Annotated in this window: 174 protein-coding genes and 11 tRNA genes (1 of these 185 only partly in view); 81 read left to right on the top strand and 104 right to left on the bottom strand. The window is 57.3% G+C overall.

The window, feature by feature from the left end:
* The first annotated feature begins 172 nt into the window (after positions 1-172).
* Positions 173-355, top strand: a complete 183-nt coding sequence (locus JHL21_RS15490; protein ID WP_200214450.1) for a hypothetical protein — start codon at positions 173-175, stop codon at positions 353-355.
* Between the two features lie 60 nt (positions 356-415).
* Here JHL21_RS15490 and JHL21_RS15485 read toward each other — a convergent pair.
* The 6 genes from JHL21_RS15485 to pcaD form a co-directional block, all read right to left on the bottom strand.
* Positions 416-492 (bottom strand) — tRNA-Asp (locus JHL21_RS15485).
* Positions 493-652: 160 nt separating this feature from the next.
* On the bottom strand, positions 653-1,690 hold the full coding sequence (locus JHL21_RS15480; protein ID WP_200214448.1) for a 3-carboxy-cis,cis-muconate cycloisomerase: 1,038 nt from the start codon (positions 1,688-1,690) through the stop codon (positions 653-655).
* A 17-nt stretch (positions 1,691-1,707) separates the two neighbouring features.
* Positions 1,708-2,319, bottom strand: coding sequence for a protocatechuate 3,4-dioxygenase subunit alpha (gene pcaG / locus JHL21_RS15475; RefSeq protein WP_200214447.1), 612 nt, complete (start codon positions 2,317-2,319; stop codon positions 1,708-1,710).
* On the bottom strand, positions 2,319-3,065 hold the full coding sequence (pcaH, locus tag JHL21_RS15470; protein ID WP_200214445.1) for a protocatechuate 3,4-dioxygenase subunit beta: 747 nt from the start codon (positions 3,063-3,065) through the stop codon (positions 2,319-2,321). The genes pcaG and pcaH overlap by 1 nt, the downstream gene beginning before the upstream one ends.
* Positions 3,062-3,457 carry a 4-carboxymuconolactone decarboxylase gene (gene pcaC, locus JHL21_RS15465; protein WP_200214443.1) on the bottom strand — a complete coding sequence of 132 codons (396 nt, stop codon included), beginning with the start codon at positions 3,455-3,457 and terminating at the stop codon, positions 3,062-3,064. Before pcaC ends, pcaH begins: the two co-directional genes overlap by 4 nt.
* Positions 3,444-4,238, bottom strand: a complete 795-nt coding sequence (pcaD, locus tag JHL21_RS15460) for a 3-oxoadipate enol-lactonase (protein ID WP_200214434.1) — start codon at positions 4,236-4,238, stop codon at positions 3,444-3,446. The genes pcaC and pcaD overlap by 14 nt, the downstream gene beginning before the upstream one ends.
* Before the next feature lie 149 nt (positions 4,239-4,387).
* Between pcaD and pcaQ the strand changes: the two genes are divergently transcribed.
* Positions 4,388-5,329 carry a pca operon transcription factor PcaQ gene (gene pcaQ, locus JHL21_RS15455; RefSeq protein ID WP_200214432.1) on the top strand — a complete coding sequence of 314 codons (942 nt, stop codon included), beginning with the start codon at positions 4,388-4,390 and terminating at the stop codon, positions 5,327-5,329.
* On the opposite strand, the gene JHL21_RS15450 is transcribed toward pcaQ, so the two are convergent.
* Complete coding sequence (locus JHL21_RS15450) at positions 5,316-6,155, bottom strand: helix-turn-helix domain-containing protein (protein WP_210338923.1); 840 nt, start codon at positions 6,153-6,155, stop codon at positions 5,316-5,318. The two genes, pcaQ and JHL21_RS15450, sit on opposite strands and share 14 nt — an antisense overlap.
* A gap of 85 nt (positions 6,156-6,240) precedes the next feature.
* Between JHL21_RS15450 and pobA the strand changes: the two genes are divergently transcribed.
* A complete protein-coding gene (pobA, locus tag JHL21_RS15445) occupies positions 6,241-7,401 on the top strand; it encodes a 4-hydroxybenzoate 3-monooxygenase (protein ID WP_200214428.1) in 1,161 nt (386 codons plus the stop codon).
* A gap of 59 nt (positions 7,402-7,460) precedes the next feature.
* Here pobA and JHL21_RS15440 read toward each other — a convergent pair whose 3' ends face one another.
* The 3 genes from JHL21_RS15440 to JHL21_RS15430 form a co-directional block, all read right to left on the bottom strand.
* Positions 7,461-8,483, bottom strand: coding sequence for a TRAP transporter substrate-binding protein (locus tag JHL21_RS15440; protein WP_200214427.1), 1,023 nt, complete (start codon positions 8,481-8,483; stop codon positions 7,461-7,463).
* 84 nt (positions 8,484-8,567) lie between these two features.
* Positions 8,568-9,878, bottom strand: a complete 1,311-nt coding sequence (locus JHL21_RS15435; RefSeq protein ID WP_200214476.1) for a TRAP transporter large permease — start codon at positions 9,876-9,878, stop codon at positions 8,568-8,570.
* An 11-nt stretch (positions 9,879-9,889) separates the two neighbouring features.
* Positions 9,890-10,432 carry a TRAP transporter small permease gene (locus JHL21_RS15430; protein ID WP_200214425.1) on the bottom strand — a complete coding sequence of 181 codons (543 nt, stop codon included), beginning with the start codon at positions 10,430-10,432 and terminating at the stop codon, positions 9,890-9,892.
* Between the two features lie 291 nt (positions 10,433-10,723).
* On the opposite strand from JHL21_RS15430, the gene JHL21_RS15425 reads away from it, so the two are divergent.
* Complete coding sequence (locus JHL21_RS15425; protein ID WP_200214424.1) at positions 10,724-11,185, top strand: MarR family winged helix-turn-helix transcriptional regulator; 462 nt, start codon at positions 10,724-10,726, stop codon at positions 11,183-11,185.
* Here the strand turns inward: JHL21_RS15425 and JHL21_RS15420 are convergent.
* The 9 genes from JHL21_RS15420 to JHL21_RS15380 form a co-directional block, all read right to left on the bottom strand.
* Positions 11,178-11,951: a crotonase/enoyl-CoA hydratase family protein gene (locus JHL21_RS15420; RefSeq protein ID WP_200214422.1), complete on the bottom strand. Its 774-nt coding sequence runs from the start codon at positions 11,949-11,951 to the stop codon at positions 11,178-11,180. The genes JHL21_RS15425 and JHL21_RS15420 overlap by 8 nt on opposite strands.
* A 49-nt stretch (positions 11,952-12,000) precedes the next feature.
* Positions 12,001-12,414, bottom strand: coding sequence for a thioesterase family protein (locus tag JHL21_RS15415; protein ID WP_200214421.1), 414 nt, complete (start codon positions 12,412-12,414; stop codon positions 12,001-12,003).
* 9 nt (positions 12,415-12,423) lie between these two features.
* Positions 12,424-13,185, bottom strand: coding sequence for an SDR family NAD(P)-dependent oxidoreductase (locus tag JHL21_RS15410; protein ID WP_200214419.1), 762 nt, complete (start codon positions 13,183-13,185; stop codon positions 12,424-12,426).
* 2 nt (positions 13,186-13,187) lie between these two features.
* Positions 13,188-14,426: a thiolase family protein gene (locus JHL21_RS15405; protein ID WP_200214418.1), complete on the bottom strand. Its 1,239-nt coding sequence runs from the start codon at positions 14,424-14,426 to the stop codon at positions 13,188-13,190.
* A 2-nt stretch (positions 14,427-14,428) separates the two neighbouring features.
* Complete coding sequence (locus JHL21_RS15400; protein ID WP_200214416.1) at positions 14,429-16,288, bottom strand: feruloyl-CoA synthase; 1,860 nt, start codon at positions 16,286-16,288, stop codon at positions 14,429-14,431.
* Positions 16,289-16,432: 144 nt separating this feature from the next.
* Entirely contained in the window at positions 16,433-17,401 is a 969-nt protein-coding gene (locus JHL21_RS15395) for a PDR/VanB family oxidoreductase (protein WP_200214414.1), read from the bottom strand.
* Positions 17,402-17,404: 3 nt separating this feature from the next.
* Positions 17,405-18,139 carry a GntR family transcriptional regulator gene (locus tag JHL21_RS15390; RefSeq protein WP_200214413.1) on the bottom strand — a complete coding sequence of 245 codons (735 nt, stop codon included), beginning with the start codon at positions 18,137-18,139 and terminating at the stop codon, positions 17,405-17,407.
* Positions 18,136-19,182, bottom strand: coding sequence for an aromatic ring-hydroxylating dioxygenase subunit alpha (locus JHL21_RS15385; RefSeq protein ID WP_200214411.1), 1,047 nt, complete (start codon positions 19,180-19,182; stop codon positions 18,136-18,138). Before JHL21_RS15385 ends, JHL21_RS15390 begins: the two co-directional genes overlap by 4 nt.
* Before the next feature lie 141 nt (positions 19,183-19,323).
* The gene (locus JHL21_RS15380; RefSeq protein ID WP_200214409.1) at positions 19,324-20,079 is read right to left on the bottom strand and encodes an IclR family transcriptional regulator C-terminal domain-containing protein; all 756 of its coding nucleotides are present in this window, start codon (positions 20,077-20,079) and stop codon (positions 19,324-19,326) included.
* A 109-nt stretch (positions 20,080-20,188) separates the two neighbouring features.
* Here JHL21_RS15380 and JHL21_RS15375 point away from each other — a divergent pair, with 109 nt between their 5' ends.
* Genes JHL21_RS15375 through pcaF form a run of 3 tightly spaced genes read left to right on the top strand, consistent with a single transcriptional unit; the run spans position 20,189 to position 22,776 of the window.
* Positions 20,189-20,911: a 3-oxoacid CoA-transferase subunit A gene (locus JHL21_RS15375; protein WP_169194017.1), complete on the top strand. Its 723-nt coding sequence runs from the start codon at positions 20,189-20,191 to the stop codon at positions 20,909-20,911.
* The gene (locus JHL21_RS15370; RefSeq protein ID WP_200214408.1) at positions 20,908-21,576 is read left to right on the top strand and encodes a 3-oxoacid CoA-transferase subunit B; all 669 of its coding nucleotides are present in this window, start codon (positions 20,908-20,910) and stop codon (positions 21,574-21,576) included. The genes JHL21_RS15375 and JHL21_RS15370 overlap by 4 nt, the downstream gene beginning before the upstream one ends.
* Entirely contained in the window at positions 21,577-22,776 is a 1,200-nt protein-coding gene (gene pcaF / locus JHL21_RS15365; RefSeq protein ID WP_200214406.1) for a 3-oxoadipyl-CoA thiolase, read from the top strand.
* A 48-nt stretch (positions 22,777-22,824) separates the two neighbouring features.
* Here pcaF and JHL21_RS15360 read toward each other — a convergent pair whose 3' ends face one another.
* From JHL21_RS15360 to JHL21_RS15345, 4 genes are all read right to left on the bottom strand, one after another.
* Positions 22,825-24,165 (bottom strand): HlyD family type I secretion periplasmic adaptor subunit, encoded by a 1,341-nt coding sequence (locus JHL21_RS15360; RefSeq protein WP_200214405.1) that lies wholly within the window; start codon positions 24,163-24,165, stop codon positions 22,825-22,827.
* The gene (locus JHL21_RS15355; RefSeq protein ID WP_367948209.1) at positions 24,162-26,300 is read right to left on the bottom strand and encodes a type I secretion system permease/ATPase; all 2,139 of its coding nucleotides are present in this window, start codon (positions 26,298-26,300) and stop codon (positions 24,162-24,164) included. The genes JHL21_RS15360 and JHL21_RS15355 overlap by 4 nt, the downstream gene beginning before the upstream one ends.
* Positions 26,301-26,312: 12 nt before the next feature.
* On the bottom strand, positions 26,313-28,280 hold the full coding sequence (locus JHL21_RS15350) for a hypothetical protein (protein ID WP_200214403.1): 1,968 nt from the start codon (positions 28,278-28,280) through the stop codon (positions 26,313-26,315).
* A gap of 82 nt (positions 28,281-28,362) precedes the next feature.
* Entirely contained in the window at positions 28,363-29,244 is an 882-nt protein-coding gene (locus JHL21_RS15345; protein ID WP_182395628.1) for a hypothetical protein, read from the bottom strand.
* Positions 29,245-29,741: 497 nt separating this feature from the next.
* On the opposite strand from JHL21_RS15345, the gene JHL21_RS15340 reads away from it, so the two are divergent.
* The 8 genes from JHL21_RS15340 to JHL21_RS15305 all read left to right on the top strand — a co-directional run bounded on the left by JHL21_RS15340 (position 29,742) and on the right by JHL21_RS15305 (position 38,887).
* Entirely contained in the window at positions 29,742-30,494 is a 753-nt protein-coding gene (locus tag JHL21_RS15340; protein ID WP_200214401.1) for a response regulator transcription factor, read from the top strand.
* A gap of 27 nt (positions 30,495-30,521) precedes the next feature.
* Positions 30,522-31,001: a hypothetical protein gene (locus JHL21_RS15335; RefSeq protein ID WP_169194024.1), complete on the top strand. Its 480-nt coding sequence runs from the start codon at positions 30,522-30,524 to the stop codon at positions 30,999-31,001.
* Positions 31,002-31,089: 88 nt separating this feature from the next.
* Complete coding sequence (locus JHL21_RS15330) at positions 31,090-32,457, top strand: GNAT family N-acetyltransferase (protein WP_200214399.1); 1,368 nt, start codon at positions 31,090-31,092, stop codon at positions 32,455-32,457.
* 482 nt (positions 32,458-32,939) lie between these two features.
* A complete protein-coding gene (locus tag JHL21_RS15325) occupies positions 32,940-34,229 on the top strand; it encodes an ABC transporter substrate-binding protein (protein WP_200214397.1) in 1,290 nt (429 codons plus the stop codon).
* Positions 34,230-34,362: 133 nt separating this feature from the next.
* Positions 34,363-35,256 (top strand): carbohydrate ABC transporter permease, encoded by an 894-nt coding sequence (locus tag JHL21_RS15320; RefSeq protein WP_200214395.1) that lies wholly within the window; start codon positions 34,363-34,365, stop codon positions 35,254-35,256.
* Between the two features lie 3 nt (positions 35,257-35,259).
* Positions 35,260-36,168 carry a carbohydrate ABC transporter permease gene (locus JHL21_RS15315; RefSeq protein ID WP_169194028.1) on the top strand — a complete coding sequence of 303 codons (909 nt, stop codon included), beginning with the start codon at positions 35,260-35,262 and terminating at the stop codon, positions 36,166-36,168.
* 11 nt (positions 36,169-36,179) lie between these two features.
* Complete coding sequence (locus tag JHL21_RS15310) at positions 36,180-37,241, top strand: ABC transporter ATP-binding protein (protein ID WP_200214393.1); 1,062 nt, start codon at positions 36,180-36,182, stop codon at positions 37,239-37,241.
* The gene (locus JHL21_RS15305; protein ID WP_200214392.1) at positions 37,238-38,887 is read left to right on the top strand and encodes a hypothetical protein; all 1,650 of its coding nucleotides are present in this window, start codon (positions 37,238-37,240) and stop codon (positions 38,885-38,887) included. The genes JHL21_RS15310 and JHL21_RS15305 overlap by 4 nt, the downstream gene beginning before the upstream one ends.
* Positions 38,888-38,906: 19 nt before the next feature.
* On the opposite strand, the gene JHL21_RS15300 is transcribed toward JHL21_RS15305, so the two are convergent.
* Together JHL21_RS15300 and JHL21_RS15295 are read right to left on the bottom strand one after the other, a co-directional pair.
* Positions 38,907-39,809: a response regulator gene (locus tag JHL21_RS15300; protein ID WP_200214390.1), complete on the bottom strand. Its 903-nt coding sequence runs from the start codon at positions 39,807-39,809 to the stop codon at positions 38,907-38,909.
* On the bottom strand, positions 39,806-42,976 hold the full coding sequence (locus JHL21_RS15295) for an ATP-binding protein (RefSeq protein WP_200214389.1): 3,171 nt from the start codon (positions 42,974-42,976) through the stop codon (positions 39,806-39,808). The genes JHL21_RS15300 and JHL21_RS15295 overlap by 4 nt, the downstream gene beginning before the upstream one ends.
* A 235-nt stretch (positions 42,977-43,211) precedes the next feature.
* Here JHL21_RS15295 and urtA point away from each other — a divergent pair, with 235 nt between their 5' ends.
* The 7 genes from urtA to JHL21_RS15260 all read left to right on the top strand — a co-directional run bounded on the left by urtA (position 43,212) and on the right by JHL21_RS15260 (position 49,746).
* A complete protein-coding gene (gene urtA / locus JHL21_RS15290) occupies positions 43,212-44,474 on the top strand; it encodes an urea ABC transporter substrate-binding protein (protein WP_200214387.1) in 1,263 nt (420 codons plus the stop codon).
* A 70-nt stretch (positions 44,475-44,544) separates the two neighbouring features.
* Positions 44,545-45,471, top strand: a complete 927-nt coding sequence (urtB, locus tag JHL21_RS15285) for an urea ABC transporter permease subunit UrtB (protein WP_199530520.1) — start codon at positions 44,545-44,547, stop codon at positions 45,469-45,471.
* A 12-nt stretch (positions 45,472-45,483) separates the two neighbouring features.
* Positions 45,484-46,665, top strand: coding sequence for an urea ABC transporter permease subunit UrtC (gene urtC / locus JHL21_RS15280; protein ID WP_200214386.1), 1,182 nt, complete (start codon positions 45,484-45,486; stop codon positions 46,663-46,665).
* Positions 46,666-46,676: 11 nt separating this feature from the next.
* Complete coding sequence (gene urtD, locus JHL21_RS15275; protein ID WP_200214384.1) at positions 46,677-47,438, top strand: urea ABC transporter ATP-binding protein UrtD; 762 nt, start codon at positions 46,677-46,679, stop codon at positions 47,436-47,438.
* A 9-nt stretch (positions 47,439-47,447) separates the two neighbouring features.
* A complete protein-coding gene (gene urtE, locus JHL21_RS15270; RefSeq protein WP_200214382.1) occupies positions 47,448-48,137 on the top strand; it encodes an urea ABC transporter ATP-binding subunit UrtE in 690 nt (229 codons plus the stop codon).
* Positions 48,138-48,171: 34 nt separating this feature from the next.
* On the top strand, positions 48,172-49,401 hold the full coding sequence (gene fmdA / locus JHL21_RS15265; protein WP_200214380.1) for a formamidase: 1,230 nt from the start codon (positions 48,172-48,174) through the stop codon (positions 49,399-49,401).
* A 9-nt stretch (positions 49,402-49,410) separates the two neighbouring features.
* Positions 49,411-49,746, top strand: a complete 336-nt coding sequence (locus JHL21_RS15260; protein WP_200214379.1) for an FmdB family zinc ribbon protein — start codon at positions 49,411-49,413, stop codon at positions 49,744-49,746.
* Positions 49,747-50,012: 266 nt separating this feature from the next.
* On the opposite strand, the gene JHL21_RS15255 is transcribed toward JHL21_RS15260, so the two are convergent.
* The 6 genes from JHL21_RS15255 to JHL21_RS15230 all read right to left on the bottom strand — a co-directional run bounded on the left by JHL21_RS15255 (position 50,013) and on the right by JHL21_RS15230 (position 56,110).
* Positions 50,013-50,089: transfer RNA gene (locus tag JHL21_RS15255), tRNA-Asp, on the bottom strand.
* Positions 50,090-50,350: 261 nt separating this feature from the next.
* Positions 50,351-51,352, bottom strand: coding sequence for an ABC transporter ATP-binding protein (locus JHL21_RS15250; protein WP_200214378.1), 1,002 nt, complete (start codon positions 51,350-51,352; stop codon positions 50,351-50,353).
* Entirely contained in the window at positions 51,349-52,365 is a 1,017-nt protein-coding gene (locus JHL21_RS15245; protein ID WP_200214377.1) for an ABC transporter ATP-binding protein, read from the bottom strand. Before JHL21_RS15245 ends, JHL21_RS15250 begins: the two co-directional genes overlap by 4 nt.
* 7 nt (positions 52,366-52,372) lie before the next feature.
* Positions 52,373-53,326: an ABC transporter permease gene (locus JHL21_RS15240; protein WP_200214376.1), complete on the bottom strand. Its 954-nt coding sequence runs from the start codon at positions 53,324-53,326 to the stop codon at positions 52,373-52,375.
* A 9-nt stretch (positions 53,327-53,335) separates the two neighbouring features.
* The gene (locus tag JHL21_RS15235; RefSeq protein ID WP_169194043.1) at positions 53,336-54,415 is read right to left on the bottom strand and encodes an ABC transporter permease; all 1,080 of its coding nucleotides are present in this window, start codon (positions 54,413-54,415) and stop codon (positions 53,336-53,338) included.
* A 75-nt stretch (positions 54,416-54,490) separates the two neighbouring features.
* A complete protein-coding gene (locus JHL21_RS15230; protein WP_367948208.1) occupies positions 54,491-56,110 on the bottom strand; it encodes an ABC transporter substrate-binding protein in 1,620 nt (539 codons plus the stop codon).
* A gap of 383 nt (positions 56,111-56,493) precedes the next feature.
* Between JHL21_RS15230 and JHL21_RS15225 the strand changes: the two genes are divergently transcribed.
* From JHL21_RS15225 to JHL21_RS15190, 8 genes are all read left to right on the top strand, one after another.
* Positions 56,494-57,885: a M20/M25/M40 family metallo-hydrolase gene (locus JHL21_RS15225; protein ID WP_200214375.1), complete on the top strand. Its 1,392-nt coding sequence runs from the start codon at positions 56,494-56,496 to the stop codon at positions 57,883-57,885.
* Positions 57,886-57,894: 9 nt separating this feature from the next.
* Positions 57,895-58,989, top strand: coding sequence for a M24 family metallopeptidase (locus tag JHL21_RS15220; RefSeq protein WP_367948207.1), 1,095 nt, complete (start codon positions 57,895-57,897; stop codon positions 58,987-58,989).
* 115 nt (positions 58,990-59,104) lie between these two features.
* A complete protein-coding gene (locus JHL21_RS15215; protein WP_200214374.1) occupies positions 59,105-59,623 on the top strand; it encodes a sigma-70 family RNA polymerase sigma factor in 519 nt (172 codons plus the stop codon).
* Positions 59,616-60,368, top strand: a complete 753-nt coding sequence (locus JHL21_RS15210) for an anti-sigma factor (protein ID WP_182395593.1) — start codon at positions 59,616-59,618, stop codon at positions 60,366-60,368. The genes JHL21_RS15215 and JHL21_RS15210 overlap by 8 nt, the downstream gene beginning before the upstream one ends.
* Positions 60,369-60,382: 14 nt before the next feature.
* Positions 60,383-61,108: a Bax inhibitor-1/YccA family protein gene (locus tag JHL21_RS15205; protein WP_254082079.1), complete on the top strand. Its 726-nt coding sequence runs from the start codon at positions 60,383-60,385 to the stop codon at positions 61,106-61,108.
* A 60-nt stretch (positions 61,109-61,168) separates the two neighbouring features.
* The gene (locus JHL21_RS15200; RefSeq protein ID WP_200214372.1) at positions 61,169-61,804 is read left to right on the top strand and encodes an exopolysaccharide biosynthesis protein; all 636 of its coding nucleotides are present in this window, start codon (positions 61,169-61,171) and stop codon (positions 61,802-61,804) included.
* Between the two features lie 159 nt (positions 61,805-61,963).
* Complete coding sequence (locus tag JHL21_RS15195) at positions 61,964-63,325, top strand: hemolysin family protein (RefSeq protein ID WP_169194048.1); 1,362 nt, start codon at positions 61,964-61,966, stop codon at positions 63,323-63,325.
* A 5-nt stretch (positions 63,326-63,330) separates the two neighbouring features.
* The gene (locus JHL21_RS15190; protein WP_200214371.1) at positions 63,331-64,341 is read left to right on the top strand and encodes a CNNM domain-containing protein; all 1,011 of its coding nucleotides are present in this window, start codon (positions 63,331-63,333) and stop codon (positions 64,339-64,341) included.
* A gap of 64 nt (positions 64,342-64,405) precedes the next feature.
* Here JHL21_RS15190 and JHL21_RS15185 read toward each other — a convergent pair whose 3' ends face one another.
* From JHL21_RS15185 to JHL21_RS15145, 9 genes are read right to left on the bottom strand one after another with little or no spacing between them, the layout of a single operon-like run.
* On the bottom strand, positions 64,406-64,912 hold the full coding sequence (locus JHL21_RS15185) for a hypothetical protein (RefSeq protein ID WP_200214367.1): 507 nt from the start codon (positions 64,910-64,912) through the stop codon (positions 64,406-64,408).
* Positions 64,912-65,529, bottom strand: coding sequence for a hypothetical protein (locus tag JHL21_RS15180; protein ID WP_200214366.1), 618 nt, complete (start codon positions 65,527-65,529; stop codon positions 64,912-64,914). The genes JHL21_RS15185 and JHL21_RS15180 overlap by 1 nt, the downstream gene beginning before the upstream one ends.
* Positions 65,529-66,146, bottom strand: a complete 618-nt coding sequence (locus JHL21_RS15175) for a hypothetical protein (RefSeq protein WP_200214365.1) — start codon at positions 66,144-66,146, stop codon at positions 65,529-65,531. Before JHL21_RS15175 ends, JHL21_RS15180 begins: the two co-directional genes overlap by 1 nt.
* A 34-nt stretch (positions 66,147-66,180) precedes the next feature.
* Positions 66,181-66,705 (bottom strand): flavin reductase family protein, encoded by a 525-nt coding sequence (locus tag JHL21_RS15170; protein WP_200214364.1) that lies wholly within the window; start codon positions 66,703-66,705, stop codon positions 66,181-66,183.
* Entirely contained in the window at positions 66,702-67,355 is a 654-nt protein-coding gene (locus JHL21_RS15165; protein ID WP_200214363.1) for a hypothetical protein, read from the bottom strand. Before JHL21_RS15165 ends, JHL21_RS15170 begins: the two co-directional genes overlap by 4 nt.
* Positions 67,352-67,972, bottom strand: a complete 621-nt coding sequence (locus tag JHL21_RS15160) for a hypothetical protein (protein WP_200214362.1) — start codon at positions 67,970-67,972, stop codon at positions 67,352-67,354. Before JHL21_RS15160 ends, JHL21_RS15165 begins: the two co-directional genes overlap by 4 nt.
* Before the next feature lie 17 nt (positions 67,973-67,989).
* Positions 67,990-70,491 (bottom strand): nickel ABC transporter ATP-binding protein NikE, encoded by a 2,502-nt coding sequence (gene nikE / locus JHL21_RS15155; RefSeq protein ID WP_200214361.1) that lies wholly within the window; start codon positions 70,489-70,491, stop codon positions 67,990-67,992.
* A 4-nt stretch (positions 70,492-70,495) separates the two neighbouring features.
* Positions 70,496-71,467: an ABC transporter permease gene (locus JHL21_RS15150; RefSeq protein WP_199530541.1), complete on the bottom strand. Its 972-nt coding sequence runs from the start codon at positions 71,465-71,467 to the stop codon at positions 70,496-70,498.
* A gap of 53 nt (positions 71,468-71,520) precedes the next feature.
* Positions 71,521-73,233, bottom strand: a complete 1,713-nt coding sequence (locus JHL21_RS15145) for an ABC transporter substrate-binding protein (protein WP_200214359.1) — start codon at positions 73,231-73,233, stop codon at positions 71,521-71,523.
* 220 nt (positions 73,234-73,453) lie between these two features.
* Here JHL21_RS15145 and JHL21_RS15140 point away from each other — a divergent pair, with 220 nt between their 5' ends.
* Positions 73,454-74,107 (top strand): hypothetical protein, encoded by a 654-nt coding sequence (locus JHL21_RS15140; RefSeq protein WP_169194059.1) that lies wholly within the window; start codon positions 73,454-73,456, stop codon positions 74,105-74,107.
* Between the two features lie 42 nt (positions 74,108-74,149).
* On the opposite strand, the gene glnA is transcribed toward JHL21_RS15140, so the two are convergent.
* The 3 genes from glnA to JHL21_RS15125 form a co-directional block, all read right to left on the bottom strand.
* On the bottom strand, positions 74,150-75,559 hold the full coding sequence (gene glnA / locus JHL21_RS15135; RefSeq protein WP_182395571.1) for a type I glutamate--ammonia ligase: 1,410 nt from the start codon (positions 75,557-75,559) through the stop codon (positions 74,150-74,152).
* Positions 75,560-75,629: 70 nt separating this feature from the next.
* Entirely contained in the window at positions 75,630-75,968 is a 339-nt protein-coding gene (locus JHL21_RS15130) for a P-II family nitrogen regulator (protein ID WP_169194061.1), read from the bottom strand.
* 473 nt (positions 75,969-76,441) lie between these two features.
* Positions 76,442-76,526, bottom strand: a tRNA-Leu gene (locus JHL21_RS15125).
* A gap of 488 nt (positions 76,527-77,014) precedes the next feature.
* Here JHL21_RS15125 and tig point away from each other — a divergent pair.
* From tig to JHL21_RS15110, 3 genes are all read left to right on the top strand, one after another.
* Positions 77,015-78,394 carry a trigger factor gene (gene tig, locus JHL21_RS15120; protein WP_200214357.1) on the top strand — a complete coding sequence of 460 codons (1,380 nt, stop codon included), beginning with the start codon at positions 77,015-77,017 and terminating at the stop codon, positions 78,392-78,394.
* A gap of 128 nt (positions 78,395-78,522) precedes the next feature.
* Positions 78,523-78,795: a hypothetical protein gene (locus JHL21_RS15115; protein ID WP_200214355.1), complete on the top strand. Its 273-nt coding sequence runs from the start codon at positions 78,523-78,525 to the stop codon at positions 78,793-78,795.
* An 11-nt stretch (positions 78,796-78,806) separates the two neighbouring features.
* On the top strand, positions 78,807-79,106 hold the full coding sequence (locus JHL21_RS15110) for a PRC-barrel domain-containing protein (protein ID WP_200214354.1): 300 nt from the start codon (positions 78,807-78,809) through the stop codon (positions 79,104-79,106).
* Positions 79,107-79,170: 64 nt separating this feature from the next.
* Here the strand turns inward: JHL21_RS15110 and JHL21_RS15105 are convergent, their stop codons facing one another.
* The gene (locus tag JHL21_RS15105) at positions 79,171-80,688 is read right to left on the bottom strand and encodes an ABC-F family ATP-binding cassette domain-containing protein (RefSeq protein ID WP_200214349.1); all 1,518 of its coding nucleotides are present in this window, start codon (positions 80,686-80,688) and stop codon (positions 79,171-79,173) included.
* Between the two features lie 727 nt (positions 80,689-81,415).
* On the opposite strand from JHL21_RS15105, the gene parE reads away from it, so the two are divergent.
* The 3 genes from parE (at position 81,416) to JHL21_RS18070 (ending at position 86,395) form a co-directional block, all read left to right on the top strand.
* Positions 81,416-83,431, top strand: coding sequence for a DNA topoisomerase IV subunit B (parE, locus tag JHL21_RS15100; RefSeq protein ID WP_200214347.1), 2,016 nt, complete (start codon positions 81,416-81,418; stop codon positions 83,429-83,431).
* A 321-nt stretch (positions 83,432-83,752) separates the two neighbouring features.
* Positions 83,753-85,204, top strand: a complete 1,452-nt coding sequence (locus tag JHL21_RS15095) for a DEAD/DEAH box helicase (protein WP_200214345.1) — start codon at positions 83,753-83,755, stop codon at positions 85,202-85,204.
* Positions 85,205-85,336: 132 nt separating this feature from the next.
* Positions 85,337-86,395: a GGDEF domain-containing protein gene (locus JHL21_RS18070; RefSeq protein WP_169194068.1), complete on the top strand. Its 1,059-nt coding sequence runs from the start codon at positions 85,337-85,339 to the stop codon at positions 86,393-86,395.
* A gap of 1 nt (position 86,396) precedes the next feature.
* Here JHL21_RS18070 and aroA read toward each other — a convergent pair whose 3' ends face one another.
* The 8 genes from aroA to JHL21_RS15050 all read right to left on the bottom strand — a co-directional run bounded on the left by aroA (position 86,397) and on the right by JHL21_RS15050 (position 94,822).
* Positions 86,397-87,677: a 3-phosphoshikimate 1-carboxyvinyltransferase gene (aroA, locus tag JHL21_RS15085; RefSeq protein ID WP_200214343.1), complete on the bottom strand. Its 1,281-nt coding sequence runs from the start codon at positions 87,675-87,677 to the stop codon at positions 86,397-86,399.
* 177 nt (positions 87,678-87,854) lie between these two features.
* Complete coding sequence (locus JHL21_RS15080) at positions 87,855-88,235, bottom strand: iron-sulfur cluster assembly accessory protein (RefSeq protein WP_169194070.1); 381 nt, start codon at positions 88,233-88,235, stop codon at positions 87,855-87,857.
* Between the two features lie 52 nt (positions 88,236-88,287).
* Positions 88,288-88,662 carry an SUF system Fe-S cluster assembly protein gene (locus JHL21_RS15075; protein ID WP_169194071.1) on the bottom strand — a complete coding sequence of 125 codons (375 nt, stop codon included), beginning with the start codon at positions 88,660-88,662 and terminating at the stop codon, positions 88,288-88,290.
* A 21-nt stretch (positions 88,663-88,683) separates the two neighbouring features.
* Positions 88,684-89,904 carry a cysteine desulfurase gene (locus JHL21_RS15070; protein WP_200214341.1) on the bottom strand — a complete coding sequence of 407 codons (1,221 nt, stop codon included), beginning with the start codon at positions 89,902-89,904 and terminating at the stop codon, positions 88,684-88,686.
* Positions 89,905-90,051: 147 nt separating this feature from the next.
* On the bottom strand, positions 90,052-91,257 hold the full coding sequence (sufD, locus tag JHL21_RS15065; RefSeq protein WP_200214339.1) for a Fe-S cluster assembly protein SufD: 1,206 nt from the start codon (positions 91,255-91,257) through the stop codon (positions 90,052-90,054).
* Positions 91,258-91,259: 2 nt separating this feature from the next.
* A complete protein-coding gene (sufC, locus tag JHL21_RS15060; RefSeq protein WP_199530550.1) occupies positions 91,260-92,021 on the bottom strand; it encodes a Fe-S cluster assembly ATPase SufC in 762 nt (253 codons plus the stop codon).
* Positions 92,022-92,082: 61 nt separating this feature from the next.
* Positions 92,083-93,612 (bottom strand): Fe-S cluster assembly protein SufB, encoded by a 1,530-nt coding sequence (gene sufB, locus JHL21_RS15055; RefSeq protein WP_169194075.1) that lies wholly within the window; start codon positions 93,610-93,612, stop codon positions 92,083-92,085.
* Positions 93,613-93,676: 64 nt separating this feature from the next.
* The gene (locus JHL21_RS15050) at positions 93,677-94,822 is read right to left on the bottom strand and encodes a cysteine desulfurase family protein (RefSeq protein WP_200214337.1); all 1,146 of its coding nucleotides are present in this window, start codon (positions 94,820-94,822) and stop codon (positions 93,677-93,679) included.
* A gap of 280 nt (positions 94,823-95,102) precedes the next feature.
* Here JHL21_RS15050 and JHL21_RS15045 point away from each other — a divergent pair, with 280 nt between their 5' ends.
* Both JHL21_RS15045 and tyrS read left to right on the top strand, forming a co-directional pair.
* Positions 95,103-95,765 (top strand): alpha/beta hydrolase, encoded by a 663-nt coding sequence (locus JHL21_RS15045; RefSeq protein WP_169194077.1) that lies wholly within the window; start codon positions 95,103-95,105, stop codon positions 95,763-95,765.
* A 116-nt stretch (positions 95,766-95,881) separates the two neighbouring features.
* Entirely contained in the window at positions 95,882-97,117 is a 1,236-nt protein-coding gene (gene tyrS, locus JHL21_RS15040; RefSeq protein WP_200214336.1) for a tyrosine--tRNA ligase, read from the top strand.
* Between the two features lie 58 nt (positions 97,118-97,175).
* Here the strand turns inward: tyrS and JHL21_RS15035 are convergent, their stop codons facing one another.
* Positions 97,176-100,652 carry a hypothetical protein gene (locus JHL21_RS15035; protein ID WP_200214334.1) on the bottom strand — a complete coding sequence of 1,159 codons (3,477 nt, stop codon included), beginning with the start codon at positions 100,650-100,652 and terminating at the stop codon, positions 97,176-97,178.
* 124 nt (positions 100,653-100,776) lie between these two features.
* On the opposite strand from JHL21_RS15035, the gene bcp reads away from it, so the two are divergent.
* Together bcp and JHL21_RS18065 are read left to right on the top strand one after the other, a co-directional pair.
* Complete coding sequence (gene bcp / locus JHL21_RS15030; RefSeq protein WP_200214332.1) at positions 100,777-101,253, top strand: thioredoxin-dependent thiol peroxidase; 477 nt, start codon at positions 100,777-100,779, stop codon at positions 101,251-101,253.
* A 79-nt stretch (positions 101,254-101,332) separates the two neighbouring features.
* The gene (locus JHL21_RS18065; protein WP_210338920.1) at positions 101,333-102,445 is read left to right on the top strand and encodes a M23 family metallopeptidase; all 1,113 of its coding nucleotides are present in this window, start codon (positions 101,333-101,335) and stop codon (positions 102,443-102,445) included.
* A gap of 39 nt (positions 102,446-102,484) precedes the next feature.
* On the opposite strand, the gene prfB is transcribed toward JHL21_RS18065, so the two are convergent.
* Together prfB and JHL21_RS15015 are read right to left on the bottom strand one after the other, a co-directional pair.
* A protein-coding gene (gene prfB, locus JHL21_RS15020; RefSeq protein ID WP_199530556.1) for a peptide chain release factor 2 occupies positions 102,485-103,607 on the bottom strand; the annotation gives its coding sequence in 2 pieces (ribosomal slippage) (positions 102,485-103,537 and positions 103,539-103,607; 1,122 coding nt in all).
* 73 nt (positions 103,608-103,680) lie between these two features.
* On the bottom strand, positions 103,681-104,181 hold the full coding sequence (locus JHL21_RS15015; RefSeq protein ID WP_200214329.1) for a peptide deformylase: 501 nt from the start codon (positions 104,179-104,181) through the stop codon (positions 103,681-103,683).
* Positions 104,182-104,258: 77 nt separating this feature from the next.
* On the opposite strand from JHL21_RS15015, the gene JHL21_RS15010 reads away from it, so the two are divergent.
* The 5 genes from JHL21_RS15010 to JHL21_RS14990 all read left to right on the top strand — a co-directional run bounded on the left by JHL21_RS15010 (position 104,259) and on the right by JHL21_RS14990 (position 109,259).
* Positions 104,259-104,335 (top strand) — tRNA-Arg (locus tag JHL21_RS15010).
* Between the two features lie 301 nt (positions 104,336-104,636).
* Positions 104,637-104,918, top strand: a complete 282-nt coding sequence (locus tag JHL21_RS15005) for a hypothetical protein (protein ID WP_200214328.1) — start codon at positions 104,637-104,639, stop codon at positions 104,916-104,918.
* 470 nt (positions 104,919-105,388) lie between these two features.
* Entirely contained in the window at positions 105,389-107,803 is a 2,415-nt protein-coding gene (locus tag JHL21_RS15000; RefSeq protein ID WP_254082078.1) for a methyl-accepting chemotaxis protein, read from the top strand.
* 329 nt (positions 107,804-108,132) lie between these two features.
* The gene (locus JHL21_RS14995) at positions 108,133-108,810 is read left to right on the top strand and encodes an outer membrane protein (protein ID WP_200214326.1); all 678 of its coding nucleotides are present in this window, start codon (positions 108,133-108,135) and stop codon (positions 108,808-108,810) included.
* A 149-nt stretch (positions 108,811-108,959) separates the two neighbouring features.
* The gene (locus tag JHL21_RS14990) at positions 108,960-109,259 is read left to right on the top strand and encodes a hypothetical protein (RefSeq protein WP_169194085.1); all 300 of its coding nucleotides are present in this window, start codon (positions 108,960-108,962) and stop codon (positions 109,257-109,259) included.
* Positions 109,260-109,278: 19 nt separating this feature from the next.
* On the opposite strand, the gene JHL21_RS14985 is transcribed toward JHL21_RS14990, so the two are convergent.
* On the bottom strand, positions 109,279-110,157 hold the full coding sequence (locus JHL21_RS14985) for a helix-turn-helix domain-containing protein (RefSeq protein WP_248308858.1): 879 nt from the start codon (positions 110,155-110,157) through the stop codon (positions 109,279-109,281).
* 133 nt (positions 110,158-110,290) lie between these two features.
* Between JHL21_RS14985 and JHL21_RS14980 the strand changes: the two genes are divergently transcribed.
* From JHL21_RS14980 to JHL21_RS14960, 5 genes are all read left to right on the top strand, one after another.
* Positions 110,291-111,565 carry an ABC transporter substrate-binding protein gene (locus JHL21_RS14980; protein ID WP_200214325.1) on the top strand — a complete coding sequence of 425 codons (1,275 nt, stop codon included), beginning with the start codon at positions 110,291-110,293 and terminating at the stop codon, positions 111,563-111,565.
* Between the two features lie 71 nt (positions 111,566-111,636).
* Entirely contained in the window at positions 111,637-112,527 is an 891-nt protein-coding gene (locus JHL21_RS14975) for a carbohydrate ABC transporter permease (RefSeq protein WP_169194087.1), read from the top strand.
* Positions 112,524-113,336, top strand: a complete 813-nt coding sequence (locus tag JHL21_RS14970) for a carbohydrate ABC transporter permease (protein WP_169194088.1) — start codon at positions 112,524-112,526, stop codon at positions 113,334-113,336. Before JHL21_RS14975 ends, JHL21_RS14970 begins: the two co-directional genes overlap by 4 nt.
* Before the next feature lie 10 nt (positions 113,337-113,346).
* A complete protein-coding gene (locus JHL21_RS14965; protein WP_169194089.1) occupies positions 113,347-114,426 on the top strand; it encodes an ABC transporter ATP-binding protein in 1,080 nt (359 codons plus the stop codon).
* Positions 114,427-114,490: 64 nt separating this feature from the next.
* The gene (locus JHL21_RS14960; protein WP_200214323.1) at positions 114,491-116,497 is read left to right on the top strand and encodes an aldo/keto reductase; all 2,007 of its coding nucleotides are present in this window, start codon (positions 114,491-114,493) and stop codon (positions 116,495-116,497) included.
* 55 nt (positions 116,498-116,552) lie between these two features.
* On the opposite strand, the gene JHL21_RS14955 is transcribed toward JHL21_RS14960, so the two are convergent.
* The 5 genes from JHL21_RS14955 to JHL21_RS14935 form a co-directional block, all read right to left on the bottom strand.
* The gene (locus JHL21_RS14955) at positions 116,553-117,371 is read right to left on the bottom strand and encodes an ABC transporter ATP-binding protein (RefSeq protein ID WP_200214322.1); all 819 of its coding nucleotides are present in this window, start codon (positions 117,369-117,371) and stop codon (positions 116,553-116,555) included.
* Entirely contained in the window at positions 117,371-118,420 is a 1,050-nt protein-coding gene (locus JHL21_RS14950) for an iron chelate uptake ABC transporter family permease subunit (protein WP_200214320.1), read from the bottom strand. Before JHL21_RS14950 ends, JHL21_RS14955 begins: the two co-directional genes overlap by 1 nt.
* A complete protein-coding gene (locus tag JHL21_RS14945) occupies positions 118,417-119,481 on the bottom strand; it encodes an iron chelate uptake ABC transporter family permease subunit (protein WP_254082077.1) in 1,065 nt (354 codons plus the stop codon). The genes JHL21_RS14950 and JHL21_RS14945 overlap by 4 nt, the downstream gene beginning before the upstream one ends.
* Positions 119,482-119,505: 24 nt before the next feature.
* The gene (locus JHL21_RS14940) at positions 119,506-121,227 is read right to left on the bottom strand and encodes an ABC transporter ATP-binding protein (RefSeq protein WP_200214319.1); all 1,722 of its coding nucleotides are present in this window, start codon (positions 121,225-121,227) and stop codon (positions 119,506-119,508) included.
* A 70-nt stretch (positions 121,228-121,297) separates the two neighbouring features.
* Positions 121,298-122,854, bottom strand: a complete 1,557-nt coding sequence (locus JHL21_RS14935) for a histidine kinase dimerization/phosphoacceptor domain -containing protein (protein WP_200214317.1) — start codon at positions 122,852-122,854, stop codon at positions 121,298-121,300.
* Positions 122,855-123,044: 190 nt separating this feature from the next.
* On the opposite strand from JHL21_RS14935, the gene JHL21_RS14930 reads away from it, so the two are divergent.
* Entirely contained in the window at positions 123,045-123,530 is a 486-nt protein-coding gene (locus JHL21_RS14930; protein WP_169194096.1) for a CAP domain-containing protein, read from the top strand.
* A complete protein-coding gene (locus tag JHL21_RS14925; protein ID WP_254082076.1) occupies positions 123,520-123,756 on the top strand; it encodes a sulfurtransferase TusA family protein in 237 nt (78 codons plus the stop codon). The genes JHL21_RS14930 and JHL21_RS14925 overlap by 11 nt, the downstream gene beginning before the upstream one ends.
* On the opposite strand, the gene JHL21_RS14920 is transcribed toward JHL21_RS14925, so the two are convergent.
* Positions 123,753-124,847, bottom strand: a complete 1,095-nt coding sequence (locus JHL21_RS14920; protein WP_200214313.1) for a D-alanyl-D-alanine carboxypeptidase family protein — start codon at positions 124,845-124,847, stop codon at positions 123,753-123,755. The two genes, JHL21_RS14925 and JHL21_RS14920, sit on opposite strands and share 4 nt — an antisense overlap.
* A gap of 208 nt (positions 124,848-125,055) precedes the next feature.
* Between JHL21_RS14920 and JHL21_RS14915 the strand changes: the two genes are divergently transcribed.
* Complete coding sequence (locus tag JHL21_RS14915; RefSeq protein ID WP_200214312.1) at positions 125,056-125,472, top strand: helix-turn-helix domain-containing protein; 417 nt, start codon at positions 125,056-125,058, stop codon at positions 125,470-125,472.
* Here the strand turns inward: JHL21_RS14915 and JHL21_RS14910 are convergent.
* On the bottom strand, positions 125,469-126,365 hold the full coding sequence (locus JHL21_RS14910) for a division plane positioning ATPase MipZ (RefSeq protein WP_169194100.1): 897 nt from the start codon (positions 126,363-126,365) through the stop codon (positions 125,469-125,471). The two genes, JHL21_RS14915 and JHL21_RS14910, sit on opposite strands and share 4 nt — an antisense overlap.
* Before the next feature lie 555 nt (positions 126,366-126,920).
* On the opposite strand from JHL21_RS14910, the gene JHL21_RS14905 reads away from it, so the two are divergent.
* The 3 genes from JHL21_RS14905 to JHL21_RS14895 all read left to right on the top strand — a co-directional run bounded on the left by JHL21_RS14905 (position 126,921) and on the right by JHL21_RS14895 (position 129,157).
* Positions 126,921-127,070, top strand: a complete 150-nt coding sequence (locus JHL21_RS14905; protein WP_169194101.1) for a DUF1127 domain-containing protein — start codon at positions 126,921-126,923, stop codon at positions 127,068-127,070.
* A gap of 246 nt (positions 127,071-127,316) precedes the next feature.
* On the top strand, positions 127,317-128,699 hold the full coding sequence (trmFO, locus tag JHL21_RS14900; RefSeq protein WP_200214310.1) for a methylenetetrahydrofolate--tRNA-(uracil(54)-C(5))-methyltransferase (FADH(2)-oxidizing) TrmFO: 1,383 nt from the start codon (positions 127,317-127,319) through the stop codon (positions 128,697-128,699).
* Complete coding sequence (locus JHL21_RS14895; protein WP_200214308.1) at positions 128,696-129,157, top strand: YiiD C-terminal domain-containing protein; 462 nt, start codon at positions 128,696-128,698, stop codon at positions 129,155-129,157. Before trmFO ends, JHL21_RS14895 begins: the two co-directional genes overlap by 4 nt.
* On the opposite strand, the gene JHL21_RS14890 is transcribed toward JHL21_RS14895, so the two are convergent.
* The 4 genes from JHL21_RS14890 to yajC form a co-directional block, all read right to left on the bottom strand.
* Complete coding sequence (locus tag JHL21_RS14890; protein ID WP_200214307.1) at positions 129,130-129,975, bottom strand: phytoene/squalene synthase family protein; 846 nt, start codon at positions 129,973-129,975, stop codon at positions 129,130-129,132. The two genes, JHL21_RS14895 and JHL21_RS14890, sit on opposite strands and share 28 nt — an antisense overlap.
* Positions 129,972-130,364: an Mth938-like domain-containing protein gene (locus JHL21_RS14885; RefSeq protein ID WP_200214306.1), complete on the bottom strand. Its 393-nt coding sequence runs from the start codon at positions 130,362-130,364 to the stop codon at positions 129,972-129,974. The genes JHL21_RS14890 and JHL21_RS14885 overlap by 4 nt, the downstream gene beginning before the upstream one ends.
* Before the next feature lie 100 nt (positions 130,365-130,464).
* A complete protein-coding gene (gene secD, locus JHL21_RS14880; RefSeq protein WP_169194106.1) occupies positions 130,465-133,026 on the bottom strand; it encodes a protein translocase subunit SecD in 2,562 nt (853 codons plus the stop codon).
* A 59-nt stretch (positions 133,027-133,085) separates the two neighbouring features.
* The gene (yajC, locus tag JHL21_RS14875) at positions 133,086-133,433 is read right to left on the bottom strand and encodes a preprotein translocase subunit YajC (protein ID WP_169194107.1); all 348 of its coding nucleotides are present in this window, start codon (positions 133,431-133,433) and stop codon (positions 133,086-133,088) included.
* A gap of 201 nt (positions 133,434-133,634) precedes the next feature.
* On the opposite strand from yajC, the gene JHL21_RS14870 reads away from it, so the two are divergent.
* Positions 133,635-134,498 carry an ATP-binding protein gene (locus JHL21_RS14870; protein ID WP_200214304.1) on the top strand — a complete coding sequence of 288 codons (864 nt, stop codon included), beginning with the start codon at positions 133,635-133,637 and terminating at the stop codon, positions 134,496-134,498.
* 76 nt (positions 134,499-134,574) lie between these two features.
* Here the strand turns inward: JHL21_RS14870 and JHL21_RS14865 are convergent, their stop codons facing one another.
* The 11 genes from JHL21_RS14865 to JHL21_RS14815 all read right to left on the bottom strand — a co-directional run bounded on the left by JHL21_RS14865 (position 134,575) and on the right by JHL21_RS14815 (position 146,983).
* Positions 134,575-135,804 (bottom strand): M23 family metallopeptidase, encoded by a 1,230-nt coding sequence (locus JHL21_RS14865; protein ID WP_199530575.1) that lies wholly within the window; start codon positions 135,802-135,804, stop codon positions 134,575-134,577.
* Positions 135,805-135,973: 169 nt separating this feature from the next.
* Positions 135,974-136,738, bottom strand: a complete 765-nt coding sequence (gene surE / locus JHL21_RS14860; protein WP_169194110.1) for a 5'/3'-nucleotidase SurE — start codon at positions 136,736-136,738, stop codon at positions 135,974-135,976.
* A 5-nt stretch (positions 136,739-136,743) separates the two neighbouring features.
* Positions 136,744-138,066: a serine--tRNA ligase gene (gene serS, locus JHL21_RS14855; protein ID WP_200214303.1), complete on the bottom strand. Its 1,323-nt coding sequence runs from the start codon at positions 138,064-138,066 to the stop codon at positions 136,744-136,746.
* A 132-nt stretch (positions 138,067-138,198) separates the two neighbouring features.
* The gene (gene tatC / locus JHL21_RS14850) at positions 138,199-139,017 is read right to left on the bottom strand and encodes a twin-arginine translocase subunit TatC (protein ID WP_169194112.1); all 819 of its coding nucleotides are present in this window, start codon (positions 139,015-139,017) and stop codon (positions 138,199-138,201) included.
* The gene (gene tatB / locus JHL21_RS14845) at positions 139,017-139,691 is read right to left on the bottom strand and encodes a Sec-independent protein translocase protein TatB (protein WP_200214301.1); all 675 of its coding nucleotides are present in this window, start codon (positions 139,689-139,691) and stop codon (positions 139,017-139,019) included. The genes tatC and tatB overlap by 1 nt, the downstream gene beginning before the upstream one ends.
* A 56-nt stretch (positions 139,692-139,747) precedes the next feature.
* Positions 139,748-139,975 (bottom strand): twin-arginine translocase TatA/TatE family subunit, encoded by a 228-nt coding sequence (locus tag JHL21_RS14840; protein ID WP_169194114.1) that lies wholly within the window; start codon positions 139,973-139,975, stop codon positions 139,748-139,750.
* A gap of 113 nt (positions 139,976-140,088) precedes the next feature.
* Positions 140,089-140,760: an SMC-Scp complex subunit ScpB gene (scpB, locus tag JHL21_RS14835; protein WP_200214300.1), complete on the bottom strand. Its 672-nt coding sequence runs from the start codon at positions 140,758-140,760 to the stop codon at positions 140,089-140,091.
* Positions 140,753-141,541, bottom strand: coding sequence for a ScpA family protein (locus JHL21_RS14830; RefSeq protein ID WP_200214298.1), 789 nt, complete (start codon positions 141,539-141,541; stop codon positions 140,753-140,755). Before JHL21_RS14830 ends, scpB begins: the two co-directional genes overlap by 8 nt.
* A gap of 77 nt (positions 141,542-141,618) precedes the next feature.
* Positions 141,619-143,919 carry an SPOR domain-containing protein gene (locus JHL21_RS14825; RefSeq protein WP_200214297.1) on the bottom strand — a complete coding sequence of 767 codons (2,301 nt, stop codon included), beginning with the start codon at positions 143,917-143,919 and terminating at the stop codon, positions 141,619-141,621.
* Positions 143,920-144,016: 97 nt separating this feature from the next.
* Entirely contained in the window at positions 144,017-145,762 is a 1,746-nt protein-coding gene (gene argS, locus JHL21_RS14820; protein ID WP_200214295.1) for an arginine--tRNA ligase, read from the bottom strand.
* A 30-nt stretch (positions 145,763-145,792) separates the two neighbouring features.
* Positions 145,793-146,983, bottom strand: a complete 1,191-nt coding sequence (locus tag JHL21_RS14815; protein ID WP_200214293.1) for a deoxyguanosinetriphosphate triphosphohydrolase — start codon at positions 146,981-146,983, stop codon at positions 145,793-145,795.
* A gap of 86 nt (positions 146,984-147,069) precedes the next feature.
* Between JHL21_RS14815 and JHL21_RS14810 the strand changes: the two genes are divergently transcribed.
* The 3 genes from JHL21_RS14810 (at position 147,070) to xth (ending at position 149,403) form a co-directional block, all read left to right on the top strand.
* Positions 147,070-147,420 (top strand): iron-sulfur cluster assembly accessory protein, encoded by a 351-nt coding sequence (locus JHL21_RS14810; RefSeq protein ID WP_200214291.1) that lies wholly within the window; start codon positions 147,070-147,072, stop codon positions 147,418-147,420.
* Between the two features lie 83 nt (positions 147,421-147,503).
* Positions 147,504-148,607: a serine hydrolase gene (locus tag JHL21_RS14805; RefSeq protein WP_200214289.1), complete on the top strand. Its 1,104-nt coding sequence runs from the start codon at positions 147,504-147,506 to the stop codon at positions 148,605-148,607.
* A 16-nt stretch (positions 148,608-148,623) separates the two neighbouring features.
* Entirely contained in the window at positions 148,624-149,403 is a 780-nt protein-coding gene (xth, locus tag JHL21_RS14800; protein ID WP_200214462.1) for an exodeoxyribonuclease III, read from the top strand.
* A 42-nt stretch (positions 149,404-149,445) separates the two neighbouring features.
* On the opposite strand, the gene JHL21_RS14795 is transcribed toward xth, so the two are convergent.
* From JHL21_RS14795 to JHL21_RS14760, 8 genes are all read right to left on the bottom strand, one after another.
* Positions 149,446-150,210: a tetratricopeptide repeat protein gene (locus tag JHL21_RS14795; RefSeq protein WP_182395509.1), complete on the bottom strand. Its 765-nt coding sequence runs from the start codon at positions 150,208-150,210 to the stop codon at positions 149,446-149,448.
* A gap of 803 nt (positions 150,211-151,013) precedes the next feature.
* On the bottom strand, positions 151,014-153,764 hold the full coding sequence (locus tag JHL21_RS14790; protein WP_200214287.1) for a valine--tRNA ligase: 2,751 nt from the start codon (positions 153,762-153,764) through the stop codon (positions 151,014-151,016).
* 127 nt (positions 153,765-153,891) lie between these two features.
* On the bottom strand, positions 153,892-154,638 hold the full coding sequence (locus JHL21_RS14785) for a DUF2497 domain-containing protein (RefSeq protein WP_248305857.1): 747 nt from the start codon (positions 154,636-154,638) through the stop codon (positions 153,892-153,894).
* A 176-nt stretch (positions 154,639-154,814) separates the two neighbouring features.
* Entirely contained in the window at positions 154,815-156,209 is a 1,395-nt protein-coding gene (locus tag JHL21_RS14780; RefSeq protein WP_199530584.1) for a TolC family outer membrane protein, read from the bottom strand.
* A 125-nt stretch (positions 156,210-156,334) separates the two neighbouring features.
* Positions 156,335-156,985 carry a protein-L-isoaspartate O-methyltransferase gene (locus JHL21_RS14775; protein ID WP_200214281.1) on the bottom strand — a complete coding sequence of 217 codons (651 nt, stop codon included), beginning with the start codon at positions 156,983-156,985 and terminating at the stop codon, positions 156,335-156,337.
* Positions 156,986-157,089: 104 nt separating this feature from the next.
* Complete coding sequence (locus tag JHL21_RS14770; RefSeq protein WP_200214279.1) at positions 157,090-157,527, bottom strand: hypothetical protein; 438 nt, start codon at positions 157,525-157,527, stop codon at positions 157,090-157,092.
* Between the two features lie 198 nt (positions 157,528-157,725).
* A tRNA-Cys gene (locus JHL21_RS14765) sits at positions 157,726-157,799 on the bottom strand.
* A 113-nt stretch (positions 157,800-157,912) separates the two neighbouring features.
* Positions 157,913-158,146, bottom strand: a complete 234-nt coding sequence (locus tag JHL21_RS14760) for a hypothetical protein (RefSeq protein ID WP_200214278.1) — start codon at positions 158,144-158,146, stop codon at positions 157,913-157,915.
* Positions 158,147-158,283: 137 nt separating this feature from the next.
* Here JHL21_RS14760 and JHL21_RS14755 point away from each other — a divergent pair, with 137 nt between their 5' ends.
* The 10 genes from JHL21_RS14755 (at position 158,284) to JHL21_RS14710 (ending at position 167,103) form a co-directional block, all read left to right on the top strand.
* Positions 158,284-159,468 carry a benzoate/H(+) symporter BenE family transporter gene (locus JHL21_RS14755; RefSeq protein ID WP_200214276.1) on the top strand — a complete coding sequence of 395 codons (1,185 nt, stop codon included), beginning with the start codon at positions 158,284-158,286 and terminating at the stop codon, positions 159,466-159,468.
* A complete protein-coding gene (locus JHL21_RS14750) occupies positions 159,465-160,052 on the top strand; it encodes a molybdenum cofactor guanylyltransferase (protein WP_182395508.1) in 588 nt (195 codons plus the stop codon). The genes JHL21_RS14755 and JHL21_RS14750 overlap by 4 nt, the downstream gene beginning before the upstream one ends.
* Before the next feature lie 105 nt (positions 160,053-160,157).
* Positions 160,158-160,233, top strand: a tRNA-Asn gene (locus JHL21_RS14745).
* Between the two features lie 51 nt (positions 160,234-160,284).
* Positions 160,285-160,360: transfer RNA gene (locus tag JHL21_RS14740), tRNA-Asn, on the top strand.
* 97 nt (positions 160,361-160,457) lie between these two features.
* The gene (locus JHL21_RS14735; RefSeq protein WP_169194129.1) at positions 160,458-161,678 is read left to right on the top strand and encodes an MFS transporter; all 1,221 of its coding nucleotides are present in this window, start codon (positions 160,458-160,460) and stop codon (positions 161,676-161,678) included.
* Positions 161,675-162,121: an SRPBCC domain-containing protein gene (locus tag JHL21_RS14730; protein ID WP_199530591.1), complete on the top strand. Its 447-nt coding sequence runs from the start codon at positions 161,675-161,677 to the stop codon at positions 162,119-162,121. Before JHL21_RS14735 ends, JHL21_RS14730 begins: the two co-directional genes overlap by 4 nt.
* Before the next feature lie 81 nt (positions 162,122-162,202).
* Positions 162,203-163,600: a deoxyribodipyrimidine photo-lyase gene (locus JHL21_RS14725; protein ID WP_254082075.1), complete on the top strand. Its 1,398-nt coding sequence runs from the start codon at positions 162,203-162,205 to the stop codon at positions 163,598-163,600.
* A gap of 154 nt (positions 163,601-163,754) precedes the next feature.
* Positions 163,755-164,795: a cysteine synthase A gene (locus JHL21_RS14720; protein WP_200214272.1), complete on the top strand. Its 1,041-nt coding sequence runs from the start codon at positions 163,755-163,757 to the stop codon at positions 164,793-164,795.
* A 135-nt stretch (positions 164,796-164,930) separates the two neighbouring features.
* Positions 164,931-166,382: a cardiolipin synthase gene (gene cls / locus JHL21_RS14715; RefSeq protein ID WP_367948206.1), complete on the top strand. Its 1,452-nt coding sequence runs from the start codon at positions 164,931-164,933 to the stop codon at positions 166,380-166,382.
* Between the two features lie 7 nt (positions 166,383-166,389).
* Entirely contained in the window at positions 166,390-167,103 is a 714-nt protein-coding gene (locus JHL21_RS14710) for an alanyl-tRNA editing protein (RefSeq protein ID WP_200214270.1), read from the top strand.
* Between the two features lie 6 nt (positions 167,104-167,109).
* On the opposite strand, the gene JHL21_RS14705 is transcribed toward JHL21_RS14710, so the two are convergent.
* From JHL21_RS14705 to JHL21_RS14685, 5 genes are all read right to left on the bottom strand, one after another.
* Complete coding sequence (locus JHL21_RS14705; protein ID WP_200214268.1) at positions 167,110-168,150, bottom strand: transporter substrate-binding domain-containing protein; 1,041 nt, start codon at positions 168,148-168,150, stop codon at positions 167,110-167,112.
* A gap of 106 nt (positions 168,151-168,256) precedes the next feature.
* Positions 168,257-169,060: an amino acid ABC transporter ATP-binding protein gene (locus tag JHL21_RS14700; protein WP_169194135.1), complete on the bottom strand. Its 804-nt coding sequence runs from the start codon at positions 169,058-169,060 to the stop codon at positions 168,257-168,259.
* Positions 169,061-169,065: 5 nt separating this feature from the next.
* On the bottom strand, positions 169,066-170,175 hold the full coding sequence (locus JHL21_RS14695) for an amino acid ABC transporter permease (RefSeq protein WP_248305886.1): 1,110 nt from the start codon (positions 170,173-170,175) through the stop codon (positions 169,066-169,068).
* A gap of 37 nt (positions 170,176-170,212) precedes the next feature.
* The gene (locus JHL21_RS14690) at positions 170,213-171,748 is read right to left on the bottom strand and encodes an amino acid ABC transporter permease (protein ID WP_200214266.1); all 1,536 of its coding nucleotides are present in this window, start codon (positions 171,746-171,748) and stop codon (positions 170,213-170,215) included.
* A gap of 178 nt (positions 171,749-171,926) precedes the next feature.
* Positions 171,927-172,943 (bottom strand): amino acid ABC transporter substrate-binding protein, encoded by a 1,017-nt coding sequence (locus tag JHL21_RS14685; RefSeq protein WP_200214264.1) that lies wholly within the window; start codon positions 172,941-172,943, stop codon positions 171,927-171,929.
* 218 nt (positions 172,944-173,161) lie between these two features.
* Between JHL21_RS14685 and metC the strand changes: the two genes are divergently transcribed.
* The gene (gene metC / locus JHL21_RS14680; RefSeq protein WP_199530598.1) at positions 173,162-174,349 is read left to right on the top strand and encodes a cystathionine beta-lyase; all 1,188 of its coding nucleotides are present in this window, start codon (positions 173,162-173,164) and stop codon (positions 174,347-174,349) included.
* Here the strand turns inward: metC and JHL21_RS18060 are convergent.
* A complete protein-coding gene (locus tag JHL21_RS18060) occupies positions 174,337-175,080 on the bottom strand; it encodes a phosphatase PAP2 family protein (RefSeq protein WP_200214263.1) in 744 nt (247 codons plus the stop codon). The genes metC and JHL21_RS18060 overlap by 13 nt on opposite strands.
* An 86-nt stretch (positions 175,081-175,166) precedes the next feature.
* On the opposite strand from JHL21_RS18060, the gene JHL21_RS14670 reads away from it, so the two are divergent.
* The 5 genes from JHL21_RS14670 (at position 175,167) to JHL21_RS14650 (ending at position 177,137) form a co-directional block, all read left to right on the top strand.
* Positions 175,167-175,243: transfer RNA gene (locus JHL21_RS14670), tRNA-Pro, on the top strand.
* A 103-nt stretch (positions 175,244-175,346) separates the two neighbouring features.
* Positions 175,347-175,423, top strand: a tRNA-Pro gene (locus JHL21_RS14665).
* 334 nt (positions 175,424-175,757) lie between these two features.
* Positions 175,758-175,834: transfer RNA gene (locus JHL21_RS14660), tRNA-Pro, on the top strand.
* Between the two features lie 26 nt (positions 175,835-175,860).
* Positions 175,861-176,166: an ETC complex I subunit gene (locus JHL21_RS14655; protein ID WP_169194141.1), complete on the top strand. Its 306-nt coding sequence runs from the start codon at positions 175,861-175,863 to the stop codon at positions 176,164-176,166.
* Between the two features lie 107 nt (positions 176,167-176,273).
* On the top strand, positions 176,274-177,137 hold the full coding sequence (locus JHL21_RS14650; protein ID WP_200214261.1) for a TraB/GumN family protein: 864 nt from the start codon (positions 176,274-176,276) through the stop codon (positions 177,135-177,137).
* A gap of 49 nt (positions 177,138-177,186) precedes the next feature.
* Here the strand turns inward: JHL21_RS14650 and JHL21_RS14645 are convergent, their stop codons facing one another.
* The 8 genes from JHL21_RS14645 to JHL21_RS14610 form a co-directional block, all read right to left on the bottom strand.
* Positions 177,187-178,338 carry a Gfo/Idh/MocA family protein gene (locus tag JHL21_RS14645; RefSeq protein ID WP_200214259.1) on the bottom strand — a complete coding sequence of 384 codons (1,152 nt, stop codon included), beginning with the start codon at positions 178,336-178,338 and terminating at the stop codon, positions 177,187-177,189.
* Positions 178,339-178,429: 91 nt separating this feature from the next.
* The gene (locus tag JHL21_RS14640) at positions 178,430-179,485 is read right to left on the bottom strand and encodes a sugar phosphate isomerase/epimerase (protein ID WP_169194144.1); all 1,056 of its coding nucleotides are present in this window, start codon (positions 179,483-179,485) and stop codon (positions 178,430-178,432) included.
* A gap of 152 nt (positions 179,486-179,637) precedes the next feature.
* Entirely contained in the window at positions 179,638-180,780 is a 1,143-nt protein-coding gene (locus JHL21_RS14635) for a Gfo/Idh/MocA family protein (RefSeq protein ID WP_200214257.1), read from the bottom strand.
* 5 nt (positions 180,781-180,785) lie between these two features.
* Positions 180,786-181,535, bottom strand: a complete 750-nt coding sequence (locus JHL21_RS14630; protein ID WP_169194146.1) for a sugar phosphate isomerase/epimerase — start codon at positions 181,533-181,535, stop codon at positions 180,786-180,788.
* Positions 181,536-181,680: 145 nt separating this feature from the next.
* Positions 181,681-182,763, bottom strand: a complete 1,083-nt coding sequence (locus tag JHL21_RS14625; RefSeq protein ID WP_200214255.1) for an ABC transporter ATP-binding protein — start codon at positions 182,761-182,763, stop codon at positions 181,681-181,683.
* 5 nt (positions 182,764-182,768) lie between these two features.
* Positions 182,769-183,692 (bottom strand): carbohydrate ABC transporter permease, encoded by a 924-nt coding sequence (locus JHL21_RS14620; RefSeq protein WP_169194148.1) that lies wholly within the window; start codon positions 183,690-183,692, stop codon positions 182,769-182,771.
* Positions 183,689-184,630 (bottom strand): carbohydrate ABC transporter permease, encoded by a 942-nt coding sequence (locus JHL21_RS14615; protein ID WP_200214253.1) that lies wholly within the window; start codon positions 184,628-184,630, stop codon positions 183,689-183,691. Before JHL21_RS14615 ends, JHL21_RS14620 begins: the two co-directional genes overlap by 4 nt.
* Before the next feature lie 94 nt (positions 184,631-184,724).
* Positions 184,725-185,966, bottom strand: a complete 1,242-nt coding sequence (locus JHL21_RS14610; RefSeq protein WP_169194150.1) for an ABC transporter substrate-binding protein — start codon at positions 185,964-185,966, stop codon at positions 184,725-184,727.
* A gap of 223 nt (positions 185,967-186,189) precedes the next feature.
* Here JHL21_RS14610 and JHL21_RS14605 point away from each other — a divergent pair, with 223 nt between their 5' ends.
* Complete coding sequence (locus JHL21_RS14605) at positions 186,190-187,230, top strand: LacI family DNA-binding transcriptional regulator (protein ID WP_169194151.1); 1,041 nt, start codon at positions 186,190-186,192, stop codon at positions 187,228-187,230.
* A gap of 55 nt (positions 187,231-187,285) precedes the next feature.
* A tRNA-Arg gene (locus JHL21_RS14600) sits at positions 187,286-187,362 on the top strand.
* Positions 187,363-187,515: 153 nt separating this feature from the next.
* Here the strand turns inward: JHL21_RS14600 and JHL21_RS14595 are convergent.
* Positions 187,516-190,131 carry a DUF4344 domain-containing metallopeptidase gene (locus JHL21_RS14595; RefSeq protein WP_200214251.1) on the bottom strand — a complete coding sequence of 872 codons (2,616 nt, stop codon included), beginning with the start codon at positions 190,129-190,131 and terminating at the stop codon, positions 187,516-187,518.
* Between the two features lie 412 nt (positions 190,132-190,543).
* Positions 190,544-191,941 (bottom strand): MFS transporter, encoded by a 1,398-nt coding sequence (locus tag JHL21_RS14590; RefSeq protein WP_367948205.1) that lies wholly within the window; start codon positions 191,939-191,941, stop codon positions 190,544-190,546.
* Between the two features lie 71 nt (positions 191,942-192,012).
* Between JHL21_RS14590 and JHL21_RS14585 the strand changes: the two genes are divergently transcribed.
* On the top strand, positions 192,013-192,576 hold the full coding sequence (locus tag JHL21_RS14585) for a TetR/AcrR family transcriptional regulator (protein WP_200214247.1): 564 nt from the start codon (positions 192,013-192,015) through the stop codon (positions 192,574-192,576).
* A gap of 116 nt (positions 192,577-192,692) precedes the next feature.
* Here JHL21_RS14585 and JHL21_RS14580 read toward each other — a convergent pair whose 3' ends face one another.
* The gene (locus tag JHL21_RS14580; RefSeq protein WP_200214245.1) at positions 192,693-192,914 is read right to left on the bottom strand and encodes a hypothetical protein; all 222 of its coding nucleotides are present in this window, start codon (positions 192,912-192,914) and stop codon (positions 192,693-192,695) included.
* A gap of 160 nt (positions 192,915-193,074) precedes the next feature.
* Positions 193,075-194,181 carry an FAD-binding oxidoreductase gene (locus JHL21_RS14575; protein ID WP_200214244.1) on the bottom strand — a complete coding sequence of 369 codons (1,107 nt, stop codon included), beginning with the start codon at positions 194,179-194,181 and terminating at the stop codon, positions 193,075-193,077.
* A 177-nt stretch (positions 194,182-194,358) separates the two neighbouring features.
* Here JHL21_RS14575 and JHL21_RS14570 point away from each other — a divergent pair, with 177 nt between their 5' ends.
* Positions 194,359-195,804 carry the 5' portion of an ABC transporter substrate-binding protein gene (locus JHL21_RS14570; RefSeq protein ID WP_367948211.1) on the top strand. It continues 21 nt past the right edge of the window, so the window shows 1,446 of its 1,467 coding nt (coding positions 1-1,446); the start codon lies at positions 194,359-194,361; its stop codon lies off the right edge, out of view.

Here is a 195,804-nt window from a genome sequence, read left to right as displayed (position 1 = left end):
ACTTCGGCAGAGCATCTGCCGTCATCAAAAACCGCGAAAACATCAAACGCAAAACAATCCAGCATCGACGCTTGATGCACCATAGGCTTGCCGCATAACATCAACCGAACGACGAGCAGTGCTCTCCACTAATCAAAGCGCCAATCTGAGCCAAAGCATCGGACGACGGACAATGGCAATTGCTGCCAAGATGGGAAATGGCATCGATACGAGTGACAGGCTGCAGAAGAGCTATATGCCGGTCAACATTGCAACAGTGCGAGAAGCTGATGAGGCCCGTCGTTTGGGCCGAAATAAGCTAGCGTCAGGCCACAATGAGTTCAAAAAGTTGAAACTCTCGGCAGGCAAGAGTTGAAACTCGATGCCGAACCGAAAGGTGGCACGCGATTTATTTCAACGATTTCAAGGAAATAAATGGCGCGAGAGACGGGGCTCGAACCCGCGACCTCCGGCGTGACAGGCCGGCGCTCTAACCAACTGAGCTACTCCCGCAGCGCTTGCGAACTCTCGTTCGGCGCAACGTGAAATTCATCTACTGGACTATTCGACCAAAGGAAAGGTGCATGCTAAAAAATATTGCGATCACTGTGCCTTAGACGTGGAAAACTCTGTCAAAGGCCTGCCCCTGACATCCAGCTGGATGAGCGCAGTACTAGCTCGGAGCAACCTCCAAGCGCGCGAGCAGAGAAGCGGCGTGATTGAGGCTTGCCCCGCTCGATACCAGCATGGTGGGCAGTGTGAGCCATTCCAGAGCCCACGCAACGCCTGAACGTTCATTCTCATGGATCATCGCAAGATTGAGTGTGCCCGAATGCCCCGCAACCTGCGTGGCTAAGGTCACCAAAGCTTCGGCAGTTACGGGATTGGATTTGTGGGCCATCGCAGACGACGATCCGCCGCCAGTTAGGCGGACAGCGCCGATTTCATTTTGCGCAAGGAGGGCCACATCCATGCCGATCTTCCCTAAAATGCCCGTTATTTGAACGAGGATATTGCCGAGGCCAACGATCTGATCGCGCTGACTGTGCCACGGCTCTGCGAGACCGAGATCCAGCATTTCCGCCATGTGCCGAGCAATTGCATCGCCATGCCCTTCAAAACTAGTTCGATCACCCACTGGGCCACCCAATTGGATCACCAAAAGCGACTGTCGCAACGGCCGCAAGCCTTTCAAAATGCGCCCGAGCGGTTCACTCCAAGTGGCGAGTTTGGCGCTCCAGGTGGACGCTAGGGCAATTTGCATACGCGTATGCGCCAGGTAAGGCCTATTCCCGAATTCAGCCTTCATCTCGTCTAATCTGGTCAGAAGCTGAGAGATCCGCTCCTCATAAATCGTAATCACCGTCGCCACTTGCAACATAAATGCAGTGTCGACAGCGTCTTGGCTCGTCGCGCCCTTATGCAAATACCCAGTGGCAGACGGCGATAATCGACTTTTAAGCTGCTTAATCAGTGCGGGGATGGGTACGCCATCGCGGGCCATGCCGAGTTTGAGGTCGTCCCAATCTACCGAGAACTGTGCGAGCACTGTTTCAATTTCTTGCGCGGCGGCTTCGGGAACAAAGCCAGCAATGGCACTAGCTTGCGCTAAAGCGACTTCAAACTCCAAGTAACCGCTGACTAGCGCATCGCTACTGAGCAGCGCCTCGATTTCCGGATCACTGGCAAATGCCGACAGCAGGTTATTCATAGCCAGTGACCCAAAAATCAGATGTCAAAAAACACGGTTTCGCCTTCGCCTTGCAGGCGAATGTCAAAATGATACGCGAGCGTGCCATCTGCGTCATCTCGCTTTGCGACAAGCGTTGCACGACGACGTGGGTCCATGATTTTCTTTAGGACATAGTCAGCACTATTGGCTTCTGCCTCGTCGTCAAAATAAACCCGGGTCTGCAGACCAATATTGACGCCACGCGCCACGATCCACACGCTGATATGCGGAGCCATGAGCGTGCCATCCGGCGCTTGTACGCGACCGGGCTTGACGGTGTCGAAGAGGAACGATCCGTCCTCCTGGGTAGGCTGTCTGCCCCATCCGGTAAACAGCGGCGGGGTGTCTCCTTGCTGCGGATAGTTGCCCTCGGCATCAGCTTGCCAGATTTCGAGTACGGCATCGGACACAGGCGCTCCGGAACCATCGATAACTCGACCGCGTAGAGCAATGCGCGGGCCGTTATAGCCCTCAGCCAACATGGTCTTGCCGGTGTCTTCGGCGATAACGCCGGTAATGCCACAAAAATTAGGCGTCATGCCGATGTGGACATATGGGCCAGCGGTCTGCGAGGGGGATTCTTTTAAAACAGGGATTGGGTGCAGCATCAGTTCCCCTCCAATTTGTTTTCGAACATGGTGGAGCGGCGGCCTCTCAAGACAATATCGAAACGATAGGCCAAGGCGTCCATCGGCGTCGTATTCATTCTGTCCAATCGGGCGATCAACTGATCAATCGCGCTCTTGTCAGGAATCGTGCCCACAATCGGGCACTGCCAGATCATCGGATCGCCCTCAAAATACATCTGAGTGATGAGCCGCTGCGCGAAGGCATGGCCAAACACCGAGAAGTGGATATGTGCCGGGCGCCAGTCATTGCCGGTATTTGGCCAAGGGTATGCACCGGGCTTGATTGTGCGGAAACTATAGAAGCCATTCTGGTCCGTAATAGCGCGGCCAAACCCGCCAAAATTGGGATCAAGAGCGGCGAGATAGCCTTCCTTCTTGTGACGATAGCGCCCGCCGGCATTGGCCTGCCAGAACTCAACCAGAGTGTTCGGAACCGCGCGCGCGTTCTCGTCCAACACCTGACCATAGACGATCATGCGCTGACCAATGGCTTCATTCCCATCCTTAGCAAAGTTGCGGATGAGGTCATTGTCCAGCGCACCGATTGGCTCATGACCGAAAGTCGGACCACTCATCTCCGACTTGGTTGGCCCCATAGCGATGAGGCTGTGCTGAGGGGAGCGAAAGGTGGAACTCTTATACCCCGGCGTCGCCGCAGGCGGATGCCAGTCGCGATCTCGCTGAAACAATACCCCGTCGTCTCCGGGTAAGATTATACCGCTCATCTGTCCTCCCCCTGGACCTTTTTGAGTTCTTCTTTAGCCAAGCGAAACGCTGCGTTGGCCGACGGAACTCCAGAATAGATTGCAACATGCATCAGAACTTGCGCCAAGTCCTCTTGCGTGGCGCCTGTATTGGCTGTTGCGCGTACATGCATGGCGAATTCTTCTTCGCGGCCCAATGCCGCCAGGATTGCCAAGGTGATCAAAGAGCGTTCACGTGGCGTCAAATCTGGGTTGGACCAAACCGTGCCCCACGCGGTTTCGGTGATAAAAGTCTGAAAATCCCGATCCAGATCGGAAATTCGAGCTGTTGCCGCATCCACATGCTTGTCGCCCAAAATGGCGCGACGCGTTTTCATACCTTGCTCGAATAGTGCTGAGTTAGGCATGACCATGCCCTTCCAAAAAAGATTGAATATGACGAGACAGTTGGTCCGGCGCCTCTAAGCTCGGAAGATGCCCCACCTGTTCGAGCAGAATATAGCTGGCGTCCGCGATGCGATCGGCACTTGCTTTTACCAGCGCAGGCGGGGTTGCCTGATCGTCAGAACCCGCGAAAACAAGTGTCGGCACTGAGATATGATCAAGGGCCGATGTCAGATCAGCGTCCCTTAATGTTGCGCAGGTTGCAGCATAACCTTGCGCGCTGTTCTGCAAGAACTGCCGACGCCAGACACTCCAAGCTGCAGTATTATCTCGCGCAAATCGAGGGCTGAACCAGCGCGTCATGATTGCATCAGCAATTGGCTCCACCCCATAAGTCAATACGGTCTCCATCCGCTCGTTCCAGAAGGCTTCGGTGCCGATCTTTGCCGCGGTGTTGCAGAGGATCAGCGCATCAACCCTTTGAGCGCAGCGCTGCACCACGCCTTGCGAGATAAGCCCACCAATCGACACGCCGCACAGAGCAAAGCGGTCGAAACCAACATGGTCAACCAGCACCAGAAAATCGTCGACCTGATCTTCAAGAGTATATGGTCCGCGCGGCACCGCGCTCAAACCATGCCCTCTGAGATCGTAACTCAAAACACGATAGCGCTGAGCAAGATGGGAGATCACATCATCCCAAATTCGGCAATCGGTGCCGAGCGAGTTGACCAAGACCAGCGCAGGACCAAGTTTTGGACCACACAGCCGATAGTACAGCGCGCCCGAATGTCGTTCTAAGAAAGCCATACCGTCCCCCTAACCTGAGACTAGGGAGAAACATGCGCGAAGGTAAAATGATAACTTCAGCCCTAAATATAACCCTCAAATTATTTGACGAGCGAGCGAAACGCAGCGATCCTCAATAAACACCCGCCTTTTATAACTAGGAGGACAGTTTGAGCGGCCGCTTGGTAGACCCACGGATAAAAATTCGCCACCTAGTCTGCTTCCTCGAAGTGGTCCGCCTTCGCTCGATTGTCGGGGCTGCTGAGGCTCTGAACATAAGTCAGCCGGCGGTTACGAAAACCGTTCAGGACCTCGAAGAGATTTTGGGCGAAGCACTCTTTGATCGCAGTAAACGTCGGCTTGCGCTGACAGGATTAGGTGAAGTCTTCTATCGCTACACCTCGACCAGCATGTCAGCGCTCCGGCAAGGGATCGACGCCACGCGCCGCTCATCCCAGGCGACGACTTTGCGGGTCGGCGCCCTACCCTCAGTATCCGCGCGCATTTTGCCCAAAGCCGTTCAGCAATTCGCCCAAGCCGTGCCCGATGTCGTGACCCGCATCATTACCGGTCCAAATGGACACTTGCTCTCGCTTCTGCGTACCGGCGATGTGGATTTTGTCATCGGCCGCATGGCGGATCCGGCTGATATGCTCGGCCTCTCCTTCGAGCATCTCTACTCTGAGTGCGCCGTCGCGGTCGTGCGCAAAGATCACGAGCTGCTCGCCCGTGACCACCTCGATTTGTCTGCCGTGGCGGACTACGAAGTCCTATTGCCGCCGCCAGACGCTTTGATCTATCCGTTGGTGTCGCGGCTGTTTTTGGCACACAATGTCATCGATCATAAGCGCCGGGTCGAAACCGTATCAGATGCATTTGCGCGCGCCTATGTGCGCAGCACTGACGCAATCTGGTTTATATCCGAAGGTGTCGTCGCCAATGATCTGGCTGAACATCAGCTCGTCAAACTCCCCTTAGATTTGAGTGAGACAGTCGGGCCGTTAGGGTTCACCACCCGCACCGATGTCGATCCGAAGATCGATGTCACGACGCTGATGAACATGGTGCGCGAGCGCGCTGAGGAGATCAGAATGCCTCCTAACGCCGAATGATGTTTTGCCGATCCGCCCGCACTTGCAGTGGAGACTTCCCCAAATGTCGCGTCACGAACCGCGCGAAATAGGCCGGATCATCAAACCCGAGTTCGGACGCCACAAGTTTGACGGACAGATCTGAAAACATGAGATAGCGCCGCGCCTCCGTCGCCAGTCGTCGATTGATCACTGATTGCGCGGAACTGCGAAGCATCGCGTGGCAGACCCTGTTGAGGTGCGTATGACTGACCCCCAGCTGTTGGGCCAAAACCGAGACACTGCGTGAGCTGCGATAGGTTTGCTCGACCATTCCTCGAAATCGATCGAAGAGAAGCTGATTGCGTTGCAATGGGCTATCGGACTGGATGGACGCAGCTGAAGCACGCTCAATCGCCGCGAATAGCAGCGTTAGAAGCGCGTTTTGTACGAGTTCATGTTTCGCGCCAGGACTGCGCAATTCACCGATCACTTGGTCGACCAATGAGCGCGCGTCAACCACGCAGCGAATGACCAACGCCTGGTCAAAAGCAAAGCCTAAAGCGCGAATATCAGTTTCAAAAAGCGTAAGGACAAGTCCGTCCACCTCCTCCGAAAACCAGTATTCGTGCACCACCATTGTCGGGATCAGCACGAGATCACCAGCCTGCAACGAGACTTGAACGCCGTCCAACACCGCTGTCGCCGCGCCACCATCGATCACCAAGACCTGCAGCAATTGCTCATGGCGATGCTTCTCGATGTGGAAGCCATGTAACCGGCTGCGGGCTTGAATGGTCTCCCAATGCAGCCATTCGTGCGGGTCGGTCAGCTCACCGTAAAGCGTGTAAGTCGGAATATGTGACATGTTCAGATCGTCCAGCTTTTTGTCGCCCTGATCCATTCACCAGACCACATTTGGAGCGCATCCTGCAAGCGAGGGGGATCGTTCTATGCGTACGCAGGTCGTTACTATCGGAGCCGGCCCAGCTGGCCTCATGCTCGGGCGCCTTTTAGACATAGTGGGCATTGCCAACATTATTCTGGAGCGCAAGACCGGTGATTATGTCCTCCGGAGAATCCGGGCTGGCGTGCTGGAGCAGAGTTCTGTCGATCTGCTCAAGACAGTCGGGGCGGCCGAGCGCCTACAAAGAGAGGGAATAGTCCATCACGGCACCACGCTCAGCTACGGCGAAACCCACCATCGCATCGATTTCACCGAACTCGTTGGACGACATGTGACCGTTTACGGTCAGACCGAAATCACACGCGATCTCATGGCACTACGCCCGCTTGAGACGACAATCTATGAAGCGGAAGAGGTTGAACTTCACGATCTTGATGGCTCCCCAAGCGTCTCATGGACAGAACACGGCGTGCGCAAGACCGTCGCGTGCGACTTCATCGCGGGCTGCGATGGCTATCACGGCGTAAGCCGAGCGAGTGTGCCGCAGAAAGCGCTCAGCATCTTTGAGAAAGTCTACCCGTTTGGCTGGCTGGGCCTACTCTCTGACACGCCGCCTGTCGCGCATGAATTGATCTACGCGCACCACCACCAAGGCTTCGCCCTGTGCTCACAGCGCTCGCCAACTCGCAGTCGCTATTATGTCCAAGTCGGCGCCTCGGAAGATGTATCGAATTGGAGCGACATTCGCTTCTGGGATGAACTGCGTTCGCGCCTCTCTCCAGAAATCGCCGAACAGGTGGTCACAGGCGCCTCACTGGAGAAGTCGATCGCGCAGCTGCGCAGTTTTGTTGTTGAGCCGCTGCGTTTCGGAAGGCTGTTCTTGGCGGGGGACGCTGCCCATATCGTGCCCCCCACGGGGGCGAAGGGCCTCAACCTCGCTATGTCCGATGTGGCTCTTTTGGCGGAGGCTTTGACGGAGGCACTTATCGGAAAATCCACTGCAGGAATCGACCATTATTCGCCCCGCGCACTCGCCCATGTCTGGAAGGCAGAACGCTTTAGTTGGTGGATGACAAACCTGCTCCATGTCTTCCCACAGCACACCGCGTTTGAGCACAATATGCAGAGGGCGGAGTTCGACTATCTCATCAGCTCCACCCATGCTCAACGCTCGCTGGCAGAGAACTACACGGGCTTAAGGTCTTAGAGTTTCACATAGAAAAGCCCCGCCAACACGGGCGGGGCCTCATAGTTCATCGCGGCAGATTATTTGCCTTCAGCAGCAATATACTCGCGGGCCTTTTCGACCAGTGCTGGACCATCAACTCCGATGGCTTCCATCTCCTTGTACCAATCCGCGTAGGTTGGCTCGGCTGCGGCCACCCACTGAGCCGTCTGCTCAGCATCGATCTGAACGATATTGTTGCCAGCCTTAACCGCCAGAGAAAGACCGGTGGCATCACCATTGTCCATCACACGACCGAACTGGCGGGACAGCTCAAGACCACTGTGCTCATCGATGATCGCCTTCAAATCATCGGGGAGGTTGTTGTAACTGTCATGGTTCATGAACATGCCAAATGTCTGGCTGTAGAGACCATAGTCACTGGTAAAGCCGGTGTGGTTTTTGACCAGTTCGGCGATGCGCAACGATGGCGTCACTTCCCACGGAACCGTGGTCGCTTCGATCACGCCTTTGGACAGAGCTTCTGGAGTCTGCGTTACCGGCATACCGACCGGCTCTGCACCCAAAAGACGCAACATGTTGGAGATAATACGCGATCCGCCGCGGACCTTCATGCCCTTTAAATCTTCCAAAGAATTGATCGGATCGCTGGAGTGGAAAAGACCAGGACCATGGGTGTGCAGCGCAAGCACCTTGGTATCAGCGACTTCATCCGCTGCGTTGTCCATGACGTATTTGTAGAATGCAGCCGACGAGGCTTCGCCCGACGTCAGCAGGAACGGCAATTCAAAGGCTTCCGCCTTCGGGAAACGGCCCGGGGTGTAGCCCAGAATAGTCCAGATGACGTCGACGACGCCGTCCTTGGCCTGATCGTACAAGTCGGCAGGAACGCCACCCAACTGCATGGCAGGATAGAGTTCAAAAGCGATACGGCCGCCCGAGGCTTCACTAACGATCTTGGTCCAAGGCTCGATAGCCTGAGCAGGGATAGTCGCCTGCGCCGGGAGCATCTGGTGAATGCGCAGTGTCACTTCCTGAGCAAAGCTCGTGGATGACATGGCGAGCGCCGCGAGTGCGCCCAGAAGCAGAGTGGTCTTTTTCATAATCTTCCTCCCTTTAAAAGGCCGAGAAATTTCCCGGCAAAAATGCCTGCGCGTGCTTTCCTCCAAAGCCACGCAGGCAAATCGCTAATACACCCACCAAACCATGCATAAGGTTATGGCAGGGAACGCCACCAGGATTATGGTTCGAACTATGTCGCTGATGACAAAAGGAATAACCCCAGCATAAGTGTCCGAGAGCTTGGTCTCAGGGGACATTGAGTTGATGATGAACAGGTTCATGCCCACAGGTGGCGTGATCAGGCCAACCTCTACCGCGATCAACACAATGATGCCGAACCAGATACCGAACTCATCTGGTGTCATGCCGAAGTCCAGAACCATCATCATGGGGTAGAGGATCGGAATGGTCAGCAGGATCATAGACAGCGAGTCCATAACGCAGCCCAAGATGAGATAGAACACGAGGACAATCGCCAGTACGACCCAAGGATTGAACGCCTGCTCGCCAATCCAATTAGCGGATATCTGCGGCAGCTGTGAGAGCGCTAGGAAGCTGTTCAGAACCGCCGCGCCGAAGACAATCAAGAAGATCATCGCTGTCGAAGCTGCGGTCGAGAGCAGCGCATCGCGCACATTGGCCCACGTCAGGGTCCGGTTCGCCAGCGCAATCAAGCCCGTGCCCGCAGCGCCGATCGCGGCTGCCTCAGTTGGCGTAAAGAGGCCCGTGTAGATACCGCCGATCACCACAAGAAAGACGGCAAGCACCGGCCATATCTCGAACAGAGCCCTAAAGCGCTCACCATATGGCTTGCGTTCCAGTGTTGCCCCTGCGCCCGGCCGAACGCGAACATAGATTGCGATAACAATGATGTAGCCTATGGCAGCAAGGATGCCTGGGATGAAGGCAGCCATGAACAGCTTGGCGATATTTTGCTCGGTCAACACTGCAAAAATGACCAAGATCACAGACGGCGGGATCAAAATCCCAAGCGTCCCGCCGGCGGCAACGGTGCCGGTGGCAAGGCTATCCGAATAGCCATGCTTTTTCAGCTCGGGCAACGCAATACGCCCCATCGTGGCCGCCGTCGCCAAGGATGAGCCAACAATCGAGCCAAAGCCCGCGCTGGCACCGATGGCAGCCATGGCGACCCCACCCTTGCGATGACCGAGCCAAGCTGTTGCAGCTGTGAAGATTTTACTCGACAGCCCACTCAGCGTTGCAAACTGCCCCATCAGCAGAAACAGCGGAACAACGGAAAGGCTGTGCGACGCAAATGTACTGTAGCTCAGCGACTTGAACTGCGACATGACCGGATTGAAGGTCTTGGTCACCATCCAGGAGCCAAAGATGCCGACGATCATCATCGCCAAGCCGATGGGGACACGCAGAAAGACGAGAATGAGAACAACGGGGATGCCAAGCAGCCCCAACATGACGTTAAAGCTCAATTTTCGCTCCCCGCGTGCTTTGGCGCGACACGTCCCGCAATTGCATCGCAAATCGACCGGCCCAGTACGTATGCTGAGACGATCACCATAACGACGGCCCCAACGACGGCCGCCGCATAGGCCCAGCCCATTGAGAGGCCGAGGAGAATTGTCGTCTCGCGATAGTTGAATTTGTCCAGCATGCCGAACCACAGGCGCCAGGCCATGAACGCCGATGCCAGCAGCATCAGAAGATCAGTCACCACCAGGATCCACATATTCGCACGATCACCGAAATTATCGGTGACAAGCGAAACAAGAGCGTGACCACGGGTTAAATGCGCCCAAGGCAAAAACGCGAAAACGGCAAAGCCCATGCCCACCGAGATGAGCTCGTAATCGCCAAGGATGGGCTTCATTCCGGCCCAGATAAAGGCGCGGCCGACAACACTAAAAACAACGATACCGATCATAGCCAGCAGCACGAAGCCACCGAGCAAAGCGGTCCAGCGCGCAAGTCCATGCGCAGACCGGCCGAGTAGTGAAGTATCTTGGAACACGGCTCCCCCCTCTTCCAACGATAGCGATTAAACGCCTCATGCGCGGTAGTGTAAAATGATATAAGATCCCCACATCATAACCACAGAGTTATTGCATTACCGCCCCGCATGTATTTTACATCGATACAACACCAAAATCGGCGCGATTTATATAACTAAATCAACCAGATTGATATGCGAGGTGCAGGTCTATAAAAGGCTAAGCTTGACGGACCAGATGTCAATAAAGTTATCAAACATAACAAATGACCGACTTCGCCACAAGCACAGCCCGCATCTTCGGAGCCAGCAATGAACGAGCATGAGGCTCTAACCAACACATCCGACGAAAACCTCCGCACAGAGGCGACGCTGGGTATGATTGGTTACCGTCTGCGCCGAGCACAACTCAGCGTATTCCAGCAATTCTTGAGCTTCTTCGAGACGCTAAACCTCCGGCCGGCCGAGTATTCCGTTCTAGTGCTCATGGAAGAGAACCCTGGGCGCAAACAAAGTGAGATTGCAGCGGCACTCTCAATCAAGCGCGCAAATTTTGTGGCCCTTGTCGACGGGCTCGAAAAACGCGGATTGATCAGCCGCGAAGTCGTGGCCAATGATCGCCGCGCCAATGCTCTGTATCTGACTGAACAGGGCACCAGATTTTTGGCAGACGCTCGCGACGTCCACGCCAAGCTTGAGGATGACCTAGTCGCCAAACTTGGCGGGACGGAACAACGTGACACCTTGGTGAGCCTGCTCAAGAAGATCACCTGACAAATACCGGCTGACGCTTCTCGAGGAAGGCGCGCAGCCCCTCCTCCGCATCTGGGCCTGTCTGACTTAGTGCTGCCACAAGGCTTTCGGCATAGAGACCCGATTCAGGCGGCATGGCTGCGATTTGAGCGATGGCTTGAATGATAAATTGATTGATGGTCGGTGAGTTTTTTACGATCCTCTCCGCCAATTCGAAGGCCTTGGTCAAAGCCTGCCCCTCGGGCACACAATGATGGGCTAGGCCCAGCCTCTCCCCCTCGACGCCAGTATAGCCCCGCCCTGTCAGCATCATCTCCGTCATGCGGTCTGCCCCGATTAGGCCAGAGATGCGCACCGAGCCGCCGCCGCCGACGAAAATCCCACGCAAGCCTTCAGGCATTTGAAAACGGACCGACTCCTCCGCCACGCGAACGTGGCAGGTCGCGGCAAACTCCAGCCCGCCCCCCATGACGGCTCCAGACATTGCGGCAATCACGGGACGCGGAGATTGCGCAACCAGAGCCATGACCCGATGCCAATTGCGCGAATGCGCCATCACTTCAAGCGGCGCCCGAGCGACGTGTTGGGACAGATCTAGCCCAGATGAAAAATGTCCGCCTTCGCCAGAAACGATCACCGCGCGCGTTTCGTCCCCAAGACTGGAGAAGAATGCGTCGAGCGCTGCAATCAGATCGTCGTTTAGGGCATTCCGCTTTTCGGGCCGGTTAAACGCAATATGCGCTATTGCCCCGTGATTTTGTATTTTTAAAACGTCAGACTGGGTCATAGACCAACCTTTCACTGTGGCAGTGAACTGCGCGTGACGCGCAAACAAATCAGGAAGATAGACGCTCGCGCACGTCATCGGGCAAGGCTGCAGAGCGGATCGCGCCGGTCTCATCGCGCTGCACCCACACGCGTTTCTCACGCGCTTCAATCGCAAGAGCGTCGTCACGATAGACGTGGTGCAGCACACCAAAGCTCGAGCGTCCGAGCTCAGAAATCGACGTCCGGATCTCGATCTCGTCGCCATATTGAGAAGGAATGAGAAAACGCGAACTGGCGTCGACCATTGGGATGCCAGCGATACCGTAGTGCGCGACCCATTGGCGCTTGTTCATGCCGAACGCCGCAGACAGGAGCGCAGCGGTCGCATTGTCGAACATGCGAAAGTAGTTCGGGTAATAGACAATCCCGGCGGGATCACAGTCCCCGAACTGGATAAAGACGCGGGTTGAGTTGGAAAACATAGTTCGCCCCTACTTAGCCTGCATGCGCAACGACCCATCAAGGCGAATGACTTCGCCGTTGAGGTAGTCATTTGCGACAATGGCAGCAGCGAGATCGGCAAACTCCTGGGGCGCTCCCAGGCGTTGCGGGTTGGGGATGGCGGCGGCAAGACCCTCCTGCACCTCTTGAGGCAATTCTGCCAGAAGCGGCGTCAAAAACAGGCCGGGGGCGATGACCATGACCCGAACTCCGAAGCGGGCCAATTCGCGCGCGGCAGGCAGGGTCATGGAAACAATGCCACCCTTGGAGGCCGCATAGGCCGCCTGCCCGATTTGACCATCAAAGGCCGCGACGGAGGCGGTCGAGATGATCACGCCGCGCTGACCGTTTTCATCAGCTTCCGTAGTCGACATCGCATGGGCGCAAAGGCGCATCATGTTGAACGAGCCGACGAGATTGACCGAGATGACGCGCTGGAAGGCAGCAAGGTCTGCGGGACCTTCACGCCCCACAATGCGTGCTGCAGTACCAATACCGGCGCAATTGACCAAAACGCTTGGTGCGCCAAGCGTTGCAACTGCAGCATTGAAGGCTGCCTCAGCGCTCGCGGCCTCAGCAACATCGAGCGCGAAGAACGCCCCGTCAATTGCGACTGCAACCGCCTGACCCTTTACCGCATCACGATCCAAGACCGCGACACGAGCACCAAGAGACGCAAAGTGGCGGGCTGTGGCCTCGCCCAAGCCAGAGGCTGCACCAGTGACAAAAACGGTCTTACCGTGAACCTGCACCCCTAAGCCTCCGTATTCTCAATCAGCAGCGCCATGCCCTGCCCGCCTCCGATACAAGCGGAGGCAATGCCATAGCGTTTGCCACTGCGCTTGAGTTCATTGGCTAGTGTAAGCGCTATTCGGATACCGGTGACACCTAAGGGGTGACCAAGCGCAATTGAGCCGCCGTTGACGTTGAGCTTTTCGATGTCGAGACCGAGTTCTATCGCACAAGCAATGACTTGCGCACCGAAGGCCTCGTTGATCTCGACGAGATCAATTTGTTCGAGCGTTAAGCCAGCCTTGTCCAAAACGGCGCGAATGGCTGGCGCTGGGCCAATGCCCATGTATTGCGGGTGCACGCCAACAGCAGCACTCGCCAGGATACGGGCAAGTGGCTTATGGCCGTTGGCGTCTGCATAGGCCGAATTGGCAACCAGAACGGCTGCGCCGCCGTCGACGATGGCCGAAGAATTGCCTCCAGTTTGAACTCCGCCAAAGGCAGGACGGAGCTTGGCCAGAACATCATAGGGCGACGGGCGGATATGGCTATCGACGGACACCGAGGTGACGTCACGCGGCAGTTTAATGCCGCGATCTGCCAGGCCCTCAACGGAGAAGATCTCATTTTCAACCGAGACAATTTCCTCAGCGAACACACCAGCAGACTGCGCCTCTAAGGCGCGATTGAAACTGCGTTCCGCAAACAAATCAACGTCTTGCCGGGTGATATTGTATTGCTTTGCGAGGTTCTCGGCCGTGTCACCCATGTGCACTAAGCCCGCAGGATCGAACAGGGCTTCCAGGAGGAAATCGCGGAATTCGACGTTCCCGAGCGTGAAGCCATTGCGGTGCGTGTAGGCCACAATCGGGTTGCGACTCATGGACTCACAACCCGCAGCAAGGGTCAGATCCATCCGACCCAGCGAGACAGAGTCCGCCGCTTGGGAAATGACTTCTAGGCCCGTGCCACAGATGCGCTGGACAAGGTGGGCAGGTGCTTCAATTGGCGTCCCCGCGTAGAGGCCAATGTGGCGCGGTGTGCAGTAGGCATCGTAGGACGCTTGGGCCATTGAGCCAGCAATGGTGTGGCCGATATTCTTTGGGTCAACGCCAACCCGCTCTACAGCGGCGCGAGCGGCCTTAATACCGAGATCGATTGGGGATATGTCCGCGAAGGCCCCGCGATAGTCCACAAAGGGCGTGCGCGCGCCGCCGAGCAGCCAGGCATCCTCAAACGTAATTGCCATTGGTTTGGACATGCCTAGGTTCCCTTTCTGTCAAAGATCATGACTTCCTGCACTGGCTCTTCGGCGTAGAGACGCTGCATTAGCTCGGCGCGGTGGGTGCGGACAGCGCGTTGATTTATCGACCCTTTATCGGTGACCTCGCCCTTATCGATGTCAGGGGGATCGCTCAGTAGAATGGCCCGAGCGACGTGATTGGAACTGCCAGTGGCTTTGAGCGCGAGCTCGGATAGCGCTGTTTGAAAACGCTCAATAACTCGGGCGTGGCCGAAGACGAGAACAGCGTCTGTATCCGCGGCCAAGCCTGCATGGCGGCAACACGCTTGCAGGTCTGGGAAGATCATGGCCCCGATAAAATTGCGATCCAGGCCGGTGATGACCACGTCACGAATGAGCGGGGGGCAGGCGCTGATAACGGCACTGCGAACGGCGGCGAAGTTCACCCAAGTACCTGTCGACAATTTGAAATCCTCGGTCACGCGCCCATCGAAGACGAGGCCCAGATCGAGGTTAAGGGGATCGACAAGTTTGACGGCATCGCCGATACAATAGTAGCCTTCTTCGTCAAAGGCTTCGGCGGTCTTTTCAGCATCGCGCCAATAGCCGGGGGTGACATTCGGCCCCTTGATCCGCAGCTCAAGCTTTTCGGCATTGTTGACGAGTTTGATCTCCATGCCAGCGGCAGGAAGCCCGATATGACCGGCCTGCTCTACCGGCCAAGTCGTTGTAAATGCGAAAGGAGCTGTTTCGGTGGAGCCGTAGCCGGTGATCATCAACACCCGTTCGCCTGTCTCTGCCACAGAGGCTTTGGCGAGGCCATCAAACACGTGTTGCGATAGGCCCGCCCCGGCATATTGCATAAGCTTGAGATTGGCGAAGAGGTTTTTGCGCGCCAACGGGTTCTCATTAAACGCGGCGACGAGCGCCCCGTAAGCCTTTGGAACATTAGTGAAAAACGTCGGCTGCACCATGCTGAGATTTTCGAGCGTACGCCCGAAGCGCGCCGGCGTGGGTTGACCGTCGTCGATGTAGAATGTGCCGCCATTGTAAAGGGCAATGCCGACATTGTGGCTCCCGCCGGCAACGTGGTTCCAAGGCATCCAATCAAGCAAGATGGGCGGCTCGTCGGCCAAAAAAGCTAATGCCTGCAAGATCATCTGCTGATTGCAGGCCATCATCCGATGGGTCGTGATGACGCCTTTGGGCATGCCGGTTGAGCCGGAGGTGAAGAGGAATTTGGCAATCGTGTCTGGGGTGATCGCTTGGTTCGCTGCGGCGACAGCTGACGAAACTGGCGTTTGCAGCAGGTCGTCAAACGAATAGCCTGCGCGTGAGGGTATTGGATTTGTGCACGTAATTACAGGGACTTGACCATCAAAACCCGCTTCGATTGCAGCACTGAAGGCTGCGCCGTCGCTGGCGTAGATCATGCCGGGGGTCAGGATTTTAGCGATATGCTTAAGCTTGCCAAAATCGGTCGAAATCAAGGAATAGGCCGGAGAAATCGGCGCATAGGGAATGCCCACCCACAAGGCGGCCATGCCGAGCAAAAAGTGCTCGATTTCATTACCGGAGAGGATGATCAGCGGCCGCTCTTGGCTAAGATTTGCATTGAGGAGAGCCTGGGCAAGCGGTTGAATCTTCTCGATAACTTGCGCGAACGTCAGCTTGCGCCACCCCTCACCGGCACGATCAGCGATTAGCACACGATCCGGCGATTTTTCGGCCCAGTGCTTGAGCGCGTCGATGATTGAGCGCGGGTATGACCCCAGCGGACCAGCCGAACGAATGACAATGGAGCCGTCGTCGCGGGTCAGCGCCGTAGCGGCCATAGACCCCAATCGCACGTGGCGAATTGGTGCTGCCTGAATGTCCATGAGTCCCTCCCTCATGCATATTGTTATATTGCATAACTACATTGTTTCAAGAGGGATTTGATGGGGCACCGATTGGCCTATCGTAGGCACTATGCTGGCACTTTGAGGCGCCAGCACTGGCGTGGCAGTGGCGCTCTGTGGCGCTTAGGGCCGGTAGCCGACGTCGATAACGCCGCCACCTGAGGTGAAGCGGGAAACGCAGGCGCACATGCGATGCCCTTCCGACTTTTCCTCGGCACTGAAAAACACGTCGCGATGGTCAACTTCGCTCTGGTGCTCAACAATTCGGACAGCGCAGAGACCGCATTCGCCACGCTGGCAGTCGCAAATCATGTCGACGCCGTTTTCGAGCAAGGCCTCTAAGAGAGTCTGATCGGGGCGAACCTTGACGCTCATATCGCGGTTGAGAATGCCGACCTCAAAGCTTTGCTCGGTGAAGAGCCCACTGTCGCCAAAAACTTCGTAGCGCAAACGACTGATCGGACGACCAGACGCGGCCCAAGCCTGTTTGGCGGCCTCCAGCATGCCGATGGGCCCGCAGAGGTAACACTCGGCATCGGCCGGGAGCTGCGCGAACTCAGTGGCGAAGTCAGCGTGTTGCCCCAAACTATTGTCGCAGAACTGTACGCGATTGCCGAGGAGGGAGAGTAACTCCTCGCGGAATGCCATAAGACCATGTTCACGGGCGCTGAAAACGACACGAAGGGAGGCGCCGCGTGCGGCTAGGGCTTTGGCCATGCCGTAGATCGGGGTGATGCCAATGCCTCCTGCGATGAGGAGATAGTGCCCTGCCCGCCAGCTGAGCTCGAAGCGGTTCTCAGGAATGGTGAGGCGCGCTGCATCGCCTTGGCTATAACTCCACATAAAGCGCGAGCCGCCCCGGCTTTGCGGGTGAAGTTTGACTGCCACGGCGAGGTGGCCCGGACGCGACGGGACAATTGTATAGGTGCGGACGGTGTCCTGAGCGTTGATGACGACTTTAATATTGGTGTGCGAGCCCGGATCAAAGCGCGGTACCCCGCCCTCGACGGCAAATTCGATATAGCGCACATCGTCGGCGATCTGGCGGACCTGGCTTACCTTGGCGTTGCGCCACTCAATCTTGTTGCGCATTCCCTACCCCACAACCAATGACAGCGCCGGTACGCGGCGGATCAGGCTCCGATCCTGATCGAGGACGAATTCGAGGTTCTGCAGAGCCAAGCGCGCGTGCTCACGCGCCAAATGTTCGGCCCGAGCCCCTTCGCGCCGCGCGATTGCCTGCACCATCGCCCGATGCTGATCTTGCGCGCCAAACAGCGAACGGCGAAACGCCGGGACATCAGCCTGCTTATCGAGAAAGGCACTCGGCGACGCGAATGGCAGGCTGGTGACGCGGGCTATCTCTCGCTGGATGGTCTGGCTCGATAGGCTCCAGAAGAATGCGTGCAGCTGGGCGTTAAGCCCGACATAGGCTTCAAATTCCATCGTCTCGACGCTGGCGCTGAGCGCGGCATCAATGCTGGCGAGAAGGCCATGGAGCACGTCGAGTTTTGCGCTCTCGACACCACGCTCGGCCGCGCGGCGCAAGGCTGTCCCCTCCAGTACGCCCCGCAGTTCTATGGCGTCGACCACGTCCTCCCGGGTAAAACTGCGAACGGCATAACCACCCGTTGGCTTGAGCTCCACCAAGCCTTCTTGTTCCAGCCGCGCTAAAGCAGCCCGCAAAGGCGTGCGCGAAATACCCAGACGCTCTGCTAAGGCGACTTCGGATAAGCGCTCACCCGACTGGATTTCTCCGCGAATGATCAGATCGCGCACGCCCATGAGGGCGCGCTGTGATTGCATCGCACGGTCAGATGTTTCGCTCATTCTGCGGCCTGCGCCAGCGCATTCTCTTCGGCAATCATGCGGTCGATCAGCTTACGCGCCCACATCGACCCGGCGTCGATATTGAGGTTGTAAATGACGTGATCGGGATTGGCGTCGATGGCCTTTTGCTGGGCTTCGAGAATGATCTCATCCTCGCGGAAAATGGAGGACACGCCTTCGCGCAGATTATGCGTTCGCGATTGTTCGCCAAGCTTATAGTTACGGGCAAAGGCCCAAAAATAGTGGCAGGTTTTACCGGTTTCCGGGGTCATGGTGTTGAGCACGAAACCGTTGACGCCTTGGCTTCGGTCACCCTCGGGAGCGCCCGTGCCCGTTGGTGCAACGCCAACGTCGATGGCGATGGTCGATGGAGCCTCGAAATTGATAATCTGCCAGCGATCGACATTGCCCGGCTTGCCGAGCTGTCCGCGCCAGAACGGAGGCGCGTCAATGTCGATCATCCAGCGGGTGATCGTGGCGGTCGTGTCGCTATGGGTAGCCTCAAACGGCGCTTCGGCAACGGCGCGATTACCGATGGACGATCCGTGGACATAGGTCTCATGCGTCAGGTCCATAAGATTATCGATCACGAGGCGGTAGTCGCATTTGACCTGAATGAGCTTGCCGTCGGCAGCCCAATCCGGGTCGTCGTTCCAGTGGAGGTCCGGGACCAAAGCCGGATCAGCCAGAGCGGGATCGCCCATCCAGAGCCAGATGAAGCGGTGCTTTTCAACCAGTGGATAGGATTTGACGCAGGCGGACGGGTTAATCGTATCCTGCGAGGGCATGTATACGCAGCGGCCGGTATCGTCGAACTCAAGGCCGTGATAGCCGCAGATGACATTGTCACCGTGCAGCTCGCCCAAAGAGAGTGGCAGCAGGCGATGCCAACAGGCGTCAGCGAGCGCGACGGCTGTGCCGTCTTGCTTGCGATAGAGAACGACTGGCTTGTCGCAGATTTGGCGCGCTAAAAGTCCCCGCTTGACCTCAACATCCCAAGCGGCGGCATACCACGCATTGAGTGGAAATGTTTGAGCCGTCATATTGCCCTCCCCTGCAAACGACAGATGTATAATTGTTATGATGTATACATATCTATCGCTGCAAGGAAAGCCAGTTTGAAAGGATACGGCGCATAAAGCCCCACAAGGGAGAGCAAAGCCCTCCCCTTCATAGCGCGCGTGCTAGTGGATCAAGCCGCGCAGTTCATTTTGTATTTCAACAAGTTGCGGAAAGAACTTCGCGACGACTTCAGTATTTTCGTAGTGGAAGGCCGAGACGCCGATATTGATGGCGGCTATAACGACCTTGCGAGAATTGTATACCGGAACGGCAATGGAGCGCAGGCCGATCTCTGTTTCCTGATCGTTGAGCGCGTACCCCTGCTCCCGGATTTTGGCGAATTCGGCCTGAAGACCCTCAAGGGTCGCGATCGTGTTTTTCGTGCGCGGCTCAAACGGCCCTTCCCCGATCAGCGCCGTGAGGTCGGGATCTTTAAGCTGCGCCAGCATGGCGCGTCCCATGGAGGTGCAGTGAGCCGGAAGGCGTGAGCCAGCCATGAGCGAGATCGACATGATCTTTCGCTGCGCAGCGCGAGCGACATAGACGATTTCCGACCCATCCAAAATTGAGGCGGAGCTGCTTTCGCCAATACGCTCGGAGAGATCATCAAGCATGGGCTGGATGATGCTCGGCATGGGCATGGTGGCGAGGCACGCTGTACCGAGGCGCAGGACGCGCGGCGTCAGGGTGAAATACTTGCCGTCGTAAGTGGCGTATCCCAAGTGGGCTAAAGTGAGCAGACAGCGCCGCGCGGTGGCGCGATCGAGTCCGCTCGCCGCAGCAACCTCAGAAATAGACTGACGTGGCGTATCCGCCCGGAAGGTTTCTATAGCCAACAAGCCTTTGGCCAAGCCCCCCATTATATCACGTTCCAGCACCGCGAACCCCTTTTGTGCGATAACTCAACAAAGGACACATATCGCACAAATGCAGTTGCGGGAAATCCCCTGAATGACCATTCTCCCGCGCAACAGGAAGGAGCTGTTCATGGATAAGACTATCCCAGCCCTCAGTGCCGCCGTTGCGGACATTGAGGATGGCATGACAGTGATGATTGGCGGTTTCGGCGGTGCAGGCGCGCCAATCGAACTGATCCACGCTTTAATTCAACGCTTTAAGGCAACCGGGCACCCGACCGGACTGACCGTCATCAATAACAATGCGGGCAATGGACAAATCGGCCTGGCTGCCATGATCGCTCTGGGGATGGTGAAGAAACTTATCTGCTCTTTCCCACGTTCTGCTGACCCGAAAGCCTTCACCGAGCGCTATCTGGCTGGCGAAATCGAACTCGAACTGGTGCCGCAAGGAACTCTGGCTGAGCGCATTCGCGCTGGTGGCGCTGGCATTCCGGCATTTTATACGCCCGCGAGCTACGGCACGACAGTTGCCGAAGGCAAGCCGGTCGGCGAATTCGACGGCAAATGCTATGTGCAGGAGCGTTGGCTGAAGGCTGACTTTGCGCTGATTAAGGCGGAAACGGCCGACACACACGGCAACCTCACCTATCGCGCTGCAGCGCGCAACTTCTCGCCGCTGATGGCAACCGCAGGCCGCGTCACCATTGTGCAGGCGACCCGTGTGGTTCCCGCCGGTGGGATTGACCCTGAAATCGTCGTGACCCCGGGCATCTTTGTGCAACGCGTTGTCGAAGTGGCGGACCCGCAGCAGGAAGAAACGCTGATGCAACAGGGAGTGTCACACGTATGAGCAAGCTCACAAACGCACAAATGGCTTGGCGCGCAGCGCAGGACATTGCCGACGGCGCTTATGTCAATCTGGGCATTGGCTTTCCCGAAATGGTGGCGCAATTCCAGCCTGCCGGTCGTCAGGCGGTGTTCCACACCGAAAACGGCATTCTCAACTTCGGCAGCGCCCCGGCCAAGGGCGAAGAAGATTGGGACATGATCAACGCCGGTAAGAAGGCCGTTACCCTCCTGCCGGGCGCGAGCTTTTTCAACCACTCCGACAGCTTCTCGATGGTGCGTGGCGGACATTTGGACGTCGCGATTTTGGGCACTTATGAAGTGGCCGAAAATGGTGACCTCGCCAATTGGAGCACGGGCGGTAAGGGCATTCCCGGCATTGGTGGCGCAATGGACCTCGTGCATGGCGCCAAGCGCGTTGCGGTATTGACCGAGCATGTCACCAAAGATGGCAAGCCCAAATTAGTGAAACGCTGCTCCTTGCCGGTTACGGGATTAGGGTGCGTGACGCGCGTGTACACAAGCCTTGCGGTGATCGACATCGAGAACGAGAGATTCGTGCTGCGCGAAAAGCTTGCCACGATGAGCGTCGAAGAACTGCAAAGCGTCACCGGCGCAGAACTCGTTCTGCCCGCTGACATTCTCGATCTGACTGTGCCGGAGCTATAAATGCGTGAGGCCTATATCTGCGCTTACAAGCGCACCCCCATCGGCCGCTTTGGCGGCGCGCTCTCCGCAGTGCGCCCCGACGATCTGGGCGCCATCCCACTCAAGGCATTGATGGAAGATCACACTAACGTTGACTGGGAAGCGGTCGACGACGTGATTTTTGGCAATGCCAATCAAGCAGGCGAAGACAACCGCAACGTGGCGCGCATGAGCCTGCTGCTGGCGGGCATGCCGCTTGCGGTGACAGGCACGACCATCAACCGGTTGTGCGGTTCCGGGCTCGATGCGGTTTTGACGGCGGCGCGCGCTATCATCAGCGGCGAGGCCGATCTCATGATCGCGGGCGGCACGGAATCCATGTCCCGCGCGCCTTTCGTCATGCCCAAGGCTGAGACCGCGTTTTCGCGTCAGGCGGAAATCTATGACACCACCATTGGCTGGCGCTTCATCAATCCGCAGATGAAGGAGCTTTATGGCACCGACAGCATGCCGGAAACCGGCGAGAATGTTGCGCGCGACTTTGGCGTGAGCCGTGAAACACAGGACCAGTTCGCTGTGGCCAGCCAGGCCAAGGCCGCGGCGGCACAGGCGAATGGTCGCTTTGACAGCGAAATCGTGCCGGTGACGATCAAGGGCCGCAAGGGCGATACGGTCGTGAGCCGCGACGAACATCCGCGCGCAGACACAACGATTGAGACGCTGCAGAAGCTGCGCCCGCTGTTCCCATCGGGCAGCGTGACCGCTGGCAATGCCTCAGGCGTGAATGATGGCGCAGCAGCGCTGATCATCGCCTCGGCTGACGCGGCCAAAAAGCACGGACTGACGCCAATCGCGCGGATCGTTGGCGGCGCCACTGCTGGTGTTCCGCCACGCGTCATGGGCATTGGCCCAGCTCCAGCGACCCAGAAGCTGCTGCAGCGTTTGGGCCTCGAGGCCGCTGATCTCGATGTGATCGAACTCAATGAAGCCTTCGCGAGCCAGGCCATTGCTGTTCTCAACGAACTTGGCATTTCGCCAGAAGATGATCGCGTTAACCCGAATGGCGGCGCGATTGCGCTGGGTCATCCGCTCGGCATGTCAGGAGCGCGTATCATCGGTAGCGCCGCACTGGAACTCGGCCTTGCCGGTAAAAAGCGGGCGCTGGCGACCATGTGCATTGGCGTTGGCCAAGGCATCTCGGCGGTGATCGAAGCCGTCTAAGTCGATATATTGCAGCCCGCCACATCACATCGATGTGGCGGGCTGCGTTTAGGTTTCCCGGAATGCGCGGCTCATGCTGTCGACGATTGGCCGTGACAGATATTCAAAGAATGTCCGTTGGGCGGTCTGGATCATAACCTCGACGGGCATGCCGGGAGTGGGCACGAAGTTTGGTACCGCTGCAAACTGTTCAGGCGAGATGCTGACACGGGCCACATAGACTTCTTGAGCGCCTTGGGTCGAGTTTTCGAGCATAGAGTCCGCTGAGAGGTAATCGAGCGTGCCTTCGAGAATTGGTGTCGTCCGCTGATTGAGCGCCGACAGGCGGACGGCGACTTTAACGCCCTGTTTCACTTCATCGATCTTCTGGCGCGGAATATAGGTCTCAATGATCAGTGGCACGCCGCTGGGTAGGATTTCCATGATCGGCTTGCCGCTCTCCACCACGCCACCGGTGGTGTGATAATAGGTGCGCACCACGACCCCAGAAACGGGCGAGCGGATCGTTGTGCGTGTCAGCACGCTTCTCGCCTGCCGGATTTGTTCACGCACACTATCCAGCTCAATCTGCACGTTTTGAATTTCGCTGAGAGCGGTTTGACGATTGGCGTCGCGCACTTGGATCATCTCGCCGGTATAGCGCGAGATCTGCGTGTCGATCTCCTGCACTTCGGCCATCAGACGGGAAATGTCGCCGTCTGCATCGGCCACGGCTCGCTGGATCTGGCGCACTTCCGAACGGGTGATGAGACCCTTATCGAGCAATTCCGTTTTGGTCTCCAATTCCGCGGTGAGAAGGTCTCGCTGGGCTTCCATCGATGAAATTTGCCCTCGCTCACCGGTCTGGCGATGGGTCAAAGCCTCGACATTGCGCGTCAGCAGAGTGAGGTCATTGTCGAGTTTTTCACGCCATGCCTGGAAATGGGCTTTTTGGCCAACCAGGATCTCCTTCATGGCTGTGGCCCCCTCGCCATAGGCCGCGACCGGAATTTCCGTCATGACTTTACTGTCGGCAACCTGATCGCTGAGGCGCTGGAGGATGGCGCGCAGCCGCATCTCGCGCTGCATCAGCTGCTGCATATTGGTGAGAGCGGCCGTGTCATCCAAGGTCATGAGGGTCTGGTTTTCAACGACGGTTTCGCCATCGCGGACGCTCAAACTAGCGATGATCCCGCCTTCAAGATGCTGGATGACCTTGTTCTCGCCTGTGGCCACAAAGGTGCCGGGGGAAATGACCGCCGCCGCCAAAGGGGCAAAGGCCCCCCAAGCCCCAAAGCCACCAAAAGTGACGAGGATAAGGGTGCCGCCAACCAGCACCTGTTTGCGGATGGAGCGCGGAACTTCGCGATACCATTCGACTTCGTGGTAACGGGCCTCGCTCACGGTCATACTGCGTCTCCCAGCGGCACGGCCGTATTGCCGTTCAAGGCACTCTTATTGGCGTTGGACTTTGCGCTGATCTGCGCCATGACCTCATCGCGCTTACCGAACAGAGCGACACTGCCGTTGTTGAGCAGCATGATCTTGTCGACGACACTGAGCAAAGATGGACGCTGGGTGATCGTCACGACGGTGATCTTGCGCTTCCTCGCCTCCGTCAGCGCCTTGGCGAGGGCGACTTCGCCTTGGGTGTCGAGGTTTGAATTGGGCTCATCCAGAACGACGAGTTTTGGCGAGCCGTAAAAGGCGCGGGCCAGCGCGATCAACTGCTTTTGGCCACCCGAAAGCGGCGCGCCATCGGCGGCGACATAGGTTTCGTAGCCCTGCGGCAAGCTCGAAATCAGCTCGTGAACATTGGCCAGAACGGCGGCATCGAAGATGTCTTTGTCGGTCGCGTCATCGCGCATTCGGCCGATATTGGCCTTGATCGAGCCGGGGAAGAGTTGGACGTCTTGAGGCAGATAGCCGACGTTTTCACCGAACTGGCGTTGATCCCAATTGCGCAGATCCATCAGGTCCAGCCGGACATTGCCCGAGGTGGGAAGGATAGACCCGACGAGCATTTTCCCCAAGGTCGTCTTGCCTGCGCCCGAACTTCCAATCAACGCCAAAGACTCGCCCGGTTGCAGAGAAAACGAGATGCCGTTGAGAATAACGCGCTTGTTTGGCGGCGGTACGAAGAGCACGCGCTCGACGTCGAGCTTGCCACTTGGCGAGGGCAGCTGCAGGCGGGCAAAGTTCAAAGGCGAGGACTGCAGAAGGCCGCGGATGCGCCCGATAGCGGCGCGGACATGGACGACGTGGTTCCATCCTTCAATCGCCCCTTCAATCGGCGAGAGAGCACGGCCCGAGATGATGGACGCGGCGATCACCATGCCGCCGGTCATCTGCCCCTCCAGTGCCAAGAAGGCGCCCCACCCTAAAAGTCCCACTTGAGTGCACAGCCGTACGAGCTTGGAAATACTAGAGAAAACCGTATTCATATCCTGCGCACGCACTTGCGCTTTAAGCGACCCGGCGGTGTCTTTACCCCAGATACGCACGGCTTCGGGGATCATGGCCAAAGCGTTGATGATCTGAGCATTGCGCGACATGGAGTCGAGATGCGCATTGGCTCGAGACAGGAAGGCATTGGCCTCACCGAAGGATTTAGCCGTGGCGCGCTGGTTGAGCAAAGCCACAACCAGCAGCACCAGGCTGGCGCCCACAATGATGACGCCAAGCGTGGGGTGGATAAGGTAGACCACCACAATAAAGAGCGGCGCGAGAGGCGCGTCGAGAAGCGCCAGAAGCGTACCAGAGGTGATGAACGAGCGGACCTGCTGCAGATCTGACAGCACTTGATAGTCGCGCCCATTGCCGCCGAGCGAAGCGCGCGCGGCAGCGCTCAAAACCGGCGCGCCCAATTGCACCTCAGCCTCTACGGCTGTTCGCATCAGGATGATGCGCCGGGTGCCATCCAGAAAGACTTGTAAGAACACAGCCCCGAGCACGAATATGGTGAGCATCGCCAGCGTGTCGAGAGAGCGGCTTGTGAGGACGCGGTCTGACATCTGGAAGAGATAGATGGGGATGGCCAGAACGAGGATGTTGATGAAGATGGTGAAGACGAAAACCAGCACAAGATTGCGTCTGATCGTCGACAAGGCGCTCCGATAGCTGTCGGCAAAGCTGATCGGCTTCATGCGCTTATGGAAATTGCCGCCGCCATTATCATTGGTTGCAGGCTTAGTGGTGGTGACTGGACGCTGCTCGTCTTCGTCTTGATCATCGGTTTCAGGATCGGCGAGGATTGGCCCGCGTTCGATGTCGATGGTTGGCCCTAGTGGCCGTGATCTGACAATTTCTTCGGTAGGACGAAGCGGCTCGCGGTCCTTGTCCAGAGCGCCGGACACCGCACTATAGAGCTTGGTGTCGATATCGCTCGCGCGAGCCGTATCGCGTGGAGCAGTTCCGTCAATCAACTGCTCCAAAGAGCGCGTGGCGCGATCGACCTGATCGAGAAAATCGCCGGCCGTCCTACTTTGAGGGCCGTCAGATTGATCTGTGCGCCCATTCCCTCTGTCGTTTGTGCCGTCCCCCACGATAAGCCTCCCTTACACCAGCATCGACTGCATGGCGTCGAGCGAGGCGTCATGGTGTGTCGGTGCGGCGATCACGCCGTCGCTGTCCCCACAGTCGTCCCCCTCGTCTGCGCCTAAAAATGCGATAGCCTCGGTGACCAAGACGTCCGGATCGAACCGCCCGCCGTCGCCACCAGAAAGAATATCCGCCTGGATGAGGATCGCGTCCGAATAGACGGCGCCATCGACATAGGCTGCCGTTCCCAGCGTATCGACATCAACAATGGCTGCCAGATTGATCAGAGCATTGCTGCCGGTGGTCACCTGCCAATTGGCGGTTTGATCGTCCAAAATCGCGGCCTGAGCGATGGCAACCTGATCTGCGTCGCCAAGCACATTGAGCTGGCGCACATAGTGCAGATCAAAAATGCTGCCGGTTACGATCAAGACCGATAGGCCGGACAATCCGGCAAAGTCCGCGTCACTGAGAAAACCTGAAGGCATGACGGGTCGGTCGCCGCCTTCAGCGTCCTCAAGCGCTTGCTGATAATGGGACGGCAGGCCTACGGCCCATTCGCCCGCACCAATGTTGGAAATCGACGCGCCATTATAGAGCAGGTTTCCGCCGGTAGTGACCGAGCCCGCATAGCCATTGCCGGAGATGAAATCATCGTCCAACAGCACATTGGACTGAACGATAAAGTTCGCGTCGTATAGGGTGCCGCCGACGATGATGAGATCGTAATACGTCCCCAGCGCGCTGAACGAGGTGATGTTCTGCGCCAGATTGGCACCAGTCACGAAGTTGGACTGGGAGCCGGTGCTGTTGAGCACGTGGATATCGTTGTCGTAGATGAAGGTGGCTTGAACCAGCCATTGGGCAAAAACCAGATCACCCTCAACGACCGTCACACTCCAATTGGAAGGGCCTGCTTCCGTGTCGCCGGCCCGCGTGGTGCCAGCAATGTCGAGTTGGGAATGGGTGAATGTCGCGACGTTCAGCGAGATGGTTGGTGGGGCCACAGAGGCGGCCATTTCACCCACGAGGGTGTCTTGGTCGCTCACGCAGTTCGACTGCACTATAACGTCCAGCTGACGGACGTCGCGCAGAACACCGATGACACCGGTGAGCATGCCAGAATTGCTCAACTGGGCGATGTTGACGAGCAAGTTGCCGCCCGCCATCAGATCAAGGCTCGCTTCCGCTCCGGAGGAGGCGTCGTGCTGCACGGTTTCCTCTGCGGGCTCCGGCGTATCTTGGGGCTGAAACAGTTCGGGCAAGAGATCATCAAGAAGCGGAGCCTCTTCGGCCAACTCGCCATTGACGTAGATGCCGGAGAGCGTATCGCCAGAGGCAACAAGGTGATCCGGTGCAAAATCTTCGGCAGCAATGGTCTGCTGCACGGCAATGACAAAATCTCCCATCGAGGAGACGTCGGTCGGCACATCGAGGGCGCTGAACGGATTAACAGCGACTGTGTCCGCGAGCATTTCCGCAAGGCGTGGCGTCACGGTCAGATCGACCAAGGGGCGGTCAGCGCCGCCGAGATCTAAGACGTCATTGTCTTCGAGGAAAATCTGCTGCTTGACGACGAAGAGCACTTCACCCGGATCAGGACCGAGGTCTGGCCCCGCCTCCCGGTGAACATAGCCAATAGCGCCGCCGGGCATGGACTTGAGTGAGGGGCCATCATCCTCCTGTTCGGAGGGGCGCTTGGCAGGCTTGAGGTCGAGTTTGATGCGACCGGGATCAATCGGGGAATGCCCATAGAACTCATAGGGGTGCGGCGTGTGCTCAACACCGGGTTGGAAATATTTGATAGCGTGGGGCTGGATGACATCAAGCTCATGGAGGCGTAGCGCAGCTTCGTCCGGCACTTCGTTTTCGCGATAGCGAAAGTTCAGAAGCTCGTGGCGTAAGCGCGCTGTCTCCTCCGAGAATTCCCAGTGGCCAATAAAGTGCGCGATGATTTCGTCATATGGCGGGAGATAAGCGTACATGAGCGTGCCCCTTCCCTGCGATACCTAGAACGCAGGTCGACCTGCGCTTACGCGCAGGTCGCTAGGATTGAAATGTGAAGACCTACGCTTCCGCGTCGTCGCCACCAACGCTCGTATAGTTGTTGTTTCCACCAACTACGGAGACGTCGACCGCATTCTGCTGCAGGTTCGCACCAAGGACGATTTCCTGCGTGAATGCTGTGGAGCTCAGAGACGATGCGGCACTGGATGCTGCCGAAGCGGCGATGTCGTCGCCAGCATCGATAGACCAGCCGTCTTTGCCGTCTGCATCACCGATACCGAAGCCATCACCTGTGCTGGAGTCACCACCGGCGCTATCCCAAGTCATATCGAAGGTGCCGCCGTTATTCTGCTGCACATTGCTCAGGTTGTCATTGTCGACCAGATCGGCGATCTGATTGACCGCAAATGCGGTGTTGTGGTCACCAGTCCCGAAGGCATTGTTGAAGATGTTTTCGAAATTAACATCGTCACCGGGATCGAAGGATATATCGCCACCACCATTGGTCATGAAGATATTGTCGAAGTCGACGTCCTTCATATCGATGTCAGCAAAATCAGCGTCGTCAGGGACACGTGGTGTGTCCAGATCGAGGTCCACATCGACATTGACGTTCACATCAGTGGTCGATGTGTTTTCGTTGACGTTGACGTTTTCGTTGCTGCTGCCGTTCAGGTTCACATTGCCATTGAGATTGCCGTTAAGGTTCTCACTGGACGAATGCTGCCACTGGCCCTGGTCCTGATCCTGCTTCTGGTCTTGATCCTGATCTTGTTTCTGATCCTGATCTTGATCCTGTTTCTGATCTTGGTCCTGAGCTTGGGCTTCTAGCTGCGCCTGCAGCTGGGCTTGCAACTCGGCCTGGACCTGTGACTGGTCCTGGGAGGGGTCGATGGTGCTTGGGGTGTGGTGATTGTTGTTGTTTCTATTAGATCTAGTCATTTCTCGCTCCACGAGAATAACACTGTGGCGAGACCCAACTCATTTCCAAAGGGTCCATAGTCACGGTGTTGGTGACCGGCTCTGAATCAGGCACACCACAATAGGCTCTGCGAAATGATCGCAGATGGCGTAGCGTTATGTACATGAACTCAACCGAGGGCAGTAAGACGATCTCGGACAACTATCCTGAGCGTCGGTAAGACAAGCTCACCATTCCGAGGCCCACCCGGAACATCACCGTTGGAGCATCGATTTCGGGCTAGAGTTAAGACGATCTTTAAGACTAGCTAGAACGGGCTATACGGATTTTTCACGAAATTCTTGCATCGCAAAGACTTGATTTCAGAAACCCTTTTCCAAAGTTGAGCGAGCTAAGTCGTTTTAACAATTAAGACTATTTTTTATCCAAACCCTTGTAGCTATAGTCGCCCTCAAGTCTCGATACGTAATTCTCCCCAGAGTGTGGAGACGCGCAAAGTCTGGATTGGAGGGTACAAGTGTCGCTGCTTGGAAATGTCTTCCCCAACGTCGGGTCATTGGGCCCTGCTGCGCCTCCAGACTTGGGCGAAAACACGATCATATTGGGAGTTGAGGAGGATGCGTTATTTCAGGGCTTAGCGCATGCTATGAGCTTGGCATTCCCCAATTACACGGCGCGTTTTGACGAGAAATTGGACGCGCCGCACTCGCCCTCACTCATTCTTTTGCCTTCGGACAAATCCGATAATCTGCTCTCGACGCTGGCCACGCTCAAAGAGAAATATCCCGCCTCGATCATTGGAGTCGTGGTTGTAAACGGCAAGTCTTGCGACGAAAAAGTGCTGAGCGCAGCGGCCGCACAAAACCTCGCCCACGGGGTTTTGCCTATCAGCCTGTCTCTGCGCGTTTGGCTCGCCGCTGTCTGGCTGCTGCTCAACGGCGGGCGCTATCTTCCGCCCAGCCTTTGGACGCACGCAACCGAGCCCAGCTTTAGTGGACTGGACACACCGGTGCTCACGCAAGCGCCCAGTTCAATTCTCTCCCCCGCCCTGAATATCGCCCCGAACCACCTCGAAAATCTGACGATCCGTGAACGCGAAGTCCTCCGGCTTTTATCGAAGGGATTTCAAAACAAGATCATCGCCGCACGGTTGGACCTGTCGGAACACACGATCAAGATCCACGTCCACAACATCATCCGCAAGCTTGGCGTTCACAACCGAACCCAAGTGGCTTGGCTGTTCCGAAACCGATCCGACGACCCAGAGTAGGCTTCACCTCAGAAGGGAAACTGCATCATGAGCACTCTCGAGAGTGCCTTACAGCGCGTCGGTCGCCTGAACTATGTCTGGACCAATACCGAGAGCCTGTTCATCTACCTGATCGCCCATCTGCTTGGCGCATCGAAGGACGGCGCGATCATCGTCTTTCTGACCCTCAACACCACGCGGGCGCGGCTCGACCTCCTGCAGCGCTTGGCCAAACTCCCCGCAGTCGATCCGGATGACCGGCAGGCTGTGCTGTCCATCACAGATCGCCTGGGAAAAGAAAGCGCGCTTCGCAACAAGTTCAACCACTGCATCTACTCTTTCGATCGAGATGGCGCGATCACCACGCAGTTGATGCGCATTTCCGATCTTCATGACGATATTCGCTATGGGAAAACAGAGGCTTTGGATGACGCCGAGCTCAAGCGCATCGACGCGGCCATAAGCAGAATTGTGGCGGTCAACAAGGCGATCTTGGCCTTCATCCAGGCCAAAGGGATTAGCTACTGACCCCGCAGAGGGCATCCCCCCATCGGACTAGCTACTAAGCAGCGCCAGTGTTGCGACGTAATATTCCCTAAACCCAAGGGGAAACGCGATGCTGGTCACGGCCATTTCCACCACCACCGAATTGTCTGCACTTGAGGGCGAGTGGAACAGGCTCTATGCGCAAGATCCCCATGCGCATTATTTCCTCTCCTATGGTTTCATGCGCGATTGGCTGGTGGCGCTTGAAGGCGGCTGGCAGGTTTTGATCGCCCGAAACACGGCCGATGGCGAGATTGTCGCCCTCCTTCCTTTGAGGTTCCGCCTGCGCACGCTGCCCTCGGGAAGATTCTATGTCACCCTGCTGATGGCTGGGAACTATGGCGCCGACTATACGGGGCTGATTTGCCGTCCGCAGGAAACGCGTCATGTTATCCCCGTGCTGGCTAAGGCAATCCGACACCTAGATTGGCAAGAGCTAGACTTCGACTACATTCAGGCCGCCGACCCGCGCTACGAGAAACTGCTCGATGAGTTTTCCGCTCGGCGATTTGACCGAACAGCAGGCGTGCGGACCAATGAAGAGCACACCAATAACCTCCTGTGTCCTGTCGTCACTCTGCCAGCAACCTTCGACGAGCATCTCGGCCAGCTCAGCGCCAATATGCGCCAAAAGCTGCGCCGCCTCTTGCGCACACTCGATGATCAGAATTCGATCCAAATCACCTATCCGACCACGGAGACATTCGACGCAGCCTATGACCAACTGGCCCAATTCTGGTGGCAGAAATGGTCCCCCAAGAAGGGTGCAGAACGCTCCCAAAGCATCTTGCGGACCAATCGACGGATTACCCTCAACGCCCTACAGGCGGGATCGCTTTATATGCCGCTGCTCACGGTAGACGGGGTAATCGTGGCTGGTCTCATCACCTTTCTCGACCCGGTGCGCGGTACCGCCAATTTCTTTATGACAGGTCGCGACGAAAGCTATGAAGGTCCCTCGCCCGGTCTCTTGCTCCACGCCTATTCCATCCGGGATATGATCAGTCGCGGTTACCGCGAATATAATTTCCTGCGTGGTGACGAACCCTACAAATTGCTCTTCGGCCCCAAGCTGGAACAGCTCCAATGCGTCCGTGTAAAGAGACGCAAATCCAATGGGATATTGCCGCAAGCCGTCATAGAACGCGCCGCGGTTTTGGCAACTGCCGCGCACCAGAGAGCGCGCTTCAAACAGGCGGCAGCCGGCTATACCCAAATCCTGCGATCGGCACCCAACACCGTCAATATCCTCTATAGGCTCGGGCAATTGTACGAGCAGACGGGGCATCTGGATGCTGCCTATCTCACCTATGCAAAAGCCGCCCAATTAGTGCCCCGCAACCAAATGCTGAAAGACCGGCTCACCCGGCTTCACCCCGCAACCCATGCCATGCCACCTTCCACGGTATTGAGTGCCGGTTCACGCGGCGCGCATTAGCAAACAGCGCCACTTTTTCTGGCAAGGTTTTGGCGTCCATCTTTGCGCTTGACTTGTATGGAAGGCGGCGCAATGTTGCGGTATCTGAGCAGGATATTCCTCTCAGGATCGGCCGGAGACGCGTCATGGACCCTTGGGGTCCAGCCAGGGTATGTGGTCAAGCGCGAGCTACGCGGTACGTCTGCTGTCTGACCGATGAGTAACGGACAGCTGCTCGTATCGACCTTCTGAGTTGCCTGCGAAGTAACAACCGTGCGGTCGCGGTTGGCGGGCACTACCGTTCCCTGCACCGCAGTTTGTCCCTGATAGACAGCGAGAGAACGGTTCGGCATTCGCCCACCTCCCTCTCCCCGAGACTAAAAATGAGCCAGATCCCTTCGGGCATTCTGGCGTGAGTAATTCAGAGGTACGTAACTCATGATTTCCGGGACTGGTTTGGAGGAACCACCCAGAGATCAGAAGAATGTTCTAGGGAGGAACACATGAGCAGACTTTCAAGACGCACATTCTTGGGCGCTTCGGGCTCAGTTTTGGCGCTCGCGGCGATGGGCCGTCCGGCCTTTGCGCAAATCGCTGACATCCGCCATTTCTGGTGGGGCAATCCAGAGCGCGATAAACGCACTCTAGCCGTCATCGACATATTCAATGGCAAGAATCCGTCGATCAAGGTCTCCGGTGAGACCCTTGGTTTTGCGGACTATTTCACCAAGCTGACCACGCAGATTGCGGGCGGCAACATGCCGGACGTGATACAGCAAGGTTACGGGGTTTTGTTCGAATACATCGCCAATGGTGCGGTGGTTCCGCTGGATGAGTTCGTAGGCAAGAGCCTCGATATTTCCAAGATCGACCAGAGCGCAATCGACGCCGGTACTGTGGATGGGAAATTCTACGCCCTCTCCATCGGCGCCAACAGCCATATGGCGGTCTATAATACCCGCCTCTTTGAAGAAGCTGGGATCAAGGTGGGCGAAGACTTCGACCCTTATGGCTACACCTATGACCAACTCGCAGAGATCGCGGCCGAGGTGAAGAAGGCAACCGGCGTTCCAGGCACTGACGACAACACGGCCGACTATCAGAATTTTTCCGACTTCACGGTCCAAAAGGGTGCCAACCTCTATAATGAGGACAGCTCCTACGGCCCAACGCAGGAAATCGTCGAAGAATACTTTGCGACCTGGGAGAAAATCCGCAATGCCGGTGGCACGCCAGCAGGTGCTGAAAGCGCAGGCCTGTCGGGCGTTTCTGACCTCGCAGCCCAGGGCGTGGTCACCGGCAAGTCGGCCATGACCTATTTGTGGTCCAACCAATTGGTCGGCATTCAGGGCCTGATGCAAGATGCACTCGGCTGCGCCATGTATCCGAACACCGCAGAGATGCGTCCGGGGTCTGTCGTGCAGCCCAGCCAGTTCGTGTGCCTGACACGCGACAGCAAGAACCCAGAAGCTGCCACCGCCTATATGAGTGCCTTCGTCAACGATCTCGACATGACCAAGATCCTTGGCTTGGAGCGCGGTATTCCGAGCCAATCTGACGTGCGCGCTGCATTGCAGCCACAGCTTTCAGAAGTTGAAGCCCGCTCGGTCGAGTTCTTTGACAAAATCCAAGGCAAGACCGCAGCGCTGACCGCCCCACCGCCGAGTGGCTCGGGCGAAGTCGAACAGACCTTTGAGCGCCTTGCCGTCGGCGTCTTGCTCGGAGAGCGCTCGATTTCAGAAGTGGCTTCCGACTTCGTCTCCCAGGCTCAGGCCATTCTCCGGCGGGCCTGACGCCTGAACCCGTCCGGCGCCTCTCTCCCGTGGCGCCGGCTTCTCCGGGAGATGCTGCAGCTCTGCCACTGGTCACGGGCAGGTGCTGCAGCCTTCCTGAGCCTTGCACGAAGCGCTATCGAGGACTGAACTTGTGCAGAAATTCTTCGCCCGCAACTTTGCTGGCTACGCCTTCCTAACGCCTTGGCTGATCGGTTTCTTCCTCCTGTCGATCGGGCCTATTCTGGCCTCGTTCTATCTCGGCTTCACCAAATACAATGTGGTGCGTCCACCGCAGTGGATCGGCCTAGATAACTACGCCTATATGCTGCAATTTGATCAGCGGTTCTGGAAGGCCCTGCAGGTCACCTTCACCTTCGTTGTGGTGTCCGTGCCGCTCAAGCTGATCTTCGCCCTTGGTGTAGCAATGGCGCTCGATAAGGGCATTCGCGCCATAGGCTGGTATCGGGCGCTGTTTTACCTACCATCCATTCTGGGCGGCTCTATCGCTGTGGCCATCCTCTGGCGGCAGCTGTTCAACTATGATGGCGTCATCAACTCTGCCTTGAGCCTTATCGGTATCGACGGCCCCTATTGGCTCTCCGACCCAAAGTTTTCGCTCTGGACATTGGTGGTCCTCGCCGTTTGGCAGTTTGGCTCACCCATGCTGATTTTCTTGGCCGGCCTGCGCGCCATTCCGCAGGAGCTTTATGAGGCGGCAGAGATCGACGCGGCCAGCGCAAGCAAGAAGTTCTTCGCCATCACCGTGCCGCTCCTCGCCCCCGTGATCTTCTTCAATCTGGTCTTGCAGATGATTGAGGCCTTTAAGAGCTTTTCCGGTGCTTTCATCATTTCTGGCGGCACCGGCGCGCCCTTGGACAGCCTACTTTTCTTCACGGTCTATCTTTACAATGAAGCCTTCAGCTTCCTTCGCATGGGCTATGCCTCGGCGCTGGCCTGGGTTCTGCTGCTGATCATTGCTCTATTCACCGCCATTGCCTTCTGGACCTCCAAATATTGGGTCCACTATGAAAATGAGAGGGGTTGAGCCATGAGCATGACAGCGACACTACCTCAATCGACCAGCACGACTTCCGAAATCGCCCGCGCCTATCGCGTTGAAAAGGCCAAACGGGCAAAACGCGCCGCGCTGCTCAAGCACGTCTTCCTCATCGCGACTTCGCTGATCATGATCTATCCGCTACTGTGGATGCTCGCATCCTCACTCAAGCCGGATAATCAGATTTTTGGTGATCTGGGGCTGTGGCCGCGCGAGTTCCGCTGGGACAATTATACCAAGGGTTGGAACGCCCTGCCCGTCAGCTTTACGACCTTCTTCTGGAACTCCACCGTCGTGACCGTCCTCTCGGTCATCGGTAATGTCATCTCGTGCTCTTTCGCCGCCTATGCTTTCGCCCGGCTCGAATTCTCCGGCAAAACCATATGGTTCAGCCTGATGATGATGACCCTGATGATCCCCTATCACGTGGTTCTCATCCCCCAGTACCTCCTCTTCCTACAGCTGGGATGGGTCGACACCTATCTGCCGCTGATCGTGCCGAAATTTCTCGCGGGCGAAGCCTTCTTCATCTTCCTGATGATCCAGTTTTTCCGCCAACTTCCGCGAGAACTCGACGAAGCCGCCATGATCGACGGCTGTTCGCCGTTCAAAATCTATTGGGCGATCATCATGCCCCTGTCGCTCCCTGCCATGGCGACAGCGGCGATCTTCTCGTTCATCTGGACGTGGGAGGATTTCCTGGGACCACTGGTCTATCTCAATGATCAGGCCGACTATACCGTCCCCTTAGCGCTGCGCAGCTTCATCAGCTCCGATGGGGTCAGCCAATATGGCGCGATGTTCGCCATGTCGATCCTCTCCATCCTGCCCATCCTGTTGTTCTTCATTATCTTCCAGCGTCTCATCATTCGCGGCATCGCGATGAGCGGACTGAAATAAGGCGTCTGACCATGGCCTCTGTCACCCTCAGCGAAGTCCGCAAAGCCTATGGCAATATGGAAGTGATCCACGGCATTGATCTGGCCATTGAAGATGGTGAGTTTCTGGTGCTGGTCGGTCCCTCTGGATGCGGCAAGTCTACTCTGCTGCGCATGATTGCGGGACTGGAAGAGATTACCGATGGCACGGTCGCCATTGGCGATCGGATCGTCAACGACCTCTCAGCCAGCCAGCGCAATCTCTCCATGGTGTTCCAGTCCTATGCGCTCTATCCGCATATGAGCGTGCGCAAGAACCTTGCCTTCGGCCTATCCAATTTAAAGATGCCCAAGGATGAGATCGAGCGGCGCGTGGCGGACGCGGCCAGAATTCTCCAGATCAACGAATTGCTTGAGCGCAAGCCTCGCCAGCTCTCCGGCGGGCAAAAGCAGCGCGTTGCCATCGGGCGAGCCATTGTCCGTGAGCCGCAACTGTTTCTCTTCGACGAGCCGCTCTCCAACCTCGACGCTGAGCTGCGCGTGCAGATGCGTGTCGAGCTGGCCAATCTCTACAACCGCCTGCGCACCACCATGATCTATGTGACCCATGATCAGACCGAAGCGATGACGATGGCGACACGCATTGCTGTGTTGAGCAAAGGCAATCTTGAGCAGATCGGCACGCCGCACGAGCTTTACAACAGACCAAGAAACCTCTTCGTTGCTGGGTTCATCGGCTCACCAAAGATGAATTTTTTCAATGGCGTAGCTGGAGCTGCGGGGATAGAGCTGGAGAAGATTGGTCAGGTAAGTGTTACACTTCCGCAGGCCGGAGCTGTCACTGTAGGCATTCGTCCCGAGCATATCGAGATTGGCGCGGCCGGCGCCTTGTCGGTCGAGGGCGATATTACGCTGGTCGAATATCTCGGAAGTGAGGTTTTTCTCCACCTCTCCCTACCAGGCAACAATAGTGTTCTGGTTCAAGCGCCCGGCAACGCGCCGCACAAGCGCGGCGAAAAGCTGACGATTTCATTCTCTCCCGCTGACATGCATTTCTTTGATGTCGACGGGCTGCGCATTGAGAGCGTGTTTTGACCCTCTCTCTGCTTGAGACTTTGCGTTCATTGCCATTGGCCGACCGGCTGGGGCCACTGCCCCGTGCCGAGCATCAGCAACTGCTTGAGGAATGGCATAAGTCGGGCGTCAATTTTGTCTCCTCTTCGGAGCGGCTCACCGCGCGATATAATCAAGCAGTGCGCGAACTGTTTGACTGCATTGGACCCGCTGCCGACGACACGCCTATTTTGCACGAGGGCGGGATTTATCACGGCTGCTGGCTCGAAAGCACGGGCACGATCAATGCCGAAATTCTCTCGCGCTTCCTGCCGAGCATCGCGCAGGCAACCTTTTCGGCCTTTGCCCGTCATCAGCGCGATGATGGTCTCTTTCCGTATAAAATGACGGCTGCGACTGGCCCGAAATTTAGCCAGATCCAGCTGGTGTCGCCACTGGCGCGCAGCATTTGGACCCATGTACGCCTCAATAGACCTGACACTGAATGGTTACGTACCATGTATGAGGCGATGGCGCGCTACGATGCCTGGATCGCGGAGTACCGCGATACGCGGGGGACCGGCGGCGTAGAGGCGTTTTCGACATACGACACTGGGCACGACCTGTCTTCGCGCTTCTGGCACGTGGCCGATAGTCCGTTCCAAAACGATCCGACGCGTTTTGATCCTGATAGCCCCATTTTGCCATTCGTCGCCCCCGATCTGACCGCTAATATTGCCAGCCAGCGGCACTACCTTGGGGCCATTGCGGCGACATTGGGCGAAAATGCCGATGCATGGGCGAGCAAGGCCGCTGCCAGCACTGACGCGCTGTTCCGAGAGTGTTTTGATGACGAGGATGCCCTTTTTTACGACAAGGACCGCAATGACCGGCACGTTCGCATTCAATCGGATGTGTTGCTGCGTGTCCTTGCCTGCGAGATCGGCAATGGTGACCTCTTCCGAACGGCGCTGAAGCGCTATTTGCTCAATACGCGAAAATTCTTCGCGCGGTTTCCGCTCACATCCGTCGCGCTCGACGATCCGCGCTTTGACCCCAATCCGGGTCAAAACAGTTGGAATGGCCCCACCAATTTTCTCACGCTGCTCCGCACGCCGCATGCTTTCGAGCATCATGGGCACCACACGGAGCTGACGTGGATCATGCAGCCTGTGCTGGACGCGTTGATCCATGCCGAGCGCTTCCCGCAGACGCTCAATCCCTATACAGGCGCGGCGGGTTTTACCGAAAAATACTCCCCGGCCATTCTGTGCCTCATTGATTTTCTGGAGCGCACGTGCGGGATCGCGCCAAGACCGGATGGCTCTGTCTGGTTCACAAGCCTTCTCCCCAAACCGACCATGCATCAGCACCAGACTTGGGACACCGCCTATAGCAGAGTGATCGACGGCGACACCTACGAGCTGATCAATGTAGCGCAGGGCAGCGAGATCTATCGGAACGGCGCGTTGCACATCCGAATGCCAGCGGGGCTGCGGATACGCCTTGATCGGAGCGGCGTACTCCTCAGCGTTATCGGCGTTACGGCTAGAACGGTTGTCGGGACAGTTTGGTATGCCGGCGCGGAAATCGCCATCACTGCCGCGGCCAACGAAGAGATTACCTTCGACGGCGCAGCATTCAACACCACGCGTGACCCGGGCATGGTCCCGCCGCAGTATGACTGACCCGCTATAGCGGCGCGGATCAATCCCAGAGCACGCGGACCGACATGGTTGCTGCAGCCGTGCGGTTCTCAATGCCGAGCTTTTCGAAAATCTGCTCAAGGTGCTTGTTCACCGTTCGCGGGGAGAGCTGCAGGATTTCAGCGATTTCCTTGTTGGATTTGCCATGGGTCAGCCAGAGCAGCACCTCCGCTTCGCGCAGGCTGATCCCGAAGGCCGCAGCAAGGCGTTCCTCGCCCGTGCCAATGGCGCGATCAATCAGGCGGAGCAGCACTGCCCCTTCGTTGCCGCGCTCCATGATCCGGAATTCAACTTCGCGGTCAAAGCGCCGGTACAGCCGCGCCGCGCTCTCGCTGCCCTCACTATCGACCAGCCATTGCTTCAATTCCCAGGGGAGCGCAGCGCCTTCATCCGACCGCAGGCCGATACGGGTCAGCAATTCCTGTGCCTGAGGGGTGGCCCAAGCGATGGCCCCATCGCGACCAACAGCAGCAATGGGTCGGCCAATGGCGTCGAGTGCATCGCGCGCTGAGCGCGTTTTGCGCGAATTGGCCAAGTGAACGCGCATGCGCGCGAACAATTCGTTCAAGACGATGGGTTTGGGGACGAAATCAACGCCGCCACAGGCGAGAGCCTTGACCACATGTTCGCTATCATTGCGACCGGTCATGAAGACAACGGGCAAGTCCGCATACCCCATTTCCGACTTGAGCACGCGGCACACCTCAAACCCATCCATGCCCGGCATCATTGCATCGAGCAAGATGATGTCCGGCCGGGTCTGACCGACTAAGGACAATGCGGCGCGCCCATCCACCGCCTTCAGAGGGGCCATGCCCTCAAATTCCAAGGCATCAAAGAGCATGGACAGCGTTTCGGGCTGGTCGTCGACAATCAGGACTTTAGGCGCGCTCGGCGTCATCATCTGATCAGCGTATCCTCATTGTTGGGCGGGAGTGCTTCGTCGGCTTCAATCCATTGCAGGGCCAGCGTTGCGCCGATCTGCTGGACGAGATCGTCAATCTTGAAGGGCTTGATGTGATAGCCGTCGTAAAGCGAACTATGCTCGGACTGACGCCTGTCTGTTCCAGCATCGGCGGAAATCATGATGATTGGCAATCGCTTCATAATATCGCCGCGCAGTTTTCGAGCAACTTGCCATCCGCCTCGCCCCGGCATGGACACATCCAGCAAAAGCAGGTCTGGCCTATGCTTTCGCACCGCCTTGAGACACTCAAGGCCATCGGCGACGGTGGACAGCTCAAAGCCCAGTCCGCCGAGTAGGTCGGTGAGGAGTTCGCGCTGGGCCGGATCATCGTCAGCCACTAAGATCGAACGACGCGGACCGTAGTACCCGGTGATGCGAATAGTGGAATGCTTGGGCTCGTCGGGCATCCAAGTGGAAGACAACAGCATGCGCATTGTAAAGCAGGTGCCGACGCCCGGCTCGCTGCGCACGGTCAGCTCCCCGCCCATGATTTCGACGAGCAATTTGGTGATGGTCAGACCAAGTCCCGTTCCAGGCTGCGGCTCTGCGCCGGGGGGATAGCTGCCCCGTTGGAAGGGAAGAAAAACCTGCTCCAATTCGTCGGCCGCTATGCCGATGCCGGTATCGACAATTTCAAAAGTCGCAATCTGGCTCCGGTAGCTGATGCGTAAGGTCACCGAGCCCTGCTGGGTGAACTTGATTGCATTGGAGAGGAGATTGATGAGGATCTGTCTCAGACGCTTCTCATCGGTGTAGACATAGCCGGGGATCGGGGTCTGCTGATCAAAGATGAATTCGATCCCTTTCTCCCGCGCCTGCAGGGAGAACATCTCGACCATTTGGTGGATATTGGCAGGCAGCGCCGTCTTGTCGCGAAACAGATACAGCTTGCCGGCCTCGATCTTGGAGATATCGAGAAGCCCCTCAATGAGCCCCGACAGATGCTCGCCCGAGCGCAGGATAGTGCGGGCGGCTCGCGTGACCATGGGTTGCTCCTCGCGCTGCCGTTCGAGCAATTGGGCGTAGCCAAGAATGGAATTGAGCGGCGAGCGCAACTCGTGGCTCAGTCCCGTCACATAGCGCGATTTCGCCAAATTGGCGGATTCAGCGGCTTCTTTCGCCCGCTGTAACTTGCGGTCGGTTTCTTGATGCGCCTCGATCTCCTCCACCAGCAAAGCGGTATGGCGCCGCGCCTCTTCTTCGGCGAAGTCACGGCTCTCGCGGTTGAGGACAAAAAGCCAGATAACAATACCCGTGATAATGAAGAAAACGACGAACAGTTTTGTCAGAATTGAATCGATGGCCGCGCGCGCCAAAAGCCCATCCAGCGTGGCCTGATAGGCGAACACCATCAGAACGGCCGCCATCAGCGCCCCAACGATTGCCATTAGGAACAGATAGTGCCCCAGCCTGCTGCGGAGGGCGCGGGCAATGGGCGCGGGAAAGAGTTTCGTGACCACGGTCGAGAGTTGATCGGAAATTCGAGCATCGGTCTTGCAGCGGTCGCCGCAACGGGCATCGAGCGAGCAACACAATGAGCAGATCGGGCCGCCGTAAACAGGGCACCGAGCCATATCTTCGGGCTCAAAGCTGTGCTCACAGACGTGACACTGAATGGGTTCACCGCTGCGCGCCGAAAGCTCACTCTCGCGCGCGATATAATAACGCCCACCGGTTAGCAGCGCGATGATCGGCACAAAGACCATGGCCGACACCAGAGCGACATAGGAATAGAGCGCAGCCGCTACGTCTCCGAACACGCCCAAATAGGACAAGACAGCCAAAGCCACCGCAATCAGCATCGAGCCAAAGCCAACTGGATTGATGTCATAGAGGTGGGCGCGCTTAAACTCGATATGGCGGGGCGACAGTCCGAGCGGCTTGCAGATCACGAGATCGGCGACAATGGCCCCAAGCCAGGCAATGGCGAGAATGGCGTAGAGCCCGAGGATTTGCTCAAGCGCTCGATAGATGCCGAACTGCATTAGCATCAGGCCAATCAAGACGTTAAAGACCACCCAGACCACCCGGCCCGGATGGCTATGGGTCAGGCGCGAGAAAAAGTTCGACCACGCGATCGAGCCTGCATAGGTATTGGTGACATTGATCTTGAGCTGGCAGACGACAACGAAAATACCTGTCGCTGCCAGCGCCAGTTCGGGGCTGGCCAGCATTTGACCAAAGACCATGAGATACATTTGCGTGGGTTCGGCAGCACTCTCGAAGGCGACGCCATGTCTGAAGGCGTAGTAGGCTAGGAACGATCCGGCCATGACCTTGATGCCACCAATAATGATCCACCCCGGACCGGCGCCGATGAGCGCTATCCACCAGGTCAGGCGGTTTTTGTGCGTCGAGCGCGGGAGAAACCGCAAATAGTCCACCTGCTCGCCAATTTGAGCGACCAGCGCAAACATGACCGCCGACGCCGCGCCGAACAGCGAGAGATTAAAACTCCCATCCAACTCGCCCATTAGGCCGGTATAGCCGGTCCATTCCCGCACCGACGGCATGCTTTGCGCGCCGATGAAGACAAAGGGCAGGATTTGCAGAACCAGCCAAAAGGGCTGCGTCCACATTTGGAAGCGGTTGATCAGCGTGATCCCATAGGTCACGAGTGGAATAGCGACGAGCGCGCTGACAAAATAGCCAATGGTCAGCGGCAGGCCAAAGCAGAGCTCCAGCGCCGTCGCCATAATGGCCGCTTCAATGGCAAAGAAGATGAAGGTGAAGCTGGCATAGATCAGCGAGGTTATGGTTGAGCCGAGATAGCCAAAGCCAGCGCCACGGGTCAGCAAATCGATGTCGACGCCGTATTTGGCAGCGTTATAGACGATGGGTATGCCCATCAAAAAAATGATGAGACAGGTTGTGAGCACGGCCCAAGCGGTGGTGTCGAAGCCGTAATTGAGCGTCAGTGCCCCGCCTATTGCTTCCAGGGCAAGGAAGGATGCTGCCCCTATCGCTGTGTTAGCGATGCGTGCAGGCGACCAGCGACGCACCTTCTGTGCGGTAAAGCGCAGGGCAAAGTCTTCCAGCGTCTGATTGGCGACCCACTTATTGTAGGTCCGCCGTACCCGCGTCACTTTCGGATGCGCCGTCATCGTTTCTCCCAACCGAGCGCCCCCACCGCGTTCGGGTATCGTGCCATTCGCATTTCATCGTAGTCGCGAGGGTATCGTCCCTCAGATCGCTCGCGACATAACGCAGACTAGGGGGAAATCTCGCGCACTGGAATACGTCAAATGCCCCGTTGAGAGGCAAAGCAATAAAATGCCCAATCCTTGCTCAGTTGCTGGTGAAACCCGCCGCAGCCGCGAACAGGGACAGGGCATTTCAATGACTGATGCAACGGGCCAAGGCCCCTTCAAACTCAACCGCCGCAAACTCTTGGCGGCAATGGCAACCATTCCAGCGCTGGGCATGCTGGGCTCGACGCGCGTTTTCGCCGACACATCGACGGCCGCAGTCAATACCAGCGGCCTCGCCGTCACCGATACAGATGTGACCGTGGGCATCCTCCACTCGGTGACCGGCACCATGGCGATTTCCGAGACCGGTTCGGTGCAGGCGGAAATCCTTGCCATCGAGCAAATCAACGCCGCTGGTGGCGTTCTCGGTCGCCAGATCAAGTATATTCAGGAAGACGGCGCCTCCGATTGGCCTACATTTGCCGAGAAGGCCAAGAAGCTGCTCGTTCAGGACAAGGTAGCCTCCGTCATGGGCTGCTGGACCTCGGCATCGCGCAAGGCAGTGCTGCCCGTCTTCGAGCAATATAACGGCATGCTCTACTACCCCACCTTCTACGAAGGTCTCGAAGAGAGCCCGAACGTCATTTACACCGGCCAAGAAGCAACCCAGCAGATCCTTGCGGGCATTGATTGGGTGGTCGACACCAAGGGCGCAAAGAGCTTCTACCTGTTGGGCTCAGACTATATCTGGCCGCGCACCTCCAACAAGATTGCCCGCAAGCATATCGAGATGAAGGGGCTCAAGGTCGTCGGCGAGGAATATTACCCGCTCGAACATACCCAATTCAATTCGGTCATCAACAAGATCAAGCTGACCAAGCCAGACGTCATCTATGCCATCGTCGTTGGTGGCTCAAATGTGGCCTTCTACAAGCAACTCAAGGCCGCCGGCATCGACCTCACCAAGGAAGCGCCACTGCTGCTCACCATTTCGGTGACGGAAGACGAAATCCTCGGCATCGGTGGCGAGAACATCGTCGGAGCCTATGCCGCGATGAAGTACTTCCAATCGATCGAGAACGACAACAATGCCGCCTTCGTCAAGGCGTTCAAGGAGCGCTGGGGCGACGGCATCGTCATCGGCGACGTGACGCAAGCGGCCTACCTTGGCCCCTGGCTCTGGAAGGCGGCGGTCGAGCGGGCTGGCAGCTTTGACATTGACAAAGTGCGCGAAGCCTCGCCGGGCATTGAACTGACCACCGCCCCAGAAGGCTACGTCAAAGTTCACGACAATCACCACCTCTGGAGCAAGTTGCGCATCGGACACGCGCGCACCGACGGGCAGTATGACGTCGTCTACGAAACCGCCGACCTGATGGAACCCGATCCGTTCCCAGAAGGCTACCAATAAGCCGATTTTCTGACGCCAACGGCGGTCCCTTTAGGGGCCGCCAAACTCTCCATCAATCAGCGAGGCGCAAATGATCGGTGATTACACATATGACCAGTTCTTCTCGATCCTGGCGATGCAGGGCTTTGCCGGGCTGAGCTTGTTTTCGGTCTTCGTGCTTATGGCGCTGGGCCTAGCCATCATCTTCGGACAGATGGGCGTCATCAACATGGCGCACGGCGAATTCATGATCCTGGGTGCCTATACCACTTGGGGCGTCAGCCTTTTCGTTACCAGTTTCGTCCCAGCCCTATTCCCAGTCTATTTCTTTATCGCCATGGCCTTGGCCTTTTGCGCCAGCTTCACGCTTGGGGTTTTGGTGGAGTGGTCGATGATCCGGCATCTCTACCGACGCCCACTCGACACTCTGCTCGCCACTTGGGGGCTAAGCCTCATTCTGCAACAGCTCTACCGCACGGTGTTTGGTGCGCGCGAAGTGGGTGTCACCCTGCCCGATTGGATGATGGGATCGCTTCCCCTCACCGATATCATCGAAGTGCCGATCAATGGCCTCTTCGTCATGGGCCTGACGACACTGATCGCCACAAGCGTTTTCCTGCTGATGTTCAAATCCCGTTGGGGCAAGCAAGTGCGTGCCGTGACTCAGAACCGGGTGATGGCGGGTGCTGTTGGCATTGATACCAAGCGGGTCGATCGTCTGACCTTTGGTCTTGGGTGTGGGATTGCCGGGGTCGCAGGATCGGCCTTCACCATGATCGGCTCGACCGGCCCAACCTCAGGCCAACTCTATATCGTCGATACCTTCCTGGTCGTTGTTTTCGGCGGCGCTGCCAGCCTTCTCGGCACCATTGCCTCCGCTTTCGCCATCAGCCAGGCGCAATCGACAATGGAGTTTTTCCTGTCGGGCTCCATGGCCAAGGTCCTCACCCTGCTGACCGTGGTCGGCATTTTGATGCTGCGCCCGCAGGGGCTGTTCACTCTCAAAATTCGTCGCTGAAGGAGCACTCTTATGTCACTCGCGACCTCTGCATCCAAACGCCCGATAAACAAAGACCTCCTCGCCTTTGCAGTCATCGCTGCGCTGTTGCTGCTGGTTTTGCCCCTAACTCTCGATCTCTTCCGCCTCAACCTCGTGGGCAAATACCTGACCTATGCTTTCGTCGCCTTGGGGCTCGTTCTGTGCTGGGGTTTGGGGGGAATTTTGAGCCTCGGGCAAGGCATCTTCTTTGGCCTTGGCGGCTATTGCATGGCAATGTTCCTCAAGCTTGAAGCGTCATCGCCGGAAAACACGGCCATCCAGTCGACACCGGGCATCCCCGATTTCATGGATTGGAACCAGGTGACCGAGCTGCCCTGGTGGTGGGTGCCGTTCCAGTCCTTCCCCGTGACGATCCTTGCGATCATCGTCGTCCCGACAGTGTTTGCCTACATCATCGGCGCGGCCATGTTCAAACGCCGGGTCGGCGGGGTCTACTTCGCCATCATCACCCAGGCCATCGCCGCCATTCTGACCATTCTGATCGTTGGGCAACAGGGGTATACGGGCGGCATCAACGGCATGACCGACCTGCGAACCCTGCTCGGATGGGATATCCGCACCGACAGCGCCAAATTCATCCTCTATTTCGTCAATGCAGCGCTGCTGCTGGGCGTTATCCTGATCGCTCTTTACGTCAAAGGCTCCAAGGCCGGCCGCCTCCTGATCGCTATGCGCGACAAGGAGGATCGGGTGCGGTTCTCGGGCTATGACGTCGCCAATTTCAAGATTTTCGTCTTCTGCCTCGCTGCTGCCTTCTCGGCCATTGGTGGCGCCATGTTCGCCCTCCAGGTCGGCTTCATGTCGCCCTCCTTTGTCGGCATTGTTCCATCCATCGAAATGGTGATCTTTTGCGCTGTCGGCGGACGCCTGTCGATCTTCGGCGCGGTCTACGGGGCGCTACTGGTGAACTGGGCAAAGACCACGTTCTCCGAGAGCTTTCCGGAACTCTGGCTCTTTGCCATGGGCGGTCTTTTCATTGCCGTAGTCATGGCCTTCCCCAACGGCTTGGCCGGCATTTGGAAGAGTTATGTCGAGCCGATCTGGGCCCGCCTGCGGGAGCGGCCGCGCCCGGCTCCGACTATCCCCGTCACAGCGCCGCCTGTGCCCGTGGCCTCCATAGCTCCCATCCCCTCTCAAGCTGCAGCCGAATAGGACCCCAAACTATGACGTTCATTTCAGACGTAGCGCCGAAGGATTTCCTGCTCGCAGTCGAAGGCCTCACCGTGTCCTTCGATGGTTTCAAGGCCGTGAACGACCTGTCCTTTTACGTCGATGAGAACGAGATCCGCGTCATCATCGGCCCCAATGGGGCGGGAAAAACAACCGTTCTTGACCTCATCTGCGGTCGAACGAAAGCAACATCCGGTTCCGTCCGTTTCCGCGGCAAGGAACTGACGGCGATGAAGGAGCACCAGATCGTTCACACCGGGGTTGGGCGGAAATTTCAGAACCCATCCATCTACGAGGATTTGACGGTTTTCGAAAACCTCGAACTCTCATTTCCGCGCGGTAAAACCGTCTGGGGTGCTTTGGCCTTTCGGCGGGATCATGAGGTGATCAACCGTGTCGAGGAAATCGCGGAGATGATCTTCCTCAAAGATCACCTCGATACGGAAGCCGCCATTCTCAGCCACGGCCAAAAGCAATGGCTCGAAATCGGCATGCTGCTGATCCAGAAACCCGAACTGCTGATGCTGGACGAACCCGTTGCGGGGATGAGTGTCGCCGAGCGCATCAAAACGGCTGAGCTGCTCAACACCATCATCAAGCAGCACTCCGTGATCGTCATCGAGCACGACATGAAGTTCGTCGAAGACATCGCCCACCGGGTCACGGTCTTGCACCAGGGCAAGGTGCTCTCAGAGGGCACGATGGACCATGTCCAAAACGATCCCAAAGTCGTCGAAGTCTATCTCGGTCATTAGGAGGCCATCATGCTCGCAATCGAAAAGCTGCGCGTTTCCTACGGCCAGAGTGAAGTCATTCACGGCGTCTCGCTCGATGTCGCTCCCGGCGAGATTGTCGCCATCATGGGCCGCAACGGCATGGGCAAAACCACGCTGATGAAATCGCTCATGGGCATTGTCCCCTCACGGAGCGGCACAATCGCCGTTGACGGCAAGCTGGTGGAGACCGCCGAAAGCTTCGACCGGGTCCGCTCTGGCCTCGCCTATGTCCCACAAGGCCGCATGATCTTTTCGACCATGACGGTGAAAGAGAACATCGAGACCGGCCTCACCGTCACCGACGACCGCGAGGTGCCGCCCGACCTCTATGAGCTTTTTCCCGTGCTCCTCGAAATGAAGGGACGCCGCGGGGGCAATCTATCGGGCGGCCAGCAGCAACAGCTGGCGATCGCCAGAGCGCTGGCCTCACGTCCAAAAGTCTTGCTGCTGGATGAACCCACCGAGGGCATTCAGCCCTCCATTATCAAAGAGATAGCCCGAACACTGCGCCGCATCCGCGACGACAAAGGCCTCTCCATCGTCGTTTCCGAACAGGTGCTGAGCTTTGCGCTCGATATCGCTGACCGCGTGCTGGTCATCGAAAATGGCGAGATCGTCCACGAAAGCCCACGCGCCGGCATCGATGAGGCGAAAGTCTCCTCATTTCTTTCCGTCTAGCCATTGCCATTCATCGCCTAAAAGAGGACCAGACATGACCGAAACACTGATCAAGGTCGATCTCAACGAAAGCCCATACACCAACGAGAAGATCCACAACCGTTGGCATCCGGACATTCCGATGGCCTGTTGGGTCGAGCCGGGCGATGACTTCAAGGTCGAAACTTATGACTGGACTGGCGGCCAGATCAAAAACGACGACAGCGCCGCCGACGTGCGCGATGTCGACCTCAATCAGGTCCACTTTCTCTCAGGTCCAATCGGGGTTAAAGGCGCACAGCCGGGCGACCTGCTCGTCGTCGACATTCTCGACATCGGCGCTTTTGAAGACTCCCTTTGGGGCTTTAACGGCTTCTTTTCCGTCAACAATGGCGGCGGTTTTCTCGATAAGCATTTTCCGAGTGCTCAGAAATCCATCTGGGATTTCAAAGGCATGTTCACCGAGTCTCGCCATATACCGGGCGTAAAATATGCAGGCCTCATACACCCCGGCCTGATCGGCTGCCTGCCCGATCATAAAATGCTCGATCTGTGGAACACGCGCGAGAAAAAGCTCAACGATACGGACCCAACCCGCGTCCCCTCGCTCGCCAAACTCCCAGAGGTCAATGCCGCCCATCTTGGCCCGCTCAAGGGCGATGCCTTTGACGCCGCCGCTAAAACGGCCGCGCGCACGGTGCCGCCGCGTGAACACGGCGGCAATTGCGATATCAAGGACCTCTCCCGCGGCTCCAAGATCTATTTCCCCGTCTATATCGAGGGTGCGGGCCTCTCGATGGGCGATTTGCACTTCAGTCAGGGTGACGGCGAAATTACCTTCTGCGGCGCTATCGAGATGGCGGGCTGGCTGCATATTCGCGTCAGTCTGATCAAAGACGGCATGGCCAAATATGGGATCAAAAACCCGATCTTCCGCCCTTCTCCAATCACCCCTAAATATGATGACTACCTCATCTTTGAAGGCATTTCTGTCGACGAGAGCGGCACCCAGCACTATCTCGATGTCACCACGGCCTATCGCCAGGCCTGCCTCAACGCCATAGAATATCTCAAGAAATTCGGATACTCGGGCGCTCAGGCCTATTCGATCCTCGGCACAGCGCCGGTGCAGGGCCATATCTCTGGCGTGGTCGACATTCCCAATGCCTGCGCCACACTATGGCTGCCGACGGACATCTTCGAGTTCGACATCATGCCCGGCTCCGAGGGGCCAAAGAAGTTCCTCGATGGCTCGGTGGACATGCCGCTGGCGCGCGACCTCTAGGGGAACATCATGGCCAATTATGACTATCAATGCCAGGACTGCGGCCCGTTCTCGGCTGTGCGGCCCATGGCCCAATCGGCAGAGCCCTGTGCCTGCCCAAGCTGTGGAGGGCCCGCGCCGCGGGCTTTTCTTACAGTGCCCTATATTGCGGGCATGGAGGCCTCACAGCGGCAGGCTTTTGCCACCAATGAGCGGGCGCGCCACGAGCCCAAACGGGGTGGATCAGCGCATGGACCAGGCTGCTCGTGTTGCAGCAGCACCGGCAAGAAGGGGCGCTCCACCTTGGTGCGGCCCGACGGCTCCAAGAGCTTCCCCGCAGCCCGACCTTGGATGATCAGTCACTAGAGAGCCTACACCAAACAAGCCTCCCCGGTTGGCCGACGAGTATCCGGGAGGCACCATTCTTCACAAGGTGAAACGAGAAAAACTTATTGAAGCGAGACGATAAGGGATCGCACTCGTCTTGGTGACGCACTGCCCAAAACTGTGCGAATGACAGGCCTCAAGCGATCGACATGCCAGGCAACATTGCGACTGCCCAAAAGCCACTAAAGGGCAAGGGCTTGGCAGGGACAACCTGACTTCGGAACAACAATTTCAATGAAAGAAAATGGCGCGAGAGACGGGGCTCGAACCCGCGACCTCCGGCGTGACAGGCCGGCGCTCTAACCAACTGAGCTACTCCCGCAGCGCTTACGAACTCTCGTTCGGCGCAACGTGGGCTCTGTATAGGGGCGTGATTTGCCCCTGTAAAGCGGCCCCAAGAAAATTCTCAAAGCTTTTCAACATCTGTGGCGCCGATGGGCATATCCTTGGCACTTGGCTGGCACTTTTGGGCGCCGTGAAGGGCTTGGCGGGGGCTTTAGCGAGGGCCACGCCCTGCCCTGAACACGAAAAAATGGCGCCTCCAATGGAGACGCCATGAGCTTTTGCGGTGCTTGGCCCAAGGTTAAGCGGGAATAAGGGCTTCCAGCTTAGAGGCCCGCCCCTCTTGGACGGCGTGGCAGGCGACACGGGCGGAACCCGCTTGCGCCAGTTTAGGCACTTCAGTGCGGCAGCGATCGTTGGCCAATGGGCAACGCGGATTGAAGGGGCATCCGGCTGGTGGGTTCATTGGCGAGGGGAGTTCGCCCGTGAGACGCAGCCGTGTGCCCCGACGGTCAGGGTCAGCCACCGGGGTCGCGGACAATAATGCCTGAGCATAGGGGTGGCGGGGATTAGCGAAGAGCTCAGCCGATGGGGCCATCTCGACGACGTGACCGAGATACATCACCACGACATCGTCGGCGATGTGACGGACGACGGCGAGGTTGTGCGAGATGAACATCATAGTGAGGTTCAGCTCGCTCTTGAGCACGCGCAACAGGTTGAGGATCTGAGCCTGAACCGAGACGTCGAGGGCGGACGTGGGTTCGTCGCAGACCAAAAGTTCGGGCTCAAGGATCAGCGCCCGGGCAATGCCGATGCGCTGACGCTGACCGCCAGAGAACTCATGCGGATAACGATCCGCCGCTTGCGCTGGCAAGCCTACGCGCTGGAGGATCTCTCCGACGGCCTTTCGGCGGCTCGCCTCATTGCCGATGCCGTGGACAGCCAGGCCTTCGGCGATTGACCGACCAATCGGCAGGCGCGGATCGAGCGATGAGTATGGGTCCTGAAAGACCATCTGGATGCGGCGGCTGGCTTCAAAGCTGACGCCAGCGTCGCCCTTGTTGATCTGCTTGCCGTCAAAGATGACCTCGCCGCCGGTGGCGGGATGAAGGCCGACAACAACGCGTGCAAGGGTCGACTTTCCGCAGCCACTCTCGCCCACCACCCCAAGGGTTTTGCCCTTTTCGATGGCGAGATTGACGGAGTTCACCGCCGCGACTTTGCCAACGACGCGTTGGAAGAGACCGCCGGTGACGGCGAACTCTTTTTTCACATCGCGCAATTCCAACAAGGCGGTCATAGCAGTTCAGCCTGTTTATGCATTTCGGTAGCGGACGACGCCGTCAGCCAACACCGGGAATGGTGATCGGGGGCAACGGGCAGCAGGTCCGGAACGAGACTTGTGCAGCGCGACTCATCGACTTCGCGGCGCGCCGTGCAGCGCGGGGCAAAACGACAGCCCTGCGGCAGGTGCGTCAGCTGAGGGACGCGGCCCTCGATGACTTCGAGCATCTCCTGCCCGGCATCCATGCTCGGGATCGAGCGCAGAAGCGCTTTGGTGTAGGGATGCTGAGGCGAGCGGAACAAGGTCCGCACGTCGGCATATTCAACCACCTGCCCCGCATACATGACCGCCACATGGTCGGCCATTTCGGCAACGACACCCAGATCGTGGGTGATCAAAATAATGGCAGTACCAAAATCCTTTTGCAGCTCGCGCATCAGCTCAAGGATTTGCGCCTGAATGGTTACGTCGAGGGCTGTGGTTGGCTCGTCGGCGATGAGAACTTCAGGCTGACAGGCCAGAGCCATTGCAATCATGATGCGCTGTGCCATGCCGCCCGACATTTCGTGCGGATAGGCTTTCATGCGGCGCTCAGGATCAGGAATGCCGACAGCGGCAAGAAGCTTGATGGCAGCCGCTTTGGCCTCGGCCTCGGTCATGCCTTTGTGCAGGCGATAGACCTCGGCGATCTGTTTCCCGACGGTGTGCACCGGGTTCAGCGCAGACGACGGGTCCTGAAAGATCATCGACAGGCGATTGCCGCGGATTTTTGAGGTTTCCGCTGGGGTCATCCGGCGCAGATCGATGCCGCCAAGCATGACCTCGCCGCCGACGACCTTGCCCGGATAGGGGACAAGGCCGGCAATGCTCAGGGCGGTAATGGACTTGCCGCAACCGCTCTCGCCGACGACACACAGGGTCTCCCCCGCTTTCAAATCAAAGGAGACTTTATCGACGGCAAGGGCATTGCCGTTGCGCGTGGTGAAGAGAGTGCTGAGGTCTCGGACCTGAAGGATTGGTTCGCTCATCGCCGCCTCACGAGTTCAAACGTGGGTCGAGCGCATCGCGCAGACCATCACCCAGCAGATTGAAGCCGAGCACTGTGATGACGATGGCGATGCCGGGGAAGAAGACCAAGTGCGGCGCGGAGAAGATCTGGTCTTTCTCGCTACCAAGCATGGTGCCCCATTCCGCCATTGGCGGCTGAGCGCCAAGACCAAGGAAGCTCAGGCCCGCAGCTTCAAGAATGCCGCCAGCGACGCCCATAGTGGCAAGAACCACAATCGGGGTGAGCGAGTTCGGCAGAACGCGGGTGAACAGAATGCGCCACTTGCTCGCGCCAAGGACGCGGCTGGCAGCGACGAAGTCTTGTGACTTTACCGACAACACGCTGGCCCGCGTCACACGGGCGTATCCGGGCACAGAGACCACGGATATCGCCAATAGCGCGTTGACGATGCCTGGCCCCAACACCGCGACGATGGCAATGGCCAGAAGCAGAGATGGGAAGCCGAGAATGACGTCCATGATGCGCATGATGATGTTGTCGAGCCAGCCACCGAAGTAGCCAGCGATTGCGCCGAGCAGCACGCCCATAACGAGAGCCGCAGAAACGGTGACAATGCCGATCATCAGACTGATGCGGGAGCCATAGACAATACGGGAAAAGACGTCGCGAGCGTTGCCGTCAATGCCCATCAAATGCTGGGGCTTGGCAACATCGCAGCCGAACATATGGATACATGGCGCTTCGCGGCGTTTGATATCCTCAACGCCAAGCAGCACCTGATTGGGGTCATAGGGGGCGATGAGCGGGGCAAAGATTGCGACCAACACCATAAAGCCGATGAAGAGCATGCCCACTTGGGCCGAGCGCTTGCGCAAGAGACGCTTCCACGTCTGCTTCCATAGCGGCACTGGATCGCCGAGCAGGCCCTCTTCCAGCACGATTTCAGCGGCCCTGGCAGTTGCAGTATTTAGGCTATTCATATCAGGGTCCTATTGCGGCCGAACGCGCGGATCGAGGTAGGTATAGGAGAGGTCCACGATGAGGTTCACGACCACGTAAATGGTGGCGATGAGCACAGTGAAACCCTGTACGATTGGGTAGTCGCGGGCGAAGATCGCCTCCATCAACATGCGCCCTACCCCAGCCAAACCAAAAACTGTTTCGGTGAGAACGGCGCCGCTCAAAAGCGCGCCCATTTGCAGGCCCAGAATGGTGACGACAGGCAGCATGGCGTTGCCAAGTGCGTGGCGCTGAACGACTTTGTTGTCGGGCACACCCTTGGCGCGCGCGGTGCGGACATAATCGCGACCGAGGACGTCGAGGAGCGAGGACCGGGTCATACGCGCGATAACCGCCATTGGAATGGTCGCCACGGCCATTGCAGGCAAGATCATGTGGCGGACCGCGTCATTAAAGACGGTCCAGTTGAAGGTAATCAGCGCATTGAAAATGAAGAAATTGGAGATGAACTCGGCGATCTGGCCGAAGAACGTGCCCTTGGTGATTTCCCAACCCCATGCCTCATAGAAGGGCACGGACACCAAACCAGCCGTCAAACGCCCAGAGGGCGGAAGCCAGAACGGGGTACCTTTGAGCATAACGCCAAAGACATAGGCCATCATCAGACCAAGCCAGAACACCGGCATGGCAATACCGACATTGGCGATAGCCATGGTGCCGACGTCAGCGGCGGTGTTGTGACGGCGAGCGGCGAAAATGCCGATAGCGATGCCGCAGATCGTGGCGATCACCAGAGCCGACAGTGCCAGCTCCATGGTCATCGGCAGACGCTCGATGATGATCTGGGTTACCGGACGCGAAAAGCGAATGGAATTGCCAAAGTCGCCCTGCGCAACGTCACGGATATAATAGAAGAATTGTACCCATATAGGCTGATCCAGCCCAAAACTGCGCTCAAACTCGATACAGGTCGCTTCGCTGACCTTGTCACCCAGCATGGCTTTACAGGGGTCGCCGGGTATCAGGCGAGAGAGTGAGAACGTGACCAGCAGAATGCCAAACAGCACAGGAATGGCGCTCAGTAGACGCTTTATCGCATATCCAAGCATCGGGCTTTTTCTAAAAGAGCAGAAGTGTGATGAAGCGGGTGCCGGAGCACCCGCTTCGCTCGAAGCGATAATCGCTTAGTTGGCCGGAGCGTTAATCAGGCCCCAGAGGTACGAGTAATAGTTGAACGTACCAGTGTTGCCGACGTGCGCTGGGTTGGTCACGTCAAGACCGGCAGCATAGGATGCAACGACGTCATTGGCGTCGAAGTCCGAACCGTCCGAGAACTTTACGCCTTCACGCAGGTTGCAGGTCCACAGAGTGGCGTCTGCGTTCGCATCGCAGCTGGTTGCGAGACCACCGACGATAGAACCGCTGTCCTGAGCGTAGTCGAGCAGGGTTTCGATGATCTGGGTGCAGACCAAGGTCGACTCGCCGTCAGACTCGTCACCGCAGTACAGGCTGATTGGCTCAGCGTTCTGCATAACGACCATGGTGTCCTTGCCGGGGTTTGCCAGGCTGAACTGCTTAGCGCCAAATGGGCGATAGCCGGCATTTTCGACATAGGAGCGCGCAGCCGAAGCCGCAGCCGCGTGGGAAATCGGGATCATCGGAACGAGATCACGAATGGCGTTGTTGGCAGATTCGTAGAGTGGCTTAGCCGCTTCAACGTCCGCAACGGTCGCGCCTTCAGCCAGTGGGCCGGAGATTTCTGGGAAGGAGTTACCGAACTGCTTTACCTCAGAACCGAAGTGGTAATCGAGGAAGTTGGTGATGTGCGGATAGTCTGCACCCCAGCCGAGCAGGTGGAAGCCATCAAGGTCACCGGCGCTCGCCTGACCGATGAAGTCACCGGATTCCAGAGCCACAACTTCAGCTTCAATGCCGAGGTTGTTCTTGAGCTGCGACTGCAGTTCAACAGCCATGGTGTTTGGTTCAGGCAGATAGGTGCGGAAGACGTCGCGGAGGAAAATCTTGGTCTTGAAGCCTTCTGGGAAGCCAGCTTCGGCCAGAAGAGCCTTAGCGGCAACTGGGTCAAAACCATACCATTCGTCACCTACGCAACCATTTGGAATGGTGCATGGGGTGAAGAACTTGGCGACGTCCGAGCCTTCAGGCAGGTAGTTGTCAACGATACGCTGACGGTCGATGCCCATGGCAATCGCCTGACGGACCTTGACGTTATCAAATGGCGCGAACTTGTTGTTCATGCCGACATAGAAGGTGTTCGGGCCAGAAATCGGCAGGAACTGCAGATCTGGATCGTTCTTTACAGCGTCAAAATCGTCTGGGCTCACGGTGCTGATCTGATCAACAGTGCCCGAACGGAGTTCGTTGAGCTGGCTGGCGCCAGAGGTGCTCCAACGGAAAACGAGCGTTTCAGCGTTGGCCTTTTCGCCCCAGTAATTGTCGTTGCGCTTGAGGATGATCGAGTCACCGCGGTTCCACGATTCAAGCGTGTATGGTCCGGTGCCGATTGGGTTGGACAGAATGTCCTTAGTGGTACCAACGGTGTTGATGTGTTCCGAAGGCTGGATGCCGAAGGACACGAAAGCGGCCTTAGGCTCGAAAGCCGGATCCGACTTACACATTTCGAAAGTGACGGTGTGTTCATCAACCGCACGGATGGCGCTGATCTTGTTGCCAGCGTCACAGTTTGGCGCGACCAGTTCCAGCCCTTCGTAGCCGAGCGACACACCTGCCGACGACGCTGCCATCGCAAGCGCAGTCGTGCCTAGAAGAATAATACGTCTCACCACTAAACTCCCTCAAGATTACCCGAGACCGTGCGATTGGCCCCCTGCCAAACCGCAACACCCGGTAAAATTCGTGCATTCTGCTGTCCCTATTGGCCGGCCGCGTTTGCCCTTTGCACGAGGCGCAGGAAAACTTAAGCCGAGACCATTTCAGCAGAAATAGACATATGTCAGACAAATTCATGTCCCGTCCGCTGTCAACCCCAGACAAGCGTCATCATCGATTAGAAATGGGTTTCCAAGAGATGTCAGACAATTAAAATCGACATGCTGGAAGTTGCTAAGGCCCGCTTACATACAAGGATACTGAGTGTATCGCTTGGGTGTGGCGGGCGGTGTTTGCGACTTCAAAAAATTATACATTGCAAAGCGATACGGTGCCCATGTCTGAGCTCGAACCGGTCCTTCGTCAGGCCGATGCCAACCTCGAATCAAGCCTGCAGACCCTGTTTGATCTGGTCCGCATACCGTCCATCTCAACCGATCCGGCCCATGCCGCCGACTGTCGACGAGCCGCGCAGGCGCTGTCGGACTATCTCACTGAGCTCGGTTTTGACGCTTCGGTCCGCGATACCACCGGGCACCCAATGGTTGTTGCCCATCACGCGGGCCCGGACGACGAGAGCCCACATTACCTGTTCTATGGCCACTACGACGTGCAGCCGGTCGACCCATTGCACCTGTGGGACCACCCGCCATTTGAACCTGCGATCCGCATTGGAGCGAAGGGGCAGAAGATTATCTCCGGTCGCGGCACCTGCGATGACAAGGCTCAGCTGCTGACTTTTGTGGAGGCGGTGCGCGCCTATAAGGAGGTCAATGGCAAGCTGCCAGCGCGGATTTCCATCATCTTTGAAGGTGAGGAAGAATGCGGCTCGCCTTCGGCGCGGCCATTCCTTGAGGCCAATAAGGACGAGCTTAAGGCCGATTATGTCCTCGTCTGTGACACGGGCATGTGGGACGACGAGACGCCGTCTATCTGCGCTGGATTGCGCGGGCTGGTGGGCGAAGAAATCAAGATTTATGCGGCAAGCCACGATTTGCACTCGGGCGGGTTTGGGGCGATTGCCGCCAATCCTCTGCATATTATCGGCAAAATTGTCGCCGGACTGCATGATGAGACGGGCCGCATCACCCTGCCCGGCTTTTACGACGGCGTGCACGAGACGCCACCAGAGCTGAAGAAGCTCTGGGACGCGCTGGAAGCGTCTCGTCCGCATATGCTCGAGCAGGTTGGGCTCTCGATACCGGTCGGGGAAAAGGGCCGTTCGATGCTGGAGCTGAACTGGGCGCGCCCAACAGCGGAAGTGAACGGCATCAGCGGCGGTTATGCGGGCGAAGGGTTCAAGACGGTCATTCCGGCGGAAGCCACCGCAAAAATTTCGTTCCGCCTTGTGCATGATCAGGACCCACATAAAATCCGCGCGATTTTCCGGGACTATGTGCGCTCAAAGGTTCCGGCGGATTGCCGCGTTGAGTTCGGCGATCATGGAGCAGCGCCAGCGGTGCAGCTGCCTTACGACGCGCCAATTCTCGACAAGGCCAAGCAGGCACTGAAGGGCGAGTGGGATAATCCGGCGATTGTCACCGGCGGTGGTGGGTCTATCCCGATTGTCGGCGATTTCCGCTCCATTCTGGGCATGGATGCATTGCTCGTCGGCTGGGGCACGGCGGACGACCGCGGGCACGCGCCCAATGAGAAATATAACCTTAGCTCGTTCGAGAAGGGTATTCGCGGCTGGATCCGCATTCTCGACGCGATTTCAAAGCCATAGGGGCATTCTGTGACCGAAAATACTAAGGCCAAGTTCGCGCGCCTGCGTGAGCGTATGGCTGAGCAAAATGTTGATCTTATTGCGCTTGCACCCAGCTCCCACATGGACTGGCTGGTGGGCTTTCACCCCATGTTGTGTGAACGTCCGTGCCTGTTGCTGATCGGCCCTGAGCGCGAGGCGTTTGTGATGCCAGCGCTGAATGCGGAAGGCTCGCGGGCGGAGACGGATATCGCCTTCCATGTCTGGTCCGATGATATTGGGCCGAAGGAGGCGTTTCTGGCAGCGCTGGCCAATGTTGGTGCGACTGCGGCCAAGCACATTGGCTTTGACGAAACCATGCGCATCGACTTTGCCATGCTGTTGCTCGACGCCCTGCCCGCGGCTAAGCGCAGCTTTACCGACGATACGCTGAGCTATTTGCGCATGCGCAAGGATGAGCGCGAATATGCGGCGCTCAAGAAGAATGCGCTGATCGCGGACCGCGCCATGCAGGCGGCGTTCAAGGCTATTCAGCCCGGCATGACCGAAAATGAACTCATGGCGATCATTAGCGATCACTTTAGTTCTGAAAACGCGCCCATGCAGTTTGCCGTGGTTGGCAGTGGTCCCAATGGCGCATTTCCGCACCACCATACCGGTGACCGCAAGCTTACCGATGGCGATGCGATAGTGCTCGACATCGGCGGCCGCACAGATGGTTTCCCAAGCGATATCACGCGCATGGCCATTATCGGCCAGGGTCCAGATGGGTATGCGGAGATCCACGACATCGTGGAACGTGCTGTGCAGGCTGCGTTGAAGGCGGCGGTTCCGGGCGCACTGGCGCGCGATGTTGATGCGGCGGCTCGCGGGGTGATTACCGAGGCTGGCTATGGCGAATATTTCGTCCACCGCACCGGTCACGGCATGGGCATTGGCGGGCACGAGCCGCCCTATATCACCGCGTCGTCGGACACTGTTCTGGCCGAAGGAATGGTGTTCTCCATCGAGCCGGGTATCTACCTGCCAGGCCGCTTTGGCATTCGCCTTGAAGACATCGTCATTCTGCGCGCCGATGGGGCGGAAATCCTCTCGTCCCTGCCTCGCACAGTCCATACGGCATAGACCAGAACCATGTGGGCGTCAGGTTGGAAGACCTGACGCTCATTTCTCACCTGCGATCGGTCAATTATTTTCATGACCTATTGGAAGGGTTGGGCAAGTCGCGCGTATATATTGGATGAGCAACCGCCTCGCCAAAGTGATTGACCACCTGCCAGACCTGCGACGGTACGCGCTGACGCTAACGCGCGAGCCGCAGAATGCCGAGGATTTGGTGCAGGAAACGCTGGTCCGCGCCTATGAAAAGCGCCGGTCCTTCAAAATTGGTGGCTCCCTCAAAACCTGGCTCATGTCGATCATGCACAATTGCTTCGTCGATGGGTATCGGCGCAGCGTTGTTCGCACGAGCGCCGACAAGGCGCGAATTGGCAGCGTAAGCTACCCACCCAATCAGGACGATGCCGTCCAATTGAGCGAAGTCCGACGCGGCTTTCTTTTGCTCTCCGATGAGCAACGCGAGGCGCTGCATCTGATTGCCATTGAAGGGCTGACCTATCCCGAGGCCGCGCAGGTTCTCAATGTGCCGGAAGGCACTTTGCTGTCGCGCGTTTCCCGTGCCCGCAAGGCGCTGCGCTCTGGCGAGCTTCTCAATCCCCCCAGACATCTCAAGATCGTAGGGAGTACCGACAATGACTGAGCACGTCACTGACGAGGATCTAACTCTCTATATCGATGGCCAAATTGATCCGCTGCGACGCGTGGTGGTTGAACAGCACCTCGCACGCAATCCTGAGCTGGCGGCACAGGTGATCGACGAGCTCCGGGTGAACCACGAGCTCTATTTGAGCAGTGTTGGTGCGCCAGAGGCGATCCGCGTTTCTTCGCAAGATCTCGCCCGGCGTCTACAAAACTCAATTGGTCGACGGGTCTTTTTCAACCGCCTGCGCCCCGTCGCAGCGGCGTGTGGTCTGGTGATGGTGGGAGCGTCTATCGGCGCACTGACCACTTCGGCACTCTCGCGCCCCTCCCCGATGCCCGACTATCTGGAGGCAGCGTTGCGCGCCCACGAAGTTAGTCAGGTGCGCGCGGTCATGACATCGCAGCCCGAGGTTCCAGAATACGATCCGGCGGAACTGCTCGCGGCGACAGCCATCGTCATGCCGACCCTGCCCGAGAGCTGGACCGTCGAAGACGTACAGGTTTATCCGTCCCGGTTTGGCCCCAGTGTCGAGATGTCCCTCAGTGCATCAGATTTGGGACGGGTTTCCATATTCGCAGCGCGCCCCGGCGACTTCGCTGCGCACAACCCTACTGCCATCAGCGAAGGCAATGCTGTTCTCGCGCACTGGCAAATCGGGGAAATCGCCTATGCGCTCGTCGGCGCCAGCGATGAAACAGAAATACTGAACGCAGCGCACATGCTCGCTGACACCTTATACTAATGGAGACGAGACAGATGTCATCCCAGCCCAACATGCGATGGGGTAATTCGGCCACCGCTTCGCAGAACACCGCCGTCTACGACGAAGGCCTGCGCCAGCATATGCTGCGCGTCTATAACTACATGGGCCTTGGCCTGGTCATCACCGGCCTCGTAGCCTTCTTCGTCGGCTCGACACCAGCCCTTTACGTGCCGATCTTCTCCTCGCCATTGAAGTGGGTTGTCATGTTCGCGCCGCTGGCGTTCGTGATGTTCTTCTCGTTCAAGATCAACAGCCTCTCCGCTGCTGCGGCGCAAGGCATGTTCTGGGCTTTCTGTGCGGTGATGGGCCTGTCGATGGCCTCCATCTTCCTGAACTTTACCGGGTCGAGCATCGCCCGTACGTTCTTCATCTCCGCTGCAATGTTCGGCGTGATGAGCCTTTACGGTTATACGACCAAAGCAAACCTCGCTAAGTTCGGCTCGTTCCTGATCATGGGCCTGATCGGCGTCGTCATCGCATCGATCGTCAATATCTTCCTCGGCTCCAGCGTTCTGCAGTTCGCGGTCTCGATCATCGGCATTCTGGTGTTCCTCGGCCTTACCGCTTGGGACACACAGTCGATCAAGGATCAGTACGCCGAGCACAATGGTGCTGAAGGCAACCAGAAGCTCGCCGTTATGGGCGCGCTGTCGCTGTATCTGAGCTTCATCAACATCTTCCAGCTGCTGCTCAGCCTGACCGGCCAACAAGACGACTAAAGCTGAGGGGCGCTGCCGACCTCTGGTCGGTGGCGCGCCTTTGCCGAGAGGGGGAATTCTATGTCGACAGAAGAGACCGTGATAAGCGGCGACGATGAAACGTTTAGTCTTTCAGCCAAGCTGGGCCAGATTGCCGGGCGAGTTGACCGCGATCGCATTTATATCCGCGACCTGCTGCTAGAGCTCGATCAGCGCGCTATCGCCGCCATGCTGTTTGTGTTCGCCGTGCCCAATACCATCCCGGTGCCGCCGGGTGTGTCAGGCGTGCTTGGAGCACCGCTCCTGTTTCTGGCGGCTCAGCTGATGTTGGGACGCTCGCCATGGTTACCAGCCATCATCGCTGATCGCTCCTTTGCGCGAGCAGACTTTGCGCGCATTCTGGCCAAGGTTGGCCCATGGCTGGAAAAGGCAGAGCGTCTTATGCGCCCGCGTTTTTCCATACTGACAAAGCCACCGGCAGAATATCTGGTCGGCGCGCTCACCCTCATTCTCGCTATCGTGCTGTTTCTGCCAATTCCGCTGGGCAATATGCTGCCAGCCATCGCCATTTGCATCCTCGCGCTGGGTCTTATTCAGCAAGATGGGCTTTGGGTTCTGGCCGGTGCGGTGACAGGCATTGTCTCCCTCGTGATTGTCTCCGGTGTCATCGCAGCTTTCGCTTTTGCCGCATGGCTGGCGATATCAGCAATCTTTTGAAACGGCCGCAGCCCTTGCCCATCAACAAATCAGCCGATCTGAAATGAACAGATCGACTTCATCCGTCGTTCTTATGAATGACAGCATCCAATATCCAACTGACGAAGACTTACAGGAGAAATATGTGCCGCTTCTTTTAGCGCGCACCAGGTGTCACAAATGATCGAACCAATATTGAATCTGCTGCTCGGCATAGCGATCATCATTATGATCATCGCTGTTGGCGGTTATTTCGTCGCTCAAGAATTTGCCTATATGGCCGTCGACCGCACCAAGCTCGCGGCGCAAGCGGCACAGGGCGACAAAGCCGCTGCGCGTGCCTTGCTTGTCACCAAGCAAACGAGCTTCATGCTCTCCGGCGCGCAGCTGGGCATCACTGTAACCGGCCTTATGGTTGGCTATGTGGCTGAGCCACTCGTTGGCGGTGCCCTCGGCACCATGCTTGGCGGGGTGGGTATCCCCACAGAAGTCGGTATTGCCACCGGCACCATTCTGGCGCTGCTCTTCGCGACCGTCGTCCAAATGATTTTTGGCGAACTCTATCCAAAGAACCTCGCCATCTCGAATGCCGAACCGCTCGCAAAAATGCTGGCGACGTCGACGCTGTTCTATCTCAAGGCGATGGGCTGGATCATCAGCTTCTTCGACATGTCTGCGAACGTGCTGCTCAAGCTGCTGCGGATCGAGCCTGTGCACGACATCGACGTCAGCGCTTCGCGCGAGGATCTGCCGCGCATTATCGCTGACTCGCGCAACAGCGGCGACCTGCCGGCCGAACTGGCCTGGATGATGGACCGTATTGTCGACTTCCCAGAACGTGACGTCGAGCACGCTATGGTGCCACGCTCGCAGGTGGATTGGATCGGCCCTGAAGCGACCATCGCAGAAGTGCGTGAGATGATGGCCCGCGCGCATACGCGCTATCCAGTGGTCGACGACGAAGAAGCCCCGATTGGGGTGGTGCATCTGTCGGACCTGCTCCCACAACTCGAAACAGCGGACCCGAACGCATCGGTGACCACCATCATGCGCCCTGCGCTGGTTGTGCCAACGTTGATGGACCTGCCGGACGCCTTCGATAAGCTGGTCGGCACCAATAACCAACTGGCCTGTGTCATCGACGAATATGGTGGCTTTGCTGGCGTTTTGACCCTCGAAGATATCGCTATGGAGATCGTCGGCGAAATCACCGATGAGCACGACAGCGATGAAGAAGATGCCGTGACCTTTGATGGCGACGGTATTTGGATCATGGAAGGCGATGTGCACCTCGACGAAGTCGAACGCACGATTGGTCGCCCGATCGAGAAAGGCGACGTCGAAACCATTGCCGGTCTGCTTATTGCCGAAACAGGCGAACTGCCGGCTGTTGATGAAGTTGTGGTTGTGCAGCTCCCTGCCGATCAAGCTGAAGTCGCAGAGGGTATTCTGATTAGCCGTAGCCTGTCTGTGACTGTTCTCGAAGTGGAGCGCCATGTGCCCACCAGAGTGCGCGTTCAGCTCATCGAGCAGGCGGAGTGATTGCCATGAAAGACCCAACATTCGTCATTCTAGCGACTATCGCTCTCATCGTTCTCAGCGCCTTTTTCGTGATCATCGAATTTGCACTGATCGGCGCACGTCGTCGTCAGCTCGAAGAAATGGCCCCGCAGAGTGCTTCGGCCCGCGCAGCGCTGCGCGGCATGAACGACTTGACCCTCATGCTTGCGGGCGCGCAGCTCGGGATTACCCTGTGCACATTCGCATTGGGCGCGATCACCAAGCCAGCAGTAGACGCGGCACTGGGCCCTATCCTGCTCAATGCCGGTGCTCCATTCTGGCTGGCCGATAGCGCGGCATTCCTGCTGTCGCTGTTCTTCGTCACCTTCCTGCATCTGGTTGTTGGCGAAATGGCGCCAAAGTCCTGGGCGATTGCGCATCCTGAAAAGGCGGCCGTTGCCATTGGTCTGGCCGCTGAAAGCTACATCTGGCCGCTGCGCCCTGTGCTCGGCGTGATCAACCGCATTGCCAACTCTCTCGTCCGTGCCTCAGGCGTTGAGCCTGTCGAAAGCACAGCTATCGGTGGGCAGGACGCGGCGACCATCCGTCAACTCGTTGAACATTCGGCGAAAGTGGGCGTGTTGGAAACGGAAGTGCAACAACAGCTCTCGAGCCTGATCGATCTGGGCAGTGCTTCGGTAAGCCATTTGATCGCTCCGGGTGGCAAGCCCGTTTCGGTTGGCCCTAAGGCCAGTGTTGCCGAGGTGCGCAAGCTTGCCGAAACTTCGGGCCACATGCGGATTTTGCTGCTCGACGAGGGCGCATCCGGGCCCAAGGTTGTGCACGTTCGCGACACGCTTCTTGAGGGTGGGTCGGCACCAGCCGCCAAGTTCGCGCGTGACGTTCTGGCCTTGCCAGAACACACGTCGGTCTACGAAGCTCTGGCCCGTATGCGTAAGGACGGCGAGCAACTCGCTATCGTCACCGCAGCAGACCGTATTCTGGGTGTCGTCACCATGGCCGACATTCTCAAACGCGTGCTGCCGCATACCGCGTAAGCAAAACAGGTGCAGTTCGGTTGAGCGAACTGCACCTGATGATCACTGTGTTGGACGCTTCGGCTTAGAAGGTCTCGTAAACTTCGTTGGCGGGGAGGGATAAAATCCGCTCCGCCATTTCGCTTTTTAGATATTCGAGACGCGCATTTTCGTCGTCGGTACGATTGGCCTTTTTGCCCAAGGCGATGAACTCGTCCCGGACAATGCCCTCACGGATGCGAACGCTGACCGTGGTGCCGCGATAGCTCACGAGCCACACGTAGCGGGCCATAGTGTCGCCGCGCTCGGTCTGCGCCAGATCGGGCTCAATCGAGAGACGGTTTTCGGTCAGGCAACGGGTGACCATTTCCAAAGCATCGCGACCGCCCGGACCACCGAACGAGGTGCGGAAGGAGATTTCGCGGCGCTCAGGGATTGCTCCATCGGCCAAGAGTGGGAGCGAGCGCTCCAGCACCTTGAACCCGTGGGCGACGCCGCCCGGAAAACCGTGACCGTGGTAGGCCATGAGGTCGGCATAGGTGTAGGTCAGTGGCTTGCCGTTTTCGAGAACGGTGAGAGTGGTGGCAGTCATTAGAGGCAATCCCGATCGAGTTCAGCGCGCATCCACGGCAAGAAGCCGTCGAGGAAGCGCGTGGTGGCAGGCATGAAGTGGCTGCCGTGGTGGTAGAAAGGATCGAGCGAGGTGATGATCATCCGGCCCTTGGTGGTCACTTCGTCGACATAGAGAATGGGCTTACCGCTTTCGTTGACGGCGAGCACTTCAGCGCCTTCGGGAACATCGAACCAGCCGTGCAAGTGCCAGGTGATGTCCTTCTGGGTGAGATATTGGAAGAGGCTGTGCTCAGGCTTGGCGATGCGCACGCCAAGGTCTGCGCCGGGGGTGAGCCACCACCAGAAATTGGTCGGCTGTGGGGTGACCTTGATATTGGGCAGGAAGAGTTCGCTGTCGCTCTCGCCGGTGGCGATGATGGTGCCGCCCATATCGAGATAATCGAGCAATTGCTGCTTGAGCGGCTCCATGCGGTCCGCTGGGGTGCGGCACGGGATCAGCACGACATTGAAGGCGTTGAGGTCGACGTTCGGCAGGTCTTCGGGGCGGACGAGCTGATCGAAATACTGCGCGTAGCGTGGCGCTTCAAAACTTTCGAGGTGGTAGTAAGTGCCGGGATTGATGGCGAGAATGGCCATTAGAGTTCTCCCATGGTCCAAGCGATAATACGGGGGGCGACTAGGGCGTGGTTCGGGTTTGGTCCGCCCATGCCACCAATGTCATTGCCAGCGTGGCTGAAGATGCGGCCACCGGTCGGGAGGCTCCATTCCCAATCGATTGGCAAATGGTCAGGGCCAATGCCATTGACCACGAGACCGCCTTCGGGAAGCGGGTTGTGACCGCGACCGTAAAAACCTGCGACGCCCTTGTTTTCTTCAAAGGACGGCTGATCGACGCCTTCAAAAATTGGGTGTTCGTTGATGCGGGTCAGCACCAGATCAGCACGCTTGGCTTTGATGATCGGCTGGTAGATTTTGAGCCCGCCAACCAGTTCGCGCAGGATGTGGCCATTGAAGAACCAATTGCCGCCACGCGCGAGGAAAGCCTCAAGATGCGGGCGTAGAGCAAGGAAGTTCAACTGGTCGATGTGGCTGGTGGTGATCAAGCCCTTTGCCTGAGCGAAATGCTCAGGGGTGAGGTCTTTCTCGCGCACGATAATGGCGTCGCCCCGCTGCATCGCCAAATCAAATAGGCCCGGCGGTGTGCCGTAGTGCGAATGGATCAGCAGCAGTTTGCCGCTTGTCGGTTCAGTCATCGTTCTGTGTACCCTTCAACGTACAGGTTTTCGCCTAAGCGAGGTAGCGATAGAGGCGCTGTGAATGGATGAGCGGTGTGCCACTCTGGGTGGTGTAAACCGCCTCGACAGCGCCAATGATGATGTGGTGCGTGCCCACGAAACTGGTTTGGAAGACCGAGCATTCAAAGCTGGCGAGAGCTGGGTTGAGGACTGGCAAGCCAGTCTCCCCCAGCATCCAGCGGGGATCGTCAAACCATCCCTCGGCAACGCCGCCGCAGCGACCGGCAAAGAGGTCAGCAATCCCCTGCTCGCTCGCTGTAAGAAGATTGACGCTAAACCGCCCATTGGTGAGCAGTTTTGGCGTGACCCGGCTCTTTTCGTTGAGACAAATCAGGAGCGTCGGCTTGTCACCATCGGCGGCAACCGATGTCATGGACGAAACGCAGGTACCATCGCGGCCGGCGGAACCGTCCGTGGCCACGATGCAAACCGAATTGGCGAATTGCGACATGGCGTTCAAAAACGCCTGCCGCGCAGGAACAGCCGCCGGAGCGGCCTCCAAATCTGCAGTACTCATTCGGCCAGAGCAGCCTTTCGCTCGGCTTCCGTGTCGATCAGCCAAGGCAACATACCGGCCAGCATGCGGGTGGTTGCAGGCATGAAGAACGCGCCGTGATGGAAGAATGGATCGAGCGTCGTGGCGATCAAGCGACCAGGCGCATAGGACACCTCGTCCTCGAACATCTGGCACTCACCATCGGCTGTCTCGACCAGAGATTTCTGGTTTTCATGCAGCGGCTCGAAAGCGCCGTGGAGATGGAAGGTGACGTCTTCTTTTTTGAGGTAATCGCAGACCACGTGATCGGGATCACTCATGCGCAAGCCAAGATCGGCACCGGGGGTCAGCCACCACCAGAAGTTGGTCGGCATTTCGCGCAGGCCAATATTGGGCAGCCATGTATTGGGGAAGGTCTCGCCCATGGCAACAAGGGTGCCACCATTGCGCATGAAGGCCTGGAACTGACGGCTCAGCGGCGCCAGAAAATAGGCATTGGTGCGGCAGGGAATGATGACGATATCGAACTGGGTGAGATCGGTTTTGGCGACATCACGCAGGTAGATGATGTGATCGAAGGAGGAGGCAAATGGCTCCCGGGTGATCGCGTCATGATGATAGTGCTGGCCGCCGTCGATGACGGCAACTATCGGCTTCAAAACTGTGTTCATGCTGCCACCTGCGAGGTTTGCGCCAACCAATCGAAAATGGCTTGAATAACCGGAATGCCCTGATCAGGACCTTCCAGCATCAGAACGGCCCAAAGCTCGACGCCCGAGTGAACAAAAATACGGCCGCCTTCAGGACGTTCGTAAAGCCAATCGACGGCAACATGATCGGGACCGACCGAGTGAATGACCGTTGCGCCCTCGGGCGCAGGATTGCTGCCTCGGCCATAAAAACCAGCAACACCCTTGCGCAGGGTGAGCTGTTCAGCGGTGACGGAGGCAAACATCGGGTGCTCGGTCTCGCGATGAATGACCAGCTCGGCTTTGCCGCGCTTTTCCATCGGCTCATAGCGTTGCAATTCCGGCAGGAATGGGCGCGCCACATGACCATTGATGACCAGCGTGCCGCCGCCATTGAGGTAGGCCTGCAGCTTCGCCGTGATCTCCACAAGGTGAACCTGATCGGCGCTCATGGAGATGATGACTGCATCGTAGACCGACCAATCGAGCCGGTCTGTGTCGTACTGCTGGTAGATATCAAGAGTGTGGTCTGCGACACGCAAAAGCGCAGGCGGGGGGCCACCGTAACTATTCTGCAAATAGAGAAAACGTCCGCTCATCTTTGTCTTTCTGTGCGTCAGGCCGCTGCGATCAGCTTGCGCGTGTAGTCATGTTGTGGGGTTTGGACGACAGCGTCCGCATCCCCGTGCTCAACGATCCGGCCTTCGCTCAACACTATGAGCCGGTCGCAGAAGTGGCGTGCCAAGGCGATGTCGTGGGTGATGAAGAGGAAGGCCGTGCCGTATTCGCGGCGTAGGTCTTCCATCAACTGCACGATTTCCATGCGCACGGATTGATCAAGCATTGAGGTTGGCTCGTCGGCGATGATCACCTTGGGGTCACAAACCAATGCTCGGGCGAAGGCGACACGCTGGCGTTGTCCGCCAGAGAGCTGAACCGGGCGACGGGACATGAAATGCCCATCGGACGGTAGACGTACTGCTGCTAATGCTGCGGCAACCTTGCGCGCGATAACGCCATCGTCGCGTTCGCCGTGGATGCGTAGCGGTTCGGCAATGATGTCGCGAATGGACATGCGATTGCGGATGGACTGGTACGGGTCCTGGAACACCATATGGACGGCGCGCGCCATGGTTTTACGAGCCGCACGACCCGCACCAAGCGGAGCTCCGTTATAGGCAATCGTGCCGCTATCGGGCTTGATCATGCCCATGACCAAACGGGCCAGGGTCGATTTACCCGCCCCACTGCCCCCAACCAGCCCAAGTTTTTCGCCGGGACGGAGGGTGAAGGACACATCGTTTAGCGCTTTGTGCGGCGCGCCGAGATTGAGACCCAAAACCGAATTTGGGTAATAGGTTTTGGTCACGCCGGTAAAGGCAATGACCGGATCGCCATTCGGCACGCCCTGCGGCCAGAGCTTGGGATCGTCAATCTCCGGCAGATTGTCGAAGAGGGCCCGCGTATGCGTATGGCTTGCTGCCGCGCGCAGGCTTTCTGGCGCGCCGAGATCGACCAATTCGCCCTGATACATAACCGCCAGACGATCGGCATGGCGGGCGATCAAGGGGAGATTGTGAGTGACGAAAAGAATAGATAAATTAAGGCTTTGGCGGAGATTTAGCAGAAGTTGCATGATCTCTTCCTGCACCAGCACATCAAGGCCTGTGGTCGGCTCATCGGCGATCACCACCTCGGGCGTGTTGCACAGGGCAATAGCGATGACGGCACGCTGACGCATACCGCCAGAGAGTTCATGGGCGTAGCTGTTGGCGTGCTTAGTCTCTAGGCCAACTTTGCCCAGCCACTCATTCACCTTGGCGGTTTTTTGGACGCTGGTCAGCTTATCGCCACGCTCAAGAGCTTCCTCGATCTGCGCGCCAATGGTGAGCACGGGATTGAGTGCGTTCATGGCACTCTGAGGGATCAGGGCGATCTTGCGACCCCGCAGCGCCCGAAGCTCTTCGGCGTCTTTTGCCAGCAGATCATCGTCACCAAGCCAGACCGCGCCGTGAGTGACACGGGCCGGATGGCGCAGGAGGCGCAGGATGGCGAGCGAGAGTGTGGTTTTGCCGGAACCGGACTCGCCGACAAGACCCAAAAGCTCACCCTTTTGGAGGGTCAGATCACAGGCTTTTACAGCGGTGTTGGTGCCAAATTCAGTGTCGTAAACAATGGTCAATCCCTGAGCAGACAGGGCCGCGCCAGACTGCGGCGCAGCATGAGCTGGAGAAAGCGGCAGTGCCTGCTTCTTGACCTTGATGCGCGGCGCGAGCGAGGCGTCATAGCCAAAGCCGATGAAGGCCAGAGCCAAAACGGTGAGCGAGACGGCTATGCCGGGCGGCAAGATCCAATAGATCCAAGTGCCGGTGAGGAAAGCGGCGCGCGCATTGGCGTGGAAGAGGATCGACCCCCAAGAGTTTTGCAGGGGATCGCCCAAGCCCAAAAAGCTCAGCGAGGTTTCAACCATGATCGCCGCAAGGGCGATGCGCACAAACTGCGGCACAATGAGAGGCGCAATCTCTGGCAGGATATGCTTGAGACCGACGAACCAGCCCCCTGCCCCCATAGCAATGGACGCTTCGACGTAACCGGCTGAACGGATAGACAAAATTTGCGCGCGCAGCTCACGCACCGGGCTCGCCCACATGACGAGCGCGATCACGATGATCTGTGTCTGGATGGAGGCCCCGAAATAGACGCCCAAAACGATGACCAGCGGCATAAACGGCATGGCCTGCACCACGTCGATGAACCGCATGACGAGGCGATCAACCCAGCCGCCATGATAGCCAACAAGGATGGCAACGGCGGTGGCAATCACGGTCGAGACCGTGGCGACCGAGAGCCCGACAATGAGAGAGACGCGCGCGCCATAGAGCAGCTGGGACCAGATGTCGTAGCCAGCGTCGTCACAGCCTAGAATATGGGCGGCGCTCGGCGTTTCGAACGGCGCGCAGCTGAGGGCGCGCGGCAGATAGCCCGCAAAAAGCGGCGCCATGACCGCAAGCAGAACAATGACGCCCAGCATGGTAATGCCCAACCACTGCACCTTGCCTGTGGCTGTCGAGAACGGCGCGATGACGCGTCTGGTATTAGAATAGTGTGCTGTCGACATGGACTTAACCCGCCCGCCGCGTGCGCGGGTCAATCAGGGGATAGAGAAGGTCGGTGACAAAGTTCGCGGCGATGATCGAAATCGTGGTGATGACGAACAGGCCCTGCAAAAGCGGATAGTCGCGCGAGTTGACGCCTTGAACGATGAGACCGCCGAGACCGGGATAGGAGAACACAGTCTCGATGATGAGCGAGCCGCCGATGAGCGCGCCAAGGCCCATCATGGTGTGGGTGTAGAGCGGCAGCAGCGCATTGCGGAACGCGTGCTTGAAGAAGATCTTGCCCTCGGACACGCCCTTGGCGCGGGCGAACATGATGTAGTCTTGATCAAGCGCCATCTGCATGGAGGAGCGCGCAATCAGAAGGACCGAGGTGGTTTGGACAATCGCGAGAGCCAGCACCGGCATAATCAAACGCAGCCCCACCCCCTGGAACCAATTCAGGCTCGGGAAGGACGTGCCCACTTTGTAAGCGCCGTAGGATGGCAGCCAACCGAGGGTCGTCGAGAAGAGAATGATCAGCATCATTGCCAGCCAGAACGGCGGCAATGAACCGACGAAAAGCACGCCGCCCATGGTGGCAATGTCGGCAATTTCGCCGCGCTTCCAGGCGGACATGACGCCTAATACCGTGCCGATCACAGTCGAGATGACCAGCGCAAAACCCATCAGCAGCAGCGTCCACGGGAGCTTCTGGATGAGGGCATCCCAGACCGGCATGCCCAGCTTGATCGACATGCCGAAATCGCCGGTGAAAATGCCGGTGAGATAGTTCCAGAACTGCACGTGGAGGGCATCATGGATGCCAAGTTCCCTCGCGACCTGCGCCACCTGCTCTTCGGTCATGGTCTCAACGACGTCCGCGCCGAGCAGAGCGTTGATGGGATCGCCGGGTGCCAAACGGGGCAAGAAGAAGTTCGCCGCGAGAGCCGCGAGCAAAGTCAGCAGATACTGCAGTGTCGTGCGCAGATAATACATGGACCGAAACGCCAAAAAGCCCGCGCGACCGAAGCCGCGCGGGCGAGCCAGACTTATTCCGCGATCAGTTGATCGATGGAGTCGGAGGTGCCGATACGGCTAGCTTCAGGCAAGAAGGAGTATTTGTGGAAGATGCCGTAGCCGAACGAAGAGGCGTAGTTGTCGTAGGCCTTCCAGTTGTAGGCAAACAGACCATCTGGGTACCAGAGCATGAAACGGCTCGGGTATTTCAGTTCATATTCCTGCAGCTTGAAGTGGGCGTCCTGACGCGTTTCGCGGCTGTCCGCTTCCCACCACTCATTGTAGAGGGCCAGACGTTCTGGTTCGCTTTCGAGCAGCGTCTTCATCTGCGGGCTCGAATAGAACTGCATGTACTGGTCCTGATCGGCCAAACCGTGCGGAGTAATTTCCGAGATGGAGAACTCGTAATTGCCATCGGTGGTCAGGCTGTTGAAGGTGGCAGCGTCCACGGCCTCAACATGGGTCTTGATGCCCACGGCATCGAATTGCTCGACCATGACTTCGGCCGCACGCACATAGAGCGGCTGATTGGTCGAAACCACGATGCGCCAATCGAACGGCGTGCCATCGGGCAGATCGCGATAACCATCACCATTGGCGTCGACAAAGCCGAGGGTTTCAAAGCCAGCCTTTGCCGCTTCGGCGTCGAATGGCACTTCAAGACCGGGCTTGGTCCAGGTGCTGTCGAGATGCGGCCAGCCGTGCTTGCCGGACTGCGCGCGACCGAGCATGACGCGCTCGACCATTTCTTCAGGATTGATCGCGAGCGACAGGGTATTGCGCAGATCGCGGTTGTTGAACACCGGATCGTTGAGGTTCATCTGCATCCAGGTGCCCCAAAGGGTTGGCGCCTGCGCGATTTCGATATTGGGATCGTCCTTCCACTGCGCGACCATTTCAGGCGGCAGAGCGCGGGCAGCACCGTCGATTTCGCCGGATTTCAGGGCCGCAAAGATCGTCTGCGGGTCCTTGATCATGACCAGCGTCAATTCCTTGACCGTCGGCGCGCCGCCCCAGAACTCTTCGTGCGCTTCAAAGCGGTAGAATTCGTCGGCCTTGTATTCGACCAGCTTGTAGGGGCCGGTGCCAATGACCGGATCGGTCATGGTGCGCGGGTCTTCGATGCCTTCCCACTGCTTCTTCTGCATGATCGGCAGCTCAGGCGCGGTCACGAGATCGAAGTTTGGCATGGGGCGCGGCGCGGTAAAGCGGACGCGGGTGGGCGAAACCAGTTCGATGGTTTCGATGCGTGGCACGTCAGAAACGTGGTGGGTCCAGCGGTTTGCCGGGCCGTTGAGGTAAAGATTGTAGGTAAAGACAACGTCTTCGGCGGTCATGTCTGTGCCGTCGTGCCACTTTACGCCCTGGCGGATTTCCGCTTCCCAGATGCGCGCGTCTTCCGACACCTGCACAACTTCAGTCGCCAGCCACGAGCGGCCCTTGGACATATAGGGCGATGGCTCAAGCAGTTTATCGAGGGCCAGATACAGCACCCAATCGTTCCAGCTGTTGCCGATCGTATAGGTGGTGATGTTGGCTGCGGTGTTCCAAATGCCGATGGTCAGGCTATCAGCAGTCTTTGGACCCTGATTGTTGACCGTGCTGAGGATGCCCGCAGCCGTGTGAGGGCTGCCATTGCCCGCTTCAGGATTAGCGTGGAGCCTCGCATCGTGAGCAGAGCTAGGCGCGGCAAGGCATAGGGCGAGCGCAACAGCACTCGCACCCCGAAGGAGTAAACGACGCATTTGGAAGATCCGGTTTTGTAAACTGGGCTACAAGCACCCTTAACCGGACTGCTAAACTCATGTTAATGTCAGGTCAAGAGATTCTTGAACATCATTGTCATGTTTATATGACACTGCCCTATGCTTTCTAAATAGCTAAGGCAGGTCATAAAATTCAGCGACGAGTTTAAACGTCGGCTTGCCAGTTTTGCTGTAGCTTCTGCACACTGGAGGGTTCCACGTGACCGAGCTATCCCCACAAGCGTCTATCGTCGTACACGGCATTACCACTGTTTCAGGCCGCTATTCACTTGGCGCGAGACCTGCTCACGCTGGCCTCAACCTGTTTGCTTGCCGGTTACGTATGATCGCAACGACCAGTCTGGGCGTGGCCGCACCGATTATTCCGCAATTGGGTGAAATGGTTACGGCACGCTTTGCCGCTTTTGGTGCCCTGCAGGGCCCGGTGACACGGCGCCTCGAAGATGGGTTTGAGATGGCTTTGCTCATGAGCAGCGCGCGCACATTGGAGCATAACGAACGTATCAACAATTTCACTGAAACACTGTGGACGGAAACCAACAACCGCCGCAGTAGCGAACGTCTGCTACCAAAAAACCCACGCACCATCATTTGTCGCGGACAGGATGAGTGGCCACAGCCATGCCTCGTCATCGACTATTCCGGTCGCGGGGCAGCGGTATCGGCACCGTTCCAACCGGCAATCGGCGAACTCGTCACCATCGGTCAGCTTGAGGGGGCGGTCGTGCGCCTCTTCGACATCGGCTTTGCTGTGCAGTTCACCGAGCACTATTCCACACGCGACGCGCAATTGGCACTGGAGGCGCCCAAGGATTGGCGTCACGCCATGCGCCGCGCCTTCCCAAGCCTATAAAAGAAAAAGGGGCCCGAAGGCCCCTTCCCCAAACCCTGCCAATTAGGCCGAGTAGTACATTTCGTATTCGACTGGGTGCGGGGTCATTTCGACACGCAGCACTTCAGCCATCTTGAGCTCGATGTAAGCGTCGATGAAATCGTCATCCATCACGCCGCCGACCTTGAGGAACTCACGGTTCTTGTCGAGGCTTTCCAGAGCTTCGCGGAGCGAACCGGCGACGGTCGGGATTTCCTTGAGTTCGTCCTTTGGCAGTTCGTACAGATCCTTGTCCATTGGCTCGCCTGGGTGGATCTTGTTCTTGATACCATCAAGACCAGCCATCAGCAGTGCGGTGTAGGCAAGGTATGGGTTCGCCAGTGGATCTGGGAAGCGAACTTCAACGCGCTTTGCCTTCGGCGACTGGCCGAATGGAATACGGCACGACGCCGAACGGTTACGAGCCGAGTAAGCCAGCAGAACTGGAGCTTCAAAGCCTGGAACCAGACGCTTGTAGGAGTTGGTGGTCGGGTTGGTGAAAGCGTTGATCGCCTTCGCGTGCTTGATGACGCCGCCGATGTAGTAGAGGCAATCCATCGAAAGACCAGCGTACTGGTCGCCAGCGAAGAGTGGCTTGCCATCCTTCCAGATCGACATGTGGCAGTGCATGCCCGAACCATTGTCGCCAAAAACAGGCTTTGGCAGGAAGGTTGCAGTCTTGCCGTAAGAGTTAGCAACCTGCTGAACGCCATACTTGTAGATCAGCACGTCGTCAGCCGATGCGATCATGGTCTTGTACTTCAGACCAAGTTCGTGCTGAGCCGATGCCACTTCGTGGTGGTGCTTTTCAATGATGACGCCCATTTCGCCGAGGGCTTCGAGCATTTCACCACGCATGTCCTGCGCGTTGTCCAGCGGTGGAACTGGGAAGTAGCCCTTCTTGATGCCAATGTGGTGGCCGTTGTTGCCGCCTTCGAAGTCCGCATCATTGTTGGTTGGCAGTTCTGCCGCGTCAACCTGGAAGCCAACCTTATAGGTGGAGGTCGAGTACTTCACGTCGTCGAAGATGAAGAATTCTGGTTCTGGACCGAAAACGACGGTGTCACCAACACCAGACGACTTGACGAGACCTTCAGCCTTCTTCGCGATCGAACGTGGGTCGCGGTTGTATGGCTGGTAGGTTGCTGGCTCGAGAATGTCGCAGTTGATTGCGAGGGTCTTGGCAGCAAAGAACGGGTCGATGTAAGCGGACGCCGGATCTGGCATGAGAACCATGTCGGACTCGTTGATGGCCTTCCAGCCAGCAATCGAAGAACCGTCAAACATCACGCCGTCTTCGAACATGTCGGCGTCGACAACAGACACGTCCATAGTCACGTGCTGAAGCTTACCGCGCAGGTCGGTAAAGCGCACGTCTAGGTACTTGATGTCCTCGTCTTTCATGCGCTGGATGATGTCGGCTGCGGTCGTCATTTGGGTCTTTCCCCTGTCTTGCGGAAACGGTTGTATTCAGTCGGGTGCGATGCGCTCGGTCTAAGGGGACTTAGAGCGCGTCGTCACCAAATTCGCCGGTACGGATGCGGATCGCTTGTTCGATCGAGTAAACAAAGATCTTGCCGTCGCCGATGCGCCCTGTCTGGGCTGCTGCGCGGATAGCTTCGATTGCCTTTTCAGCGACGTCGTCGGTGCAAACCACCTCGACCTTCACCTTTGGCAGGAAGTCCACCACATATTCAGCGCCACGATAGAGCTCCGTGTGGCCTTTTTGGCGCCCAAAGCCCTTGGCTTCGGTCACAGTGATGCCCTGCAGACCTACTTCCTGCAGTGCCTCTTTTACTTCGTCGAGTTTGAACGGCTTTACGATAGCCTCGATCTTTTTCAACTCATGCCTCCATGGCCACTTTCGGCAATTACCGCCAATACATATGCATAGGGTGTGCCAACTCACGCAAGCTTCAAGAAAACCATATTTTCCATAGCCTTAGTCAATAAGCGAAAAACAGTGTAGCACGGGCAAAGTGAGGTATATGCACAAAGTTTAGGCAGCACGCACAGATTTACAGCCCAATCACCACAGCACTCGGTTTTGGTGCCGCAGTTTTAAGCGGCGACCTTGGGTAATGCCAGAAGAGAGTGGCAGTGACTTCTATTCGGCACCGGCAATGTACGCAGATCATCCCGGAGCGCCACAGGCTGTAGAGCCGTGCATAACAAGAGAAATATACCGTCGGCACATCACACAAGGGTGGTGAAAGCCTGTACCGACAAAGCCAAACGCTAGATGCGAAAAAAGCGGCATCACGGCTGCCGCTTTTTCAATCAGATTAAATCTGAAACCACTCAACAGGTGAGTGATGGTGCGCCCGGAGGGACTTGAACCCCCACGCCGTGAAGCGCTGGAACCTAAATCCAGTGCGTCTACCAATTCCGCCACGAGCGCGCTGTCGGCTTGCTATGATATTGTCATAACGGGGTCAATGCCCTGCCCTCATTCTCCTCAGCGCAAAGCACAGAATCTTGTGAAACAGCCGACTCTGGCGCGTTCAATCATGTGGAAAACTGCGCAGTGAGCCCGCTCCCTCACCACTTGATTACCGCGCCAAGATGCAACCACATGAAAAATCGCAGGTTTGCTAGGGTATCCGGCGTTTAGACAGGCATAGCAATGCTTGCACCAAGCCCGAATAGCCTCTATACGCCTCCATCAACCCGGCCTGAGGCCGCGCTTTGTTTTGGCGCGTCCAAATGATGGATTGGTGAAAGTGTCGACCCAACAGATGGGTTTTGTGCTTTCAAGCCCTGTATTTAACGCGGGGTAAGAAAAGCAAACGGCTCATCTGGCGCGAAATTTTCGCGTGGCCTCGCCTCCTGAATCAATGCGTCATGCCGTTGGCCTAACGAGATCAAACAAGACGGGAATAGACCCCCATGCAGGTAACTGAGACCCTCAACGAAGGCCTGAAGCGCAAGCTCAGCGTCACCATTTCGGCCGCTGACCTTAACGCGCGCCTCGACACCAAGCTCGAAGAGCTCAAGGGCCAGGCTAACATCAAGGGCTTCCGTCCCGGCAAGGTGCCGACCGCTCACATGAAGAAGGTCTATGGCCGTTCGGCTATGTCCGAAGTCATGACCGACGCGATCAACGAAACCGTTGCTAGCGCGCTCGACACCCGCAAGGAACGCGCAGCTGCTCAGCCAAAGGTTGATCTGCCGCAGGACCAGGCAGTGATCAACGACGTGCTCGACGGCAAGACCGATCTGGCATTCGAAGTTGAATACGAAGTTCTCCCACCAGTAGCACTGATGGACACTGCTGGCGTCAAGATCACCAAGCCAGTGATCGACGTGACCGACGCAGAAGTCGACGTCGAAGTGAACCGCGTTTTCGCACAGAACCGCGGCTACACCGACAAGGGTGATGGCGCAGTTGTCGAAAACGGCGACCGTCTCGGCCTTTCCTTCGTTGGCAAGATCGACGGCGTTCCATTCGATGGCGGCACTTCCGAGCACGCTCACCTGACCGTTGGTTCGGGCGAATTCATTCCTGGCTTCGAAGAACAGCTCGTCGGCCAGAAGAAGGGTGAAACCAAGACCATCAAGGTTACCTTCCCAGCTGACTACCAGAACGCTGATCTGGCCGGTAAGGAAGCAACCTTCGACGTCACCATCCTGCATGCTGACGGCCCGAACGCTGGCGAACTCGACGACGAATTCGCGAAGAAGCTCGGCCTCGAAGACGTTGCAGCTCTGCGCAAGATCATCCGCGAACAGATGGAATCGGCTCTCGCTTCCATGGGTCGCCAGCACATGAAGCGCCAGGTTCTGGACGCTCTCGATGACGGCCACAAGTTCGACGTTCCAGCTCAGCTGGTTGAAGCTGAATTCGCCACCATCTGGCAGCGCGTTGAGCACGAAGTGCAGTCGCACGGCCGTTCCTTCGAAGACGAAGGCACCACCGAAGAAGCAGCTCGTGAACAGTACCGCCGTATCGCGGAACGCCGCGTGCGCCTCGGCCTCGTCGTTGCCGAAATCGGCAACACCAAGGAAGTTCAGGTTTCGGACGAAGAGCACCAGCAGGCGCTTATCGCTGAAGTCCGTCGCTTCCCAGGCCAGGAACAGCAGGTTTACGACTACTACCGCAAGAACCCACAGGCTCTCGCAAGCCTGCGTGCTCCAATCTTCGAAAACAAGGTCGTCGACCTGATCATCGATACCGGTGCTATCACCGAGAAGAAGATGACCCGTGAAGAGCTCGCAAAGCTCATCCAGGCAGACGAAGACGAAGTGCCAGAAGAGCACCACCACTAAGATCTGAGCATAGCTCAAACGAAAGCCGCCCTCCGGGGCGGCTTTTTTTATGCTCCGATTTCAGTGGCGAAAATTTTATTGAACCTTTCCGCTTCTGTCTCATTGGCTAGGGACAGAGGAGTTGATTAATGGGCTTCATTATTTCCGCTTTCAATCGCCACCCCAAAGGCGACCACAACCGGCGCGTTGCTCTCGGAATCGACGCTGAAGATTTCGCTCGTCACGCGGGCATTACCGCCGAAGAATTGCATGAATATGAGTTTACCGCGCCGGACCATAAATTCGATCCGGAAGTGGCCGCACGCGTAGGCGAAGCGCTTGAAGAGCTCGAAGCGCGCGACGCGCAGGCCTCATCGAGCAGAACTGCGTCGCAGGCCAGCCGCCCCGTTTCCCATATTTGAAGGACGAGATTTTGGATCATTCCCGCCACACCCCGCTTGCAGCAACCGAACTCAACGCTTCCACGCTTGAAGGCGCAACAATTTACGGTCCAGACGACCACCATGTCGGCAAGGTCGCTCATGTTCACGGGCTTGGCGCGATTTCTCAGGTTGTCGTTGATGTCGGTGGCTTTCTTGGCCTCGGCGCAAAACCGGTCGCGCTGAACGTGTCAGACCTCAATTTCATGCGTGATGAGGACGGCAATGTGCACGGCGTCACGCGCTTTACCAAAGATCAGCTGAAAGCTCTGCCAGAGCATGTTGATCGCTGAACACTGACCTGACCTCCAGTCAGTTGGTGAAGAACGGGAGCTCCTCGCGGGGCTCCCGTTCTTTTTAGACCGCGGCAGCCATGTCGGCGAAAAAGTCTTCCGGACTGTCAACTTCGACCAGCCGCTTACCCTTGATCTGCAAAAACCGCGTCCCAACCGCCCGCAGAAACGCGCGGTCGTGACTGACGATAATGGCGGTAGCGCCCTGCCCGCAGATATCGTCCTCAAGCTGTTCTTGCCCGGGGATGTCAAGGTGATTGGTCGGCTCATCCAGCAAATAGAAATTGGGCTTGGCTAATCTTAGCGCCAAGAGCGCGACACGCGCCCGCTGACCAAGGGACAGTGTCGCCATTGGCTTGGTTTGCTTCTCGGTGGCAAACCCCGCGCCCGCCAACAGCGCAATCGTCCGCCGATCGCCCTCGTCAAACCGCTCCAATAGGTAATCAAGTGGTGACCGATTAGTGGGGAGCCAAGCGAGGGCTTGGTCCATATATCCGGGCACAAGCTGAGGCGAGAGCCGTACACCGTCAACCATATCGCCCGCAAGTGCCTCTGTAATGATGCGCATGAATTGCGATTTGCCAGCCCCATTAGCGCCTAAGAGGACAACCCGATCCCCCTGAAAAATATGCAGCTTTTCAATCGAGAATAAGGGGACGGCATTTGGAGTGGTAACGGTAAGGCCACTGATTGCCATCATGACGCGAGCGTCCGCACCGCTATTGCCGAGCTTGACCAAGCCCGTCCGATCGCGATGCACCTCTTGGACTTTGTTTTCAATCTTCTCGGCACGCTCGCGCAACTGTTTGGATTTCACCGTCAGCAGATCGCTTCCCGAGTTGATACCGATATTGGTGAGTTTTGCGGCTTGCTTGCGCAGCTGAGTGGCTTCTTTGAGATCACGCTCGCGCTGGGCTTGGGCCGCAGCATCGACGCGATCAAGCTCTGACCGGGCCGCCGAATAGGCAAGCGGCAGATAGACGGGCTCATCAGGACGCAGGAACAGTGTCCTATTGGTTACGCGATCGAGAAAGGCCCGATCGTGGCTAGCGATAACCACCGGCATGGATTTCGCCGCATAAGCGAGCCAATCCTCAAGCGCGACGATACGGGAGAGATCAAGATGGTTGGTCGGTTCGTCCATCAGCAGGCCATCCGGCTCGCCAACCCAACAGCGCGCCAAAAGGGCCATGCGCTGCGACCCACCACTCAACTGATGGAGAGCCTTGTCGCGAAACTCTTCTGGGATAGAAAAATCCTCAAGCACCACATCAACCCGCCAGCCTTCGCTTTCGAGCTGGCTGCGGTCGAGCCCCGTGCCGACGAAGTCGCGCAAGGAGAGCGTGAGAAATTCTGACGGAATGTCCTGCGGAATATGGCCGAGTTTCAAGCCCCGCGAGCGCGTGATCGCGCCTTCGCTCAATTCAAGCTCCCCCGCCAAGGCCCGCAAAAGCGTAGACTTGCCGCGCCCGTTTGGCGCCACAAGGCCAACACGGTCGCCATCAGCGATAGAAAGAGTGAGATTGGAGAATAAGAGATCGCCCGCACGGTGGCCGGCATTTTTGAGACTGAGAGTGCCCATGGATTTCGCTCATTGGATCGGCGCAAGGGGAGCGCCATTTGCCGTCAATTCAGCGCTACAGCATCAGCCGAAGCGCCATAAAGGGCGAACCAAGTGGGAAGGAGCGAAATATCGTCCGGACCGACTGGTCAGCCCTGCAGCCTAAGCAACAGGGCATGGACGGGACCACGCTGGCGATGCGTCGGAAATATTGTCACGTCACCCTCCCGTCTCGACATTGAACGATGCATAAGTTTATGCCGCCCCGAAGGACGGCACAAGATATTCAGCAGAAATAAAAGAGACCTATCGCCAACACCATCGCAAGAACACGCGAGGTGCGGAGATTGGCCAGCCGGTACGCAATACTATTTCCGGCGTGTGGCCAATGTCCTGGCACAGTTGGGCGGGGAACACTTGTTTGATACGCAATACTCAAGTGATCTGCCCTCATACGGCAACTCCATACAAAAACCGTATGTCCACATGAGTATCAGCACGCACTTAAAAAAGTGCTCCCAAGAAACAAACAGAACGTAAATTCATCCACTTATCCTGGGACACTCACTGTCCCGGAATGAGAACAAGCACCCATCAGGCACATCCAGAGTTCTCATATCGTTCACCTTGACGGCAACGAAGCTCAGCTCATCTGTGGGAATTGAACGCAGGTCCAGACCGGCAAAAATCCTCGCGATATGGTAGAAAACCCAATTCGCCCGATTCGGGCCGAACTGATGGAAAATGTATGTCGTCAGATCTCTTCGGAGCAGCCGCTCCTCAGCAAGACCAACCACAGATCAAACCGAAAGCCGAAGTCGCGCCTCGCGTCTCCGGTTCGCCGGAGGCCTATGGTGCTGCCGACATCGAGGTATTGGAAGGCCTTGAGCCTGTCCGTCGCCGTCCGGGCATGTATATCGGCGGCACGGATATCAACGCCTATCACCACCTCTTCGCCGAAGTTATCGACAACTCGATGGACGAAGCGATCGCCGGTCACGCGACCCGCATCGAAGTTCATTTGGGCGCCGATGGCTATTTGACCATCTCGGATAACGGCCGTGGTATTCCGGTCGAAATCCACCCAAAGTTCCCCGGTCGCTCCACGCTTGAGATCGTGCACACGATTTTGCACGCCGGCGGCAAGTTCGACGGCAAGGCCTATGAAACATCCGGCGGCCTGCACGGCGTTGGTGTTTCGGTTGTGAACGCGCTCTCGGACGACTTGGTCGTTGAGGTCGCGCGCGAGCAACAGCTTTATCGCATTCAGTTCTCGCGCGGTAAGGTGGTGCAGGACGTGGTCAATGTGGGCCGCGTGCAGAACCGTCGCGGCACGACGACCCGCTTCCATCCCGACCCCGAAATTTTTGGCCCGACGGCAAAGTTCAATGCCGGCCGCCTGTTCCGCATGACCCGCGCCAAGGCATACCTCTTTGGTGGCGTTGAGCTGCGCTGGAGCTGCGACGAAGAACTGGCGAGCGACGACGTTCCGGCCAAGGCTGTCTTCCACTATCCGGATGGCCTCAAGGACTTCATGACGGCGCGGATCGAAGGCGAAACGCGCATTACCGACGAAATTTTCGCGGGCAAAACCGGCCGCCCCGGCAGCCACGCTTCGGTCGAATGGGCGATTGCCTGGACCCTGGGGGACGGCGGCGTACAGTCTTATTGTAATACCGTCCCGACGCCTGATGGCGGCACGCACGAAGCGGGCCTGCGCATGGTGCTGCTGCGCGGCCTCAAGAACTATGCGGAACTGATCAAACACAAGGGCGCGGCCAATCTGACCGCTGAGGACATCCTGACCTCCTGCTCGGCCATGCTGTCGGTGTTCGTGCGCGAACCAGAATTCGTTGGCCAGACCAAGGACAAGCTCGCCTCTCAAGAAGCCACGCGTATTGTTGAAACAGCGCTGCGCGATGCGTTCGACCATTGGCTGGCGGCCTCGCCCAACCAGGCAGGCAAGCTGCTGGACTGGGCCGTAGAGCGCGCTGAAGAGCGCTTGCGTCGCCGCAAGGAAAAAGAGATCGATCGCGCCAGCGCCACGCGCAAGCTACGCCTGCCCGGCAAGCTCGCAGACTGCACGCAGAATGCGGCGCAAGGTGCTGAATTGTTCATCGTGGAAGGTGACTCGGCGGGCGGATCTGCCAAGCAGGCGCGTAACCGCATTACTCAGGCCGTTATGCCGCTGCGCGGTAAGATCCTCAACGTTGCTGGTGCAAGTCGCGACAAGCTCGCCGCCAACCAGCTGATTGCCGATCTCATCCAAGCGCTCGGTTGCGGTACCCGCGATCGCTATTCTGAAGATGAGTTGCGGTATGACAAAATCATCGTCATGACCGACGCGGACGTGGACGGGGCGCACATTGCCGCGCTCCTCATCACCTTCTTTTTCCAAGAGATGCCCAAACTCATTGAGAATGGTCACCTCTATCTTGCCCTGCCGCCGCTCTACCGCATCACTCAAGGCAACAAGACGCTCTATGCGCGTGATGACGCCCATAAGAACGAGTTGATGAAGACCGAGTTCACCGGCAAGAGCAAAATCGACATCACCCGATTTAAAGGTCTGGGTGAAATGCCTTATGTGCACCTGCGCGAGACGACGATGTCGCCGAAATCGCGCCAGTTGCTACAGGTGAAAATGCTGGATGATCGCGATGCAACCCGCACCGCCGTGGATCGATTGATGGGCAATAAGCCTGAATTGCGCTATGAATTCATTCAGGAGAACGCTGCTTTTGTGACCGATTTGGACATTTGATCAGCAAAGATTTACTGCAATATGGCGTGAATCGGGCAAACCCGTTGACAGTCAAGGGGTTTGCGCTATGGTCCGCGCCGCTAGCTATACGTTAGGCATCGGCATTTCTATCGCCGGGGAATGCTAACGTCAGCACCCTGCAACACTCTGGATCCGCCGTGTGTTGCTTTTGAACGCGAATGGTCACGCGACATTGTTTCCATTCGAAACTTTTAGGGCAGCGCGCCCGCAATAGCGGTACAGGCGCGCGCTCATCGGTGACGCTGAGGTCATGTACTGGCTGAATAGCGCCGCTCCGCACCGCTGATTGGGACGACCGACTTGACCGACGACTTTTCCGGACTTGGGCTTTCGAGCAAGGTAACCGAAGCTGTCACAGACGCTGGTTACACGAAGCCTACCGAGATCCAGGCTCAGGCAATTCCACACCTTCTGAATAAGAAGGATCTTATTGGTATCGCGCAGACGGGTACCGGGAAGACTGCCTCTTTTGTATTGCCCATGCTGACGCTGCTGGAAAACGGCCGCGCCCGCGCTCGTATGCCCCGCACACTCATTCTCGAACCGACCCGCGAACTCGCGGCGCAGGTTGCCGAGAACTTTGAGAAGTACGGCAAAAATCACCGTCTTTCGATGGCTCTGATCATCGGCGGCGTATCGTTTGAAGAGCAGAACAAGAAGCTTGATCGCGGCGTTGACGTGCTGATCGCTACTCCTGGCCGTCTGCTCGACCAATTCGATCGCGGCAAGATCCTGCTGACCGGCGTGGAAGTTCTCGTCATCGACGAAGCCGACCGCATGCTCGACATGGGCTTTATCGACGATATCGAAAAGATTTGTTCGCGCCTGCCGCCGCGTCGCCAGACCATGTTGTTCTCGGCAACGATGGACCCGCAGATCGAGCGCCTCACCAAGCGTTTCCTTAAGGACCCAGTCCACGTTCAGGTGTCGCGCACCTCTTCGACCGCCGATACGATTGATCAGAAGTTGGTCAAGGTATCCTCGCGTCCAGATCAGAAGCGCGCAGCTCTGCGCGAACAGATCAACGCGGCGGAAAACCTCACCAATGCGATCATCTTCTGCAATCGCAAGCGTGATGTGGCCACCCTCGCCCGCTCGCTTCAGCGCCACGGTTTCTCCGCTGGTTCGCTGCATGGCGATATGGACCAGAAGAGCCGCATGGAAACTCTGGATGCCTTCAAGACCAACAAGCTCACGCTCCTGGTTGCCAGTGACGTCGCGGCGCGTGGTCTCGATATTCCAGCGGTAAGCCACGTCTACAACTTTGACGTGCCTGTGCATGCCGAGGATTACGTTCACCGTATCGGCCGTACGGGTCGCGCTGGTCGCTCTGGTGTTGCCTACACATTCGTCGCCCCCGCAGACGAAAAGCACCTCGATGCGATCGTAAAGCTGATCCAAAAGCAGATCGAATGGCTCGCGCCAAGTAAGACTGCCCAGGCAATCACAACTGAAGCCGCTCCCGATGCTGCTGAAGACGCTGAAGCAAAGCCATCGCGTGGCCGTCGTGGCGGTCGCACCCGCAAGGTCGCTAAGGCTGAAAAGTCCGATGTTGTGTCACCGTCGCCTACAGAAGTAGAAACGAATACCGTGGACGAACCACTTAAGCCGCAAAGAACGCGCGCCGACAACGCACGCCGCAAGCGCAATAACGACACTGCACCAGTGGCAGCGCCGAACAATAATGGGCCATTTGGCGACGCCGGACCAATCCCAGCGTTCTTGCTGCGCCCGACGCGCATTGCCCAATAATCATTAAACGCTCCAAGATTAAGCATTGCTACATCTTGGAGCGTTACTTTCTCACATCCGCGTGAGAATATCCTTACGCACGACTCACTTAACCATGCTGGATTAGGCCAGCACACCGGGGGGCTGGTGGTAGTGTCGGATCAGGATCTAGAGCGCTCTTTTGGCTTTGCCAAAATCGCCATAAATCAATTGAAGCAGAATTGCGTACCGGCCGAACCGGCCTTTTACGAGCTGCTTTACACCTATGTCAAAGGCACCAACCAGAGCCTGAACGATCGCCTCAACGCGCTCTTCATGTCTGGCGTGCAGCTCACTCCACTCACTGCCGAACTGCTCCACAAGGAGTTTTTTGAGGTGGCGGTGTCAGAACGGGTGTCTGTTGTTTCAGACCGCGTCGCTGAGCGCATCAATGCCGTGAACGGCGCCATTCAAGGCGCGCTCGAAACTGCGCAGGATTTCAGCACCACGCTCTCCAGCGCATGGTACGACCTCGACACAGCGCGCGATGCAAGTTCCGTAAAAGAGATCACGCGGAAGCTCATTGTTGAAACTGAGCGGATGCAGGATGACAACTCCTTGCTTAGCGCGCAGCTGGCCGCATCACGCGATGCAATTGCCAATATGCAGCGTGATCTGGATGAAGTCCGCCGCGAAGCGATGCTGGACCCGCTGACCAAGCTCTATAATCGTGCGCGCTTTGACACCTGTCTAATAGACGCCATGCACGAAGCGCGCCTAGCAGGCACGCCATTGTGTCTTCTGCTCGTCGATATCGATAATTTCAAAGCCTTTAACGACAGCTATGGTCACCTCACCGGCGACCAAGTGCTGCGCCTCGTCGCAGGGCAGTTGCAGACCTCCCTCGAGGGCAAGGGCATTGCTGCCCGGTTTGGCGGTGAAGAGTTCGCGGCAATATTGCCCGAAACCGACATGCGCCTGGCGTCCCTTACCGCAGAGATCATTCGCGAAGCCATTCAGAGCAAGCAATTGCTCCGCATTTCCACGAGCGAGCGCTTGGGCAATCTCACCGCGTCTATCGGGGTTGCAAAATTCGGCCAGGCCGACAGTTTCGCCAGCCTCGTCGACCGCGCCGATGCCTGTCTGTATGCAGCTAAGCGCGCGGGGCGTAATCGCGTCATCTGTGAAGATGAGTTGCAAACCCCGCGCTCGGTTGCCTCGTCCGTCGCCTAACTCAAGCCGCCGGCGTTAGCCTAACGCCGAGGCTTTCCAGCATGTCCCAATATTCCGGATAGGTCTTGCCTGTGCAGGCGGGGTCGAGAATAACCACGTTATCGACGAGTAGGCCCGCCAGAGCAAAGCTCATGGCGATGCGATGATCGTGATAGGTCTCAATTTTTGCGCGCGAGTTGCGCCCCTTCAGCTTGGCGGGGAGTTGCGGGTCGGATGCGATGAGCAGATCGTCCCCCTCCTCCGTGGCGAGGCCCGGCATGATCCGATTAAGCTCATTGGCGACGGCCCGAATGCGGTCCGTTTCTTTGACGCGCAAATTGGCAATGCCAACAAATCGCACAGGCGTGTTGTTAAAGGCAGCGACGACGGCCATGGTCGGAACCGCGTCTTGCATCTGCGATCCGTCAATCACCGCAGGCATATTCGGGTAAGCCGCAATCATCGCTTGCGCCGAAGCGTCCGGCTGCGTGAAGGCATCGGCTGAGACACCAAGATCGATGCGACCGCCTGTTAGGGCTTCGATGCCCCAAAGATAGGTTGCGGCAGACGCATCGGGTTCGATGTGGAAATCGGTTGCGGTGTAGCCGGTTGGCTGCACAATCCAAGTGCCCTCGTCGGCCTGTTCAACGTCAGCGCCGAAAGCGCGCATAGCCGCAAGCGTGAGATCGACATAGCCGCGAGCGCCAATGTCCTTGCCCGCGAGCGCGATTTCAATTGGGCCATCGCCGAATGGCGCTGCCATAAGCAGCGCGGAAACATATTGGCTCGAGAGAGAGGCGTCGATTTCAACGCGTCCCTTCCCAAAAGTGCCATTGCCATCAACAGTCACAGGCGGGCAGCCGGTCGGGCTCGACGCGCCGATACCGAGCGCATTGAGGGCATCAACCAGAGGCTTAATTGGGCGAACGCGCATTTCCTCGTCGCCATCGACGACCACTGTGCCGTTAATCGTTGCCACTGCGGCGGTCAGAAAGCGCGTTGCGGTCCCGGCATTGCCGAGGAAGAGCGGCGCATCGGGGACGGCCAGCTTGCCTGTGCTGGTGACGAGGAAAGTAGTCGCATCCGGCTCTTCCACCGTGACGCCCATTTCGCGCAGGGCGCGGGCCATGAGCACAGTGTCCTTGCTCTTGAGCGCCCCCGTCAGGCGGCTCGTGCCATGCGCCAGCGCTGCCAACAGCAGAGCGCGATTGGTGATGGACTTGCTCCCCGGAGGCGAAACGCGACCGTTCAGAGCTTTGCCGGGCGGGGTGATGGAGTAAGCAGCTGGAAGAGTTTTTGGCATGCATTCGCTCTAGGACAAAGCCGCAACTCGCGCAATCTCGCTTCAACGCGAAAGCGTACTGGGCGTGGGGATTTTTATGCGGGGCATATCCCGATGCGGACGATGGCCCCTGCCCCCCAAAAAAACAAAAACGCCCGGATCGCTCCGGGCATTTTGAAATTTCAGACAAGTCGCCAATTATGCTTCGGCGCGGGCTTCGACTAGGGCTTTGAGGTCCGCTGGCTTGAGCGTGATGCTTTCGCCGCAACCGCAGGCACCGGTCTGGTTCGGGTTTTTGAAGGTGAAGGTCGAGCCCAGCTTGCCGGCCTCAAAATCCATCACCGTGCCGAGCAGGTACATGGTCGCCTTGGGATCAACCCAGACGTTGACGCCCTTGTCCTCGACATGGTCATCGCCCGCCACAGCTTCGCTGACATAGTCCATCGTGTAGGCAACACCCGCACAGCCGGAATTCTTGATGCCAACGCGCAGACCGATCACAGGCGTATCCGAGTCTTCGATAATCTCGGTGATACGCTCTACAGCGGCGTCTGTCAGCGACATGATCTTGAACGGCATGGATCGAAACCTTTATCGGTAATTCACGATATATAGGACGAAACGCGTCCCATTACCACCAGTTCAACGCAACCTGAGCTTCTTCGCTCATGCGGGTCGCATCCCAAGGTGGATCAAACACCATGTTGACCTTAACGTCTTGAATGCCTTCAACGCTGCGGGCAGCGTTTTCGACCCAGCCCGGCATTTCACCAGCCACGGGGCAACCGGGCGCGGTCAGAGTCATGTCGATGGTGAGATTACGATCCTCATCCAGATCAACCTTGTAGATCAGGCCAAGCTCATAAATATCGACCGGAATTTCCGGGTCGTAGACGGTTTTCAATGCGCCAATCAGGTCCGTCGTGATCCGCTCGACTTCATTCTCTGGCAGGCTGGCAGAAACACTCGGGGTGATGCGCGTGTCGGTTACGGTATCGTCGCTCATGGTCGTCTTTCTCGTGCCTAATCAGGCAAAAAATTTCGCGGCGCGCTGAATGCCGTCGACCAGCGCGTCAATATCGTCTTTGCCGTTATATAGGGCCAAAGAGGCACGGCAGGTAGAGGTCACGCCAAAACGTTTCAGCAGCGGCTGGGCACAATGGGTGCCAGCGCGAACAGCTATGCCGTAACGATCAAGGACCGTGGCGACGTCATGGGCGTGCGCACCGGCAATCTCGAACGAGAAAATGCCGCCCTTGCCTTCGGCAGTGCCGATCATGCGCAGGGAATTGATGCTCTTGAGCTTTTCGGCGGCATAGGCAGCGACGTCATGCTCATGGGCGATGATGTTTTCACGGCCAAGGTTTTGCATGTAGTCGAGGGCTGCGCCGAGGCCCATGGCCTGAACGATAGCCGGCGTGCCCGCCTCAAAGCGATGGGGCGGCTCGTTATAGGTGACGCCTTCAAGGGTTACGGTTTCGATCATTTCGCCGCCACCCTGATAGGGCTGCATCTGGGCGAGAAGATCGTATTTGCCGTAGAGGACGCCAATGCCCGTCGGGCCATAAAGCTTGTGGCCGGTCATGATGTAGAAATCGACGTCGAGGTCAGCCACGTCCACAGTGGTGTGAACGGCGCCCTGCGAGCCATCGATGAGCACAGGAATGCCGCGCGCGTGGGCGCGTTCGATCACGCCCTTAATTGGAGTGACCGTGCCCAAGACGTTGGACATGTGGGTCATGGCGACCATGCGGGTCTTGTCCGATAGCGCCGCTTCAAAGGCATCCATATCGAAAGAGCCGTCGTCCTTGACGTCGACCCACTTCAAAACCGCCCCCTGACGTTCGCGCAGGAAATGCCACGGCACGATATTGGAATGGTGCTCCATGGTGGTGATGATGATCTCATCACCTTCCCTGATGCGCGGGCCAGCAAAGGAGGAGGCGACCAGATTGATCGCTTCGGTGGCCGATTTGGTGAAGATGATTTCTTCGAGGCGTGGCGCATTGATGAAGCGCTTTACGCTTTCCCGCCCGGCTTCGTAGCCTTCCGTCGCGCGATTAGCGAGCGTGTGCAGACCACGGTGGACATTCGCGTATTCGTGGCGGAACGCATAATCCATGCGCTCAAGCACTGCATTCGGCTTTTGCGCCGATGCGCCGCTATCGAGATAGACAAGACGATGACCGTGAATTTGCTCCGACAGGATCGGAAAATCAGCACGAACGGCAGCTAGATCGAAGGTCATGTTTTGGTCCTTGTGGCGTCCCGGTCCACGAACGGAGCATTTTGGGTGGGTGAGGGGAAATTCCCCTACCCCTATTTGCGTTAAGGCCCCCTCACCCGGCGCTACGCGCCGACCTCTCCCCAAAGGGAGAGGCGAAGGGTGAGGCCCTTACTTGCCGAGAAGCCAAGTGTCGATGACGTCGTTGAGAACGCCAGCAACTGCTTCGTTTTCGATCGGGTCGACCAGTTCTGCGATAAAGCCGCGAACCATCATGGTTTCGGCTTCGGCCTTGGGAATACCGCGGCTGAGGAGATAGAAGAGGCTATCTTCATCCAGCTTGCCGCACGTCGAACCATGGCCACAGACAACGTCGTCGGCGTAGATTTCGAGTTCTGGCTTGGAGAGGATTTCCGCTTCGTCCGACAGCATCAGGCCCTGATGCATGAACTTAGCATCGGTCTTCTGCGCATCGCGCGCCACAATCAACTTGCCCTGAATGACCGACTTGGAACGGCCACGAGCAATCGACTTGAACAGCGGCTGCGAGGTGGTGTGCGCAACAGCGTGCTCAGTGATCATGGTTATGTCGGCATGCTGACCATCGGCCACGAGATTAAGCCCCGTGACGTCCGCATGCGCCTCAGCGCCTTCAAGACGCGGCAGCACCTGTGTGCGCGCCAAATTTGCACCACCATGGACCACCAGCGTGCGCAACTGCGCGCCGGCTGCAAGGTGATACTCATTGGTCGCGAAGTGCGAGGACTGCGCTGGCGAACGGTCGATCGACACGTGCACCACTTCGGCGCCTTCGCCCAGGGCGATGTAGACGGCGTGGTTGCCCAAGTGCGCAGCGTCCGAACCGGCGAAGGTTTCGACGATGGTCACCTTAGCGCCATCGGCCACGAAGACCTTCACAGCGTCCGAGACGTGTGCAGCTTTGCCAACGATGGTGTGATCAATCTGGATCACCTGCTCGTCGCCAGCGGCGATGTCGAGCGAGAGAGCGGTCTTGGTCAGGCCGTTGTTGATGTGGGTCACAACATCATCGCGGGTCGACAGAACGCCACCACGTGCTGTGCCGATCATAATGCCTGCAGGAGCGTCCGTAGACGCCTTTACAGCGCCATTGACGATCGAGATCACATAAGCGCCCTCAATCGCCACAGACGGCGCCACGGCGTCGTTTGCAGCCGCTGCGAGATCCGGTACGGCGCGCAGCAGAGTCTTCAAATCCGTGTAGTGATAGGCTTCGACGCGACGGGTCGGCAGACCCGCAGTTTCGATGCGCTCCGCAGCCTGATCAGCGCCAGCGGCCTTCAACTGCTCAATCAGCGTATGCTCGGCAGCGCCGAGACGAACTGGAAAAGTCGCCATTGTTACGCTGCCTCGCCGCCGTAGTTGGCATAGCCTTCAGCTTCGAGCTTGAGCGCGAGCGACTTGTCGCCACTTTCCACGATCTTGCCGTCCGAGAAGACGTGCACAACGTCTGGAACGATGTGGTTCAGGAGGCGCTGGTAGTGGGTGATGACGAGCATGGAACGCTTGCCGTCGCGCAGCGAGTTCACGCCGTTCGAAACAACCTGCAGCGCGTCGATGTCGAGACCCGAGTCGGTTTCGTCGAGAACGGCCAGCGATGGCTTGAGGAGCGCCATCTGCATGATTTCCGCACGCTTCTTTTCACCGCCAGAGAAACCAACGTTGAGCGGACGCTTCAGCATGGCTGAGTCAACGTTCAGCGCTGCGCCAGCTTCCTTGACGAGACGCATGAACTCTGGGGTCGAGAGTTCAGCTTCGTCACGAGCCTTACGCTGCGCGTTCATCGCCGCCTTGAGGAAGGTCATGGTCGAAACGCCAGGGATTTCGATTGGGTACTGGAAAGCCAGGAAAAGGCCAGCAGCAGCGCGTTCATCTGGCTCGAGGCCAAGGATGTCGACGCCGTTGAGCAGCACTTCACCTTCGGTGATTTCGTAGTCTTCCTTGCCTGCGAGAACGTAGGAAAGGGTCGACTTGCCCGAGCCGTTACGGCCCATGATGGCGTGAACTTCACCCTGTGGGATCACAAGGTTCACACCCTTGAGGATCTCGCGATCTTCGATGCGAGCGTGCAGGTTGCGAATTTCAAGAACGGGAGTGGTCATCTGTTTGTCTCCAAATCCGGGGTCGCCGCTAGCGCCACCCGGGTATCCAACTGTTTGCGGTTTAGCCGACGCTGCCTTCGAGGCTGATCGAGATCAGCTTCTGGGTTTCGACCATGAATTCCATTGGCAGGTGCTGAAGCACGTCACGGACGAAGCCGTTGACGATAAGCGCCACAGCTTCTTCCTCATTGAGGCCGCGCTGCATGCAGTAGAACATCTGGTCGTCGGAGATCTTCGAGGTGGTCGCTTCGTGCTCGAACACCGCAGTGCCGTTACGGCTCTCGATGTAAGGAACAGTGTGCGCGCCACACTTGTCGCCGATCAGCAGCGAGTCACACTGGGTGAAGTTACGAGCGTTCTTGGCCTTAGCGTGGGCAGAAACCTGACCGCGATAAGTGTTGTCCGAGAAGCCTGCTGCAATACCCTTGGAGATGATGCGGCTGGACGTGTTCTTGCCCAGATGGATCATCTTGGTGCCGCTATCGACCTGCTGGTAGCCGTTCGAAATCGCGATCGAGTAGAATTCACCGCGCGAGTTGTCGCCGCGCAGAATGCAGCTTGGGTACTTCCAAGTGATCGCCGAGCCGGTTTCAACCTGCGTCCAAGAAATCTTCGAGTGGTTGCCACGGCAATCGCCGCGCTTGGTCACGAAGTTATAGATGCCGCCCTTGCCGTCCTTGTCGCCCGGGTACCAGTTCTGGACCGTCGAGTACTTGATTTCGGCGTTTTCGAGCGCAACGAGCTCAACCACTGCAGCGTGCAGCTGGTTTTCGTCACGCATTGGAGCGGTACAGCCTTCGAGGTAGCTGACGTAGCTGTCATCATCAGCGATGATGAGGGTACGTTCGAACTGACCGGTCTTCTTCTCGTTGATACGGAAGTAAGTCGAGAGCTCCATCGGGCAACGAACACCCTTTGGAATGTAAACGAAGGAACCGTCGGTAAAGACCGCCGAGTTCAGCGTCGCGTAGTAGTTGTCCGAAACGGGAACCACCGAGCCGAGGTATTTCTTTACGAGCTCTGGGTGCTCGCGCACGGCTTCAGAGATCGAGCAGAAGATGATGCCCTGCTTGGCCAGTTCTTCGCGGAAGGTGGTGACAACGGAAACCGAGTCAAACACCGCGTCGACCGCAACGTTGGCGCCGAATGGCGTGCCAACGGATTCCGCTGCGCCTTCAACGCCAGCCAAGATCGCCTGCTCCTTGAGCGGGATACCCAGCTTGGCATAAGTCGCCAGCAGTTCCGGATCGACTTCATCAAGGCTCTTGGGGCCCTTGAAGTTCTTCGGCGCGGAGTAATAGCTGATGTCCTGGAAGTCGATCTTTGGGTAGTGCAACTTACCCCAAGCTGGTTCTTCCATGGTCTGCCAGCGGCGGAACGCTTCCAGACGCCATTCCAGCATCCATTCTGGCTCTTCCTTCTTAGCCGAGATGAAGCGAACGGTGTCTTCGTTCAGGCCGACAGCAATCGTGTCGGATTCAATGTCCGTTTCGAAGCCGTACTTGTACTTGTCGACGTCAAGCGCAAGCACCTGCTCGACGGTTTCCCGATCGATCTCTTCCTTGAGGGTCGGAATATCGAAATCCGCCATTAGGCTCTCCTTTATGTCCATCGACGGGTCAAGGCCGCCGCGAACGAACTATTCTTTCAGCGACCTAGGCCGCTGTTCCTGAACGCTTGTGGCGTGCAAGAAGTTTTTCAAAACCGGCAAGAAACGCAGTCACGTCCTCGCTTGTGGAAGTCCAGCCAAAGCTGACGCGCAGGGCACATTCGGCCAAAGCCTTAGGCACGCCCATTGCTGCTAGAACATGGCTAGCGCCGACCTTGCCTGACGAGCAGGCCGAGCCGGACGAAATTGATAGACCCATAAGGTCCAAGGACATCATCGCTGTGGCATTACCGAGACCGGGTACAGCGAAGTTGACCGTATTACCGACGCGCTGAGCAGTTTGCCCGAAGATTACGACATCTGGCGCAAGCGCCTTCAGTCCGGCCTCAAGCTGGTCGACGAGCGCCAACATGCTCTGCGCATCATATTCACTTGCGGCCGCTGCCGCGCCAAAAGCTGCGATCAGCGCCGTTGGCTCAGTACCACCACGACGCCCCTGCTCCTGACCACCACCCGGAATCAACCGCACAGTGTCGGCGTGGCCTTTGACCAACAACGCACCAATACCGACAGGTGCGCCAATCTTATGGCCGCTTATAGCAACCATATCGGGAGCCGATGCGGCAAAATCCAGATCAATCTTGCCGTAGGCCTGAACCGCATCAATAAAAAGCGTGTGACGGGTTGGTCCCACCAGAGCACTGATCCGGCCAATTGGCTGAACTACGCCCGTTTCATTGTTCACCCAATGAAACGCTGCGAAGAGCGTGATATTTTCTGCGTCCGCACGAGACAAAAACGACTGCAGTTGATCGAGATCAATGTTGCCGTCTTCTTTTAGCCCTACGGTCCACACAGGCAGGCCCGTGGCCTCAACTGCCTTGAGGACAGCAGCGTGCTCCCCCATGCTGGTGACTATGGCGCCTGCCGAAAAAACCTTTGTTCCGGCCATGATAGCCTGCGTAATGGCCTCTGTGGCGGAACTTGTGAAGACGACTTGACGGCGCTCTGCACCGGCCCGCGCAGCCACTTGTTGACGACCAGTCTCCATCACATCGCGCAGCGCGCGACCATGGGTGTGGACCGATGAGGCATTGCCGGTGAGCGCAAGCGCAGACAACAAAGCGTCACGCGCTTCGGGACGAAGCGGCGCAGCTGCATTGTGATCAAGATAGACCGAAGGTCTCGTCATTACGCTTACCGGACACAGTGTCCGACACCTTTATATAGAGCCAAACCGCAGCATAGAACGCATATGCGGCCAAACACGTCTTGAAATTGAAGGCCCAACTTCATTACAAGGGGCGCTCAAGCGCGCCGTTCTGCGGCGCACAATCGAGTTTCGAACCATTCTAAACTGATTTTTCGACCCATGTTTTAGGGAGAGCCCCGCGCTTAGTCAAGCTGCGTGAACTCCTTTTGAAACGTCCGAAACGTCACTGTGACAGAGCCGGAAAGGCCGGATTAATCCTATGCCAGAAGTGATCTTTAACGGCCCAGAGGGCCGCTTGGAAGGCCGTTACCAGCCAGGTAAGGAGCCAAACGCTCCAATCGCCATCCTGCTTCATCCGCATCCGCAGTTCGGCGGCACGATGAACAACCAGATCATCTACAACCTGTTCTACATGTTCGTAGAGCGTGGTTTTGCGGTGCTCCGCTTCAATTCGCGCGGCGTCGGTCGGTCGCAGGGCGCATTCGACCACGGTATCGGCGAATTGAGCGATGCGGCAGCCGCTCTCGACTGGCTGCAGACCATCAACAGAGAATCACGCGGTTGCTGGATCGCCGGTTTCTCCTTTGGTGCGTGGATCGGCATGCAGTTGCTGATGCGTCGCCCAGAAGTTGAAGGCTTTATTTCGGTGTCCCCACCGGAAAACCTCTATGACTTCTCGTTCCTCGCCCCCTGCCCGTCTTCGGGTCTGATCATCCATGGTGATAAGGACCGTGTGGCCCCACCTGCTTCGGTGCAGAAGCTGGTGGACAAGCTCAAGACCCAGAAGGGCATCACCATTGAACAGCAGATCGTAGAAGGGGCTAACCACTTCTACGAAGGCAAGATCGATGAACTGACCGAACGGTGCGCCGAGTATCTCGACCGTCGTCGTCAGGAGATCGCGGACGGCGGCGGGCGCTAAACTCAGTAGCGCAAAGAGGCGATCGCCTCACCACGGTGTGCCCTGAGTGGGCACGCCGTCATCATTCCCAGACGCCAGATCATACAACTCCGCACTGGCGGCACTTGGATCGCAAAATGAGCAAGTACACTTCCGATTTCCTGCGCACCCTTGATGAGCGCGGCTTCATCCACCAGATTTCCGACGCTGAGGGCCTTGATAAGCTCTTCGCCACCGAGCAAGTCACCGCCTACATCGGCTTTGACCCAACCGCGTCGTCGCTGCACGTCGGCAGCCTGATCCAGATCATGATGCTGCACTGGCTGGAAAAGACCGGTCACCGCGCTGTTGCCCTGATGGGCGGCGGCACCGGCATGGTTGGCGACCCATCGTTCAAGGACGAAGCGCGCAAGCTGATGGGCACGGATATGATCCAGTCGAACATCGACGGGATCAAGCAGGTGTTCTCCAACTATCTCGACTTCTCTGAAAAGTCGCTGATGGTGAACAACGGCGAATGGCTGTTGCCGCTCAACTACCTCGAATTCCTCCGCGATGTTGGCCAGCATTTCTCGGTCAATCGCATGCTCAGTTTTGACTCGGTCAAGCAGCGTCTGGATCGCGAGCAGTCGCTTTCGTTCCTCGAATTCAACTACATGATCCTGCAGGCCTATGACTTTGTGGAGCTCAACCAGCGCTACAACGTCCGCTTGCAGATGGGCGGTTCGGATCAGTGGGGCAATATCATCAACGGGATCGACCTCGGTCACCGTATGGGTACGCCACAGCTTTACGCGCTGACCTCGCCTCTGCTGACGACCTCTTCGGGTCAGAAGATGGGCAAGTCGATGAACGGAGCGATCTGGCTCAACCCAGACATGCTCTCGGCCTATGATTTCTGGCAGTACTGGCGCAACACTGAGGACGCGGACGTAGAACGCTTCCTCAAGCTCTACACCACCCTGCCGCTCGACGAGATCGCAGGCATTGTTGCTGGCGACATCAACGAAGCCAAGAAGCGTCTTGCTTCCGAAGTCACCGCCATGCTGCGTGGCAAGGCTGCAGCTGACGAAGCTGCCGAAACCGCTCGCGCGACATTTGAAACCGGTAAGCTCGACCTCTCGCTGCCGACTGCTGAAGTGGCAGCGGCTGAATTGGCTGCGGGTATCGGCGTGCTCAACGCGCTCGTGAAGGCAGGCCTTGCCGCATCCAATGGCGAAGCGCGTCGACACATCACCTCTGGTGCAGTGCGCGTCAACGACGCCGTTATCAGCGACGAAAAGCTGATGCTGGGTGAAGATGCCCTGCTCGAAGAAGGCGTGATCAAGCTTTCCGTCGGCAAGAAAAAGCACGCACTGATCAAGCCGGTTTAAGTCGGTCTTTTACAACGAGTTTGAAGGGCGTCTCTCGGGGCGCCCTTTCTTTTTGGGCTCAGTTTGCTGGTGGCAGTTCGCGTGAGCGGAACTCGAAGAACTCGCGCAGGAACCCCGGTGCCAGAACGCTCAGCGGGTTGATGACAAAGTTCGGGCTATCGAGCGCGCCATTGACCGCGAAGGTGACGCCCACGAGCCCTTCGCCTTCGCGGCCACCGAGGAACTCGCCGATGATCGGCAACTGCTGGAAGACGTTATTTAACCCAAAGAGCGGGACGTATGTGCCTGTGAGATCCCACTGGCGGCGGTCGGTGTAGATAAAGCCCCGCATGGTGCCGCCGACAGTCGCGCCAGCCAAGACCGCATTGCCCACTTCAACGCGGTCGCGCTTACGCACGAAGTCAACCTGTGACGCGGTAAAGTCGAGACGGTTCTGCGTGGCAATGGCACTGCGCGAGTCCGAGTGATTGCCCAGCACCTGTACAACCTTGTCTTCATCGACGATGGCGAAGTTGCGCATGATGAGCTGCCCAACTTCCTGATCAAGCTGCCTATCGGTGGTCATCACCAAGCTACCCGAGCCTCCGGCGAGCTGGGAGTAGATGCCGAGCAATCGCAATATCGTCCCGGCGTCGTTGAAGGCCACTGTCAACGTGCGCCCGTTCGGAGCGGGATTGGTCGTGATGGAAATGGCATTGCCTTCAGAGAACTGCGCCGCCAGCGTTGCCCGGCGCAGATCGGACCCACGCAAGAGCATGTCCACATCAAGGTTGAACGCCGTCACCGCATAATAGCCAATGGCGCGATCGAGCTCGATATCCATCGAAATGGGCGCGCTCACCTGTGTCGCTTCCACGCCGCCCGAGCCTTGCTCAAGGCTGAAGAACCGCCCCAGCACAGGTTTCAGATCAAGCTGCTCGCCGCGTACGCGGACGGCAAACCCATCCTCAAGCGGCGTCAGGCGCACGCTAGCACTATCGCCCTTGCTGAGCTGGAAGGTGCCGAACTCGGCTGATTTAAGCGCTTGCTGTGCGTCAAGTTCCAGCGTCCCGGCGAGCCGCACATCGTCAAAAGCCAGCACGATGTTTTCGAGCCTTGTGCCGTGCGAGCCGAGCCGCACAATCGCGCTCAACGTGCCCGCGCGACCGATGGACTTATAAATGCCCAGATCGCGGACATTCACCCCCGCCCCTTCAAGATCGACCGTGAGGTCAATCGCGCCATCCGAGAGTGGGCTGGCGATGAAACGCAATGTCCCTTCTAGGAAGGCTGATAAATCAATGCCCAGCTTGCTAATGTCGTCTATCGAGACCGTCGAGGCCACTTGCAGCTTGGGCTCTGAGGTGGGCGTGCCTTCGACCAGAAGATCGGCCGGCATGCCATCGATATTGGCGGAGCCGTTAAACCGATAGGCGTGTTGGGTCGCCGCGATCTGTAGTTCGGCATCCCGAATAACGCGCCCTTCGACGGGACGGCTACTGCCAAAGCGGCTTAACCCGCCATTGATTACATAGTCGACCTGTTCGGGCTTATCTGGCGCCGTGATCAACGTCGTCAGCACATTGACATCAACGTCACCAGACAGGGCTTCAATGTCGAGCGGCAGTTGCAGCTGCTCCAAAATCTGCGGTCGATGCGCCTTGGCAAAAGCCACAACGGAGGGAATAGCGCCGAGCACGTCGCCGGAAAGTTCCATCACCGTTTGCTCGGGCGACGAGTTATCGAGCACAAAGCCGGGGTTGATCACTTCAATGCTGCCCACATCAGTGGCGACGCTGGCGAGGCCCCCGGAATAGGAGACCACAGCATCGTCAATAGAGATGCGAGACGTGCCGGAAATGTGGATCGGCTCCATGCTCGGCAGCGGTCGGGCGACCATGCCGGTACCGCTGACCATGACCGAAATGCTGTCCTCAGGCAGTGATGCATTGCCGCCCGGCGCGCCAATCGTGCCGACGGGGAAGTTGAATCGCATCTGCGTATCGAGAACCTGACCTGCGGAGACATTCTGCAAAACCCAATCCCGCGCCTCAGGGGCTGTGATGTAGGGCCACAGCCGCGTCATGTCCTCAACGCTGAAATCGTGCCCTGTCAGCGACAGATCAATGCCCATGCCGCTCTGCAGCATGTCGGCGCGCCCCGAGAGGGAGAGTTGCCCTTCACCCTTGGACACCGTCAGCTGATCTATGCCAACAGCGCCATAGAGCCCCGCAGACCAGCCGTAGAAATCGATGCGATCAAACGGCTGCTCCATTTTGGGCAGATCACTGGGGTTGATGAACACATTGCGCGCTGAAAGCGCGATCCCCGTAGTCGAACCGAACTGCTTATCGAGCCCCAGCGCAATGACACCGTAGACGCTGGCCGTGGTGTCACCGACCTGAATTGTACCTTCCTGCAGCACAAAGCGCCCTTCGCTAGGCTTCCAAACCACATCGAAGATTGAACTGACGATCGGATAGCTGTCAGTGCCGATCTTTAGGTCCAAGCCGGTGAGGTCGAGCTTGAATTCGCCCCCGATCAGCTCCCCTTTATCCGGCGTGAAGGTCACATCGAGCGATAGCGCCCCCGTTCCCCGCAGCGCCACCAAAGCGTCCTGTCCGTCAAGGAAAGGCAGGATGTTGGCGTAGTCGATGTTGGTCACATCGGCCTGCAAATGCCGTGTGCCGTCCTCCGCCAACTTCCGTGTCAGCGCCACATGCACTTTCCGTCCGGCGATGGTCGCGGAAATCTTGCCCTCAGTGCGCTGCGCGTTGCCGGGTACCGGCGCGATATCAACCTCAACATTCTCCAAGCGCCGGAATAGGCCGTTGACGGGGTCCAACATCGCGACCTCGCCACCCCGAATATAGAGACGCGAAAAGCGGCCTTGCGCCGTCTGCTCGACAAGGTCTGAAATCGCGGCTTCCGCCGCTTCCAGATTGAAAATCAGCCAATCGTTGTCGGAACGCATGGGCGGGGCGGAGCTTTTCTCGGTCTGCACCCCCTCAGCATCAATTTCGATGGCCGGAAACCGATCGGCGCCTTCCATCACGCTGATGGTGGGCAGGCTGTCGTCTGAAATGCCGTGAAATTCGAGTTCCACCAGACGCGGCCCGTGCAGATCCTGCACCATCTCGATATCGGGCCCAACGATGCCGATGGACGCGCCGGGCTGCCCAAACAGCGCTCGGGCGGGTGAGAACCCCACTTCAATGGCATCAACAGCGATATGGGTGCCTGATTTCCTGTCTGTCAGCCGGACCGGCGCGAACCGAATGACGGGCCAAACTCCGTTCTCCAACCCCAGTGCCATGTCGCCGATTTCGATATCGGTATCGGGGCCCATGGCGTTCTGCACAAACAAGCGCACGGCGGGTCCGGAGAATGGCAGGCTGATCGGCGTCGCCAACAGCACAAGATAAAGGATCAGGGATAGAGCGCAGGGAATACCCAGAAGCCAGACGAGACTCTTGGTCGCCTGTCGAGCCCAGGCTCGTGGCGGCGAGGATGGCGATGGTTTCGGCGCTTCTGCAGAAATGATCGCGTCACTCACTATTGTCCCGAACAGCCTTGGCGTGCCCGGAGAATCAATGCCCTAAAGGCGTTTCATTGGGAGATGATACCGGCTGCAATGTGGCCTCGACACCCTCTCAATCGCTACATCTTAGGAGTGCCTTATGACTGAATTGAAAATCGGAGACGCGGCACCAGATTTTGCCGTGGAGCGCGATGACGGCACCACCGTCTCCCTCGCCGATTTCAAAGGGCAGCCAGTGGTGGTCTACTTCTACCCAAAGGACAACACCCCCGGCTGCACCACCGAGAACAAAGACTTCTGCGTCATGTCCGATGCGTTTGCCCAGCGCGGCGCGGTGCTGCTCGGCGTTTCGCCAGACACCGTCTCAACCCACCAAAAGTTTCGCGCCAAGCACGAGTTAAATCTACCATTGGGCGCTGACCCTGAGCGCAAGATGATCGAGGCATTTGGTGTCTGGCAGCTCAAAAAACTCTATGGCAAAGAGTTTATGGGGCTCGTCAGAACGAGTTTTATTATTGATGGCAATGGAAAAATTGCACGCATCATTCGCGCCACAAAAGTCGCGGGCCACGCCGAAAAGGTTCTTGCCGAACTCGACGCGGTACTCACCCAGTAAAGCGTCACTAACATAGGTTAGTCTTTTTTAACGACAATCGTTCATCTTGAGTAAAACCCGTTTTACTTGAGGCATTTGCGTGAGCACGGCAGGAAAGCACCGAGAGTTGCGCGCACGACCCGCCCCTCGACAGGGCGTATCGTCAAAACTGTTCTACGGCATGTTTGCCGTGCTCTTTGCGACCAATGCCGCAACTGGTCTTGCGTTCTACATGTCGGGCGATCTCGCCCGCATCTTGGGCGAGCAAAACACCAGTGTCATTACTGCTTACGAGGATCGGCTGAGCCAAATGCGGGTCGAGATCGACCGCCTGCACTCTCGCGTCTACGCTCAGGCGGGCGACATCAACATGCAATTGCAGGAAGTCGTGCAGCAGCAAGATGTGCTTCTGGAGCAGCAACAGCTGGTGCGGGCACTCGTCGATAAGGCCGGGCAGATGGGCATTGCCTCGCTGCCGGTGCCAAGCCTGCCTACGCTTGACGATCCCACAGATCTGCTTGCCACCACTGACGCGCTCAATCTTATGCTCACGGAAACCGACGCGGTGATGACCTCAATCGCCGACACCGCCAGTAGCAGAACAGAGACTATCGCGAGTGAATTGAATTCATTGGGTATTTACCCCGGCCAACTCTCCTCAGAACTCTCGATTGGCGGACCGCTCCTTCCGGCGGCTTCAGGGCCTGAATCCCGCGACATGTTGATTACGGCCAATCATGTGATGTCGGCATTGCTGCGCTACAACACGGCGCGCACCAGCCTCGAACAGGCCCCGGTTCACCTGCCTCTCGCCGAAAATTCCTATCGGCAGAGTTCTGGCTTCGGCAATCGCTCCGATCCGTTCACGCGCTCACCCGCCTTCCATTCGGGGCTGGACTTTGCAGCGCCAACGGGCACCACCGTGCTCGCTGCGGGAGAGGGGCGCGTGAGTTTTGTGGGCAGCAAGTCCGGCTATGGCAAAACAGTCGAGATCGAGCATCCATCGGGCCTGTTGAGCCGCTATTCTCACCTCTCGGCCTATCTGGTCGAAATCGGCCAAGATGTCAGCACTGGGCTCCCTATCGCCAAAGTTGGCTCTACCGGTCGCTCCACCGGCCCACATTTGCATTTTGAGGTGAGGAAAGGCGACCAAGCCTTGAATCCGAAACGCTTTTTAGACGTTGGCAACCGTCTACGCGCACAATTAGGATAGAAAAAGGCCCAGTCTCCCGGGCCTTTCTCATCATCTTGATTAGTCAGAGGTCACGTCAGTCGCAACGCCCACGCGCTGCGCCAAGGCCGCTTCCATGAATTTATCGACATCGCCGTCAAGAACCACGTCCGGTTGGCCGCTTTCGACACCGGTGCGCAGATCCTTGACCATCTGATAGGGCTGCATCACGTAAGAGCGGATCTGGTGGCCCCAACCGATATCTGTCTTGCTAGCCGCCTGAGCGTTCGCCGCTTCTTCGCGCTTCTGCAATTCCTGCTCATAAAGACGCGCCTTGAGCATGTTCATAGCCGTCGCACGATTCTTGTGCTGGCTACGTTCTTGCTGACACGCCACGATGATGCCGGAGGGCACGTGGGTAATACGGATCGCAGAGTCCGTGGTGTTAACGTGCTGACCGCCCGCGCCCGATGCACGATAGGTATCGACTTTGAGGTCGCTTTCGCGAATTTCAATATCGATATTGTCGTCGACAACCGGGTAAACCCAGCAGCTCGAGAAGCTCGTATGGCGACGCGCAGCCGAGTCATAGGGGCTGATGCGGACCAGACGGTGAACGCCGGACTCCGTCTTCATCCAACCATAGGCGTTGTGGCCCTTGATCATAATCGTCGCCGATTTGATCCCAGCCTCTTCGCCATCGTGCATTTCGATGACTTCAACCTTGAACTTACGACGCTCAGCCCAGCGCGTGTACATGCGCAGCAGGATGTTCGCCCAGTCCTGGCTTTCCGTGCCGCCAGCGCCGGAGTGGATTTCCACATAGCAGTCGTTGGCGTCGACTTCACCTGACAGCAGGGTTTCGATCTGCGTCCGGCGAGCGGAAACCTTAAGCTCGAGCAGAGCGTTTTCAGCGTCACGGATAATATCCGCATCGCCTTCCATTTCGCCCATTTCGATCAGCTCGACATTGTCGCGAATGCCGGCTTCGAGTTCCTTGACACCCTTCACCGCAACATCGAGCTCATCGCGCTCGCGCATGGTGACGCGCGCCTTGGCGGGGTCGTTCCAAAAATCTGGTGATTCAGTTTGCGCTGTTAGCGCATCGAGACGGAGTTCTGCTGTATCCCAGTCAAAGATGCCTCCTCAGCAGGCTTAGGACCTGCTTGATTTCGGCGACGGTCTTTTCGATTTCCGCGCGCATGGATATTCCTTTATTACGTGCGCTCCGTTTAGCGGACACGCACCAATCGATCAACCTTGTGAGGGTGTTTCCCTCAGCGTTGCAGCTTCTTAAAACGTCGCAAAGCCGCATCCCGCTTGAGCCGCGAGACCTTATCAAGGAAGAAGATGCCGTTCATTTGATCAATTTCATGCATGGCAACGCGGGCTTCAAAGCCAGAGAGCGCCGTTTCTTGGCGCACACCGGCCACATCGTCATAGCCAATGACGCATGAGATGGTGCGCACCACCTCCACCTCAATACCCGGCAGCGACACCGAACCCTCCGTACCGAGCTCTGCCTCATCCGACGTGCTCAACACCTCTGGATTATAGAGAAGCCGATAGTCCCTGCCCTCAACCGGGCCAAAGCTCACCACAACGACCGGAGCCACATCGCCAATATGCACGGCGGCCAATCCATAGGCCCGATGCTCGGCAGCTGTGGCCTTCAACGTTTCGCCGATCGCGATCAACGCGGCGTCGACAGGGCGCGGCGCCGCGCGTTGTGCGAAACGAGGGTCTGGATAAAATAGAATTTGCGCAGGTTTGGTCATAAATCTCTGCTAATCGAAACCGTCTCGACCGCATAGCTTGAAACTTGTTTCCGACGCTGCTAGGTCGACATATGGCTGGTCCCGTAGCTCAGCAGGATAGAGCACAGGATTCCTAATCCTGGGGTCGTGGGTTCGAATCCCGCCGGGATCACCAAAGCTTCAATGACATTGTCAGTGCGCATTTCAGCCAGTTCAGGTTTGAGTGCCCCTGGCCGTATCTCCAAAGTTATGTTGGGTCTACGTTTCAGGAAGCGCTGTGATTTCAGGTCCTAGTCAGCTTTTGCGCGTGGCAAGATGGTCCCAAAGTTGCGCCACAAGCAAGAATTGGGCCCTCCTTCCAATACAACGCGAGGCATTGAGGGTGAATTTGGTCAATCACAACTGAACTGCCCCTTCAGCTTGCGTTCATCAGCTTGGGCTCACATTGCCTCCAGATAACGAGGAGGAGACCTCAAGTGACGAAAACCTTTATCGCCAAAATCGCTCTTGCTTCTACTTTACTGATCATTCCCGTAACCGCCGCCCAGGCCTATGTCATCCACAGCGTCAACGGCAAAAACTGGGTGACCTGCGACAACGGCCAGAATTGGTCGATGAATGGAGGAACGACGCCGATCACCCATGTCCAAGCCGCTCGTGGCTGCGCCAAGTTCGTCAGTACCATTGCCGCGCCACCAGCTGAACCGACTGAACCGGGACAGCGTGCCGACGAGGCAGCGAAAACAACCTCAAAGTAAAATGAGCTCGGAAACGCACGAGCCGGTCCACCACCGGCACATGCGCTTCCCCGCTTCCCTCAACGTGTAAATTGCAGCCGGTACAATCAACACTGCGGCCTGCTGACACCCCGGAATTCCGGCCCACTTGGCGTTTCTGGTGGGCATCATATTCGATAGAAAACTCACCGCAGGAATAGCGCACCGCGCTGGGTTCAGGGCCGACTGTGCGGGGTTGAGCCGCAGAGTCCGTCGCAAGTCGTCGCAAAACAAAAATCAGCGCCAAAGAAGATGACGAGCCACAGTACTTTACCACCTATTAACGCGATTCATGGAAGCAAGTTAATGGATCAGAACACGCAAGTGCTTCAGGTGGTATCAATAGCCTAAATGACTACCCCTGAAGACCTTAGGCCGTAATCGGGTCAAGAACGGCCAGTAGGGCCCGTCAAGTTCAGTCTTTGAACGAGACGTCAGGGCAAGCATGAGAGATGAAGTTCTCCAATTTAACTATACGCACCAAGCTGATGGCAGGCGCAGGTGTCATCATCGCCTCCAGCTTGGCAGTTATCGTGATCGGGGGCACTTCCCTGATGTCCAACGCCGCACGGAGCGAAGCAGAGGCGCAGGCACGCGCCCTCATGAGCTCGTATACGGAGATGGTCGAAGGCGAGTTCAGCTCGCTCATCGGCACAGCCCGCGGGTTGAGCGCTGCAGTTGAAGGCACGATTGAGCACGCGCAGTTTAGCCGCGACCAGCTCGGAGAAATGGTCAAAGCCGTTGTCTCCTCGAACCCTGCCCTCACTGGCATGACGCTCGCCTTCGAGCCCAACGCGCTCGACGGGAATGACGCGCTGCATATCGGCCATCCCTATTCAGATGCGACTGGCCGCTTCGTTCCGTATTTCACGAACAGTGAGAACGGCTTGCAAACAGAATTGCTCGACATGTCGCCGGAGAACGGCACGGAGAGCTGGTATGATATGCCACTGCGCGAAAACCGCGATCTGGTGACCCCACCCTACGCCTATCCAGTCAACGGGCAGTCCATCCTGCTCAGCACCTTCACTGAAATCATTCGCAAGAATGACAATCCAATCGGCATTCTCACAGCGGATCTATCCCTCGATACGATCGGTCGCATCATCGGCGAAATGAAGCCGTTTGGCACCGGTCGCATCATGCTGGTCAGCCATGACACCCAGTGGGTGGCCCATTGGGACCCAGCGCAAGTCGGCCAGATGATGCCTCCGGAATTTGCGGCTGGCATGCTGAGCGAAGCCATGGTCACCACTGGCCAAAGCTATATCGACCCGACAGGCACCGAGCTTTTTGCCATTGCGAGCCGCGTTAAATTTCCGGGCGTGTCCGAAGAGTGGACGCTGATCATGGAAATCCCAGCGGCGACCATCTACGCCTCGATCAATGAGACGCGTAATCTGGCGCTGATCGCCTCGGTCGTCCTGCTGATCATCACACTGGCGCTGGTTCGCCTTGGTGCTGGTATGATTGCCAAGCCGATCGTCCGTATGACAGGAGTTATGCGCGAACTCACCGAAGGCAAGTATGACATCGAAGTTCCGTACCGCGACGGCGGGGACGAAATTGGCGGCATGGCGCGTGCGGTAGAAGTCTTCCGCGAAAACGGCCTCAAAATTAGCCAGATGACCGAAGCCGAAGCCGCTCGCATCATTGCCGACGAACAGAGCCGTCGCGATATGATGACCGATCTGCAGGCTGCCTTCGGCGAAGTGGTGGATGCCGCCATCGCTGGCGACTTCTCCAAGCGCGTACATTCCCAGTTCCCAGATCCTGAATTGAACGGCCTTGCAGGCAGCATCAATTCGCTGGTCGAAACTGTGGACCGTGGCATTGGCGAAACCGGTGTCGTGCTCGGCGCTCTCGCTCGCACCGATCTGACCGTCCGCATGTCAGGCGATTATCGCGGTGCCTTCGCCAAGCTCAAGGAAGACGCGAACGCCGTCGCCGAAACGCTGAGCGACGTTGTTAGCCAGCTCAAGCACACCTCACAGTCGATCAAAACGGCGACTGGCGAGCTTCTCTCTGGCGCAAACGATCTCTCCGAACGCACCACCAAGCAGGCTGCAACCATTGAGCAAACCTCTGCCGCGATGGAACAGCTCGCGCATACGGTCGTCCAGAGTGCTGATCGCGCCCGCGATGCCAACCAAGACGCGCAGCTGGTCACACGCACGGCAGAAGAAGGCGGTGAAGTGATGACCAAGGCAACCTTGGCCATGACCCAGATCTCGACCTCATCGGCCAAGATTTCCAACATCATCGGGCTCATCGACGATATCGCCTTCCAGACCAATCTGCTGGCGCTGAACGCTTCGGTTGAAGCGGCACGTGCTGGCGATGCGGGCAAGGGCTTTGCTGTCGTGGCTGTCGAAGTCCGCCGTTTGGCTCAGTCTGCCGCCCAGGCGTCTTCCGACGTCAAGGCCCTGATCGAAGCGTCGGCCAATGAAGTCACCGTGGGCACGCGCCTTGTCGATGAAGCCGCTGGCAAGCTTGCCTCGATGGTTGAAGCCGCCAAGTCCAACTCGCGCCTCATGGACAGCATTGCGCGCGACAGTCGCGAACAGGCCTCGGCCATTGAAGAGGTGACCATCGCCGTCCGCCAGATGGATGAGATGACCCAGCACAATGCGGCGCTTGTTGAAGAAACCAATGCTGCTATCGAACAGACCGAAGCCCAGGCAAACGAGCTAGATCGCGTTGTCGCAGTTTTCCGCACTGACGCCCGTGCTCGCACCTCCGCGGCCGCTCCGGCGGCTCCTGCAGCACCTGCTGCCCGCCCCCAGCGCCGCAATCAGCCATCAGCCGCTCAAACCTATCTCAGCCGCGGCAATACCGCTGTAAACTCAGACTGGGACGAGTTCTGAGGTTCGAACCAGCAAGGGGCTAACCCTGCAACGACGATAGCTTTCAAGGGCCGGAGCACAAAGCTTCGGCCCTAATTTGTTCCAAGCTGCCGCGCGGCAATAGTGCAGCGCGCCCTTAACACTTGATCTCATGAAGCCACCAAGCAAGCAAACGGCGCCAGCTGCATGGTAAAAGCCCTGCGGCCGACCGCCAGCGCATTGGCGAGCGACACTTTCATGTGCAAAACAACATGAATCCAAGTTATCTCTTATCAACGCTTGTGAGTAATTTTTAATGCGTAAGCACATGATACCACAATATATTCATCATATATCAAGTGGAGGTATCCATGCGGAATTTCATGTTCGTTCTTGCATCGCTTGCGCTGGGGAGCACTGCTGCACAGGCCTTTGAGGGTCCTCAGCTCGGTGACGCGACAAGCCCGAAATTGAATTGGTCTGGCCCTTATGTAGGCGCTCAACTTGGGTATTCGTCGGGGACGGCCTACCAGGCTTGGGAACCGGCTCCAAGCGACTACTCCAAGCCCGCCCCCAGAGGCGCGCTTTTGGGCCTCTACCTCGGCTACAATCACCAGCTCGACAATGCTGTCGTGTTGGGCCTAGATGCAGACATCAATTGGAGCGGCGCAAAGGGCCAAAGCGCCCTCTATTACTCCTACGGTCATACCTATCCCGACATTTTCAACACCGATCTGGACGTCAAATGGAACGGAGCGCTGCGCGCTCGTGCTGGCTATGCATTTGATCGTTTCATGCCGTACGTGGCCGTGGGGCCAACGATTGCTCGCGCAAAATTCACCTATTTTGACCGAGGTTCGGTCAGCGAGACTTTTGAAGCCAATTATCTCGGCTGGACGGTTGGTTTGGGCGCTGAATATGCGGTTACAGACAATGTCATTGGCCGCTTTGAGTACCGCCACTCTGACTTTGGTAATGTCCTGTCGGCAGACAATCGCGTCTCGTTCAAGTCTGACTCTGTCCACCTCGGCATTGCATTCAAGTTCTAACACTCGACACATCCGTCATTGAAAATTTGCGGAGCGCCGCAGGTGTGGCGCTCAATCCTCCTCGGAGGCGGTCGCCCTATGGTGATCTTGCTAATGACCTACTCCCCTAACTCCGCTAAGGTCGCGACGACGATTTAGGAGTATTCCCAGTGGCGTTGTTTGCGGTCAGTTTTAAGCTTGAAGACGGTGGCGATTATCAGGAACGCTATAATGCACTGATCAAATCCATCGAGACCAATGCCGATGGTGACATCTGGGGCGAAACCTCGAGCTTTTTCCTCGTGCCTTCAACCCGCAATTCGCTTGGCCTGAAAGAAGACATTATGGCCGGCGCCAATATGCAGGATGGCGATGTGGTCGTGGTCATCAATCTGAGCAAGACCAAAGGTCATTCGACCGACGGCATCAAAAAGAAGTCGCTTTTCAAAAAGCTTATCGACCAGCGCTGAGCGCTAGCCGAATATTTCGCTATGCATAGACAACATGATCAACGCCTGCCGGCGTCACCGGTGGGCGTGTCCGCACTTCGCGGCGGAAGTCGCTCGGCGACATGCCTGCAACTTTTCGGAATGACTTGTTGAAGGCGCTGAGCGAGCCGAAGCCGCTGTCCATGGCAATGGTGAGAACGCTCTCCTCGTCACGCATCAACAGCGCCTGAGCATAAGAGAGCCGCATCAGATTGGTGTAATCGTTCAGCGTCATGCCGGTCGATTTTTTGAACACCGTCATCGCATATTTTGGATGAACATCTGCCGCTACAGCGATGTCTACAGAATCAATTTCCTCGCGGAAGTTCTGCGAGATGAACTCACAAATGCGCACCACGAGAGGCGAGGTGTGCTGATCATTGGCCAATGTGCCAATGGGCTTATCATCCGGTAACATTCGGAACGGCGAGAAGCGGACGCGTTCAATGCGCAGCAGCAGTTCGTCTACGGCGATGCTCGCCTTCATCGGATCGCCCGAGCGCGCATAGGCGTCCCAGCGCGCAAAACTGACTGGGTCGGAGGCGTCCGTATCTTGTGTGATGAGGATATTGCCCTTCATCAGGCGCGATTGAAGCTCGGACGAGAGCCGTAGCCTAAAAAAATGTACCAGCGGAAGATGAGCGCCAGCATAGACAAGGTCGTCGGAACCGTCTGACATCCAGTGCGGCTGCCCGCCCCAGAACATCGCAAGATCGCCCGCCGCGAATGTTACTTCATGGCCCGCCATTTTGTAGTGTGCCCAACCCCTTACAATATAATTGATTTCAACCTGCGCATGCCAGTGCGCAGAGGTCATAATCAAGGGGTGTGCGTGGAATGTATGCAGCGATGTTGGCGTACGCTCAACACCATTAGGCAAGGCGACATAGAATGCTTGGTGAGCAATCTTACTATCCGCCAACTTTGGATGCCGTTTCAAAGCGACCAATTCCTCCCTTCAACTAGCTTAAGAACCGCTCAGAGGAAGAGCAACTGAAAACGGGAGGATAGTTATGACTAAAGTGAGCACGCGTTTTGCACGTACTCTCGCCACCGCTATGGCTGGCGTGAGCATGCTCGGTTTTGCGGCAGCCACCGCAGGCGAAGTGAATGTCTGGGCCTGGGACCCGAACTTCAACATCGCCGCCATGGCCGACGCCACCGCGCGCTACCAAGCCAATAATGCCGACACCACATTCGTCGTGACCAATGTCACCCAAGACGAAATCAACCAGAAGCTACAGACCCAGCTGCTCGCTGGCGTTTCTGATGGCCTGCCTGACATCGTCTTGATTCAGGACGACAATATTCAGCGCTTCCTGCAGTCCTTCCCCGGTGCATTCGTGCCGCTGTCGGACCATATCGATATGAGCAAGTTCGCGGACTACAAGGTCGCGGCGGCAACATATGAAGGCAAGTCCTACTCCCTGCCGTTTGACTCCGGCGTGACTGGCCTCTTCTACCGCGCCGACTACCTTGAAGAAGCGGGCTACAAGCCTGAAGACGTTCAGGACATCACCTGGGATCGCCTGGTCGAGATCGGCAAGGACATTCTTGCCAAGACCGGCAAGCAGCTGATCGACATGGACTATAATGATGATGGTCAGATCATCATGATGATGCTGTCCGCCGGTCAGTGGTACCTCAAGGAAGGGAATGAGCCGAACATTCTCGACAACCCTGCGCTCAAGGAATCCCTGGAAGTCTTCCAGGAAATGGCTCAGGCAGGCCTGATCAAGCCAGTGTCGGATTGGACTGGCTACACCGGCGCGTTCACCTCGGGCGAAATCGCCATGGTTCCGCAGGGTGTTTGGATCACCGGTACCGTTAAGTCGGCAGCCGATCAGGCTGGCAAGTGGCGCGTAGCCCCAATGCCAAAGCTCAATGATGTTGCAGGCGCAACCAACTATTCCAACAATGGTGGCTCGAGCTGGTACGTGCTGTCCTCCTCGCAGAACCAGGAAGAAGCCATCGACTTCCTCAAGACCATCTGGGCGGAAGACGTCGATTTCTACCAGGGCATTCTGATCAATCAGGGCGCTGTTGGCTCGCTCCTCGCTGCCCGTGATGGCGACGCCTACAAGGCCAGCGACGAATTCTTCAGCGGCGAACCCGTCTGGCAGAACTTCTCCGATTGGCTCGCTCAGGTTCCATCAGTCGACTACGGCACCTTCACGCCAGAAGCTCGCCTCGCTGTTCGCGCTCAGCTGCCGAACATCGCTAACGGCGGCAATATCGATGAAGCGCTGAAGGCTATGGACGCTCAGCTGCGCCAGCAGATGCAATAATTCCTCCCCGACGGGGGGCGGGTTCCGGCCTGCCCCCTTCCGAGAAATTCCAGCATTTGATTGGAGCGGACATGGCGCAAGCGCGTTTGGACCGTAATGAGCAGTTCAATGGCTGGGCATTTGTCATGCCAGCATTGGTCCTGCTTGGCCTGTTTATGATCTACCCCATTATCTGGTCGCTCTGGATGAGCTTTCAGGTAGGGCGTGGCAACAGCTTTTCATTTGGCGGCTTCGCCAATATCCAGCGTTTGGCCAATGACGCCCTGCTCGTTCAGGCGCTGACCAACACCATCATCTTCTTCATCATCCAAGTGCCGATCATGATCGTTTTGGCCCTGCTGTTCGCAGTGGCGCTGAACGATCCATCGCTGCGCTTCCGCGGGCTCTTCAGAACTCTTCTGTTCCTGCCTTGCGTCACCTCGCTGATCGCCTATTCAAGCCTTTTCAAGTCGATGTTCTCGACCGATGGCGTCATCAATCAGGCGCTCATGGGCCTGCATATCATCGGCGCGCCAATCCCGTGGCTGACCGACCCTTTCTGGGCCAAGATCGTCATCATCTCCGCCATCACCTGGCGGTGGACCGGCTACAACATGATCTTCTATCTCGCTGCGCTCCAGAACATCGACAAGTCGATTTATGAAGCTGCGCGCATTGATGGCGTGCCCGCATGGGCGCGCTTCTGGAGGATCACCGTTCCGATGCTCAAGCCGGTGATCCTGTTCACCACCATTCTGTCCACCATCGGCACGCTGCAGCTGTTTGATGAGGTCAACAACATTACCCAGGGCGGCCCGGGCAATGGCACGATGACCCTCTCACTCTACATCTACAACCTCACCTTCCGCATGATGCCAAGCTTTGGCTATTCGGCTTTGGTTTCGTGGGTGATCGTTCTGATTGTGGCAGTTCTCAGCATCATGCAGTTCTTCATTGCACGCGATCGCCGGAGGGCATCATGAGCAGCTATCTGATCAAGCGCACGGCGACCTATGCTCTGCTAGCCTTTGCAGCCTTCCTATCGGTCTTCCCCTTCTTCTGGATGGTGGTAGGTGCCACCAACAAGTCGAGCGATATCGTCACCGGTAGGCTCAGCGTTGGCACCAGCCTCTTCGAGAACTTCGCCAATCTGATGGCTCAAGTCGATCTCGTGCGGGTCTTTGGCAATTCATTCTACATTGCCATTGTCTCCACCGTTCTGACCTTAGCCGTTTCGTCCATGGCGGGTTACGGCTTTGAGATCTTCCGCTCCCGTGTTCGCGAGCGCATTTTCCAGCTGCTCCTGCTGTTTCTGTCGATCCCCTTTGCGGCGCTGATGGTACCGCTGTTCGTGATGATCTCGCGGGCGCAGCTGAGCAATAGTTTCACCGCTGTGATCCTGCCCAGCATCGCTTCGATTTTCATCATCTTCTACTTCCGTCAGGCTACGAAGGCGTTCCCCAGCGAGTTGCGTGATGCGGCCCGTGTGGACGGCCTCAAGGAATGGCAAATCTTCCTTTTCGTCTATCTGCCCACCATGCGCTCCACCTATGCGGCAGCCACCATCATCGTCTTCATGGGCGCGTGGAACAACTATCTGTGGCCGCTGATCGTGCTGCAGACCAATGAGAACAAAACCATCACCCTCGTCCTGTCGACGCTCACCGCAGCGTATACGCCCGACTATGGGGTGATCCTCCTGACAACCGTTTTGGCCACGCTGCCAACCCTCGTCATCTTCTTTGTCCTGCAACGCCAGTTCGTTCAGGGCATGCTCGGCGCCGTAAAGTGAGGAACATCAAATGAGCAGCCTCAATCTCAGAGAACTCCGCAAATCCTACGGCGCCTTGGAGGTCATCAAGGGCGTTAATCTGGACATCACGTCCAAAGAGTTCGTCGTTTTCGTTGGCCCCTCTGGCTGCGGAAAATCGACCCTTCTTCGGATGATCGCCGGATTGGAACACATCTCGTCTGGCGATCTCACGATCGGCGGCAAACGGATGAACGATGTTGATCCGTCCAAGCGGGGCATCGCCATGGTGTTCCAGACTTATGCTCTCTATCCGCACATGACGGTGCGCGAGAATATGGGTTTTGCCCTGCGCTTCGCTAAAGTCCCCAAGGACGAAATCCGGCGGCAGGTTGATGCTGCCGCTAAAATCCTTGCGCTCGATCCCCTGATGGACCGTCTGCCCAAGGAACTGTCCGGTGGTCAGCGTCAGCGCGTCGCTATCGGTCGTGCCATCGTGCGTCAGCCGGAAGTGTTCCTCTTTGACGAGCCGCTTTCCAACCTCGACGCAGAGCTGCGCGTGCATATGCGCATCGAGATTGCGCGCCTGCACAAAGAGCTCCAGACCACCATTATCTACGTGACCCACGATCAGGTGGAGGCCATGACTTTGGCCGATAAGATCGTGGTGTTGCGTGATGGTCGGATTGAGCAGGTCGGGCGTCCGCTCGATCTTTACGATGATCCAGACAATCAGTTCGTCGCCGGCTTCATCGGCTCCCCGAAGATGAACTTTTTCGCTGCTGAAGTTATCGAAGCCAGCGCTCAATCAGCTACCGTGCGCCTTGCCGATCATGGTGGCGTTGCGGTCACCCTGCCGGTCCAGAATGCGAAGAAGGGCGAAAAAGTCACGCTCGGCGTGCGCCCCGAGCATTTCATCACGGCCCCGGCAGAGGGACCATCTCTGACGTTCGCCATAGACGTTGCCGAACATCTGGGCTCGACCAGCTTTGTCTACGCGCATTCGCATGGCGAACCCATCATCATTGAACGCGAAGAAGCCCGCAGCGACGTTGGCGCCACCAGCATCACCGTCGGGATCGATCCGAGCAAGGCTTACCTTTTTGCCGCCAACGGCCAGCGTATCCGCTGACCCAAGTCGCCACATAAATTTGGACGACCGGTGCTGTGTCGTCCCATACCAAGGACCTTAGACTATGACGAAGACGAAAATCCGCTGGGGCATCATCGGGCCAGGCAGCATTGCCAAGGCCTTCCGCGGCGGCCTGCTCGATAGCGAGCATGGAGAACTCGCGGCCATCGCAACCCGCGATCCAAGCCGCGCCTCCCTCGCCACCGACTTCCCCGGCATCCGCGTTGTGCATGGCTACGACGCTCTGCTGGCTGATGCCGACATTGATGCGGTCTACATCGCCGTGCCGCACACCGGCCACGCCGAATGGGCCATCAAGGCAGCTGAAGCGGGCAAGCACGTGCTCGTGGAAAAGCCGTTTGCGCTAAGCGCGCATGAGGCCGATGCGGTCTTCCACGCTCACCGCAAGGCTGGCACTTTTGCTGGCGAAGCCTTCATGTATCGCCTGCATCCACAGACAGCGAAAATCATTGAACTGGTGAAGTCCGGCACCATCGGCGAAGTCCGCATGATCCAATCGAGCTTCGGCTTCAACATGGGCTCCTTCCAGCCCGAGCACCGCTTGTTTGCTTCAAAGCTGGCCGGTGGTGGCATTATGGACGTGGGCTGCTATCCCGTTTCCATGGCCCGCTTGCTCGCTGGCGCGGTGGACGGCAAGCCGTTCGCCGATCCGGTAAAGGTCGCTGGCACGGCTGCGCTCAACGCTGAAGGCACCGACGATACCGCCGCAGCAATCCTCACCTTCGGCAATGGCATCGTCGCGCAGGTTTCTTGCGCCGTTATGGCCAATCTCGACAACGTCCTGCATATCCACGGCTCGCAAGGCCGCATTGACGTGCCAGACTTCTGGTTCGCTGGCGGCAATCGCGATCAGGGTCTTGGCAAGATCGAGATCGTGAAGGGCGGCAAGACCGAAAGCGTTTCGGTCAACGAAACCCGTCACGTCTATTCCTTTGAAGCCGACGCGGCCTCCAAGGCGATCCTCGAAGGTCGTCAGGAATTTGCCGAACCCGGCATGAGCTGGAATGATACCCTGGGCAATCTACGCGTTCTCGATAAGTGGCGCGCAGACACGGGCATCGAATTCTCTATTGAAAAATCCAAGACCCGCCTCACCACGCTCGACAACCGCAAGCTGGGTGCCAATACGGGAATCATTCCCAAGCGCTCCATTCCGGGCCTCTCCAAGCAGGCTTCCGCGGTTGCGCTCGGCTTTGAAGATTTTAAAACCTTCGCATCCGGCGCCATTCTGCTTGATGCGTTTTGGGAGCGTGGCGGCAATCTCTTTGACACCGCCTTCGTTTACGGCGGCGGCTACACCGAAAAGCTCTTTGGCGAATGGCACACCAGCCGCGGTACCCGCGAACAGGCTGTGCTCATCGGCAAGGGTGCGCACTCCCCGCTCTGCTATCCGGACGTGATCGGCAAGCAGCTGACCCAGTCGCTGGATCGCCTCCAGACCGACTATGTCGACGTCTACTTCATGCACCGCGACAATCTTGATGTCCCAGTGGGCGAATTCGTCGACGCTATGGACGCTGAGGTGAAGGCCGGTCGCATTCGTGGTCCGTTCGGCGGCTCAAACTGGACCAAGGAGCGTATGGACGAAGCGATTGCTTATGCCGAACGCACCGGCAAGACCAAGCCGCAGGCGCTGTCGAACAATTTTGCCCTCGCAGAAATGCTCGATCCGATCTGGGACGGTTGCGTCACCTCTTCGACACCCGCGTATAAGCAATGGCTGATTGACCGTCAGGTCGCCAACTTCTCGTGGTCAAGCCAGGCGCGCGGCTTCTTTACCGACCTTGCTGGTCGCGACAAGACCGATAACGAAGAGCTGGTCCGGGTTTGGTACAATGACCAGAATTTTGGTCGCCGTGACCGCGCCCTGCAACTGGCAAAGGAACTCGGAAAGTCCCCGATCCACGTTGCACTTGCCTATGTGCTCACCCAAGAGTTTCCGAGCATACCGCTCATCGGCCCGCGTCGCGTGCTCGAACTCGACGACAGCCTGCAAGCCTTTGACATCAAGCTTTCGCCAGAACAGGTGAAGTGGCTTGAACAGGGCTGATCGCTGTTAAAGTTTTGAATCAAGGAGCCGCCAGATTCCTCTGGCGGCTTTTTCGTTATTCAGCGTAGCGCCCTGAAAAGCCTTTGGGAATAACCAGCGGCGTGTGGGACACCGGATCGTCTATAATCAGGCACGGCAGGCCGAACACGGCCTCAACCAATTCCGCCGTGATGATGTCAGATGGCCTGCCTTCGGCCACCACTTGCCCGTCTCGCATCGCGATGATGTGGCTGGCATAGCGGCAGGCATGATTGAGGTCGTGCAAGACCGCGACCACGGTCTGACCATTCTTTGAATTGAGGTCACTCATCAGCTCCATCAGCTCGATCTGATGGGTGATGTCGAGGAATGTAGTGGGTTCATCCAGCAACAGAATTGGCGTTTGCTGCGCCAAGACCATGGCCACCCACACGCGTTGACGCTGACCACCGGACAGCTCGTCCACCAAGCGGTCGGAAAGCTCGGTCACCTTGGTCGCGTCCATGGCCTCCAATACGGCCGCCTCATCAGCCTCTGACCATTGCTGGAACAGCTTTTGATGCGGGTATCGTCCCCGCGCGATCAGATCGGCCACCCGAATACCATCGGGTGCAATCGAGCTTTGCGGCAGAAGGCCCAAGCGCCGCGCGACTTCCTTGGCAGGCAGCGAGTGGATCGACTGACCATCGAGGATCACCTGCCCTTGCCTAGGCTTGAGCAGCCGTGAAAGCGCCCGCAAGAGGGTCGATTTCCCGCAAGCATTCGCTCCGACGATCACGGTAAAGGACTTGTCCGGAATTGCGACGGACAGCTCGCGCGAGATGATCCGCTGCTCATAGCCAAAAGTGGCGTTCTCGGCGGCGAGCCGCACCGGCAACTTCTTGTCATTTGTCATCAGCGCCGCGCCTCACGAATAAGGAGCCAGGCGAAATAGACGCCGCCCAAGCTCACGGTAACTATGCCCACTGGCAGTTGCGTCGGCGCAAAGGCGCGCTGGGCGATGAAATCTGCTGCCAACAGCAATACCCCGCCCATCGCCGCCGCTGGTAGCAAGGCCACGCCAGCGTCTCCCGTCAGCCGCCGCGCCAATTGCGGCGCGACCAGAGCCACAAACCCAATCGGCCCCGCTGTCGCAGTGACCACAGCCGTAAGCCCAACGCCAACCACCAATAAAAGCACCCGACTTTTCTCGGCATTGACACCGAGACCGCGCGCCGCATCGTCGCCCAACTCGAGCTGCGCCAAAGGGCGACTGAGTAGCAGTGCAGCCGGAATGAGAACAAGCAGGATCACGCCAGCATAGCTCAGACGTTCAAGCGTCATGCCATTAAGGCTCCCTGCCCCCCAGACTGACGCCATCATTGCCAATTCAACCTTAGCGCGCAGCAACATCCACGTGTTGAGCGAGTTCAGCATGGCCGAAACGCCGATACCGACGATGATCAGTCTAAACCCCTGCACGCCGCGACGATACGCGAGGAGATAAACCAGCAGCGCCGTCACGAGCCCTCCAACGAGCGCTCCACCAGCGACAGCCATATAGCCCCCGCCGAGCAGTGTGATGACGATTAGCGCCCCCGTATAGCTTCCCGCATCAAATCCGATGATATCGGGGCTACCGAGCGGGTTTCGCGTCAGCGACTGAAAGATCGCTCCAGCCATGCCCAATGCCGCGCCGAGGATCAGCGCCAGCAGGACCCTCGGCAGACGCCATTCGACCACAACCATATGGGTCCGACCGTCAGCCTGACCGAGGAGCGCGCCAATCACATCGGGAAAGCTCACCGCAAAATCGCCGGAAGCTAGCGAGAGGATTGTGAGGAACCCCGCAACGGCCAAAAGCGCGCCAACCACCAGCCACGACTGCACATCTATGCGCTGAGAAAACGGCCAGCGCCGCGATCGCAAAACCACTGTCCGCCGACCACTCGCGAGCGTTTTCATAATCCGCTCACCTTGCCCCTTCGGGCCAAGAAAATGACCACTGGGGCGCCCATAAATGCCAGCACTATGCCAACTTGGAGCTCACCCGGCGCCAACACCACGCGCCCGACAATATCGGAGACCAAAAGCAGGATCGGTGCCAACACCGCCGTGTAAGAAAAAATCCAACGCTGGTCAGGACCTACGTACCACCGTGCCACATGCGGAACCATCAATCCGACAAAGCCAATGGGCCCAACCGCGGCCGTTGAAGCCCCGGCAAGAAGCGTCGTTGCAATAACGACCAGGGTCCTCGTGCGCCACAAATTCGCTCCTAAAGCGGCCGCCAATTCACTCCCCAATGCCACAGCATTGAGCGGACGCGCCACAAACAACGCAAGCCCAAAGCCCACCAGAAAGAACGGCCAAACTGTTGATAATGCTTCGTAACCCGTCGTCACGAGGGAGCCCGCGCTCCACTGGCGCATGCGGTCAAAGGTGCTTGGATCGAGCAGCGATATCCCCGACGTGACGCCCCCCAGCACGGCGCCCAAGGCCACGCCTGATAAGGTCAATCGCAAGGGCGTTGCCCCGCCCCGACCAGCCGAGCCGATGACATAAACGATCACTGTCGCGCTAATGGCCCCTGCCAGTGCGAACCAGACATAGCCGCCAATGCCGCTGACCCCGAAGAAGCCGATGCCGATAACGACGAAGAATGCCGCTCCTGCGTTGATGCCCAAAATACCAGGATCGGCCAATGAGTTACGCGTCAACGCTTGGATCAATGCACCAGACAAGCCAAGCGCTATCCCCACCAGCACGCCCATAATTGTCCTCGGTGCGCGCAGCCCGGCGATAATGGCGTGATCGTCGCTATCGTTATAGGCAAACAGAGCGTCGACCACAGTGGCAACAGGGATATAGCGCGCGCCAATAGCAAGACTGAGCATCACCGCAAGAATAAGCACGCCGGAACAGACAATTAGCCCCAAAAGACGCGAGCGATTGCTATCGACAACACCGGGGCGTTTCGCTTCCCCTTGCGCCAATTTTTGGCTTGTCATCGATAGCGACGCCATTAGAAGCCCTTTGTTTCCAGCATGCTAATTCAACTCGCCAAACTGGGCCCGGTGCAACCGCGCATATGCCCCACCCAAGTTCAAGAGCTCTGCGTGCGGCCCCTGCTCCACAATGCCGGTTTCGTCGACGACGACAATCCGGTCCGCGTGCTGAATAGTAGCAAGGCGATGCGCGATGATCAGTGAAGTGCGGCCAACTGCGAGCTCCGCCAGCGAGCGCTGGATCGCCAATTCGGTAGCCGTATCGAGTGCCGACGTCGCCTCATCGAGAACCAAAATCGGTGGGTTTTTCAAGAAGATACGAGCAATAGCTACACGTTGCTTTTGGCCCCCGGAGAGTTTTACGCCGCGTTCGCCAACCATAGTATCGAGCCCATTAGGCATGCGCGCGATGACTGCTTCAAGCCGCGCCCGCCGCGCTGCTTCCATGATCTCCTCGTCCGTCGCGCCAAGGCGGCCATAGGCGATATTATCGCGCAAGGTGCCACCGAAGAGGAAGACGTCCTGCTGCACGATGCCAATTTGCTCGCGCAGACTGGTTTGCGTCATGTCACGAATATCGATCCCATCCACGGAGATGGAGCCGGAATTGATCTCGTAGAAACGCGGCAGGAGCGCGCAAAGCGTTGTTTTCCCAGCGCCCGACGGTCCAACAATGGCGAGCGTTTCGCCTGCTTTGATGTCGAGATTGATATTGGCCAAAATCGTTCGGCCGCTTTCATACGCAAAGCTCACATCGTTAAAACGAATGTCGCCACGCAGGTGCGATACGGTTACGGCATCGGGCTTATCGGCAATGTCGGGTGCTGTATCGATCAGCTTGGTAAATCGCGTGAAGCCCGCTATGCCTTTGGGATAGCTCTCCAATACACCTGCGATCTGGTCGATTGGGCGCATAAAGACGGTCACCAGAAGCAAGAAGCTAACAAAGCCGCCATAGCTCAACTCACCCAGAGTAACGAGCCAAGCCCCCACCAGCATGACCATCAGCTGGACCACTCGGGTCGAGAGATAGGTTACGACCTGACTGGTGGTCATAATCGCATAGGCGCGCAGTTTGGTGGACCGATAGGCCTGATTGTTGCCAGCGAAGAGCTTTGCTTCGTGTTGCTCATTGGCGAAGGCCTTGACCACTCGAACGCCACCAATGGCGTCTTCGACACGGGTATTGAAGTCCCCCACTTGGCGGAACAGCTCACGCCAGTTGCGGGTCATTTTCTTGCCCTGGGTCGCGACCAACCAGCTCAGCACCGGCACGAGCACCACGGTGATCACAGCCAATTTCCAGTTGGTCAGGAACATCAAAATGAACGCGCCAATGAAGGTCATGATGGCGATGAACACATCTTCGGGGCCGTGGTGCGCAACCTCACCGACGTCTTCCAAGTCCTTGGTAACGTGCGTAATTAGATGGCCGGTCTTATGATTATCGAAGAAGCGGAAGCTCAGCTTCTGCAAGTGATCGAACACCTGCCTGCGCATATCGGTCTCGATAGAGACACCCAGCACGTGACCAAAATAGTTCACGACGGCTTTAAGAACGGCGCCAAAGCAGTAGATGACGAGCAAAGTTATCCCCGCGAGGAGGATGAGGTTGTAATCTCCCTGCGGCAATAACTCGTCGACAAATTTGGAGACAGCGACAGGGAAAGCCAACTCAAGCAATCCAGCGAGCACGGCGCATCCAAAGTCTAATATAAACAATCCCTTATAGGGAGCGTAGTAAGCAAAGAAGCGCTTCAGCATAACCTGACCAATCTATTCCACTTACGCTTTGCCGGACCTCGGCCGGTGGCGCAAGTGCGAATTTGCCAGTTTAACGATGCTCTGCGTGGTGGCCGACTGCGCTCAGCGCGATATTCGCTTCAAATCGCGTCCCGGCACTGGGCAAATACTCATAAGTGCCGCCCATCTGCGCGACCACGCCCCGAATGAGGCGGAGGCCCATGCTGGTGCTTGGCACACCATTTTTCGGCATGCCGACCCCATTATCGGCGACGATGAGCTGGCATCGCCCGTTGTAAAAGTCGTTCATAATGATGCGGATACGCCCTTCCCGCCCATCAGGGAAAGCGTATTTCAGCGCATTGGTCACAACTTCACTGAGCAGTAGTGACAGGGGCGTGATGTGGTCGCGATCCACATAACACCGATCCAGTTCGTAGATGATCTCCACCGGCTTGCCGTAGGCGCGAACCACTTCATTGATGACCACCGGGACAATGTCGTGAGCGTCAATGTCCTCATACTCATCACGGCGGTAGATATGTTCATGCATGGCCGCCATCGCGCCCAAGCGACTTTGCAGATCGAGCTTGGCCGCTTCAGGGATATCCTGAAGCCGGATAAGGGACTGAACAGACTGGAGGTTATTTTTGACGCGGTGATGGATTTCGCGAAACAACATCATGTTGGTTTCATTTGCCGTCTCGAGCTCTTCAGCATGAGCAGCGTCACGTCTCAATAGCCGCCATATCCACAGACCGACGATGATCAGCGCAACGCAAATGGGGGCTACGATGACCAAGATGGACATCAGTTCCGCCCGATATCGTCCCCACGCGCCTTCAGTCGGTATTGCGACCACGGCGACCATGTCGGTTCCCTGTATCGCGCGATAGCCGATAATTTTTGGCTGGCCGTCCGAGGGTGAGCGATCGGCAAAAAATGTCCCGCTGTCGCCTCTTTCGAGATGTTCGGTGAACAGAACGTCGCCCACAAGGTCGGGCACATTGGTGTGTGGATAGCGGGCCATAAGCCGCCCGTCGCGCCGAAAGAGGCTGATGGACGCCCCAGCCTCAAGCTCAACGTCGCGCACGAAAGATTCGAGAACACTGTTCGGGTACGATACTGCAACGGCACCAACAAAGACATTGTTGCGCGTCAATCTCTTAGCAAATACAAAGCCTTCGCGTCCCCTCGGTTGCGTCACGACCTTGGCTGAAGTCGCAAACGCTGCTCCGCTGCGTATCGACTGAAAATAGTCACGCTCACGCAGATTTACGCCGGGCATAAATCGCGCGCTACTGAACAAGAGGTTGGCATCGGCATCGATAAGACTAACGATGAGTTCCGGCGGACGGTCCTCCATAATCTTATCAAATGCCTCGGCATCTACAGACAGAGGACTATCCTCGATGAGTGAATCCATCCGGCGCAAAGTTTGAATTGCCAGCTGGTTCATCCAAAGCCCATTGGTCGCGACCACTTGCGTTGTAGAAGCGGCGTCATCTTCGAGCTGAATTTTGGTTTGCGCAGCGACATTTGCGAGAAAATAGGTGAAGACCCCAACGAAAGCGGCGAGGCACAACACGAGGAAAATCACGGACACTGACGTGGCACGCACTTCTTGTACGGATTTAGACAGACTCACAGTCAGTGCAACCTCCCCCACAATGCTGCCTTGTTTGCCAGCTCTCAGTGCACAAGGAACACCAAGGTGGCCAATATCTAATGAAAATCGTCATAGTGCCGGTTTTTAACGGCCAACCAACTGAGCTAATATAGATATATGGACGAAGTCTCGCTCCTCTTATGGACCGCGGCGCGCCAGAAGGAAAGATATGTCGAATAACAGAAGTTTGGCCCGCTTTGCACTCATGGGGTCGATGACGTTGCTCATAGCCGGGTGCGTTTCATTTGGTGGTGGTGGCGGATCTTCTCCCGCAGGCCTCCAACCTGCTCTGACCGCACGGATGGACGTGCCCAATGCACGCCTCGACTCACAGCAGGCCATTGGGCTCGTAAACGCCTATCGCGCCAACCAAAACATGCCTCCGCTGGTCGCTGATGCTGGCCTCAATGGCTCCGCACAGGCGCTGGCCAATCAGTACGCGCAGACCGGTGTCGCGCCGAGCATGCCGGGTGGGCTTGTCCAAATGAAGCTGAGCGCAGGCTATGCGACATTCGCTGAGACCTTCTCAGGCTGGCGCAACAACCCTGCGGATGCCGTCGCCCTCGCCGCAAACGCCTCAAAGGCTGGTATCGGCGTCGCGTTCAACCCGAACTCCGCCTATGGCATTCACTGGGTACTTGTTCTTGGAAACTAACGTCCTGACCATTGATGCAAGGGGGCTGAAATGCCCCCTTCCCGTCTTGAAGCTGGAAAAGGCCGCTGCCACTGCGAATGCGGGCGATCAGCTCCTCATCCTCGCGACGGACGCTATGGCGAAAATCGATATCCCGCTGTTTTGCCGTCAGAATGGGCATCATTGCGACGTGCAAACGAACGGCGAGGTTATCTCACTCACCGTCCGCATTGGCTTGACGGGCTAAAGGTCCGCAGGACGCGGTACTGGCAGGGATACTGCTCGTTCCGCTACAATCGGAGCCGTCGAGGTGGCGGCTACCGCTGGCGCCGCGAAACGCGAAACATGCGCCGGGCGTGGACGCGGAAACGCGACGGACCGTGTGCGGCCCAAATCCACAACCGTATATTCGCGCAATGGAATCTCATCGTTGAGATAGCTTGGCTGGCCTTTAAGGCCCATAGGGAACTCAGCTTCGCGCGCCTTGATATACTCTGGCGCCCCAGCGCCACACACCAATGGCCGCATGTCTTGGGCTGCTCCACCCGAGTTCACGAGGCTGAGCAGCGACTGGCCACTCCCTTGATAACGACCCGACAGGGCATTGGTGAATAGCTCGGCGGCTCGCTCATTGCGTTCGCGTGCTGAAGAACCACCGAGAACAACGGCTAAGAGGCGGCGACCATTACGGTCGACTGTCGCAACGACGTTCAGCCCAGCAGCACAGGTGTACCCTGTCTTCATGCCGTTGGTGCCGGAAAACCCCTTAAGAAGCGCGTTATTCGCCTCATACACGGCCTTGTTCAGGCGCACAGTGCCCGTCTGGAATATGGGCATGTACTGCGGATAGGCTTGCTCGATGTAGAGAGACAGAATTGCTAGGTCGCGCGCCGTGGAAACCTGGCCGACAACATGCAGACCGTGGGAATTGACGAAATTAGTCCCCGTCATCCCCATGCGACGTGCAACGTCATTCATCTTCACCGCGAAATTGGCTTCTGTGCCCGCAATGGTTTCGGCGATGGCATAGGCAACGTCATTGGCAGAGCGGACTATCAGCAGGTAGAGCGCGTCTCGCATCGTAACAGAGCTATCGACGGCCAGGCCTGACTTGCTCGGCGCGAGGGCAACCGCCCCTTTTGATATCCGGACAGGGGTATCAAGAGTAATTGTTCCAAGCGCCAGCTCTTCGAAAACCACGTAGGCCGTCATGAGTTTGGTGAGCGAAGCCGGATGCCAAGGCTGACCGGCATCTTGCGCATACAGCACTGACAAATTGGATCGATCGACAACCAACAGCGGTGTTGCCTGAACAGGCAAAATACTGGCTGCAATCATGAAAAAGATCAAAGCTATGCGCTGAGCGAAAGACAAGTCAGGAACACTCCGACGGCACGATATCAGGAAGCACACCTACTATCAGGCAGGAGCATCAATCTCAAGGAAACGGCGAGAGTTTGACCAGCCCCTCGCATTTGCGACGGGGGCTAGTCACAAGTAGTAACCTCGCATATATTCTGTGCCTTAGTTCTCAAATAGGTGTCCCATGTCGCTCACAGACACATCGCTGCACTCAAATTGCTCTGCCATGTCGGACGTGCTCAATCGCATTGGCGACAAGTGGAGCGTCATGGTCGTCGGCATGCTGGGGCGTAATGGCACTCTGCGGTTCAACGAACTCAAGCGCATGATCAACGGCGTATCGCAGCGCATGTTGACGCTAACCCTACGCAATCTGGAGCGCGACGGGCTCGTGACACGCACTATCTATCCTGAAGTCCCCCCACGCGTAGAGTATAGCCTCACGCAATTGGGCAAGACATTACAGGGCCCTATCAGCGCGCTATGGGATTGGTCCGCTGAAAACCATGAGGCCATTATTGACGCCCGCGCCGCTTATGACGCGCGCGAGAACGTGGCCGCCACTCAGGAACCGCGCAAGGCCGCTTACGCACAAGGCTAAGCGTCGTCTCGCACGGTTTCTTCAAATCGGATCGTCTCTGGAGCCTCGGCTGCCAACAATTCCATACGCTGTACCGCGCGCTGAGACAGCGGCAGGTTCAACGCGTTGACGAGCGTGCGGTATTCCTGCCGAGCACTCGTATGTGAAGCAGATGGCATGCCACCCAACAACTCTTCGCTCAGCGGATCAAAAACTGTCATGCCGCTGGCAAAGAGCGAGCGGAAGATCACACGCTCGGCAATGCCATCGGCAACGCGGCACCCCAGACGCTCGGCAATTCGGTCCAGCATTGTCTGCACCTGACGCATATTGCGCGAGGAGAGCATCGAGATGCGATTTCGAACGAGCACCCAATCAATGTTGCGCCCGTCAATCGCCAGACGTTCAGAGCGCGCGCGCTGAACCAATCTTGCATAGTGGCTGAGCTCACGCGGTTCCCCAGTCACAGGGTCGACTTGGGCCATAACCGCGAGGTCGATAAGGCTATCATTGACCGGAGACACCAAAGTGTCGGCCAAGGAATGGGCGAGCCGCGTCAGGTTGGTGTCGAAGCCTGGCGTATCAATAATAATGAAATCTGCCGTGTCTTCGACCTCACCAATCGCCTGAGTGAAGAGATCGAATTCGATCCGATGATTTTCACGCAGAGAATCGCCCCGCGACAAAGGCAGGTGATAGTGAGTGGGGTGCGGAATGACTTGCTCGTTTAAGCGCGCCCATTCACGGCGGTTGCGGACATAGTGCGTAAAGGTCTGCTGTCGGCTGTCGACGTCGAGCGTCGCAACCTTAAATCCCTGATGCAGAAGCAGTATGGCGATATGAAATGCTGTGGTCGACTTGCCCGACCCACCCTTCTCATTACCGACAACAATGACATGGGCGCCTTGCCGCACTGGATATCACCTCGCTGAACTCGGCCGGAGTGTCTGTGTTCGCCTCACTAGGGGCAAGCGGAATTATGGTTAATAAAAAGGTTTTACATCGCAACAGGGAGATTTCCGGAGAGGAATTTGTGTTCGTGACAAGATGATGAAAATGCCATGCATGCAGCGCATGCGTCATCTGACCACACGCCCCTGAGCAAGGTTCACAGGATAGCTTATGTATTGGGACGACGAGTTCACGAAACCTTGGGAGTACCCCCCATGTTCGTCCGCACAGTCTGGCGCTCGGTTCGCGCACTAGAACCTAAGCCTAGTCAACTCCCTAGCATTGTTCGCATCAGTCGCGAACCTAGCATAATCGGCATTTGCCCACCCGACTTCACGCAAATGACGAAATCGCTGTTCGATCGCTAAAGCTGCGGCCGCACAGTCATTCTGGATTTTGAGCCTCGCCTGCGTCACTCGCCGCCTTGCAAAAAGTGCATAGCTAATCTGAGTAAATCCAGACTGCTCATTTTTACGCCACGCACTAAATATGATCACGTAAACAACAGGAGACATCCGATGGACATCCGTAAGACCTTTAAGAAGTGGGCCGCTTATCAGCAGACCGTTCGTGAACTCGCTTCGCTCGACAACCGTCAGCTCAACGACCTTGGCATTTCGCGTACCGATATCACTCGCGTAGCTCGCGATCATGCAAACACGCTCTAAGCCTGCAGCATACGTCGACCCAAACCGAACGCCCGCCTCTCTCTGAGATGCGGGCGTTTTCTATTTGGACCTTATTTTCTATCCGCGTCCGCGGTCTCCGGTTAGGACGCAAACGCCCGTCCGCCCCGCGATGACCTCCAAGTCTTCTCGCAAAAGATCATCGAAGGGCGCAAAGAAGGCTCTCATGAGGGGCGCTCGCTATAAGGCGAGTTGCAGCGGCATGACGGGCTTGGTATTTGGCTCATCATGTCAAACAAAACCATCCACATCATCGGCGGGGGCCTTGCTGGTTCTGAAGCTGCCTGGCAGGCAGCTGAAGCTGGCGTAACCGTCATTCTCCACGAAATGCGTGGCGTCAAAGAAACCGACGCTCACAGCACAGATAGCTTCGCCGAGCTCGTGTGCTCGAACAGCTTCCGCTCGGACGATCATGAGCAGAACGCTGTTGGCCTGCTGCATGAAGAGATGCGCCGCTGCAACTCGCTGATCATGCGCGCTGCGGACCTGCACAAGCTCCCGGCAGGCGGCGCTCTCGCCGTTGACCGCCACGCCTTCTCCGCGGAAGTCACCCGGGCGATCGAAAACCATCCGAACATTACCATCGCGCGCGAAGAAGTCGCCGGCTGGCCGGACCCGAGTTGGGAGCACGTCATTATTGCGACGGGGCCCCTCACCTCGCCCGCTATGGCAGAAGCCATCCTCGAGAAGACGGGCGAAGACGCCCTCGCGTTTTTTGACGCGATCGCCCCAATCGTGCACTACGACAGCATCAACCACGACATCGCGTGGAAGCAGTCGCGTTACGACAAGGCCGGCCCAGGCGGAACTGGTGCTGACTACCTGAACCTGCCGATGGATAAGGACCAGTATTTTGCCTTCGTGGAAGCGCTGAAGACCGCGCCGCTGCACGAATTCAAGGATTGGGAAAAGGTCCCCTATTTCGACGGCTGTCTGCCGATTGAAGTGATGGCAGAACGTGGCGTTGAAACCCTGCGCCATGGTCCAATGAAGCCTGTTGGCCTGACCAATCCGCGCAACCCAACCGTGAAGCCATATGCCATCGTCCAGCTGCGTCAGGACAATGCTTTGGGCTCGCTGTGGAACATGGTCGGCTTCCAGACCAAAATGCGTTACGGCATTCAGGCGGAAATCTTCCGCATGATCCCAGGCCTAGAGAACGCACAGTTCGCACGTCTGGGCGGTCTGCACCGCAACACCTTCATCAACTCCCCGAAGGTTCTGCAAGGCGATCTCAAGCTCAAGAACGATCCGCGCATTCGTTTCGCTGGTCAGGTCACCGGCGTTGAAGGCTATGTGGAAAGCGCCGCTTGCGGCCTGATCACTGGGCGTCTCACCGCTGCCGAAGCTCTTGGTGGCTCGATGGGCCTACCGCCAGCTACGACAGCTCTCGGCGCTCTTATTGGCCACATCACCGGGGGCCACCTTGAAGCAGAAAGCTATTCTGGCGCGCGCAGCTTCCAGCCGATGAACGTCAATTTTGGTCTGTTCCCAGAAGTGACGATCACGAAGCCAGAGGGCGTCGCTCGTTGGCGCGGTCCGGACAAAACCATCGCCAAGCGTCGCGCTATCACCAGCCGCGCGCTTGAAGACCTCAAGTCCTGGGCATGACGCCCGAGGCGCTGACGCAATATCTGCACACCACGATCCCGCTGTCGCGGGCCATGGAGGTGAGTGCAGTGCGTGCCAGCGCTTCAAATGTCGTTTTAAAGGCCCCGCTGCCGCCCAATATCAATATGCATGGCACATTGTTTGGCGGCAGCGGGGCGACCCTCTGTCTCCTCGCCGCATGGAGCGCTGTGCATTTACGCTTAGAGCGTGATCAGTTTGAGGCAGAGCTCGTCATCCATACATCGCAAATGGAGTATATCGCGCCTGCGCGTGAAGCCATATCGGCGCATAGCGCCATCGACGATGGCCCGTGGGAGCGCACCGCTACGATGCTCGCCAAGCGTGGCCGTGGCCGGATCACAGTCAGTGCGCAGCTTTTCAGTGGCGAAACGCTCACGGCCCGCTTTGTTGGAGAATTCATCGCGACGACTTACGAGCGGTTGCGCAACGACCAATAGGTCAATTTGGCAATCTTCTGCCACGCTGCGCTATCACTAGCCACAGCAAAGGCATTCGTATTTTCAATCACTTGCGCCAGTTGCTTCTCAAGGAGAGTCACGATTGCGAACGCAGGGCGCAGCGGCGCGGGCAGAAGCGCAATAGCGTCTCGTGCCTTGACCAAATGCTCTGACGCAATCTCTCCAAGCTGGCTGAACGCAGCGTGGAGGCCTTCAGAGTTTTGCCCACGGAAGAGCTCCGTCTCTTGCACGCCATTGGCCTGCAACAGGCTCCAGGGCAACATGATCCGGCCTTGTGCGGATACGTAGCCGAGAGCCCGCATATGACCGATCAGAGCTTGTGCGACGCCCAGATGCCCAGCTGCGTCCCCTGTCTCGACCGAGTTGCCCTCATTGAGCACCATTGCCGAGAGCTGAAGCAACGTTGATGCCGTCTCCCCGGCATAGCCCTCAAAAGTCTCCAGATCTGGCATGGGATCGTCGTAAAGATCGAACCGACGCGCGCCAATGAGACGGAGGAAGGTGCCCGCTGGAAGGTTGAATTTTTCAATCGTCTGCAGAAGCGCATCGGCTACGGGATTTTGCCAAACTTCACCATGCCCTTCGCCTGTGAGAGCGTCGCTCCACCATTGCAGCCGCACTTCGCCGGGAGCCGGCCCAGAGACACGATCTCGAATGCCCGCGACATCGGCATTGAACGCATAAAGCGCAGCGATATAGGGACGAGCCTTTGCTGGTAGGACCAGTGTGGAGAGGTAGCGATCGGGGTCGGCTGTGCGGAGCAGGTCTGCCGCATGATCAAAGGACGAGGCAGTCATCGGGCGTTCTCGACGGCAATGAAAGCGCCCGCAACCTGCCGGTCTTCGGCGAGCAGCACATTATAGGTCCGCACTGCCCCACCCGTTTGGGTCGCTTCTACGATAATGCCACGCGCCCGTAATGCAGTCCTAATGGCCGGGTCAATGGCCGCAACCTTCTCACCAAGTCCAATGAGCAGAACCTCAACCTCGTCGGCGTGGTCGAGGATCGGCTGCAAAGACTCTAGGGTCAACTCCTGCGCCGCTACGATCTCCCATGCGTACATGCCACTGGGCAAACACAGCAGCGAGCCTTTGTGGGACATATCGGCAAAGCGAAATCCACCATTGCCATAGGCATCAATGCCAACGCGTTGGGGATAGAAACCTGTGGGCGATGAGCTGGTCATAGAGTGCTTTCAGTTCGCCGGTCCAAATGGAGCAAAAAATAGCCCCGGCCAATAGGTCGGGGCTATCACAGCTTTTCAGATGTTTAAAGCAGTGCACCGATTAAACGGCAGCACCATCAGCATTGCGCTTCTTCTCAGCGTCTTCTGCGGCCAGCTGCTCATCAGTTTTCTGCTTCAGGCCGAAGTTGATGAGAATTGGACCGTTGACGATGACCGACGAGTACATGCCGACGATAGAGCCGAATGTCATCGCGATAACAAAGCTGCGGAGCGATTCACCGCCAAAGAGCACCAGCGGAATCAGCGCCAGCAGAAGCGTGAACTGGGTGAGCGAGGTACGCACGATGGTCTGGTTGATCGACAGATCAATCAGCTCTGGCAGAGGCATCTTGCGGTACTTCGTGAGGTTTTCACGAATACGATCCGAGACCACCACAGTTTCGTTCAGCGACAGACCGACCAGGGTCAACACCGCCGCGATAGAGCTCAAATTGAACTCCAATCCGGTCAGCGAGAAGAGACCGATCGTCATGATCAAGTCGTGGCTGGTGGTGGTCACCGCCGCCATAGCGAATTGCCATTCGAAGCGGAACCAGATGTAGATCAAGATACAGGCGAGCGCGATGATGACCGCGATAGTTCCGGTCCACGCCAATTCGCCTGAAACCGTACCACTCACTGCCTCAGTACGTCGTACCTCATAGTTCTCAGCAGCCAGAACTTCGGTGACCTTGGCAACAGCGATCTGGTCAGCGGACTGACCGCCTTCTTGCGCTTGTACACGAACGAGTACGTCCTGCGGCGTCCCGAAGCCCTGAACCTGGATTTCACCCAGTCCCAAGTCACTGGTCAACTCACGCACGCGACCCACGTCTGCAGGGCCTCCGACGTGCTGGATTTCAATCGCAGTACCACCAACAAAGTCGATGCCGAGGTTGAAGCCCTTGAACACGGCCGAGCCGATGGAAACACCGGTCATGATGATCGAGAAGGCAATCACATACTTCGAGATCTTCATGAACGGAATTGTCGTGCCGTCAGGAATGAAGCGGAAGTGCTGGATCTTGAGCGTCTTAGGGCGACGCAGCTTGAACCACAGACCAACCTGATAGGAGGTCACGGTGTAGGAGGTGAAGAGCGACGTGATAATGCCGAGACCAAGCGTGACCGCAAAGCCTTGGATCGGGCCGGAGCCCATGAAGTAAAGCACCACAGCCGCAACGAGCTGAGTCAGGTGCGAGTCGATAATCGTACCCCAAGCGCGCGAGAAACCCGCGTTGATCGCCTGAATTGGTGTCTTACCGGCACGCTGTTCTTCACGCATGCGTTCATAGATCAGAACGTTCGCGTCCACGGCCATACCGATGGTCAGGACGATACCGGCGATACCGGGCAGCGTCAGCGTCGCACCGAGGGTCGAGAGCGCGGCAAAGATCAAAATGATATTGAGGATCAGAGAGACGTTCGCAAACACGCCCCAGATGCCGTAGGCGATGACCATGAAGGCCAGAACAAGCACTGCCGCGACCACACCAGCGGTGAAGCCGGCCTGAATCGAGTCAGCACCAAGGCTCGCGTCAACAGTACGTTCTTCGATGACGTTCAAGCTTGCAGGCAAAGCGCCCGCGCGCAGCAGAACTGCGAGATCGTTAGCAGTTGCCGTGGTGAAGGTGCCCGAGATCTGGCCCTGACCACCGGTGATCGGCTGCTGGATAACCGGAGCCGTGATGACCTGATTGTCGAGAACAATAGCGAAGCGCTGACCGACTGCCTTGCTGGTGATTTCGCCGAACGAAATCGCGCCGCGGGTGTCGAACTTGAACGAAACAACAGGAATGCCACGCTGTTGGTCATAAGACGGCTGCGCATCAACGAGCGATTCACCGCCCAGAGCGACGTCTTCATAGAGCAGCTCACGACCACCGTCCTGGCTTGGCAGGATCATGGTGCCAGCAGGCAAGCCCTGCACTTCGGCCTGATCGGCAGACAGGCCCGGATAGACCATGTGGAAGGTCAAGCGCGCGGTTTGTGAAATGAGGTTCTTAAGGCGGGTCGAGTCGCCGAAGCCAGGCACTTGCACCATAACGCGGGTATCACCCTGGCGCTGAATGGTGGGTTCCGTGGTACCGATTTCGTCGATACGGCTGCGGATAACTTCCATGGACTGAGCAACCAGCGAGCTCATGCGCTGGGTGATGCCATCTGGGGTCAGAGTGATCGACAAGCGACCGTCTGGCGTTTCGCCAAAGGCCATTTCATCAACACCAACACCGCCAATGAGAGCGTTGCTCAGCGTATTCTGAAGCCCGCGAATTGCGGTTTCGGCCTGCGCCTTCTGGGTCGGATCGGTCAATTCGATGAAGATCGCGTTGCGATCCGCATCCGTTGTGATGAGGTTGCCGATACCATTCTGGTTCGCGAGGACGTTACGCGCATCGCGGCGAACATCACTCAAGCGCTGATCCACGATCCCTTTTCGGTCGACCTCAAGCAGAAGGTGCGAACCACCTTGCAAGTCCAAACCAAGGACAAGACCGGGTTTTGGGAGCCAGTCGGGCAAAGCATCCTGCACATTTTTGGGCAAGAAGTTTGGAGCTGCCATGAGAATGCCAGCGATTGCCACGAACAGGATAATGAATACGCGGAACGGCGAGTGATTCATAAATAACGTCCTGAGAAGGATAAAGCCGGAGCCTGATGGCCCCGGCTGATACGGCTAGATTAAGCCGGCTTGTTGTCGTTGACCGGTTCAGACTTCGAACGAACGTCTGCGATCATGCCACGAACAACCTTGACCTTCACGCCCTGCGCGATTTCGACTTCAAGGTCTTCACCGTCGACAGCCTTGGAAACCTTACCGACCAGACCACCAGTGGTCACAACGGTGTCGCCACGACGGATCGCGGAAAGCATGGCCTGCTGTGCCTTCAGGCGCTTCTGCTGCGGACGGAAGATCAGCAACCAGAAGATTACAACGAGCAGAGCAATCGGCATAAGCTGGATGAGAATGTCAGCCATGCCTCCTGGTGCCACGCCGCCGTCCTGTGCAAAGGCAGGGGTTACAAACATCAAGCAAACTCCATTTAATTTTTCTTGTGACGCTCAGGATTGGGTGGCAATGCGCTGATCGAATGCGCTGTGGACGCTATCGGGCTTAACCGCACTTGCGCCCAGGCCAAAATCGGCCGGACTATACAATTGGGGTTGGCTGATTGCAAAGCCCAATCAAGGGCTCCAAACATTGGGGCTGACACAAGGACGGGACTGGTGATGACAGAAGATTATCTGAGCAGAATTGCGGCGGCACTTGAGGCCATTGCTCAGAAACTACCAAATAGCGACAATAGCACGCCGAACCCGGCGTTGGGCCCTGAAAACGCTTACCATTGGCAGGGTGAGATAGGCACTCTACTCGCTGTTCCAAAGGTCAGCCGAGTGCCCCTCGAGATGCTCAGAGGCATCGACACAGTCCGTGATATTCTGTTGCGCAATACCGAGCAATTCGCGCGTGGACACGGTGCAAACAATGCCCTGCTGTGGGGCGCACGTGGCATGGGCAAGAGCTCTTTGGTGAAGTCGATTCACGCAGACATCGAATCTCGGAGTGGCTTCGATCGGTTGATCCTGATCGAGATCGCGCGAGAAGACCTGGAGACCCTCCCCCAACTCATGCGCCTTATCGCTAAGGAACCCGCTCGCTTTATCGTCTTCTGCGACGACCTGAGTTTCGACAAAGGCGAGACCAGCTACAAATCGCTCAAGACCATTCTTGATGGCGGTCTTGAGGGGCGGCCAGAAAACGTCCTCTTTTACGCGACCTCAAATCGACGCCATCTCATGCCGCGCGACATGATCGAAAATGAACGGTCGAGCGCGATCAATCCAAACGAAGCAGTAGAAGAAAAAGTCTCACTGTCGGATCGTTTCGGTTTGTGGCTCGGGTTCCACAATTCTGACCAGGACAATTATCTCGCAATGGTTTCCGGCTATGCCGACTACTATGGGCTCAGCATCGGGACGGAAGCATTGCGTGCACGCGCCATCGAATGGGCCGCAACCCGTGGTGCCCGCTCGGGCCGCGTGGCGATCCAGCTCGTTCGCACTTTAGCAGGCGAAGAAGGCAAAGCGGTTTAATCCCCCTCCCCGCTTCACCAAAGAAAAAGGGCCACAGCAACAGCCGTGGCCCTCGAAACTCAATCCGCGCGGAGCTTTAGCTCGCGAGCAGCGGAACCGGATCAACCGGCGTCGCGCCCTTGCGCAGTTCAAAGTGCAGCTGCGGCTTGGAAACAGAACCAGTGGAGCCGACCGTACCGATGGTGTCGCCACGGGTAACAGTTGCACCCTTGTCGACATTCATGCCCTTGAGGTGAGCGTAAGCCGAAACGAAGCCGTTCGGATGACGAACGAGGATCAGATTACCGTAACCCTCAACGCCCGAACCGACATAAATAACGGTGCCGTTTTCGGCAGCCTTAACGGCTGAGCCTTCTGGAACGTCGATATTGATACCTGTGCCACGCGATGCGGCAAAATCGGTGATGATCCGACCAGACACCGGCCAACGGAACTTGTCATTGCCCGAAGCGACTGGTTCAGCCTGTGGCAGTGCAGCCTGCTGGATCGGCGCGGCGACTGGGGCAGTCTGAGCAACAGGTGCCGCAGCCAAGACAGGCTGTGGTGCCGCAGCAGCCGGCGTGGTTGGAACGGTGGAAATCGTCGCAACCTTCGTGATTTGCTCAGAACCTGGAGCCGGGTTCAGATCCGAACGGCCAGGAATGATAATTTTCTGACCCACGATGATCTTGTCTGGCGAGCTCATGCCATTGGCATGAACGAGAGACTGGGTCGTGACATCATAGCGGCGTGCAATTGTGTGCAGCGATTCACCGCTTGCGATCGTGTGCGTGTAACCGTTCGTGTTCGCAGCAGGCGTGACCTGCACAGGAACATTTGAGTTAAGCGGAAGCGAAGCGTTCGGATTGCCCATGGCAACGGCCGCAGGCGCAGCCGGCATCGGGGCAAGATTCTGCTGAGCGAGCATGGCTTGCGAATTTCCCATTGGAGACGAGTTCAGTGCAGGCAAATCTTGAGTTTGGACAACTGGCGACGTTGAACCCATCATACCTGGTGATGTCGGTGCATTGTTTTGCCAGAAACCGCCCTGCGCTGGCGCAGGGGGTAACATCCCGCCGCCACCACCACCTACGTTCGCAGGAGGCAGGAAGGCAGTGTTCTGCGCACCCTGAACTGCACCGAGGCTCGGCGGCATGGGTTGATTTGCAAAGAACGGGGCTGGTTGGGCTGTTGAGCCCGTGACGGTCTGGTCGCCAAACGTACGGCTACCAAGACTAGAGCAGCCGGACAATGCGACTGCTGCAACCATAAGCCCAGCCATAGCGACAGAGACTTTATGGGTCCGCCGGGGAACGCGAATACTCATCGGCTTACTCGTACGCAGATACTAAACAACTAGACCCGAGATTAGGCCGGTAAGGTAAAGACGAGTTTAAGACCGATGCGATTTGAGCGAATTCACATCGACATGATTCAGCACTGGTTAGGGTTAAAACTGAGCAGGCCGTCGAGTGCTAAAATACCACCTGCCACACTTACAGTGACAAGCTGGCAAGGCTCGCTAGAGCATCCTGATGGGTTTGTTGCAGCGCAACCGGAGTAACGGTGATGGCGCTCTGGCGGCGCATCACCTCAAAGTCCGCTTTCGGATCAAGTGGAGTGGGCGTTGAGGGAATCGCCATAAAGAATTTGCCCTCATTGTCGCTGGGATAGTAGCGAATTGGCGATCGGGAGAAACGCTGCTGAGCTGCCGCGCGTATCCCAGTCACAGCCTCCGGCGGGCAATATGGGAAATTGACGTTGTAAAAGACGTCATGGCCCGCATGGCTTCGCAGAATGGCTTCAACGGTTCTCACACCAAAAGCCCGAGCATTTTCCCAGTTTGGCTCCAGCGTCAGCTCATAATCAAGCGCTTGGCTAAGCGCGATACCGATAGCGCCTTGCAGAACGCCTTCACGGGCGCCAGCGGCCGTGCCTGAGCAGTTGACGATATCGCCAAGGTTCTGCCCGGCATTGACGCCGGACAAGACCAGATCAGCCGGCTTGTCACCCAGCAGATGGGTCATCGCGGCAACGACACAATCGGCAGGTGAGCCACCCACCACAGCAAAAGTTTTGTCGTCCTTGCGATCAAAGCTGAGTTCGCGCCCGAAGGAGAAGCGGTGCCCTACCCCCGATTGATTTCCGTCTGGCGCCACAATCCAAACGTCATCGGAGATAGAGCGTGCAATATCAGCGAGTACGGCAAGACCCGGCGCATCAATACCATCATCATTGGTGAGCAAGATGCGCAGGGACATGGGCCTTAGCCTCCGATTTTGGTGAGGCCGCCCATATAGGGACGCAGCACTTCAGGGATAACCACCGAGCCGTCTTCCTGCTGATAGTTTTCCAACACAGCAATCAAGCAACGGCCAACGGCGGTGCCGGAACCATTGAGCGTATGCACGTAACGCAGTGCCTGCTTCTCGCCTGATGGGCGGTAACGCGCTTCCATACGGCGTGCCTGGAAATCACCGCAGACCGATACCGACGAGATTTCGCGGTAGGTGTTCTGACCGGGAAGCCAAACTTCAAGGTCATAGGTGCGGCGCGCACCAAAGCCCATATCGCCGGTGCACAGTTTCATGACACGATAGTGCAGACCAAGCTTGGTCAAAACAGCTTCAGCGGCCGCGAGCATGCGCTCGTGTTCGTTTTCGGCTTCTTCTGCGGTCGTGATCGCGACCAGTTCAACCTTGTTGAACTGATGCTGACGCAGCATGCCACGGGTATCGCGCCCTGCCGAACCGGCTTCGGAACGGAAGCACGGCGTCAATGCTGTGAAGCGCATCGGCAATTCGTCTTCGGCGAGAATAGATTCACGCACGAAATTGGTCATCGGAACTTCTGCCGTCGGAATGAGCGCCAGACGGCTCTCACCATGCGGGGTGAAGAACAGATCTTCTTCGAACTTCGGCAGCTGTCCTGTACCGAACAACGCGTCGTCGCGAACGAGGACAGGTGTCTGCACTTCGAGATAGCCGTGTTCGGTCGAATGGAGGTCAAGCATGAACTGGCCAAGCGCTCGCTCAAGGCGCGCAATCTGGCCCTTCAGGACAACGAAGCGACTACCGGCGAGTTTGGCCGCAACTTCAAAATCCATGTTCTTTTCAGAAACACCAATTTCAAAGTGTTCTTTGGGTGTAAACGTAAAGCTAGGCTTTACGGGACGCACAGTGGCAGCTGTCTCAGCATTGCCGTTGAGGCCAAAGTACTCGACGTTATCACTCTCATCCTTGCCGAACGGCACATCCGCTAGCGGAGCGTTTGGAATGGTCGAGAGCGCGTCACGGAGTTCTTTCTCGACGGCGCGTTCGTCTGCTTCCCCCGAAGGGATGAATTCTTTGAGCGAGGCGACCTCTGCCATCAGCTCTTGGGCCTTGGCTTCGTCCTTCTTGGCCTTGGCCTGACCGATCTGCTTGGACAGAGTGTTGCGCTTTTCTTGCGCTTCGTTGAGACGCACAATGATCGCGCGGCGGCGATCGTCGATCTCAATCAGGGTATCAGCCCGCTGAGAGGACCCGCGGCTTTCCATGGCCTGGTTGAAGGCATCAGGATTGTCTCGGACCCATTTGATATCGAACATTGTACGTTACGAGCGAAAGCCCGCCTCTTTATTGGTGTGTGGCTTGTCTAAAGTTGAAGACTGTAGCCCGCAAGTGGGCATTCTCGAAAAGCCAAAAACCAACGCCCCAATCTTGCGAATGGGGCGTTGAAACTAGGCAGTTTCGTTCTCTTGCGCGGCGAGCGCTGCTTTTCGTCGGCGCTCAATCATACGCACCGACAGAATCGAAAGCTCGTAAAGGAGATACATCGGTATCGCCAACCCAATCTGCGAGATCGGATCAGGCGGCGTGATGAACGCGGCCACGATCAGAATACCGACGATAGCGTAGCGACGGCCCTTCTTGAGCTGCTCAACGCTCACGAGGTCGATCTGTGCCAACAGTGTCAGCACGACAGGCAACTGGAAGCAGATGCCAAATGCCAAGATCAACGTCATCGCGAGACTGAGGTATTCCGACACCTTCGCCAGAAGCTTGATCTCGTCGGTCTGCATTCCTGCAAAGAAACCCAATGCCATTGGCAAAACGACGAAATAGACCATTGCCGCCCCGGCCACAAAGAAGACCGGCGTAGCCACGAGATAGGGCACAAGCGCCTTTCGCTCATGCTTATACAGCCCGGGCGCGACAAAGCCGTAGATCTGCGTTGCCAAATAGGGGAACCCGAGGAAAATCGAGCCAAAGAAAGCCAGATTAAGCTGGGTGAAGAAGAATTCTTGCGGCGCTGTGTAGATCAACTCCATGTCGCCCGGATTTGGATAAATCGAACGGTATGGGTTGAGCAGAATATCGAAAATCTGCCCCGCAAAGAGGAAGCAGACGATCAAGAGGACAACAATCGCAATGGCGCAATGGATCAACCGCTTCCGCAGTTCGATCAAATGCTCCAAAAGCGGCGCTTCGCTACCGGCGAGTTCGTCAACCGGCTCAGCTTGCGACTTATCTTCGATTTTTGCCTGAGTATCGGCCATTATTCGCTCTTTTCACCCGTGCTAGTGGCCTTTTTGCGAGGCGCACGAGGCTTGGCCGGAGCCTTTTCACCCGCGTCGGCCACAACGGCCTTGGCGCGTGGCTTCTTCACTGGCTTTTCTGCAGTGTCGATTGCGGCGGCCGTCTTCGTGGACGGCCTTGGGCGGGCAGCCTTAACAGGCGTTGGCTTTTCTGCTGCAGGCGCGGCAGCCTGTGGCGCTACAGGCGCTGTGGCGGTATCAGCACTTTGCGCAGATGAAGCCTCAGGCTTAGCGCTCGACTTGAAGCCATACTCGGATGCGAGATCGTCGTTTGATTTCGCAATAGGCGGCATGCCCGCCTTCTCGCGAATTTCGTTGACGACACTTTCTGAGGACGGATCAGCGGGTTTGATTATTCCGCTTGGCTTAGGACCGTCCGCCGACATCGTGTTGAACTCGCGCCGGATTTCTTCGGCGGTCTGCTTCAATGGCGACGTGATGGAGTTGCGGAGGCTCCGCACCTCATCCAAACCCGAGGTCTTGTTGATTTCGCGCTGGAAATCACGTCCCATGCGCTGAATTTGGCCAATGATCTTGCCAACCTTGCCCATCATTACGGGCAGGTCTTTCGGACCGATAAAGATCAGCGCAACCACGCCGATCACAAGCATCTCTGTCCAGCTTAGACCGAGCATAAAGCGATCTCCGAAGTACGGCGAAAGCGCCGCGAATATTCAGATGAAGGCGCTGATTAAGCGTCCTTGCTCCGATCAACTTCTGCAGCGTCAACAGTCTGCGGCTTTGCAGCAGTTGCAGTGTCGATACGTTCAGCAGGCTTGTCTTCGTCCTTCATGCCTTTTTGGAAGGCTTTAATGCCCTGAGCGACTTCGCCCATCATGCCGGAAATCTTACCACGGCCAAAAAGCAGGATAACGACAACGGCGACGACGAGAATGCCCCAGATGGATGGCGCGTGCATGGATGGTCTCCCTTAGGCTAACGGTACGCGATACACGCGACACATAATTCGAGAAATAAGTTTAAACTGCACCGAACACAAGGATGTGTTCAAAATCAACATGTGAAAGCGTTTTAGTCACGCTCTTCAACCTCATCTTCCGTCTCTACCTCACCCAGATCATCTGGGCTGAGCGGATCTTCATCTTCGCGCAAAGCATCTCCATCAAAAGGCAGAGGAATTTGCAAATCAGGCGGCAGACGAGACGATAACAGGCCAGCGCCTTTCAGTTCATCCAGACCCGGTAAATCGGAAAGCGCCTCAAGACCAAAATGGTCTAAAAATGCATCTGTTGTTCCGTAAGTGACTGGGCGCCCTGGTGTGCGACGGCGGCCCCGCATGCGAATCCATCCCGCCTCCATCAGCAGATCCAAAGTCCCCTTCCCCGTCGCAACGCCACGCACTTCCTCTATCTCCGCGCGCGTGGCGGGTTGATGATAGGCGATGATAGATAGGGTCTCGAGCGCGGCGCGAGACAGTGGGCGCGTTTCTTGTTGCTCACGGCGCAGCAAAAATCCGAGGTCTTCGGCTGTCCGAAATGCCCACCCGTCCCCGCGCCTTACCAAGTTTACGCCCCGCGGAGCGTATTGCGCTTGCAGCGCCTTCAACAAGGGGAGCACCGCAACACCCTCCCCCAGAAAGCTCGCCATCTCGTGGGGTTTGAGCGGCTCTGCGGAGGCAAACAAAAGCGCCTCAATAATCCGCAGTTGCCGGGTCCGAACTTCGCTGTCTTCGCCGTCAATCATGAGAGGTCATTCGCTTACGCAGCATGATTGGAGCAAAGGTATCGCGCTGTTTGATTTCCATCACACCTTGTCGAACCAGTTCCAAGCTAGAAGCAAATGATGACGCTCGAGCCGTTCGCCGTTCTTCAGGTGTGGCCAGATAATCATACAAAAACCCGTCGAGTGAAAGCCAATCCGCCGTTTCCCCAATCAGCTTTTCCAGCAAGTCTCGCGCGTCCTGAAGCGACCAGACAGTGCGCACATAGGGCGAATACTCGACGATTGCGGTACGCTCGCGCTGGTCGGAATAGGCTTTGAGAAGATCATAGAGCGTCGCTTCCCAAATCGATTTTCGTTCGATCTCAATGGGCTCGGGCGCCCCGCGCGCAAACACTTTCGCACCTACGCGCGCTCGGTTGATGAGCTGCGTAGAGACATTGCGCATTGCTTCTAGTCGCTTGAGTCGAAAATGCAGCAACGCTGCCAGCATCTCACCACTTGGCTCATCATCATTGACCGCTTGGGGCACCAGCAAGCGGCTTTTGAGATAGGCCAGCCAAGCGGCCATCACCAAATAGTCGGCGGCAACCTCGATCCGTAACTGACGCAGGTCTTCGATGAACGCGAGATATTGCTCGGTCAGCGCCAGAACAGAGATCGCTGCGAGGTCCACTTTTTGTCGGCGGGCGAGATCAAGGAGAAGATCGAGCGGTCCTTCGTAGCCCTTTACGTCGACACGTAGCGGCTGCTCCGCCGCATCATCAGGAGCCGCTGAGATCCAATCCGTCTGCGCTATACTCATGGACGAAAAACAAAAAAGGCTGTCATCGGCGCACATTGGACACCGATGACAGCCATCGTCAAGTCAGGCAATATTTTTTAGAGCAGCAAGCAATCGCCGCCCGCAGCCCGCACATTTGTACAGACATTGACGGCCGCTTCACGCGAGGCAGCAGGCACGAGCACACGATAGTAGATACCGCGTTCGCCCAAGTTCACCTGCTGAATCTCGAGGTTCGCGCCGCCGAACAACACTCCATACCGGGTCGCAATGGCCTGTGCACTCTCACGGGCAGCCGCTTCTGTGCGCTGGGACGAGAGTTGGACATAGGCACCGCCAGAGGCTGGAGCTGCTGCAGGAGCCGCCGCAACCGGAGCTGCTGCAGCCGGTGCCGCGAGATCCTGTGGTGCAGGCGCTGCCGCCGCTGCAGAAATTGCAGCCGCTGCGGTTGAAGCGAAGTCAGAAGGCTTCAGCGAAGGGATCGCGACTGTTCGGCCAGCGACAGCTGCGCCGCTTGCGTTCACGACAGGCACGACCGAACCCGGCTGTACAGGAGGGACCGCTGGAGCCGCCGGAGTTTCAGCAACCGGCGGCGCCGCTGCAGCTGGAGCTGTTTCTGACGGCGCAGTTGTATTCGCAGCTGCGGTATTCCCAGGAAGTTCAGGAACGTTCGGTCGATCGACGGGCAGCATGGACGTACCAGCCAAACCGCTATCGCCACTCACGATAGTACCGTCCGGACGCACCGTAACCGTTCGCACGCGGCGGTTTACGAGGCCATCAGGGTTGGTCGTGCCCTGATCTATCGAATTGATAACATTGCCAATACCGGAGTTCTGAGTAGCCTCAGAAATGGTTTCAGGATCAGCCTGATCGCGCGGGACGATCTGCTCGTTCGCACCATTATTGCCACCAGCCATTTCGTTGAAAATGACCGACTGTGCAGGAGCCTCAGTGCTGGGCTCAGGCTCTTCCTTGATCGGGGCTGTGTCCGCGACGATCGTCGGTGCTGGGCCCGATGGGCCGCCTGATCCGAGCATGTAATAAAGCGCACCGCCACCTGCACCGAGGAGGAGAATGGCGAGCAAAGGCCCGAGAACGGCTTTGTTCACGCCGAACGAACGACGGCGACGCGGTTCGCTGTAATCGCCATCATCATCGGCATCGCTTCCGGCCGTATGATCGACCCATTCAACGCGCGCGCCAGAGGCGGCCGCCGCTGCAAGGATAGCATCGTCCACCGAACTGGTGTCCGCTGACGACGCGCGGCGGCGTGGTCCGCGTGGGGCCTGTTCAGTTTCCGGCGGCAAAGTTGGTGTTGCCAGGCTTCGCAACGGTGCCGGAGCTGACTTCGGCTCGGCTTGCTCGATGGGTTCAGGCGCAGTGTCCTGCTGGACACTCATGCGCACCGCTGGACCTACAAGCCGCTCAATTTCAGCGAGCGGGTCAGTCCCAAAGCCGGGTTCTTGACGTCGCTGCTGTGGTGTCGCCGCGGCAGATTCGGGAGCAATGCCAAAGCTTGGCTCGTCAAACTGAGAGCTCGCAGCTCTTACTGAATCGGAGAAATCAGCTGCGGTGTACACTGACGGCTGCTCGACGCCACGCGTGTGCGTCGCGACTTGAGAGAAATAGTCGTCAGACTGTGATGCGACACTATCGGGTTCAACCTCGAACTCGAAATTGCCACCCGTATTATCTTCGCTCTGCAGCTGATCCTTGGCCAATTCAGATGCAATCAGATCGGCCAAGCTATCTTGATCAAGATTGATTGGCTCGGGCTCTTCCTCAACCACAACTGGCGCTGGGGAGACGACCTGAGCCTGTATGGGTTCACGCCGAACAGGTGTTGGTTCAACAGGGCGCTGTGGCGCAACTGGCTGTTGGGGAACGAATTGAGGAGCCTGCTCGCGACTCGCTACGCCTTGATCGAGCGACGGCTGTGGCGAAGCGACCGGCGGGACCGATGGCACAGGCGAGGTTGGAGCCGATGGCCGCTGAGCAGAACGCAGATCAAAGTCGAACGCAAAGGGTTCAACCGGTGGCTGCGGGGGCTGCGTGAGCGGCTGTGTTGGTGCGGCGGTCACACCCGGGCGAAGAGCGAAATCAAGGCTCGGTGTCGGCGTTTGCGGCGGCACGGGCGCGGGAGATGGCACGCGAACTCGCGGCTGAGAAACAGGACGCGGCGCGACCGGTGGAGCTGGGGGAACAACGCGCTCGCTGGGCGGTTGCGCGGTAAAATCAAACCGCGGAACAGGCGGCATTTGCGGCGAGTCGTCGCCGGGAATACGGACGCGCGGTTGCTGCGGCTCACTCGGAGCGTTTTCAGGGCGCGCCTCTCCCGCCATCAGGCGGGCCAATTCGGCGATCAGATCGTCCGGGGCATCACTTTGTCCGGCCATATGCTGCGGCTTCGCTGACGTACTCCGACAGCGCCTCTAGATAGCGGGGGGGCCCAATGGACACCGCCCCGCGATTGATCACACCAATGCGCCCGAATTATGAGAGTTCATCGGGGGCTGAGACACCAAGCATGCCGAGACCGTTGCGGATAACCTGGCGAACGGCATCGACAAGGGCGAGTCGAGCCAAGCTCAACTTCGGGTCAGACTGGTTAACGAAACGTAAAGACGGATCATCCTTACCCTTAGCCCAGAACCCATGCAGGGCTCCAGCCAATTCGTGCACGTAAAATGCAATACGATGCGGCTCGTGGGCAACAGCTGCTGCTGCCACCGTCCGTGGCCAAGCGCCGAGCAGTCGGATCAGTTCAATATCCGCGGCACTATCTAGGCGCTCAACTTCGGCCTTGGCCAGAGCTGCTGGGGAAATATCGAGGTCCGGCAGGTCGCGCTGCGCAGTGCGGAAAATCGAACAAGCACGGGCATGAGCATACTGAACATAGAACACCGGGTTATCGCGGGTCTGTTCTTTGACCAAGGCAAAGTCAAAATCCATCGACGCGTCGTTGCGACGGAAGAGCAACATGAAACGCGTCGCGTCTGGACCAACTTCGTCAACAACGTCAGCAAGGGTAACGAGGTCGCCCGAACGCTTGGACATCTTGAACGGCTCGCCGTTCTTGAGCAAACGCACCAACTGGCAGATACGGACGTCCATATCCGCTTCTTGGTTCGATACGGCCTTCACTGCCGCCTGCAGGCGCTTGACGTAACCGGAGTGGTCAGCGCCCAGCACGTTGATCATGTGGTTGAAGCCGCGCAGGTATTTATTGCGGTGATAGGCAATGTCAGCGGCGAAATAGGTGTAGGAACCGTCCGACTTGATCAGGGCACGATCCGTATCGTCGCCATAATCTGTCGCGCGGAACAGTGTCTGCTCGCGGTCTTCCCAATCTTCTGGGGTCTTACCCTTAGGCGCTTCGAGACGGCCTTCGTAGACCATGCCTTCTTCGCGCAGCCAAGCAAGCGTCGACTCAATGTCGCCCCCTGCCCCGTGCAGCGTACGCTCGGAGAAGAACACGTCGTGATGGATATTGAGCTTGGCGAGATCTGCCCTAATCAATTCCATCATGCCCTTGAGAGCGACTTCACGCGCGATAAGCGCAGCTTCCTGCTCTTCCATTTCCAGAAGCTTGGTGCCGTATTCGGCGGCCAATTGCTGTCCGACCGGGATCAGATAGTCGCCAGGGTAAAAGCCCGATGGAATTTCAATGGTTTCGCCCAGTGCTTCGCGGTAACGGAGCAAGGCCGAACGGCCCAGAATGATCGTCTGACCACCGGTGTCATTGATGTAATATTCGCGGGTAACGTCATACCCTGTCCACTGCATGAGCGAGGCCAGCGCGTCGCCGAAAACAGCGCCACGGGTATGGCCAACGTGCATTGGGCCGGTCGGATTTGCCGACACAAACTCAACATTGACGCGTTCGCCCTGACCAAGGTTCGAGCGGCCGAAATCGACGCCCTGCTCTGAAACAGACTTCAGGACCTGGTGCCAAACCGAGTTATTGAGACGGAAATTGATAAAGCCCGGCCCTGCAACTTCCACCGATGCAACATCTGCGTCAGAGGCGAAGCGGCCCGCAAGAGCAGTCGCTAGCTCACGTGGGTTCTTACCCAAAGGCTTCGCAACCACCATAGCGGCGTTGGTCGAAAGGTCACCATGGGTTGCGTCGCGCGGGGGCTCTACAACCACGCGCGCGAGCAGGCCCTCATCGAGATCGGGGTAGTCGGCACGCAGGGCCGCGTGGACCCGGGTAGTGAAGAGCGCAAAAATATCCATGTCGAACCTACGGAATTTGGTCGGGCCGGGTTAACGGAATTCGGGCCGAGCGTCAAACAAGCGGTAGTGCTCATCTAATGCATAAGGGTCCGTCATACCCGCAATGAAGTCAGCTACAACTCGGGCACGATTAGGGCCTGAGCAGGCTTTTGCTTTCTCACCCCAGCGGCCGGGCATGTCAGCGTCCGACATATAGCGCGCAAAAAGGCGTTCCACTACTGCTTCGCTCTCAAGGACCGGCTGCATGACTGACTTGTGCCGGTAAACTCGCGTCAAAAGGAAGTTTTTAAGGCCTTTTTCGGCGATTGCCGTCTCTGGGGAAAAAGTGATGATTGTGGTGCCGGCCAATCTAACATCGTCGACCGACTGCGGTGCAATGCGCTCGATATTGGCGGAACTAAACGAAATCACGTCTTCAATGGCCCGTGTAATCATGCGCCGCTGGACTTCGTGAGTCTGACGATTGGCAGGAATGCCCGGATAACGCTCAAGCACTTCGCGTACGATTGGCCCTGCCATTGGCACATCGAGAAAGTCCTCAAGGTTCAGGACGCCAGCACGCAGCGCATCGTCAATATCGTGCGCATTATAGGCGATATCATCGGCTATCGCCGCCGCTTGTGCTTCTAAGCTGGCGTAGGTGTCGAGCCGAAGATCGGCCACGGCGGGAATGTCATTCACCCCGCTTGGCAGGCCTTCATGTGTGTAACGCCCGACAGGGACGCCAGAAGCATCAATGAGCGGGCCGTTGTGCTTCAGAATGCCTTCGAGCGTTTCCCACGTTAGGTTCAGGCCATCATGCTCTGCGTAGCGATTTTCGAGCTGCGTGACGACGCGCAGTGCCTGCACGTTGTGGTCGAATCCACCAAAGCTCGCCATCGCCCGATGCAGCGCGCGCTCTCCAGCATGGCCGAACGGCGTGTGCCCAAGGTCATGGCTCAACGCGAGCGCCTCAGCCAAATCTTCGTTCAAGCGCAATGCACGAGCGATTGAACGGGCGATCTGACTGACTTCAAGGGTGTGCGTCAGTCGATTACGAAAATGCCGCCCCTCATGCGCGAGAAAAACCTGCGTCTTGTGCTGAAGGCGACGAAAGGCGGTTGAGTGGATAATTCTGTCCCGGTCGCGCTGGAATTCGGAGCGGGTTGGGCTCGGCCCTGCACCATAAAGCCGACCCAAAGTGTCTTCAGGCTTGCTGGCATAGGGGGCGGTATCGCTCATGTGTGAATTCCAGGTCTTTGCAATTGGGCGCGACGCGCCTATCTTAGGAAAAGCGTTATGACATTACGATCGCATTGGGAAAACCCATGACCGCTGCAGCACAAGTAGTACCGACAGTAAGCCTCTCTGACCGCGCCGCAAAGCGCGTTGCTCGCATCCTCTCCAAGGAGGTGCCGGGGACTGTTCTGCGTATTTCTGTGGCCGGCGGCGGATGTTCCGGCTTTCAATATGAATATAATCTTGTTCAGGAAACGGCGAATGGCGACGATCTCGTTCTGCAAAAAGGCGAAGCGACCGTTCTGATCGATCCTCTCTCGCTCGAATTTATGGGCGGCTCGGAAATCGACTTCGTAGACGATCTGATCGGCCAAGCTTTTCAGATTAAGAATCCCAATGCCGTCGCATCCTGCGGCTGCGGCACAAGTTTTGCCGTCTAAAACGCTTTACGTTCTACTTTAGTTCTCTATCCTCTATGCAACCCGGGATCGTCGATTCCGGGGTTCTGCTTGGGGAGGTAGGAATGGGACATCGCGTAAACGCTGTCATGGATAGCGCAATTGAGCAGCAGAAAATCGTCGGTGCGGAACTGCTCGTTTTTCAGCACGGCATGCAAATCATTCGGCGCGCTGCGGGTCATTTCGACCGCGAAGCCAATGTGCCGATGATGGAAAACGCGATCTATCGCCTCGCCTCCGTCACCAAACCCATCATAGCCGCGACCGCATTGGCTATGGTCGACAAGGATCTGCTCAAGCTTGATGACGCGGTTCGCGACTACCTGCCCTATTTCACACCACAGTCGCCCGATGGTTCGGAGCCGGTGATCACGATCCACCATCTTCTCACCCACACGTCTGGTCTGGGGTACGACTACTCCGCCGATCCTCAAATCTCAGGCGGACTTGGTCCGACCGAGAATGATTTTGAAGAGAACTTCAGCCGTGTCGCGAAACTGCCACTCAATTTCACGCCGGGAACCGCGTGGCTGTACTCAGTGGCAATTGACGTTCTTGGTGCAGCACTCGCAAAAATTCATGGTGGCAGCCTCGACGACGCCGTTCGCGCGCACGTCACCGGCCCTCTTGGCATGACTGACACAGGCTTTTTTGTCTCTAACATGTTCCGACTGGCCAAGCCCTATGCCGATGACACGCCCCCTCGGCCGATGGCGGAGCCAGAGCTCGCAAATTCGGAGGACGGTGGCAGCGTTCTGTTCTCACCAGCACGAATATTTTCCAAGACGGCATTTCAATCTGGTGGAGCCGGCATGGCCGGGTCTGCGACTGACTTGGCACTCTTCTTTGAGACCCTGCGTAAGGGCGGAGAGGGCATTGTGAGTAAGGCGTTGGTGGAACGAGGCTTCACCAATCAATTGGGGACTGTGGCTGGCCCCGATGCAGGCCAGAGTTTTGGCTATTTCGGAGCCATCATCGATGATCCAACCAAAGCTGACCAACCTGGCGGCCTGGGCGCGGCGAATTGGGGCGGGGTATACGGCCATTCTTGGCTTGTGGACCACGCAAACGAGCTTACGATAGTGTCCATGACCAATACGGCTCTCGAAGGGTGCACCGGGGTTTACCCCAAGGACCTTATTCGCGCCGTCTACGACGACCTGATCTAAGGAAAACCGCATGGCCCTGCGCATCGCCACTTGGAACATTGCCGGCATCAAGGCCCGCCTTGAAGTGCTGGTGCGCTGGCTAGAGGAAGAAAAGCCCGACATCGTGGGGCTTCAAGAGATCAAATCCGTCGACGAATCTTTCCCGCGCACTGAGATAGAGGCGCTGGGGTACAATGTCGAAACCCACGGCCAGAAGAGTTGGAACGGCGTAGCGCTGCTTTCTAAGCTCCCCTTCGATGAAGTGCATCGCGGCCTGCCCGGCGATGACACCGACGAGCAAGCGCGTCTGATCGAAGGCGTGTTCTCTGTGGAAGGCGGCGCAGTGCGCGTCTGCAACATCTATTTGCCAAACGGCAACCCGGTCGACACGGAAAAATTCCCCTATAAGCTTAAGTGGATGGATCGCCTGAACGTGTTCGCCGAGCAGCGCCTAGCGCTCGAAGAACCGTTCATTCTGATGGGCGACTTCAATCTCATCCCTCAGCCAATTGACTGCCATGCGCCGGACAAATGGTGGGGCGACGCCCTCTTCCGCCCAGAGAGTCTGGAACGCTTCCGCAAACTTCAGAACATGGGCATGACGGACGCCCTGCGTGCCGTTAGCAGCGAACAGCAATTCACCTTCTGGGACTATCAGGCGGGCGCTTGGCGCCGCAATGCGGGCATCCGCATTGACCATCTGATGCTTTCGCCGCAAGCGGCCGACCGCTTGGATGACGTGCATATCCATAAGGATACTCGTGACTGGGAAAAGCCGAGCGATCACGTGCCAATTGAAGGCAGGTTCAGCTTCTAGAATGGAATAAGAAAATGGCGCCGGGTGGCGCCATTTTTCTAGTTAGAACTTGCTGGCCGTATCGAAGGCACCAGAGCTTGCCATGGTAATGGCGGCTTCGCGAACATCCGGACTGGCCGAGCGCATGGCGTTGGCCAAAAGTTCGTCTGCGGAGGCCTGATCCGGCGTACCAATACACGTCGCCTGCGCCACATTGAGCCACATGAGCCCTTCTGCAGGACGAGGCGGATAATCATTGAGGCCGTTGTAGAGTAACTCGCCAAGGCGCGCTTGTGCCAAGCAGTGGCCCTTATTCGCGGCATACTGCAGCCAGCGAGCGCTCAGCGTCGGGCTAAGGCCCAAACCGTCCTCGACCTGATAGAGAATGCCGACACGGTACTGCGCTTCAGCGTCACCGAAATAGGTGGCGGCATGCATCAACATGCGGTGATATTCGTTCGGGTTCTGATGAATACCCACTTCCGGCGCGCCAACGCGGAAGTAATCGCCCAACTTCACGAAGGACCGAGCGACAATGTCAGCTTCAAGGCCCTTTGGCGCTGTGTCAGCGTGCTGGATAGCGATCTGGGAGTAGTAACCGAAGGCCTTAACCGGATCTTTGTCTACGCCCTGACCATTTTCATACATCGTGCCCAGCTGCCACATAGCCAACGGGCGGCCAGCAGCGGCATCGCTTTCAAGTGCTGACAGATAGGTATCGTCGGAGACGATCACACCGCCACCGTCGAGAGCACGCGCGAACTGGCCCGCAGCATCAGCGGCGGTCTGTGCCGATGCAGGCATGGTGGCCAACAAAGCCAAAGCCATGCCCCCTGCTGATATGGGAAGGGACTTATCCCGAGGGGTACGCATTTTACTCCTTTTGCCCGTGACAACACGGACCAGACTTTTGCGCGGCGACTGGTGAACCAGCTCCACAGCGTCACTTCTCAGTGCGCAATTTGATGGGTGCCAGTTAATGGGTTTCACCGGGGCTGGCAAAGCAATGTATAAATAAATAGTAAACATGCATTATGACCGCATTCAGGAGCGACCGGCGCGGAAATAAGGCGATATGGCGACGCTAAGCCGCCCACACTCTGCCACCCTATCCAGCCTCTGCTTTGCCGCGACCACTTCTACCCCCGGTAGATAATTTCTCTGCTTAACGGAACGCTTAGCGCCAAAAAGGATTTCCCCAAGTTGGGCTGAGCGTGTCCGCTCATGAACATGGGGAAATTTTTAGACTCAGATTGTGGCGGGAAACATGTCCAAACTGTTGTCACGCCGCGGATCTCAACGAATTGGAGATCGTTGTTGCTGAATCGTCACAAGCATTGAAACTATTTTAACTACGTGGTGTTGCGAGATGCGAAAACGTCAAGCAATTCGGGGGTCTTACCGTCACCAGCGATCTTTGGGGGCATATTTCCGTGGCGGATTATTTGATTCCGAATTTCCCCCTAAAGCCGCTGTTCTCGGTTGGAAATCCGAAATCCACGGCCCCTCAAGCCAATTGTGGCAGCGCTAGGCTGTCGGACGCTGCCCACTGACGCATGAATGGGACCGGCCCCTACCCCTGCCCCTCGTCACAAAAAAGGCCCGGATCGCTCCGGGCCTTTAAAGTCTGACTAGAGGCGGCTCACCGCTTCGCGGATCTTTTTGAGCAAAGCCCCTGCCGTTTCGAGGCGGGCCTTCTGCTCTTCGATCACCTCAGCAGGCGCCTTAGCAACGAACTGCTCATTGCCGAGCTTCTTTTCGATCCCGTCGATTTCCTTCTCGAGCTTCCCAATATCCTTCGACAGGCGCGCCTTTTCAGCAGCAATATCGATGAAGCCGGTGAGCGGCAGAGCGAAAGTGGCTTCGCCAACGACGAACTGTGCGGATTCGCCGGGAACAATATTGCTCGGGGTGATATGCTCTAGACGCGCCAGACGGGTAATGAGCGAAGTGCCCGCCACCAAGCGGCCCAGCGTCGTTTCATTGGCGCCGATAACGACCAGCTGCAGCTTGGCGCTGGCTGGAACGTTCATTTCGGCGCGGACCGATCGCGTGTTGGAGATGACATCGACCAGCCAAGCCAGTTCAGCATCTGCTTCAGCGTCTTCGAGACCCGACAGAACTGGCCATTCGGTGAGAATGAGCATGCTCTCACGCTTGTCGCCGAATTCGCCGGTCTTGGCCCAGAGCTCTTCGGTGACGAATGGCATCATCGGGTGGAGCATGATCAGGATCTGATCGAGTGCCCAGGCAGCGGTCGCACGAGTTTCGGCCTTTGCCGCTTCGTCTTCGCCGCTGAAGACTGGCTTGGCAAATTCCACGTACCAATCGCAGAACGTGCCCCAGACGAAGTCGTAAGCAGAGTTTGCAGCTTCGTTGAAGCGATAGTCCTCGATGCCCTTACGAACGTCAGCAAGCGCGCGCACGGTCGAGCCAACGATCCAGCGGTTGAGAGCCAGCTTGTTGGTCTTCGGGTCAAAGCCGGCAACGCGGCGTGCTTCGTTCATCTCGAGGAAACGCGCGGCGTTCCAAAGCTTGGTGACGAAGTTGCGGTAGCCTTCTACGCGCTGGATCGAGAGCTTTAGGTCACGACCCTGTGCGGCCATAGCAGCCAGCGTGAAACGGGTCGCGTCAGCGCCGTATTCGTCAACGAGCTTAAGCGGGTCAATGACATTGCCCTTGGTCTTGCTCATCTTCTGGCCCTTTTCGTCGCGGACCAGGGCATGCATATAGACGGTGTGGAATGGCTCCTCGTCGAGGAATTCCAGACCCATCATCATCATGCGGGCAACCCAGAAGAAGATGATGTCAAAGCCGGTGACGAGCACCTGCGTTGGATAGTAACGCGCCATTTCAGGCGTCTTGTCGGGCCAACCAAGGGTCGAGAACGGCCACAGAGCAGACGAGAACCACGTGTCGAGAACGTCGGGATCGCGAACGAGCTCAACAGACTTGCCATAATGAGCATCGGCAGCAGCTTGAGCTTCAGCTACGTCAGCTGCAACGAAAGCTTCGCCATCTGGGCCATACCAAGCTGGAATCTGATGACCCCACCACAGCTGACGCGAGATGCACCATGGTTTGATGTTTTCAAGCCAAGCGAAATATGTGTTTTCGTACTGCTGCGGCACAAACTTGGTGCGGCCTTCGCGAACGGAAGCCAACGCTGGTTGCGCCATAACATCGGCCTTAACCCACCACTGGTCGGTCAAGAAGGGTTCGATAACAACGAGCTTTGACTTCTCGTCATGCGGAACCATGATCTTCTTGTCTTCGATATGATCGAGACCACGGATCGGGTTTTCCTCGGCGAGCGCGGCCATGGCCGCAACGATTGCCTTGCGCGCATCAAAACGGTCCAGACCACGATATTGGGTCGGGATAAAGTCCGCGTCGATGATCGCCCCACGGGTGGTGAAGACGTTGATTGGCTCAAGACCAGCGCGGGCGCCGACTTCAAAGTCGTTGAAGTCGTGCGCCGGGGTGATCTTCACTGCGCCGGTGCCGAGGCTCGGATCAGCATATTCGTCTCCAACCACTGGGATGCGGCGGCCAACCAGCGGCAGTTCAACGAACTTGCCGATGAGGTGCTGGTAGCGCTCATCCTCAGGATGAACCGCCACAGCAACGTCGCCGAGCATGGTTTCCGGACGAGTAGTCGCTACGATGATGTAGTCGCGGGTTTCCGTACCCGTGACATTCCCTTCCTCGTCCTTGATCGGAAACTCATAGGTGACACCATCCGCAAGCGGATAGCGCAGGTGCCACATATGGCCCTTCACCTCGATGTTTTCCACTTCAAGGTCCGAGATCGCCGTTTCGAGACCCGGATGCCAGTTCACCAAACGCTTGGCGCGATAGATCAGGCCGCGCTTGTGCAGCTCTACGAAAACCTTGATGACGGCGCGAACCATCTGATCGTCGGACTGCCCTGCTTCACCCATGGTAAAGCGCTCACGGCTGAAGTCCGCAGAGGCGCCAAGGCGCTTGAGCTGGTTCATAATGGTACCGCCGCTTTCGGCCTTCCATTCCCAGACGCGTTCGATGAATTTTTCGCGGCCAAGATCGCGGCGGCTAACCTGCTGAGCAGCCAATTGGCGCTCTACGATCATCTGCGTTGCGATACCTGCGTGGTCGGTACCGGGTTGCCAGAGAACATCCTTCTTCAACATACGATTGAAGCGAACCAGAATGTCCTGAATGGTATTGTTCAGCGCGTGACCAACGTGCAGCGAACCCGTGACGTTTGGTGGCGGAATGACAATGGTAAATGTTTCCGCGCCGGGTTTTGCGCCCGCACCAGCCTCGAAAGCCTTTGCCTCGATCCACTCAGAATAGATGCGGCTTTCAACGGCGGCGGGTTCGTAGGTCTTTTCAAGCATAACGTCACTCGCAACAGCATCGACCCGCCAGGGTGACCATGGCGGGTCGGAAAGAGATTGGCAGACTTCAAGCAAATGCCGGGTTCGGGGTCAACAGCCGATGTTTAATCAGCATCCCCCAATCCGATCACTCTCCGCGTGATATCTTGGAAATTTCGCGTTCGACCATGCGTTCGACAACAGCTGGAAGGTGCTCGTCGAGCCAGTCTTTCAGCATTGGGCGAAGCAATTCGCGGGTCATCTGCTCAATGGTGATGGTTGGGTTGCCAATACCAAGAGCGTTGAGCTTGCCGATAGAACCACGGACCGCGGCGCGGGTCGCTGGCTCAAGCAGTTCACGAGCGATTTCGGCCGACAGCTCCGGATCAGGCAGCGGCGATGTGTCCGCTACTGCTTCTTTCGGCGCTTCAGGAACAAAAAACTCGTCTACAGCAGTAAGCTTTGGCTGAGAGAACGGGGCGAAAACAGGCTCGTCGTGCACGATTGCGGGACGGGCTGGAGCAGGTTCAAAACTGGGCAAATCGGTATCTAAATCGAAAGTGACATCTTCGGGTTCAGTGAGGGCTGCAGCGGCCACGTCAGTCGACGCTTCAGTATCTGCAAGGATCGACTCAAAGCTAAACGCCTCGACTTGACCTTGTTCAACGATTTGCGACGCATCCAATGCGAGTGGCTCCACGTCTTCGAGCATATCGCTCAAATCACGATCGGAGCCAGCGCCGAGGGCGTGAACAGGCGTTGCTTGCATCGGTGGGGGCGCAGACAAAATGGATGGCCGGCGCGGAACGCTCGCTGCGTCATCGTCGGCGATGATCTGTCGAATGGACGACAGGATTTCATCCATGGACGGTTCTTTCGTGGCCGGCTTGTTCATCTGTGCCTCTTACTCGTGCGCCCGATCACAGCGGTCCACCACCATGATTCGTAAACAAGAGATTAGCGCCAAAGACACTCGAAGAGAATCTTTGAATGTCAGCGAGAAAGCGTCATCCACTAAAACTTGTGGCCAGAACGAGCCTGGCCACAAAAGATTAAACTCTCGTTAGGAATTTATTGAGGAATCGTGCGCAATTCCTGCCAAACATCCTCGACCGCCTGCGTGTAAGGAACCGCGGTCTTGGTGGCGACACCCAAACCGAGATTTGCGGCAGTCAGGCGACCCGTTGCGGAAAGCAGCGAGAAGGTCGCAATTGTTTTCTGGCTCGACGCGGTGATCAGGCTCTCACGAGCGCTGGTCAAATCCGCCTGAGAGTTCAGGACATCCAGCGTGGTGCGCGTGCCAAGGTCCCGCTCTTGAATAACGCCTTCGAGCACGGTGTTGCTCGCAGCCACAGCAGCCTGAGCGGCCTGAATCTGCGCGTCAGCACTCTGAATGCCGGACCAGGCAGAAATAACGGCCTGACGGATCTGATCATAGGTCGACATAGCATCGACTTCCGACTTGATCTGCCCGAGGTTCGCCTGGCGCACAGCCGCACCAATACGCCCGCCGGAATAGATCGGAACGGCAACGTTGATACCAACGGAACCCGACAGTGTACCCGTGCCGGTGTTATTGCGGTTACCAACGCTGAGCGCGCCACCAACCTGACCGGTCAGCGAAGCTGTTGGCCCTCCAGAGGCGGCAGCAATATCGGCACCAGCCTGTGCTGCGCGAATGCTGGCCTTCGCCAAGAGAATAGCTGGGTGACCAATTTCAGCTTCAGCAATTGCGCCATCGATAGAGTTTGGCAGCAAGCGCGCAAAATTGTGACCAGCGCTTAGACCCTGCGGACGAACCCCAACATAACGCTGGAACGTGGCCTCAGCGGTTTCAAGCGAACCCTGAGCGGCGCGGAACGCTGCCTGCCCCTGAGCGGCTCTCGCCTGCGCCTGCGCAACGTCGATACGCGTGCCTTCGCCGACTTCAAGACGATCCTGCGCTGAGCGCAGCTGCGCCTGGAAGAAAGCGATATTTTCTTGGCGGAGCGAAACGAGTTCGCGGAACCGCAGCACATCCATATAAGCCTGAACGACGTTGAGCAGCACGTTTTGCTCGGTGTTCCGCAGCTGATATTCAGCCGCTTCTGCACCAGCACGCGCCTGTTCAATCTGTGCGTCGGACTTAAAATTATCGAACAAGGTCTGATCGTAACGCAGGCCAGCATTAAACTGGCTACCGATGACAGGATGAGACCCTGACGCCAAAGTCTGACCCGTGGCATTACTAATGCTTTCGGACGCGCCGAAACTGCCCGAAATTGTTGGCAACTTAGCAGACTTCGCCGTCACGATGTTTTCCGCCTGCGACTGCGCATTCAGAAGTGCGGACTGCAATTCAGGCGCATGTTCATAAGCTCGTGCCAGCGCCTCTGCGATAGATTGAGCCTGCGTCGTTCCAACCGAAGAAACAGCTACAGCCAAAGCCAGCGCGCTAACTTTCAGAAAGCCTGTGAACTTCATCATGCCGTCTCCTGCCCCAAAAACTCGAGCACCATGTCCGGGGGCAATAACCGGTTCATGCGCAAATCTTACTATACTTAACGCATTCCAAACGCCGGACCAATCGCCATTTGGCAACATTCGACAACTTAGAACACAAAATCGGTAGGCACGGGCCTATTAAGAGCCGAGGGCAGTATCGCATTGAAATACGACCGCTTCGTTACCCGCTCCCCGTCGCGCTCATAGACCCAAGCGACACCTGTTGGACCATCTCTTAAGACCACAACGAGCCGTCCGCCATCTGCCAATAGTGGCAAAAGCTCGTCCAGCGACTCCGCAAACATACCGCCGACGAAGATGACCTCGTATTGCTTGCCGGAAGCTTGCGTCGGCAGCTGCGACAGCAAAGAATACCCCACCGCACCAATGGAGGTGAGCGCCGCAGCGGCGTCGCCTCGCAAGTGATCATCAGTTTCGACACCATCGACCGCTGACGCTAGATGCTCAAAGATCGCAACGGAGTAGCCGGAGCCACAACCGACATCTAGGACGCGATCTTCAGGCCGACAGTCCGCCAGTTGCACCATTTGCGCAAATACTGCAGGGGCAGCCAAATAGCGGCCCGACACATTTAAAGGTTGATGCCCATCGGTATAGGCCAGACCGCGGCGCTGCTCTGGCACAAAAGCTTCGCGCGGCACTTGTCCTAGTGCTTGGAGCAAGCGCTCATTATGCACGGCCGCGGGACGAATTTGCGTTTCGACCATAGCGCGACGCGCGGCAGAGTAATCAGCCATAACTCTCGAAACTCCAATTTCTTAGAACGGCGCTCGACCGGCTAATTATCACAGCCATAAGTCGCAGTATGACGATCTGCCAACAGTGATGCCCTTAACACAGCTCACTCTGGCGTCTCGTTCCGGGCATAGAAGCCGTCAATATCGGAGCCCATACCACAGAAACGCATGCTGGCACCGCCATCAACCACGAACGCTCCCTCAGGCCCCAGCGCGATCTCGATCACAATATCAATGCCAGCCAAATCGGCCTCATTCACGCTCGCAAGCTCCCCCTCAAACGGGACCAAGCGCGCCGAAATAACACCCTCACTATCCTGCGGGCCCATCGCCCCAAGCTCACAATCAGCAGCAGTCGCACCGTCATTGGGAAGACCGCCCGCACGGATATAGACCAGCCACTCACTGGCGCTCTGTGTGAGGGTGAGTACAGCATTCGCAGGCTCGCTCCGCTCGAAAACAGCGTCGGGAACCGGAGTTTCACCCCGCGCTTGTCCGCCAATCACAAAAGCCAAGATGCCGACAGCAAAAATAATACGCATAACACCCCTCCAACACTGCGCCACAAGCTATTCAACGCAAGGGTGCAGTCGTCAAGGACGATGAAATCACAGCAGATTTGCGGCAAAGCGCCCAGCACAACGCGAGGGTGGACGCGCAACTGTACGTTGAGCAGCCGAACACTACCATCAAGTGGCGAACCACCCGAACCGGGTCAGATGTACGATAATAGGGGAAGTTGGAGGCCGCGTCCGGAATTGAACCGGAGTACGCGGATTTGCAATCCGCTGCGTAACCACTCCGCCACGCGGCCTCTGCGCGCCTTTTCAGGGGTTTAGGCTAAACTGTCAAGAACTCTTGCATGACCGAGAGAGTGTCCGTGTGCAAAACTTCGCTTATTCCCTGCAAACCCCTTAGGAGCGGGGGTTAGCTTAGGCTGGCTTTGCCGTACCAAGGATATCCACTGGCATTGGGTCGCTTGAAATGTTCCGACAGAGCCAGAAGCACCACCATATGTGTGCGCTCGGGTGTCTGGGGATCCTTCAAACAGCGCACTTTGGAGGACACGGTGAACCGATTGCCCTGCACTGCGCCGGTGGCGGTGTAGCTGAGGAAATGCTGCTCTGCGTCGTAGTTCGCCGCAACAACTTTGAAATTCATCGCGGGCCTCCCTCCCAGATGGTTATCTAAGTCATAAAATCACAATTTCTGCAATCAACCTCCGGTTAAACCAATAATCTGTTGGCCACGTGGCGGGAGGAAGTTAGCGTCCTACCAACAAATGGCTGAGAATCACGATGCCTGACACTGTGTTGACGGGGCGCAGCGCCACTGCCCAGCCGATTATCGCCGGAGTTTTGGCTGCTGTAGTCGGCTATGCCAGCACTTTTACTTTGCTCTTGGCGGCACTTACGGCGTCCGGCGCCTCGCCACAGCAGGCGGGGTCTGGCCTATTTGCTGTCTGTCTCGGCATTGGCCTTCTCAACATTGTTGTCGCGTGGCGCTCGCGGCTCCCAATATCCATTGCCTGGAGCACGCCAGGGGCCGCGTTTCTGCTCACTGTCGGCGAGCCGATCGGTGGTTATCCTGCTGTAACGGGTGCCTTTATCGTCTGTGCAGGGATGATCATCCTCACCGGTTTCATTAAACCACTGGGACGACTCGTGGCGTCCATCCCGTCGGCAATTGCCAATGCGATGCTAGCGGGGATGCTGCTTACGCTTTGCCTCGCCCCTATTCGCGCGGTTGGAGAGCTCCCTCTCCTTGCACTACCGATTCTTCTCGCTTGGGCGTTAGGGCTGAAATTTGCTCGACGCTATGCCGTGCCAATTGCCGTGGTGGTAACAGGAGTTATTCTCGCTACGACCACTCAGCTGCCGACGGGCGTGTTTGACGGCGCGTGGCCCAGTCTCATGCCGGTCATGCCAGTGTTTACTGTGGATGCGATTATCCGCATCGCACTGCCCCTCTATATCGTGACGATGGCGTCGCAGAACTTGCCCGGCCTCGCTGTGATGCGGGCAAATGGCTATGCGGTGTCCCCTGCCCCTATGTTTCTGGCGACAGGAACGGTCAGCGCGCTTACGGCCGTTTTTGGGGGGATCACGTCGAATCTGGCGGCGATCACGGCCGCAATCTGCGCGGGTCCAGAAGCGCATCCTGATCCGGGCAAGCGCTGGCCGGCCCCCATCGCCGCTGGCGGTACCTATATTCTTTTGGGCCTTATCGCTTCGGTGGCTGCCGCATTCATCGCAGCGTCTCCACCCATTCTCATTCAGGCCGTGGCGGGGCTGGCGCTCTTTGCAAGCCTAGCATCTTCCTTATCTGCAGCGCTCAACAGTGAGGACACGCGCCTTCCCGCAGTCCTGACTTTTGTCACAACCGCTTCTGGAATCACAATTATCGGCGTTGGCGCTCCGTTCTGGGGCCTGGTTGGCGGCATAGTGCTGCTTGTGCTGCTGCGTTCGCGTCCGTCGGCATGACAGTCTATGGCCTCATCCTCGCCGGGGGCACGGGGAGCCGCTTGGGACATGTGCGCAAGGCCGAGCTAAGGATTGGCGGAGAGCGCCTCGTAGACCGCATTAGCGGCGTGATGGCAGCGTCAACTGACGCCCTCTATGTGGCGACAGGTATTGCTGAACAGCCCCACCTTAGACTTGCCGCGAGCGTGCCGGACCTCGGGCCGAATGAAGGGCCAATGGGCGGCCTAAGGGCTTTCCTGCACCATATTGAACCTAGCGAAGACTCGATTGTGGTGACGACATCGGTAGATTCGCCGTTTCTGCCCGCACACTATGTCGACGCTATGCGTGCCCCCCTCGCCGCCCAAGGCCTCGCCGTCGTTAGCGTGTGGCAAGGGCAGCGCTATCCCACACATGCGGCATGGCGCGTGTCGGCGCTCAAGCAGGTGGCAGGCCAGAGTTCGCCGAAGCGCGCTTTGGAGAGCCTCAACGCGTCAGAGCTCGATTGGTCGGCCGAAAAGGCTAACCCATTCGCTAATATCAACGATTTCTCGGATCTTTTGGCTGCGCAACGGCGATCCTTGGGCTGGGGAAAAGACAAGTAATTCACAGCCTTTGCGATTAGGGTCTTGGCAAACCAGATCAGTTTGGGTACACCCCACCTCGTTCCCGGCGACACCAATCGCTGAGAACGAAAGAGAAGAAAATGTTCCGCGATAGCTCAGTTGGTAGAGCGTTCGACTGTTAATCGAATGGTCGCTGGTTCGAGTCCAGCTCGCGGAGCCATCTCTCTTTAAAAGTCTTACAGCTTGCTGTAAGCAGCCGAAAGATAAGTGTTCCGCGATAGCTCAGTTGGTAGAGCGTTCGACTGTTAATCGAATGGTCGCTGGTTCGAGTCCAGCTCGCGGAGCCATCTTTCTACCCTCCCCCGAACAGTATTACTTTTGCTCTGTTGCTCTTCGCACCCGACCGGGTTAGGACGTTTGTTCCCTCCGTTCGAAGCAATTTCAATGTCAGAGCATAATTCGCGTGCTGCCCCGGATGCGCAGCGTACAGCCTTGTCCATCATACTTGCCGTCAGTGGCGCGCATTTGTTGAATGACTTGCTGCAATTCCTTCTTCCGGCACTCTATCCGATGTTCCGTGAGAACTACGGCCTAAGCTATTTCCAGATCGGGCTTTTGACTCTCGGTCAGCAAATCACAGCATGCATTCTCCAGCCGCTGTTCGGTCTTTCAGGCGACCTGAAGCCAAAACCCTATTGGCTGGCGCTATCGCTGGCGATTGTGACGGCTGGCGTGGCGTTCCTAGCGCTCGCTAACGGGTTCTGGTTGCTGTTCTTTGCCGCCGTGGTGATGGGGACCGGCTCAGCACTCTTCCACCCTGAAGCATCGCGCGTGGCGCGTATGGCTTCGGGCGGCAAGCTGGGCTTTGCGCAGTCGCTTTTCCAAGTGGGTGGTAATGCAGGGACAGCGCTCGGCCCGCTCGCTGCGGCGCTCATTCTATTCCCTATGGGTCAGGGCAGCGTCTTCTGGTTCCTACTCGTTGGATTCGCTGGTCTTTTCCTGATGACCTATGTCGGCAAGTGGTTTGCCGAACATCAGCGTCAGATGGCCGGCCAGCCGAAAGCGGCAGTTGCGAAACCAGCACTGCCAAAGCAGCGTCTGATCATTGCCTTTGCCGTCATTGGCGCGCTTTTGCTGAGCAAATTCATCTACATCGAAGGCCTCAAGAGCTATTACACCTTCTTCCTGATCGAAAAGTACGCGCTCTCGGCTGAAGATGCGCAGCTCTATCTTTTCGCCTTCCTTGGTGCAGTTGCGGTTGGCACGTTCTTCGGCGGCCCCATTGGCGACCGTTATGGGCGTTTGGCGGTGATCTGGGTGTCGATTCTTGGCGCCCTGCCCTTTACGCTCATTCTGCCTTACCTCGACCTGTTCTGGACCGGTGTCGTTAGCGTGATGATCGGGCTCATTCTTTCGTCCGCATTCTCCGCTATGGTGGTCTACGCTCAGGAACTGGTTCCGGGCAAAGTTGGCATGGTCGCAGGCTTCGTCTTTGGCTTTGCATTCGGTATCGGAGCGCTGGGCGCAGCCGTTATGGGAGCTTTCGCTGACGTGATTGGGATGATTGCAGTGTTCCAGATCTGTGCATTCCTGCCAGTCTTGGGCTTCCTCACCATCTTCCTTCCGCGTACGGCTGAGCTTCATCCTGAAAGGAAAACAGCATGAGCGCTGAACTGGACGGCGAAAGCCAGATCACCATCACCCGGACCATCGCCGCCAATGTGAGCGATGTGTTTTCGGCTTGGACAGATGTGGCCCTGATTGAGCAGTGGCAGGTCGACGAAGCCGAGTTCGACGCCTTCGAAGGTGGTCAGTATCGCTTCGTCACCTATGCGGAAGACGATGAGGATGCCGATCACGAAGTGACCGGGGAAATCCTTAAGTTTGAAGAGGATAAGAAGCTTGTGATGTCCTGGGTTTTCAAAGACCCAGAGGAAGACAGCGAAATGATTTTCGTTCTCGACATCAGCTTTGACGCCATCAACGACGACAGCACGCGCCTGACTTTGGTTGAACGCGGGCTGCCGCATGAGGACGCGCAAACGCGCATCTTCTCGATGGAAGCCTGGAACTCGGCGCTGGAACAGCTCGCCGAGTTGATGGAATAGAATTTTCCGACAGTTTTACGCATCAGGGGCAAACCAATGCTGCCTCTGGTGCGTATGTCTCCATGAGATATGGAGACGAGATTGCCCAAGAGCATCGTATGGCTGAGGAATGACCTCCGCCTTTCTGACAATCCGGCACTCCACGCCGCCTGTCAGCACAATCAAGACATTATCGCCCTTTTCATTGACGAGACCGATGCAGGTCTGCGCCCCATTGGAGGCGCGGCGAGAGTTTGGCGCGAGCAAAGCCTATCGGTCCTACAAGCACGATTGGCGACGATTGGGGTCGAGCTCATCGTGCGCCGCGGCGACGCCCAGAGCGTCTTGCGCAACGCGGTCGGCGAGTATCAAGCCGACGCGGTCTATTGGAACCGCCGCTATGCGCCAGCGGAGCGCGAATTGGACGCAGAAATCAAACGGGTGCTGAGCGCTGATGGCGTCGCTGTGCACTCCAACATGGGCAATGTTCTGATTGAGCCTTGGGACGTCAAAACCGGGCAAGGCAATCCCTATGCGGTGTATACGCCGTTCTGGAAGTCCTTGAAAAATACGCACATTCCAAGGCCTTTGCCTGCACCTGAAGGTGGGGATGCGATCTCTTTTGAATCTCTGACTTTCGACATGCCCCACTGGGCACCCAGCGTGATCGCAAATTGGCAGGTTGGCGAAGAGGCAGCGCGATACCTCGCCGGCGCGTTCTTAGACGCGCAGCTGAGCCATTATTCTGAAGAGCGCGATATTCCAGCCAAGCAAAGCACGTCGCGGCTATCGCCCTATTTGCGATTTGGCGAAATCAGCCCGCGCCAAGTTTGGTATGCCGCCAAGATGGTGGGCGATGCGGATCCTGACAAAGCCGTCGAAGTCGATAAATTCCTGTCCGAACTCGCCTGGCGCGATTTCAATTACCATCAGCTCTATCATCGCCCCGACATTTCCAAAGCTGCAATGCGTGCCAAATATGACGGCATTCCGTGGCGCGGGGATAAGGGAGCTCTAAAGGCTTGGCAGACAGGGCAAACCGGAATTCCTATCGTCGACGCTGGCATGCGTCAGCTGTGGCAGACAGGGTTTATGGAAAACCGCGTGCGCATGCTGACAGCCTCGCTGCTGACCAAAAATCTGCTGATCGATTGGCGGACAGGCGAAGAATGGTTCTGGGATTGCCTGTTTGATGCGGACGGGGCGAGCAACCCCGGAAACTGGCAGTGGGTGGCAGGTTGCGGGCTAGACGCCTCGCCTTACTTCCGAATTTTCAATCCGGTAACCCAGGGTGAGCGCTTCGACCCGCACGGGAACTATGTGCGCCAGTGGGTGCCGGAAATTGCGCAATTGCCCGATGAGTTCATCCACGCGCCGTGGACTGCACCAAGTTATGCGCTGCAGAAAGCAGGCGTAAGCCTTGGTAAAACTTATCCAAATCCGATTGTTGACTTAAAAACCAGCCGACAGCGGGCTCTGGAGATATCCAAATCTCTATAAATGCAAAAATCTATTCTAGCGCTTTGCGCTGTCGCAGATTTGCATTCTTCGTGGCAGCGTTGAATGGAAACCCTTATCGCCTCTAAGCCTTAGTGCTTGCGAGCGCGTAAGTGCGCCCCTACACATTTAAGCAAGAGCCACCAGCACGCAGACCATGTCAAAGCACCTAGATCTCATCGCCGCGATTGGCAACACGCCGCTTATTCGTCTCAACCGCGTCTCGACGCTCACAGGCTGTGACATTTGGGGCAAAGCTGAATTTCTCAATCCGGGCCAATCGGTTAAAGACCGTGCAGCGCTCTTCATCATCCATGATGCGGTAAAATCGGGGAAGCTCAAGGCGGGCGGCACGATTGTTGAAGGCACGGCTGGCAACACGGGCATCGGGCTGACGCTTGTGGCCAATTCTCTCGGCTTTAAAACGGTGATCGTGATCCCGGAAACTCAAAGCCAGGAAAAGAAAGACGCACTGCGCCTATTTGGTGCGGAAGTGATCGAGGTTCCGGCCAAGCCGTATCGAGACCCGAACAATTACATCAAGATTTCCGGGCGCTTAGCGGAAAAGCTCAATGCAGAGCTGCCTAATGGGGCGATCTGGGCGAACCAGTTTGACAATACCGCAAACAAGCGCGCGCACATCGAAACCACAGGTCCAGAAATCTGGAACCAGACCAATGGGCGCATTGATGGCTTCATCTGTGCTGTTGGCTCGGGTGGCACGCTGGCTGGCGTGTCGGAAGCGCTAAAGGCGCGCAATTCCGACATTAAGATCGGTCTTGCTGACCCGGAGGGGGCAGCGCTCTATAATTATTACACCCATGGCGAGCTGAAGTCCGCGGGCGACTCGGTGACCGAGGGCATCGGTCAGGGTCGTATTACGGCGAACCTGGAAGAGCTCAAAGTGGACCTAGCCTATCAGATCCCTGACTCTGAAGCCCTGCCCTATGTCTTTGATTTGCTTCAGCATGAGGGGCTCTGCCTCGGCGGTTCGAGCGCTATCAACATTGCTGGTGCGGTGCGCATGGCGCGCGATTTGGGTCCGGGCAAGACCATTGTTACGGTGCTCTGCGACTATGGCAATCGCTATGCCACCAAGCTGTATAACCCCAGTTTCCTGCGGGCTAAGGGCCTACCAGTACCACCTTGGCTGGAAGATCGGCAGTCCACCGACGTCAGTGGCGTTATAGTGGCATAGCGCTGGCCTTTATGGGCGCCTCGGTGGGCGTCGCATTGGCACTTTCAAGGGCTGCGCCAAGCGCGGCCCTTAGCTTTCAGCCTTGCAAAGACCCTGCTGCTTGGTAGTCTGGCCGCCCAAACATTCGAGGCGGACGTGATCGGCATAGACGATATTCTGCGCACGATAATTGCTGAGTTTCACATTATCGCGCTCATCACCGGAGCGCTCTACCTCCTCGCAGGGATTTGTGCGGTTCGCGAAATCCTCAACTCCCGAACATCGCAGGGTTCGATTGCCTGGCTGTTGTCGCTGGCGCTGCTGCCGTTTCCAACGGCCTTTCTCTACCTGATCTTCGGTTGGAAGCTGTTTGACGACTATGCGACCGACCGCGTTAAGAACGGTCGTGCGGACCGCCCGCTGCGCGCCAAAGATCTGGCGCTCATCGACCGCGAAACCGATGCCAAATGGCCGGTGCAAGTGGCGGTATCGGAGCTCCCCTTCCTCAAAGGCAATGATGTCGAGCTGCTGATCAATGGTAAGGCGACCTTTGACTCCATTTTTGCCGGGATCGAAGCGGCGCAAGAGTATCTGCTCGTGCAATTTTACATTGTGCGTGACGACAAGCTGGGCCAGCAGCTGGCAGAGCGATTGATTGCCAAGGCCAAGCAAGGCGTCCATGTCTATCTCCTCTACGACGATATTGGCTCGACGGGCATGCCGAAGCGGTATCGGCGCGAGATGCGGGAAGCTGGCGTCAAAGTCGCCGGGTTTAACCAGCGTCATAAGTTCATGCGGTTTTACGGTCCGATGCGGATCAACTATCGCAACCACCGCAAGATTGTCGTGGCCGATGGTAAGCACGCTTGGGTCGGCGGGCATAATGTGGGCGTCGAATATCTCGGCGAGGACCCAAAATTCGGTAATTGGCGCGATACGCATGTGCGCGTTTCCGGCCCGGCGGCGCTAGGGTGTGCGCTGTTGTTCCGCGAAGATTGGCACTGGGCGACGGGCGAACTGCTGCCTGCGAACCCGCCGAAAGAACTCATCAGCTATGGCGAAGAGTCAGTGCTGGTTATGGGGTCGGGCCCGGCCGATAAGCTGGAAGAATGCGCTATTGCCTTCACCGACATTATTGGGCGGGCACGCAAGCGGCTTTGGATCGTCAGCCCCTATTTTGTGCCGGACACCGATATTCGCACCGCGCTTTATGCAGCGCAGCTGCGGGGCGTTGATGTGCGCATCATGCTCCCGAACGAACCTGACCACAAAATCGTCTGGCTGGCGTCGATTGCCCATGCCGATTTGATGGTGACGCACAACGTCAATGTCTATCGCTACACCGATGGGTTCCTGCACCAAAAAGTGGTGCTGATGGACGATGAGATTGCGACCGTCGGTAGTGTGAATTTCGACAACCGATCATTTGCGATCAATTTCGAGATCACGCTGTGGTTCACCGACCCAGCGACGATCAACAATATTGAAGCCATGCTGCTCAAGGATTTTGAACTGTGCCGGAAGGTCGAGCTGTCGGAAGTGCGCAGCCGCAACTGGCTCTTTTACGTAGCCACTCAGGCTGCCAAGCTTTTCTCGCCCGTATTGTGAGTTCTTGATGACGAGATTTTTGTTCCGTGACGATGCCTATCTCAAGTCCACGCCAGCGCAGGTGACAGCGATCACTGAAGACGGCGGCGTGGTGTTGGACCAAACCATTTTCTACGCCACCTCGGGCGGACAACCGGGCGATAGCGGCACGATCACTTCTGCAGACGGGCGGATTGTCGAGGTCGTGACGGCAGAGCACCCGGCAGGCGACAAGACAGCGATAGTGCATCGCCTCGCCGAAGGGGCCGACGCGCCTTCAATTGGCGACACCGTGACCCTGAACATTGATTGGGACAAGCGCTATGCGCTGATGCGGATGCATACGGCGCTGCACCTTCTGTCCGTGGTGCTGCCCTACCCTGTTACTGGCGGATCGATCGGCACGGACAAGGGGCGATTGGACTTCGATATGGAAACGCCTCCAGAGGATCTGACGGCGGTTGAAGCGGCGCTCTATGGTTTGGTTGAGGCGGATCACCCTGTTTCAACCGAATGGATTACCGACGAAGAAATGATGGCTCAGGCCGACCTCATCAAGACCATGAAGGTCAAGCCGCCCATGGGTCAAGGCCGCGTGCGACTGGTGCGCATCGGCGACGTCGATTTGCAGCCGTGTGGCGGTACGCACGTGGCGCGCACCGGCGAAATCGGCAAGCTTTCGCTTGGGAAGATCGAGAAAAAAGGCAAACAAAACAGGCGCGTAAGCCTGCTTTTTGCTTAAAAGAATCTAGCGGATCGGCGGGGGATAATGAAGGCCCCCATTGGTCCATAGTGCGTTCTGACCGCGCAGCATGGCCGCACCCGTCTGCGGACCGAAGTGACGGTCATAGAGCTCTGCGTAATTGCCAACAGCGCGGATGGCATCGGTCATGAACGACTTGCGCAGGCCCAAGGCCGCACCATAGTCCAGCTCAAGCCCTAAGAGGCGGCGGACAGCGGGGGTACGAGCCGCTGAGAGCGAGTCGATGTTGAGACTGGTGACGCCAATTTCTTCGGCGGACAGCAGGACGTAGATGGTCCAGCGCACGATATTGAACCACTGATCATCGCCCTGGCGAATGACCGGGCCAAGCGCTTCCTTGGAGATACGCTCCGGCAGGATGCGGTGTTGCGCAGGTTCAGCCAGATCGCGGCGGATGGCTTGCAGCACGCGACCGGACGCCGACACAACCTGACAATAGCCGGCGCGATAGGCGATGCTGAGATCGGCAACGTCCTCGTAAAGGATTTCGGTGAAATTGGTCTGGTTAGAGAAAAAGAACTCATCGAGCGCTTTTACCCCTTCGTCGTCGACCACGCAGATGGAAACATCGTCGAGCTCATAGGCCGAAACAACGCCGAGCGAAGACGGCGCGAGGAAACCCTGACCGTCATAAAAGCTCGGCGCTACGTAGCGCGCGCCGTGGCGAATATCGCGGCCCGCATCGAAGGCGCCATTGCGCATGAGAACATCCACCGCCCCCGTCTGAAGCGGCGCAAAGCGTGCCTCGCCATTGTAGCGCCGGAAATCGATCAGATCGGGGTTGCCAAAGATCGCCGCGGATAAGGCACGGCAGAGGTCGACGTCAAAGCCATGCCAGACACCGTCGGTGGTCTGGAAGGCAAAGCCAGCAAGGGGATTTGCGACGCCACAAATGAGAAAGCCGCGTTCACGCACGATTTCAAGCGTCGAGCGCGTTTCAGCCGGCGTCTGCGCACTGGCTGGCGAGGCGATCATGGATACCAAGGTTGCGGCGAGCGCCACCAATGGCTTGCAGAAATTTCTCAAAGGACGATGCTCTCGTTTTCCGCCCCCATATTGTCAGGGACGAAAAAGGGGTCAAGCCAAGTGATGGCCTGCCCCCACTATTCTGCATGTAATTCTTCGTGTCCGCTTAATGCAGGATTTGGCTCAGGAAGAGCTTGGTCCGTTCATGCTGCGGATTGGAGAAGAAGTTCTCTGGATCATTTTGTTCAATGATCTGACCTTGGTCCATGAAAATGACGCGGTTTGCCACTTGGCGGGCAAAGCCCATTTCGTGGGTCACGCACAACATGGTCATGCCTTCCTCGGCGAGGCTGATCATCACTTCGAGCACTTCTTTGACCATTTCAGGGTCAAGCGCCGAGGTGGGCTCATCAAAGAGCATGATTTTTGGCTGCATGCAGAGCGAGCGGGCGATGGCCACACGCTGCTGCTGACCGCCCGAAAGCTGGCCGGGGAATTTGTGGGCCTGTTCCGGGATTTTCACGCGCTCAAGGTAATGCATGGCCGAAGCTTCGGCTTCCGCCTTGGGAATGCCACGCACCCAGATGGGCGCGAGGGTGAGGTTTTGCAAAATCGTCAGGTGTGGGAACAGATTAAAGTGCTGGAACACCATGCCCACCTCGCGGCGCACTTCGTCGATGCGCTTGAGGTCGGCGGTTAGCTCTGTGCCGTTGACGATGATCTGACCCTGCTGATGCTCTTCCAGACGGTTGATACAGCGGATCAGGGTCGATTTGCCCGAGCCGGATGGTCCAGCGATAACGATGCGTTCGCCACGCATGACCTTGAGGTCAATGTCGCGCAGAACGTGGAAGTCGCCATACCATTTGTGCATGCCGATGACATCGACGGCGACGTCGGTTTCAGACACCGTCATTTGGCTGGCTTTGATGGCGCGCTCGTTGACGCCGTTTGCGGATAGATCGCTCATTCGCGTTACCTCTTGTGCCCAGTGTCCAGACGCCGTTCCATGTAGATGGAATAGCGCGACATGGCGAAACAGAAAGCCCAGAAAATGAAACCGGCGAACAAATAACCGGTGATGGCTTGTGTGGGCGAAGACCAGTTGATGTCGGCACTCGCAGCCTGCGAGGCATTGAGCAGGTCGAAAATGCCAACAATCGAGACGAGGGACGTGTCCTTAAAGAGGGCAATGAAGGTGTTCACAATGCCCGGGATCACGTGCTTGAGCGCCTGAGGCAGGATGATAAAGCCCATCGACTTCCAATAGCTCAAGCCAAGGGAAGACGCGGCCTCATACTGCCCACGCGGGAGCGCTTGCAGACCGCCACGGATCACTTCGGCCAGATAGGCTGAAGCAAAGAGCGTAACGCCTACTAGAGCCCGCAATAGCTTATCGACCGACGTGCCCTGAGGCATGAACAGCGGCAGCATGATCGACGCCATGAAGAGGACGGTGATCAACGGAACCGCCCGCCACAGCTCGATGAACATGACGCAGAGCGTCTTGATGATCGGCATTTTGGACTGGCGGCCGAGGGCAAGCAGAATGCCCAACGGGATGGAGCAGATAATGCCCACCATCGAGATGATCAACGTGACCAGCAAACCACCCCACTGCTCGGTTGGCACCGGACGCATGCCGAAGACGCCACCATTGAGCAGGTAGAAGCAAATGACTGGGTAGACGACGAAGAACAGCACCGCATTGATGATCTTGAACGGAACGCGTGGGATCAGCAGTGGGATGATCAGCAGCGCGCCCAGACCAAAGACGATGTTAGGGCGCCAGTATTCTTCCATGGGGTAGAAGCCATAGATGAAGAAGGTGATGCGCGCCGAAATAAAGGCCCAGCATGCCCCTGCCCCTAAGACACGGCAATCTTCAACTGTTCCGCCCGGTGCCACCGCATGGCCACCCAAGAAGGTGGGCATGACGAAGTTGTAGATTGGGGGAATGGCCCAGAGAAGGAAGATGATGCCGATGAGCGTAAGGAGAGCATCGCTCGGGGTCGAGAGAAGATTGCGACGAACCCAGGCAATCACGCCATCACTGCGCGAAGGCGGTGTGGTTGGTGCGATCATTTCCTGACGAACGAATGAGACTGACATAAGCGCGCTCCTACCGTTCGACCAATGCGACGCGCGCATTGTACCAGTTCATGAAGGCCGACGTGGTCAGCGACAGGGTGAGATAGACCAGCATGGTGATGGCGATCACCTCAATGGCCTTGCCTGTCTGATTGAGCGTCGTGCCCATGAAGACGTTCACCAATTCCGGATAGCCAATGGCTGCACCCAGAGATGAGTTTTTGGTGAGGTTGAGATATTGGCTCGTCAGCGGGGGAATGATGACGCGCATTGCCTGTGGGATCACCACGAGACGCAAGCGGTCCCCTTCCTTTAAGCCAAGCGAGGCAGCGGCTTCTGTTTGCCCCTTATTGACGGCACGAATACCACCACGGACGTTTTCGCCGATGAAGGCCGCCGTATACAGGGCCAGACCTACGGCCAGTGCCACCATTTCGGGCACGAGCTGCAAACCACCCTTGAAGTTGAAGCGTTCCAGAACCGGAACTTCAAAACCAAGGTTTGCGCCGGTCACCCAATAGACGAAGGCTGGGACGCCAACCATCACCAAAATGGGCAGTGCCCAAGGAAGCTTCGCCTCAGCGCCCTGCGGACGACGATCTGAAACCAGCATAGACCAGACGACGCCTAGGGCGAGGACCAGTGCCAGGCCGATGACGGCGACTTCGGGCAGCGCGAACATGCCACCCAGAAGGAAGACAGCCACGGCCCAGCTGAGGAGGAATGTGACGAAGACGCGCCCGTAAAACGCAAATGCGCTGAAGGTGAGCGCAGCTGTTGCAACCCCGACAATCAGGGGCAAAGTGCCAAAGCGGGCGAGAACTGGGATGAAGGTGCTGACCAAGACAGTGCCCAGATAGGCAAGGCCAAAGGCCAGAATAGCGCTGGCTATGCGACCTGCCCACACAATGGCCGGCGAATAATAGCCGGTGAGTGCGCGCTGGCGCTGCGCTGTGCGGACCAGAACAATAGCGCCGATGATTGCAGCGATCGCTGAAATGACAACCCAGATGATCTCGGCGTCAGGCAGTGGCCGCGGGACAATGATGCCGCGCTGATTGATGAAGATGTTGAGCGGAAGCTGATAAGATTCGCGCACCGCCGGCATCGCCTTGAGAACCGCGAAGTACCAAAAGAACAACTGCAGCAGCAGCGGGACGTTACGGACGATCTCAATGTAGACAGTCGCAACACGCGCGACCAGCCAGTTGGACGAGAGACGCGCTACGCCCAGGATGAAGCCGAGGACTGTGGCGACCACAATGCCAATGACGGCGACCAGCAAGGTGTTGAGTAGTCCGACGAAGAACGCCTGCCAGTAAAAAGATGAACGATCGAAGGGAAAGAGGGTGAAGCTAATGCCGAAGCCAGCGGTTTCCCAAAGAAAGCCAAAGCCCGTTGATTTGTTTTGCGCAGCGAGGTTCTGCGCGGTGTTGGTGACGATCCACCCTAGAAATGCGACCACCGCCGCCGCGACCAGCACCTGATATATGATGCCGCGGATGACGGGGTCATTATAGAATGCGGTGCGTGGCGGCGCCGCAGCAGTATTGTCATGGACAGCCATGAGGCAGAGTCCCCCGAATAGAGAAAACGCAGCCACATCCAGCAGGATCAAGGTACACTGAGAGGCCCCTGAGCCAAGGGCTCAGAGCAAAGAAAAACTTCAGGCACGATCACTACGGAATAGATATGCGCTGAGACGAACTGGCGCCCGCGTGGGGCGCCAGAACCAGTTTCACTCTTTAGCGGATTGGCATTGCGTACTGCAGGCCGCCGTCTTTCCAGAGGGCGTTCAGGCCGCGTTCCAGACCAATTGGGGTGGCTGGGCCGACGTGGCGATCATAGGACTCGCCGTAGTTACCGATGTGCTTGACGATGCGGTATGCCCAATCAGCGGTGAGACCGATTGGAGTGCCGAAGTCGCCTTCAACGCCCAGGAGACGCTTGATCACCGGATTATCGGAGCCGAGCATTTCGTCAACATTGGCCTGGGTTACGCCTTGCTCTTCAGCTTCGAGCAGCGCGAAATAGGTCCAACGTGTGATCGAACGCCACTGTTCGTCGCCCTGACGAATAACTGGGCCAAGTGGCTCCTTGGAGATGATTTCTGGCAGAATGGCGTAATCATCTGGATTGGAGAACTTGGAACGTTCAGCAGCGAGCGCGGAAGCGTCGGTGGTGTAGACGTCGCAACGGCCATCTTCGAAGGCCTTCACAACTTCGTCCTGATCGGTGAACACGACTGGCGAATAGTCGAGACCGTTGGTTTCAAAATAGTCAGCGGCATTGAGTTCGGTGGTGGTGCCGGATTCGATGCAGATGGCAGCACCGGACAGATCCGCTGCAGAGGCAATGCCGTCTGCCTTGCGGACCATGAAGCCCTGCCCGTCATAATACATAGTACCGATGAAGCTGATGCCCAGATCGGTATCGCGGCTCATGGTCCAGGTGGTGGTACGCGACAGAACGTCGATTTCACCAGCGGAAAGAGCAGCGAAGCGTTCCTGCGAAGTCAGTGGGGTGTAACGCACAGCGTCTGCATCATCGAAGATGGCAGCAGCTACAGCGCGACAGAAGTCAACTTCCAGGCCAGCCCAGTTGTTGTTCGCGTCCGGTGCGGAGAAACCGGGCACACCACCGGTTACACCACATTGGACGAAGCCTTTTGCTTTGACGTCATCAAGAGTTGCAGCGTTTACAGCAGTTGCGCTCAGCCCCAAGGAAGCGGCAACGGCGATCGAAAGAAGCGTCTTTTGCATGTCGTTATTTGCCTTTTGTTTCCTGACCCTGTTTTTCAACATCGCCTTGCTGACGACGTCACAGGTGCATCACCGCTTTATTTATCGGTTTTGATGCTGATAAGCATGCAAACCGCTATTGACCGTAACGTCAAGGGTCGACGACACTTTGGGTCAACCTCTCTGTCGCTTTATTAGACAAGTGTGCAGAGTGATCCGTTTTTAAGCAGAGTACGAAAATGTCTCAGTCCAGCCGTACAGGGCGCCCCAAGCAGTCATTCGAGACCATCCTTACTCATAGTGGACGGGAACCGGATGATCAGTTCGGTTTTGTGAATACCCCCGTATATCGGGGCTCGACAGTTTTGTTCAAAACCCTCGCAGAGCTTGAGACTCAGGGGCAAAGGTTCACCTACGGCCGGCACGGCAATCCCACCACCCAATCGGTGGAAACCACCATCAATGAACTCGAAGGCGCATACCGTACGCGCCTCGTGCCATCGGGGCTCGCCGCGATCTCCATCGCGCTTATGTCGTGCCTAAAAAATGGTGACGACGTTTTGATCTCGGACAGCGGTTATGAACCCGGCCGGACCTTCGCAGACGGGTATTTGACCCGCATGGGGGTGAGCGTTCGCTATTACGACCCGCGAATCGGTGCAGGATTGTCTGAGTTGATGCAACCGAACACGCGCGCGGTTCTGGCCGAAGCGCCGGGCTCGCTGACGTTTGAAGTGCAGGACATTCCAGCGCTAGCAAAAGCGGCGCATGCGGGTGGCGCACGCCTCATTGTCGACAACAGCTGGGCCAGCCCCCTCTTCTTCCGTCCGCTTGAGCATGGCGCCGACATCGTGGTGCATGCGGCGACCAAAATGTTCGTCGGCCATTCGGATGTCATGGCCGGGACAATTTCGGCCACTGAAGAGGCCTGGGGCGATGTCGACGATATACGCCGGCTGCACGGCTATTTCACCTCGGGTGATGATGCCTATCTCGTGGCACGCGGTTTGCGCACGCTGGCGATCCGGATGAAAGAACATCAGGCGCGGGCGCTTGAGATTGCCAGCTGGCTGGAAGGTCAGGATGAGGTTCTGCGGGTTATTCACCCCGCGCTGCCAAGCCACCCGGACCATGAAATCTGGAAGCGTGACTTTGACGGCTCGGGGAGCTTGTTCGGCTTCATATTGAAGCCGGCTGCCCGCGCCAGCATTGCCGCCTTTGTCGACGGGCTCGAACTGTTCTCGATGGGATATTCGTGGGGCGGCTATGAAAGCCTGTGCCTACCGGTGAAGCTGGGTGCTAATCGCACGGCTAAGCCGTGGACCGAAGAAGGCAATCTCTTCCGCGTGCATATTGGCCTTGAGGGCGTTGAAGACCTCAAGGCTGATTTGGCAGCAGCGCTCGAGCGTTACACTCAGGCGCGCTGAAACAAGGATTTGACGGCCGTCATTGGCTTACGCACGTAGCGGCCGTCAGCAGTCTTCTCAAAGAGCCAACCGCGATCACCAAAGAAGTTGCGGACGGCATAGCACCCCAACATGCCGACAACGAAGCCAGCAAAAATGTCGGTTGGGTAATGCATGCCCACTGGGACGCGCGAAATGCAGACGATAATTCCGAGGATCAGGAACGGAATGTAAGAGCGCGGCCAAAAAAAGCCGAAGGTGAAGGCCATGGCGATGGCCGTGGTCGAGTGCCCGCTCGGGAAGCTCTGATACACCCAGTTCTGCAATGGCTGGAAGGCAAACGCCCCGACCTGCTCAAACTCTACCGGGCGCACGCGGCCGATGATGCGTTTAAGGATCATCGTCACCAGCCCGGGGAAACCCGTGCCGATAAAGATGAAGGCGAAGAACAGTGCCATTTCGCCGGAGGCTTTCTTCCAAAGCCCCTGCAACGGGAATCGCAGCAGTCCGAACAGAATCATCCCGATCAGGCCCGGATAAAGCGTCCAATCAGCCAAACCGTAGTCGGTGATGAGGAAAAATGGCCGACGCCATTCCTCTGGCCAGCCGATGCTGGTGCGGGAAAGGTAGACGTCCAAACTGGCCAAGACCGCCAGAATAACGAGGAAGGCCGCTGCAAAAGCTGGCCAGGTGCGGGGAAGGCCCAGAGGCCAAGGCTTTTGAATGTCATACATGACGGATTTGTCGTACACAGTGGAAAACCCGTCAAGGTCGCAGTTAAGTGATTGGAGGGGCTTGCACATAACTGCGGCATACCTTAGTCACACCGTTGCAACGTCGGAGTGTAGCTCAGCCTGGTAGAGCACCGGTTTTGGGAACCGGGGGTCCAAAGTTCGAATCTTTGTACTCCGACCATTTGCACCTCAGGCAAGCGCCTGATCAGACTGCAAGAATGCCAATTGAGCAGATTGCAGCAGCGACATAGAGGACCTCAAAAACCTCACTGTCGTTATATCGTCGGAGTGTAGCTCAGTCTGGTAGAGCACCGGTTTTGGGAACCGGGGGTCCAAAGTTCGAATCTTTGTACTCCGACCATTTTCTTCCCCACATCCTTCCTAGTTTAGAACGTACGACCTCGCGTCGTATTGACCTGCTCGCGCAAAGTCGCTGTGTTGCGCACGCCCCTCCTCGCCTGTTGCCGTGTTCAATCTTGAATTGAAAACAGCGCCTTAAGGGAATCGGTTCTCATTTTGATTCATGCTGACGCTGGTCTTGTGGCGCTGTCGTGCCGTCGATCACGAGGCAAAGGATTGCGCTGATCCGAACCGACCAAAACTTGTCCAAAGTTTTTCACGCAATAAACGAAAACTCCTGACACGAGCCTCTTGCACTTCCCTGCGGCATGGCTTAGTCACTGCCTTGCAAACGTCGGAGTGTAGCTCAGTCTGGTAGAGCACCGGTTTTGGGAACCGGGGGTCCAAAGTTCGAATCTTTGTACTCCGACCACTTGCACCTTAGGGATGAGGTTCAAAATGACGGCTCGTATTTATCGACCTGCTCGTAACGCCATGCAATCTGGCAAGGGTAAGTCGAATGACTGGGTTCTGGTTCACGAGCCAAGTGTTGCCCGCACTATCGAACCTCTCATGGGCTATACAAGTTCCAGCGATATGGCGCAGCAGATCCGCCTCTCCTTCGATAGTCTCGAAGAAGCTGAGGCCTATGCGCAGCGCAATGGTATAGCCTACACTGTGCAGCCTGCTTACGACCAAATTCCAAAGCGCGTCAGCTATCCGGATAACTTCCGTCATGATCGCAAGACGCCTTGGACGCACTAATCCAAGACAATTGACGCTGAGTTGTGTGAACGCCGCAAGACATTGCGGCGTTTTGCGTTTTCAGCCATTGCATTAGAATGATCCGCCAACTCAGGAGCACGACGCACATGATCTTCCGTACACTCACCGGAATAGCGCTCGCTCTCGGGCTGAGTGCAGGCGCGCAAGCGGCCCCTGCCCTGTGGAAGGTGAGCGACGGCGATAGTGCGATTTACCTATTCGGCTCGGTGCATATGCTGAGGGCCGACCAAGAGTGGCGCACGCCGCTGCTCAATAAAGTGGTCAGCAAGGCCGAGCGGGTATATTTCGAGACCGATATTTCCCCAGTAGGACAGGCAGAGGCCGCGTCGCTGAGCATCCTGCACGGGTTTAATACGGATGGGCGACTGCTCAACGACATCATTTCTCCCGAACTGATGGCGCAGCTGCGTGCAGCGGCCGAAGCCCATTACGTGCCTATGGCGTCGCTTTTGGCGATGAAGCCGTGGATGGCGGCGACCACAATTTCGTCTATGCCCATGATCAACGCGGGATACGCCGCCAATTTTGGCGTCGAGACCGTGCTCTCCGCCGAACTGGCAGAAGAGCGCATCGGAATGCTCGAAACAGTGGAAGAGCAAATAGGGTTCTTGGCTGGCGGAACCGAGGCTGAAGGCATTGAGATGCTGCAGGCCAGCCTCGACACACTCGAAACTGTTACGGCCGATGTCGAAGATCTGACGAGAAGCTGGGCGAATGGCAATCCCGAAGAACTCGGTGCCCTATTCATGGACCAGATGGGCTCGTTTGATAGCATCATGGTTGAGCGGCTCATCGACAATCGCAATAAGAATTGGACCGAGCAGATCGCGGACATGCTGGAGCGCAATGAGGGGGCGCTTCTCGTCGTCGGCGCAGCGCATCTGGCAGGCGAGATGAGCGTGGTGAAGCTCTTGGAAGACAATGGCTTTACCAGCGAGCGTATTCAATAAAAAAAGGCCGGGAGCGATCCCGGCCTTCTTCATTCAGGAGAGTGAACGACTAGACGTCGCTGAGCTTGGTCCAGCGGCTGTCGTTCTGGCTCGATTTCACCGAGGCGGTGATAAACTGCATGCCTTCGATGCCATCGGCGAGCGATGGCAATACGTCGACATAGTCCGCACCGTCACCCCGAATGACCGCAGCGAACTGGCTGTAGAGGGTCGCAAAGGCTTCGAGATAGCCTTCTGGGTGACCGCCCGGAATACGGATGTTCATGCCAGACGCAGCAGGCGAGGAGATTGCACCGCCACGTGTGAGGAGCTGCTTTGGCTTGCCGAATTCAGAATACCACATGTAGTTCGGGTTATCCTGACGCCACTCGATCGAGGCCTTCTCACCGTAGACGCGCAGCTGCAGGCCGTTTTCGTGACCAACAGCAACCTGGCTGGCCCAGAGCATGCCCTTCGCGCCGCCTTCGAAGCGCAGCATGATGTGGACGTTATCATCGAGCTGACGACCGGGAACGAAGGCGTCGAGATCAGCCGCAACAGCTTCGGTCTTGAGGCCTGTGACGAAGCGCGCGAGGTTATAAGCGTGAGTGCCGATGTCGCCGATGGCGCCGCCTGCCCCGGACTTGCTGGGGTCTGTGCGCCAAGAGGCCTGCTTGTTGCCCTCATCGGCTTCGACGGCGAGCCAATCTTGCGGATATTCAACCTGCACGACACGGATCTTGCCCAGAGCGCCAGACTTCACCAGCTCGCGCGCCTGACGGATCAGGGGGTAGCCGGTGTAGTTGTGGGTGAGGAGGAATTTCGCGCCGTTCTTGGGCTTGATGTCCAAGAGCTTGCGTGCGTCTTCAAGAGTGGACGTAATCGGCTTATCGCAGATGACGTGGATGCCAGCCTCAAGGAATGCCTTGGTGGGGCCAAAGTGCATATGGTTGGGGGTGACGATGGCAACAGCCTCGATGCCGTCTGGACGCGCGGCTTCGGCGCGAGCCATTTCCTCGTAAGAGGTATAGATGCGGTCTTCGGCGAGGCCGATGTTGCGGCCGGATTCTTTTGCAACTTCGGGCCGCGACGAGAGTGCGCCCGCGACAAGGTCATAATCGCCATCAATGCGCGCGGCGATCCGGTGCACATAGCCAATGAAAGCCCCCGTGCCGCCGCCAACCATGCCGAGGCGAATGCGCTTTGCGCCATTTTCAGCCATTGAATTCCTCCAGAGTGCAACTGCTCAGATGTCTAGCATTTTAGCGCGCCCGCTGAGTTTGGGGCGCGCTTTTACGATTGAAATAGGCCGATCAGAGGCCGAGCATCTTGCGGTTAGCCGCCTGATCGGAGCCGCCGCTGGCGAAGTCATCGAACGCCTTTTCAGTGACGCGAATGATGTAGCTCTCGATCAGTTCCGCGCCTTCCCGTGCACCATCCTCTGGATGCTTGAGTGCGCATTCCCATTCGAGAACAGCCCAGCCCTGGAAGTCGTTGGCGGCCATTTTGGCAAAGATGGCCGGGAAATCGACCTGACCATCACCGATGGACCGGAAGCGCCCTGCCCGATCAACCCAAGACTGGAAACCGCCATACACGCCCTGACGGCCGGTTGGGTTGAATTCAGCGTCCTTCACGTGGAAGGCCTTAATGCGGTCTTTGTAGATGTCGATGTAGTCGAGATAATCGAGCTGCTGCAGAACGAAGTGGCTTGGATCGTAGAGAATGTTGGCGCGCGGATGGTTCTTGACGCGATCAAGGAACATCTCGAACGAGACGCCATCGTGCAGGTCTTCGCCGGGGTGAATTTCGTAGCAGACGTCAACGCCAGCATCGTCAAAGGCATTGAGGATCGGCGTCCAGCGGCGCGCCAGTTCGTCAAAGGCTTCTTCTACGAGACCAGCGGGGCGCTGTGGCCATGGATAGATATAGGGCCAGGCGAGCGCGCCGGAGAAAGTAGCGTGAGCCTTCAGACCAAGGTTCTGTGAAGCCTTGGCAGCGTTCAGCATGGTCTGAACAGCCCATTCCTGGCGGGCCTTTGGATTGCCATGCACGGAGGCAGGGGCAAAACCATCAAAGGCTGCGTCATAGGCTGGGTGGACGGCAACAAGCTGGCCCTGCAAATGGGTCGACAGCTCGGTAATTTCGAGGCCGTAGCTGTTGATCTTGCCCTTGAGCTCATCAGCATAGGTCTTGGACGTGGCGGCCTTTTCAAGGTCGATCAGGCTCGAAACCCAAGTGGGGATCTGAACGCCCTTGTAGCCGAGGTCTGCAGCCCATTTGCAGATATTGTCGAGTGTATCGAACGGGGCTTTGTCGCCGGCGAACTGCGCCAGGAAAATAGCGGGGCCTTTGATAGTGGTGGCCATAGTGTCCTCCTCTGGCTCCGGAAAAACGAACCGGAGCTATGTTCCTCCGCGGATTGGCTTCCGCATAATGTTCGGGCGGCGATCACTCGCCGCCCACAAGTCTTGCTCAGAGTTTTGTCTGCTCAGATCAGCGTGTCAATGACGTACGCTCATCAAGCCTTCAGAAGAGCGCGGGCGTCTTCGATGCCAAGGGCACGTGGACGTTCGCAGGTTGTTTGCAGGTTCAGCACCTGACCGGTTTCGCCAGCCTTGAGCAGACCAGTCATGACTTCAACAACATGGAGCGCAACTGTGAGGTCGCAACGCGCGGTTTCGCCCGTTTCGACCGACTGCATCATGTCCGCGAGACCGGCGCAGCGGTAGTTGGCGCGTGGCTCGGCCTTGTCGAGATCCTGATTGGCAATGCCAAACGGGTGGGCCCATGGATCGACCGCCGTGCGAATGCCTTCGATGCCGGTGGTGACCAGATCGCCGCCGAAGAAGTTCGGATCGGGAACAAAGATCGAGCCATCGGTGCCGTAAAGCTCGATGTTGTGGTGGCCGTGCGAGGCCACGTCCCAGCTCGCGCCAATGGTGACGATCGCGCCATTGTGGAACTCAAGGATGCCGTGGATCGTGGTTGGGGTGCCAACCTTGATCGAAGAACCCTTGTATGGGCCTTCAGCCGAGACGATACGTTCTGTGCGGGCCATGTTGGTGAAGGCCGAGAGGCGCTTCACCGGACCAAGCAGATGCACGAGATCGGTGATGTAGTATGGACCAAGATCAAGGATCGGGCCGCCACCGGGCTGGAAGAAGAAGTCCGGATTTGGATGCCAGTGTTCCATGCCACGGCTCATAACGTGCATGGTGCCGCTCATGATCTTGCCCAGCTTGCCGCTGTCGATGATTTCGCGGGCCTGCTGATGCGCGCCACCGAGGAAAGTGTCGGGGGCCGAACCAACCTTGAGGCCACGCTCGTCGGCGGCCTTCTTGAGCGCAAGGCCCTCTTCAACCGACAGCACAAATGGCTTTTCGGAATAGGCGTGCTTGCCAGCAGAGATGATGTCCTTGGACACTGAGAAGTGGGTGGACGGGATGGTCAGATTGACGATCACGTCCAGCTCAGAATTCTTGAGCAGTTCGTCAGGTGTCTGAGCCGCAACGCCGAATTCATCCGCACGGCGCTTGGCCGCTTCGGGGAGAATGTCAGCGACAGCGCGCACTTCGAGGCCCTTAAAGAGCGGCGCGAGGCGCAGATAGGCTGCCGAGATATTGCCGGCACCCATGATGCCGACGCCGTATGTCTTCGCCATGGCGATTACTTCCAGTTCTTAGCGTTTGCGATCGACTGGGTGGCAAAGCGCACCGGGTCGGATGGCTTGTCGTGTTCGGCGACGAAATACTGAGCCTTGGTCTTAGCCTCGACCTTCTTGATCAGCTCTTCCCAGCCGACAACGCCAGTGCCAACATCAGCCCAACCGTCTTCGTCGGTCTTCTCGCCCGCAGGAGCGATGTCCTTGACGTGGACGGCGGTGATGCGGTCGCCGTATTTATCGAACCAAGCGACAGGATCAGTCTTGCCGCGGATCACCCAAGCAACGTCGCATTCCCATTCGATGTTCGGAGCGGTTTCGAGGATGATTTCCATCGGGGTACGGCCGGAGGTCGTTGGATGGAATTCAAAATCGTGGTTGTGCCAGCCAAAGCCGTAGCCGGCCTTGGTGTACACTTCGCCGAGCTCGGCGAGCGTTTCTGCCAATTCGAGCCACTTGCTCTCATCTTCCGAGCGTTGGTCTGGCATGATGAACGGGCAGTAGATGCGCTTTACGCCGATGATTTCGGCGGTCTTGAGCGCGGTAGCCGTATCCTTGAGCTGATCGAGGCCAAAGTGGCCGGTCGGCATGGAAAGGCCATTGTTTTTGAGGTGCGCAGCAAAGCTTGCAGGATCTTCATAGAGACCGCCGTAGCCTTCGACCTGCGTGTAGCCAAGTGACGAAAGCTTGGAAAGAAATTCTGGCAAGGATGGATAGTTGCGCGCGCTATACAGCTGGAATGACAATTGAGTCATTAGGGTCTCTATTCATACGGTTCATGCGGTGACGGTGAGGCTAAGTCGCCTGTTCCGCTGCGTCTGTCTCATTGGGCAGAATGACCACCGCGAAAGTAATATTGGAGGTAAAGAACGGCGCCCCGTAGGACGCCGTTGCTAAATCTTAGAGGCGGTTCTCAGTCTGTGCGTTGAACAGCGAGCCGCGGGCGATATCAAAGCCAAGTGTAACCTTGTCGCCGACGTTCAGGTCGATGTCGCTTGAGCACCGGAAGGTCACCGAAACACCAGCGACCTTGGTCCAGGCCAGAGTTTCCGAACCCATTGGCTCAACGATTTCGATTTCCGCCTGCGTGGTGAAGGGCGAACCCTGCGCCGCGTCGCCGAGGAAAATGTGTTCTGGGCGAACGCCGAGCACAGCCTTGGTTGCGCCTGTTACGGGCTTGACGAAATCATACGTGCCGACCGGAATTTTGGTGCCATCTTCAGCGGTGAAAGTGGCGCCATCCAGCGTTCCGTTGAGGAAGTTCATCGACGGCGAGCCGACGAAGCCCGCGACGTAGAGATTGACCGGCTTGTTGTAGATGGTGTGCGGATCAGCAAGCTGCTGAATGACACCATTCTTCATGATGGCAATGCGGTCAGCGAGCGTGAGCGCCTCGATCTGGTCGTGGGTCACGTAGATCATGGTGTTCTTCAGGCGCTGGTGGAGGCGCTTGATTTCAACACGCAGGTCCGAGCGCAGCTTAGCGTCAAGGTTGGAGAGTGGTTCGTCAAAGAGGAAGACGTCCACGTCACGTACCAGTGCACGGCCAATGGCGACGCGCTGGCGCTGACCACCGGAGAGGTTCGCTGGCTTACGGTGGAGAAGTGGCTCGATCTGTAGGATTTCGGCAGCACGCTTGACGCGCTTGTCGATCTCTTCTTTTGCCATGCCGGCAACGCGAAGACCAAACGAGAGGTTCTTCTCGACGGACATCTGCGGATAGAGCGCATAGGACTGGAACACCATGCCGATGCCACGGTCCTTGGGCTCTTCCCAAGTGACGTTCTTGCCGTTGATGAAGATCTGGCCGTCGGACACTTCCAACAGGCCCGCGATGCAGTTGAGCAAGGTGGACTTGCCGCAACCCGATGGGCCCAAGAGAACGATGAATTCGCCCTGCGCGATGTCCAGGTTGAGGTTTTCGAGAACCTTGACGGAGCCGAAGTTGAGGGACAGGTCTTTAATGGAAACGCTTGATTGCATGGTCGTTATCCCTTCACGGCGCCAGCGGCGACACCGCGGACAAACAGCTTGCCGGAGACAAAGTAGACGATCAAAGGCACGAGGCCGGTGAGTACGGTAGCCGCCATGTTGACGTTGTACTCAGGCGTACCCTGGGCGGAGTTGACGATATTGTTCAGCTGAACGGTCATCGGCTGGTTATGCGTGCCTGCGAAGACAGCGCCGAAGAGGAAGTCGTTCCAGATGCCGGTGATCTGCAGGATGAGCGCAACCACGAAGATTGGCAGCGACATTGGCAGCATGATCTCAAAGAAGATGCGCCAGAACCCTGCCCCATCGACACGCGCAGCCTTGAACAGCTCTTGTGGCAGGGACGCGAAGTAGTTGCGGAACAGCAGCGTCAGGATCGGCATGCCGAAGATGGTGTGGATCAGAATGACGGCTTCGAGCTTGCCGAAAATGCCCAGTTCACGGGTGATCATCACGAGCGGATAGAGCATCACCTGATATGGGATGAACGAGCCGAAGATGAGGATCGAAAAGAAGATTTCCGAGCCCTTGAAGCGCCAGTTGACCAGAGCATAGCCGTTAATCGCGGCGATGAAGATCGAGACGATCGTGGAGGGAACGGTGATCTTGACCGAGTTCCAGAACCCCGGGGACAGGCCATTACAGGTCAGACCCGTACAAGCACTGGTCCAAGCACTGACCCAAGCATCAAAATTGATCTGGTTCGGCAGTGCGAAAATCGAGCCGAAGCGGATTTCCGGCATGGTCTTGAACGAGGTCGAGACCATTACATAGAGCGGAAACAGGAAGTAGAGCGCGAAGAAAACCAGCGTCGTGTAGAGCATGATCTTCTTCGGGGTGAAGAAGGGCTTTGGCTTGGGGCCGCGCGGTTCGGTCGACGAAACAGGCGCAGCGCCAGTCATGGTTGCAGTGGTACTCATGTGCGTTTGCCCTTCCCGCCGAATTCCAGATAGGCCCACGGGATCATGATGATCATGACGGAAATCAGCATCATGGTGGCTGCGGCCATCGCCTGGCCGATATTGCCGCCAGAGAACATGTAGTTAACGACGTATTTGGCAGGCACTTCGGACGAAATACCGGGGCCGCCATTGGTGAGCGCAACGACCAAATCGTAAAGGCGCACGATGCCGGAGCCGATCAGCACCACAGCGGTGACGAGAACGCCACGCATCATTGGCAGAACGATCGAGATATAAGTGCGCCAAGTCGGAATGCCATCGACGCGCGCGGCCTTCCAAATTTCTTCGTCAACGCCGCGCAGACCGGCAAGCATGAGAACCATGCAGAAGCCAACGCCCTGCCATAGGCCGGCGATCAGCAGCGCAAACAGCACCATGCGCGGATTGGAAATCCAATCGAAGGTAAAGTTAGCCCAGCCCAGATCGCGCATCGCGCCCTGAAGGCCGAGAGTGGGGTTCATGATCCACTGCCAGACAAGGCCAGTAACGATGAACGACAAAGCGAAAGGATAGAGCATGATGGTGCGGAAGGCGCTTTCAAAGCGGATCTTCTGGTCCATCAAAACGGCCAAGAGGAAACCCAGTACCAGCGTCAGCACCAAGCTCATGGCGCCATAGGTCATCAGATTGGTGACCGAGATGTTCCAACGGCTGGTCGCAAACAGGCGATCATACTGGTCGAAGCCAACGAACTTGCCAGTCGGCAGTAGCTTCGAGTTGGTAAAAGAATAATAGATGGTCCAGATCGTGCACCCGACGAAGACGACGAGAACTGTCGCGATCATGGGCAGCGCCGCTATTTTGGCGGGCAGGTTTTTCCGGAAGGTTTTTTGCAGGAGACCAGGTCGAGCGACGTCGCGACCCTCCTCCACCGTTTGAACGGCTATGTCCGCCATTTTTCTCTCCATTGAGAAGATGGTCGACCTCCAATCCGGAGATCGACCACCGCTTTCAGGAATGAGAACTAGTCCTCATTCAACTCAGGCAGGATTAGTCAGCCTGAGCGACGATTTCGGCACGGCGCTCGATGTAGTCATCAACAGTGATGTTTTCATCGGCGAAGAACTCGAGATCGAGATCCTGCAGCTGCTGCTGGGTGTCGCTCGAGAGCGAGAAGTCACCCGATGGCAGCAGGCCATTGCCGAGCAGGTCGATGGCCTTCTTCATGCAAGCGTTCGCGCCCGACAGGTCGATGTCGGTACGGATCGGCATGGAGCCCTTGACCATGTTGAACTTCAGCTGAGCTTCTGGAGAGATGAGCAGGCGAGCAAGATCTGCCTGTGCATCAAGAACTTCCTGAGAAGTGCCTTCTGGGAGCTTAGGGAAGTAGAAGCTGTCGCCACCGCCGGTGAGCTGAGTGCCAAGGCCGAGGCCAGGAAGGCATTCATAGTCTACGCCTGGTACGCCGCCTGCGATCTGCAGGTCGCCAGCGAGCCAGTCACCGTGGATGTTACCAGCAGCTTCACCAGCGAGGAGCTGATTGCCAACGTCGCCGAAGGACGGAACCATGGTTTCTGGTGCAGTGACCTTACGGAGCGAGTCCATAGCTTCCGCAACCTTGCGGAACTCTGGCGAACGCACAGCTTCTGGGTCTTTGTCGCGGTTGATCTTGAGAACCAGATCAGCACCACCGATACCCGCCATCAGAACGCCTGGTACGCCGTTGATCGGCCAGCCGGTTGCGAGACCGAATGGCAGAATGCCGGCTTCCTGCAGAGCAGGCCAAGACGCTACGTATTCGTCCCAGTTGGTTGGAACTGGCTGACCAATCTTTTCGTAAGCCTTGGTGGAGAGCCAGAGCCAATCCCACGAGTGGATGTTTACTGGCAGGCAGTAGAGACCGCCTTCGTACTTGCATGGCTCAAGCTGGGTCGGATCGACATAGAAGCTTTCGATGTCCATGTCAGCGACGATGTCGGTCAGGTCGCGCATCAGGCCAGCCTGGATCAGCTCTTCAGCGTCACGGCCGGTGTTCATCATGGTCGCGCCCATTGGGTTGCCACCGATGATGCGGGAAATGATGACTGGGTTTGCGCCAGTGCCCGAACCAGCAAGGGCGCTATCGACCCACTTGTTGCCGGTTTCAGCTTCAAAAATCTTGGCGAATTCAGAGACCGCTGCCGCTTCACCAGCGGAAGTCCACCAGTGGGTGACTTCAAGATCAACAGCGTAAGCAGCAGTCGAGCCGAGGAAAGCGGTTGCCATAGCGGCAACCACTGCGAACTTCTTCATGAGATTGTCCTCCCGAGACACGGGGCGCCACCGCCCCAGTGATGCACCTGATGCAACCCTCCTCTTCCCAGAACAGGAGCCGCATCGGTGTGTAATCGATTGCATGTGCCCCCTAAAATGGCATTGCAATCGATTTCAGGAGTTTCATACACGCCTTGCGCTGCTGTCAAGAGTGTTTTACATCGATTGCATAAGCTGTCAGCACAGAGGGGAGCTGCCAGACGTGTCTGAGCATAGAAAAACACCTACAATTCAAGATGTTGCCCTAGCAGCGCAAGTATCGACTGCCACTGTGAGCCGCGCTTTATCTCACCCAGATCGGGTGAGTGAGACCACGCGTGCAAAAGTTGCTGATGCGATCCATGTAACCGGTTACACCCTCAATTTAGCGGCCCGCTCGTTGCGGCAAAGGACTACCAAGACTATATTAGTTGCACTTCCCGATATCAGAAACGGGTTCTTCTCGTCTATTCTGGATGCAATTGAGCGCGAGGCTACGGCCCGCGGATACGGCGTTTTAATTGCCAATCTCTACATCGGCGCCGAGAGCGCTATGCAATTGCAAAGCTATTTGCTTTCCAATCGCGCCGACGGACTTTTGCTGCTGGATGGGTCGCTCGACGCGCGGACTCTGCAAATTCTGACCTCAGAACCGCATGCAATTCCCCTCGTGGTCGCCTGCGAAGAGATCATGAACGCAGGGTTCCACACGGTGCTCACCGACAATGCGCAGTCCGCTGACCGCGCGACCCAGCATTTGATCGATCTTGGCCACAAACGGATTGGGCACCTGCTCGGACCAGAGAGCAATGTTGTCGCCAAGGAGCGGCTCAAGGGATTTCTGGCAGCGATGAAGCGCGCAGATCTGCCAGTGTCGCCAGAGTGGCTGCTGCGCGGCAATTTTGAAATGGACAGCGGGTTTGGCGCGGCATCACGCTTTGCCTCACTGTCTGAACGTCCGACGGCTGTGTTCGCAGCCAATGACGAATCGGCGATCGGGTTCATGTCCGGCTTGCGTCGACACGGCATCCTCTGCCCGCGCGATATTTCCATTATCGGCTATGACGATCTCGACGTGGCGGCGCACTATACCCCTGCCCTGACGACAATAAGACAGCCACGGCAAACGCTGGGCCGGATGGCCGCAGAAACGCTGATCGACATGCTGGAAGACGGCTACACCAAGCGCGGACAGCTGCGCATTGTGCTGAACTCGGAGCTCATTGTTCGGGAAAGCACCAGTCACCCACAGGCAGACGCGTGAGAGCGCAAGTGGGGTGTGGTAATTTCAGCAAAATGCTGTAAAGCAAAGCCCGCTAGGCCCCTTAGCTCAGCTGGATAGAGCAACGGACTTCTAATCCGTAGGTCGCAGGTTCGAATCCTGCAGGGGTCGCCAATTTTCTGACATTGTTATCGAACTTTCGGCAGGCGGGGCAGCGTTTGCGCACTGCCCCGGAGCATTCGGGCTCGATTGCATTGCTTGGTCACCTGATCCATCAAGCCTAGCGTTGTTTGACGACGCCAGGGCAGGATGGGTCAGTGACATCGGCTAGTCGATTTGTCCGGCCATGGGCAGACCGTTGGAGCGCCAGGCCTCGATACCGCCACGGTACCAATAGGCCTTCCAGCCCGCCATACCAGCACGCAGAGCGGCATTGTAGGAGGAGCGGTCCTGCATGCCTGCGCCGAAGAAAATGATCGGCACGGATTTGTCGCCGCCGGTTTCCTCGGTCAGCCAGTCTTCGATAAGCCCCTGAAATCGATCTGTAAGGCTGCCGTCGCGCCCGGCATCGACCACTGCAAAAGCGCCGGGCAAGGTTTCTGCGCCGCCACTGGTATCCACCAACAACCAATTATCGTTGCCGGTCAGTAGGTCGACGATGGCGGGGGTCGTCAACACATCGGCGCGCATGTGAGCAGCGGGTGTTGGACCGCGATAGGGCGCGGGAAACAGGACGGAGGTTGCAGGGACACCATAATCGGCCAGCTCGTTGAGCGCGCCCGCGGTAACCATCATCTCTGAGGTCACGGCGACAGTGTCGGCCTGAGCCGGTGGTGCGGAGGATGTCTGCGTTCCACCCAATTCCACCTCAGCGAGCATGCCAATGAGATATTCGATGAGGTCGTAGCACATGGTGATACTGCCCTCACTCGGGTTGTACCATGCGTTGAGTTCACCGCACTGGCGATAGGTCACGCTCAGGTCACGCGGTAGAACGTAAGTCTTGGCAAGGTCTTCGGCAAAACCGCGCAGACCATCTTCAAATGTTTCGACCAAGAAGCGGCTAACCGGAGTTGTCGGCTGCTCGAACGTCACCTTCACAGCAGCGCCGGGGGCATCAGCCATCAAATGACCGTCTGGATGCCAGGTGCTAATGCGCGTGTGCGGCGCCAGGATTGTGCGCCAAGCGCGGTTTTGGCGATTGAACTCTTCGGCGCAACGCGACAGCGTCCGCTCTTCCATGCCGACCTGCTCGGCGATGTGTTCGTAAAGCCCCGGATTGCCGCCGTAGATCACGCAGAACGTATTGCGGAAGCGCCGCAAGTCGCCGGTGTGCTCGTCCTGCCAAGGCAGTTGCTGACCGGTCTGGGAATTGATCATGCCGCCATAATACCAGGGCAGAACGGAGTAGATCGCCACTTCGCGGCCGATCAGATCGATGTTTTCATCGCCCGAGGGATACATGGTCGGCTCGACGACGCGCAGCGCGGAGAAAATGTCGACCGCGTCCTCTTCCGGCCCAGTGGAGGGCAATTGCAGTTCGGCAATCAGGGCATGCCCGAATTCATGCATGAATATGCCATTGGTGACGCCCAGATAAGCGCCGATCAATTGCGACTCATGCGTGTTGATGAAGGGGATGCCTCCCTCCCCCGTTGAGGAGGTTGGGGGAGGAGCAGCGCTGGTTCCAGTCGTTTGCGGCGCTGCAGCATTGCTCGTCGACACGGCAAAATCGCTAAAATAGAAATCGCCACGCTCGTAGGCCAAGATGCCAACGGCACCGCCAAGAATTGCCTGCTCATTGACCTGTGCGATGAGCTTTCCATTGAGGAAAAAGCCACCCACGCCGGGCTGTTCAACCCATTCCAGCAGATCAGTCCCGTCCACCTTCGCAGCACCCGGGAGGCGACCGATCTCGGTGGATTTGCCGTCCTCACCAAAGCACAGGACAAGGCCATCACCACCCAGGGTGATCTCGCCAAGGCATGAGTTCTTGGTGGTAGCGCTTTCGACAACAATGCCTGCCGCCGAGAGTTTGAACTCCTCGACAGTCCGGCCTTGCGGGGGACGAATGTTGACGTTGACCTTTACGACGCGCTCGCCGGAAGCGACGGGGCCGCCCATAGGCATGGTGAAGAAGTTTTCCGAGCTGGCCTTGCTTTCGTTGACCAGCACCAACCACTCATTTTCGAAAAACGTGCCCCACCCTTCACGGTTTCCGGAGCCAATGATCGAGGTCGCCAGCGGCCCCATGATCTCGGCCATGCGGGTGGCGTTGGCGTCGCTCCCCGCCGGTGGCGGCGTTGTGGCGGGGGCATCAGCGGGTGCTGACGCGCCTGCGCTGCCGCCCCGTGGAGGGAGACCCGAGCCTTGAGCCGGTGGAGGAGCAATGTCCTCCATATCTGTCACCATGAATTCAGCGACGCCAAAGGTGCCACGCTCGAAGGCCATAACCCCAAGCTCGTCGCCCAGCGCGGCGGCGTTGGGGACGTCACCCAGCAGCTTTCCGTTGACGATGAAGGTGCCAAGACCGGGCGTTTCGATCAAATCAATGACGTCAGTACCATCGAGCTTTGCGGCTTTGGCGACCGTGGCGACTGATTCAAATTTTCCATCGATGACGCAAAACAGGTTGGCAGCTGCTTCCGCGGTCAACTCGGCGACGCAGGTTCCCTTGTTGGCACTGTTGCGCACCACCATCCCGATGGCAGCAGTGGGCTGGTCGGAACTGATGGAAACATTGACGGAAGCACGACGTCCCGCGGCACTGGGCGGGCCCGCTTTGATGGTCAGCGTTTGTTCGGATTTTTCGAGAGTGTCGTTGCGCATAACGAACCAGCCATCTTGCTCGCCGGCAAACCAGCCGCGTTGCAATTGCTGATCCACAACACCGTCCAGCGCTCCCAGTATCTGCTGGCCGAATGCCGGGCCGGACAGTGACAACCCAGAGGCTGCGACACAAAAAGCTAACTTAGAAAATTTCATCGACAACCTGATAATCAAAACTGCTGCGAGGCAATGTGGACTGGGTAAGCGACCGGGCGTCCAAGAAATATTCTAGCCGCCGTAAACTCAATCAATCAAACTGGTATTCCAGTTTCGTGCAAGATGCCAATTGCGGGTGTGCATGGAGGCCGGTTTCAGGACCTGCGAGGCGCACAGTTTGCGCAAGTCGATGAATGGTCGCTCTCGGAAAAATTTGAGCACTGCCAATGATCAAGCAGGCCTGTGCAGCCAGATCCATCTGACATATTTGAAGAGCAGAATTTTAGTCTCGGCTCGCGGGACAAAAAAAGACCGCCCCCGAATGGGAGCGGTCTATGCCGTTTAGCGTAGAACAGAATCTGTACCGAGCTTATGCCGTTGTGCTGCGCGGAATCAGCATAGCGAGTACTGCGCAAACCACGGCAGCGACCAGCCCCATGACGAAGACGGAATGGAACCCGGCGCTATGATCAGCACTGGCTGTGCTCGCAAGGATCGAGCCTACCAGTGCTGCGGCTACGGTGGTGCCGAACGAGCGCATGAGCGTATTCAGGCCGTTGGCGGCAGCGGTTTCACTGCGCGGGACCGCATCCATGATCAGCGCGGGCATTGCTGCGTAGCCAAGACCGATGCCGATGCCGATGACCACATTCACGATCGGAATGTAGATGGCTTGCAGAGGCACCAAAACGCAGAAGAGATAGGCCACCGCAATCACTGAAGCGCCAGCCACGAGAAGCGGGCGAGCACCCACGCTGCGGGCAATACGACCGGAAATCGGCGACATGGCCAGCATGGCCAAGCCGGCAGGCATGAGCATCAGGCTGGCGGAAAGAAGATCGATGCCCATTCCGCCCAAGGCTGCAGGAAACTGCAGCAATTGTGGGAAGGCGATGCTGGAGGAGAACAGGGCAAAGCCCATGGCCACCGACGCAAGATTGGTGGTGAGCACGGCAGGCTTAACGCTCACGCGCAGGTCGATCAATGGGTTGGAAATACGCAGCTCGTAGATGGTCCATAGCGCCAAAGCGACAAAGCCGACGCCAAAGCACAGCAAGGTCGGCATAGCGCCCCAGCCCCAAGTGTTGCCACGGGAGATCGCAAGCAGCAATCCAGTGAGGCCAATGGCGAGACCGATGACGCCGACAACGTCAACGCGTCCACCGCTCTTGACGCCGGTCTTTGGCACCACTGCCCAGATCAGCGCAAAGGCGACTGTGGCGAGACCCGCCGCCAAAATGAACAGCATGTGCCAATCAAGGTTTTCGGTCACCAGAGCGCTGACCGGCAAGCCAATGGCACCGCCAACGCCGAGCGTCGCACTGACCAAAGCAATGGAACTGCCCAAGCGCCGCGTATCGACAATGTCGCGCAGAAGGGAAATGCCGAGAGGGATAACACCCATGCCCATGCCCTGAAGCGTGCGGCCAAGGATCATGGGTATGAGGCCTTGAGACATGGCGCAGACCAGCGAACCAAGGGTCAGAATAGCCATAAGGATCAGCGCGACAGCACGCTTGCCGAACATATCGCCGAGCTTGCCGACAATCGGGGTTGATACTGAGGCTGCCAAGAGAGTGGCTGTGATCACCCAAGCGGTGTCTTCTGCAGGCGCATTGAGCAATTCAGGCAGCTTGCTCTGAATCGGAATGAGGATCGTCTGCATGAAAGACGCGCCCATGCCCGCAAAGGCAAGAACGCCTACGGTGAGGCTTTGTCTTGCGCTGCTATAGGGTGAAGAAAAAACATGAGCGGAGTCGGCTCGCACGAAAGGCCTCGAATTTTAAGATTGGGTCTACTATATGAGACTGCGTATCACACGATAGGGAGTCGTGAGAAATGAATTTGCGCGAACGCACCGCTGAAATCATGCGGACGGAAACGGCACGAGCGGCGCTCGATGTGCTCCTCGCGCATGGTTATGATGGCATGACGGCGGACGAACTCGCCAAGGCGGTTGGCATCTCGCGAGCGACATTCTTCCGATATTTCGGATCTAAGGACGAAGTGATCATCGCTGCGATGCTGGAGGCTGACGACTTCTTTGAGCGCAGGTTCCGGGAATTTGCGGCCGACACGGGGGAAGGTCTGTGGGCGCGGATGCGCCGGGCATTTGAACCCACTGTGCTGGCCGCAGAAACGAACAGCGAAAAATTGCGGGCACGCACGCGCCTTATTCAGTCGCAGCCCATGCTAGGGGCTAGGTTGCGTCGGGCACGCTTGCCGCAGATTGAACGTCTTGCAGCTGTGCTGGAGGAAGAGGGGCTGACCGACATCCAAGCTCACGCAATGGCCACGGCCGCAATTGCCGTACTGGATTATTGCTGGTCGCAATGGGCGCGAGACGATGAGGCTTCGCTGCGGTCCATCCTCGACGAAGCGTTCCGCTTTATGGGACGCTAAAGGCCGGCTAGCACCGCAAAAGATGAGAGGCGCAGACACTGCCTGCACCTCGAGCGCAAAACCAACTCCCCGAAAGTGCGACGCTACGCACCGGCCATAGTGGGGAGACAGTTCAGTTACTTAATTTCAGCGGATAGCCGTTCAAAATATGCAAGCGCTTCTTCACGAGAGATCGAGCCGCTTTTGTCCACGTCGTTCTGATCAAACATGTCCGTGACCATGGCTTCAGGCTCCTCAGATATCCAACGTGTAAAGACGTTGCCCTTTGAGGGACCTGCATAAGCGAGACCGGCTAACGCCACCGCAATCGCTCCTGCCAATAATATCTTTGTCCTCATTTATTCGATCTCCAATGTCGCAAACATCCGAGCAACTCGGACAATTCTAAAAATATCAGTCAACTATTCCGCCACGCACGGTACATGGCGGAACATTACTTGCCAACGACGTAATTTGATCGAATGCGTCACAAGTTCAAAGACGACGCGGATTTGACGGCTAGAGCTCGGTGCGTCCTGCCAACATCTGCGTAGCTGTTTCGGCGGCAATATCGCCGAGAATGGCGCGACAGACGGTTTCGCCCGCCATGACCCCGAGCTTAAAACCGTGGCCGGAACAGGCGCTGACAACCCAGCCTTTGGCGTCGAGTGGTTCGACGCGGAAACGTTCTTCGTCAGTCACCGTGTAATAGCAAATTTTGCGTTCTAATTCAGTGTACTGGGACGCATCCTTGAAAACTCGATTCAAGGCATCCTGCACCGGCTTGTAGTCCTCTTCAGTCGCTATACGATTGTCCGAACCGTGGCCAATGCGCGAGAAAAAGTGGTCACCAATCTTGAGGCGCGTACCGTCTTTGGGCGGCAGGATATAGGCGAGCTTGTCGTCCAGATGGTCGATGACCACCGGCGCGTTGTTCCAAGCATCAGCATATTGAGCGGGCGGCTCGAGATAGAGCACCATCTGGCGCGAGGCCTCAGCAATGTCGGCATAATCGGGCAAGAGATCGCTGATCCAAGCTCCGGCGCAGACCACGACCATATCGCCGGTAATGATCTGACCGTCGGCCTCGACCGTTCCAGCCTTTGCATCAACCTTGGTAACGCGCGTGTTGGGGCGAAGATCGGCCCCATTTGCATCGAGCCATTTTGCCAGATCGGTAACAATGCGATCTGCGTAGAGGAGCCCTGCCCCATCCGCTTCATAAGCACTGACAGCGCCCTTCATATTGAGGAAGGGAAGACGCTGCTCGAGCTCGGTGAGTGTGAGCGGACGATGCTTGATGCCCACCGCATCCAAAGCCGTGGCGGTGCTGGTGTATATGTCCGCGTCAGTGCGGGAGACATAGATCGCCGGGGTCTTATGGATATGGGTCGCGCCAATGTCGACCCAGAGTTCGTCATAGAGTTCAAAAGTCCGCGGCATGAGCGCGGTGTACCCCGGCATGCCCGTATAGGTGTGACGCGTGATCCTATGCTCATCGAAGGACGATGAGATTGGGTTCGGGATGGGGCCCTGATCGAACAGCGTGACCTCTACCCCGCGCTTGCGTAACCGCCATGCCAAGCTAAGGCCTGCGATTCCTGCACCAACGATCAAAACTCTCATGTCAGCCTCATTTACTCGTTTCAAATCGCCCGCTCAGCAGAGAAAAATATTCTCAAAAGCGAACGAGTTTCGCGAAAATCTCTACCCGCTCTATAGTGTTTTCCCGAAACGAGAGGGATATAATTTCAGCCAATGTTTTAACTGAGAGTTCCAAAAGTGAAAGTCTCAAAGCTTCTTATCACCGCCGCTCTCCTCGCTGGCGTTTCCACCGCCACGACCGCTTGGGCGCAGTCTTATAACCCAGATGCGTCCATCCGCATTGGTTCGCTCTATGAGCCGCAGAACCTCGACAACACCGCTGGCGCTGGCCAGGGCATCAACGAAGCTTTCAACGGCAACGTTTATGAAGCTCTGTACCAACTGACCGACGCAGGCACTGTCGACGCCAAGCTGGTTGAAAGCCACGAAGTCAGCGAAGACGGCCTCACACACACCTTCAAGCTTAAGTCTGGCGTGACGTTCCACTCTGGCGATCCGCTGACCGCTGCTGACGTGAAGAACTCGATCGAGCGCGTCACCGCAGAAGCCTCCAAGAGCTCGCGTAAGAACAGCCTCAAGACCATCACCGCAATCGACGCGCCAGATGACCAGACCGTGGTCATCACCCTGTCCGCACGTTCGGTGAACCTGCCGTACAATCTTTCCTATGTCTGGATCGTCAACGACGCTGCCGGTGACATCACCGCTGCGGCCGACGGCACTGGCCCATACAAGCTCGGCGAATGGCGCCGTGGTTCGGCGCTGGCGCTGACCCGCAACGATGCCTATTGGGGCGAAGCGCCAAAGAACGCTGAAGTGATCTACACCTATTTCACGGATGCGACTGCCCTCAACAACGCACTTCTGACCAATGCGGTCGACGTAGTGACCTCGGTGCAGAGCCCAGACTCGCTGCAGCAGTTCGCCAGCAATCCAGCCTACACCGTGACCGAAGGTGCTTCGACCACCAAGGCGCTGCTGGCTTACAACGATCGCGTTGCTCCATTCGACAACGTCAAGGTTCGCAAGGCTCTGGCCCGCGCAACCGACAAGGCGCGCCTCTTGAACTCCATCTGGGGTGACTATGGCACGCTGATCGGCTCGTTCGTCCCACCGACCGACCCTTGGTATGTCGATCTGACCGGCGTCGATGCCTATGACGTTGAAAGCGCAAAGGCTCTGCTGGCGGAAGCTGGCTATCCAGATGGCTTTGAATTCACCATCGACACCCCAGACTACGATCCGCATCCGATCATCGCGCAGTTCCTACAGACGGAATATGCCAAGATCGGCGTGAAGGTGAACATCAACATCATCACCTCCAACGAATGGTACACCAAGATCTACCAGGCGAAGGATTTCCAGGCGACCCTGCAGGAACACGTCAATCACCGCGATATCGTGTTCTACGGCAACCCAGACTTCTACTGGGGCTACAACAACCCAGCGGTTGTTGAGCTGATTGCTGGTGCGGAAGCTGCTGCCGACGAAACCGAACAGGTGGCTAAGCTCACCGAAGCCAACAAGATCATTGCGGAAGATGCAGCCAGCAACTGGCTCTACCTCTACCCACAGATCGTGGTTTCGGCTGCAAATGTCACCGGCTACCCAGTCAATGGCCTGAATTCGCAGTTCCCAGCCTAT

The sequence above is a fragment of the Devosia sp. WQ 349K1 genome (assembly GCF_016595685.1).
Lineage (GTDB): Bacteria > Pseudomonadota > Alphaproteobacteria > Rhizobiales > Devosiaceae > Devosia.
Note: the sequence above shows the minus strand (reverse complement) of the source record. Positions and strands in the feature narration are given on the sequence as shown.

Coding starts and splice junctions, on each gene's coding strand:
- JHL21_RS15490 (WP_200214450.1), top strand. CDS start 173: ATGGCAATTGCTGCCAAGATGGGAAATGGCATCGATACGAGTGACAGG.
- JHL21_RS15480 (WP_200214448.1), bottom strand. CDS start 1,690: ATGAATAACCTGCTGTCGGCATTTGCCAGTGATCCGGAAATCGAGGCG.
- pcaG (WP_200214447.1), bottom strand. CDS start 2,319: ATGCTGCACCCAATCCCTGTTTTAAAAGAATCCCCCTCGCAGACCGCT.
- pcaH (WP_200214445.1), bottom strand. CDS start 3,065: ATGAGCGGTATAATCTTACCCGGAGACGACGGGGTATTGTTTCAGCGA.
- pcaC (WP_200214443.1), bottom strand. CDS start 3,457: ATGGTCATGCCTAACTCAGCACTATTCGAGCAAGGTATGAAAACGCGT.
- pcaD (WP_200214434.1), bottom strand. CDS start 4,238: ATGGCTTTCTTAGAACGACATTCGGGCGCGCTGTACTATCGGCTGTGT.
- JHL21_RS15450 (WP_210338923.1), bottom strand. CDS start 6,155: ATGTCACATATTCCGACTTACACGCTTTACGGTGAGCTGACCGACCCG.
- pobA (WP_200214428.1), top strand. CDS start 6,241: ATGCGTACGCAGGTCGTTACTATCGGAGCCGGCCCAGCTGGCCTCATG.
- JHL21_RS15440 (WP_200214427.1), bottom strand. CDS start 8,483: ATGAAAAAGACCACTCTGCTTCTGGGCGCACTCGCGGCGCTCGCCATG.
- JHL21_RS15435 (WP_200214476.1), bottom strand. CDS start 9,878: ATGTTGGGGCTGCTTGGCATCCCCGTTGTTCTCATTCTCGTCTTTCTG.
- JHL21_RS15425 (WP_200214424.1), top strand. CDS start 10,724: ATGAACGAGCATGAGGCTCTAACCAACACATCCGACGAAAACCTCCGC.
- JHL21_RS15420 (WP_200214422.1), bottom strand. CDS start 11,951: ATGACCCAGTCTGACGTTTTAAAAATACAAAATCACGGGGCAATAGCG.
- JHL21_RS15415 (WP_200214421.1), bottom strand. CDS start 12,414: ATGTTTTCCAACTCAACCCGCGTCTTTATCCAGTTCGGGGACTGTGAT.
- JHL21_RS15405 (WP_200214418.1), bottom strand. CDS start 14,426: ATGTCCAAACCAATGGCAATTACGTTTGAGGATGCCTGGCTGCTCGGC.
- JHL21_RS15400 (WP_200214416.1), bottom strand. CDS start 16,288: ATGGACATTCAGGCAGCACCAATTCGCCACGTGCGATTGGGGTCTATG.
- JHL21_RS15395 (WP_200214414.1), bottom strand. CDS start 17,401: ATGCGCAACAAGATTGAGTGGCGCAACGCCAAGGTAAGCCAGGTCCGC.
- JHL21_RS15390 (WP_200214413.1), bottom strand. CDS start 18,139: ATGAGCGAAACATCTGACCGTGCGATGCAATCACAGCGCGCCCTCATG.
- JHL21_RS15385 (WP_200214411.1), bottom strand. CDS start 19,182: ATGACGGCTCAAACATTTCCACTCAATGCGTGGTATGCCGCCGCTTGG.
- JHL21_RS15375 (WP_169194017.1), top strand. CDS start 20,189: ATGGATAAGACTATCCCAGCCCTCAGTGCCGCCGTTGCGGACATTGAG.
- JHL21_RS15370 (WP_200214408.1), top strand. CDS start 20,908: ATGAGCAAGCTCACAAACGCACAAATGGCTTGGCGCGCAGCGCAGGAC.
- pcaF (WP_200214406.1), top strand. CDS start 21,577: ATGCGTGAGGCCTATATCTGCGCTTACAAGCGCACCCCCATCGGCCGC.
- JHL21_RS15360 (WP_200214405.1), bottom strand. CDS start 24,165: ATGACCGTGAGCGAGGCCCGTTACCACGAAGTCGAATGGTATCGCGAA.
- JHL21_RS15350 (WP_200214403.1), bottom strand. CDS start 28,280: ATGTACGCTTATCTCCCGCCATATGACGAAATCATCGCGCACTTTATT.
- JHL21_RS15345 (WP_182395628.1), bottom strand. CDS start 29,244: ATGACTAGATCTAATAGAAACAACAACAATCACCACACCCCAAGCACC.
- JHL21_RS15335 (WP_169194024.1), top strand. CDS start 30,522: ATGAGCACTCTCGAGAGTGCCTTACAGCGCGTCGGTCGCCTGAACTAT.
- JHL21_RS15330 (WP_200214399.1), top strand. CDS start 31,090: ATGCTGGTCACGGCCATTTCCACCACCACCGAATTGTCTGCACTTGAG.
- JHL21_RS15325 (WP_200214397.1), top strand. CDS start 32,940: ATGAGCAGACTTTCAAGACGCACATTCTTGGGCGCTTCGGGCTCAGTT.
- JHL21_RS15315 (WP_169194028.1), top strand. CDS start 35,260: ATGAGCATGACAGCGACACTACCTCAATCGACCAGCACGACTTCCGAA.
- JHL21_RS15310 (WP_200214393.1), top strand. CDS start 36,180: ATGGCCTCTGTCACCCTCAGCGAAGTCCGCAAAGCCTATGGCAATATG.
- JHL21_RS15300 (WP_200214390.1), bottom strand. CDS start 39,809: ATGATGACGCCGAGCGCGCCTAAAGTCCTGATTGTCGACGACCAGCCC.
- JHL21_RS15295 (WP_200214389.1), bottom strand. CDS start 42,976: ATGACGGCGCATCCGAAAGTGACGCGGGTACGGCGGACCTACAATAAG.
- urtA (WP_200214387.1), top strand. CDS start 43,212: ATGACTGATGCAACGGGCCAAGGCCCCTTCAAACTCAACCGCCGCAAA.
- urtB (WP_199530520.1), top strand. CDS start 44,545: ATGATCGGTGATTACACATATGACCAGTTCTTCTCGATCCTGGCGATG.
- urtC (WP_200214386.1), top strand. CDS start 45,484: ATGTCACTCGCGACCTCTGCATCCAAACGCCCGATAAACAAAGACCTC.
- urtD (WP_200214384.1), top strand. CDS start 46,677: ATGACGTTCATTTCAGACGTAGCGCCGAAGGATTTCCTGCTCGCAGTC.
- urtE (WP_200214382.1), top strand. CDS start 47,448: ATGCTCGCAATCGAAAAGCTGCGCGTTTCCTACGGCCAGAGTGAAGTC.
- fmdA (WP_200214380.1), top strand. CDS start 48,172: ATGACCGAAACACTGATCAAGGTCGATCTCAACGAAAGCCCATACACC.
- JHL21_RS15260 (WP_200214379.1), top strand. CDS start 49,411: ATGGCCAATTATGACTATCAATGCCAGGACTGCGGCCCGTTCTCGGCT.
- JHL21_RS15250 (WP_200214378.1), bottom strand. CDS start 51,352: ATGACCGCCTTGTTGGAATTGCGCGATGTGAAAAAAGAGTTCGCCGTC.
- JHL21_RS15245 (WP_200214377.1), bottom strand. CDS start 52,365: ATGAGCGAACCAATCCTTCAGGTCCGAGACCTCAGCACTCTCTTCACC.
- JHL21_RS15240 (WP_200214376.1), bottom strand. CDS start 53,326: ATGAATAGCCTAAATACTGCAACTGCCAGGGCCGCTGAAATCGTGCTG.
- JHL21_RS15235 (WP_169194043.1), bottom strand. CDS start 54,415: ATGCTTGGATATGCGATAAAGCGTCTACTGAGCGCCATTCCTGTGCTG.
- JHL21_RS15225 (WP_200214375.1), top strand. CDS start 56,494: ATGTCTGAGCTCGAACCGGTCCTTCGTCAGGCCGATGCCAACCTCGAA.
- JHL21_RS15215 (WP_200214374.1), top strand. CDS start 59,105: ATGAGCAACCGCCTCGCCAAAGTGATTGACCACCTGCCAGACCTGCGA.
- JHL21_RS15210 (WP_182395593.1), top strand. CDS start 59,616: ATGACTGAGCACGTCACTGACGAGGATCTAACTCTCTATATCGATGGC.
- JHL21_RS15205 (WP_254082079.1), top strand. CDS start 60,383: ATGTCATCCCAGCCCAACATGCGATGGGGTAATTCGGCCACCGCTTCG.
- JHL21_RS15200 (WP_200214372.1), top strand. CDS start 61,169: ATGTCGACAGAAGAGACCGTGATAAGCGGCGACGATGAAACGTTTAGT.
- JHL21_RS15195 (WP_169194048.1), top strand. CDS start 61,964: ATGATCGAACCAATATTGAATCTGCTGCTCGGCATAGCGATCATCATT.
- JHL21_RS15190 (WP_200214371.1), top strand. CDS start 63,331: ATGAAAGACCCAACATTCGTCATTCTAGCGACTATCGCTCTCATCGTT.
- JHL21_RS15185 (WP_200214367.1), bottom strand. CDS start 64,912: ATGACTGCCACCACTCTCACCGTTCTCGAAAACGGCAAGCCACTGACC.
- JHL21_RS15180 (WP_200214366.1), bottom strand. CDS start 65,529: ATGGCCATTCTCGCCATCAATCCCGGCACTTACTACCACCTCGAAAGT.
- JHL21_RS15175 (WP_200214365.1), bottom strand. CDS start 66,146: ATGACTGAACCGACAAGCGGCAAACTGCTGCTGATCCATTCGCACTAC.
- JHL21_RS15170 (WP_200214364.1), bottom strand. CDS start 66,705: ATGAGTACTGCAGATTTGGAGGCCGCTCCGGCGGCTGTTCCTGCGCGG.
- JHL21_RS15165 (WP_200214363.1), bottom strand. CDS start 67,355: ATGAACACAGTTTTGAAGCCGATAGTTGCCGTCATCGACGGCGGCCAG.
- JHL21_RS15160 (WP_200214362.1), bottom strand. CDS start 67,972: ATGAGCGGACGTTTTCTCTATTTGCAGAATAGTTACGGTGGCCCCCCG.
- nikE (WP_200214361.1), bottom strand. CDS start 70,491: ATGTCGACAGCACACTATTCTAATACCAGACGCGTCATCGCGCCGTTC.
- JHL21_RS15150 (WP_199530541.1), bottom strand. CDS start 71,467: ATGTATTATCTGCGCACGACACTGCAGTATCTGCTGACTTTGCTCGCG.
- JHL21_RS15145 (WP_200214359.1), bottom strand. CDS start 73,233: ATGCGTCGTTTACTCCTTCGGGGTGCGAGTGCTGTTGCGCTCGCCCTA.
- glnA (WP_182395571.1), bottom strand. CDS start 75,559: ATGACGACCGCAGCCGACATCATCCAGCGCATGAAAGACGAGGACATC.
- tig (WP_200214357.1), top strand. CDS start 77,015: ATGCAGGTAACTGAGACCCTCAACGAAGGCCTGAAGCGCAAGCTCAGC.
- JHL21_RS15115 (WP_200214355.1), top strand. CDS start 78,523: ATGGGCTTCATTATTTCCGCTTTCAATCGCCACCCCAAAGGCGACCAC.
- JHL21_RS15105 (WP_200214349.1), bottom strand. CDS start 80,688: ATGGGCACTCTCAGTCTCAAAAATGCCGGCCACCGTGCGGGCGATCTC.
- parE (WP_200214347.1), top strand. CDS start 81,416: ATGTCGTCAGATCTCTTCGGAGCAGCCGCTCCTCAGCAAGACCAACCA.
- aroA (WP_200214343.1), bottom strand. CDS start 87,677: ATGCCAAAAACTCTTCCAGCTGCTTACTCCATCACCCCGCCCGGCAAA.
- JHL21_RS15080 (WP_169194070.1), bottom strand. CDS start 88,235: ATGCCGTTCAAGATCATGTCGCTGACAGACGCCGCTGTAGAGCGTATC.
- JHL21_RS15075 (WP_169194071.1), bottom strand. CDS start 88,662: ATGAGCGACGATACCGTAACCGACACGCGCATCACCCCGAGTGTTTCT.
- JHL21_RS15070 (WP_200214341.1), bottom strand. CDS start 89,904: ATGACCTTCGATCTAGCTGCCGTTCGTGCTGATTTTCCGATCCTGTCG.
- sufD (WP_200214339.1), bottom strand. CDS start 91,257: ATGGCGACTTTTCCAGTTCGTCTCGGCGCTGCCGAGCATACGCTGATT.
- sufC (WP_199530550.1), bottom strand. CDS start 92,021: ATGACCACTCCCGTTCTTGAAATTCGCAACCTGCACGCTCGCATCGAA.
- sufB (WP_169194075.1), bottom strand. CDS start 93,612: ATGGCGGATTTCGATATTCCGACCCTCAAGGAAGAGATCGATCGGGAA.
- JHL21_RS15050 (WP_200214337.1), bottom strand. CDS start 94,822: ATGACGAGACCTTCGGTCTATCTTGATCACAATGCAGCTGCGCCGCTT.
- JHL21_RS15045 (WP_169194077.1), top strand. CDS start 95,103: ATGCCAGAAGTGATCTTTAACGGCCCAGAGGGCCGCTTGGAAGGCCGT.
- tyrS (WP_200214336.1), top strand. CDS start 95,882: ATGAGCAAGTACACTTCCGATTTCCTGCGCACCCTTGATGAGCGCGGC.
- bcp (WP_200214332.1), top strand. CDS start 100,777: ATGACTGAATTGAAAATCGGAGACGCGGCACCAGATTTTGCCGTGGAG.
- JHL21_RS15015 (WP_200214329.1), bottom strand. CDS start 104,181: ATGACCAAACCTGCGCAAATTCTATTTTATCCAGACCCTCGTTTCGCA.
- JHL21_RS15000 (WP_254082078.1), top strand. CDS start 105,389: ATGAAGTTCTCCAATTTAACTATACGCACCAAGCTGATGGCAGGCGCA.
- JHL21_RS14995 (WP_200214326.1), top strand. CDS start 108,133: ATGCGGAATTTCATGTTCGTTCTTGCATCGCTTGCGCTGGGGAGCACT.
- JHL21_RS14980 (WP_200214325.1), top strand. CDS start 110,291: ATGACTAAAGTGAGCACGCGTTTTGCACGTACTCTCGCCACCGCTATG.
- JHL21_RS14975 (WP_169194087.1), top strand. CDS start 111,637: ATGGCGCAAGCGCGTTTGGACCGTAATGAGCAGTTCAATGGCTGGGCA.
- JHL21_RS14970 (WP_169194088.1), top strand. CDS start 112,524: ATGAGCAGCTATCTGATCAAGCGCACGGCGACCTATGCTCTGCTAGCC.
- JHL21_RS14965 (WP_169194089.1), top strand. CDS start 113,347: ATGAGCAGCCTCAATCTCAGAGAACTCCGCAAATCCTACGGCGCCTTG.
- JHL21_RS14960 (WP_200214323.1), top strand. CDS start 114,491: ATGACGAAGACGAAAATCCGCTGGGGCATCATCGGGCCAGGCAGCATT.
- JHL21_RS14955 (WP_200214322.1), bottom strand. CDS start 117,371: ATGACAAATGACAAGAAGTTGCCGGTGCGGCTCGCCGCCGAGAACGCC.
- JHL21_RS14950 (WP_200214320.1), bottom strand. CDS start 118,420: ATGAAAACGCTCGCGAGTGGTCGGCGGACAGTGGTTTTGCGATCGCGG.
- JHL21_RS14945 (WP_254082077.1), bottom strand. CDS start 119,481: ATGGCGTCGCTATCGATGACAAGCCAAAAATTGGCGCAAGGGGAAGCG.
- JHL21_RS14940 (WP_200214319.1), bottom strand. CDS start 121,227: ATGCTGAAGCGCTTCTTTGCTTACTACGCTCCCTATAAGGGATTGTTT.
- JHL21_RS14930 (WP_169194096.1), top strand. CDS start 123,045: ATGTCGAATAACAGAAGTTTGGCCCGCTTTGCACTCATGGGGTCGATG.
- JHL21_RS14920 (WP_200214313.1), bottom strand. CDS start 124,847: ATGATTGCAGCCAGTATTTTGCCTGTTCAGGCAACACCGCTGTTGGTT.
- JHL21_RS14915 (WP_200214312.1), top strand. CDS start 125,056: ATGTCGCTCACAGACACATCGCTGCACTCAAATTGCTCTGCCATGTCG.
- JHL21_RS14905 (WP_169194101.1), top strand. CDS start 126,921: ATGGACATCCGTAAGACCTTTAAGAAGTGGGCCGCTTATCAGCAGACC.
- trmFO (WP_200214310.1), top strand. CDS start 127,317: ATGTCAAACAAAACCATCCACATCATCGGCGGGGGCCTTGCTGGTTCT.
- JHL21_RS14895 (WP_200214308.1), top strand. CDS start 128,696: ATGACGCCCGAGGCGCTGACGCAATATCTGCACACCACGATCCCGCTG.
- JHL21_RS14890 (WP_200214307.1), bottom strand. CDS start 129,975: ATGACTGCCTCGTCCTTTGATCATGCGGCAGACCTGCTCCGCACAGCC.
- JHL21_RS14885 (WP_200214306.1), bottom strand. CDS start 130,364: ATGACCAGCTCATCGCCCACAGGTTTCTATCCCCAACGCGTTGGCATT.
- secD (WP_169194106.1), bottom strand. CDS start 133,026: ATGAATCACTCGCCGTTCCGCGTATTCATTATCCTGTTCGTGGCAATC.
- yajC (WP_169194107.1), bottom strand. CDS start 133,433: ATGTTTGTAACCCCTGCCTTTGCACAGGACGGCGGCGTGGCACCAGGA.
- JHL21_RS14870 (WP_200214304.1), top strand. CDS start 133,635: ATGACAGAAGATTATCTGAGCAGAATTGCGGCGGCACTTGAGGCCATT.
- JHL21_RS14865 (WP_199530575.1), bottom strand. CDS start 135,804: ATGAGTATTCGCGTTCCCCGGCGGACCCATAAAGTCTCTGTCGCTATG.
- surE (WP_169194110.1), bottom strand. CDS start 136,738: ATGTCCCTGCGCATCTTGCTCACCAATGATGATGGTATTGATGCGCCG.
- serS (WP_200214303.1), bottom strand. CDS start 138,066: ATGTTCGATATCAAATGGGTCCGAGACAATCCTGATGCCTTCAACCAG.
- tatC (WP_169194112.1), bottom strand. CDS start 139,017: ATGGCCGATACTCAGGCAAAAATCGAAGATAAGTCGCAAGCTGAGCCG.
- tatB (WP_200214301.1), bottom strand. CDS start 139,691: ATGCTCGGTCTAAGCTGGACAGAGATGCTTGTGATCGGCGTGGTTGCG.
- JHL21_RS14840 (WP_169194114.1), bottom strand. CDS start 139,975: ATGCACGCGCCATCCATCTGGGGCATTCTCGTCGTCGCCGTTGTCGTT.
- scpB (WP_200214300.1), bottom strand. CDS start 140,760: ATGATTGACGGCGAAGACAGCGAAGTTCGGACCCGGCAACTGCGGATT.
- JHL21_RS14830 (WP_200214298.1), bottom strand. CDS start 141,541: ATGAGTATAGCGCAGACGGATTGGATCTCAGCGGCTCCTGATGATGCG.
- JHL21_RS14825 (WP_200214297.1), bottom strand. CDS start 143,919: ATGGCCGGACAAAGTGATGCCCCGGACGATCTGATCGCCGAATTGGCC.
- argS (WP_200214295.1), bottom strand. CDS start 145,762: ATGGATATTTTTGCGCTCTTCACTACCCGGGTCCACGCGGCCCTGCGT.
- JHL21_RS14815 (WP_200214293.1), bottom strand. CDS start 146,983: ATGAGCGATACCGCCCCCTATGCCAGCAAGCCTGAAGACACTTTGGGT.
- JHL21_RS14810 (WP_200214291.1), top strand. CDS start 147,070: ATGACCGCTGCAGCACAAGTAGTACCGACAGTAAGCCTCTCTGACCGC.
- JHL21_RS14805 (WP_200214289.1), top strand. CDS start 147,504: ATGGGACATCGCGTAAACGCTGTCATGGATAGCGCAATTGAGCAGCAG.
- JHL21_RS14795 (WP_182395509.1), bottom strand. CDS start 150,210: ATGGCTTTGGCTTTGTTGGCCACCATGCCTGCATCGGCACAGACCGCC.
- JHL21_RS14790 (WP_200214287.1), bottom strand. CDS start 153,764: ATGCTTGAAAAGACCTACGAACCCGCCGCCGTTGAAAGCCGCATCTAT.
- JHL21_RS14785 (WP_248305857.1), bottom strand. CDS start 154,638: ATGAACAAGCCGGCCACGAAAGAACCGTCCATGGATGAAATCCTGTCG.
- JHL21_RS14780 (WP_199530584.1), bottom strand. CDS start 156,209: ATGATGAAGTTCACAGGCTTTCTGAAAGTTAGCGCGCTGGCTTTGGCT.
- JHL21_RS14775 (WP_200214281.1), bottom strand. CDS start 156,985: ATGGCTGATTACTCTGCCGCGCGTCGCGCTATGGTCGAAACGCAAATT.
- JHL21_RS14770 (WP_200214279.1), bottom strand. CDS start 157,527: ATGCGTATTATTTTTGCTGTCGGCATCTTGGCTTTTGTGATTGGCGGA.
- JHL21_RS14760 (WP_200214278.1), bottom strand. CDS start 158,146: ATGAATTTCAAAGTTGTTGCGGCGAACTACGACGCAGAGCAGCATTTC.
- JHL21_RS14755 (WP_200214276.1), top strand. CDS start 158,284: ATGCCTGACACTGTGTTGACGGGGCGCAGCGCCACTGCCCAGCCGATT.
- JHL21_RS14750 (WP_182395508.1), top strand. CDS start 159,465: ATGACAGTCTATGGCCTCATCCTCGCCGGGGGCACGGGGAGCCGCTTG.
- JHL21_RS14735 (WP_169194129.1), top strand. CDS start 160,458: ATGTCAGAGCATAATTCGCGTGCTGCCCCGGATGCGCAGCGTACAGCC.
- JHL21_RS14730 (WP_199530591.1), top strand. CDS start 161,675: ATGAGCGCTGAACTGGACGGCGAAAGCCAGATCACCATCACCCGGACC.
- JHL21_RS14720 (WP_200214272.1), top strand. CDS start 163,755: ATGTCAAAGCACCTAGATCTCATCGCCGCGATTGGCAACACGCCGCTT.
- JHL21_RS14710 (WP_200214270.1), top strand. CDS start 166,390: ATGACGAGATTTTTGTTCCGTGACGATGCCTATCTCAAGTCCACGCCA.
- JHL21_RS14700 (WP_169194135.1), bottom strand. CDS start 169,060: ATGAGCGATCTATCCGCAAACGGCGTCAACGAGCGCGCCATCAAAGCC.
- JHL21_RS14695 (WP_248305886.1), bottom strand. CDS start 170,175: ATGATCGCACCAACCACACCGCCTTCGCGCAGTGATGGCGTGATTGCC.
- JHL21_RS14690 (WP_200214266.1), bottom strand. CDS start 171,748: ATGGCTGTCCATGACAATACTGCTGCGGCGCCGCCACGCACCGCATTC.
- JHL21_RS14685 (WP_200214264.1), bottom strand. CDS start 172,943: ATGCAAAAGACGCTTCTTTCGATCGCCGTTGCCGCTTCCTTGGGGCTG.
- metC (WP_199530598.1), top strand. CDS start 173,162: ATGTCTCAGTCCAGCCGTACAGGGCGCCCCAAGCAGTCATTCGAGACC.
- JHL21_RS14655 (WP_169194141.1), top strand. CDS start 175,861: ATGACGGCTCGTATTTATCGACCTGCTCGTAACGCCATGCAATCTGGC.
- JHL21_RS14650 (WP_200214261.1), top strand. CDS start 176,274: ATGATCTTCCGTACACTCACCGGAATAGCGCTCGCTCTCGGGCTGAGT.
- JHL21_RS14645 (WP_200214259.1), bottom strand. CDS start 178,338: ATGGCTGAAAATGGCGCAAAGCGCATTCGCCTCGGCATGGTTGGCGGC.
- JHL21_RS14640 (WP_169194144.1), bottom strand. CDS start 179,485: ATGGCCACCACTATCAAAGGCCCCGCTATTTTCCTGGCGCAGTTCGCC.
- JHL21_RS14635 (WP_200214257.1), bottom strand. CDS start 180,780: ATGGCGAAGACATACGGCGTCGGCATCATGGGTGCCGGCAATATCTCG.
- JHL21_RS14630 (WP_169194146.1), bottom strand. CDS start 181,535: ATGACTCAATTGTCATTCCAGCTGTATAGCGCGCGCAACTATCCATCC.
- JHL21_RS14625 (WP_200214255.1), bottom strand. CDS start 182,763: ATGCAATCAAGCGTTTCCATTAAAGACCTGTCCCTCAACTTCGGCTCC.
- JHL21_RS14620 (WP_169194148.1), bottom strand. CDS start 183,692: ATGAGTACCACTGCAACCATGACTGGCGCTGCGCCTGTTTCGTCGACC.
- JHL21_RS14615 (WP_200214253.1), bottom strand. CDS start 184,630: ATGGCGGACATAGCCGTTCAAACGGTGGAGGAGGGTCGCGACGTCGCT.
- JHL21_RS14610 (WP_169194150.1), bottom strand. CDS start 185,966: ATGAAGAAGTTCGCAGTGGTTGCCGCTATGGCAACCGCTTTCCTCGGC.
- JHL21_RS14585 (WP_200214247.1), top strand. CDS start 192,013: ATGAATTTGCGCGAACGCACCGCTGAAATCATGCGGACGGAAACGGCA.
- JHL21_RS14580 (WP_200214245.1), bottom strand. CDS start 192,914: ATGAGGACAAAGATATTATTGGCAGGAGCGATTGCGGTGGCGTTAGCC.
- JHL21_RS14575 (WP_200214244.1), bottom strand. CDS start 194,181: ATGAGAGTTTTGATCGTTGGTGCAGGAATCGCAGGCCTTAGCTTGGCA.